The 230,686-nt window shown below is 73.9% G+C and carries 195 protein-coding genes and 4 pseudogenes (2 of these 199 only partly in view); 114 read left to right on the top strand and 85 right to left on the bottom strand.

From position 1 onward, the window contains the following. Both asnB and GXW83_RS23140 read left to right on the top strand, forming a co-directional pair. Positions 1–888, top strand: the end of a protein-coding gene (gene asnB, locus GXW83_RS23145) for an asparagine synthase (glutamine-hydrolyzing) (RefSeq protein ID WP_182444976.1). 972 nt of this gene lie to the left of the window's left edge; only the last 888 of its 1,860 coding nucleotides appear in the window; its start codon lies off the left edge, out of view; it ends in the stop codon at positions 886–888. A 99-nt stretch (positions 889–987) separates the two neighbouring features. Then, positions 988–2,667, top strand: a complete 1,680-nt coding sequence (locus GXW83_RS23140) for an MFS transporter (protein WP_182444975.1) — start codon at positions 988–990, stop codon at positions 2,665–2,667. A gap of 39 nt (positions 2,668–2,706) precedes the next feature. Here the strand turns inward: GXW83_RS23140 and GXW83_RS23135 are convergent, their stop codons facing one another. Beyond that, the gene (locus tag GXW83_RS23135; RefSeq protein ID WP_182444974.1) at positions 2,707–4,062 is read right to left on the bottom strand and encodes an NAD(P)/FAD-dependent oxidoreductase; all 1,356 of its coding nucleotides are present in this window, start codon (positions 4,060–4,062) and stop codon (positions 2,707–2,709) included. 94 nt (positions 4,063–4,156) lie between these two features. Next, entirely contained in the window at positions 4,157–4,744 is a 588-nt protein-coding gene (locus tag GXW83_RS23130) for a hypothetical protein (protein WP_182444973.1), read from the bottom strand. Positions 4,745–4,875: 131 nt separating this feature from the next. On the opposite strand from GXW83_RS23130, the gene GXW83_RS23125 reads away from it, so the two are divergent. Continuing rightward, positions 4,876–5,361, top strand: coding sequence for a MarR family winged helix-turn-helix transcriptional regulator (locus GXW83_RS23125; protein ID WP_182444972.1), 486 nt, complete (start codon positions 4,876–4,878; stop codon positions 5,359–5,361). 85 nt (positions 5,362–5,446) lie between these two features. On the opposite strand, the gene GXW83_RS23120 is transcribed toward GXW83_RS23125, so the two are convergent. Both GXW83_RS23120 and GXW83_RS23115 read right to left on the bottom strand, forming a co-directional pair. Then, positions 5,447–5,713, bottom strand: coding sequence for a ferredoxin (locus GXW83_RS23120; protein ID WP_225447195.1), 267 nt, complete (start codon positions 5,711–5,713; stop codon positions 5,447–5,449). A gap of 6 nt (positions 5,714–5,719) precedes the next feature. After that, positions 5,720–6,916, bottom strand: coding sequence for a cytochrome P450 (locus GXW83_RS23115; RefSeq protein ID WP_182444971.1), 1,197 nt, complete (start codon positions 6,914–6,916; stop codon positions 5,720–5,722). Positions 6,917–7,169: 253 nt separating this feature from the next. On the opposite strand from GXW83_RS23115, the gene GXW83_RS23110 reads away from it, so the two are divergent. The 14 genes from GXW83_RS23110 (at position 7,170) to GXW83_RS23045 (ending at position 25,087) form a co-directional block, all read left to right on the top strand. Then, complete coding sequence (locus GXW83_RS23110; RefSeq protein WP_182444970.1) at positions 7,170–8,180, top strand: methyltransferase; 1,011 nt, start codon at positions 7,170–7,172, stop codon at positions 8,178–8,180. Between the two features lie 43 nt (positions 8,181–8,223). Then, on the top strand, positions 8,224–9,270 hold the full coding sequence (locus GXW83_RS23105; protein ID WP_182444969.1) for a methyltransferase: 1,047 nt from the start codon (positions 8,224–8,226) through the stop codon (positions 9,268–9,270). A 178-nt stretch (positions 9,271–9,448) separates the two neighbouring features. Beyond that, on the top strand, positions 9,449–11,203 hold the full coding sequence (locus GXW83_RS23100) for a fatty acyl-AMP ligase (protein WP_182444968.1): 1,755 nt from the start codon (positions 9,449–9,451) through the stop codon (positions 11,201–11,203). Beyond that, a complete protein-coding gene (locus GXW83_RS23095) occupies positions 11,197–13,002 on the top strand; it encodes an acyl-CoA dehydrogenase family protein (protein ID WP_182444967.1) in 1,806 nt (601 codons plus the stop codon). Before GXW83_RS23100 ends, GXW83_RS23095 begins: the two co-directional genes overlap by 7 nt. After that, on the top strand, positions 12,996–14,765 hold the full coding sequence (locus GXW83_RS23090) for an acyl-CoA dehydrogenase family protein (RefSeq protein ID WP_182444966.1): 1,770 nt from the start codon (positions 12,996–12,998) through the stop codon (positions 14,763–14,765). The genes GXW83_RS23095 and GXW83_RS23090 overlap by 7 nt, the downstream gene beginning before the upstream one ends. Continuing rightward, on the top strand, positions 14,765–15,028 hold the full coding sequence (locus GXW83_RS23085) for an acyl carrier protein (protein WP_182444965.1): 264 nt from the start codon (positions 14,765–14,767) through the stop codon (positions 15,026–15,028). The genes GXW83_RS23090 and GXW83_RS23085 overlap by 1 nt, the downstream gene beginning before the upstream one ends. After that, on the top strand, positions 15,025–17,928 hold the full coding sequence (locus tag GXW83_RS23080; protein WP_182444964.1) for a type I polyketide synthase: 2,904 nt from the start codon (positions 15,025–15,027) through the stop codon (positions 17,926–17,928). Before GXW83_RS23085 ends, GXW83_RS23080 begins: the two co-directional genes overlap by 4 nt. Further along, positions 17,925–18,944, top strand: coding sequence for a 3-oxoacyl-ACP synthase III family protein (locus GXW83_RS23075; protein WP_182444963.1), 1,020 nt, complete (start codon positions 17,925–17,927; stop codon positions 18,942–18,944). Before GXW83_RS23080 ends, GXW83_RS23075 begins: the two co-directional genes overlap by 4 nt. Beyond that, the gene (locus GXW83_RS23070; protein ID WP_182444962.1) at positions 18,941–20,881 is read left to right on the top strand and encodes an HAD-IIIC family phosphatase; all 1,941 of its coding nucleotides are present in this window, start codon (positions 18,941–18,943) and stop codon (positions 20,879–20,881) included. The genes GXW83_RS23075 and GXW83_RS23070 overlap by 4 nt, the downstream gene beginning before the upstream one ends. After that, entirely contained in the window at positions 20,878–21,105 is a 228-nt protein-coding gene (locus GXW83_RS23065) for an acyl carrier protein (RefSeq protein ID WP_182444961.1), read from the top strand. Before GXW83_RS23070 ends, GXW83_RS23065 begins: the two co-directional genes overlap by 4 nt. Further along, positions 21,102–21,950 (top strand): 2-oxo acid dehydrogenase subunit E2, encoded by an 849-nt coding sequence (locus GXW83_RS23060; RefSeq protein WP_225447194.1) that lies wholly within the window; start codon positions 21,102–21,104, stop codon positions 21,948–21,950. Before GXW83_RS23065 ends, GXW83_RS23060 begins: the two co-directional genes overlap by 4 nt. Further along, complete coding sequence (locus GXW83_RS23055) at positions 21,844–22,710, top strand: 4'-phosphopantetheinyl transferase superfamily protein (RefSeq protein ID WP_182444960.1); 867 nt, start codon at positions 21,844–21,846, stop codon at positions 22,708–22,710. Before GXW83_RS23060 ends, GXW83_RS23055 begins: the two co-directional genes overlap by 107 nt. Further along, positions 22,707–23,978, top strand: a complete 1,272-nt coding sequence (locus GXW83_RS23050) for an FAD-dependent monooxygenase (RefSeq protein WP_182444959.1) — start codon at positions 22,707–22,709, stop codon at positions 23,976–23,978. Before GXW83_RS23055 ends, GXW83_RS23050 begins: the two co-directional genes overlap by 4 nt. After that, entirely contained in the window at positions 23,975–25,087 is a 1,113-nt protein-coding gene (locus GXW83_RS23045; RefSeq protein ID WP_182444958.1) for an alpha/beta fold hydrolase, read from the top strand. The genes GXW83_RS23050 and GXW83_RS23045 overlap by 4 nt, the downstream gene beginning before the upstream one ends. Here the strand turns inward: GXW83_RS23045 and GXW83_RS23040 are convergent. Beyond that, positions 25,077–26,291, bottom strand: a complete 1,215-nt coding sequence (locus GXW83_RS23040; RefSeq protein WP_182444957.1) for a cytochrome P450 — start codon at positions 26,289–26,291, stop codon at positions 25,077–25,079. The two genes, GXW83_RS23045 and GXW83_RS23040, sit on opposite strands and share 11 nt — an antisense overlap. A gap of 186 nt (positions 26,292–26,477) precedes the next feature. On the opposite strand from GXW83_RS23040, the gene GXW83_RS23035 reads away from it, so the two are divergent. The 5 genes from GXW83_RS23035 to GXW83_RS23015 all read left to right on the top strand — a co-directional run bounded on the left by GXW83_RS23035 (position 26,478) and on the right by GXW83_RS23015 (position 31,207). Continuing rightward, a complete protein-coding gene (locus tag GXW83_RS23035; RefSeq protein ID WP_182444956.1) occupies positions 26,478–26,768 on the top strand; it encodes a DUF6059 family protein in 291 nt (96 codons plus the stop codon). Positions 26,769–26,887: 119 nt separating this feature from the next. Next, on the top strand, positions 26,888–28,648 hold the full coding sequence (locus tag GXW83_RS23030; protein WP_182444955.1) for a fatty acyl-AMP ligase: 1,761 nt from the start codon (positions 26,888–26,890) through the stop codon (positions 28,646–28,648). A gap of 103 nt (positions 28,649–28,751) precedes the next feature. Next, positions 28,752–29,600, top strand: a complete 849-nt coding sequence (locus GXW83_RS23025) for an AfsR/SARP family transcriptional regulator (protein ID WP_182444954.1) — start codon at positions 28,752–28,754, stop codon at positions 29,598–29,600. Positions 29,601–29,941: 341 nt separating this feature from the next. Next, positions 29,942–30,772: an AfsR/SARP family transcriptional regulator gene (locus tag GXW83_RS23020; protein WP_182444953.1), complete on the top strand. Its 831-nt coding sequence runs from the start codon at positions 29,942–29,944 to the stop codon at positions 30,770–30,772. Between the two features lie 129 nt (positions 30,773–30,901). Then, a complete protein-coding gene (locus GXW83_RS23015; RefSeq protein WP_182444952.1) occupies positions 30,902–31,207 on the top strand; it encodes a hypothetical protein in 306 nt (101 codons plus the stop codon). Positions 31,208–31,232: 25 nt separating this feature from the next. Here the strand turns inward: GXW83_RS23015 and GXW83_RS23010 are convergent, their stop codons facing one another. Next, complete coding sequence (locus GXW83_RS23010; RefSeq protein WP_182444951.1) at positions 31,233–31,598, bottom strand: SchA/CurD-like domain-containing protein; 366 nt, start codon at positions 31,596–31,598, stop codon at positions 31,233–31,235. 236 nt (positions 31,599–31,834) lie between these two features. On the opposite strand from GXW83_RS23010, the gene GXW83_RS23005 reads away from it, so the two are divergent. From GXW83_RS23005 to GXW83_RS22980, 6 genes are all read left to right on the top strand, one after another. Further along, positions 31,835–32,146 (top strand): TcmI family type II polyketide cyclase, encoded by a 312-nt coding sequence (locus GXW83_RS23005; protein WP_370466753.1) that lies wholly within the window; start codon positions 31,835–31,837, stop codon positions 32,144–32,146. After that, positions 32,143–32,592, top strand: coding sequence for a cupin domain-containing protein (locus tag GXW83_RS23000; RefSeq protein WP_182444949.1), 450 nt, complete (start codon positions 32,143–32,145; stop codon positions 32,590–32,592). Before GXW83_RS23005 ends, GXW83_RS23000 begins: the two co-directional genes overlap by 4 nt. A 131-nt stretch (positions 32,593–32,723) precedes the next feature. Further along, on the top strand, positions 32,724–33,608 hold the full coding sequence (gene metF / locus GXW83_RS22995) for a methylenetetrahydrofolate reductase [NAD(P)H] (RefSeq protein WP_182444948.1): 885 nt from the start codon (positions 32,724–32,726) through the stop codon (positions 33,606–33,608). A gap of 226 nt (positions 33,609–33,834) precedes the next feature. After that, on the top strand, positions 33,835–34,128 hold the full coding sequence (locus GXW83_RS22990) for a hypothetical protein (RefSeq protein ID WP_182444947.1): 294 nt from the start codon (positions 33,835–33,837) through the stop codon (positions 34,126–34,128). Then, a complete protein-coding gene (locus GXW83_RS22985; RefSeq protein WP_182444946.1) occupies positions 34,125–36,434 on the top strand; it encodes a TOMM precursor leader peptide-binding protein in 2,310 nt (769 codons plus the stop codon). The genes GXW83_RS22990 and GXW83_RS22985 overlap by 4 nt, the downstream gene beginning before the upstream one ends. Before the next feature lie 122 nt (positions 36,435–36,556). Further along, complete coding sequence (locus GXW83_RS22980) at positions 36,557–37,783, top strand: sensor histidine kinase (RefSeq protein WP_182444945.1); 1,227 nt, start codon at positions 36,557–36,559, stop codon at positions 37,781–37,783. A 26-nt stretch (positions 37,784–37,809) separates the two neighbouring features. Here GXW83_RS22980 and GXW83_RS22975 read toward each other — a convergent pair whose 3' ends face one another. Further along, positions 37,810–38,418 (bottom strand): DNA-binding response regulator, encoded by a 609-nt coding sequence (locus GXW83_RS22975; RefSeq protein WP_225447193.1) that lies wholly within the window; start codon positions 38,416–38,418, stop codon positions 37,810–37,812. Positions 38,419–38,830: 412 nt separating this feature from the next. On the opposite strand from GXW83_RS22975, the gene GXW83_RS22970 reads away from it, so the two are divergent. From GXW83_RS22970 to GXW83_RS22960, 3 genes are all read left to right on the top strand, one after another. Further along, positions 38,831–39,280, top strand: a complete 450-nt coding sequence (locus GXW83_RS22970; protein ID WP_182444943.1) for an SRPBCC domain-containing protein — start codon at positions 38,831–38,833, stop codon at positions 39,278–39,280. Positions 39,281–39,385: 105 nt separating this feature from the next. After that, positions 39,386–39,577, top strand: a complete 192-nt coding sequence (locus GXW83_RS22965) for a hypothetical protein (RefSeq protein WP_182444942.1) — start codon at positions 39,386–39,388, stop codon at positions 39,575–39,577. 113 nt (positions 39,578–39,690) lie between these two features. Further along, complete coding sequence (locus GXW83_RS22960; protein WP_182444941.1) at positions 39,691–40,695, top strand: YdcF family protein; 1,005 nt, start codon at positions 39,691–39,693, stop codon at positions 40,693–40,695. A gap of 27 nt (positions 40,696–40,722) precedes the next feature. Here the strand turns inward: GXW83_RS22960 and GXW83_RS22955 are convergent, their stop codons facing one another. From GXW83_RS22955 to GXW83_RS22945, 3 genes are all read right to left on the bottom strand, one after another. Further along, positions 40,723–41,169 carry a cupin domain-containing protein gene (locus GXW83_RS22955; RefSeq protein ID WP_225447192.1) on the bottom strand — a complete coding sequence of 149 codons (447 nt, stop codon included), beginning with the start codon at positions 41,167–41,169 and terminating at the stop codon, positions 40,723–40,725. 224 nt (positions 41,170–41,393) lie between these two features. After that, on the bottom strand, positions 41,394–41,552 hold the full coding sequence (locus GXW83_RS22950) for a hydrophobic protein (protein WP_182444940.1): 159 nt from the start codon (positions 41,550–41,552) through the stop codon (positions 41,394–41,396). A gap of 93 nt (positions 41,553–41,645) precedes the next feature. Next, positions 41,646–42,989: a tetratricopeptide repeat protein gene (locus GXW83_RS22945; RefSeq protein ID WP_182444939.1), complete on the bottom strand. Its 1,344-nt coding sequence runs from the start codon at positions 42,987–42,989 to the stop codon at positions 41,646–41,648. Positions 42,990–43,138: 149 nt separating this feature from the next. Between GXW83_RS22945 and GXW83_RS22940 the strand changes: the two genes are divergently transcribed. The 5 genes from GXW83_RS22940 (at position 43,139) to GXW83_RS22920 (ending at position 46,335) form a co-directional block, all read left to right on the top strand. Then, on the top strand, positions 43,139–43,417 hold the full coding sequence (locus GXW83_RS22940; protein ID WP_182444938.1) for a hypothetical protein: 279 nt from the start codon (positions 43,139–43,141) through the stop codon (positions 43,415–43,417). 40 nt (positions 43,418–43,457) lie between these two features. Beyond that, the gene (locus GXW83_RS22935) at positions 43,458–43,913 is read left to right on the top strand and encodes a DUF6879 family protein (protein ID WP_182447510.1); all 456 of its coding nucleotides are present in this window, start codon (positions 43,458–43,460) and stop codon (positions 43,911–43,913) included. A 27-nt stretch (positions 43,914–43,940) separates the two neighbouring features. Further along, a complete protein-coding gene (locus GXW83_RS22930; protein ID WP_182444937.1) occupies positions 43,941–44,792 on the top strand; it encodes a helix-turn-helix transcriptional regulator in 852 nt (283 codons plus the stop codon). Between the two features lie 227 nt (positions 44,793–45,019). Next, positions 45,020–45,169, top strand: coding sequence for a hypothetical protein (locus tag GXW83_RS22925; protein ID WP_182444936.1), 150 nt, complete (start codon positions 45,020–45,022; stop codon positions 45,167–45,169). After that, positions 45,166–46,335: a methyltransferase domain-containing protein gene (locus tag GXW83_RS22920; RefSeq protein WP_182444935.1), complete on the top strand. Its 1,170-nt coding sequence runs from the start codon at positions 45,166–45,168 to the stop codon at positions 46,333–46,335. Before GXW83_RS22925 ends, GXW83_RS22920 begins: the two co-directional genes overlap by 4 nt. Positions 46,336–46,469: 134 nt before the next feature. Here GXW83_RS22920 and GXW83_RS22915 read toward each other — a convergent pair whose 3' ends face one another. Further along, positions 46,470–47,504, bottom strand: coding sequence for a 3-oxoacyl-ACP synthase III family protein (locus GXW83_RS22915; protein ID WP_182444934.1), 1,035 nt, complete (start codon positions 47,502–47,504; stop codon positions 46,470–46,472). Then, positions 47,501–49,351 (bottom strand): ThiF family adenylyltransferase, encoded by a 1,851-nt coding sequence (locus GXW83_RS22910; RefSeq protein ID WP_225447191.1) that lies wholly within the window; start codon positions 49,349–49,351, stop codon positions 47,501–47,503. Before GXW83_RS22910 ends, GXW83_RS22915 begins: the two co-directional genes overlap by 4 nt. A gap of 988 nt (positions 49,352–50,339) precedes the next feature. Between GXW83_RS22910 and GXW83_RS22905 the strand changes: the two genes are divergently transcribed. Next, positions 50,340–50,843 carry a DUF6229 family protein gene (locus tag GXW83_RS22905; protein WP_182444933.1) on the top strand — a complete coding sequence of 168 codons (504 nt, stop codon included), beginning with the start codon at positions 50,340–50,342 and terminating at the stop codon, positions 50,841–50,843. A 120-nt stretch (positions 50,844–50,963) separates the two neighbouring features. After that, complete coding sequence (locus GXW83_RS22900; protein ID WP_182444932.1) at positions 50,964–53,738, top strand: type 2 lanthipeptide synthetase LanM family protein; 2,775 nt, start codon at positions 50,964–50,966, stop codon at positions 53,736–53,738. Positions 53,739–53,769: 31 nt separating this feature from the next. On the opposite strand, the gene GXW83_RS22895 is transcribed toward GXW83_RS22900, so the two are convergent. Beyond that, positions 53,770–55,047 (bottom strand): aspartate aminotransferase family protein, encoded by a 1,278-nt coding sequence (locus GXW83_RS22895; protein ID WP_182444931.1) that lies wholly within the window; start codon positions 55,045–55,047, stop codon positions 53,770–53,772. Positions 55,048–55,237: 190 nt separating this feature from the next. On the opposite strand from GXW83_RS22895, the gene GXW83_RS22890 reads away from it, so the two are divergent. From GXW83_RS22890 to GXW83_RS22880, 3 genes are all read left to right on the top strand, one after another. Next, positions 55,238–56,503 carry an MFS transporter gene (locus tag GXW83_RS22890; RefSeq protein WP_182444930.1) on the top strand — a complete coding sequence of 422 codons (1,266 nt, stop codon included), beginning with the start codon at positions 55,238–55,240 and terminating at the stop codon, positions 56,501–56,503. Between the two features lie 18 nt (positions 56,504–56,521). Then, positions 56,522–57,787 carry a cytochrome P450 gene (locus GXW83_RS22885; protein ID WP_182444929.1) on the top strand — a complete coding sequence of 422 codons (1,266 nt, stop codon included), beginning with the start codon at positions 56,522–56,524 and terminating at the stop codon, positions 57,785–57,787. A gap of 123 nt (positions 57,788–57,910) precedes the next feature. Continuing rightward, positions 57,911–59,173, top strand: coding sequence for an ATP-grasp domain-containing protein (locus GXW83_RS22880; protein ID WP_182444928.1), 1,263 nt, complete (start codon positions 57,911–57,913; stop codon positions 59,171–59,173). Between the two features lie 82 nt (positions 59,174–59,255). Here GXW83_RS22880 and GXW83_RS22875 read toward each other — a convergent pair whose 3' ends face one another. From GXW83_RS22875 to GXW83_RS22865, 3 genes are all read right to left on the bottom strand, one after another. Next, positions 59,256–60,806: an AMP-binding protein gene (locus GXW83_RS22875; RefSeq protein WP_182444927.1), complete on the bottom strand. Its 1,551-nt coding sequence runs from the start codon at positions 60,804–60,806 to the stop codon at positions 59,256–59,258. A gap of 348 nt (positions 60,807–61,154) precedes the next feature. Next, positions 61,155–64,526, bottom strand: a complete 3,372-nt coding sequence (locus GXW83_RS22870; protein ID WP_182444926.1) for a S8 family serine peptidase — start codon at positions 64,524–64,526, stop codon at positions 61,155–61,157. 224 nt (positions 64,527–64,750) lie between these two features. Next, positions 64,751–65,050 (bottom strand): hypothetical protein, encoded by a 300-nt coding sequence (locus tag GXW83_RS22865; protein ID WP_182444925.1) that lies wholly within the window; start codon positions 65,048–65,050, stop codon positions 64,751–64,753. A gap of 462 nt (positions 65,051–65,512) precedes the next feature. Between GXW83_RS22865 and GXW83_RS22860 the strand changes: the two genes are divergently transcribed. Further along, positions 65,513–66,328: a hypothetical protein gene (locus GXW83_RS22860; RefSeq protein ID WP_182444924.1), complete on the top strand. Its 816-nt coding sequence runs from the start codon at positions 65,513–65,515 to the stop codon at positions 66,326–66,328. Here GXW83_RS22860 and GXW83_RS22855 read toward each other — a convergent pair. From GXW83_RS22855 to GXW83_RS22840, 5 genes are read right to left on the bottom strand one after another with little or no spacing between them, the layout of a single operon-like run. Further along, positions 66,325–67,683, bottom strand: coding sequence for a pitrilysin family protein (locus GXW83_RS22855; protein WP_182444923.1), 1,359 nt, complete (start codon positions 67,681–67,683; stop codon positions 66,325–66,327). The genes GXW83_RS22860 and GXW83_RS22855 overlap by 4 nt on opposite strands. Next, positions 67,680–68,672: a pitrilysin family protein gene (locus tag GXW83_RS22850; RefSeq protein WP_225447190.1), complete on the bottom strand. Its 993-nt coding sequence runs from the start codon at positions 68,670–68,672 to the stop codon at positions 67,680–67,682. The genes GXW83_RS22855 and GXW83_RS22850 overlap by 4 nt, the downstream gene beginning before the upstream one ends. Next, positions 68,654–69,058: a pitrilysin family protein gene (locus GXW83_RS34360; protein WP_225447189.1), complete on the bottom strand. Its 405-nt coding sequence runs from the start codon at positions 69,056–69,058 to the stop codon at positions 68,654–68,656. The genes GXW83_RS22850 and GXW83_RS34360 overlap by 19 nt, the downstream gene beginning before the upstream one ends. Before the next feature lie 8 nt (positions 69,059–69,066). Beyond that, positions 69,067–69,825: an ABC transporter permease gene (locus tag GXW83_RS22845; RefSeq protein ID WP_182444922.1), complete on the bottom strand. Its 759-nt coding sequence runs from the start codon at positions 69,823–69,825 to the stop codon at positions 69,067–69,069. Positions 69,826–69,876: 51 nt separating this feature from the next. Beyond that, on the bottom strand, positions 69,877–70,914 hold the full coding sequence (locus tag GXW83_RS22840) for an ATP-binding cassette domain-containing protein (RefSeq protein WP_182444921.1): 1,038 nt from the start codon (positions 70,912–70,914) through the stop codon (positions 69,877–69,879). 378 nt (positions 70,915–71,292) lie between these two features. Between GXW83_RS22840 and GXW83_RS22835 the strand changes: the two genes are divergently transcribed. The 10 genes from GXW83_RS22835 (at position 71,293) to GXW83_RS22790 (ending at position 83,336) form a co-directional block, all read left to right on the top strand. After that, a complete protein-coding gene (locus GXW83_RS22835) occupies positions 71,293–71,487 on the top strand; it encodes a thiopeptide-type bacteriocin (protein ID WP_182444920.1) in 195 nt (64 codons plus the stop codon). Positions 71,488–71,530: 43 nt separating this feature from the next. Continuing rightward, complete coding sequence (locus GXW83_RS22830) at positions 71,531–71,725, top strand: thiopeptide-type bacteriocin (protein WP_182444919.1); 195 nt, start codon at positions 71,531–71,533, stop codon at positions 71,723–71,725. A 43-nt stretch (positions 71,726–71,768) separates the two neighbouring features. After that, positions 71,769–71,960, top strand: coding sequence for a thiopeptide-type bacteriocin (locus tag GXW83_RS22825; RefSeq protein WP_182444918.1), 192 nt, complete (start codon positions 71,769–71,771; stop codon positions 71,958–71,960). A gap of 183 nt (positions 71,961–72,143) precedes the next feature. Continuing rightward, positions 72,144–73,196, top strand: coding sequence for a hypothetical protein (locus GXW83_RS22820; RefSeq protein ID WP_182444917.1), 1,053 nt, complete (start codon positions 72,144–72,146; stop codon positions 73,194–73,196). 63 nt (positions 73,197–73,259) lie between these two features. Beyond that, positions 73,260–74,375 (top strand): LLM class flavin-dependent oxidoreductase, encoded by a 1,116-nt coding sequence (locus tag GXW83_RS22815; protein WP_182444916.1) that lies wholly within the window; start codon positions 73,260–73,262, stop codon positions 74,373–74,375. Then, the gene (locus tag GXW83_RS22810; RefSeq protein ID WP_182444915.1) at positions 74,372–76,957 is read left to right on the top strand and encodes a lantibiotic dehydratase; all 2,586 of its coding nucleotides are present in this window, start codon (positions 74,372–74,374) and stop codon (positions 76,955–76,957) included. The genes GXW83_RS22815 and GXW83_RS22810 overlap by 4 nt, the downstream gene beginning before the upstream one ends. Further along, positions 76,954–78,816, top strand: a complete 1,863-nt coding sequence (locus tag GXW83_RS22805) for a hypothetical protein (protein ID WP_182444914.1) — start codon at positions 76,954–76,956, stop codon at positions 78,814–78,816. The genes GXW83_RS22810 and GXW83_RS22805 overlap by 4 nt, the downstream gene beginning before the upstream one ends. Next, a complete protein-coding gene (locus GXW83_RS22800; RefSeq protein ID WP_182444913.1) occupies positions 78,813–80,792 on the top strand; it encodes a TOMM precursor leader peptide-binding protein in 1,980 nt (659 codons plus the stop codon). Before GXW83_RS22805 ends, GXW83_RS22800 begins: the two co-directional genes overlap by 4 nt. 22 nt (positions 80,793–80,814) lie before the next feature. Further along, complete coding sequence (locus GXW83_RS22795) at positions 80,815–82,353, top strand: hypothetical protein (protein WP_182444912.1); 1,539 nt, start codon at positions 80,815–80,817, stop codon at positions 82,351–82,353. Beyond that, the gene (locus GXW83_RS22790) at positions 82,350–83,336 is read left to right on the top strand and encodes a thiopeptide-type bacteriocin biosynthesis protein (RefSeq protein WP_182444911.1); all 987 of its coding nucleotides are present in this window, start codon (positions 82,350–82,352) and stop codon (positions 83,334–83,336) included. The genes GXW83_RS22795 and GXW83_RS22790 overlap by 4 nt, the downstream gene beginning before the upstream one ends. Positions 83,337–83,350: 14 nt before the next feature. Here GXW83_RS22790 and GXW83_RS22785 read toward each other — a convergent pair whose 3' ends face one another. Both GXW83_RS22785 and GXW83_RS22780 read right to left on the bottom strand, forming a co-directional pair. Then, a complete protein-coding gene (locus GXW83_RS22785) occupies positions 83,351–88,876 on the bottom strand; it encodes an AAA family ATPase (RefSeq protein ID WP_182444910.1) in 5,526 nt (1,841 codons plus the stop codon). A gap of 337 nt (positions 88,877–89,213) precedes the next feature. Further along, entirely contained in the window at positions 89,214–90,845 is a 1,632-nt protein-coding gene (locus GXW83_RS22780) for a cellulase family glycosylhydrolase (protein ID WP_225447188.1), read from the bottom strand. A 446-nt stretch (positions 90,846–91,291) separates the two neighbouring features. On the opposite strand from GXW83_RS22780, the gene GXW83_RS22775 reads away from it, so the two are divergent. Further along, entirely contained in the window at positions 91,292–91,576 is a 285-nt protein-coding gene (locus tag GXW83_RS22775) for a hypothetical protein (protein WP_182444908.1), read from the top strand. An 81-nt stretch (positions 91,577–91,657) separates the two neighbouring features. On the opposite strand, the pseudogene GXW83_RS22770 reads toward GXW83_RS22775, so the two are convergent. Beyond that, positions 91,658–92,382 (bottom strand): annotated as a pseudogene (locus GXW83_RS22770) (SDR family oxidoreductase). A 133-nt stretch (positions 92,383–92,515) separates the two neighbouring features. Between GXW83_RS22770 and GXW83_RS22765 the strand changes: the two are divergent. Further along, positions 92,516–93,454: a LysR family transcriptional regulator gene (locus GXW83_RS22765; protein ID WP_182444907.1), complete on the top strand. Its 939-nt coding sequence runs from the start codon at positions 92,516–92,518 to the stop codon at positions 93,452–93,454. Between the two features lie 234 nt (positions 93,455–93,688). Here GXW83_RS22765 and GXW83_RS22760 read toward each other — a convergent pair whose 3' ends face one another. Continuing rightward, positions 93,689–94,855, bottom strand: a complete 1,167-nt coding sequence (locus tag GXW83_RS22760) for an alpha-hydroxy-acid oxidizing protein (protein WP_182444906.1) — start codon at positions 94,853–94,855, stop codon at positions 93,689–93,691. Positions 94,856–94,977: 122 nt separating this feature from the next. On the opposite strand from GXW83_RS22760, the gene GXW83_RS22755 reads away from it, so the two are divergent. Next, positions 94,978–96,048 carry an Lrp/AsnC family transcriptional regulator gene (locus GXW83_RS22755; protein WP_182444905.1) on the top strand — a complete coding sequence of 357 codons (1,071 nt, stop codon included), beginning with the start codon at positions 94,978–94,980 and terminating at the stop codon, positions 96,046–96,048. A 73-nt stretch (positions 96,049–96,121) separates the two neighbouring features. Further along, positions 96,122–97,411 (top strand): NAD(P)/FAD-dependent oxidoreductase, encoded by a 1,290-nt coding sequence (locus GXW83_RS22750; RefSeq protein ID WP_182444904.1) that lies wholly within the window; start codon positions 96,122–96,124, stop codon positions 97,409–97,411. A gap of 113 nt (positions 97,412–97,524) precedes the next feature. Here the strand turns inward: GXW83_RS22750 and GXW83_RS22745 are convergent, their stop codons facing one another. The 6 genes from GXW83_RS22745 to GXW83_RS22720 form a co-directional block, all read right to left on the bottom strand. Then, complete coding sequence (locus GXW83_RS22745) at positions 97,525–98,658, bottom strand: tryptophan dimethylallyltransferase family protein (protein ID WP_225447187.1); 1,134 nt, start codon at positions 98,656–98,658, stop codon at positions 97,525–97,527. Positions 98,659–98,929: 271 nt separating this feature from the next. Continuing rightward, the gene (locus GXW83_RS22740) at positions 98,930–100,279 is read right to left on the bottom strand and encodes a cytochrome P450 (RefSeq protein WP_182444902.1); all 1,350 of its coding nucleotides are present in this window, start codon (positions 100,277–100,279) and stop codon (positions 98,930–98,932) included. 15 nt (positions 100,280–100,294) lie between these two features. Continuing rightward, positions 100,295–100,906: an ATP/GTP-binding protein gene (locus GXW83_RS22735; RefSeq protein ID WP_370466752.1), complete on the bottom strand. Its 612-nt coding sequence runs from the start codon at positions 100,904–100,906 to the stop codon at positions 100,295–100,297. Continuing rightward, positions 100,881–101,261 (bottom strand): DUF742 domain-containing protein, encoded by a 381-nt coding sequence (locus tag GXW83_RS22730; protein ID WP_182444900.1) that lies wholly within the window; start codon positions 101,259–101,261, stop codon positions 100,881–100,883. The genes GXW83_RS22735 and GXW83_RS22730 overlap by 26 nt, the downstream gene beginning before the upstream one ends. Further along, positions 101,258–101,659 (bottom strand): roadblock/LC7 domain-containing protein, encoded by a 402-nt coding sequence (locus GXW83_RS22725; RefSeq protein ID WP_182444899.1) that lies wholly within the window; start codon positions 101,657–101,659, stop codon positions 101,258–101,260. The genes GXW83_RS22730 and GXW83_RS22725 overlap by 4 nt, the downstream gene beginning before the upstream one ends. After that, entirely contained in the window at positions 101,656–102,825 is a 1,170-nt protein-coding gene (locus tag GXW83_RS22720) for a sensor histidine kinase KdpD (protein ID WP_182444898.1), read from the bottom strand. The genes GXW83_RS22725 and GXW83_RS22720 overlap by 4 nt, the downstream gene beginning before the upstream one ends. A 1,029-nt stretch (positions 102,826–103,854) precedes the next feature. Between GXW83_RS22720 and GXW83_RS22715 the strand changes: the two genes are divergently transcribed. From GXW83_RS22715 to GXW83_RS22705, 3 genes are all read left to right on the top strand, one after another. Further along, complete coding sequence (locus tag GXW83_RS22715; RefSeq protein ID WP_225447186.1) at positions 103,855–105,729, top strand: carbohydrate-binding protein; 1,875 nt, start codon at positions 103,855–103,857, stop codon at positions 105,727–105,729. Positions 105,730–105,901: 172 nt separating this feature from the next. Further along, positions 105,902–106,915, top strand: a complete 1,014-nt coding sequence (locus GXW83_RS22710) for a nucleotidyltransferase family protein (protein WP_182444896.1) — start codon at positions 105,902–105,904, stop codon at positions 106,913–106,915. 79 nt (positions 106,916–106,994) lie between these two features. Then, positions 106,995–107,531: an NUDIX hydrolase family protein gene (locus GXW83_RS22705; protein ID WP_182444895.1), complete on the top strand. Its 537-nt coding sequence runs from the start codon at positions 106,995–106,997 to the stop codon at positions 107,529–107,531. A 64-nt stretch (positions 107,532–107,595) separates the two neighbouring features. On the opposite strand, the gene GXW83_RS22700 is transcribed toward GXW83_RS22705, so the two are convergent. Then, a complete protein-coding gene (locus tag GXW83_RS22700; protein ID WP_182444894.1) occupies positions 107,596–108,861 on the bottom strand; it encodes a serine hydrolase in 1,266 nt (421 codons plus the stop codon). 364 nt (positions 108,862–109,225) lie between these two features. On the opposite strand from GXW83_RS22700, the gene GXW83_RS22695 reads away from it, so the two are divergent. Further along, the gene (locus GXW83_RS22695) at positions 109,226–110,221 is read left to right on the top strand and encodes an FAD-dependent monooxygenase (protein ID WP_225447185.1); all 996 of its coding nucleotides are present in this window, start codon (positions 109,226–109,228) and stop codon (positions 110,219–110,221) included. 83 nt (positions 110,222–110,304) lie between these two features. Then, a complete protein-coding gene (locus GXW83_RS22690) occupies positions 110,305–111,024 on the top strand; it encodes an SDR family NAD(P)-dependent oxidoreductase (protein WP_182444893.1) in 720 nt (239 codons plus the stop codon). 490 nt (positions 111,025–111,514) lie between these two features. Here GXW83_RS22690 and GXW83_RS22685 read toward each other — a convergent pair whose 3' ends face one another. The 5 genes from GXW83_RS22685 to GXW83_RS22665 all read right to left on the bottom strand — a co-directional run bounded on the left by GXW83_RS22685 (position 111,515) and on the right by GXW83_RS22665 (position 114,957). Next, the gene (locus GXW83_RS22685) at positions 111,515–112,228 is read right to left on the bottom strand and encodes a VC0807 family protein (RefSeq protein ID WP_182444892.1); all 714 of its coding nucleotides are present in this window, start codon (positions 112,226–112,228) and stop codon (positions 111,515–111,517) included. Then, positions 112,225–112,869: a TetR family transcriptional regulator gene (locus GXW83_RS22680; RefSeq protein ID WP_182444891.1), complete on the bottom strand. Its 645-nt coding sequence runs from the start codon at positions 112,867–112,869 to the stop codon at positions 112,225–112,227. Before GXW83_RS22680 ends, GXW83_RS22685 begins: the two co-directional genes overlap by 4 nt. Before the next feature lie 160 nt (positions 112,870–113,029). Further along, complete coding sequence (locus tag GXW83_RS22675) at positions 113,030–113,485, bottom strand: DoxX family protein (protein WP_182444890.1); 456 nt, start codon at positions 113,483–113,485, stop codon at positions 113,030–113,032. A gap of 187 nt (positions 113,486–113,672) precedes the next feature. Then, positions 113,673–114,518 carry a TIGR02452 family protein gene (locus GXW83_RS22670; RefSeq protein WP_182444889.1) on the bottom strand — a complete coding sequence of 282 codons (846 nt, stop codon included), beginning with the start codon at positions 114,516–114,518 and terminating at the stop codon, positions 113,673–113,675. Positions 114,519–114,726: 208 nt separating this feature from the next. Further along, complete coding sequence (locus tag GXW83_RS22665; protein WP_182444888.1) at positions 114,727–114,957, bottom strand: hypothetical protein; 231 nt, start codon at positions 114,955–114,957, stop codon at positions 114,727–114,729. A 267-nt stretch (positions 114,958–115,224) separates the two neighbouring features. On the opposite strand from GXW83_RS22665, the gene GXW83_RS22660 reads away from it, so the two are divergent. The 3 genes from GXW83_RS22660 to GXW83_RS22650 all read left to right on the top strand — a co-directional run bounded on the left by GXW83_RS22660 (position 115,225) and on the right by GXW83_RS22650 (position 119,418). Beyond that, positions 115,225–115,896, top strand: a complete 672-nt coding sequence (locus GXW83_RS22660) for a hypothetical protein (RefSeq protein WP_225447184.1) — start codon at positions 115,225–115,227, stop codon at positions 115,894–115,896. A gap of 174 nt (positions 115,897–116,070) precedes the next feature. Further along, a complete protein-coding gene (locus tag GXW83_RS22655; RefSeq protein WP_182444887.1) occupies positions 116,071–119,187 on the top strand; it encodes a type 2 lanthipeptide synthetase LanM family protein in 3,117 nt (1,038 codons plus the stop codon). A gap of 21 nt (positions 119,188–119,208) precedes the next feature. Next, positions 119,209–119,418 (top strand): hypothetical protein, encoded by a 210-nt coding sequence (locus tag GXW83_RS22650; protein ID WP_182444886.1) that lies wholly within the window; start codon positions 119,209–119,211, stop codon positions 119,416–119,418. A gap of 63 nt (positions 119,419–119,481) precedes the next feature. On the opposite strand, the gene GXW83_RS22645 is transcribed toward GXW83_RS22650, so the two are convergent. The 4 genes from GXW83_RS22645 to GXW83_RS22630 all read right to left on the bottom strand — a co-directional run bounded on the left by GXW83_RS22645 (position 119,482) and on the right by GXW83_RS22630 (position 124,075). Continuing rightward, on the bottom strand, positions 119,482–120,777 hold the full coding sequence (locus GXW83_RS22645; protein WP_182444885.1) for an MFS transporter: 1,296 nt from the start codon (positions 120,775–120,777) through the stop codon (positions 119,482–119,484). Between the two features lie 46 nt (positions 120,778–120,823). Continuing rightward, the gene (gene lanKC, locus GXW83_RS22640; RefSeq protein WP_182444884.1) at positions 120,824–123,502 is read right to left on the bottom strand and encodes a class III lanthionine synthetase LanKC; all 2,679 of its coding nucleotides are present in this window, start codon (positions 123,500–123,502) and stop codon (positions 120,824–120,826) included. A gap of 136 nt (positions 123,503–123,638) precedes the next feature. After that, complete coding sequence (locus GXW83_RS22635) at positions 123,639–123,815, bottom strand: hypothetical protein (protein ID WP_182444883.1); 177 nt, start codon at positions 123,813–123,815, stop codon at positions 123,639–123,641. 113 nt (positions 123,816–123,928) lie between these two features. Then, positions 123,929–124,075 carry a hypothetical protein gene (locus tag GXW83_RS22630; protein WP_182444882.1) on the bottom strand — a complete coding sequence of 49 codons (147 nt, stop codon included), beginning with the start codon at positions 124,073–124,075 and terminating at the stop codon, positions 123,929–123,931. 200 nt (positions 124,076–124,275) lie between these two features. Between GXW83_RS22630 and GXW83_RS22625 the strand changes: the two genes are divergently transcribed. The 14 genes from GXW83_RS22625 to GXW83_RS33615 all read left to right on the top strand — a co-directional run bounded on the left by GXW83_RS22625 (position 124,276) and on the right by GXW83_RS33615 (position 142,183). Further along, positions 124,276–127,224 (top strand): AAA family ATPase, encoded by a 2,949-nt coding sequence (locus GXW83_RS22625; protein WP_182444881.1) that lies wholly within the window; start codon positions 124,276–124,278, stop codon positions 127,222–127,224. A gap of 211 nt (positions 127,225–127,435) precedes the next feature. Further along, positions 127,436–129,124, top strand: a complete 1,689-nt coding sequence (locus GXW83_RS22620) for a BTAD domain-containing putative transcriptional regulator (RefSeq protein WP_225447183.1) — start codon at positions 127,436–127,438, stop codon at positions 129,122–129,124. After that, positions 129,103–129,351, top strand: a complete 249-nt coding sequence (locus tag GXW83_RS34355; protein WP_225447182.1) for a hypothetical protein — start codon at positions 129,103–129,105, stop codon at positions 129,349–129,351. The genes GXW83_RS22620 and GXW83_RS34355 overlap by 22 nt, the downstream gene beginning before the upstream one ends. Positions 129,352–129,476: 125 nt before the next feature. Further along, positions 129,477–130,577, top strand: coding sequence for a radical SAM protein (locus GXW83_RS22615; RefSeq protein WP_182444880.1), 1,101 nt, complete (start codon positions 129,477–129,479; stop codon positions 130,575–130,577). Continuing rightward, positions 130,574–131,362 carry an iron-containing redox enzyme family protein gene (locus GXW83_RS22610; RefSeq protein WP_225447181.1) on the top strand — a complete coding sequence of 263 codons (789 nt, stop codon included), beginning with the start codon at positions 130,574–130,576 and terminating at the stop codon, positions 131,360–131,362. The genes GXW83_RS22615 and GXW83_RS22610 overlap by 4 nt, the downstream gene beginning before the upstream one ends. Then, the gene (locus GXW83_RS22605; protein ID WP_182444879.1) at positions 131,359–131,559 is read left to right on the top strand and encodes an aroma-sacti cluster domain-containing protein; all 201 of its coding nucleotides are present in this window, start codon (positions 131,359–131,361) and stop codon (positions 131,557–131,559) included. Before GXW83_RS22610 ends, GXW83_RS22605 begins: the two co-directional genes overlap by 4 nt. 37 nt (positions 131,560–131,596) lie before the next feature. Continuing rightward, positions 131,597–135,043, top strand: coding sequence for an adenylate/guanylate cyclase domain-containing protein (locus tag GXW83_RS22600; protein ID WP_182444878.1), 3,447 nt, complete (start codon positions 131,597–131,599; stop codon positions 135,041–135,043). Positions 135,044–135,047: 4 nt separating this feature from the next. After that, positions 135,048–135,890: a S8 family serine peptidase gene (locus tag GXW83_RS22595; protein WP_182444877.1), complete on the top strand. Its 843-nt coding sequence runs from the start codon at positions 135,048–135,050 to the stop codon at positions 135,888–135,890. Next, complete coding sequence (locus tag GXW83_RS22590; protein ID WP_370466890.1) at positions 135,890–136,516, top strand: GAF domain-containing protein; 627 nt, start codon at positions 135,890–135,892, stop codon at positions 136,514–136,516. The genes GXW83_RS22595 and GXW83_RS22590 overlap by 1 nt, the downstream gene beginning before the upstream one ends. Positions 136,517–136,821: 305 nt before the next feature. Beyond that, a complete protein-coding gene (gene lanL / locus GXW83_RS22585) occupies positions 136,822–139,635 on the top strand; it encodes a class IV lanthionine synthetase LanL (RefSeq protein WP_182444875.1) in 2,814 nt (937 codons plus the stop codon). Continuing rightward, complete coding sequence (locus GXW83_RS22580; protein WP_182444874.1) at positions 139,629–141,641, top strand: prolyl oligopeptidase family serine peptidase; 2,013 nt, start codon at positions 139,629–139,631, stop codon at positions 141,639–141,641. The genes lanL and GXW83_RS22580 overlap by 7 nt, the downstream gene beginning before the upstream one ends. 105 nt (positions 141,642–141,746) lie before the next feature. Beyond that, the gene (locus tag GXW83_RS33625; protein WP_192045058.1) at positions 141,747–141,851 is read left to right on the top strand and encodes an ALQxL family class IV lanthipeptide; all 105 of its coding nucleotides are present in this window, start codon (positions 141,747–141,749) and stop codon (positions 141,849–141,851) included. 59 nt (positions 141,852–141,910) lie between these two features. Next, complete coding sequence (locus GXW83_RS33620; protein WP_192045057.1) at positions 141,911–142,021, top strand: ALQxL family class IV lanthipeptide; 111 nt, start codon at positions 141,911–141,913, stop codon at positions 142,019–142,021. A 57-nt stretch (positions 142,022–142,078) separates the two neighbouring features. After that, the gene (locus tag GXW83_RS33615) at positions 142,079–142,183 is read left to right on the top strand and encodes an ALQxL family class IV lanthipeptide (protein WP_192045056.1); all 105 of its coding nucleotides are present in this window, start codon (positions 142,079–142,081) and stop codon (positions 142,181–142,183) included. A 76-nt stretch (positions 142,184–142,259) separates the two neighbouring features. Here GXW83_RS33615 and GXW83_RS22575 read toward each other — a convergent pair whose 3' ends face one another. Then, complete coding sequence (locus tag GXW83_RS22575; protein WP_182444873.1) at positions 142,260–142,739, bottom strand: PaaI family thioesterase; 480 nt, start codon at positions 142,737–142,739, stop codon at positions 142,260–142,262. A gap of 517 nt (positions 142,740–143,256) precedes the next feature. Here GXW83_RS22575 and GXW83_RS22570 point away from each other — a divergent pair. The 9 genes and pseudogenes from GXW83_RS22570 to GXW83_RS22530 all read left to right on the top strand — a co-directional run bounded on the left by GXW83_RS22570 (position 143,257) and on the right by GXW83_RS22530 (position 151,800). Beyond that, a complete protein-coding gene (locus GXW83_RS22570; RefSeq protein ID WP_182444872.1) occupies positions 143,257–143,976 on the top strand; it encodes a Phenylacetic acid catabolic protein in 720 nt (239 codons plus the stop codon). 69 nt (positions 143,977–144,045) lie between these two features. Beyond that, positions 144,046–145,167 (top strand): radical SAM protein, encoded by a 1,122-nt coding sequence (locus GXW83_RS22565; protein ID WP_182444871.1) that lies wholly within the window; start codon positions 144,046–144,048, stop codon positions 145,165–145,167. An 80-nt stretch (positions 145,168–145,247) separates the two neighbouring features. Continuing rightward, positions 145,248–145,502 carry an acyl carrier protein gene (locus tag GXW83_RS22560; protein ID WP_182444870.1) on the top strand — a complete coding sequence of 85 codons (255 nt, stop codon included), beginning with the start codon at positions 145,248–145,250 and terminating at the stop codon, positions 145,500–145,502. Then, on the top strand, positions 145,499–146,758 hold the full coding sequence (locus GXW83_RS22555) for a beta-ketoacyl-[acyl-carrier-protein] synthase family protein (protein ID WP_182444869.1): 1,260 nt from the start codon (positions 145,499–145,501) through the stop codon (positions 146,756–146,758). Before GXW83_RS22560 ends, GXW83_RS22555 begins: the two co-directional genes overlap by 4 nt. Positions 146,759–146,774: 16 nt before the next feature. Continuing rightward, the gene (gene fabI / locus GXW83_RS22550; protein WP_182444868.1) at positions 146,775–147,587 is read left to right on the top strand and encodes an enoyl-ACP reductase FabI; all 813 of its coding nucleotides are present in this window, start codon (positions 146,775–146,777) and stop codon (positions 147,585–147,587) included. Next, entirely contained in the window at positions 147,584–148,546 is a 963-nt protein-coding gene (locus GXW83_RS22545; protein ID WP_182444867.1) for a 3-oxoacyl-ACP synthase III family protein, read from the top strand. Before fabI ends, GXW83_RS22545 begins: the two co-directional genes overlap by 4 nt. Beyond that, entirely contained in the window at positions 148,543–149,454 is a 912-nt protein-coding gene (locus GXW83_RS22540) for an alpha/beta fold hydrolase (RefSeq protein WP_182444866.1), read from the top strand. The genes GXW83_RS22545 and GXW83_RS22540 overlap by 4 nt, the downstream gene beginning before the upstream one ends. After that, positions 149,454–150,023, top strand: a pseudogene (locus tag GXW83_RS22535) (4'-phosphopantetheinyl transferase); the annotation flags it as partial. The gene GXW83_RS22540 and the pseudogene GXW83_RS22535, both read left to right, overlap by 1 nt. A 244-nt stretch (positions 150,024–150,267) precedes the next feature. Continuing rightward, positions 150,268–151,800 carry a long-chain fatty acid--CoA ligase gene (locus GXW83_RS22530; RefSeq protein WP_182444865.1) on the top strand — a complete coding sequence of 511 codons (1,533 nt, stop codon included), beginning with the start codon at positions 150,268–150,270 and terminating at the stop codon, positions 151,798–151,800. A gap of 61 nt (positions 151,801–151,861) precedes the next feature. Here the strand turns inward: GXW83_RS22530 and GXW83_RS22525 are convergent, their stop codons facing one another. From GXW83_RS22525 to GXW83_RS22495, 7 genes and pseudogenes are all read right to left on the bottom strand, one after another. Beyond that, positions 151,862–152,950: a branched-chain amino acid aminotransferase gene (locus tag GXW83_RS22525; RefSeq protein ID WP_182444864.1), complete on the bottom strand. Its 1,089-nt coding sequence runs from the start codon at positions 152,948–152,950 to the stop codon at positions 151,862–151,864. 129 nt (positions 152,951–153,079) lie between these two features. After that, the gene (locus GXW83_RS22520) at positions 153,080–153,379 is read right to left on the bottom strand and encodes a DUF5958 family protein (RefSeq protein WP_255431316.1); all 300 of its coding nucleotides are present in this window, start codon (positions 153,377–153,379) and stop codon (positions 153,080–153,082) included. A 231-nt stretch (positions 153,380–153,610) separates the two neighbouring features. Next, the gene (locus tag GXW83_RS22515; RefSeq protein ID WP_182444863.1) at positions 153,611–154,492 is read right to left on the bottom strand and encodes a geranyl diphosphate 2-C-methyltransferase; all 882 of its coding nucleotides are present in this window, start codon (positions 154,490–154,492) and stop codon (positions 153,611–153,613) included. Between the two features lie 15 nt (positions 154,493–154,507). Next, positions 154,508–155,577: pseudogene (locus GXW83_RS22510) on the bottom strand (family 2 encapsulin nanocompartment cargo protein terpene cyclase); the annotation flags it as partial. 272 nt (positions 155,578–155,849) lie between these two features. Further along, positions 155,850–156,167, bottom strand: a complete 318-nt coding sequence (locus tag GXW83_RS22505; protein WP_182444862.1) for a DUF6126 family protein — start codon at positions 156,165–156,167, stop codon at positions 155,850–155,852. 65 nt (positions 156,168–156,232) lie between these two features. Next, a complete protein-coding gene (locus GXW83_RS22500) occupies positions 156,233–156,595 on the bottom strand; it encodes a metalloregulator ArsR/SmtB family transcription factor (RefSeq protein ID WP_182444861.1) in 363 nt (120 codons plus the stop codon). Positions 156,596–156,600: 5 nt separating this feature from the next. Next, a complete protein-coding gene (locus GXW83_RS22495) occupies positions 156,601–156,795 on the bottom strand; it encodes a hypothetical protein (RefSeq protein WP_182444860.1) in 195 nt (64 codons plus the stop codon). A gap of 124 nt (positions 156,796–156,919) precedes the next feature. Here GXW83_RS22495 and GXW83_RS22490 point away from each other — a divergent pair, with 124 nt between their 5' ends. From GXW83_RS22490 to GXW83_RS22480, 3 genes are all read left to right on the top strand, one after another. Beyond that, positions 156,920–157,237, top strand: coding sequence for a helix-turn-helix domain-containing protein (locus tag GXW83_RS22490; RefSeq protein ID WP_225447179.1), 318 nt, complete (start codon positions 156,920–156,922; stop codon positions 157,235–157,237). Positions 157,238–157,404: 167 nt separating this feature from the next. Further along, positions 157,405–158,133 (top strand): response regulator transcription factor, encoded by a 729-nt coding sequence (locus GXW83_RS22485; RefSeq protein ID WP_182444859.1) that lies wholly within the window; start codon positions 157,405–157,407, stop codon positions 158,131–158,133. A gap of 99 nt (positions 158,134–158,232) precedes the next feature. After that, complete coding sequence (locus GXW83_RS22480; protein ID WP_182444858.1) at positions 158,233–158,676, top strand: pyridoxamine 5'-phosphate oxidase family protein; 444 nt, start codon at positions 158,233–158,235, stop codon at positions 158,674–158,676. A 51-nt stretch (positions 158,677–158,727) separates the two neighbouring features. On the opposite strand, the gene GXW83_RS22475 is transcribed toward GXW83_RS22480, so the two are convergent. Then, on the bottom strand, positions 158,728–160,449 hold the full coding sequence (locus tag GXW83_RS22475; RefSeq protein WP_182444857.1) for a GAF domain-containing sensor histidine kinase: 1,722 nt from the start codon (positions 160,447–160,449) through the stop codon (positions 158,728–158,730). Positions 160,450–160,563: 114 nt separating this feature from the next. Continuing rightward, positions 160,564–161,439, bottom strand: a complete 876-nt coding sequence (locus GXW83_RS22470; RefSeq protein WP_182444856.1) for a universal stress protein — start codon at positions 161,437–161,439, stop codon at positions 160,564–160,566. Between the two features lie 351 nt (positions 161,440–161,790). Here GXW83_RS22470 and GXW83_RS22465 point away from each other — a divergent pair, with 351 nt between their 5' ends. Continuing rightward, the gene (locus GXW83_RS22465; protein WP_225447178.1) at positions 161,791–163,656 is read left to right on the top strand and encodes a PAS domain S-box protein; all 1,866 of its coding nucleotides are present in this window, start codon (positions 161,791–161,793) and stop codon (positions 163,654–163,656) included. Positions 163,657–163,772: 116 nt separating this feature from the next. Here GXW83_RS22465 and GXW83_RS22460 read toward each other — a convergent pair whose 3' ends face one another. The 4 genes from GXW83_RS22460 to GXW83_RS22445 all read right to left on the bottom strand — a co-directional run bounded on the left by GXW83_RS22460 (position 163,773) and on the right by GXW83_RS22445 (position 168,277). Continuing rightward, the gene (locus GXW83_RS22460) at positions 163,773–165,497 is read right to left on the bottom strand and encodes an MDR family MFS transporter (protein ID WP_182444854.1); all 1,725 of its coding nucleotides are present in this window, start codon (positions 165,495–165,497) and stop codon (positions 163,773–163,775) included. Next, the gene (locus GXW83_RS22455) at positions 165,494–165,988 is read right to left on the bottom strand and encodes a MarR family winged helix-turn-helix transcriptional regulator (RefSeq protein WP_225447177.1); all 495 of its coding nucleotides are present in this window, start codon (positions 165,986–165,988) and stop codon (positions 165,494–165,496) included. The genes GXW83_RS22460 and GXW83_RS22455 overlap by 4 nt, the downstream gene beginning before the upstream one ends. Before the next feature lie 144 nt (positions 165,989–166,132). Continuing rightward, the gene (locus GXW83_RS22450) at positions 166,133–166,855 is read right to left on the bottom strand and encodes a mechanosensitive ion channel domain-containing protein (RefSeq protein ID WP_182444853.1); all 723 of its coding nucleotides are present in this window, start codon (positions 166,853–166,855) and stop codon (positions 166,133–166,135) included. Between the two features lie 66 nt (positions 166,856–166,921). After that, positions 166,922–168,277 (bottom strand): PP2C family protein-serine/threonine phosphatase, encoded by a 1,356-nt coding sequence (locus GXW83_RS22445; RefSeq protein WP_225447176.1) that lies wholly within the window; start codon positions 168,275–168,277, stop codon positions 166,922–166,924. A gap of 178 nt (positions 168,278–168,455) precedes the next feature. On the opposite strand from GXW83_RS22445, the gene GXW83_RS22440 reads away from it, so the two are divergent. Continuing rightward, entirely contained in the window at positions 168,456–169,121 is a 666-nt protein-coding gene (locus tag GXW83_RS22440) for an endonuclease (protein ID WP_182444851.1), read from the top strand. A gap of 15 nt (positions 169,122–169,136) precedes the next feature. Here the strand turns inward: GXW83_RS22440 and GXW83_RS22435 are convergent, their stop codons facing one another. Further along, entirely contained in the window at positions 169,137–170,177 is a 1,041-nt protein-coding gene (locus tag GXW83_RS22435) for a cation diffusion facilitator family transporter (RefSeq protein ID WP_182444850.1), read from the bottom strand. Positions 170,178–170,200: 23 nt separating this feature from the next. Further along, positions 170,201–170,710 (bottom strand): Dps family protein, encoded by a 510-nt coding sequence (locus GXW83_RS22430; RefSeq protein WP_182444849.1) that lies wholly within the window; start codon positions 170,708–170,710, stop codon positions 170,201–170,203. A gap of 214 nt (positions 170,711–170,924) precedes the next feature. On the opposite strand from GXW83_RS22430, the gene GXW83_RS22425 reads away from it, so the two are divergent. Then, positions 170,925–171,479 carry a type 1 glutamine amidotransferase domain-containing protein gene (locus GXW83_RS22425; protein WP_182444848.1) on the top strand — a complete coding sequence of 185 codons (555 nt, stop codon included), beginning with the start codon at positions 170,925–170,927 and terminating at the stop codon, positions 171,477–171,479. A 109-nt stretch (positions 171,480–171,588) separates the two neighbouring features. Beyond that, complete coding sequence (locus GXW83_RS22420; protein ID WP_182444847.1) at positions 171,589–171,852, top strand: hypothetical protein; 264 nt, start codon at positions 171,589–171,591, stop codon at positions 171,850–171,852. Positions 171,853–171,900: 48 nt separating this feature from the next. Here the strand turns inward: GXW83_RS22420 and GXW83_RS22415 are convergent, their stop codons facing one another. Next, complete coding sequence (locus GXW83_RS22415; RefSeq protein ID WP_182444846.1) at positions 171,901–172,311, bottom strand: hypothetical protein; 411 nt, start codon at positions 172,309–172,311, stop codon at positions 171,901–171,903. A gap of 146 nt (positions 172,312–172,457) precedes the next feature. Between GXW83_RS22415 and GXW83_RS22410 the strand changes: the two genes are divergently transcribed. Beyond that, a complete protein-coding gene (locus tag GXW83_RS22410) occupies positions 172,458–173,450 on the top strand; it encodes a YihY/virulence factor BrkB family protein (RefSeq protein WP_182444845.1) in 993 nt (330 codons plus the stop codon). Positions 173,451–173,478: 28 nt separating this feature from the next. Here GXW83_RS22410 and GXW83_RS22405 read toward each other — a convergent pair whose 3' ends face one another. Next, positions 173,479–174,246: an alpha/beta fold hydrolase gene (locus GXW83_RS22405; protein ID WP_182444844.1), complete on the bottom strand. Its 768-nt coding sequence runs from the start codon at positions 174,244–174,246 to the stop codon at positions 173,479–173,481. Between the two features lie 130 nt (positions 174,247–174,376). Here GXW83_RS22405 and GXW83_RS22400 point away from each other — a divergent pair, with 130 nt between their 5' ends. Then, positions 174,377–174,847, top strand: coding sequence for a hypothetical protein (locus GXW83_RS22400; RefSeq protein ID WP_182444843.1), 471 nt, complete (start codon positions 174,377–174,379; stop codon positions 174,845–174,847). Positions 174,848–175,166: 319 nt separating this feature from the next. Then, the gene (locus GXW83_RS22395; RefSeq protein ID WP_182444842.1) at positions 175,167–175,646 is read left to right on the top strand and encodes an EF-hand domain-containing protein; all 480 of its coding nucleotides are present in this window, start codon (positions 175,167–175,169) and stop codon (positions 175,644–175,646) included. Here GXW83_RS22395 and GXW83_RS22390 read toward each other — a convergent pair. Then, positions 175,610–176,467 (bottom strand): hypothetical protein, encoded by an 858-nt coding sequence (locus GXW83_RS22390; RefSeq protein WP_182444841.1) that lies wholly within the window; start codon positions 176,465–176,467, stop codon positions 175,610–175,612. The two genes, GXW83_RS22395 and GXW83_RS22390, sit on opposite strands and share 37 nt — an antisense overlap. Positions 176,468–176,929: 462 nt before the next feature. Further along, entirely contained in the window at positions 176,930–177,436 is a 507-nt protein-coding gene (locus tag GXW83_RS22385) for a cupin domain-containing protein (protein ID WP_182444840.1), read from the bottom strand. Positions 177,437–177,503: 67 nt separating this feature from the next. Here GXW83_RS22385 and GXW83_RS22380 point away from each other — a divergent pair, with 67 nt between their 5' ends. Continuing rightward, positions 177,504–178,466, top strand: coding sequence for a LysR family transcriptional regulator (locus tag GXW83_RS22380; protein ID WP_182444839.1), 963 nt, complete (start codon positions 177,504–177,506; stop codon positions 178,464–178,466). A gap of 257 nt (positions 178,467–178,723) precedes the next feature. On the opposite strand, the gene GXW83_RS22375 is transcribed toward GXW83_RS22380, so the two are convergent. Then, positions 178,724–181,021 (bottom strand): LuxR family transcriptional regulator, encoded by a 2,298-nt coding sequence (locus GXW83_RS22375; protein ID WP_182444838.1) that lies wholly within the window; start codon positions 181,019–181,021, stop codon positions 178,724–178,726. A gap of 198 nt (positions 181,022–181,219) precedes the next feature. Next, the gene (locus GXW83_RS22370) at positions 181,220–181,828 is read right to left on the bottom strand and encodes a LuxR C-terminal-related transcriptional regulator (protein ID WP_225447175.1); all 609 of its coding nucleotides are present in this window, start codon (positions 181,826–181,828) and stop codon (positions 181,220–181,222) included. A 448-nt stretch (positions 181,829–182,276) separates the two neighbouring features. On the opposite strand from GXW83_RS22370, the gene GXW83_RS22365 reads away from it, so the two are divergent. From GXW83_RS22365 to GXW83_RS22340, 6 genes are all read left to right on the top strand, one after another. After that, positions 182,277–185,831, top strand: a complete 3,555-nt coding sequence (locus GXW83_RS22365) for an Ig domain-containing protein (RefSeq protein ID WP_182444836.1) — start codon at positions 182,277–182,279, stop codon at positions 185,829–185,831. Beyond that, the gene (locus GXW83_RS22360) at positions 185,815–186,432 is read left to right on the top strand and encodes a ferritin-like domain-containing protein (RefSeq protein ID WP_182444835.1); all 618 of its coding nucleotides are present in this window, start codon (positions 185,815–185,817) and stop codon (positions 186,430–186,432) included. The genes GXW83_RS22365 and GXW83_RS22360 overlap by 17 nt, the downstream gene beginning before the upstream one ends. Next, on the top strand, positions 186,429–187,043 hold the full coding sequence (locus tag GXW83_RS22355; RefSeq protein ID WP_182444834.1) for a ferritin-like domain-containing protein: 615 nt from the start codon (positions 186,429–186,431) through the stop codon (positions 187,041–187,043). Before GXW83_RS22360 ends, GXW83_RS22355 begins: the two co-directional genes overlap by 4 nt. 124 nt (positions 187,044–187,167) lie before the next feature. Next, positions 187,168–188,289, top strand: a complete 1,122-nt coding sequence (locus GXW83_RS22350; RefSeq protein ID WP_182444833.1) for a hypothetical protein — start codon at positions 187,168–187,170, stop codon at positions 188,287–188,289. Positions 188,290–188,346: 57 nt separating this feature from the next. Then, on the top strand, positions 188,347–190,581 hold the full coding sequence (locus GXW83_RS22345) for a hypothetical protein (RefSeq protein ID WP_182444832.1): 2,235 nt from the start codon (positions 188,347–188,349) through the stop codon (positions 190,579–190,581). 40 nt (positions 190,582–190,621) lie between these two features. After that, a complete protein-coding gene (locus GXW83_RS22340) occupies positions 190,622–191,383 on the top strand; it encodes a Pvc16 family protein (RefSeq protein ID WP_182444831.1) in 762 nt (253 codons plus the stop codon). A gap of 10 nt (positions 191,384–191,393) precedes the next feature. On the opposite strand, the gene GXW83_RS22335 is transcribed toward GXW83_RS22340, so the two are convergent. Together GXW83_RS22335 and GXW83_RS22330 are read right to left on the bottom strand one after the other, a co-directional pair. Next, positions 191,394–191,828, bottom strand: coding sequence for a hypothetical protein (locus tag GXW83_RS22335; RefSeq protein ID WP_182444830.1), 435 nt, complete (start codon positions 191,826–191,828; stop codon positions 191,394–191,396). A 13-nt stretch (positions 191,829–191,841) separates the two neighbouring features. Further along, positions 191,842–192,822 carry a discoidin domain-containing protein gene (locus GXW83_RS22330; RefSeq protein ID WP_182444829.1) on the bottom strand — a complete coding sequence of 327 codons (981 nt, stop codon included), beginning with the start codon at positions 192,820–192,822 and terminating at the stop codon, positions 191,842–191,844. A gap of 41 nt (positions 192,823–192,863) precedes the next feature. Between GXW83_RS22330 and GXW83_RS22325 the strand changes: the two genes are divergently transcribed. Next, the gene (locus GXW83_RS22325) at positions 192,864–193,370 is read left to right on the top strand and encodes a hypothetical protein (RefSeq protein ID WP_182444828.1); all 507 of its coding nucleotides are present in this window, start codon (positions 192,864–192,866) and stop codon (positions 193,368–193,370) included. A 131-nt stretch (positions 193,371–193,501) separates the two neighbouring features. Here GXW83_RS22325 and GXW83_RS22320 read toward each other — a convergent pair whose 3' ends face one another. The 13 genes from GXW83_RS22320 to GXW83_RS22260 all read right to left on the bottom strand — a co-directional run bounded on the left by GXW83_RS22320 (position 193,502) and on the right by GXW83_RS22260 (position 205,979). After that, positions 193,502–194,041, bottom strand: a complete 540-nt coding sequence (locus GXW83_RS22320) for a phage tail protein (protein WP_182444827.1) — start codon at positions 194,039–194,041, stop codon at positions 193,502–193,504. Next, the gene (locus GXW83_RS22315; RefSeq protein ID WP_182444826.1) at positions 194,041–196,044 is read right to left on the bottom strand and encodes a putative baseplate assembly protein; all 2,004 of its coding nucleotides are present in this window, start codon (positions 196,042–196,044) and stop codon (positions 194,041–194,043) included. Before GXW83_RS22315 ends, GXW83_RS22320 begins: the two co-directional genes overlap by 1 nt. Continuing rightward, positions 196,045–196,452, bottom strand: coding sequence for a GPW/gp25 family protein (locus GXW83_RS22310; RefSeq protein ID WP_182444825.1), 408 nt, complete (start codon positions 196,450–196,452; stop codon positions 196,045–196,047). Positions 196,453–196,460: 8 nt separating this feature from the next. Continuing rightward, a complete protein-coding gene (locus GXW83_RS22305; RefSeq protein ID WP_182444824.1) occupies positions 196,461–198,320 on the bottom strand; it encodes a phage baseplate assembly protein V in 1,860 nt (619 codons plus the stop codon). Then, complete coding sequence (locus GXW83_RS22300; protein ID WP_182444823.1) at positions 198,317–199,099, bottom strand: hypothetical protein; 783 nt, start codon at positions 199,097–199,099, stop codon at positions 198,317–198,319. Before GXW83_RS22300 ends, GXW83_RS22305 begins: the two co-directional genes overlap by 4 nt. A gap of 101 nt (positions 199,100–199,200) precedes the next feature. Next, positions 199,201–199,815 (bottom strand): phage tail protein, encoded by a 615-nt coding sequence (locus GXW83_RS22295; RefSeq protein ID WP_182444822.1) that lies wholly within the window; start codon positions 199,813–199,815, stop codon positions 199,201–199,203. Between the two features lie 22 nt (positions 199,816–199,837). After that, entirely contained in the window at positions 199,838–200,371 is a 534-nt protein-coding gene (locus GXW83_RS22290; RefSeq protein ID WP_182444821.1) for a phage tail protein, read from the bottom strand. 26 nt (positions 200,372–200,397) lie between these two features. Then, positions 200,398–202,602, bottom strand: coding sequence for a DUF4157 domain-containing protein (locus tag GXW83_RS35130; protein WP_182444820.1), 2,205 nt, complete (start codon positions 202,600–202,602; stop codon positions 200,398–200,400). Positions 202,603–202,633: 31 nt separating this feature from the next. Then, positions 202,634–202,822: a DUF6760 family protein gene (locus GXW83_RS22280; protein ID WP_182447504.1), complete on the bottom strand. Its 189-nt coding sequence runs from the start codon at positions 202,820–202,822 to the stop codon at positions 202,634–202,636. After that, entirely contained in the window at positions 202,819–203,244 is a 426-nt protein-coding gene (locus GXW83_RS22275; RefSeq protein WP_182444819.1) for a phage tail assembly protein, read from the bottom strand. Before GXW83_RS22275 ends, GXW83_RS22280 begins: the two co-directional genes overlap by 4 nt. Before the next feature lie 37 nt (positions 203,245–203,281). Continuing rightward, positions 203,282–203,761, bottom strand: a complete 480-nt coding sequence (locus GXW83_RS22270) for a phage tail protein (RefSeq protein WP_182444818.1) — start codon at positions 203,759–203,761, stop codon at positions 203,282–203,284. An 86-nt stretch (positions 203,762–203,847) separates the two neighbouring features. After that, on the bottom strand, positions 203,848–204,369 hold the full coding sequence (locus GXW83_RS22265) for a phage tail protein (protein ID WP_182444817.1): 522 nt from the start codon (positions 204,367–204,369) through the stop codon (positions 203,848–203,850). Further along, positions 204,369–205,979 (bottom strand): phage tail sheath subtilisin-like domain-containing protein, encoded by a 1,611-nt coding sequence (locus tag GXW83_RS22260; protein WP_182444816.1) that lies wholly within the window; start codon positions 205,977–205,979, stop codon positions 204,369–204,371. Before GXW83_RS22260 ends, GXW83_RS22265 begins: the two co-directional genes overlap by 1 nt. A gap of 394 nt (positions 205,980–206,373) precedes the next feature. Here GXW83_RS22260 and GXW83_RS22255 point away from each other — a divergent pair, with 394 nt between their 5' ends. Together GXW83_RS22255 and GXW83_RS22250 are read left to right on the top strand one after the other, a co-directional pair. Then, positions 206,374–208,458 (top strand): helix-turn-helix transcriptional regulator, encoded by a 2,085-nt coding sequence (locus GXW83_RS22255; protein ID WP_182444815.1) that lies wholly within the window; start codon positions 206,374–206,376, stop codon positions 208,456–208,458. Between the two features lie 163 nt (positions 208,459–208,621). Beyond that, complete coding sequence (locus GXW83_RS22250) at positions 208,622–209,854, top strand: hypothetical protein (protein ID WP_182444814.1); 1,233 nt, start codon at positions 208,622–208,624, stop codon at positions 209,852–209,854. Positions 209,855–209,945: 91 nt separating this feature from the next. Here the strand turns inward: GXW83_RS22250 and GXW83_RS22245 are convergent, their stop codons facing one another. From GXW83_RS22245 to GXW83_RS22235, 3 genes are all read right to left on the bottom strand, one after another. Beyond that, positions 209,946–211,037, bottom strand: coding sequence for an alpha/beta hydrolase (locus tag GXW83_RS22245; RefSeq protein WP_225447174.1), 1,092 nt, complete (start codon positions 211,035–211,037; stop codon positions 209,946–209,948). A gap of 98 nt (positions 211,038–211,135) precedes the next feature. Continuing rightward, positions 211,136–212,101: an alpha/beta hydrolase gene (locus GXW83_RS22240; RefSeq protein ID WP_182444813.1), complete on the bottom strand. Its 966-nt coding sequence runs from the start codon at positions 212,099–212,101 to the stop codon at positions 211,136–211,138. A 176-nt stretch (positions 212,102–212,277) separates the two neighbouring features. Then, positions 212,278–213,507 carry a helix-turn-helix domain-containing protein gene (locus GXW83_RS22235; protein WP_182444812.1) on the bottom strand — a complete coding sequence of 410 codons (1,230 nt, stop codon included), beginning with the start codon at positions 213,505–213,507 and terminating at the stop codon, positions 212,278–212,280. Between the two features lie 183 nt (positions 213,508–213,690). Here GXW83_RS22235 and GXW83_RS22230 point away from each other — a divergent pair, with 183 nt between their 5' ends. The 5 genes and pseudogenes from GXW83_RS22230 (at position 213,691) to GXW83_RS22215 (ending at position 219,716) form a co-directional block, all read left to right on the top strand. Continuing rightward, positions 213,691–214,530 carry an alpha/beta hydrolase gene (locus GXW83_RS22230; protein WP_182444811.1) on the top strand — a complete coding sequence of 280 codons (840 nt, stop codon included), beginning with the start codon at positions 213,691–213,693 and terminating at the stop codon, positions 214,528–214,530. A 111-nt stretch (positions 214,531–214,641) separates the two neighbouring features. After that, positions 214,642–214,884, top strand: a pseudogene (locus GXW83_RS35405) (alpha/beta fold hydrolase); the annotation flags it as partial. 121 nt (positions 214,885–215,005) lie between these two features. After that, complete coding sequence (locus GXW83_RS34345; RefSeq protein WP_225447173.1) at positions 215,006–215,473, top strand: alpha/beta fold hydrolase; 468 nt, start codon at positions 215,006–215,008, stop codon at positions 215,471–215,473. 112 nt (positions 215,474–215,585) lie between these two features. After that, complete coding sequence (locus tag GXW83_RS22220; protein WP_182444810.1) at positions 215,586–216,239, top strand: TetR/AcrR family transcriptional regulator; 654 nt, start codon at positions 215,586–215,588, stop codon at positions 216,237–216,239. A gap of 78 nt (positions 216,240–216,317) precedes the next feature. Beyond that, a complete protein-coding gene (locus GXW83_RS22215) occupies positions 216,318–219,716 on the top strand; it encodes a BTAD domain-containing putative transcriptional regulator (protein WP_182444809.1) in 3,399 nt (1,132 codons plus the stop codon). A 67-nt stretch (positions 219,717–219,783) separates the two neighbouring features. Here the strand turns inward: GXW83_RS22215 and GXW83_RS22210 are convergent, their stop codons facing one another. Continuing rightward, positions 219,784–223,167, bottom strand: a complete 3,384-nt coding sequence (locus tag GXW83_RS22210; protein ID WP_225447172.1) for a BTAD domain-containing putative transcriptional regulator — start codon at positions 223,165–223,167, stop codon at positions 219,784–219,786. 191 nt (positions 223,168–223,358) lie between these two features. On the opposite strand from GXW83_RS22210, the gene GXW83_RS22205 reads away from it, so the two are divergent. After that, positions 223,359–224,318 (top strand): pyridoxamine 5'-phosphate oxidase family protein, encoded by a 960-nt coding sequence (locus GXW83_RS22205; RefSeq protein WP_182444807.1) that lies wholly within the window; start codon positions 223,359–223,361, stop codon positions 224,316–224,318. Positions 224,319–224,396: 78 nt separating this feature from the next. Here GXW83_RS22205 and GXW83_RS22200 read toward each other — a convergent pair whose 3' ends face one another. Together GXW83_RS22200 and GXW83_RS22195 are read right to left on the bottom strand one after the other, a co-directional pair. Then, positions 224,397–225,104, bottom strand: coding sequence for a hemerythrin domain-containing protein (locus GXW83_RS22200; RefSeq protein WP_182444806.1), 708 nt, complete (start codon positions 225,102–225,104; stop codon positions 224,397–224,399). A 71-nt stretch (positions 225,105–225,175) separates the two neighbouring features. Continuing rightward, a complete protein-coding gene (locus GXW83_RS22195) occupies positions 225,176–226,687 on the bottom strand; it encodes an RICIN domain-containing protein (RefSeq protein ID WP_182444805.1) in 1,512 nt (503 codons plus the stop codon). Between the two features lie 193 nt (positions 226,688–226,880). On the opposite strand from GXW83_RS22195, the gene GXW83_RS22190 reads away from it, so the two are divergent. Next, the gene (locus GXW83_RS22190) at positions 226,881–228,149 is read left to right on the top strand and encodes a phenylacetate--CoA ligase family protein (protein ID WP_182444804.1); all 1,269 of its coding nucleotides are present in this window, start codon (positions 226,881–226,883) and stop codon (positions 228,147–228,149) included. Between the two features lie 68 nt (positions 228,150–228,217). On the opposite strand, the gene GXW83_RS35125 is transcribed toward GXW83_RS22190, so the two are convergent. Beyond that, positions 228,218–230,686, bottom strand: the 3' portion of a protein-coding gene (locus tag GXW83_RS35125) for an acyl-CoA reductase (RefSeq protein WP_182444803.1). It continues 51 nt past the right edge of the window; only the last 2,469 of its 2,520 coding nucleotides appear in the window; its start codon lies off the right edge, out of view; the stop codon is at positions 228,218–228,220.

The raw sequence follows: 230,686 nt of genomic DNA, 5'->3' as shown, positions 1-230,686 counted from the left end.
GCCGACCACACCGACATCGTGCTGGGCACGGCGGACCTGATCGACCCGGCGGCCCGCGAGGCCGCCATCATCGCCCAGGACATGCCGACCATGCTCGGCGACATGGACACCTCGCTCTACCTGATGCTGCGGGCCACCCGCGAGCACTCCACGGTGGCGCTCACCGGCGAGACCGCCGACGAGATCTTCGGCGGCTTCAAGTGGCTGCACGACGAGGAGCTGGTGGGCCTGGACACCTTCCCCTGGATCGCGGCGGAGAAGCGGCAGCAGGGCAGCCGCAACGGCCAGGGCCGGGGCCTGTTCGGCGCGGGCTTCCTGGACAAGCTGGACATGTACGGCTACTACGCGGACAACTACCGGCAGACCCGCGCGGAGACCCCGCACCAGGACGGCGAGAGCCCGCGCGAGCACCGGATGCGTGAGCTGAGCTACGCCCACCTGTCGCGCTGGCTCCCGATGCTGCTGGACCGCGGCGACCGCCTGGCGATGGCCTCCAGCCTGGAGACCCGGGTGCCGTTCTGCGACCACCGGCTGGTCGAGTACGTCTACAACACCCCCTGGGAGTACAAGATCTTCGACGGCCGGGAGAAGAGCCTGCTCCGCGCGGCCACCAAGGACCTGCTGCCCAAGTCGATCCTGGACCGGCCCAAGAGCCCCTACCCGGTGACCCAGGACCCGACCTACACCCAGGCCCTGCACCGCGAGTTCAGCGCCGTGCTGTCCGACTCGAACTCGCCGATCCTGCCGTTCCTCGACGTCGAGGCGGCCTGGCAGGCCGTCAAGGACCCGACCGGGGTGGCCCACGAGTGGCACAGCCGCTCGAACATCGAGATGGCCCTCGGCTTCGACTTCTGGCTGCGGCACTACGGCGTGGAGATCGACGTCTGACCCGGCGTCAGCGCCCGGGCTCGGCGGGCCCGCACCACCCCGGAACCCGCCGAGCCCGCCCGGGGTCCGATCCGGACGGGCCCTGTGAGGAAGACCGCGATGAGTACGACCGCAACGAGCACCACTCTCGGATCCGAGGAGCTGTCACCGAGGCGTGCCTGGTGCACCTTCGCGGTGGTGCTCTTCGCCTCCTTCATGGACATGATCGACCTGGGCATCGTGAGCGTCGCGGTGCCCTCGGTCCAGCGCAGCCTGCACGCCGACTACGACACCGCCCAGTGGTTCGTCGCCGCCTACGCCCTGGCCTTCGCGGTGATGCTGATCCCCGGCGGACGGCTGGGCGACCTGTACGGGCGCAAGCGGGTCTTCCAGATCGGCGTCACCGGCTTCACCCTCACCTCCGCCGCCTGCGCGCTCGCCCCCTCGGCCGGGGCCCTGATCGCCGCCCGGTTCGTCCAGGGCGGCTTCGGCGCGTTGATGGTCCCCCAGGTCCTGGCCGTGCTGCAGGTGCTCTTCCCGGCCGCCCGGCGCGGGCCGGCCCTCGCCGCCTACGGCACCGTGCTCAACCTGGCGCAGCTCAGCGGGCCCGTCCTGGGCGGCGTGCTGACCACCGACAACGTCTTCGGCCTGGGCTGGCGGGCGATCTTCCTGGTCAACGTGCCGGTCGGGATCCTGGTGGTGGCGGGCACCGCCCTGCTGCTGCCGGAGTACCGCTCCGACCGGGGGGCGGGCCTGGACCCGGTCGGGGTGCTGCTGGTGGCCCTGCTGTCGGTGCTGGTCATCTACCCGCTGCAGCAGGGTCGGGCGGCCGGATGGCCGGTCTGGATGATCGCCGCCCTGGTCGCCGCCCTGCCGACCGGGCTGCTCTTCGTCCGGCACCAGCACCGGACGGGGCCTGCGGCGCTGGTGCCGCCCACGCTGTTCCGCAGCCGGGTCTTCATGGCCGGGATCGCCCTGCTGCTGCTGGTGTACTCCGGCATCTGCGCCGAGCAGATGATCGTGATCTGGGAGACCCAGGTGGGCCTGGGCTGGCCCGCGCTGCGCACCGGCGAGGCGACCATCGGCTGGGTGCTGGGCCTGGGCCTGCTGGGCGGGCCGGTGGTCGGGCTGGCGCAGAGGTTCGGCCGCCGCCTGCTGACCGCCGGGTGCCTGGTGGTGGCGGTCGGCTCGGCCGCGCTCGGCCGCTCCATGGCCCATGACGACCTCCGGTTCTGGCCGCTCTTCGGCTGGCTGACGGTGATCGGCCTGGGCCTGGGCCTGGTGGTGCCGATCCTGATCGACCTGGTGCTGTCCGGCATCCCGCGCCGTGACGCGGGCGGCGGCGCGGGCGTGGCCAACGCCGTGGTGTACCTGTCCTCGGCGATCGGCATCGGCGTGATCGGGCTGATCTTCTTCGGCCAGGTCGCGGCCGGCGGCGCCGCCCACGCCCGGGCCGAGCAGCCGCGGCTCGGCGCCGCGCTGCGCTCGGCGGGCGTCGCGCCCGGACCGGCCGCCGCCGACGGCGCCGCCTTCGACCGCTGTGTGCACGACCGGGCCGACTCGCTCGACCCCTACCGGCTCCCGGCCGACTGCCTGGCCGGTCCGGCGGCGGAACCGCTGGTGGCCCGCTCGGTCACGACCGCGCTGCGGACGGACTTCGGGGACGCCGCCGGCACCGGCCTCTGGTACCCGGTGGCCGCGTTCCTGGTCGCCCTGCTGCTGATCCGGCTGCTGCCGCCGTCCAGCGCCCCGGGCGCCGCCTCCGACATGGAGGACGGACCCGGCCCGGCCAGGGACTGACCGGACCGGGCCCGCGGCCCGTGCGACTGCCGCGCCGGATCAGACGCTCTCCTCCGCACCCCGGTAGGTGTAGAGGTCGTCGAGGAACTTCCGCTGCAGCGACGGAATCTTGTCGACCGCCTTGAAGTAGGCCCTGCTGGCGCCGAGCACCGCACGGCCGATGACCGGCTTGTGCAGCGGGTCGTTGCCGGAGGTGCCGTTCTCGGCGAGGGAGTCGGCGACCCTGGCGAAGCCGTAGGGGATCATCTCCGCCTCGTAGCCGGCGATGGCCGGGATCAGGTCCACCCGGTCGGCCCGCACCGAGGTCAGCGCCCGGGAGAGCAGCATGGCGTCCCGCAGCGAGGTGTTCGCCCCCACGCCCTGGCCGGGCGTCATGGTGTGGATGGCGTCGCCGAGCAGGGTGATGGTGCTGGTCTTCCAGGCCGGGACCGGCTCCGAGGTGGCGATCCGGAGCGGGAACGCGGTGGTCGGGTCGGCCATTTCGAACAGGCGCCGGAAGTCCTTGTGCCAGTTGGGGGTCAGTTCCAGGGCCAGGTCGACCAGTTGCTGGCCGCGCAGCTCCATCACGTTCTCCGGGAACTTGTCGTCGGAGGCCCACAGCCCCCAGGAGATGTAGTCCCTGGTGTTGTCGAAGAGCATGCCCGGCCAGGCCTTGAGCAGTTCGGCGTCGTTCCCGGCGACGCTGTCCTTGATGCCGCCCCGCTCGTCCCACTTGAACTCCATCACGTGCCAGATGCACATGAAGCCCTTGGGGGCGAAGACCAGGGACAGGCCCTGCTGCGACTCGTAGGGCAGCAGTTCCAGCGCCTCCCGGCTCATCGGGACCTTGGCGCCGATGGTGATGATCCCCGCGGGCTTGAGCACCGCGTGCGGCAGGTACTGGGCGCGCACCGCGGAGTGCGCGCCGTCCGCGGCGACCAGGACGTCGCCGGTGGCCGAGCTGCCGTCGGCGAAGAACGCCGTGACGGTGCCGTCCACCTGCTGCTCGTAATGGGTGAACTCCTTGTTGAAGTGCACCTGGTCGGTCAGCCCGGTGAGCAGCAGCTGGCGCAGGGTCTGCCGGGAGACGGAGCGCTCGGAGTTGATGAGGTCGGCGTCGCCGCGCAGCGGGATGGCGGCGGTCTTCTTCTTCTTCTCGGTCAGCACGTTGAAGTACCGGGGCGTGCGGGCGCAGGTGGCCAGGAAGGTCTCGAACAGCTCGGGCGGCAGGCACTCCTTGAGCGCCCGGTTGCCGGTGGGGTCGATGCCGACCCGGTAGCCGTAGAGGCCGTCGGTGCGGCTGCGCTGCTTCTCGTACACCGCGAAGGAGATGCCGGCCCGGCGCAGCCCGTGCGCGAGGGTCAGGCCGCCGTAGCCGGCGCCGATGATGATGACGTGGAGGGGTGCGGTGCTCATGCTGGTGTCCTGTCGAGAGGGTGGTGCCGGTTCCGGCCGGACCGACGGCCCGGCCGGCGGAGCAGGTGCGGGTGGCGCCGGGGTACGGCCGGCGTCAGGCGATGGTGAGGTGGTTGCTGCCGGAGGCGAGGGTGATCTCGTAGCCCCCGGTGGCGCCCTGCGGCCCGGCGCTGCGCCAGTCGGCCGAGGCCAGCGTCCCGATCCACTCGCCGTCCAGCGAGAGGCTGGTGAGGCCCTTCTGGGCGCGTAGCGCGGCGTAGGTCTCCGGCGGCCGCAGCAGGGTGACCTTGCGGACGCCCGACCCGAAGTGCACCGGCACCGGGACGTCGGTCGGGGGCAGCTGGAACCGGGCCTCGGTGCAGCCCTCGGTGACGGTGATCGAGCGTAGCCGCAGGCCGGTGAGGTCGGCCTCGACCTGGGTGGCGACCCCGCGGATCTCGATGTCCCAGGCGACGCCCGGGTTGAGCGAGACCACGGCGGTCCGGCGCACCCAGTCGAAGGGGTGCTGGGCGCCGCGACGGGTGATGGTCACGGTGCCGTCGTCGGTGGTGGTGACGGTGGGCTCGGGGCCGCCGAACTTGGCGGTGATGAGCTCCCCGGTGGTGTTGGCGGAGTCGAGGGTCAGGTTGTGGACGCCCTGGGCGAAGACGATGCGGGCCGCGCCCTTGGTGAAGTTCGGCATGGGAGGGATCTCCTTGTTCTATGATCTCGAGTCAGTTCGAAATCTAGTCGTTAGATTGTCTAGCGACCTCTGGCTCTACTATGGAACCTGATAGCTAGAATGTCAAGACATAACGAGGAAGGGGGTCCGCCGTGGCTGCGGAACCAGTCGACGAAGCCGACGCCCATGAGCAGCTGATCGAGGAGTTCGGGCAGGTCATGCAGGAGTTCCAGCGCTCGAGCGACAGTCTCGACCAGCGCGTCGCGGACCGTCTGGGGCTCAACCGCACCGACCTGCGCTGCCTGGAGCTGCTCTTCTCGCCCACGCCGCTGAGCCCGGGGGAGCTGGCGACGGCGGCCGGGCTGACCACCGGCGGCGTGACCACCGCCATCGACCGGCTGGAACGGTCCGGCTTCGTCACCCGGGTGCGGGCCACCGAGGACCGCCGCCGGGTCACGGTGCACCCGACGGACAAGGGCTACGCGATGGTCGACGAGATCTTCGCGCCGATCGCCCAGGAGGGCGCCGAGTACCTGCGGCGGCTGGACACGGCGACGCTGGTCCGGCTGTCCGACTTCATGCGCTTCGCCACCCGCCAGCAGCAGGAGCATGCCGCCCGGCTGGCCGGCGACGACTGAGCCGCGCCAGGGCGCGGCGGGGTACGCACGCAGGCGGGGCACGGTCGGCCGACCGTGCCCCGCCTGCATGCGCCCGGCCCGCCGGTCAGGCCGCGCCCTCCACCCGGGCCGTGCCCTCGTCCGCCTCGTCGAGGCCGCTCCGGTCCAGCCCCTCGACCGTGATGGACCGGGTCGGGCAGCCGCGCTCGGCGCGCAGCAGCTCCCGGCCCAGCTCCGCCGACGGGTGGGCGTCCAGGACCAGCACCCGGCCCTCCGGGTCCTGGTCGAACACGCCCGGCACCCGGTAGACGCACAGGCTGCTGGTCACGCAGGTCTCACTGTTGGCGGTCACCCGCACCCGGCTCTCGGCCACGACCGGTCACCAGCTCACGGGGATCTCGGCGTAGCCGGCGAGGAAGCCGCCGACCGGGCGCTGCAGTTCCTCCCCCGGCACGGCCAGCCGCAGCGAGGGGAAGCGCCGCAGCAGGCCGTCGGTGGCCTCCTGCAGCTCCATCCGGGCCAGCGCGGCCCCCGCGCAGAAGTGGATGCCGGCGCCGAAGGTCATGTGGTGGTTGTCCTCGCGGCGGATGTCGAGGGTGCAGGCGTCGCTGAACACCTCCTCGTCCATGTTGCTCTCCACCGAGAGCAGCACCGTCGTGCCCTTGGCGACGACGGTGCCGTCGAGCAGCTCGATGTCCTCCAGCGCGTAGCGCAGCGAGCCCAGCGAGGTGCCCATGATCTGGTAGCGCAGCAGCTCCTCGACGGCCGAGGGCACCAGCGAGAGGTCCTGCTGGAGCTCCTTGGCGGTCTCCGGCCGGTGCAGCAGCACCGCCATGCCGGTGCCGATCTGCGAGGCCGTGGTCACGTAGCCGGCGATCAGCAGGGTCTTGACCCAGTGCTGCAGCTGGTAGTCGGTGAGCTTCTCCGGGTCCTCCTCGCTGACCCGGATCAGCTCGCTGATCAGGTCGTCGCCCGGCTCGGCGCGCTTGGAGGCGATCAGCTCGCTCAGGTAGTCCCAGTACTGGGTCCGGCAGCGCTCGACCTCGTCGACCGGGAGCTTGGTCACCGACAGGTAGCCGTCGATGAGCCGGCGGAACTTCGCCCGGTCCGCCGGGGGGATGCCCAGCATGTGGCAGATGACCAGGATGGGCAGCGGGTAGGCGAACGCCTCCATCAGCTCGGCCGGGCGCGGGCCCGCCTCCATCGCGTCCATCAGCTCGGCGGTGATCTCCCGGACCACCGGGCGCAGCGCCTCGATCCGGCGGGCGCTGAACGCCCGCATCACGACGGCCCGCTCCTCCAGGTAGCGCGGCGGGTCGTTGTCGATCTCCGGGTCGCCGAAGAGGTCGTTGCTGGCGGAGATCCGCGAGGCCGGGTGCCGGGAGGTGTTGCGGCTCAGCCGCTCGTCCGCGAACAGCCGCCGGACGTCCTTGTAGCGGGTGACGATGACGGCGGGGTCGCCGCTCGGGAGGGTGATCTCCAGCAGCGGCTGGTCCCGCATGGTCCGCCAGTCGGCCGGGATGTCCGGTGCGGGGGCCCACGGGAAGGGGTAGCTGACCGGGCAAGACGAACTCATCCCTGCACCTCTCTCGTCTGTCTGGCTTCTCGTCTGTGCGGCGTCGCTGTGACCCGGCCAGTGTCCGCAGGGGCGCTGGGGGCGGACTCGATGCCGGGTCGAGCCCGGCCCCGGCCCCCGGCCGCCCGGCCTGCTCGGGGCGGAGCCCACCCCGGTTCGAGTGATCCTCCATCCCTCGCTGAGAGATTCGCGGCCGGAATCGGGCTCAGAGCACTCTCAGGGCACTCAGAGCAGGAGAGGGAGAAACACGGACATGACACGTACCGCTCCGGACGTCGGCACGGCGGCGGGCATCCTCCGCCTCGGCAACCTGTTCTGCGACGCCAAGGCGCTGCTCACGGCCGTCCGGCTGGACCTGTTCAGCGCGCTGGCGGACGAACCGGCCGCCCCCGAGGAGCTCCGGGAGCGGCTCGGCCTGCACGGGCGCGGGCTGTCCGACTTCCTGGCCCTGCTGGCCGCCCTCGGCCTGCTGCGCCGCGACCCGGACGGACGCTACCGCAACGCCGACGGCGCCGGGCGCTACCTGGTGCCGGGGCGTCCCGGGGCCGTGGCCGGGTTCCTGCGCGGCGCGGACCTCAACCTCTACCCCGTCTACGGGCGGCTCACGGAGGCGCTGCGCACCGGCAGGCCGCAGGCGGACGGCGACTTCACCGGGATGCTGGACGACCCGGTCGCGCTGGGCCACTTCGTCCGGATGATGGACGGGCTGACCCAGGGGCTCGGCCCGCAGCTGATCGCGGCCCTGGAGGGCCGCCCGTACCGCTCGCTGCTCGACCTGGGCGGCTGCCGCGGGCACCTGCTGGGCCAGCTGCTGGCGGCCCGCCCGGAGCTGCGCGGCAGCGTCTTCGACCTGCCGCAGATGGAGCCGTTCTTCGACGAGTACCTGGCCGGGCTGGGCCTGGCCGACCGGGCCGCCTTCCACCCCGGCGACTTCTTCCGCGACCCGCTGCCGGAGACCGACGTGCTGGTCCTCGGCCACATCCTGCACGACTGGGACCAGGAGCAGCGCCGGCAGCTGCTGGACAAGGCGTACGCCGCGGTCAACCCCGGCGGGACGGTGCTGATCTACGACCGGATGCTCGGCGAGGCCCGCGACGACATCGAGAACCTGGTGGCGAGCCTGAACATGCTGCTGGTCACCGAGGGCGGCGCCGAGTACACCGTCTCCGAGATCGAGGCCCAGGCCACGGCCGCGGGCTTCGGCTCGGTCAGCCATCGGCCGCTCGCCGACTACGACACGCTCGTGATCTGCCACAAGGACTGACTGCCGGGCCCCGGGGCCGGCCTCCGACACCACAGGGAGTGACATGAGCAACTCATCCATGGAGCAGCCGACGCCGGCGGAGTACCTCCCCCTGCTCTTCGGGTTCGCCATCAACCAGATCGTCGGCACCGTCTCCCGCCTCGGCGTGCCGGACGCGCTCGGCGACTCCGCACTGACCGCCGCCGAACTGGCCGCGGCGACCGCGACCCACGAGGGCTTCCTGCGCCGGCTGCTGCGGGCCGCCGTGGAGGCGGGCGTGCTGAGCGTGGACGACGAGGAGCGCTTCTCGCTGACCCGGCTGGGCAGCATCTACCTCAGCGCCTCGCCGGTCCAGGGGGCGCCGCTGGACGCGATGCACGCCGCCCCCGCGGTCTGGCAGGCCTGGGGGGCGCTGGAGCAGTCGGTGCGCACGGGGAAGCCCGCGTTCGAACTGGTCCACGGCACCGGCCTGTTCGACCACCTCAAGGGCGACGCGGAGCTGGCCGGGCACTTCCACGCGGCCATGGCCTCCGGCAGCGCGGTCCAACTCCCGGCGATCACCAGCGGGTTCGACTTCAGCCGGTTCCGGCACGCGGTGGACGTCGGCGGCGGCAACGGCACCCACCTGGCCGCCGTGCTGGCCGCCAACCCCGGACTGCGCGGCACCCTGTTCGACACCGCGAACGGCGTGCTGGAGGCGCCGGCCGTGCTGGAGGCCGCCGGGGTCGCCGACCGCTGCGACATCTCCGCCGGGTCCTTCTTCGACTCGGTTCCGGCCGGGGCCGACGCCTACCTGCTGAAGAACATCCTGCACGACTGGAACGACGAGGAGAACCGGCGGATCCTCGGCAACTGCCGGTCCGGGCTGGCCCCCAACGGCAGCGTGGTGGTGTTCACCTCGGTGCTCTCCGAGGGGCGCCGCAACGAGGACCCGGTCGAGGCGCTGGGAGCCTCCATCTTCGACATCGAGATGATGGTGGTGACCACCGGCCGGGAGCGCACCCTCACCGAGTTCGAGCAGCTCTTCGCCAGTGCGGGCCTGCGGCTGTCCCGGGTCACCCCGCTGCCCTGCCCCTTCCTGTACTACGCGCTGGAGGCCGTGGCCGCCTGACCCGCCGCCGCCCCCGGCGGTCGCGCCGCCAGCGGGAGCCCCCGCCGACCCGGTCGGCGGGGGCTCCCGCCTGCCCTGTTCCGGGCCGGACCGTCCAGGTGTCTTCGAGAGGGCTTCGAGACCCCGCACCCACGCTCGGTCCCGGACGCACCCGAGGACCTTCCGAAGGGAATCAGCCGTGTACAGACCGCGTACGTTCACCGAACTGCTGCTGTCGCGGGCGGCCGACCTCGCCGACCGGACGGCCCTGGTCTTCCTCCGGGGACCGCGCGACGGGAACGAGCCGCAGTCGCTGTCGTACCGGCAGCTGGACCGGGCGGCGCGCGCGGTCGCCGCCTGGATCCAGGCGCACGGCGGCGCCGGACAGCGGGTGATGGTGCTCCAGTCCGACGGCCGGGCCTTCGTCGAGAGCTTCGTGGGCTGCCTCTACGCCGGGGCGGTCGCGGTGCCCGCACCGCCGCCGGACGGCGGGCCGGAGCACATGCGGCGCTGCCTGGGCATCATCCGGGACGCCGATGTGCGGCTGGTGCTCACCGACGCCCAGCACGTCCCCGACGTCACCCGCCGGCTCGCGGCAGCCGGCCGGGGCGCCACCCGCTGCCTGGCCACCGACCTGCTGCCGGACTTGGGCGGCGACTGGCGGATGCCCGACCTGGCCCGGCACGACCTCGCCTTCCTGCAGTACACCTCCGGCTCCACCAGCGAGCCCAAGGGCGTGATGGTCGCCCACCGCAACCTGATGGCGAACCAGGCGGCGATCTCCCGGGCGATGCGCACCGACAGCACCTCCGTCGTCGGCGGATGGCTCCCGTTCCACCACGACATGGGCCTGGTGGGCCATCTGCTGCACCCGCTCTGGCTCGGCGCGACCGGGGTGACCATGACGCCCAGCAGCTTCGTCCGCAAGCCCGTCTCCTGGCTGCGGATGATCAGCGACCACGGGGTGACCACCGGCGGCGGCCCCGACTTCGGCTACCGGCAGTGCCTGGAACGCGTCTCCGACGACCAGCTCGAGGGCCTGGACCTGTCCCGCTGGACGACCGCGGTGAACGGCTCCGAGCCGGTCAACGCGGACACCCTGCGGCGCTTCGCCGACCGGTTCGCCCCGGTCGGCCTGCGCCGGGAGGCGCTCTACCCGAGCTACGGCATGGCCGAGAGCACCCTGCTGGTCACCGGGGGGCCCTCCGGCCGGATCGCGCCGGAGTTCACCGCGGACGCCGCCGCCCTCGCCGCGCACCGGCTGGTCGCGGCCGACAGCGCCGCGCCGGAGTCCCGCACCCTGGTCAGCTCCGGGCAGGTGCGCGACACCGAGCTGCGGATCGTCGACCCCGACACCCGCCGGGCGCTGCCCGACGGCAGCGTCGGCGAGATCTGGGTGCGCGGCGACAGCGTCTGCCGCGGCTACTGGAACCGTCCGCGCGAGAGCGGACGCGCCTTCCACGCCACCACCGCCGACGGTGACCCGGGCTACTTCCGCACCGGGGACCTGGGCGTGCTCCGGGACGGCGAGCTGTACGTCACCGGCCGGCTCAAGGAGATCGTCATCCTGGCCGGACGCAACCTCTACCCCCAGGACATCGAGGGCGCCGTCCAGCGGGCCAGCCTGAACTTCGGCATCGGCGCGGCCTTCGGCGTCGACACCGGCCGCGACCAGGTGGTCCTGGTCCAGGAGGTGCGGCGGGCCGGAACCCCCGGCCTGGACCTGCACGAACTGGTGGCCACCGCGCAGCGCTGCATCCTGCGGGAGTTCGACATCCCGGCCTGGAACGTGATGCTGGTGCGCCCCGGCACGGTCCGCCGCACCACCAGCGGCAAGCTCCAGCGCGGCGAGATGCGGCGGCTGCTGCTCCAGGGCGGCATCGAGCCGATCTACCAGGTGCTGCACCCGGAGCTGCGCGAGCTGATCGGCAGCGGGGCGGGCCCGACATGGTGACCGCGCAGCAGCCGACCGCCACCGGGCGCCGGACGCCCGGCCTGCGCCATGCCTCCTGGGAACTGGCCGCCCGCCTCGACCGGGAGCTGGGCGACCCCGCCGACCCGGAGACGGTGTTCTCCTACGCCGCGTCCATGCGGCTGGACGCGGCGGAGGCCTTCCCCGCCGAGGCCTGCGCGGCCCTGAACGCCTGGGGACTGCCGCGCTACTACGTCCCCGCCGCCTACGGCGGCAGCCTGACCAGCTACGAGGACCTGCTGCAACTGGTCCGGATGCTGGCCCGGCGCGACCTCACCGTCGCCATCGCGCACGCCAAGACCTACCTGGGCTCGGCCCCGGTGTGGGCCTCCGGGAACCACGGCGCCGCGCTGCGGCTCTCCGCGCTGGTCCGCGGCGGTGCCCAGGTCGCCCTCGGGCTGACCGAGCGCACCCACGGCAGCGACATCACGGCCGGGGAGCTCTCCGCGGACCAGGTGCCCGGCGGCTACCGCCTCAACGGCGAGAAGTGGCTGATCAACAACGCCAGCCGGGGACGGCTGCTGAGCCTGCTCACCCGCACCTCGCCCACCGGCGGCCCGCGCGGCTTCACCCTGTTCCTGGTCGACAAGGCCGCACTGCCGCAGCACACCTACCGCTGCCTGCCCAAGGTGCCCACCCTGGGCATCCACGGCGCGGACATCAGCGGGGTGGTGCTGCAGGACGCCCCGGTCGGCCACGACGCCGTCATCGGCGACCAGGGCGGAGGCGCGGAACTGCTGCTGAAGTCCCTCCAGGTGACCCGCACCCTGTGCCCCGCGCTCTCCCTCGGCGCGGCGGACCAGGCGCTGCGCCTGGCCGTGGGCTTCGCGGCCGAGCGCGAGCTGTACGGACGCCGGCTCACCGACCTGCCGCTGACCCGCCGCGTCCTCGCCGACGCCTACGCCGACCTGCTGCTCAGCGAGGCGCTCAGCACGGTCGCCGCCCGCAGCATCCAGGCGCTGCCCAGCGAGCTCAGCGTGACCTCCGCGGTCGCCAAGTACCTGGTGCCCTCGCTGGTGGACGGCGTCGTGGCGGCCCTGGGGACGCTGCTCGGCGCGCGCTCCTTCCTCACCGACCACTACGCCCACGGACGCTTCCAGAAGCTCGCCCGGGACCACCGGATCGTCGGCGTCTTCGACGGCAACTCCATGGTCAACCTCTACTCCCTGGTGGCGCAGTTCCGGACGCTCGCCCGCAACTACCTCGCCCCGGCCGACCACCGCCCGCACCTGGCCGGGATCTTCGACCTCCGGCGGGAGCTGCCCGGCTTCGCGCCCGACCGGCTCGCGCTGCTCTCCCGTTACGGCAGCAGCATCCTGGGCACGCTGCCGGGGACCGTGGCGCGGCTGGCCTCGGCCGCCCGGCAGCGGCCGGCCCTGGCCGGCGCCGCGGCCCGGGCCGCGGAACTGCTCGCCGAGGCGGACGCCCTGCACCTGCGGGTCGCCGGGCGGACCGAGACGGTCGGCGACGCGGCGCCGGAGAGCTTCGAGGACGCCCGCCGCTACGCCCTGTGCTTCGCCGGCGCCGCCGCCCTCGGACTGTGGCAGCACACCGCCGCCTCCGCCGAGGACGGCCCCACCGGAGCGCTGTGGCGGGACGGCCTGTGGCTGGAAGCCGCGCTGGCCCGGGTGCACCACCACCTCGGTGCCCGCCCCGACCGTCCGGGCCGCGACGACGCCCTGACCGCCTGCCTGTACCGGCAGTGCACCGCCCACCACAGGGAGGGCACGCTGTTCTCCCTGCTGCCCTGCCCGATCGCCGAGGGACGGCCGCCATGCTGAGGGACGACAACCGGACGCTCGCCGACCCCGCCGAGGCCGCCGTCTCCGCGCGGATCGCCGCACTGGAACAGCTGCTCGGCGACCCGCACGACCCGGACAACCCCTTCGGGAACGCGGCGGTCCTCGCCGCCGACGAGCGCGGCGAACTGGTCCCGCAGGCCGAGCAGGCGCTCACCGGCTTCGGGCTGAACGCGGAGTTCGTCCCCCGCGCACTCGGCGGACGGCTGGACCGGGCGGACAACCTGGCCCGGGTGCTGCGCCCGGTCTTCCGCCGCGACCCCGCCCTCGGCCTCGGCTACGGCGTGACCTCCTTCCTGGCCGCGGTCGCGGTCTGGGCCGCAGGCAGCGAGCCGCAGCAGCGCTGGACCGCCGACCTGCTGCTCGGCGGCGGCCGACTGGCCATCGCCTACCACGAACTGGCCCACGGCAACGACTTCGTGCGCAACGAGTTCGCCGCCCTCCCCGACGGCGCGGACTTCCTGCTCGACGGCCGCAAGGAGGTCATCAACAACTCCGAGCGGGCCGAGGCGCTGGTGCTGTTCAGCCGCACCGCCAACGAGGCCGGGCCGCGCAGCCACTCGGTGCTGCTGGTCGACAAGGCGGCCCTGCCCGCCGACCGCTTCGAGCACCTGCCGCGCTACCGCACCACCGGGGTGCGCGGCTGCGAGATCGGCGGATTCGCCTTCCGCCGCTGCCCGCTGCCCGGGGACGCCCTGGTCGGCCGACGCGGCGAGGCGGTGGAGATCGCGCTGCGGTCCTTCCAGATCACCCGCAGCGTGGTGCCCGGCATGGTGCTCGGGGGCGCCGACACGGCGCTGCGCACGGTCGTCGGATTCGCCCGGCAGCGGGAGCTGTACGGACGCACCCTGCTGGGCATCCCGCACGTCCGGTCCACCATCGTCGGCGCCTTCGCCGACCTGCTGGTCTGCGACTGCCTGTGCCTGGCCGCGACCCGGGCGGTGCACCTGCTGCCCGGCCAGACCAGCGTCTACGCCGCCGCCGTCAAGTACCTGGTGCCCAAGCTGCTGCAGGAGGCCGGCTACGACCTGTCGATCGTGCTCGGGGCCAGCTTCTACGTCAGGAACGGGGACTACGGGGTGTTCCAGAAGCACGTCCGGGACCTCCCCGTGACCAGCCTGGGCCACGCCGGCTCCGCCGCCTGCCAGGCCACCATCATCCCCCAGCTGCCCCGGCTCGCCAGACGCTCCTGGACGCTGGGCGAGGCGGCCCCGCCGGCGCTGTTCCGGGCCCACGAGGACCTGCCGCCGCTGGACACCGACCGGCTGGCGCTGGCCGCCGACCAGGACGCGCTGGTCGCCTCGCTGCTGTCCGGAGCCGACCGGCTGGAGGGCCCCGAGGGGAGCGGCAGCGAGCTGACCGCCGTTCGGGCCATGGTCCGCACCCTGGTCGACGAACTGCACCGGTGCCGCGGGGAGGTCCTGGAGCTGAGCCCGCAGGACCACACCGCGCTGGCCAGCCCGCACGCCTACGCGGTGGCCGACCGCTACACCCTGGTGCTGGCCGGATCGGCCTGCCTCAACGTGTGGCTGGAACAGCAGGCGCAGCCCTCCGGCTTCCTCGCCGATCCGCGGTGGCTGACGTCGGCGCTCGCCCGTGTCGTCCGGCGGCTCGGCCGGGCGCTGCCCGAGGGGGCGGGCCAGGAGGTGGACTGGATGCTCGAGGAAGTCCTCCGGCGGCACCGGAGCGCCCGCAGCTACGACCTGTACGACACGCCACTCGCGGGACGACAAGGGGAGACGTGATGCCTGGATTCACCGAGCACCAGTTCCATGACTGGCTGATCGAGCGGGTCAGCCGCTACGTGCGGCGACCGCAGGAGGAGATCAACGTCAGCGCCCCCTTCGCCGAGTACGGCATGGACTCGGTCGCCGCGCTCAGCCTCTTCGGGGACATCGAGGAGGCCTTCGGGATGTACCTGGAGCCCACCGTCGCCTGGGACCATCCCACCGTGGAGGCGCTGGCCCGCTTCCTCGCCCGCGAGTCGGCCGAGGGCGTGGTCCGGTGACCGCCGGCGTCGCCGTCATCGGCCTGGACTGCCGCTTCCCTGGCGGCGCGGACCCCGAAGCGCTCTGGCGGCTGCTGCTCACCGGCGGCGACGCGGTCGGCGAACGGCCGCCCTCGCGCGGGGGCGGCCGGGACACCCACGGCGGGTTCCTGGCCGACGCGGACGCCTTCGACCACGCGTTCTTCGGCATCGGCCTGGCCGAGGCCGCCGCCATGGACCCACAGCAGCGGCTGCTGCTGCAGACCGCCTGGCGCGCCCTGGAGGACGCCGGGCTCAACCCGCCGCGGCTGGCCGGCAGCGCCACCGGCGTCTTCGTCGGCGCGATGGCCGACGACTGGTCCCGGCTGCAGCTGGACAGCGGCGCCGAGATCACCCCGCGCACCGGGACCGGAGCGGGCCGCTCGATGCTGGCCAACCGGCTGTCGTACCAGCTCGACCTGCGCGGCCCGAGCCTCACCGTGGACTCGGCCTGCTCCTCGGCCCTGGTCGCGGTCCACCTCGCGGCCTCCGCGCTGCGGGCCGGGGACTGCGACACGGCCCTGGTCGGCGGGGTCAACCTGGTGATGTCGGACGTCCTCGACGAGATCTACGACCAGGCCGGGCTGGCCGCGCCGGACGGACGCTGCAAGCCCTTCGGCGCGGGCGCCGACGGCATCGGCCGGGCCGAGGGCGTCGGCGTGGTGGTGCTGCGGCGGCTGGCCGACGCGCGCTCCGACGGCAGCACCGTGCACGCGGTGCTGCGCGGCAGCGCGGTCAACCAGGACGGTCGCAGCAACGGCATGATGGCGCCGTCCCGGCGGGCCCAGCGCGAGGTCATGCTGGCCGCCTGCCGCCGGGCGGGAGTGGACCCGGGGCGGATCAGCTGGGTCGAGGCGCACGGCACCGGCACCCCGGTGGGCGACCTGATCGAGGCCCGGGCCCTGGGCGACGTGTACGGCGGGGACCGGCAGACGCCCTGCGGGGTCGGCTCGCTCAAGGGGAACATCGGCCACACCGAGGGCGCGGCCGGCCTGGCCGGGCTGATCAAGGTGGTGCTGGCGCTGCGCCACCGGGTGGTGCCGCCGGTGCGCACCCCGGGCGGCGAGCACCCCGCGCTGGACCTGCGCGGCCACGGGCTGAGACTGCTCGACGCCCCGCTGCCGCTGCCGCCGGACGCCGAGGTGCTGGCGGCGGTGTCCAGCTTCGGCATGGGCGGCAGCAACGCGCACGCGGTGCTCAGCACCGCGCCCGTGAGCGCACCGCAGCCGACCGGGGCGGGTCAGGGCCCGGCCGCGCCGGGGGTGTTCACGCTGACCTCGGTCGACGCGGCGGGCCTGCGGCGGAACCTGCTGGCCCAGGCCGAGGCGCTGGCCGACCGGGTGGCGGAGCCGGTCGCGCCGCTCTGCTGGAGCAGCAACCGGGTGCGCGTCGGGCTGCCGCACCGGATCGCGCTTCCGGCGGCCGACACCGCCGGCCTGGTACGGGCCCTGCGCTCGGCCGCCGAGGCGGGCGGCGGCGGGTCGACGCCGGGCCAACCGCCGCTGCTCGCCTACCTGTTCACCGGCCAGGGCGCGCAGTACCCGGGGATGACCGCCCGGATGTACCGCGAGTCCGCCCCCTACCGGCACCACCTCGACGCCGCCTCCCGCGCGCTGGAACCGCACCTGCGCGGCTCGGTGGCCGACCTGCTGCTGGACGCCGACCCCCGGGTGCACCGGACCGGGTGGACCCAGCCCGCCGTCTTCGCCGTGCAGTGCGCCCTGGCCGCCACCCTCGCCGAGTTCGGCGTCCGGCCGGACGCCGTCCTCGGCCACAGCATCGGCGAGTTCGCCGCCGCCGTCGCCGCCGGCGCGCTGGCGCTGGAGGAGGCCGCGGCCCTGGTCGCGGCCCGGGCGGCGGCCATGGACGCGCAGCCGGAGGGCGGCGGCATGCTGGCGGTCCGGGCGGGCGTCGAGGAGCTGGCCGGGCTGGTCGCGGCCGAGCCGCTGGTCTCGGTGGCGGCGGTCAACGGCCCCGCCGCCACCGTGCTCTCCGGCGACGCGGCGGCGCTGGCCCGGATCCGGGAGGCACTGGCCGGACAGGGCCTGGCGGCCACGCCGCTGAAGGTCTCCCACGCGTTCCACTCGGTGCTGATGGAACCGGCCCTGGCGGGCTTCCGCGCCGCAGCGGCAACGGCCGCAGCAACGTCCGCCGCAGCCGCCGGGACGCGTCCGGGCATCCCCCGGGTGCCGGTGTTCTCGACGGTGACCGGCAGCGTCCTGGACGGCGGGTTCGACCTGGACTACTGGTGCGCCCACCTCACCGGCACGGTCCGCTTCGCCGACGCCGCCCGGGCGATGCTCCGAGCCGGCGCCACCCACCTGGTCGAGCTGGGGCCCAAGCCGGTGCTGACCCGGATGGTCCGGCAGCTCCCCGGCGCGGCCGGCACGGCGGCCACCGCCGTGTTCCGGGGCGGGGAATCCGGCGCCCTGGCCCTCGCCGAGGCGCTGGCGGAGCTGTACCGCGGCGGCGTGCCCGTCGACTGGGATCCGCTCTACGCCCCGTCCGACCGGGTGCCGGTCCCGCTGCCGCCGCAGCGGTTCGACGACTCGGTCCGGCTGTGGCACCGGCCGCCGCCCGCCGCCGCGGAGCCCGCCGCCGACGGCCCCGCGGCCGGTCCCGGCTTCGACTCGCCGACGGCCTGCGTCCGCGCCGCCGTCGCCCGGATGCTGGAGCTGGACAGCGCGGAGGTGCGTCCGGACGACCGCTTCTACGACGACCTGGGCTTCGACTCGGTGATGTTCATGGAGCTCAAGTACCGGCTGGAGGAGAGCTATCCGCAGCTGGGCGAGCTGTCCATCCCGGAGATGATGTCCAGCCTGGTCACCGTGGAGACGCTGGCCGACTACCTGGACTCGCAGCTCACCCTGGTCGCGGCATGACCGCCGGGCGCCGGATGCTGCTGCGGGCGGCAGCCGGGGCGCTGCCCGGGCCGCCGGTGGACAACGCCGCCCTCCAGGCGCGCCTGGGCCTCTCCGCCGAGTGGGTGGACCGCTTCGTCGGCACCCGTACCCGGCACTTCGCCGAGGGGACGGCCGACCTGGCCGGGCTCTGCACCCGCGCGGCCGACACCGCGCTTGCCTCGGCCGGTCTGGGCGCCGGGCAGCTGGACTTCGTGGTGCTCGCCACCGCCACGCCGGACGCGCTGATGCCGACCACCGCCGCCGTGGTCGCCGACCGGCTGGGGATCTCCGGCGTGCCGGTGTACCAGCTGCAGTCGGGCTGCTCCGGCACCGTCCAGGCGCTGGCGCTGGCCGAGGCCCTGCTGCGCACCGGCGCCCGGCACGGCCTGGTCCTCGGGGGCGACCTCTGCACCAGGCACCGTGAACTGGACCGGGACTTCCGGCGGATGCCGCCGGCCGAGCTGGTCAACCACGTGCTGTTCGGCGACGGCGCGGGCGCGGCCGTGGTCTCCGCCGAGCCCGGCCCCGGCGCGGCCCTGTGCCGGGCCGTCCGGCACCGCCCGGTCCGCCCCGGGCAGCCGCCGGGACAGCTGCTGGAGTGGTACGGCGCGGCCGGGCAGGGCGGCGACGCCCGGCCGCCGGTCAGCGAGGACTACCGGGCGGTGCGGCAGCTGGTGCCGGAACTCGCCCGGCAGGAGGGCAAGGACCTGCTCGGCGCGCTGGACTGGTCCGGCTCCGACCTCGACTACCTGCTGCCGCCGCAGCTCGGCGGCCTGATGACCGAGCGGATCACCGCCGGGCTGCGGGAGGCGCTGGGCGCGGACCGGGCGGTGGAGCTGTCCTGCGTCGCCGCGACCGGCAACACCGGGAACGCCCTGCTGCTGTTCCAGCTGGAGCTGCTGCTGCAACGCCTCGCCCCGGGCGACCGGGCGCTCGCCCTGTGCGTCGAGTCCAGCCACTGGATCGCCGCCGGGCTGGCCCTGGAGGCGGTATGACGACCCGCCACGCCCGCCTGCACCGCGCCGTCGAGCGCCGCCGCGCGGTCGCCGAACCGACCGCGATCGCCGGACCGACGGGGGCCGCCGAACCGACCGGGGCCGCCCGGTTGCGCGAGCTGCACGCGCGCGGGGTGCTCGCCGAGGAGTACGGCCAGGTGGCAGGGGTGCTGCGGGGCCTGGACGGCCGGGAGCTGGCCCGGGCCGGGGCCCTGCTGGCCCGGCTCGACCCGGCGGCCGTGCGGGCCCGCCACCCCGACCTGCCGGTGGTGCGGGTCACCCTGTCCGCCGGACGGATGGTCACCGCGCCGCTCGTCCCGCCGCTCACCGCCGAACTGGCCCGGCACGGCCTGCTGCTGGACGCCCGGCTGGGCGAGTTCGGCGGCTGGGTCGGCGAACTGGCCGACCCGCAGGGCCCGCTGTCGGCGCACCGGCCGGATCTCGCGCTGCTGCTGCTCGACCCGTTCAGCGTGCTCGACGGACTGCCGCCGGTCTGGGACGCCGCCGACGCGGCGAAGGTCCTGGCCGAACGGCTGGACACCTGCGCCGCCCTCGCGGCCGGACACCGCCGCGGCGGCCGGGTCGGCGTGCTGGTCCTCAACACCGTGCCGCTGCTGCGGCGGCACACCCACCAGCTGCTGGACCTCGGACAGCGGGCGGCCTTCGGCGCCGCCTGGCGGGAGTTCAACGCCGGACTGCTGCGGCTCTCCGCGCCGGGGGAGGGCGTGGTGGTGCTCGACCTCGACCCGGTGGCCTCGGCCGGCGCCCGCGCCGACGACCCGCGCCTGGGCGTCTACGCCGGGGCGCCGCTCTCCGCCGACCTGCTCGCCGGCTACGCCCGCGAGGTCGCCCACCTGGCCCGGGCACTGCGCGGCCGGGCCAAGAAGTGCCTGGTGCTGGACCTGGACGGGACGCTGTGGGACGGCGTGCTGGACGCCGACGGCCCGGACGGCGTGATGGCCGCCGACAGCCTGCGCGGGCGGGCGTTCCACGCGTTGCAGACCGTGCTGCGGCAGCTCTCCGCCCAGGGCGTGCTGCTCGCGGTGGCCAGCAAGAACGACGAGGAGACGGTCCGGGCGGTGCTCCGGGACCACCCCGGACTCCAGCTGCGCGAGCCGGACTTCGCCGCGATCCGGTCCGGCTGGGGGCCCAAGCCGGAGGCCCTGCTGGACCTCGCGGACGCCCTGGGGCTCGGCGCCGACGCCCTGGTGTTCGCCGACGACAGCCCGGTCGAACAGGGGCTGGTCGCCGCGGTGCTGCCGGAGGTGACCGTGCTGCCTCTCGACGCCGAGCCCGCCCTGCACCTGGAACGGCTGCTCGCCGACGGCTGGTTCGACGCCCTGCGGCTCACCGACGACGACCGCGCCCGCCCCGCCCGCTACCAGGGACGGCTGCGCCGCGCCCGGGCCGGCGTCCAGGCCCTGGACCACGGCGCCTACCTGCGCTCGCTCCAGGTGGTGGTCTCGCTCGCCCCGGTCCGGCCCGACGACCTCGCCCGCACCTCCCAGCTCACCCTGCGCACCAACCGCCTCAACGCCACCGGCAGCCGCCGCCAGCCGTCCGAGGTCCGCGCCGCGCTGGCCCACGGGCCGGTCCTCGCGGTCCGGGTCCAGGACCGCTTCGGCGACGAGGGCCTGGTCGGCGCGCTCTTCGTCACCGCCGCCGACGACGCCTGGACCCTGGACGACCTGGTACTGAGCTGCCGCGCCCTGGGCCGGGGGGTCGAGGACGCCTGCGTGGCCGCGTTCGTCGCGGCCGCCCGCCGGGCCGGGGCGCGGCGGATCAGCGCCCGGCTGCGGCCGAACCGGTCCAACAGCGCCGTGCTCGACCTCTACCGGCGGCACGGCTTCGTCGCCGGGGAGGGCGAGCTGCTGCGCCTGTCCGACGGCGGGTCCTCCCGCGTCCCCGAGCACATCCGCATGGAGGCGGCCCCGTGAACGACGCACCCGACCTGATCGCCCTGCTCAACACCGAACTGGGCCTGGACCTGGAACCGGGGATGGCCGCGCTGCCGCTGGAGTCGCTGCCCGGCTGGGACTCGATGCTGCTGCTGCGCCTGATCGGCGTGCTGGAGGAGGCGTGCGGGCGGCCGCTGCCGGTGGCCGACGTCCTCGCCGCCGACAGCCTGGAGCAGATCCGCGCCCTGGCGGTGGCCCGGTGACCGGCGCCGACCGCGCGCGCCGGCACACCCGCTACTTCCTGGACTGGTCCCGGGGCGCGGCGCCGGTGCACCTGGGCGCGGACGTGGTGATGACCGGCGTCCAGCGGCACCGCGCCGCCGCCCGCGAGCGGGGCGCGTCCTACTCCGTCGTCAGCTACCTGCTGTACGCGGGCGCCCGGGTGCTGGCCGCGCATCCGGAGGCCAACGCCGGCGCCGCCGGCCGGCTCCTCCCGCGCACCGTGCGCCACGACCGGGTGCACGCCAAGCTCGCCCTGGACCGCGACACCCCGCACGGCCGCGCCGTCCACACCGCGGTGCTCCGGGACGCCGACCGGCTCGGCCTGCCCGCGTTGCAGCGCCTGGTCGACCGCTGCCGGGACGCCCCGCTGGAGGAGTTGCCGGGCGCGGCCGGGGTCCGGCTGCTGGACCGGCTGCCGCCGCCCCTGGGCCGGTTGGCGTTCCGCGCCGCGGTGGCCCGGCCCGGGCGCAGGGCCGACCTGCTCGGCACCTTCTCGGTGAGCTCCCTCGGCCACCGCCGGGTGGACACCTTCCACTCCTACGGCGGCACCGCGGTCACGCTGACGGCGGGCCGGATCGCCCCGAGGCCCGTCGCGGGACCGGCCGGGACCACCACCGTGCCGGTCCTGCGGCTCGGCCTGACCTTCGACCACCGGGTCATCGACGGCGCTGCGGCAGCGGACGTCCTCGAGGAGATCGTCCAGCTACTGGAGGCATGCGATGCCGCTCTTCCCGGCGGGTGGGACGACCCCCGACACCCCCTCGACGGTCCTGGGCAGGCCGATCCGGCTGACCGGGCCGGAGGGCCCCTGGCAGTCCTACCTTGAGGCGCTGCGCGAACGCGGCAGCGCCCTGGTCCACGGCCGCCTGGAGGACTGGGTTCCGGCCGACCTCGGCGACCCGGGCCTGGAACGGGCGCTCGGCCAGGACTGGCCGCGCTACCAGGCCATGAGGCACCGCCAGGTCAAGGCCCGGTTCGCGGCCTCCCGGCTGCTGCTCAAACACGTGGCCGGGCAGGCCCTGCAGGCCCCGCCGGAGTCGGTGGAACTGGCCTACAAACCCGGCGGCCGGCCCTACCTGCGCGGCTGCGACCAGATCGACATCAGCCTCAGCCACACCGAGGAACTGCTGCTGGTCGGCACCACCCGGCGCGGCTGGATCGGCGTGGACGCCGAACTCGCCGACCGGATGATGCTCGCCCCGGGCATCGAGCGGCAGGTCTGCACGCCCTACGAACGGACCCGGCTGGCCCAGGTGCCCGAACCGGAGCGCAACCAGGAGATGGTCCGGCTGTGGACCCTCAAGGAGGCCTACAGCAAGGCCATCGGCCAGGGCCTGCGCTTCCGCTTCAACGAGTTCGGCTTCGGACCGGCCGGGCGGCCGCTGCAGGTGCTGCGCCCGGACGGGACGCCCGGCACCGGCGACGAGTGGGAGCTCGGCTCCTGCCGGATCGACGGGGTCTACACCGTCAGCTGGGCCCTGTACGACGCCGGCTTCGGCGACACCGCCGACACCCGGGCCGGCACCATGCTGGACGCGGGGCTGCTGGAGACGCTGATCTCGCTGGGCAGCGGGGAGCCGGCATGACCGGCACCGGCACCGGCCCGCCCGAGGTCGCCACCGGGGTCGATGCCGATGCCGCCGCCGAGGTCGATGCCGACGTCTGCGTCGTCGGCGGCGGCCCGGCCGGAGCGGCGCTGGCGCTGGCGCTGGTCCGGCTCGGCCTGCGCACGGCGCTGCTCGAACGGGCGCCGGACGGCCTGCGCCCGTTCCGGGGCGAGTCGCTCTCCCCGGACGCGGTGTGGCACCTGGACCGCCTCGGCGTGCTCGACCGGCTGGCCCCCGAGGCGCTGACCGTGCGCGGGCTGGAGGTCGCCGACGCGGGCCGCACCGTGCTCTCCGTGCCCTTCGCCGACTTCCCGCACGCCCACCGGTTCCCGCTGGAACTCCCGCAGCCCCGGCTGCTGGCCGTGCTCGCCGAGGCGGCCGCCGAGCACCCCGGCTTCCTGCCGCTCCCGCGCTGGACGGTCACCGGCCTGCTGCGCGAGGGCGGCCGGACCGTCGGCGTGCGCGCCGCCACCCCCGGCGGCGAGGGGCTGGTCCGGGCCCGGCTCACCGCCGCGGCGGACGGGCGGCACAGTCCGACCCGCCGCCTGGCCGGACTGCCCGCCGCCACCACGCCGCTGCGGCGGGACGTGCTCTGGCTGAGGCTGCCCCAGGTCTGGAGCGAGCCGGCCTACCGGATCCGGATCCGCGGCGACCGGCACGCGGTGCTGCTGCCCGACTCCGGCGGAACCGTGCGGGTCGGCTTCAACCTGCCCAAGGGCGGCCTGCGGGAGCTGCGCGCCCAGGGCGTCGCGGCCCTGCTGGAACGGCTGGACCAGCTCGCTCCCGAGCTGTCCGGGGTGGCCGGGCAGCAGATCGGGGACTGGTCCGACACCGCCCTGCTGGACATCTTCAGCACCGTCGTACCCACCTGGTGGCAGCCCGGCCTGGTGCTGCTCGGCGACGCGGCGCACACCCTCTCGCCCGTCCTCGGCCAGGGCGTCCACCACGCCCTGGCCGACGCGGCGGCCCTCGCCCCGCTTGCCGCGGCCGCCCTGCACGACGGCGGCCCGGCCGCCCTGGACGCCGCGCTCGCCGGGTACCAGCGCCGACGGCAGCCCGCCGTGGCCCGCTCCCGGGCCCTGCAGGCCCGCCAGGAGCGCCTGTTCACCTGGGCCTCGCCACCGGCCGCCGCCCTGCGCCGCACCGTCTACCGCGCCCTGGACGCCGCCGCACCGCTGCGCCGCAGGGTCCTGGAGCCCGTCTACTTCGCCGATCAGCTCTCAGCCCAGGAGGAGGACCAGCCATGACCGTCCACGAACCACCGGCCACAGCCCAGGCCGCGACCGCAGGCCGGACCGGCGCCGCCGCCCCCCGCGGCAGCGAACTGCTGGAGCTGCGCGGACTCGCGCTGCTGCACGCCCGGGCCCAGGGCATCGAGGACCCGCAGGCCCGGCAGATCCTGGACCGGATCGTGCACCCGTGGGGCGAACTCCCCGGCTCCTGGGGCCGGGTCTGGAACGCCGCGGGCGACCGGCTCGCCGCCCGCGGCCTCCACCTCGACGCCTGCCGCCACTACGCCGTCGGCCGCTTCCCCTACCCCGGCGACGAGCCCCGGACGCTCGCGCAGCACCGCTGCGTGGCCTCCTTCGAGCGCTGGCGCGGCGAACAGCAGGGCCGGGTCGGACGGCTGGAGGTGACCCTCGACGGCGGGCGGTTCGCGGCCTGGACGGCGGGGCTCGACGCCGGGGCGCCGCGTCCGCTGCTGGTCGTGCTGGGCGGCATCGTCAGCGTCAAGGAGCAGTGGGCCCCGCTGCTCGCCCTCGCGGACGACCTCGGGCTCGCCATCGCCGTCACCGAGCTGCCCGGCGTCGGGGAGAACACCCTGCGCTACGACCTGCGCAGCCCGCGGATGCTCTCCGCGCTGCTGGACGCCCTGGCCGACCGCGCCGACGTGCACCGGACCGCCGCGATCGCGCTGAGCTTCGGCGGCCACCTGGCGCTGCGCTGCGCCCTGAACGACCCGCGGATCACCGCCGTGGCGACGGTGGGCGCGCCGCTGCGGCAGTTCTTCGAGGACCGGGCCTGGCAGCGCCAGGTGCCGGCGACCACGGTCGGCTGCCTGGCCCGGGCCGCCCGGGTGGTGCCGCCGGCGGCCTTCGGGCACGTCCGGGGCTGGGGGCTGACCGACGAGGAGCTGCGGCGCCTGCGCATCCCGGTGCACTACGTCGCCAGCCTCCGGGACGAGATCGTGCCGCTCGGGGAGGTCGCCCTGCTGCGCCGGTCCGGTGTCCGCGGCGAGGTCACGGTGTTCGACGACGTCCACGGGGCGCCCGCCCACCTGGACCGGGTCCGCGGGCTGCTGCTGGGCGCCGCCCTGGAGGCCTGCCGGGCCCCGGCGGCCCGGCTCACCAGCTGACGGGCAGCTCGACCAGCCGGTTGACCAGCAGTCCGCTGTGCATCCGCAGGTCCGCCGCCGCCACCCGGAGCCGCAGCCCGGGAAGGCGGCGGGCCAGTGTGGTCAGGGCGATCCCGAGTTCGGCGCGGGCCAGCGCGGCGCCCAGGCAGTAGTGGACGCCGTGGCCGAAGGCCAGGTGCGGTCGGCCGGTCCTGGCGGGGTCGAAGGAGTCGGGGGAGCGGAAGACCCGCCCGTCCCGGTTGGCGGAGCCGACGGCGGCGATGACCGCGCTGTTGCGGGGGATGACGACTCCGCCGACCTCCACGTCGCGCAGCGTCACCCGCAGCGGGCCGCCGTCACCCAGCGGGTTGTACCGCAGCAGCTCCTCCACCAGGCCGTCGAGGTCGTCCGGCAGCGCCGACAGTGCGCCGGGGCGCAGCAGCAGGGTCAGCACCGAGGTGCCGATCAGCCCGGCCGTGGTCTCGTGGCCGGCGATCAGCAGGGTCATGGCCATCACCAGCAGCTCGCGCTCGTCCAGGTCCGATCCGGCCAGGGCGCTCAGCAGGTCGTCGCCCGGCTGCCGCCGCTTGGCGCGGACCAGGGCCGCGAGGTACGCCAGGAGTTCGGCGCGGGCCGTCGGGCTGGGCGCGGTCAGCGAGAGCAGGGCGTCCGACCAGCCCTGGAAGCGCTCGCGGTAGGCGAAGGGGACGCCCAGCAGCTCGCAGATGACCAGCGCGGGCAGCGGGAAGGCGAAGCCGCTGATCAGGTCCGCCTGCGGCCCGGCCTCGACCAGGGCGTCCACCAGCCGGTCCGCCGCGGCGGCCACCAGCGGGCGCAGGGCGTCGACCCGGCGCGGGGTGAACTCCCGGGCGACCAGGGCCCGCAGCCGGGTGTGCTCCGGCGGGTCCAGGGTGAACAGGCCGCCCGCGTCGAAGGGCAGGGCGGTGAGCTTGGGGGCCTCGGGCAGGACGGTCGCGGCCCGGCTGAAGGCGGGGTCGCCGAGGACCCGGCGCACGTCCTCGTACCGGCTCAGCAGGTAGCCGGGGTCGCCGCTCGGCAGGATCACCCGGGCGACCGGGCAGGAGCCGCGCAGCGCGGCGTAGACCGGGGGCACCTCGGTCGCGCTGTACCGGGTCGGCGGATAGGGCAGGACGGCGTCACCGGCGGCGGGGGCCGTGTCTGAGGAGGGCGGGTGCGACGGGGAGTTGCTCGACGGGCGCGGCATGCGGGCAGCCTCGGCGCGACGGCTCGGGCGGCGCTCGATCCCGGGTCCACCCCGCCCGGGTCCGGCCCCAGGTCCGCCCCGCCGTCCTGACGGAGTCCTGAGCCGAGCTGGAGCGGGCCTCGAGTGGGCGCCCCCAGCATGGGACGCAGCCCGCACACGGGACGCGGAGGTGCAGTGGAGGAACCCATGCGCAGACTCGCTCGAGGCTTCATCAGGTACGTCTTCTACCCCACGCTGCGCAGCTTCGCCGTCTACGGCCAGCTCTTCGCGCCGATGGGCGCCTATGTGCAGGGCGGCCCGCTGGGGGTGGCGGAGCACCTGTACCCGGCGCCGCCGCGCGCCCGGCGCGTCGCGGCCGGGGGCCCGCTGGCCGACCTGCCGCCCGGGCATCCGGAGCGGCTCTGCCCGGACCTCCTGCTCAGCGAGTTCGAGCGGCAGGTGCTGCGGCAGATGGACCCCGCCGCCCCGGTGGACTGAGCGCGCGTACGGGCCTGCCCCGCCTGTTCGAGCCCCGTTCGAGGTGATCTGCCCCTGCTGTGCCCTAGCGTCGCGGCTACAGCAGTCGGGATGGCAGGTAACTGAACGAGGGGGCAGCCTTGGCCGGACACGGTGACTTCACGCAACTTCTCGAGGCACGGGCCGCGGAGCGCCCGGACCACGACGTCCTGCTGTTCCTCCGCCACTCACGGGACGGCGTGGGCGAGTTGGACACGCTCAGCTACGCCGAGCTGTCCCGCGAGGCCCGGCGGCTGGCCGTGTGGCTGCGCGAGCACGGCGCCGCGGGCGAACGGGTGCTGATCGCCCAGGACCGGGGCTGGCTGTTCGCCGCCTCCTTCCTGGGCTGCCTCTACGCCGGTGCGGTGGCCGTGCCGGTGCCGCCGTCCGGAGGCTCCCGGCACCGCACCGAGCGGATGGTCGGCATCCTCCGGGACACCGCGGCCAAGCTGGTCCTCAGCGACGCGGTGCACGCGCCGGCGCTCTCCCAGCTGCTCGCCGGGTCGGGCCACGGCGACGTGGTGTGCCTGGCGGCCGACAAGCCGGATCTCGCCGACCCGGACGACTGGCGCATGCCGGACATCGCACCGCAGGACATCGCCCTGCTGCAGTACACCTCCGGGTCGACCGGCGACCCCAAGGGCGTGATGGTCTCGCACCGCAACCTGCTGGCCAACCAGCGGATGATCCAGCAGGCGCTGGGCACCGGCCCGGACTCCCGGATCGGCGGCTGGCTGCCGCTGCACCACGACATGGGGCTGGTCGGCCAGTTACTGCACCCGCTGTGGCTGGGCGCGAGCGGGGTGATGATGGAGCCCTCCTCGTTCGTCCGGCATCCGCTGCGGTGGCTGCAGATGATCGAGGACTACCAGGTGACCGTCGGCGGCGGCCCCAACCTCGGCTACGAGCTGTGCGTCCAGCGGATCGCCGACGAGGAGGCCCGCAGCCTGGACCTCTCCCGCTGGGCGGTCGCGGTGGACGGCGCGGAGCCGGTCCGGGAGCAGACGCTGCGGGACTTCGCGGCGAAGTTCGCCCCGGCCGGGTTCGCCGCCGGGGCCCTCAGGCCCTGCTACGGGCTGGCCGAGGCGACGCTGCTGGTGGCCGGCGGGAGCCCGGGCACACCGCCGCGCAGGATGAGCGTGGACGTCGAGGCGCTGGAGCAGAACCGGCTGGCCGAGGCCGGGCCCGCCGCGCGCGGCCGGACCCTGGTCAGCTGCGGCGGCCCGGCGCCCGACCTCGACATCCTCATCGTCGACCCGGAGACCCGCACGGCGCTGCCGCCGGGCGCGGTGGGCGAGATCTGGGTGCGGGGCTCCGCCGTCGCGGCGGGCTACTGGAACCGGCCGGCGGACACCGAGCGCACCTTCCGGGCCGTCACCGCCGACGGGGAGCCGGGCTACCTGCGCACCGGCGACCTCGGCGTGCTGGCGGACGGCGAGCTGTTCGTCACCGGCCGGCTGAAGGACCTGGTGATCGTGGCCGGCCGCAACCTCCACCCGCAGGACGTGGAGCGCACGCTGCAGAAGGTGAGCGTCCTGTTCAGCTCCGCCGCGGTGTTCGCGCTGGAGGCGGAGAGCGACCAGGTGGTCGTCGTCCAGGAGGTCCGCTCCGGCTCCTCCTTCGACGCCGACCTGCCGGAGCTGGTCGCGGCGGTCCAGCGGTGCCTCTCGCAGGAGTTCGAGCTCGCGGTGCAGAACGTGGTCCTGGTCCGGCCGGGGACCGTCCGACGCACCACCAGCGGCAAGCTCCGGCGGGAGGCCATGCGCCGGCTGTTCCTGGCCAACCGGCTGCAGCCGCTGTACGAGGTGGTCAACCCGGAGGTCAGCCTGCTGGTGGCGGCGACGGCTGAAGAAATCCGCTGATCTTCGTGAGTTTCTCACTGTTCCGCGGCGCCCGGCCGGGCCACCCTCTAATCAAGGCTCCGTTGCCCGGTCCTGGGGGTGCGGCGAGGAGAGGGCGGTCGACATGGACATCAATCTCTTGGGACCGCTCACGGCCTCCGAGACGGGCGTCTCCATCGTGCCCAGCGCGGGGAAACCCCGGCAGATCCTGGCACTGCTGGCCCTGAACGCCGGCCGGATGGTCACCGTGGCCTCGATGATGGAGGAGCTGTGGGGGCTCGACCTCCCCCGCAGTGCCCCGACCACGCTGCAGACCTACATCATGCAGTTGCGCCGCAAGCTGGCGCTGGCGCTGTCCGACTCGCCGCGGGCCGCCAAGGACGTCCTGGTGACCAGGAACAGCGGGTACCTGCTGCTGGCCGAGCCCGGCGAGGTCGACGCCCGACGCTTCGACCTGATGGTCAGCCGGGGCTACGCGGCCTTCGACGCCGACCCCCGGCAGGCGTCCGACCTCCTGGGCGAGGCGCTGGCGCTGTGGCGCGGTCCGGCCCTGGTCGACCTGCCGCAGGGGCGGCTGCTGGAGGTCGAGACGATGCGCCTGCACGAGAGCCGGATCGCGGCCCTGGAGCGCCGGATCGACGCCGACCTGAGGCTCCAGTACCACCACGAGGTGCTCAGCGAGCTGGCCGGGCTGACCGCGCAGCACCCCCTGCACGAGAACTTCCACGCGCAGTTCATGCTCGCCCTGCACCGCTGCGGCCGCTCCGGGCAGGCGCTGGAGGCGTTCCGGAAGCTGCGCTCCTCCCTGGTCGACGAGTTGGGCCTGGAGCCCTCGGGACGCGTGCAGCGGCTCCAGCAGGCGATCCTGTCGGCCGACCCGGAGCTGGACCCGGTGCACGAGCGGGGGCTGCACCACCTGTCGCAGGCGGGGCGGTCCCCGGCGCCGGCCGTGGGGCTCGGCCTGCCCCGCTGACCGCCGCGCGGGGCGCACCGGCCGGGGCGGGGTGCGGAAGAGGTCGCCGGGGCGTGGAAGAGGTCGCCGGGGTGCGGAAGAGGGTGCCGGGCCGCCGGTCCCGGCCGCGTTCGAGGCCGTGTCCAGTGGCCTTCCAGGGTTTCTGTGGACGATCCCGTCATCTTGGGGAGGCGGGCACGAGGCCCGGGAGCGCAGGAAGGCACGGATGAGCGGGTTGCCAGCCATGCAGCCGGGCCTTCGCGCCCGCTGCGGACCCACCATCCCCGACCAGCTCGCCGCTTAACCTGGCGAGCGGTCCGCGCCGGCTCCCCTCTACTTCCGCTCGGAAGGAGCCCCAACTCATGGACATCGGTGTACTCGGCCCCTGCAGAGTCACGCAGGCGGGCATCTCCGTGGTTCCCACCGCCATCAAACCGCGCAAGCTGCTTGCGCTGCTCGCGCTGCACCCGGACCGGGTGGTGTCGGTGGCGGCGCTCATCGAGGAGCTCTGGGGCGGCCACCCGCCCCGGAGCGTGCAGACGACACTGCAGACCTACATCCTGCAGATCCGCAACATGATCAACGCGGCACTGGCCGGCAGCTCCCAGGAGGGCCTCCCCTGGGGGGCCAAGAGCGTGCTGGTCACCAAGGCCGGCGGCTACCTGCTGGACACCCAGGGCGGGATGATGGACGCGCTGGAGGCGGATCGCCTGGCCGGCGCCGGCCACCGGTTCCTGGAGGCCGGCGACCACGCCGCCGCAGCGGCCCGGTTCCGTCAGGCGCTGGCCCTGTGGCGCGGGCCCACGCTGGTCGACGTGCAGGTCGGGCCGCTGCTCGAAGTGGAGGTGATGCGCCTGGAGGAGTGCCGGATGAGCATCCTCGGACAGCGCATCGAGGCCGACCTCAACCTGGGGCGGCACCACGAGATCCTCGGTGAGCTCGCCGGGCTCGCCGTCCAGTACCCCACCTACGAGCGGCTGCAGGCCCAGCTGATGCTGGCGCTGTACCGCTCCGGCCGCCGCGGCAGCGCGCTGGAGACGTACCACAGGCTCCGCACGACGCTCAGCCGGGAGTTGGGGCTGGACCCCTCGCCGGGGATCCAGGAGCTCCAGCGGGCCATGCTCTGCGACGATCCCGAACTGGAGCGCGAGGCCGCCGGCGTGGGACCGTTGCGGATGCTCAGGGCGGGCTGAGTCGGACCGCGCCCGCGGCCGATACGGGTAGCAACGCGGCTGCCCGGCAACGGCACTGACGCCCCATCACACAGGGGTCGGCCCCGCGACTGCGGTCGCGGGGCCGACTCGGCGAAGGAGACGATTTCCATGCGGCGAACGGTTTTGGTCCTGGCCCTGTTACTGGCCGGCTGCGGCGGTGTCGCCGGCTGCGCGGACCACACCAGTGCGGGCTGCGGATCGAACAGTTGCCACCTCGACCTGTCCGACGGCGACAGCTTCACCCTGGACGGCGTGAAGTTCACCGTCGACCGGGTGGACGACACCGAGATCACCTTCGGCTCCCACGGAGTCAGCCTGACGCTGAAGAAGAGCACGGACCTCAGTATCGGCCGCTACCACCTGCACCTCGGGGACGACAACGGGTCGTCCGCCGGAGTCGACATCACCAAGTGACCCCGGCAGGACATATGACAGACAGTCAGTCCCGCACGGAGAGCTGGGTCAGGCAGGGCAGCAGGCTCCGGTTGAAGGTCGCCACGAAGCCCTCCGGCGTGCCGGTGTCCCGGGGGCGGCTGAGGTAGGGAACGAGCTTGCGCTCGACCTCCTGCACACCGGGCTGCGACGCCATGTGTCGGGCGATCTCCTGCAGGTCGCCCTCGTACTCGATGACCCGGACCATGGTGGTCTCGCGGAGGAAGACCGCGGTCGCCAGGATTCGCGTGGTCGGCTTCTCCTGGTCGCCGCCGACGGCGGGGGAGCCGACGCGCTTGAACCCGTTGAAGATCTCGGTCAGCTCCTTCTCGTAACCGGCCTTGATGTCATAGGTGAGTGCGGCGAACGGCATGAGGACTCCCGGGAAGGACGGTCAGGTCGGAGGCGTGCGGAGGGCCCGGTCGGCCGCGTGGCCCGCCCTGTGGCTCCATCGTCGCCGGGCGACTCGGACCGGGCTTGAGACCGGCTGGACCTCCGGGGTGGACGCACCGTCAAGTGGTGCTCGAGCCGGGTCGGGGAACGTTCCGCCGTCGACTCGACACGGATCCCCAGGAGGCATCGGTGCACAGGACGCTCATCGTCGCAAGGATGGAAGACCCCCGGAACGCCGAACCCATCGCCAAGATCTTCGAGGAGTCGGACTCGACGGACCTGCCGCACATGATCGGGGTCTCCCGGCGGACCCTGTTCGCCTTCCACGACCTCTACTTCCACCTGGTCGAGGCCGAGCAGGACATCACGCCCAACCTGTACAAGGCCCGCAGCCACCCCCTGTACAACCACATCAACACCAGCCTGACCGACTGGGTCTCCCCGTACGACCCGAACTGGAAGGAACCCAAGGACGCCATGGCCTCGCCGTTCTACGTGTGGACGCCGCAGGAGGGGAGGATCCGGTGACGACCGCACCGCAGCACGTCAAGGACGCGGCCTCGCTCAGCCGGTCCGCGTCGGATGCCGTGCCCAACCGCAAGCGCGGCGGCGACATCCGGGTCACCCTCAGCCCGGTCACCGTGGGCTGCGGCTCCGGCTTCGGCGGGGTCCTGTACCTCGGCCCCGGGGAGTTCGTCACCCGCCACTACCACCCGTACTCCGAGGAGTTCCTGCACGTCGTCGCCGGCGAGCTGGAGATCACCCTCGACGGCCAGGTGGTCCGGCTGGTGCCGGGATCGTCCGTGTTCATCCCGATCGGGGTGGACCACCGGCTGGTCAACGCCGGTACCGAGCAGGCGCACTGCGTGTTCCACCTGTCCCCGCTGGCCCCGCGCCCGGAGCTGGGCCACGTGGACACCGAGGAACTGGTCGACCCGGCCGGGGCCGACCCGGCCGTGGGCGGCGGTTCCTGAGCCCCGGCACGCCCTGACCCGTCGGCGCGCCGGGGCGGAGCCCTGCGAGGGGCTCCCGCTCCACCCCGGAGCCGCCCACTCCAAAAGCCAGATGAGGAAGGGAGGGCTGTGATGGCCCCCAACGGCTCGACGTGGCCGCACTGCTCGCACGCGGCCGGACCTCCTACTCCTTCGAGTTCTTCCCGGCCAGGACCGACGCGGGGGAGCGGACGCTGTGGGACTCAATCCGCCGGGTGGAGTCGGTCGCCCCGACCTTCGTCTCGGTCACCTACGGGGCCGGCGGTTCCTCGCGCGACCGGACCATCGCCATGACCCACCGCATCGCCACCCACACGAGCCTGCGGCCGGTGGCCCACCTCACCGCGGTCGGGCACTCGGTGGCCGAACTCCGCCGGATCGTCGGCCAGTACGCCGACGCCGGGATCCGGGACGTGCTCGCCCTGCGCGGCGACCCGCCCGGCGACCCGCAGGGCCCCTGGCAGGCCCATCCGGAGGGGTTCGACCAGGCCGACCAACTCGTGCGCCTGGTACGGGAGCTGGGGGACTTCAGCGTCGGCGTCGCGGCCTTCCCCGAGCGGCATCCGCGCTCGCCCGACTGGGAGAGCGACATCCGCCACTTCGTGGCCAAGTGCCGGGCCGGCGCGGACTACGCCGTCACCCAGATGTTCTTCCGGCCCGAGGACTACCTGCGGCTGCGCGACCGGGTGGCCGCCGCCGGATGCGACACGCCGATCATCCCGGCCATCATGCCCGCCACCCACCACCGGCAGATCCAGCGCTTCGCCGAACTGAGCAATGCCGCCTTCCCGGCCGACCTGGCACGGGAGTTGGCGGAGGCGAGCCCGGACGACGGCCACCGCATCGGGGTGCACCACGCCACCGTGCTGGCCGAGCGGCTGCTCGCCGAGGGCGTCCCCGGACTGCACTACATCACGCTGAACCGTTCCGACGCCACGCTCGAGATCCACCGCAACCTGTCGTCGCCGAGCACGCGTGCCCCCTCGGCCGCCGCCTGACGGCACCGTCGCCCAGGAGCCCGGAACCGGGCAGTGCCGGGCTTTTCGGGGCAGGATCGGAGTACTGACGACAGGGTGCGGGTGTTCGTGAGATTCTCACGGACCGGGCATGACAAGTTCACTGGTCATGCCGTCGTCCGCGCCGGAGAATCCTACGTGCATCGCCTGCACAGCCGCACCAGAACCTGTCCTGTCATCAGTGCTTGCTCGCTCTGTGGAGGTTCACGTGAACGGAACCGTGCTGCCCCGTGACCTGTGGCGTGCCGAACTCATCGCCCGCAGCTGCCTCGAACCCCTGCTGGCCGACCGCTACCGGGCCGATCCCCGGGGAGTCCTGGCCGAGCTGGGGGTGGTCCTCGAAGCCGGCGAGCAGCCCTTCGCGCTGACCGAGGGCGCCGCCGCGGACCTGCTCATCGAGGACCTCGACCGGTCCTCCGCCGTCCTCGGCTGGTGCCAGGTCACCATCGCCGACGACGCCCCGGCGGCGGTCCGGCTGGAAGAACAGCTGGTCCACGCATGACCGACCCGTTCCAGGAGGAGCCGGCCCTCGACGTGGAACCCGAGGGCCGGCGGCTGCTGGGCTTCCGCAGCCACCTGCGGGTCGAGTCGGTCACGGGTGACGCGACCTACCTCATCTCCGACCGGGGCGTGACCGCGCTCGAAGGCAGCGGGATCGAGGCGCTCGCGCCGCTGCTGGACGGCACCCGCGACCTGACCGCGGTGCTCCACCAGACCGCGTCCGTCCTCCCGGCCGAGCAGACCGGCCGGCTGATCGGCCGACTGGCCCGGGAGGGCCTGGTCGGCTACCGCAGGACGAGGACCGCCGACCCCGCCCAGGCGTACTGGGACCTCGCCGGGCTCGACGCGGGAGAGGCCCTCGAACGGCTGGCCTCGGCCCGGGTGGAGCTGACGGCGCTGGGCGGAGTCCCGGCGGACGAGGTGGAGAGCGCCTTCCGGGCCAACGGCGTGACCCCGGTGCCCGGCGACGCGGGCGCCGAACTCGCGGTGGTGCTCTGCGACGACTACCTCGATCCCGAGCTGCGGGAGTTCGACGCCCGGCGGCGGGCGCAGGGGCGCCCCTGGCTGCTCGCCCGGCCCAGCGGGGCGAGCGTCTGGGTCGGCCCGGTGTTCCAGCCGGGCGCCGGGCCGTGCTGGTCCTGCCTGGCCCACCGGCTGCGCGGCCAGCGCGCGTCGGAGATCCCGGTGCAGCGGGCCCTCGGCCTGCGGGGCCCGGTGCCGCGCCCCGCCACCCACCTGCGCTCCGGCTGCGCCGCAGGCGCCCAGCTGGTCGTCCTGGAGGCGGTGAAGTGGCTCGCCGGGTACCGCCACCAGGGCCAGTGCGCGGTCATGGCGCTGGACACGCTGACCCTGGAGAGCAGGCACCATCCGCTGCACCGGCGCCCGCAGTGCGCCGAGTGCGGCGACCCCGGACTGACCGCCGCCCAGCTGCGCCGCCCGGTGCAGCTGGGCTCACGCGCCAAGGGCTCGCGCGTCGGCGGGCACCGCGCGTGCTCGGCGAAGGAGACGCTGGACCGCTTCGGCCACCTGGTCAGCCCGGTGACCGGCGTGGTCAGCAGCATCCAGCGCGACCCGCACGCGCCCCCGTTCTTCGACTGCTACGTGTCCGGCCGCAACCACGCCGTCGGCGGCGCCAACCTCCGGCAGCTCCGGGCTGGACTGCGGCAGGTCTCCGGAGGCAAGGGGACCACGCCGCTGGACGCCGAGGTCGGCGCCCTGTGCGAGGCGCTCGAACGCTACTCCGGCACCCTGCAGGGGGACGAGCTGCGGATCCGGGACAGCCTGCGCGGCCTGGGCGACGAGGCCGTCCACCCGGACACCTGCCAGCTGTTCGACCCCCGCCAGTACCGCGACCGCGACCGCTGGAACGCGTCGCACAACGCCCTCCAGTTCGTCCCCGAGCCCTTCGACGAGAACGCCGCCGTCGACTGGACCCCGGTCTGGTCGCTCACCGAGAAGCGCCAGCGGCTGCTCCCGACCGGCATGCTGTACTTCAACCAGTCCGACAGCACGATCGAACCGGTCGCCGGGCGGCGCTCGCTGCGCGCCTGCTCCAACGGGAACGCCGCCGGCAGCTGCCTCGAGGACGCGGTGCTGCAGGGCTTCCTGGAACTGGTCGAACGCGATGCCGTCGCCCTGTGGTGGTACAACCGCACCCGCCAGCCCGCCGTCAGCCTGGACGCCTTCGCCGACCCCTGGACCGACGACCTGCTGGTCGGCTACCAGCGGCTGCACCGGCACGTCTGGGCCCTGGACCTCACCTCGGACCTGGGCATCCCGGTCTTCGTGGCGCTCTCCCGGCGCACCGACAAGGCGGCGCAGGACATCATGTTCGGCTTCGGCGCCCACCTCGACCCCCGGATCGCCCTGCGCCGCGCGCTGACCGAGATGAACCAACTGCTGCCGGCCGCCGTGGACGCGCTCCCCGGCGGCGGCGGGTACCACGTCGACGAGCCGGAGGTGCTCGACTGGTGGCAGCGGGCGACCGTGCACAACCAGCCGTACCTGGTCCCCGCCTGCTCGGCGGCCCGGCGCCCGGAGGACTTCGCCTACCACGGGCGCTCCGACTTCAACGAGGACCTCGCCGACATCACCCGGCTGCTGGACGAACGCGGCATGGAACTGCTGCTGCTCGACCAGACCCGGCCGGACATCGGCCTCCCGGTGGTGAAGGTGATCGTTCCCGGGCTGCGCCACTTCTGGGCCAGATTCGCCCCCGGCAGGCTGTTCGACGTACCGGTCCGGCTCGGGCGGGTTCCGGAACCAACGGCATATGCGGAGCTCAACCCCGTCCCGCTGTTCGTCTGACGACGCCGATCCGCCAGGGTCTCGCCCCCGGTGGAGCCCCCGCGTACGCTTCCCCTGACACGATTGAGGTTCAGGGGGAACTGTTCGTGACCAGAGCCATGGAGCATCCGATGGAACGGCCCGTGGATCAGAACGCACTGCGCCACGGCACATTCGAGGAGGAGAGCGCCGCGCTGGTCGGCGCTCTCGGGCGCCGCGCCCCGGCGCCCCGGCTGGCCAGCAGCATCGTCCTCGCGGTGGTCATCGGCTACATGGTGATGGGGTTCACCGACATCGGCACCGACGGCCTGGACCGGCGGCAGCTGATGGTCGGCAGCGCCTGCTTCGTGGGCGTGGCCGCGCTCCAACTGGTGCACTCCTACGACCGGTTGGTGGCGATCCGGCACCGGCTGGCCCCGTGGAGCCTGCTGCTCCAGGCCGTGCTCACCTACCTGCCGCTGGGCTTCGGCATCACCTGGGGCGGCATGGCCGGCTTCCTCGGCGCCTCCGGCCTGCTGCTGCTGTCCCCGACCCTGGGCTGGTGCGTGTTCGGCGGCGTGGCCGTGTCCGCGGCAGTGAGCGGCCCGCTGGAGGGGTGGCCGTTCCTGGAGTGCGTCTACATCCTGCTCTCCACCACCATCACCAGCCTGATCGTCTTCGGCCTCACCCGGCTCGCCCAGCTGGTGGCGCAGGTGGAGTCGACGCGCCTCCAGCTGGCCCGGATGGCGGTCACCCGGGAGCGGCTGCGCTTCTCCCGCGACCTGCACGACCTGCTCGGCTACAGCCTCTCCGCGATCGCCCTCAAGAGCGAGCTCACCAGGCGGCTGGTCATCAGCAGCCCGGAACAGGCGCTGGAGGAGCTGGGCGGCGTGGTGGAGATCTCCCGCCAGGCGCTGGCCGACGTCCGCGTCGTGGCCCGTGGCTACCGGACCATGTCCCTCGGCGACGAGATGGTGTCGGCCCGGTCGGTGCTGGAGGCCGCGGAGATCCACGCCGCCGTCGACCTGGCCGTCGTCCCGCCCAAGGGCCCCATCGACACGGTCCTGGCCACGGTCCTGCGCGAGGCGGTCACCAACCTGCTGCGGCACAGCAAGGCCGAGCGCTGCCGGATCTCCTGCCTGGGCGAGGAGGACCGCATCCTGCTCACCATCGCCAACGACGGCCTGGTCCCCGGATCCAGGGCCTCCGGAACGGACCGGGACGGCAACGGGCTGGCCAATCTCACCGTCCGCCTCACCGAGATCGGCGGCTGGCTGACCTGGGGGGTGGACGAGGCGGGCTGGTTCGTGCTGTCGGCCGGGATCCGCCTGCCCGCCGGCACGGACGCCCCCGGCCCGGACGGCCGCGACGCCGCCGCCCGGCACGACTGAAGCCGCCCACCCCCAGCGCCGTCCGGCTACGGGACCAGGCCCGACTGCCGGGCGATGCGGATCGCGTCCACCCGGTTCCTGGCGTTGAGCTTGCTGACGATCGTCGTCAGGTAGTTGCGCACGGTGCCGAGCGAGAGGAACAGGCTGGCGGCGATCTCCACGGCGGACGCGCCCTCGGCCGCCATCCGCAGCACCTCCTCCTCACGGTCCGTCAGCGGGCTCTCCAGGTAGTCCAGGGCCGACAGCGCCAGCTGCGGGTCGAGCACCCGCTCCCCGGCGTTGACCTTGCGCACGGCGTCGCTCAGCAGGGCCGGCGGGGCGTCCTTGAGGATGAAGCCCGACACCCGGGCGGAGAGCGCCCGGCGCAGGGTGCCGGGGTGCCCCAGGCTGGTGAGGATGAGCGTGCGGCACTGGGGGAGCTGCTCATGGATGAGCGCGGCTGCGCTCAGCCCGTCGAGCCCGGGCAGACTGATGTCGATGATGGCGACATCCGGTCTGTGCTCATGGCAGCTGGGCAGGATCGCGTCGCCGCGTTCGACCTCGGCCACGACGTCGAAGTCGTCCTCCAGCCGCAAGAGCGCCACTAATGCTCCCCGGACCATATGCATGTCTTCGGCCATCAAGATTCGGATCAACGACTCCCCCGAGACGATTCGCTGTGCCTCTGTTGCCGGATCGAATGCAGCGCCGGGGTCAGCGCCTAGCGGGATGGTATCCGAAGGTGAGGAGTGTTCGAGCGTGCAAGCGAGTGTTCCTTCGAATGTCGCTCCTACCGGCGAACGCGGGCAGTGACGGGCCGGGCCCGGCCCGCTCTGCGGGTGACGCTCCGCGACCGGTTTCCGGGACGATTTTGGAACGTAGGAGAATGATGTGCTTTCCGCTGCGGGAAGCCGCTGAGCGGCGGCGGAGCACGGTCGAGAGGGCCTCCAGGGCTTTGCGAACCCCTGCGGGCATGATCGGCCCGCCCGTCCGCTCGCCCCGGTCACCGGGCCGTCCACGGCACTCGGGCCGCCGATCGGCCCCCGTACGGAAAGGACTCCGGCCGCCATGCTCGAGATAGCCGCTTCGATCCAGATCACGGGCCCGCCCGAGGCGGTCTGGGCCGTCCTCGCCGACCTGCCCGGCTACCCGCAGTGGAATCCCTTCATCCGGAAGGCGACCGGCGAACTGGTCGTCGGCGGAAAGCTCAACTGCCGCATCCACCCCGAGAACGCCCCTTCGCTCTCCTTCAAACCGGTGGTCCTCACCGTCGAGCCGGGCCGCGAGTTGTGCTGGCGGGGAATGCTGCTGGCGCCGGGCATCATGGACGGCACACACAGATTCGTATTGGAAGCCAATGACCGGGGAACGCTGCTGAAACAGAGCGAGGTTTTCACCGGACTGCTCACCACGCTCCTGGGCACGCCTCTGCGGGCCGTCCGCAAGGACTTCGAGCGGCTCAACGAGGCCCTGCGGAAGCGGGTCGAGGCAGGCAGCCCGGCGACGACCCCTGCCTAGCCGTCCACCGCGGTCCGGCTCGTGCCGCCGTGCCCGTACGCCGCGCGTGGGGGAGACTGTCCCCGTACCGGCTCGGCCCCGACCAAGGAAGCGTGGACCCGGATCATGACGCCTCAGCGGAAGAAGCTGCTCGCAGCGGTTCTCGTGCCGGTCCAGGTGGTCTCCGCGGGCCTGGCCTGGCGCGACCTGGCCAGGCGGTCCGACGACCAGGTGCGCGGCAGCAAGAAGCTGTGGCGCGGATTCGTGCTGCTCAACCCCGGCAACTCGCTCGTCTACTGGCTGTTCGGACGGCGCTGACCGCCGGCTCGCCCTCCGGCGCCGCGGCCGGTGTTGCGCTCCGCGTATGCGGGCAGGGGTGATCCAGCTCCGGCAACACCGTCGGGACGCTTCGAAGGTCAAGGGGGCAGACAGTGCTGCAGGGTCTCATCGCCGGGGGTTTCGCCCTGGCGTGCGCAGTGGGCGCCCTGTGCGTCGGCCAGCCGTTCCGCCGCTCGGTGCTGACCGCACTGTCGGCGGCTTCACTCGGGGCAGCGGTGCTGTCCCGGCTGGGGGCGCCGCACGGTCCGTGGTGGACCGCCGCCGCCGTGGCCCTGGCGGTTCCGGCGGTCCTCGGGGTGGTCGCGCTGGCGGCCGTGCTGGTGGCGGACGGCGTGCTGCTGATCCGCTCGCAGGGCGCCGCGCCGCCCCAGCTGGCCGCCCTCGCGGCCGGAACCGGCCTGGCCGCGCTCGCCGTGCTGACCGTGCTGACCGCCTGCTGCTCGGGCGGCCGTACGCTCGCGGGGGTCTGCCTCGTACTGGACGCGTCGGCCGCCTACCTGGCCCTGCTCTTCGCCCTGTTCCTGAGTCACGCCGTGCTGGGCGGACGCCTGAAGCCACGCCGGTCCGCCGACTTCGTCGTGGTCCTCGGGGCCGGACTGGTCGACGGCGAAGTCTCCCCCCTGCTCGCCGGGCGGCTGGACCGCGGCCTGGCCGTGTACCGGGCCCAGCTCGCCCGCGGCCGCCACCCGATCCTGATCACCTCCGGAGGACAGGGAGCGGACGAGGAGCGCTCCGAGGCCGAGGCGATGGCGGCCTATCTCACCGCCCGGGGCGTGCCCGCCGACCGCATCCGTCGTGAGGACCGCTCCCGCAACACCGAGGAGAACCTCGCCAACAGCGCCCGGATCATGAGCAGCGCGGACCCCGGCTATCACTGCACCGTGATCACCAGCGACTTCCACGCCTTCCGCACCGCCCTGCTGATGCGGCGCCTGGGCGTCCGGGGGAGCGCCGCCGGAGCCTGGACCGCGCCCTCGTACTGGCTGGCGGCGGCTCTGCGCGAGTTCGTCGCCGTCCTGTGGTTCGACCGGACGGTCTTCCTCTCCCTGAGCGCCCTCCTCGCCCTCCCGGTCCTGGCCGCGCTGCTGCGGCGGTGACCGCGGGCATCGCCAGGGGCGGCGCCCTCAGGGCGTTTCGGCTTCGGGGAGCAGGTGGAAGTCGGCGAAGTCGAAGCCCGGCGTGACCATGCAGGTGACCAGGGTTTCGGCGTCCCCGGCCTCGGCGCGCTGCCAGTGGCCGGCCGGTACCAGGGCCTGGAGCTGCTGCCCGCTGCCGGTGTCCGCGCCCAGAACGACGGTCTGCTCGACGCCGGGGCGCCGCCCGGGCGGGGTGGTGGTGACGGTCAGCGGGCCGCCGTGCCGCCACAGCCAGACCTCGTCGGACGCCACCCGGTGCCACCGCGACTCCTCGCCGGGGCACAGCAGGTAGTAGATCAGGGTGGCCGTCGGGCGCGGGCCGCCGCTGACGGGGTGGGGCACGCTCACGGGGGAGGTGTAGCTGCGGCGGTACCAGCCGCCTTCCGGGTGCGGCTCCAGCCCCAGGGCCCTGGCCATGTCAGGTGTGCGGTTCACACAGCGGACCCTACTGCGGCGGCGGCGCCGATCGGCTCCTCCCGGGGCAGGCGCGCGCAGGTGTCGGCGCGCAGGTGTCGGCCGACGCGGAGCCGGGTGCGGTCGGCGGGGGAGGAGGGTGTGGGTGTCACCGGCCCGCCGACCGCACACCTACCGCCTACCCCGAGGACGGCACGCCAAGGGGGCCATCCACTGGATGGCCCCCTTGACACGCCGTCAGCTGATTACCAGCGGTACCAGCGACCGCCGCCCGAGCCACGGAAAACGAACCCGAGAGCCCACAGCACCAGCACCACGATGGCCACCCACCACAGAATATGAATGGCGAAACCCGCACCGCCCAGGATCAGGGCGAGCAGAAGAACCAGCAGCAGAGCACCCATTGTCTTCCTCCTTTGTCGAACAGGCGCATGCCCGCAACAACCCCACCCATGCCCACCCCGACAACGAACTTCAGCGCTCCCCGCCCCGATGGCTCAGGATGCCCCGCGCGCCATGGGGCGGGCTCGCTCGTACAGTTCATGGGCCCGCGAGTTCCGCAGGTAGGGACGGATGCTGCCCATCATGGTGGCGAAGCGGTCATCGCAGCGGCCGGATTGCACGTGCGGGTAGTCGTCCAGGACCCGGTGCCAGTTCACGCACGCCTCCTCGAGGCGGCCGGCCTGCAACTGCTTCTCGGCGAGCATGGCGTTGTACCGCACCCGCGTGCGACGGAACACCGGTTCGCGGAGCCGGTCGGACTCCTCGAACGAACCGATGGCACCGGCCAGGTCGCCCAGCTCGTATCGCACCTGGCCGACGTGGTAGTTGAGCGAGGAGGGGTCGTAGGACCCGAACGCTGTCGCGCGGGACTCCGCCTTCTCCATCGCCGACTCCGCCTCCCTCATGCGAAGGAGCGCCCCGGCCCGGTCGCCGGTCTGGGCGGCGGCGTGGGCCTGCTGCCCGGCGAGGAACGCCAGCATCCGAGGACCGGCCTGCCGGGAGGCTGCCGCGGCGGCGTCGGCCAGCCGTAGCGCCTGCTGCCCGTGCCCGAGGTCCACGGCCTGCACGCTCATCCCCCGCAGCGTGGTGCAGTACGTCAGGTGGTCCGCTGCCGTGTTGGCCAGTTCCAGGGCCTTGATGTAGTACTGCTGCGCGAGCCCGTCGGCTCTCTCGTCCATCGCCATGTACCCGGTGAGGTAGCAGTGGTCGGCGGCGGCGGAGAGCATCGCGCGCCGCACGGGCTCGCTCGCCTGAGCCTCCAGGTACGGGGCGATGGTGGTGACCAGGAACGCGGACGCCAGCGGCCGGGCCATCCGCCCGCCGAACTGGTCGTCGAGGTCGCTGATGTGCTCGGTCATCGCTACGACCGACTCCACTTCCGGCCGGCCGATCCGCAGCCGCGGGTTCGTCCGCAGCAGCTCGAACCTGCCCACGTGGTCCTGCCAGCCCGGAATCGCCGGCACCGCCGAGTACAGCCCGGCCGCCAGTAAGGTCCGCCGCGATGGGTCCAAGTCAGCGCTCCCCAAGTCGATCAGCCTCGACGCCAAGGTATCCGCACCCGATCCGGGTACGTCAGCGGTTGGTCCCAACCCGGCTTGGGCTGCCGTGACCGGCCTGGCCAGCCTGCGCGACAGCACTTCGAGGATCAGCGGCCGTACCTTCGCGCGGGGCAGCGCTCCGTCGTTCAGCCAGTGCGAGACCGCCGAGTCGTCGTACTTCAGTGCCAGGCCGCACCGGGTGCCCAGGCTGTTCACCCTGCGGGCGAACTGGGAGTAGGTCCAGCCGGTCTCCTCGACCAGCGCGATGAAACCGGCGTTCGGGGTCCGGACGGCGTCCATGCGGGGCCTTTTCCCAGAAAATCAGGGCTTTCAACGTCCAGCCACGACCTCACCGCCCTCACCGTGTGCTTAGCGCGGTTGACTGAGAATCAGCAACCGGTGCCATCGGTGTGCAAGACCACGCAACTGACTTGGTACGGGAGGACATCGTGGCCATAGAGTTTCTGGGGATCTACCCGAACACCCCGGACAACGGGTCGCCGACCATCTGGCGGGACCAGGAGACCGGCGACCTGCTGATCCAGTCCTACAAGGCGAGCGAGGCGGAGGTGAGGGGATGCCAGGAGGTCGGCTCGGTGCCGGGCCACACCACGGACGTCCCCGACCACGAGACCATCGTCCGGCTCCCCGAGAACATGATCCAGTTCATCCCCCGCGCCGCCCCCGGGAGCGACGACAACCCCGAGGAGGACACCAGTGTTTGCTGAGGCCCTGGCCAGAGCCCAGCGCTCGGCGGTCCACCTGGAGATGCGGGACTCGTACATGCTGGACGACCCCGCCTTCCTGGCCTGGCAGCAGGGCAAGCGCCTGGACCGCGCCGACCGGGCCTCGTGGTGGCGTCCGTGGTGCGACACGGTCGCCGGCGCGGTGGGGCGCGGGGTGGTGATGCGCCGCGCGCGCATCGTCTCCGAGCCGGTCACCGACTACATCCGCTACGAGTACGACGTGACCCATCCCAACGTCGTCGCCGGTGAGCTGGTGCGCTGGCTGCCGCGCCGCCGGACCACGGACCTGGCGCTGCCCGGGGTGGACTTCTGGCTGTTCGACGGCGAGGTGGCGCTGTTCAACCACTTCACCGGCGACGGCCAGTGGGCGGACCCGGACATGGAGACGACGACGGACCCCCGGGTGGTCAGGCTGTGCGACTCGGCCTTCGAGGCCGTGTGGGAGCGCGGCATCGACCACGCGCAGTTCACCGTCTGATCCCTGCCGGCACCGGACAGCCAGCACATGCCCTCCTCACCCTCCTCCAGCGCGCAGGCCGCCCGCCTGGCCGTTGCCGCCCGGCTCCGCGAGCTGATGCTGGACGCCGGGCTGCGAGGCGGTGAGCTGGCGGCCCGGTGCGGCTGGTCAGGCGCGAAGTCCTCGCGGATCATCAACGCGAAGACATCGCCCTCAGACGCGGACATCCGTGCGTGGTGCGCGGCCTGTGGCGCGGAGGACCAGGCCGCCGACCTCATCGCAAAGAACCGCGCCGCGGACTCCATGTACCTGGAGTGGCGGCGCATGGAGCGGACCGGCCTGCGCCAGGCCCAGGAGTCCGTCCGGCCGTTGTACGAGCGCACCCGTGCGTTTCGCGCCTATGCCTCCTGGCTCGTCCCCGGCATCGTCCAGACCCGCGCCTACACCACTGCGATCCTGGCGGGCATCCGCGACCGTCGCGGGCTGGCCGACGACGTCGAGCGTGCCGCCGACGAGCGGATGGACCGCCAGCACATCCTCTACCAGGGCCACCACCGCTTCGCGCTGCTCATCGAGGAGTCCGTCCTGCGCAGCGGCATCGGCGGCCGGGGGGTGATGCTGGAACAACTGCGGCACCTCCTGGTCGTGGGCCGCCTGCCGAACGTCAGCCTGGGCGTGGTGCCCATGCGCCCGGACCGCGACAAGGCATGGCCGGTGGAAGGATTCTGGATCTACGACCAGGCCCAGGTCAGTGTGGAGCTGGTCTCCGGCTACCTGACCATCACCCAGCCCAGCGAGATCGCCATGTACGCCGACGTCTTCACCGAGCTGTCGACCTTCGCGGTCCACGGTGCGCTGGCAAGGGCGCTGATCACCGGGGCCATGGACGCCCTGGGGTGAACCCCGGTAAAAGGCTGCACATTCGTTGAGGGGCCCGGGCACCGGACCCTACGGTCGGACTGTCGCCCATGGTGGCCGGTGGGACCGGGCACGGCTCTCACAGGCTTCGCCCGGCGATCCGGGCGGACGCGGCGGCCTGCTGGGGCAGGGCCGCCGCACCCCGGAACACCTCGTACGGCAACTGCCGTGCGGGCAGCAGGGAACGACGATCGCAAGGAGGACCTGAGATGACGGACGGCGGACACGGCGGCGGCTCCGGCAGCGGCCAGGGCGGCGGCCAGCAGGATGACAGCAACAGCGGCGCCGGTCACGGCGGCGGCGGTTCCGACGAGGGCGGCAACACCTCGGACGGCTCCGGCCCGGCGGACGGCAAGTGACCCGCGCTGACCAGGAGGCGGGCCGTACGCGGCTCGCCTCCGCCCTGACGGCCAGCGGGGCACTGACAGCAGACTGGCTCCCCTCCTACCGGGCGGTCCCGCGCGAGCTGTTCGTACCGGACCGGATCTGGCCCGGGACCGCCGACGGCACCCGCCAGGGCCCCGTGCTGGACCGTGTCAAGGACCGCATCGCATGGCTGAACGCGGTGTACTCCGACATCCCGCTCACCACGCAGTGGGACGACGGGGAGCACCAGGGCGACGGCCGGGGCACCACCCCCACGTCGTCCAACTCGATGCCCACGATGGTGTTCTCCATGCTCGCCGACCTCGATGTCCATGACGGGCACCGGGTCCTGGAGGTCGGAACCGGGCCCGGCTGGACGTCCGGCCTGCTCGCGCACCGCAACGGCGGCGGCAACGTCTTCACAGTCGAAGTCGACCCGGCGGTGGCTGCCCAGGCACGGGCCAACCACATCCGCGCCCAGGTGAGCCCGACCGCGGTCCTCGGCGACGGCCGCGCGGGCTGGCCGCAGGCCGCACCCTTTGACCGGGTCATCGTCACCGCATCGCTGATCGACATGCCGTCCGCGCTCATCGCCCAGACCCGCCCCGACGGGGTGATCGTCGCCCCGTTCGGCACCGAGTACGGCGGCGAGGGCATCGTGCGCCTGACCGTCGGTCAGGACGGCACGGCCGGAGGCCCGTTCACCCGCAGCTCGGCGTTCATGCGCCTGCGGCAGCAACGCAGCCCGCGCCCACTGGTCGACGCCTACCTGCACGGCGTCCCCTGGCCGGCCGGAGCGGACAAGACCACCACGACCCTGGCGCCGCCCAGGACCGGAGGCTGGCTCGCCCAACTCGTCATCGGCCTGCGGGTACCCGGCGCGTTCTGGCGAGCCGAGCGCTACCAGAACGACGCCTACACGCTGTGGCTCTACAGCACCGACACCCTGTCGTGGGCCACCGCCGACCACCTCCCGGACGCCAGCACTTTCGAGGTCCGCCAGTCCGGACCGCGCCGCCTGTGGGACGAAGTCGAAGCCGCCTACCAGTGGTGGCAGGACAACGGCAGGCCCGGCCGGGAACGGTTCGGACTGACGATCGGCGCGCAGGGACAGCACCACGCCTGGCTCGACGTGCCGGAAAACCACTGGCCCATCTGAGACCGATACGCCCGAGGCCGGTGCTGTCGGCGCGGCAGTCGTGCGGGACGGGTGCGCCGTTGGGGTGCGGAACCGGCGCAGTGCCGTCGGCGTGGTGGCGCCGGCGGCACTGCGTGGGGGTCAGTCGGGGCCGTTCAGCTGTGGCGCAGGCACAGGGTGCCCCAGTGGAAGCCTGCGCCGATGGCGGACATGACGTAGGTGTCGCCCGGTCGGAGCCGCCCGTGCGTGGCGGCGTCGTGGAGTGCGGTGAACATTCCGGCGGCGCCGGTGTTGCCGAGGGTGTCGAGGGTGATGGGCGCGCGTAGGGCGGGCGCGTCGAGGGCCTTCAGGGCCTGGTCGAGGATGTTGATGTTGGCCTGGTGCAGGAAGTAGTGGTCGATGTCGGACGGGTCCAGGCCGGCCCGCCGGGCGGCGAGGGTGATGCTCTGCGGCAGCCTGGTGGTGGCGGTCTCCCAGACGGCGCGTCCGTCCATGGCCAGGAAGTGACCGCCGGTGGCGAGGGTGTCGGCGCTGGTGGGCAGCCGTGAGCCGCCTGCCGGGATCTGGACCTGGTAGGAGAGTTGCGAGCCCAGGTCGTAGGAGAGCAGGCCGGCGCCGGGGGTCTCGGTCGCGGTCAGTACCGCTGCGGCTGCGGCGTCGCCGAAGAAGACCCCGGTGGTGCGGTCGCCCGGGCGGGTGACCCGGGAGGCGCAGTCGGCGGCCAGGACCAGGATGTTGCGGATGGAGGGGTTCTGCAGCAGGTGGGCCGCCAGCAGCATGGCGTGGGCGCCGGAGGCGCAGGCGGCCTGGGTCACGTCCAGGGCCATGGCGCGCGTGGCGCCGAGCGCGTCCTTGACGATCAGGGAGGTGGAGGGCAGCGGCTGGTCGTAGGTGTAGGTGGCGACGATGACCGCGTCCAGGTCCGCCGCGTCCAGCCCGGCCGCCCGCAGGGCCGGGTCGGCGGCGGCCAGGCACATGTCGGAGGTGGCCAGTTCCGGTGCCAGGCGCCGGCGTTCGCGGATGCCGGTGCGGGCGGTGATCCACTCGTCGGTGGTGTCGAGGGTGCGGGTGAGGTCGTGGTTGGTCACCACTGTCGGCGGCAGGTGCAGGCCGGTGCCGGCGACGGTGAAGGGGACCGGCAGTCCGGCGCCGGTGTGCGTGTCGCCGGCCAGTTCGGGTGCGAGGGTCATGCGACGGTGCTCCGCTCGGCTCGGGTGAGGAGTTCCAGGTCGGCGTAGAAGCGCCCGGACGGGCGGGGCTGGCCGAGCAGGATGCGGCGCGCGGCCTCGGCGGTCAGGGCCCCGCCCAGCGCGACACCGGAGGCCAGTTGCGGCCAACTGCTGAGGGTCTTGCCGATCTGCGGGATGGAGGCGGCGAGTTCGGGGCTGATGCGTTCGCGGTCCACCATGTCCAGGATCAGGTCGACGGTCTGATCGAACGTCAGATCCAGCAGGTCGGCAGAGGTGGTCTCGCCCAGGAGCCCGTGCAGCAGCGGCCGTTGGGGCTCCAGGTCGAACCGTTCGACGTCCAGCAGGCCCCGGTCGTTGGCGTCCATGACCACCGGGATGCCGAGCCTGCGGGCGTGCTCACGGGCGGCGATCTTCACGTAGGGGGTGTCGCACTCCTCGACCAGCAGGTCGATCGGGCCGTGGCCGCCGCTGAAGAACTCGGGCATGTTGGCCTCGGTCAGACCGGCCGGGTAGATCTCGATGTCCAACCAGGGATCGATCTCGGTCATCTGCCGGGCGGCGATGACGCACTTGTTCACCCCCAGGTGGTGCACGCCGGCGCGGAGCCGGTTCAGGTTGGACAGGCTCAGGCTGTCGAAGTCGGCGAGCTTGAACGCGCCGCCGATGCCCTCCATGGCGAAGGTGAGCGCGGCGCTGCTGCCGACCGACAGGCCGATCACCCCCACCCGTCGGCCCATCAGCTCCCGCTGCTGCGGACGCTCGATCCGGCCCCGGTTGCGGTCGGTGCGCACCAGCCGGAACTCCTCGCGCGGCAGCAGGTGCACCAGACGCCCCGACCACGGGTACCAGGCCCACACCCCGTAGGACTCCGGTTCGAGCCCGGCCAACTGCTCGGCCACCGCCCGCTCCAACTCCGCCCCGGCCAGCTTCCGGCCGGGCTCGCGGCTCCTGACCAGCTCCCGCAGCTGCTCCTCGACGGTGTCGTAGACCTCGCGGACCTGGCCCGAGGCCAGCAGTGCGTCGAGTTCCGCGCGGTCCCCGGCGTCCTGGGGCTCGAACAGCACGGGGTGCCAGGCTTCGCTGCCCTCGGTGCGGGCCTGCCGGGGCGCCGGGACGGCGAGGGCCGGGGCCGTGCTCGGCCGGTGCGGCGCGGGCAGGCCGCGCAGGGCCTGTTCCGGCGTCACCACGGTGGAGGCGAAGGACTCCTCCAGGTGCTCGACCAGGTCGGTGTACTCCCCGGCGCCGCGGGCGGACCGGTAGAGCATGAGCACCACGTCCTCGGTGTAGTGCTCCACGTAGCGGCGGGTGCCGGGCACGGGACGGAAGCCGAACCGCTCGTGGAACAGGTCCTGGCCGTCGGCGGTGCCGGAGGTCCCGATCATGGCCTTGGCTCCCAGGCAGCGGGCCGCGGCGATGGCCATCGCGTTCAGGTGGACGCCCAGGCCCAGCTTGCGGGCCCGGTGCTCCACGACGAGACGGCTGTGCTCAAACGTTTCTTCGGTTCCCAGCCCTTCCCGGGTCAGCACATCCTCAAAGGGTTCCTCCCCCAGGAAGGCGCGGGACTGGAACAGCCGCGCCGTCTGCGGAGTCGACAGCCGCACATATCCGACGGGCGGGCCGTCGACCTCGCGCCGGCCGATGAAGTGCCAGGCCCCGAAGTCCAGCTCCTGATCGTCGACGTAGTCCTCGCCGTCGCGGAAGTCGGGCCTGCGGCCCCCGTCGAACAGGATCCGCGCACGCAACTCGCGGATGCGGTCGACCAGTTCCGCAGAGCCCGGCGTTCCGGACGGTAGCTGGAACGCCGACACCTGCCACGGCACGCCCAGACCCACACCATCAATGTTCACAGCAGTCAGCTCCTTGTTCAGGTGCGCACGTCCGATGACGTGGCGGCATGGCGCCTGCGCGCACTCGATGATCACAACGAGCGCGCAGGCGAAGCGTTTCTTCTGACCGCTCCGGCCATGCGACAGCTGGGGAGGGAGCGGGTACGCAAGGCGATGGGGTGAAGGGGGCGGCCGTCGCCTCGCGTCGGCCCGCCCAGCAACGACGATATTGGGATGGCATGTCCACGGCTAATACTTCTTGATCTTCGCCGATCCGTCGGCGGACGCTGGTTATAATCCCGCCCGCCGCGCGATCCCGCCCGGGTGCGCCAGCGTGAGCCCTCTCCCCGGCCCGGGATCCCGATGCGGATCCCGAGTCGAAGCGGGCGGTATTCCGGCGCGTTTTCGGCGGGTGCGCAGGGCGGGCCGAGTGCGGCCATGTGATGCACATCACTGGCCAATGGATCGGAGTCCGACTGATATCCGAGGGAAAAGCAGGAGTGGCCGGTCGGCCATCCGCGTGACCGAAAAACGCTCTGCCGCTCCTGATCGTTCTCGAATACGCTATTGCATCGCTCTCGGGGTCGGCTGCTGATCTGCGAGTATCAGCCAAGTCTCCGTTGTGCACGGCTCGTTGCAGAGAGGTGGCCGGTCGATGAACGCGCGGTAGGGGGTGCCGAACGGTGTCGTCGCCATTCGGGGACGGCGCGCCCCGGCGCTGTGCGGGCCGATTTCCCGCCGACGTTCCGGCCGACGTTCCGGTGAAGCCTGTGTTTCATTGCGGACTCCGGCGTTCCGGGAAAGAGCCCCTTTCGAGGCAAACGAGCGGCTGATACAGTGCGACTGCGCCTCTGGTATTCCCGCACCGTGCAACCACGCCATCTCCAGGTCCACATCTGTTCGGACGTGCGGGTACCTATCGGTATCTATTCCGGGCGGATTCTGCGTCATGTGCGTCACGTTTCAGGCACTCCCACCATCCCGAAACACCGTCGCGGAAGGCAGAGCAATGATCAATCACAACACCGAACGAGTCGTCGACGCCTGGCTCACGGGCGCCCCGAGCCCGCTCGGTATGGACAACCCGGCCGGCCCCCTCTACACCGGCGCCACCTTCACCGGCGGCACGACGGCCACCGACGCGCTGGTGACGGAGAACGTGTCCGACGCGTTCGTCACCATCGAGGACGCCTTCGTGACCATCGAGGACGCCTTCGTGACCATCGAGGACGCGTTCGTCACCATCGAGGACGCGTTCGTCACCACGGAGTCCTTCGTCACCATCGAGGACGCCTTCGTGACGACGGACTCCTTCGTCACGATCGAGGACGCGTTCGTCACCACGGACGCGTTCGTCACGATCGAGGACGCCTTCGTGACCACGGAGTCCTTCGTGACCATTGAGGACGCCTTCGTCACCACGGACGCGTTCGTGACCATCGAGGACGCGTTCGTCACCATCGAGGACGCCTTCGTCACCGTCGAGAACCTGCGGGAAACCGCCTCTCTCTGACGTCAACGCGTGCGAGTTGCGGCATAGGCTGGTTACCAAGGGGCGGAGTCCATGGGCGGCGTGCGTTCTGATCCGGCCGGAGACTCCCCGTCGGGTTTCTTCGGTCGTCCCGTCGAGGCTTTGGCCGCCCCCTGGGCCGCCGGCCTGGAGCAGCGGCTGGCAGGTGTCGCCGGGCTCGGCGAGCGCGAGACCCAGGTCATCGTCCGCAGTGCCCGCCGGCATCTCCTGACCGCCACAGAGGCGCGGTTGAAACGGCTGTTCCTGCTCGAACTGCACGCGGTGTCCCTCGGTGGCGGGCTCGACGCACCCGATGCCGAGGGACGCTGGGCAGCCTTTCTGGAACTGGCCGCAGAGCCGGCGTTCCTCGAGGGGCTCGCCGTACGCTACCCGACCCTGGGCGGCCGGTTGAGGACAGCCGCGCTCAATGTCGTCGGGGCCGTCGGCGTCCTCGCGGAGCGCCTCGTCGCCGACCGCGCCGCGCTCGACGCCCTCGCCGGGCAGCGGCTCGGGGAGCTGCGCGGCCTGGCCCTCGGCAGCGGCGATCCGCACCGGGGCGGGCACACGGTCTCCCGGCTGGACTTCGCGCACGGCACGGTGATGTACAAGCCCCGGCCGATGGAGGTCGATGCGGCACTGGACAGCGTCCTCGCCGCGCTGGTGCCCGGCCCCGACCGGATCAGGACCCCGGCGGTCCTGGCCCGCGACGGCTACGGCTGGACCGCCTTCGTGGCACACCGCTACTGCGACGACGATGCCCAACTGGCCGCCTTCTACCGGAACCTCGGCACGTGGCTCGCGGTGATGCGGCTCGTCGGCGGCACCGATCTGCACAGCGGCAACATCGTCGCGCACGGCCCGGTCCCGGTGGTCGTCGACGCCGAGACGATGTTCTCGCCCGCACCCGTGAACGCCCCCGCCGACGCTGACCGTCCCGCCCACGCCGACCACCCCGCGTCGACGAGCGCGGCGGAGGTCGCCGCGCGGACGCTGCGCCGGGCGGTGACCCGCGTCGGAATCCTGCCCATGCGGGTCGGCCTGCTCTCCGGCGTCGACCTCTCGGCCGTCGGCAGGCTGCCCGGCGAACAGCCGACCGTGCGCGTCCCCACCCTCAGCGGCGGCGGCACCGACGCCGCGCGCCTGGTGGACCAGGAGGGCAGACTCCCGCCGTCGGGCAACCACCCCAGCCCCGAGCCCGACCCGGAGCGGTTCTGGGAGGACATCGTCTCCGGCTTCGAGGAGTTGAGCGCCCGGTTGCGGCGGATGGACCGCGACGGCGAGCTCATGCCTGCCCTCAAGCCCTTCCTCGGCAGTGAGATCCGTCAGGTGCTGCGCTCGACCCAGGTGTACGGGGACGTCCGGCAGATGCTCTGGCACCCTGCAGCTCTGCACAACGAGCCCGCGGCCGTCCAGCAGGCCCGCGCCGCGCTGCGTCGGCACCACCGGGCCAACCCGATCGCGCCGGGCGACGACGCGGCCATCGACGCCGAGATCGCCGATCTGCTGGTCGGCGACACGCCGGTGTTCACCGCACACCTGCGCGCCGAGCGGCTGCGGGACTCCGTCGACGACTGGCGGGCCGCCGACCTGGCGCTGGAGGCCCGCCTCATCCGCTACGCGGTGACCGGCATGTACGCCGACGGGCACCGCGCCGGTGCCCGCGCCACCCCGGCCCAGGCTCCGGCGTTCACCCGGGGCGGCAGCCTGGAGGCGCGCCGCCGCGCCCTCGCCGCCGAGACGGTGACCGCCCTGCGCGACTCCGCGATCCACGGTCCGGACGGCTCGGCCACCTGGATCGGCCCGGTGTCGGCCGACGCGGGCTGGGCCGTGCGGGGGCTGGGCCCCGACCTCCTCAGCGGCCAGGCCGGTGTGGTCGTCAGCCTGGCGGCGTACCAGGGCGAGGCCGAGCAGGGACGCGCCGAACCCGTGCCGGGCCTGGGGGAGTTGCTCACCGGAGCGGTCGAGGGTCTGCGGCGGCTGGACGACCGTCCCACGCGCGGGCCCGGAGCGCTCACCGGCCACGCCGGGCGGGTCTGGGCCTGGCTGGCACTGTCCTCGCTACTGCGCGAGGGCGCCGGCGACAGGCGGTCCCCGCAGCCCGTCCCGCAGCCCGTCCCGGAGCTGCTGGACCGTGCGGTGGCCCGCGCGCAGGCGCTGCGGGCGCCGGACCTCCGGAGCACCCACGGCCTGGACGGCTGGGCGGGCGCGGTCGTGCCGCTGCTGGACCTGAGCGCGGCCACCGGCGACGCCCGCTGGGCGGCCTTCGCCGCCTCCATCGGGCGCGGCCTGGCCACATCGATCGGCGCCCAGGGCCAAGCCCGGGCAGTCACGGCCACGGCCCTCGGCTTCGCCCACGGCAGGGCCGGCACCGCCTGGGCGCTGCACCGGGCCGCGCTCGGGGCCGGCTCCGACGACGAACGGGCCCAGTGGCGTGCCTCGGCCGACCGTGCCCTGGGGGCCGCAGCCGACGCCGTCGAGGCGTCCGGCGACGCGGGCTGGTGCCGTGGTGCCTCGGGCATCGGCCTGGCCGCCTGCGACCTCTACGCCAGGACCGGTGACGGCCGGTACCTGGATCTCGTCCGCAGGATGGTGGCGGTGGCGCTGGCCGCCGGATCGGGGCAGGGGCGGTCGCTGTGCCACGGCGCCTGCGGGGTGTGGGAACTGCTGGCCGCGGCGCGCGGGCTGGGACTCGGCTCGGCGGAGCTCCCGGGGCCCGGTGTGAGCGGCGGGCTGCTGCTGGACACGCTCCGGACCCCGCCCGCCGGAGGGCTGGACGCGGCCGAGGCGACCGCTCCCGGCCTGCTGAACGGCCTTGCCGGTACGGCCCTGACGCTGCTGAGGATGCACCCCGGGCACGGCCTGGGCGGCTCGCCGCTGCTGCTGGCGAGCCGCCCGTGACCGGTGGAACGTGACCCGCCGCCCCCGCTGCTCAGCGCAGGGCGGCGAGTTTCGTCGCGCTGTCGCGCAGCGCCTGGACGAAGACCTCGACGGACTCCTCGGAGAAGGTCAGCGGCGGCGTGAGCCGGAGCCAGGTCTGGGCGTGGGCCGCCGACTCCAGGATCACGCCGCGTTCCAGCAGCAGGTCCACGCAGGCGTCGGCGCCGTCCGGCGCGTTCGGCGCGGAGATGCCCTCGATGTCCACCGCGAGCAGCAGACCGCGTCCGCGCACGCCGCGCACCCCGATCCCCTCGGCGACCACGTCCTCGATCCGGGACCGCAGCAGCGCGCCGACGCGCCGGACGTTCTCCAGGACGCCCTCCTGCTCGATCACGTCGAGCACCGTCAACCCGGCCACCATGCCCAGCAGATGGCCTTCGAACGTCGAGTTGTGGATGTACGCGCGGCTGGGGGAGGCGTACACCGAGCGGTGCACGCGCTCCGTCATCAGCAGCGCGGCCACCGGGACCATCCCGCCGCTGAGGCCCTTGGACGTGGTCACCAGGTCGGGCTCGATCCCGGCCTCCTGGAAGGCGAACCAGGCGCCGGTGCGGCCGATGCCGGTCAGGATCTCGTCGGCGATCAGCAGGGCCCCGTGCTCGGCGCAGAGCCGGGCCACCTCGCGCAGCGCCTGCGGCTCCCACGGCCGTGCGCCGCCCAGCCCCTGCACCGGTTCGACGAAGACCGCCGCCACGTCCTGCGCCTTCAGCACCGCCTCCAGGGCGGCGGTGTCGCCGAACGGCACCGCGTGGTGGCCCTGGGGAGCCCAGGACGACCCGGCCAGCGGCAGGCGCCAGTAGTCGTGCCCGGCCAGCGGCAGCGGGCCCGGGGTGAAGCCGTGGAAGCCCTGCCCGAAGGCGACGAAATCCCTCCTGCCGGTGGCGGCCATGGCGAACTTCATCGCGTTCTCGACGGCCTCGGATCCGCCGGTGCAGAAGTACACCCGCTCCAGCCGGCCCCCGGCGATGTCGCACAGGCGCACCGCGAGCGGGCCCGAGGCGGTCGGAAGGCCGAGCGGCACGATGAACGGGCCGCCGGAGGTGATGACTTTGGTCAGTGCCTCCACCACCCGAGGGTGGCGGTGGCCGAGTGTCGCGCCGCCGTTCTGCGCGATCATGTCGAGGTAGCGTCGGCCGTCGGAGTCCGTGACGTAGGCGCCGGACGCACCGGGGAACAATGCGGGCCAGCCGCGAGCCTCGATAACCTCGGTGCGAAACGGGTTGACGGCTTGGCGGTACGCCTCGACGGGATCGATCCCCTGGTTCTCCATACCCTGCCTTTCATGGCGGGTCGCCGGGTGAGGTCACCAGAGAAACTAGCCCAGTGGCCAATCCGTCGTCCACACCACCAACTCCCTTTCCTGGAGACCCTTTTCGGCGCCGCCGTGCCATGCCATACTTCCAATCCGGAACTTCGAGGCGCACGTCCGTTCTCCGCGGGAAGGCAGGAAAAGTTCCGTTATGGAAGACAGCTCCCTGGCAGTGGCGCCCGCGGACGAACTTCCGCCACTCAGCCGAAACCGGGATTTCACCTTCCTGTGGACCGGGCAGGCCGTTTCGGTCCTCGGAAACGAACTCTCCGAGATCGCCTATCCGCTGCTGGTGCTCACCCTCACCGGCTCCGCGGCGCGGGCCGGGCTGGTCGGCAGCGCGGAACTGGTGGCGATGCTGCTCATGCTGCTGCCCGCGGGCAAGACGGCCGACCGGTACCCGCGCCGACGCGTCATGGCCGTCAGTTCGCTGGTCCAGCTCGTCGTCCTCGGCAGCGTCGCCGTCGCCGTCATCGCCCACCACGTCCTGCTGGTCCACCTGGCGGTGGCCGGGGCGTTGGAGGGGGCGGCGTCGGCGTACTACATCGGCGCCAGCCGGGGCGCGGTGCGCCGGGTCGTCCCCACCCCGCAGCTGTCGCAGGCGCTGGCGCGCACCCAGGCGCGGGACCAGGCGGCGGCGGTGCTCGGGCCGCCGGCCGGCGGCGCGCTGTTCTCCATGGCCCGCGCCCTGCCGTTCGCCCTCGACGCGGTCTCCTTCGGCGCGGTGGCGCTCGCGGTGGCGCTGGTGCGCGGCCCGGTCGATCCCGCACCGGCCGCACGCCCCGCCACCGGGCGCGGGCGCGTCACGGACGGGCTGCGCTTCGTCGCCGACAACCGCTACCTGCGGGTGGTGGCCCTCTGGGCGGCGGCCGTCAACGCCGTCGCCACCGGGATGATGCTGCTGGTCATCGTGCTGGCCAGGTACCGCGGCGCCGGGCCCTCGACGGTGGGCGGCATCATCGCCGTCTTCTCGGTCGGCGGGCTGCTCGGCGCCCTGCTGGCGCCCCGGCTGATCAAACGCTACTCGGGCCGCGCCCTGGTGCTGCTGGCCTCCTGGCTGCTCGTCCCGTGCCCGCTGGCGATGGCCGTGGCCCCCTCGCCGTGGCTGATCGGGGTCGCCGGCGCGGTGTCGGTCTGCGCGATCACGCCGGTGAACGTGATCCTGCTGACCCGCGCCTACGAACTGATGCCCCATCACATGCAGGGCCAGGCAGGCAATGCGATGCTGCTGTTCGGCTCCAGCCTCAAATGGCTCGCCCCCACCCTCGCCGGCGTCATGGCCGACGGACTCGGACCGGTCATCCCGATCGTGGTCTGCGCCGTCCTCTACGGCCTGGCCGCCGTGTGGCTTCAGGGCAGGGGCGTACTCCGCCAACTCAACGCGCCGGTCGCAGAACCGGTCGGCGCCCACGTGTGACTCACCCTGGGAGGCGCATTGACCGAGCACAGCGTGCACGCCGGCGACCGGCTGGCGGCGTCCGCACTCGTGGAAAGGCTGTTCAACTCCGAAGAGGCCAGGGCGGATCCCTACCCGCTGTACCGGGCGCTGCGCGAGGCCGATCCGGTCCACGTCACCGACAACGGGCGGGTGTTCCTCACCCGCTACGACGACTGCGCCGCGATGCTGCGCAACCCCGGCCTCGTCGCCCAGAGCGAGACCTGGATGGACTCCGCGTCGCCCGGGTGGCGCAACCATCCGGCCGTGGTGCAGAACATCGAGTCCATCCTGTTCCGCGATCCGCCGGTGCACACCCGGCTGCGCCGACTGGTGAACCGCTCGTTCACCCCCCGGCGGGTCGCCCGGATGCGGGACGACATCGCCCAGTTGGTCGGCGCGTCGCTCGACCGGTTCGCCGACGAGGGCGCCGACGGCAGCGCCGTCAACGCCTACGAGGTCCTGGCGAGCAGCCTGCCGATCGCGGTCGTGGGGACGCTGATCGGCATACCCCGGCAGGACTGGGCGGTCCTGCACGAGCCGGTGTCGGCGGTCATGCAGGTGGTGGAGGTCGGCGTCGGACCCGACCGGCTCGACCGGGCCGACGAGGGGGCGACCGCGCTCAACGCCTACTTCGAGGACCTGATCGCGCAACGCCGGCGCAACCCGTGCGCCGACATCATCTCCGACCTGGTCGCCACCGCCGACGCGGGCGGCGATCCGGCCGACGGCGGCACGGGCATGACCGAGACCGAACTGCTGCGCATGGTGATCCTGCTGTTCGGCGCGGGCGTCGACACCACCGTCGGCCTGCTGGCCAACGGCCTGGTCGCTTTCCTCGACAACCCCCAGCAGGCCAAACTGCTGCGCGAGGAACCGGGTTTGGCCGAGGCGGCGGTCAACGAGGTGCTGAGGTACGACTCGCCGACCCACGTCATCGTCCGGGTCGCGGACGAGGGCGCCGTGGTCGCCGGAGTACCGGTGCCGAAGTACAGCACCGTCTTTGCCATCTCCGGCGCGGCCCACCGCGACCCCGAGCAGTTCCGCGACCCCGACACGTTCGACATCACCCGCCGGGGCACGTCGGTGCTCTCCTTCAGCGGGGGCATCCACTTCTGCGTGGGCGCGCCCCTGGCCCGGCTGGAGGCGGAGGTGTTCTTCCCGGCGCTGCTCGACCGCTTCCCCCGGCTGGCCCTCGCCGACCGCCCGGTGCGCCGCGGCTACGTCGTCCGCGGCTACGACTCACTTCCGGTGACAGTGATCTGACGGTGCATCAGAGTCCGGGCCGTCGGCGCTGCGACGGCCCGGTACCTGCGCCGCCCGCCGCCGGCGGGCGGTTCACGACGCGTCGGCCCGGGGCGGCCGGACGCCAAGGAAGGGAACGCCGTCATGTCAGGCGCTGCAAGCACGTACATCGTCGTCGGCTGCGGGCTGGCCCTGCTCGGGGAGTTGGACAAGATCCTGCCCGCAGGCTCGGTGACCGTGGTCGAGGAGGCCGACCTCCTCGACGCGGGGGACCTGCGGGCGAAGGCGGCCAAACGCGCCTGCGTCGCGGAGGTCGTCGACGGGCCCGCCCAGCGCCACGACGGCAGTTCGCCGCTCCCGCCGTCCGCGCTCACCGCTGCCGTCGCGGTGATCCCCAGCTGGGAGTACTCGGTGGTGGCCACGGCCGCCTGCGCCGAGGCGGCGGGCGTCCCGGGCGCGGGCGTGCGCGCGGCGCGCACCCTGCGCGACAAGGTGCTGCTGCGCGAGGCTGCGGCCGCCGCCGGGATGCGCCAGCCGCAGTGGACGGAACCCGCCGACGTGGACGACCTGCGTGCCTTCGCCGCCGCCCACGGTGACGCGTGCGTCCTCAAGCCCGCCGATCGCCAGGCCAGCGTGGGCGTGCGCCTGATCGGGCCCGGCGACGACCTGCGGCACGCCTGGGACGAGAGCCACGCGGCCGACGACGCCAAACTCCGCAGCGCCAACTGGACACCCGGCCGCTTCCTGGTCGAACAGCGGTTGCACGGACCCGAGATCAGCGCCGAGGTGCTTGTCGCCGACGGCCGGGTCATCTGGGTCAACGTCACCGACAAGACGGTCTGGCCCGGTACCCACCCGGTCGAGGCGGGCCACCTGCTGCCCTCGGTACTGGACGCCTCCGTCCGCGCCCGGGTGGCCGAGGCCAACCAGCAGCTGGTGGACGCCGTGGGCTACGGCACCGGGGCGCTGCACAGCGAATGGATCCTGGTCGACGGAGTGGAGCCGTACCTGGTCGAGTGCGCCGGACGGCTGCCGGGCGACGCCATCGTGCCGCTGATCGACCTGGCCTACGGCGGTTCGCTGATCGAGGACTTCGTCCGCGTGCTGCGCGGCGAGCGGCCCGAGCGCCCGGTGCGGGCCGCACGCGGCGCGGCGGTGCGGTTCGTCACCGCCCCGGCGGGCGTGGTGCGCGCCGTGCACGGGGCAGACGAGGCGGGCGCGGTGGAGGGGGTGTTCGCCGCCGGAGCCACGGTCGCCGTGGGTGCCTCCGTGCGCCCTCCGGCCAGCTCCTGGGACCGGGCCGGGCACGTCCTGGCGGTCGGCGACGACGGCCCCGAAGCGGCCCGGATCGCCGAGCAGGCGGCGTCCCTGATCACCTTCGAGGTGGATGCCCCGGCGGCGGACTGAGCACCCCGGCCTGGTCCGCTCCCGGAGCAACGGCCCGCCGCCCGCCGTCCAGCCCTGCTGACGGCGGGCGGCGGGCGGCCGGTCAGGTCAGGTCCGGGTGCCGGGCCCGCAGGGCCTTCTTGTCGACCTTTCCGGTCTCGCTGTAGGGCAGGCTGTCGACGAACTCCACCACCGAGGGCGCGCAGTACTCCCGCAGTTCCGCCGCCACCAGTCCGCGCAACTCCTCGCCGGTCACGGTCGCCCCCGGCACGGCCACCACATAGGCGTGGACGGCCTCGCCCAGGCTCTCGTCGGGCACGCCGATCACGGCGGCCGCGCTCACCTCCGGGTGCGCCACCAGGACGTCCTCGACCGGCCTGCTGAAGACGTTGGCCGCTCCCCGCCCGGTGACGATCATGTCCTTGGCGCGGTCCACCAGGTACAGGTAGCCGTCCTCCTCGACGTACCCGAGGTCGCCGGTGCGCAGCCAGCCGTCCGCCAGCGCCTCGCGGGTGAGCTCCGGCTCGTCCCAGTAGCCGGTCATCACCAGCGACCCGGTGACCCACACCTCGCCGACCTCGCCTGCGGGCAGCGGCTTCCCGTTCTCGTCGCGCACGTCGACCTGCGCGTCGGCGAACACCGTGCCGCAGGAGCGCAGTCGCTGCGGATGCTCCGGTTCCACCGTGACGCCCCGGTACTCGGTGACGAACGCCGCCTCGCTCAGCCCGTAGACCAGGCGCACCACCGGGCCGAGCCGCTCGGCCGCCTGACGGAGCCTGCTGGGGAAGACCGGGCCGCCGCCGATGTTCAGCAGCAGCAGACTGCTCAAGTCGGCGGAGTCCAGGGCCGGATGGTCCAGCACCTGGTAGAGCAGCACAGGTGTGAACAGGGTGCTGCTGACCCGCTCGGCGGCGATCAGGTCGAGCAGCGCCGGGATGTCCGAGCCCTCCCCGAGGACGATCGTCGATCCGGTGAAGAGCATGAGCAGATTGGTCATCTGCCCGCTGACATGGGTGAATCCGGTGAGCGCCAGATGCTTCAACGTTGGGGCGCCGCTGGCCATCCACGCCTCGGCGATGAGGAGCAGCGAGGAGAAGAAGCGCTGCTCGTGGTGCACCAGCTTGGGCCGGCCGGTGGTGCCGCTGGTGCAGAACAGGGACTCCGGCGCCGTCCCCGGGGCGGGTTCCGGAAGCGTGGGGCTCCCGGCCGGGAGCGGTGCCAGCAGGTCGGGCCCCTGGCCGCCGGGACCGAGGCACAGCACGGTGCCCTGCCAGTCCTGCAGCAGTTCGGCCGCGAGGTCGAGGTAGCGGCTGGTGTCGTACACCAGGTGGTCCACCCGGGCGCGCCGCAGGAAGTCGGCCTGCTCGCGCACCGGCGTGTAACCGGCTATCCAGACGGTGCGGCAGCCGAGCAGGTGCGCCGCGAACTGCAGCAGCATCGTCTCCGGCCGGTTCCCCGAGAGCACCGCCACCGACGAGCCCGGCTGGACCCCGTGTGCCGTCAACGCCGCTGCCAGCGCGGGTACTTCGCGGCGTACGTCCGCATAGGTCAGCCGGCGGCCCGCGGAGACGATCGCCTCGCGCTCACCGAACCCGGCGAACCGTTCGAGTGCCTTGACCACGTAAGGTGCGACCGAGTCGCCGAGATCATCCACGCACGCATTCAACCAGTGCGCGCGGGATTGTCAACCACGCCTTCGTCACAAATGACGGCGCATCAATTCCCTTGCAGGAATCGTTCCGGAGCGGTTTCGGAGGCAGGCCGTGCGCTGTCGTGCCCAGAGGCCTTCTTCGCTGCGGAGTTCGGCTGCGGCGGCAGTGGCCGCCTGCTGGATCAGGGCGGACGGGTTGGCGTCGTAGTACACGTAGACGCCGAGTGCGACGGCGCCCACCGGCCGCCCGCGGCGATCGCGTGCACTCCGTGCCGACCGACGCGGCCCTGCTGTGGACGCCGGTGGGCGAGCGGTGTGGGCTCGGCCACCGGCGTCCGGGGTGGGCGGCTGTCAGCCGACCGTGTAGTGGTAGGGCAGTGCCACGAGCTGGTCGCCCGTGGGTGTGTAGCCGTCCTGGCTGTACGAGCTGGTGTCGTCGACGTAGATGTGGCCGGACACCGTGCTGCCCGCGGGACCGCTCGGCGTGATGTCCAGGTACAGCGTGGCGCTGTGCCCCGGCTGGACGACGACCGGGCTGAAGGTCGCGGCCGGGTTCAGGCCGAGCTCCCACAGGTCACCCGACGGTGAGACGGCCGACGGGTCGAAGGCGGGCGTGGTCGCGGTGAGCCCCAGGCTCGCCACCGACGACGCCGCCGGACCGGCGCCGAGCGCCCCGGTGGGCTGCGGCACGATGTCCCAGTCGCCCTGGGTGAGGTCCGGCGCCGCGTAGCTGCCGTAGGCGTTGTCGCCGTCGGCGGTCGAGCCGAGGTCGGGTTCGCCGGTGGCGGGCGAGAAGTCGAACATGACCGGCGCCGTGGAGTCGGCCGTCGCCACCAGCTGCGTGGTGCCGGTCGGGACGATCCACTGCGGCTCCGGCGCGCTCACGCTCAACGGCAGCGTCAGCTTGCTCGACGGGGTGAACGAGCTGAGCGGCAGGGTGGCCTGCTGGTCGAGCCGTGCGTCGAGGAAGTACGACTCGACGGCGGTCGAGTCGTTCCGCACCGTGACCCGGACCTGGTGCGAGCTGCCGACGGGCAGCACGCCGCCGGTCGGCACGCCGTTCGCGCGCGCGGTGACCGGCGCGAAGCCGACCGTCCCGTCGAGCCGGGTCGACTGTGCGTCCCCGGTCACCGGATTGCTGAAGCTGACGATCAGCGTCCACGTTCCGGCGGCCGGCGCCAGGACGTGCAACCGCGCGGCCGAGGTGCTGATCACGGTCTGGGCGGCACCCGGCGCGCCCACCAGCACCTGGTCGCCGGCCCGGGCCGGGGTCTGGCCGTCCGGGGAGACCAGGTACGCCGTGAACGGGTCGGTGGCGTGGTCGGCCAACGCCAGCCGGACGTCCAGAGCGGGCCGCCCCGCGGGCACGTTCACCTGGTAGAAGAGGGTCTGCGCCGGTACCTCGCCGCGTCCGTTCCCGCCGACCACGTCGCCGGTGAAGGTGCCGGTGCCGGCGCGTACCGGAATCACCGAGCGCAGCGTCATCGGGACGGAACTCGGGCCCGACTGAGGCGAGTTGATTGCCAGTGAGGCGCTCTCGTCACCGGCCTGCGCGGGCAGCGGCGCGGTGACGCGGACCGTGGTGGAGGCGCCGGGTGCGAGCGTGATCCGCGACGGCGTCACGGTGCCGAAGGTATGGAACGACGAGACCGCGGCGGCGAAGCTCACCGGCCCGGTGTATCCGGCCGGGCCGGAGGCGGGGCTGCCGAGGAAGTCGGTGACCACCGCCGTCCAGGTGCCCGGTTCCGGGGCGCGCAGGTCGATGTGCCCGTGGTTGCCGTCGCCCTGCGGCAGGCTGTAGCCGGTGAGCCGCCCGCGCGGATCGAGCAGGGTCAGGTCGACGGGCTGCTGGCTGGCGGTGCCCGGATTGGCGATGTTCGCGTCGAGCCGGTCCGCGCCGGGAGGCACGGTGAAGGTGAACCGGGCCACGTTGTGGGTCAGCCCGGACGCGTCCTGGTAGGTGGGGCCGCCGTCGTGCAGCGTCACCGTCCTGTCGGCGACCGTCCGGCCGGCGCCGAGCGTGCGCCCGGCGAGCGACACCGTCTGCGGGTCGCGGCCGGTGTTGGTCAGCCGCAGCGAGAGGCGGGCGGCGGCTCCGGGGTTGCCCGTCGCGTCGAGCTGGTCCGTGTCGGCCAGCAGGGTGTCGCCGACCGGCTTCGGCGCGGCGTCACCGGTGCGGACGGAGCGCGCGGCCTCGACGGCCCGGTAGGCGTCGACCAGCCCGGCGCCCTGCTCCGAGCCGACCACGCCCAGGTCGTCGGCGGTGCTGGAGATGATCTGGTCGACCAGCTGCGGGGTCGGTCCGGCGCCGCCGTGCGTGGCCCGGTATGCCTGGATCACCAGCGCGGCCACGCCCGCCACCAGCGGACCCGCCTCGCTGGTGCCGCCGGACTGGTACACGCCGGTCGGCTGCCCGCGGCCGTTCAGGCAGTCCGGCGCGATCGTGGTGTCGGCGGTGCAGATCGCCCAGTCCAGGTCGCCCGGCGCCACCACGTCGATGCTGCGCCCCTGCTCGGTCGAGCCGCCGGACGACAGGGAGCTGATGTTGTCGCTGACCCAGCCGCGCGCGCCGATGCTGCGGTAGCCGGCGGTGTCGGACTGGGCGTAGGAGCGGAAGGTGGTGGACGCGCCGACGGAGATCACGCCGGGCTGGGAGGCGGGCGACCAGATGGTGCTCTCCGGACCGGCGTCGTAGGAGGGCACGGTGACGGTCACCCCGGCCGCCATCGCGTCGGCGTTGGCCAGCTTGATCAGGTCCGCGCTGGTGTCCGGCATCGGGAACGAGCCGGCCTCCTCGTTCAGCACGTTCACGTGGTCGACGCCGACCGCGTAGTCGATCGCCTCGAGGAAGGCGGAGGTGGTGGTGAAGTCGTTGTTGGCGTACACCTTGTAGGCGTCCAGCGTCACCTGCGGCGCCACGCCCTCCAACCGGATCAGGCAGGGGTGCCCCAGCGGCTGCGCGGTGTAGTCGGCGAGGTCGTACACCTGTCGGCTCTGCGCGGCGATCATGCCGTCGTCGAGGAACGACTCCAGGTCCTCGGACTCCACCGCGCCGCCTTCGCCGGTGAAGTCCTTGTAGTCGGCGATGACGTGCGAGCCGTCGGCGCGTATCAGCTCCGGCGTGTTCACGTCGATGCTGCCGGCGATGTCACCGACGATCACGCCCTTGCCGGTCGCGCCGAGCGAACGCGCGGTGTGCTGGTGCGGATCGTCGGAGTCCGCGTGTATCGCCTCGATCGCCTCGGGGTCCAACTGCACGCCCCCCGACGGCGCGCAGGCTCCGGACGGCAGACCGGCCGCCGCCCGGGGGCCGGACGGGTCGGCGCCGGTCGCCGCCGGTGCGACCGGCGGCGCGGGCTGGTCGACCACCCTGACGGCGGCGTCGGGCACCACCTCGGCGACCCCCGGCGCGGAGCGCAGCGCGGCCTGCTCCTGCGTCGAGACCGTGGCGGCCACGGCGTCCAGCACACTCATCGGGTGGATGTCCTGGGCGCCGGCCGCGTGCAACGCCTTGATCACCGGGGCCTGTGACGCGCTCACCGCCGCAGCGCGGGCCGCCCGCAGGGCAGTTGTGTCCGGCAGGCCCTGGTGCTGGTCCGCCAGCACCACGATCACCTGCCGGCTCGCTCCGGCGGCCGACCCGGCGGCCACCCCCGGCGCCGCGACCGCGGCCGGCGTCGCCCCGAACGCCACTGCGGTGGCTGTCAGGACACTGACCCCCACCCCGGTCATCGTTTTCAAACGCCTCATGTACCCCTCCGTCACCCGGCGCCGCGGGAATCACGGCGCGGCGCGGCCATTATCGTTGTCGCGCTCATGCCAGCGATAGGGGGACGTCCCTGTGACGATCCGCCCGCGTGCCCGACTGGGGCTGCTCGGGATCGCCACTCCGGAGCGGCTGTAGTCGCATCAGTCGGCGGGCTCATCGCGGGGGTGGCCCGTTCGCGTCAGCGGGCGGACCAGATGGGGCAGTCGGGGGCGTGGCGGGTCAGGTGGACGACGGTGCCGCCGTCCAGTACCTGGCGGGCGCGGGTGACCGTGCAGCAGGCGATGGGTGCGGGGGGCAGTGGCGGGGGAGTGGCGCGGGGCCGGTCCCGGTCCGGCAGTGTGGTGTGCGGTCGGGACGGTTCCGGCAGGGCCCGCGTCGGCCGCTGCGGGGGTGCGGGCCGCCGGACGGCCTGCTCGAGGGGCACCCCGAGGGCTCGGGCGCGGGCGTGGAGGCGGCGGCGTTCGCGTCGTTCGGACATGAGGACACCCTGCCTCCTCCCACCCCGTCCACGCCAACGCGCCCCGCGCGGTCCTCCACGGCAAAGAGCGGGCGGCGGCGGTGGGCAGCTGCGTCCGGCTTCCGCCGTACGGTACGTGTCCGCACCGCCCGGTCTTTTCGGGCGGGAATCACGAATGGGGCCCGAATCGGCGGGGAATGAAAGATTGGCATGCACGCGTAAATCGAAAAGGATACGATCGTCGCAGTCATACCGAGGCGCCGTGTTCGCTCCGGCCGCCTCAGCCCCAGGCCAGGACGCCATTGCGTAATTTTGCTGATACCGCCGCGTCGGCCCCGCCCCGTACATTGGCTGCTCGGACACGGTTAGCCAATCGGACATTGCAGACGCTCGGGGGAGCCGTAACGGAGTCGGATCTCTCCGGCTGCCGATGTCGGCCACCCTACGGCACGCGCAGATCGGACAGGCGCAAGAGCCATGTACATGTACAAGACTTTCGAAACCAGAGCCCAGCCCCCGGTCAGCAACGCCCGGGCAGAGGTGGCCGAGCTCCTGGTCGCTCTGGCGGAGCAGGCGGAGCGCTGGGAAGCCGGCCTGATGCAGACCCAGTCGCAGATCAGGGCCCTGACCGAGCGTGAGGAACTCCAGCGATGTTGGGAGCCGGGCGGTTCCCCCGTGCTGGACCGTCACCAGGCGGCCGAGATGGTCACCGATCTGGTGGCCCGCGGCAAGCACCGGATCGCTTATGTCCGGCCTCCCGCCGCCTCGTATCTGGACACGCAGGAGACCCGCGCGGCCATCTGGGCCAATCCGGAGGTGGTCGCACAGGAACTGGTGAGCCGCCCCAGGAGGATCCCCCGGGTATTGCCCGGGCAGAACCGGATCTCGGTCCGGGCCACCTGGACCGAGTTGCACGAAATCGCCATCATCGACGACGCCATGGCGCTGGTCCCCTCGCTGGGAACCGACAGTTCCGACGAGATCGCCGTTGTTCAATTGCCTTTTGTTGTAAGGCAGTTGTTGCAGTTCTTCAATGCCGCGTGGGCGCAGGCGGCCGGGCGGGCGGAGGGCCCCGCCGCACCCGACGACGGGGCGGAATCCGATATCAAGCGCCGCATCCTGCTGCTGCTCGCGGAGGGCGCCAAGGACGAGACCGTGGCCCGCCAGCTCGGCATCTCGCTGCGCCACTGCCGCCGCCATGTGGCCGAGATCCTCGACCAGTTGGGCTCCACCAGCCGGTTCCAGGCCGGGGTGCGGGCGGCGATGCTGGGCACGTTCCCGGCCCAGCCCCCGGCCTAGGCCGACGGAAGGAACCCGGCGGCCCGCACCTCCCGCGCGGCCTCCTCCACCCGGGAGGGCGCGGTGAGCACGATGCCGGAGAAGTTCGCCGCCGCCAACTCCCTTGCCGCAGCGCGGACCTGGTCGTCCGTCGTCCGCGCGATCCGTTGCAGCTGCTCCGGCAGCCAGTCCCCGAGGCCGGTTGCCGGCGGCAGCGCGTTCAGCAGGTTGGCCGTCCCGTTCTGGGTCGCGGACAGGATGACCATCGAGCCGACCGTGTAGCTGCGGGCAGCCGCGATCTCCTCCTCGCTGGGCGGGGCGTCGTTGGCGAAGGCGTCGAACTCCTGGCGCACCGCCGCCAGCGCGGCGCCGAGTTGGTTGGGGCGGGTGTCGAAGTCGACGGCCAGCAGGCCGCGCCCCGGGTGGTCGGCGACCCGGCTGCGGACGATGTAGGTCAGCCCGTCCCGCTCGCGCAGGCGCTCGGTCAGCCGGGAACTGAAGGAGGCCCCCAGGACCAGGTTGGCCAGGCGCATGGCCGGGTGCTCCGGGTCGTCGGCGCCCGGCGCCGGGGCGAGCAGGCAGACCTGCACCTGCCGGCTGCCCGGACGGCTCACCACCGCCACCCCCGCCGCCGGGTGCGGCAGTTCCGGCATGGGCGCGGCCGTGCCCGGCCCGTTCCAGGCCAGCATCGCCTGCTCGGCGGCGGCGACCGCAGCCGCCGGGTCCAGATCGCCCACCAGCAGCAGACGGGAGCCCGAGGGCACCAGGGCGCGCGTGTGCAGCGCCTCGACGTGGGCGTCCCCGACCGCCGCCACCGCGTCGGGCGCGGGCACCTCGCGCGCCAGCGGATGCCCGGGGAAGCAGTGCTCGAGCATGGCCTCGCGGGCCAGGACGGCGGGCTGCGCGCGGTAGGCGCGGAGCCGGTGGCCCAGGAGCGTCCGGTGGGTCAGCACTTCGTCCTCGGGGCGGTGCGGGTCGGCCAGCACCGCCGCCAGGAGTTCCAGGGCCGGGGCGAGCCCGTCCGCCGCGATGGCGCCCTGCACGGTCAGCCGCTCGGGTGTGACGGCGGTCTTCAGTGAGCCGCCGAGCAGGCCGAGCGCGGCTTCCAGCTCGGCGCGGGTGCCCCGGGCGGTGCTGCCCAGCAGGACCGCCGCCAGCACCTCGGCGGTGGCGGCGTGGGCGCTGTCGCCGCTGCCGAACGGCACGGCCAGCCGCAGTTCGACCACCGGCACCGAGGGGCGGCGTACGGCGGTGATGCGCAGCCCGCTGCCCGCCGTGTGCTCGACGATCGAGCCCGGGTCGTCCAGGTACGCGGTCGACACGGCGGTGGGCACGGGCGGCCGGACGGCCCCGGTGGCGCTGCTGCGGACGGTCATGCTCCTGCTCCTCCTCGGCCTGCTGCGGTGGTCTGCTCTGCGGCGCCCGGCAGGACGGTCACCCAGCGCCGGGGCTGGGCCGCCAGCGCGGCTGCTGCCGCGGCGACCTCCGACGGGGTGATCGCCCGGATCCGGCCCGGCAGCTCCCAGACCAGCTCGGCGTTGCCGTGCAGCAGTTCGAAGGCGCCCAGGCGCTGCACCCGCATGCCCAGCGGGTCGAGCGAGCGCGCCCAGGACGTCGCCCACTTCGCGGCGCGCCGGGCCAGCAGGTCGGGCGCCGGGCCGGAGCGGGCCATCCGCCCGAGCTCCTCGTACACCCCGTCGAGGGCGGAGCGGGGATCGGCCCCGCGGTGCAGGAACATGACCAGCGAGAGCACGTCGGGATCGCGGGTCTCGAACGGTGAGCCGCCCAACCCGGCGCCCATGCGCAGCTGTTGGACCACCGCGTCACGCCGGACCAGCCGCTCCTGCAGCACCGAGTCCGTCCCGTCGGCCAGCACCTCGGCCAGCAGCATGGCCGCCGGGTACCCGCTGTCCCGCAGCGCCGGGTCCGGGAGCCTCCACCCCGCCGCCAGGGCCTGCAGCACGGCGCCCGGATGGGGGTGCTCGCGGTAACGGTCCTCCGGCAGCTGCGGGCCGACCGGCTGCGGCGGCGGGGGTGCGGCGGCGCCCGGGATCGCGCCGAAGTACTGCTCGGCCAGCTCCTCCACCTGTGCGGGGCTCGCGTCCCCGGCCACCACGAGCAGGGCGTTGGCCGGGGTGTAGTACTCCTCGAAGAACGCCTCGCACTCGGCGACGGTCACCGTCCTGAGCCGGTCGACGGCCCCCCAGCCGTCGTGCGCGTTGGCGAAGTCGTCGAACATCACGGCCTGCAGGTACGGGCTGGGCAGCCCGCCGTAGGGGTTGTCGAGGATCTTGCGGCGGATCTCCTGCCCGACCACGGCGACCTGGTTGGCGAGGGCCTCCCCGGTCAGCTGCGGGGCGCGCATCCGGTCCGCCTCCAGGAACAGCGCCAGCTCCAGCCCCCGGAGGGCAGCACCTGGTAGTAGCTGGTGTGGTCCGGGCAGGTGACGCCGTTGAAGCTGCCCCCGCCGGCGTTGACGAGCCTGGCGTGCGCCAGCTTGGGCAGGTTCTCGCTGCCCTGGAACATCATGTGCTCGAACAGGTGCGCGAAGCCCTCGCGGCCCTCGGGCTCGGAGCGGTGGCCGACGTCGTAGACGACCTCCACCGCCACGACCGGGGCGCTGTGGTCGGGGGCCACCAGGATTCGCAGGCCGTTGCCGAGCCGGGCGCGGTGCAGGCCGCCGGTCCCGGCGCCGTGACGGGGACCGGCCGGGCGGGCGGCGTGCAGCTGGACGGGGGGCGAAGGGAGCACGGGGTTCCTCATGCCTCGGCGCGCAGGGCGCGCAGGCCGAACAGGCAGCCGAACAGGACCAGCGCGGCGGCCAGGGCCGCGCCGACGACGGTGCCGGTGCCGGTCAGGTCCCCGGTGAACAGCGCTCGCTCGGCCGTCACGATGTACGAGACCGGATTGGCCTTGGCCACGTCGGCCAGCCACGCGGGGGCAAGGGTCATCGGCAGCAGGACGCCGGACAGCAGCATCAGCGGCAGGGTGAGGCTGCTGAGCAGCGAGCTGAACGCCTCCTCGCGGCGGACCCGCAGCGCCAGGCCGTAGGAGAACGCGGACACCCCGATCCCCAGCAGCACGACCACGACCAGCGCCAGCAGCACGCCGGTGACCGAGGCGTGCAGCCCGGCGACGCAGGCGCCCAGCACCAGCACCACGGTCTGCACGAACAGGACCGCCACATCCCGCAGCAGCCGGCCCAGCAGCAGCCCGATGCGGCTGGCCGGGGTCACCTTCAGCCGGTCCAGGACGCCGGTGCGGGCCTCGGCGAGGATGCTGAACCCCGAGTACAGGGAGCCGAAGACGCCCTGCTGGATCAGCAGTCCGGGGACGAAGACCCGCCAGGAGTTGCCGCTGCCGAATCCGGGGACAGCGGAGAACCGCTGCAACAGCGGGCCGAACAGGGCCAGGTAGAGGATCGGCTGGGCCAGGCCCAGGATGATCCAGGCGGGGTTGTTCAGGGTGTAGCGCATGCTGCGCAGAAAGATGATCCGGGTGTCGCGCAGGGTCTTCACCGCGATCGCTCCTCTTTCGGTGATGGTCGTGGCAGGCCGGGCGGGGTGGTCTCAGCCGACGACGACGGGCTCCGGCACGGCGTCGGTGCCGGAACCGGCGTCGGCACCGCTGTCGCTGTCGGACGCCTGCTCCTCGGTGCCGGCGGCGGCCTGCCCGTCCAGGGAGCGGCCGGTGAGGCGCAGGAAGACGTCGTCCAGGCTCGGCCGGGTGACCGCGACCGAGGCCAGCCGCACGCCGGCCAGATCCAGTCCGCGCAGCAGCTCGGGCAGATGGGACTGCGCGTCCCGGAGGTGGAACTGCAGCAGGCCGGGCCGGGTGTCCGGCTCGACGTCCGGGAACAGGCGCAGGACGGCCCGGGCCGCGTCGCCCGGCTGCTCGGTGGCGAGGGCGACCAGGTCCCCGCCGACCTCGCTCTTGAGCGCCTCCGGGGTGCCGGACGCGACCACCCGGCCGCCGTCCACCACCAGGACCCGGTCGCACAGCAGGTCGGCCTCTTCCAGGTAGTGGGTGGTGAGCAGCAGGGTCATGCCGTGCTGCTCGCGCAGGGCGCGCACATGGGCCCACAGGTCGGCCCGCGACTGCGGGTCCAGGCCCGCGGTGGGCTCGTCCAGGAACACCACCCGCGGCCGGTGGACCAGGCCCATGGCGATGTCCAGGCGGCGGCGCTGGCCCCCCGAGAGCGTCCGCACCGTGCGCGTCTGCAGATCCGTCAGCCGGAACTCCTCCAGCAGGGCCTGCGCGCGTTCACCGGCCTGGGCCTTGGTCATGCCGTAGAGCCTGGCCTGGGTGCGCAGCTCGTCGCCGACCCGGTGGTCGCTGCCGGTGCCGCCGGCCTGGCTGACCAGGCCGATGCTGGTGCGGACCCGGGCCCGGTCGGTCACGATGTCGTACCCGGCCACCTCGGCGGTGCCGCCGGACGGGGCGAGCAGGGTGGCCAGCATGCGGACCGTGGTGGTCTTCCCCGCGCCGTTGGGGCCCAGGAAGCCGACGATCTCCCCGGCGCCGACCTCGAACTCCATGCCGCTGACCGCCTCGACGGAGCCGGTGCGGCCGCGAAAGCTGCGGGTGAGTCCACGTGCGCTGATCATTACTGCCTCCTCGGCGGGGTACCGCGGGTCGTCGACGGTTGCGGGCCGGTGGGCGCCGGTAACACCACAGCGGCCACCGGCGAACCCGGGCGTCGCCACCCTGCTCGACCGGGACGCCCGTTGTCCATGGCGGGAGGCCCTCCGGCCGGCTCTGCGCAGGAAGCTGACATCCGCCGCGTTCCGCCTGCTCCGGGCCGTGCAGTTTGCTGACACGGCCGGCCCTTGCCCGGGGCCTCGCCCCGGCCCCAGGATGGCGGCACCTCAGGGGAACCGGCCCGTCGGCCGCGACCGCGACCGGGAACGGCGCGCTCGACCTGACGGAACGTCCGGAGCATCCCGCACCCCCGAGCAGAACCCCCTTCACGTAAGGACCCCGCCATGAGCGTCGACTTCGCCATGTTCAACCTGACCGAGCTGAGCGTCCTGGACGCGACCGACACCGTCGCCATGCCCGAGATGGGCGCCTCCAGTGCCGCCAAGCTCGTCGAGGACATGGACGACCTGATCGGCGAGACCAGCCAGGCGGACGTCACCCTCTGCTGCTCGTCCTCCTCCTCCACCTGCTGCTGCTGACCGCAGGCACCCCGCACCGCAACCCTCCTGAAAGGGCACCCGTATGAGCGTCGACTTCGCCATGTTCAACCTGACCGAGCTGAGCGTCCTGGACGCCACCGACACCGTCGCCATGCCCGAGATGGGCGCCTCCAGCGCCGCCAAGCTCGTCGAGGACATGGACGACCTGATCGGCGAGACCAGCCAGGCGAACGTCACCCTCTGCTGCTCCTCGTCCTCCTCCACCTGCTGCTGCTGACCGCAGGCACCCCGCACCGCAACCCTTCTGAAAGGGCACCCGTATGAGCGTCGACTTCGCCATGTTCAACCTGACCGAGCTGAGCGTCCTGGACGCCACCGACACCGTCGCCATGCCCGAGATGGGCGCCTCCAGCGCGTCCCTCGTCGAGGACATGGACGACCTCATCGGCGAGAGCAGCGAGCTCAGCATCAGCATCTGCTGCTCCTCGTCCTCCTCCACCTGCTGCTGCTGACGCAGCAGTTCGGTACCCCCGCACGTTCCCGACGCCCTCGGCCCTGAGGCCGGCGTCGCCCCACAGCCCGGCGCTGCCGGGCCAGCCTTTCTGCGCGACCCCTCTCCTGCCTCACGGGCGGCAGGGTCACGCGTCACACCTGGAGTGACCATGTATGGACTTGGACCGGGTCAGGCTGCTCACGTGTACGACTACTCGGACGATCCCCGGCTGCTGCTGGGGCTGCTCGCGGACCCGATCCGCGGGCTGCGGCACGAGGGCGCGCCCCTCGTCCACGTCCGGCGCGGGTGGCTGCACGGGACGCATCTCGTCGTCACCGTGCGGCCCCTCGCCGAGGTCCCGCTGAGCCTGGACGGCTTCGCGGCGACCGCCGGGCGCATCGCCTCGGGACTGGCCGCCGAGCCGCCGAGCGAGCAGGACTACCTCGCCCGCGCCCAGGAACTGTCCCGTTGGGACGGGACAGCCGGGCCCTACCTGCCGCTGCGGCCGCAGGGAGCCACCACCGTCGGACCGGCCCCGCTGCCCGACGGCTGGGGCCGTGAACTGCTGGACGCCCGGGACCAGTTGGCCGGGCGGATGACGCCGTCGATCCTCGCCTCCGCCGCGCTTCCGGCGGACGTCCTGCTGCCGCACGCCGCGCGCGTCGTCGCCCTCTGCGCCCGCGCCCACCCGTACGGCATCGGCATCGGCACCCTGCCGCTGCGCTCGCACACCGAGGGCATCTGGTCCGCGACCGGCGGCACCGTCGACCTGCGCGCCGCCTTCACCGAGCGCTACCAGCAGGACCGCGCGCTGTTCACCGCCGCCCACGCGGCCCTCGACACCGCCGATCCGGCCGACCCGGAGACCGCCGTGCTGCACTCCTGGAACGAGGCGCTGCACGCCTGCTGGGGTACGGCCACGGCCCTGACCGCGTCCGGCAGCGTGGACGAGCAGCGCCTCGAGGCGGCCCCGCGGATGAAGCCGCCGCTGGAGAACGGTGTACCCAGCCCGTTCCACAGCGCCGCCCGGCAGTCCGGCCTGAGCGACCGCCAGCCGTACTGGCACATCGCCCACCGGATGCTGCTGAACGTGCTGTACACCTCCCTGAGCACCCTGGGGATCACCCCCGTCCAGCGGTACTACCTCTGCTTCGGCATCAGCAGCGCCGCCGACGAACTCCTGGGCGAGGACTGGTCGCAGCGCATGGAGCGCATCGCCCGGCTGCAGGCCGGAGCCTCCGCCGTACCAGCCTGAGGCGTTCCGCCGCTCCGCGACTCGACCGTCCCTCCGTCACCACACCCCCCTGCGAGGAACCCCGTGCGCTTCGGCCTGTCCTTTTTGCCCGACTGCTCCCCCGACACCCGCTCGGCGACCGACTACTACGACGACATCCTCGCGCTGTCCCGCATGGCCGACCAGGCCGGCCTGGACTACGTGAAGATGACCGAGCACTACCTGCACCCCTACGGCGGCTACTGTCCCAGCCCGCTGACGTTCCTGGCCGCCGTCGCGGCGCAGACCGCCCGGATCCGGCTGATGACCGGCTGCGTGCTGCCGGTCTTCCACCACCCGGTGCAACTCGCCTCGCACATCTCGATGGTGGACGCCATCAGCAACGGACGGGTCGAGGTCGGCTTCGCCCGCGCCTACCTGCCGTACGAGTTCAGCACCTTCCAGGTGCCGATGGACGGCAGCCGGGCCCGGTTCGAGGCCACCATCAACGCGGTGGACCGGCTGCTGACCGAGGAGCACGTGGACGAGTCCACCCCGTTCTTCGAGTTCAAGGACGCCACGGTGCTCCCGCGGCCGGTGCAGCGCCCCAGGCCGCCGTTCTGGATCGCCGCGGTGCAGACCCCCGCGAGCTTCGTGCGGATCGGCGAGCTCGGGCACGGCCTGCTGATCACCCCGTCCGGGACCTCCTTCGACTCCTCGCTGGTGGACGTCTACCGCAGGTCGTTCCTGGAGCACCACCCGGACCGGCAGCCCCAGGTCGCCGCCAGCGTGCCGGTGCTGGTCGCCGACACCGACCAGGAGGCCCGCCGCATCGCCGACCCGTACCTGAGCCGGTACCTGGATGTCTGGTCCTCCGCGCTCACCAGCTGGGAGACCACGGCCTCCACCGACTACGTCAACTACACCGGCTCCGGGCACCGCATCGGCGCGATGACGGCGAAGGACATGCGCGTCTTCGGCAGCGCCGTGGTCGGCTCGCCCGAGCAGGTGGTCGACCGGATCGGCCGCTTCCAGGAGGACGTCCACGCCGACGTGCTGCTGCTGCAGACCGACTTCGGCGGCCTGGGCGGCGCCGAGGCCCGCCGCAGTCTGGACGCGTTCGTTTCGTCGGTGATGCCCAAGCTCGGCGGCGAGTACAGCGAGCCGGCCGCCGCCGGCGCGCCGCAGACCGCGGCGGCGCAGGGGAGGCCGACACCGTGACCCCCTCCCTCCTCGCCCCCGTCGGCGCGCCGCAGGCAGCCGCCGGAAGCACGGCGCAGGCCCCGTCCGGCCTCGCCGACACCGCGATGCTGCGGATCAACCCGCTGCCCGGCCGCCGCCTCGGCAGCGCGGACCTGGCCGCGGCCGTCCGCACCCTGGTCGAGACCGAGCAGTTGTGCGCCTCGCTCGCCGACGCCGCCTGCGCCGAGCTGTTCGACCTCGCCGCGACCGCCACCGGACGCGACCGCCAGCGCATCCTGGACCTGAAGCGGGCGGTCTTCAACCACCGCTCCCCGGGCCCGGCGGCCGACGGAGCCGACTGGCCCGCCGCGACCGGGGCCTGGCTGGCCGCCCGGCGGCGCCGGGACCTGGCCCGCAGCGTGCTGACCACCGGCTACGACACCTGCCTGGCGCAGGAGCGGGCCCACCTGGCCGAGACCGTCGCCGCCGAGCCCTTCCAGCTGTCCCTGGCGCTCACCTCGCCGCAGGTGCTGGACGCGGTGCGCCGCTACGCCCGCTCGGGCGGCGCGCCCTCCAAGCAGAACCGGAAGTCCGAGCGCGGCATCCTGCAACTGCTGGCCCGGGCCATGGTGCGGACCTCCCCGCTCACCCGGTTCACCGCCGTGGGCTTCGGCTCCTGGTCCGAGCAGGGCAGCCCGCTGGACCGGACGGTGTTCCAGCGCCGACGGGCCCACTCGGTCGTCTCGCTGGACCGCACCCTGGTGTCCGTCCTGGTCGCGGGCCTGGCACCGGCCGCGGACACGGTGATGCGGAGCCACTCGCTGCGCATCGCCCAGGCGTCCGTGCGCTTCCGGCACCTCGACGGCTCCCAGGTGCGGATCCTCTCCGCCCCGCTCACCGGCCAGCTGCGGACGCTGCTGGACCTGACCGCGCTGGGCCCGATCGCCGCCGCCGACCTGAGCCGGGGGCTGGCCGAGCGGCTGGGGATCTCCGTGCCGGAGGCCGACCGGATCGTCCAGGGCGCCCGCGACGCCCAGATCCTGGTCCCCGGGCCGGTCATCGACGAACAGGCGGCGGACCCGCTGCCGCAGTCCGTCGAGGTGCTGCGGGACTGCGCGCCGGAGGCGGCCGGGCAGCTCGCGGAGATCTCCACCGACCTCGGCCGCCTGGCCTCGGCCACCGTGCCCGAGCGGATCGCCCTGCTGCACCGGCTGGAGTCGACCACGCGCTCGCTGAACGCGCTCAGCTCCCAGCCGATCCAGCTGCAGGTCAACGAGGACTACCTGCTGGAGCCCTGCGAGGTCTCGCAGGCCGGCTACGAGCAGGCGCTCGCGGACGCTGCCGAGGTCGCCGAGTTCTCCCACCTCTTCGACCGCCACCACGAACTGCGGGCGCTGCTGTGCACCCTGTTCGTGGACCGGTTCGGCCGCGGCGCCTCGGTGTCGCTGGTCGACCACGCGGCGGACCTGGTCAGCGCCGTGGACAGCCGCGAGGGGCAGATCCGGCAGCCCGGCGGCGCCGAGGACTTCGGACCGCCGGACGGCTCGCTGGCCCGGCTGCTGGAGCTGCGCGACGCCGCCGTCCGCACCGTCGCCGACCGGATCGCCCGGCACACCGCCGAGCACCCGGACGCCGAGGAAGTCGTCCTGGAGAGCGGCCTGCTGGCCGGGCTGACCGCCGGGCTGCCGGAGCGGTTCAGGCGCACCGCCGCCTCGTACGGGCTGCTGGTGCAGCCGGACGGCGGACGGCTGGTGCTCAACGGCTGCTACGCCGGCCACGGCCTGCTGACCACCCGCTTCCTCGGGGTGGACCGCGACCTCGGCGGCCGCACCGCCGAGTCGGTCGCGCGGCGCGCCACCGCGCTGTTCTCGTCCGGCGGCGTCGAACCGCTCGAGGACCGGGGGCTGCACGGCGTCAACGTCAACCACCGCATCCCGCTGCTGGAACGCACCATCACCCCCGCGCAGTGGAACACCCTGCGGCTGGCGCACGACCCCGAGCGCGACGAGCTGCTGCTGCTGGACGCCGACGGCACCCCGGTGCGCCCGGTCACGCTGGGCATGCGCTGGCTGGAGCTGCTGCCTGCACCGCTGCGGCTGGCCATGTGGCTCGCGGAGAACAGCCGGGTCATGCTCGAGTCCTTCGGCTGGGAGCAGGCCCCGCCGGCCGACGGGCCGGTGTCCGAGCGCACCACCGCGGCCCCCCGGCTGCTGGCGGGGCAGGTCGTGCTGCAACGCCGCCGCTGGTACCCCGGAGCCGACTTCCCGACCGCCCCCGGCCCGGAGGGCCCAGCCGGGCACCTGGTCGACCTGACCACCTGGCGGGCCGCGCACGGCGTCCCGGAGGAGGTCGTCATCAAGAGCGACTTCGACCACAGCTCCTTCAACCGCGAGTCGGCGAACCGCAGTTACCTGGTGAACCGGCGGCGGGAGAAGCCCCAGTACGTCGACCTGGCCAGTGCGCTGGCCGTCCGGGTGCTGCCCCGGCTGCTCGAGCGCCGCCCGAACGGCGGCTACCTCGAAGAGGCCCTGCCGGGCGTCCGCCAGGGACGCCACGCCACGGAGTGGCTCATCGAATACGACCGCCCCGCCGGGGCTCGATTCCAGCTGAGGAAGCCATGAAGGTCAAGCTTCGCGCGGACGCGCACTGCGCGCCGGTGCAACGAGGGGTCTACTGGTCCCGCGGGGAACGCTCGTTCGTCCTGTCCGGCCCGCCCGCCCTGTACGCCCTGGTCGACGACCAGTTGGACGCCCTGCTCGACGGCACCAGCGTGGACGCCATGGTCGCGGCGGCCGGTGACGAGGCCGCCCGGCCGGTCATCGAGCACGTGGTGCGGGCGCTCGTCGCCCAGGACGTGCTGATCGACCTGGACGCGGTGCAGGGCCCGGTGCCGGACGCCGCGACCGCCCGCGAGCACGCGGAGCTGCTGGCCTACCTGGAGGCCAACTGCGCCGAACCGTACCTGGCGTTCGCCGCCGTCCGGGCCGCACAGGTGGCGGTGGTCGGCGCGGGGCCCGCCGCCGACGCCGTCCGGCGCGGGCTGGCCGCCAACGGCATCGCGCCGGACCCGGCGCGCCCGGCGCTGACCGTCCTGGTCGACGACTGCGACCTGCCGCTGGACCTGCTCGCCGCCGCATCCGGCCCGGACCTGGACACGCCGGTGCTGCCGGTCGTCGCCCTGGCGGAGCTGGCCCTGGTCGGGCCGGTCTGCGCGACCCCGCAGGAGCTGCGGTCCTTCCTGGCCGTCCGGGCCCGGGCCGCCGACTGGCAGCGCTCCGGCGACGAGGCCCCGGTCTCCCGGCCGATCGGCGGGGTGCTGGCGGGCTCCCTCGCCGCCCAGGCCGTCCTGGCCCACCTGGCAGGCACCGGCGACGGCGGCCGCACCGCGCTGGTGGTGCACGGCCACGCGGCGCAGACCACGGCCGTCCCGGTACCGGAGCCCGGCGACGGGGCGGTGTGGCGAACGGTCGACCCCGACCAGGAGCCGGAGTCGGCCCGGGCCGAGCCGGAGGTCTCCGAGCAGGTCTCCGAGCAGGACGCCGGGCCCGCCGACGGGGCGGCTCCCGCCGCCGCCGACGCCGAGCTGCAGCAGATCCACCGCCTCGCCGCCGGGCTCACCGCCCGCTGGACCGGCGTCGCCCGCTGGGGCCGCGACCTCGACCTGCCGCAGCTGCCGGTCAGCCTGGTCACCGCCGAGACGGTGGCCGGCCCCGGCCGGTCGCCGGCCCCGGCCGACGCCGCGTCCACGACGGCTCCGGGCCCGTACCTGCTGGGCTGGGGCAACAACCGCGCCGCAGCCGGGCTGACCGCGATGCTCGCGGTGCTGCGCCACCGCGTCACCGAGGAGCAGGCCGCCGAGGAGCAGCCCGCCGAGGACCGCGCCGCTGAAGGGCAGCCCGCCGGGGACCGTGCCGCCGCCGACGGCCCCGGCCTGCCCGCGGCCGGCCTCACCCGGGCCCACTGGCTGGCCGACGGCCTGCTCCGGCACGCCGCGCCCGAGGCGCTCACCCGGTCCGAAGGCACCCCGCTGACCTGGGACGACCTGGAAAGCAGCACGGTGCGCTCGCTGTGGAGCCTGCTGCAGGACTACTTCGGCGTCCCGGTGGCCCTGCGCACGTACACCGTGCCGGGCCTGGACTGGCAGCTGTGCACCGCCGTCCGCGCCGCCACCGGCGAGGTGCTGGCCGCCCAGTGGGGGCCCAGCAGGCTCTCCGCCGGGTACGCGGCGCTCCTCGCCGCCACCGCCCGCGCCCAGTTCGACGAGGCGGCGAAGAACGCGCCCCAGTCGCCCGTCCTGCCGCCGGACCCGATCGGCACCTGGTCGCTGGAGGTCGCCCCGGACCGCCAGGTCCACAGCTGCCTGCGCCAACTGCTGGACCGCGCCCGGGCCGAGGGACTGACCCCGCGCGCCCGGCAGCTGGCCCGCGACGCCGCCGTCGGCGAACTGCCGCTGGTCTGCGGCCCGGTGTGGCTCGCATGAACGGGAACCCGTCAGGGACCGCCCTGGCGTCCCGGACCGACGAGGCTGTCCTGCGCGGGGCCAAGGCCCCGGCCGACCTGCTCGCCCTGCCCTGGGCCGAGCAGCGCAGCGCCGAGCTGGTCGCCGTCGCCGGCGGCTACGACGCCCGCTGGGAGCGGCAGGCCCTGGACGCCGCCCGCGACCGCGGCGCCACCCTGCTCTCGGTGCGCACCAACGGCACGCAGGTGGTGCTCGGGCCGCTGTGGTCGCCCGACCGGCCCTCCGGCTGCTCCGGCTGCGCCCAGGTCCGGGGCGCCGACCGCGAGGCGATGGCCGACATGCCCTTCCCGGGCCGACCGCTGACCACGCCGCCGCCCGACCCGGCCGAAACCCCGGCGCCCACCTCCCGGGCGGGCGGCCCCGTGCTCGCCCCGGCCGTCAGGGAGCTGCTGGCCGAACTGCTGCGCCGGGACGGCCTGCTGCTGGCCCCGGGCGAGCTGCTCGTGCTGGGCCCCGACGGCAGCCTGCGCAGGCACCGCGTGCTGCCCAGCCACCGCTGCGAGGTGTGCGGCGAAGGGCCCCGGCTGCGGGCCGGCCGGGCGGACGCACCGCCCCCGCCCCGGGAACTGCAGCCGCGTCCCACCGCCGCCGCCCTGCCCGACCGCGGCGAGCCGCCGTTCGGGCTCGACCCCGGGCGGATGCGCGCCGCGCTGGCCGATCCCCGGTTCGGCCCCATGCTGCGGATCCAGCGGGACGGCATGGCCGGTATGGCCATGGCCGAGATCAACCTGCTGGGCGCCGTGTTCGCGGGCCACGGCCGGGGCACGAACTACCGGCACGCCGAGGTCGTCGCCTGCCTGGAGGCGTACGAGCGGATCGGCGGCCTGCCGCACGTCGCCCCGATCGTCTTCGACGCCAGCGCCCGCGAGCTCGGCGACCGCGCGATCGACCTGTCCGGCCTCGGCCACTACACCGCCCGGCAGTGGGCCTCCCCGCTCTGCCGACTGCGGCCGTTCGACCAGGACACCCCGATGGACTGGGTCTGGGGCCACGAGCTGGAGAGCGGCCGCCCGCTGCTCGTCCCGGCCGACATCGGCTTCTACCAGTACCAGTACGGCCCGCTCGCGCACACGCCCGAGGGCATCCGCCGGACCCGGTTCTTCCACGAGTCCTCCAGCGGCAGCGCCCTGGGCGGCAGCTACGAGGAAGCCGCCCTGCACGCGCTGCTGGAACTCGCCGAGCGCGACGCCTTCCTGCTCTGCTGGCACCGGCAGCAGCCGCTGCCCCGGATCGCGCCCTCCGAGATCACCGACCGGGAGTGCCTGCTGCTGACCCGGCAGATCGAGGAGCAGGGCTACGAGGTGCACCTGCTCGTCGCCACCCGGGACATCGCCGTCCCCGTGGTCTGGGCGATGGCGGTGCGCCCGGACGGCCGGATGCCGACCAGCTTCAACTCCGCCGGCGCGAGCGCCGACCCGGTCCAGGCCGCCAAGTCGGCCCTGTGGGAGCTGAGCCAGCTGGTCGGCGTCGGCGTGGACTGGGACGTCGAGGAGCTGCGCCCGCTGGTGGACGACCCCTGGCTGGTCGACGAGCTGCTCGACCACCACAAGCGCAGCACCTACCCCGAGTTGCTGCCCCGGGTCCGCTCCGTGCTCGACGGGCCGGTCGTCAGCCTGGCCGAGGCGTTCCCCGGCTGGCCCGGAGTGTTCACCGACGCCGCCGGGGGCGACGTGACCGGGGCGCTGCGCTTCCTCGCCGACCTCTTCCACCAGGCGGGGCTCGAACGCATCGTGCTGGTCGACCAGTCGACGCCGGAGCACACCACGCACGGCATGGCGGCGGTCAAGGCCGTCGTCCCGGGCATCCTGCCGATGTGCTTCGGCCAGGCGCAGCAGCGGCTGGCCGGCCTGCCGCGGCTGGCGGCGGCACTCACCGAGGCGCACGGCACCCCGCCGCGCGACGAGGACGCCCCGTACGAGCCCCACCCCTTCCCGTGAGCACCCGAAGGAAGCACCGTCGATGACCATCACCGATGTCCGGCTTTTCGCGTACCGGCAGGGCCAGTGGCGCGGCAGGCTCAACGAGCAGCCGCACGTGGACGACTCCGTGCCCACCACGGCCACGCTGCCGCCGGCCGCCGCCCGGGGCGTCGACGGACGGCCGCTGCCGCTCGGCACCGCCGCCCTGCTGTCCGCGGCCCGCTACCCGCAGACGCCGGCCTGCCCGGCCGCCGAGCAGCTGCCCCCCGGCGACCGGCTCGGGCACCTGCTCGTCGCCGCCCTCGGCCTGCAACGGCGCGAGCCCTCCAACCGCTTCAACGACCACCGCTCGATCGCCTCGGTGCGCAGCAAGTTCCCGGTGCACGCCTTCGTGGTGGCGCCGGACGGCTCGACCGCCTACCTGGACCTCTACCGCCACGCGCTGGTCGGGCTCCCGCTCACCGTCGCCGCCGGGGGCGAGCTGGCGGCGCTGCTCCCCGCGCCCGGCGACGCCACCGTCCTGCTCGCCGCCCGCTACACCGACCTGCCCACGCCGTACGGACGGCTGCGCTGCGCCCTGGGCCTGCTGGAGCTGGGCGTCAACCTGCGCAGCCTGCACGTCGCCGCGGACCTGCTGGACGTCACGGTCCGGCAGCGCTGGCACGGCGACGACGTCGCCGCGGCCGGACTGCTGGTCGCCGGGAGCGGCCCGGGCGCCTGGACGCCGCCGCTGGTGCTCACCCTGGAGGGCGTCGGCCCGCTGCCCGAGGCCCGGCCGCTGCCGCACAGCGCCGAGCCGGGGCCGTCCGCCTACGCCGAGGAGGACGCCCGGCTGCGGCAGGAGTCGGAGAACGTCTCCATCCTGGACTCCGCCGAGGCCACCGGGCCGCTCACCGAGCTGACCCTGGCCGCCGCGGAGCCGGCCCGCGGCGTACCCGGGCTGCCGGTCCGGGACACCGGCACCGCCCGGCTGCCCTGGGCCCAGGCCCTGTGGAACCGCACCGCCGGGCGCACCCCCGTGGGCGTCAGCGGCTTCTCCACCCGGCCGGTCACGCTCGGCGACGACGCCCTGGCGGACCTGCTGGCCTGGAGCAGCCTGCCCGCGCCGGAGCCGCTGGCCGCCGTCGGCCGCGCGGTCAGGACCACCGTCGCGCTCCAGCGCATCGCCGGGCTGCCCACCGGCCGCTACGACGTCGTCGACGGACGGCTGGAGGCCGAGCAGGCGGACCCCGGGCTGATGCAGGCGCTCGAGGACAGCTTCAGCTACCCGCTGTCGCCGGTCGTGGACTGCGGGCTGCGCCACGCGACCGCCATGTGGGTCTTCTCCGCCGACCTCGACGCTATCCTGGACGCGTTCGGGCCGGCCGGCTGGTCGCTGCTCCAGCTGTGGTGCGGCTGGGCGACCCACGGCGTGGCCACCGCCGCCGCCGCGCACGGCCTGTTCGCCCGGCCCGCCCGCTCCTTCGAGGAGTACCGGATGCAGTACCTCATGGGCCTGCCCAAGGAGGTGGTCCCGGTGTTCAGCGTGACCTGCGGCCGCTCCCGCTTCGCCGAGCCCATGCTGGACCTGCGCACATGACCGGGCCCGAACTGCCGGACCCCGGGCACTCCTGGCGCAGCTGGCACCTGCATGTCGCCACGCTCGCCCCCGCCCAGCTGGACGCCGTCGTCACCGACGTCCTCGGCCCGCTGGCCGACACCCAGGGGCTGCTCGGCCCGGACGGCCCGCCGTGGTTCTACCTCCGCTACTGGCAGCGCGGACCGCACCTGCGGCTGCGGATCAGCGGCCTGACCCAGGCCCGGGCGGACGACGTCGAAGCCGAGCTGGGGGAGCGGCTGCGCACGCTGGACGCCGGGGTGCCGCCGGAGCAGCGGCTCGACCAGGACGCCTACGCCCGCACCGTCCAGCCGCTGGCCGCCGCGGGCGAGGCGGGCAGCCCGCTGGAGGTGGGCGAGCTGCTGCCGCCGGGCGTCCACCGGGCGGAGTACGAGCCGGAGTACGAGCGCTACGGCGGCCGGGGGCTGATGGCCGGCTCCGAGGAGCTGTTCCACCGCTCCAGCCGGGTCGCCCTGCGGGTCTGCCTGGCCCGGGCCGGCATCCGGCACGGCCTGGTCTCCGGCCTGGAGGCGACGGCCGCCGCCTGCTCGCTCCTCGCGGACGACACCGCGCCGACCGGTCGGGCCGACTACCTGGCCGCGCAGCGGGACATGTGGCTCGGCTGGTCGCAGTCGGGCGGTGTGCCCGCCGAGCGGATCGAGCACGGCCGACAGCACCTCGCCGAGCAGGCCAGGAGCCAGCTCGCCTCACTCGGCGCGCTCGGAACCCGGCTGCGCGAATCCCTGGACGACGGCGACCCGCGCTGGGCCGAGTGGACGGACCCGCTGCGCGCGGCGCTGCGCGGCTGGACCGAACAGCTCGGCCCGAGGCGGGCGGTGCACATCTTCGGATCGCACGTCCACATGACCGCGAACCGGCTGGGCGTGGCCGCCGGACGCGAGGCCCACCTCGCGCAACTGCTGCTGTGCCTGCTCGACCCCGCAGCCGGGGGCGGGGCCGGGTGAGGCCGCGCGGCAGCTCAGGACGGCGCCGGGTCGGCCCGGTCCCGCGCGGCGAGGCGGGCCCGCTGGGTGCGGGCGTCGGCGGCCATGCGCGCCGAACCGCACGTGTCGGCCAGCAGTTCGGCCCAGTCCAGCCAGCCGCCCACGCCGTCGGTCCGGTCCGCGTCCAGGGCCAGCGCCGCCGCCGTGAGCAGGGTGCGGCCCAGCTCGATGCGCTCACCGCTGTCGGAGAACGCGGCAATCGCGTCCCGGGCGCTGCGCAGGGCCCGATCGGTGTCCCCGCGCGCGGCGTGGACCCGCATCCGCGCGCGCAGCGCGAAGGCCCGCCGCCCGGGCGAGGGGTGCTGTCGGCAGTCGGCCTCGGCCAGCTGCGCCCAGCGCTCGACCGCGGCGGGGTCGCCGGTGGCGGCGGCCGTCGCCTGCGCCAGGGTGTCGCACCAGCGGGGGCGGCGCCAGGCGGTGAGCTTCGGCAGGCCGGCCCCGCCCGCCGCGTCCAGCAGCAGCGAGCAGGCGCGGGCCGGATCGCCGGCGTTCAGGACGAATTCGGCGTTGAAGCAGCAGACCGTGACGGCCCACGCGGTCGGGGTGCCACCGGCGACGGCCACGGCGTGTTCGGCCAGCGTGGTCGCGTCCCGCAGGTCGCCGGGCTCGCCGCGCCAGAACAGCGCCTCGGCGCGCACCATGGCGAGGATGGCCTCGGTCGCCGGATTGCTCACCCGTCCGGCGTGGTGGTCGATCTCGTCCAGGGTGGCCAGCGCGCCGCGCACGTGGCCTGACCGCAGCTGGGCATTGGCGAGGACCACCAGGATCTGGTGATGGATGTAGGTCTGCCCGGTCCGCCGGGACAGGGTCACGCCCCGGGTGAGGTGGCGTTCGGCGTCGAGCAGCCGGCCCAGCATGCCCTCGGTGGTGCCCACCTGCAGCGCCGCCTCCAGGTTGGTCACCAGCGTCGCGTCGGCGGCGGTGTCGAGGAGTTCGGCGGCGCTCCCGGTGATCGCCACCGCCCGGGCGTGGTCGCCGGTGAACAGGTGCGCGAGTGCCGCCTTGGCCAGGGCGTTGGCCTCGCTGACCCGGTCCCGGTTCCTGCGCGCCAGGGCGGCGGCCGTCTCGGCGTGGTGCCGGGACGTCCGGTAGTCCTGGACGTCGTAGGCGTAGTCCGCCAGCTCCACATGGAGCGCGGTGGCGGTGGCCGAGTCGCTGTCGGTCAGCGCGGCCAGCCCGGCCCGGGCCAGGGCCCCGGCCTCGGAGTACCGGCCGAGGTGCCGCTCGATGCGGCTGGAGTCGGCGAGCGCCGCCGCGTCGTCCGGCGGGCCGCCGGGCAGCTCCGAGCGCAGCGCCCCGAGCAGGGCCTGCCCCTCGGACGCGTCCCCGGTCAGCAGACGGCTCCGGGCGAGCAGCACCTGCGCCTCGTACCAGTGCTCCCCGCCCTCCCGGAGCAGCGACAGCGCCACCCGCAGGTGGCCGGCGGCGACCGCAGGGGAGGTGTAGAGCAGGCCGCGGGCCGCCGCGATCAGCGTGGTCGCGTGGTCCGGCCGGTGCGGATCGGCCGCGCGCGCGATGTGGTGGGCCCGCTCGGCGATGGGCGCCGTCCGCCGGGCCAGTTCAGCCTCGGCCCGCAGGTGCAGGGCGGTGCGGCGGCCGGGCTCGAGCCGGTTGTAGACGACCTTGCCGATCGCCCGGTGGCGCAGCGACAGCTGCGGCGCGGGGTGCGCGGGGCGGACCAGGTCGAGCCGGGTCAGCGTGTCCAGGGAGGCCATGGCGGTGGGCAGTTCCATGTCCGCGACGGCGGCCAGCAGGTTCGGGTGGAACGTCTCGCCGAGGACCGCCGCGACCTGGATCACCGACAGGGCCGGGGGATCGAGACCGGCCAGCTCGCCGAGGACGGCGGTGCCCGCGTCGCCCACACTCCCGTCGTCGGCGGCCATCACCTGCAGGTACTGCGGATTGCCCTTGGCCTCGCGGTGCACCTCGTCCAGATCCGGCCGGTCGCCGAGCCACGCGCGCGCCTGCTCGGTGGAGAGCGGGCCCACGGTCCACACCTCCAGCAGCCCGGCGGACGCCGCCCGGGAGAGCACCGCCGCGAGCGCGGGCGAGACCTGACGCTGCCGGTAGGCCAGCAGGCACAGCAGCGGACCGGCGGCGGCTGCCTCGATCAGCCGCTCGACGTCGGCGACCTGGTCCTGCGCCAGCTCGTGCACGTCGTCCACCGCCGTCACCACGGCGGCGTCCGCAGCGCCCGAGCTGCCGGGTCTGCTCTCTCGGTCGGCCGTCGGGGGCAGGACCGGCAGTCGGCCGCGCCCGGTGTGCACCGGTATCCCCTCGGACCGGGCCTGCGCCACGGCCGCCCACAGCAGCGAGCTCTTGCCGATGCCCGGTTCCCCCACCAGCGCGACCGCCCGCCCGGCCCCCGCCTTCAGCCGCGTCAACGCCCGGGTCAGCGCCTCGACTTCGGCCTCCCGCCCGACCAGCCTGCGGGCCTGCGCGGCCACCCCGGGCGCTGCCGGGGAGGGCGGCCCGACCACGGCGTCCGCGCCCGTCGGCGCGCCGTCGACGGACCGGCCGCCGTCCTGGCCCTCGTCGGCCCGGGGCGCGACGGCAGCGCCGAGCCGACCGGCCCGGGGGTGCGCGCCGTCCCGGGTGCGGCTGCGGGTGACGATGGACGCCAGTGCCGCGCGCGAACTCACCCCGGTCTTGCGGTAGATCCGGGCGATGTGGGACTCGATGGTGCGCGGGCTGAGATACAGCTTGGCGGCGATCGCCGGGCTGGTGAGGCCGTCCGCGACCAGACCGGCGATCTGCCGCTCACGGGCGGTCAGCGGGGCCAGCTCGTCCACCGGTTCGCTGGGCGCCCCGAAGACCGCCGGGCGTAGGCGCTCGGCCAGGTCGACCAGGAGCCGCGCCCCGCCCTCCGAGGCCAGGCGCGATCCCCAGTGCCACATCTCGGCCGCGCGGGCGCTGGCGCCCGCGGCCTGTGCGTGCGGGGCGGCGAGCAGCAGCGACTGCGCCTCGCGGAGCGTCGCCCCGGACCGGGCGCTCTGCGTGGCCGCCGCGCCCAACAGCCGCGCGGCCTCGGCCGAGTCGCCCTGGTGCGCGGCGATCTGGGCCAGGCTGCGCAGGCCCGCGCCGCGCTGGGCGGGCAGGCCCAGCTGCTCCGCCTCCTGGTACGCGCGCCCGGCCCAGTGCCCGGCGGCCTCGGTGTCGCCGACGGCCAGGGCGGCGCGGGTCAGCGCCTCCAGGGAGTTGGGGCGCACGGTGGGCTGGAGCCGGTGCAGACCGGGCCCGCCGCCCGCGCGCAGCAGGGTGTCCGAGGCCCGCTTCGGATCGTCCGCGTCGAGCGCGGCGTAGGCGAGCATGGACCAGGCCAGGTTGGCGAACCAGCTGTCGTCGCCGCCCGCCACGGCCGTGGCCTCCTCGGCGACGGCCAGCGGGCTCGGACGCCCCGGCGAGCGGGCCTGGAGCAGGATCTGGGACTGGAACGCCAGCGTGAAGGCGAGCAGGTCGCCGCTGCCCAGGGTGCGGACGATCGGCTCGGCCTCGTCCACCAGCCGCAGTGCGGAGCTGACCCGGCCGCCGCAGAGGTGGATGTACGCCTTGGCCGTCAGGAACTGGGGCACCAGGTACACCTGGCCGGTCCGCCGGGCCATCTCCAGCCCGTGGTCGAGATGGCCCTCGGCACGGCCGTAGTCCTCCAGGAACGCCTCGGTCCAGCCCAGCGTCCACAGCGATTCGCACAGCTCGGCCGGGTCGGCGTCGGTCAGCGCGTCGGCGCGGGCGGCGGCCTCGGTGGCGAAGGTGCGGGCGGTGGCCGTGTCGCCCTCGTACGCCTCGCCCATGGCGGTCAGCGTCAGCGCGCCGATCTCGCCCATCTCGTCCCCGGCGGAGCGCGCCGCCGCCAGCGCCCGGCGGATGTCGGCCCGGACCTCGGGGAAGCGGGCGGCGGAGATGACGCAGGAGCACAGCTCCAGCGTGATCCTGACCGCCTGGGACGGCGAAGGCCCGGGGCCGCGGGCCAGCTCCCGGCGGAGCAGCGCCTCGGCCTCCCGGTGGCGCCCGAGCTGGCGCTCCATCTGCGCGCGCATGGTGACCGCGGCGGTGCGGATGTCGTCGTACGGGTCCGGGGCGGGCATGTCCAGCACCTGCCGCAGCAGGTCCCGGCTCTCCTTCAGGCCGCCGCTCACCCCCAGGGCGCGGGCCCGGCGCAGCGTCAACTCCCGCCGCATGGAAAGGTGTTCAGAGCCGCCCGGGAGCATCCGCAGGACGACGTCCAGCCAGTGCGCGGCCGTGGCCGGAGCGGTCGCGGCGCTCTGCTCGGCCGCCGCGACCAGCACCGCCGCCGCCTGCGGATCCCAGTAGGTGACCGACTGCTCGACATGGTGCGCCTGCTCGACCACGGGCGCCCCGGCGGCGGCGAGCCCCGCCGCCGCCCGGCGGTGGTACTCCTCCCGCAGCCAGGGGTCGATGTTCTCGTGGATCAGCGCCCGGATCAGCGGATGGCGCGGCGCCAGCCGCCGCCCGCCGTGCCCCGGCCGCAGGAGGTCGCGCTGCATCAGTCCGCGCAGCGCGTCGTGGATCTCCTCGGAGCCGATGCCGGTGAGCCTGCCGATCAGCTCCGGGGCGGTGTGGTCGCCCAGGACGGAGGCGGCCTCGAGGATGGTGCGCCACACCGGGCTCAGCGGCGCCAACTCGTCCAGCAGCAGCGCGCCGAGGCCGATCGGCAGGCCGTCCGGTTCACCGGACACCACCCGGGCGGCAGCCGTGGACGTCGGCTCCGGCACCGGACGGGTCTCGCGCTGCGCCTGCAGCAGGGCGAGGAAGTACAGCGGATTGCCGTTGCTGGCCTCGAACAGCGCGGCGGCCCGCGCTCGGGGCAGCTCGCCGGCCAGGCCCTGAACGCAGTCGCGCTCGGTCAGCGCGCCCAGGGCGATCCGCAGCACGGCCCCGGTGTCCAGGCCGCGGGTGAGCGCGGCGGTGAGCGCCGGCGGGGTCTGCCGCTCGCGGCGGGAGACGACGAGCAGGAACGGGGACGGCACGGGGTGGCGGATGAGGTAGTCCACCAGCTCCAGCGAGGCCGCGTCCGCCCAGTGCAGGTCGTCCAGCACGACGATGAGCCGGTCCGGGCCGAGCCGCCCCAGCACCGCCGCCGTGGCCTGGTACAGCGCGAACCGGTCGGCGGAGCCCGGTGCGACCGGCGATTCGCCGACGCTGCGCAGCGCCGGGGACAGCTCCGCCAGCGCGGGGAAGCGCCGCATCGCCAGCGAGTCGAGGTCGGCGAAGGCATCGGCGAACGGACGGAACGGGGTGTGCCGCTCGTACTCCGTGGCCTGCCCGCCCAGCACGGTCAGCCCCCGGCTGCGGGCCTGGGCGGCGAACTGGGCGAGTAACTGGCTCTTGCCGATCCCCGCCTCGCCGGTGAGGTCGACGATCGCCGGGCCGCCTGCCCGGACCCGCTCCAGCGTCGAGTCCAGCAGGCCCATCTCGTCGGCCCGGCCGACGAACGGCACCTGTCCGACGTGCCCCTGCGGGCCGCCATGGGAACTGACCACGGGTGGCTCCCTTCACGCACATCGTCCGCTCGGCCCCGGCATCGAAAGGCGAGAGCCCGTCGCCCGGTTGGAGCACCCGCTTCCGGAATCCGCGCAGGTCACTTTTGTACACCATGGGAGTGACAGATGGTCTGTCTCCGGTGATCTTCTTCGTCGGCACGGAGACGGAGGTCCGGCGGCCGGGAACACGGGACGGCGGAACGTGCAGTATCGGTTCCGGATCGGGCGGCGGCGGACGGCGGTGCGTGACGCTGTGTCGTCGGGTGTGGGTGTGGGTGCGGGTGTGGACGTCGTACGGCCCGCCGACCGGTGGGTCATCGGTCGGCGGGCCACTGGTTCAACTGGTGCAGGGGGTGCCGTTCAGGGTGAAGCCGGTGGGGGCGGCGTCGCTGCTGTGCCAGGTGCCCTGGAAGCCGAAGGTGGTGTCGGCGCCGGGGGCGATGGTGCCGTTGTAGGAGACGCTGTCGGCGGTGACCCTGGCACCGGTCTGGGTGAGGGTCGTGTTGTACGACTGGGTGATCTGCTGGTCGCCGCCGAAGGTGAAGGCGAGGGTCCAACCGCTGGTCGCGGTGGTGCCGGTGTTCTTCACGTCCACGACGCCGGAGAAGCCGCCCGGCCACTCGCTCTGCAGGGTGTAGCCGACCTGGCAGGAGGCGCCCGGCGGTGCGGACGTCGGCGGCGGGGTGGGTGTGGGAGTCGGCGTGGGTGTCGGTGTCGGTGTCGGGGTCGGGGTGGGTGTCGGGGTCGGGGTGCCGCCGCCTCCCGATCCGGCTCCGGGCAGCGGGAACTCGATGGCGGCCAGCAGGGCCTGTTTGGCGGCCAGGGCCGGGGTGAGGTCGTACTGGCTGTCCAGCAGGCCGTAGGAGTCCTCGCCGTTGAGTGCCCAGTACGTCCAGCTCAGCTTGTTGGCACCGATGTAGGAGACCAGGCCGGAGAACCACTGGCCCTGCGAGCCCGGGGTGCTGTCGGAGACGTCGGCGGCGGTGTTGCCGGTGCCGAACTCGCCCACCCACACCGGGGCGATGTTCTCCCGGGCGATGTAGCCCCAGTGGCTGTCCCACACCGCGTCCAGGGAAGCCGTGGTGGTGCCGGAGTTGAACCAGCTCTGCTGGAACTCGTCGGGTCCGTAGTCGTGGGCGGAGTACACCACGTGGCCCGGTGAGTCGAGCGTCACCGGGTACTGGGCGACGCCGTCCAGGTTGCCGCCCCACCAGTCGGTGTCGTAGCCGCCGGAGGCAGTCGCGGAGGGGTAGTTGCTGATGCCCTCGACGAAGACCAGGGCGCCCGGGTCGTCCGCGACGACCTCGTTGCCCGCGGCCTCGGCGGCCAGCCGCCAGTCGGTCGCCGGATCGCCGGTGCCCCAGGTGGCGCCCTGGGCGTAGCTGTCGCCGGCGGGGGTGTGGGGTTCGTTGCGCAGGTCGAAGCCGATGACCGTGGGGTTGCCGGCGTAGCGCTGGGCGACGGTGTTCCAGTCGTTCAGCCAGTCCTGGTTGGTGTACTGGCTGGTGTACCAGAGGCCGTTCTGCTCGGCGCTGTTCCCGGCCTCGGAGCGGTGGTCGTCCAGGATGACCTTGAGGCCGTCCTGGCCGGCGTAGGCGACGATCTTGTCCAGGATCTGCAGCGAGTTGAGGCCCTTGAGATCGGTGTTGACCGGCCCGGAACTGCCGTAGAAGCCGACCGAACCGGGCACGACCGGGTCCTCCACCATCTGGTCGGAGAACGGGATGCGGATGGTGTTGTAGCCCAGCGCCTTGATGTCGTCGACGATGCTCCGGTAGTCGGTGTTCCACAGCCCGTGCGCCACCTCGTCGGTGGTCTCGAAGCCGTACCAGTTGATGCCGGCGATGCGCACCGGGTTGTTGTTCGCGTCCAGGATCTGGCTGCCGGAGGTGTGCCAGTACCCGGCGCCCGCGCCGGTGGCGGCTGCGGCGTGGGTGGCGGGCGCCACCCCGGTCAGCGTCGCCGCCATACCGGCGATGAGCGCGAAAGCGGTGGTGAGGACTGCGGCCCTGGGCCTGCGGAGTAAGGTTGGGAGCGCTCCCATTTTGGTCGACACCTGTCCCTTCGGTGGATGGACGATGAAGGCCGCACGCGGCTGCGATCCCGTTCACTCCCTGATGGCCGGAGCAGCCGTCGGCACCGTCAACATGAAGCCATCGAACTGACGGTCCGTCAAGGGAGGCTTCCGCCTTCATGACTTGAACATGCAGACAGCCTGCTTGCTCGCGGTGCGCGCGGTCCGAGGTCATGCCGGACCGCCCGAGGTGCGGGGGCCTCGGCCCTGTGCGAGCATGAGGGCATTGGGTCGGCAGGTATGTGCCGGATGGGTGCGGGGGTTCGTCGGGGTGTGTCCTGTCGGCGACGAATCGGCGCGCGGGCAAGCAGTAGCGTCGTCCGCGCTGATCGGGGATCATCATGCCCAGTGTCACGGTGCCCGGATCGGTCACGTCGGACAACGCCGAAGCGGTGCTCCAGCGGGAGCTGGGCAGCCGCTTCACCGTTGAGCCCCGCGACAGCTCGCCGGACAAGTTCAAGGTCAAGCTCTCGACGCTCAGTTTCGCCACGGTCCGGCGGGACCAGCACGAGACCGACACGACGTTCCACGTCCACGGCGGCGGCTTTCTGATCGGCCGGGTGTTCAACGAGTTCGGCATCGCCCGGGACGTCGCAACAGCCTTGAAGAAGGGCTTCGCCGCGTAGCGGTCGGACAGCATCCGCCCGCCCGGTCTCGCAGCCCCCGCGCGCGGGCACTGCGGGACCGGGCGGGCGGTGCGACCGGTCCTACCAGGGAACCTCTCCGTTGTCGTCGAAGAAGCGGCCGGTGGGTCCGTCGTCCGGCAGGGTGGCCAGGCGGACGGCGATCGCCGTGCCCTGCTCGGGGTGCGCACGCCGTGGAAGCCGTTCAGATCGGTGGCGCAGTAGCCGGGGCAGCCGGAGTTGATCAGGATGTCGGTGTCGTGCAGCTCCTTGGCGTACTGGACCGTGACGGCGTTCAGGAACGTCTTCGAGGGCGAGTACGCGGCGGAGATGGGGCCGGTCTCGGCGCCGGGTGTGGTCTGCAGGGTGAGGGAGCCGACGCTGCTGGACATGTTCACGATTCGCGGCGACGCCGAGCGGCGCAGCAGCGGCAGCATGGCGTTGGTGACCCGGATGACGCCGATGACGTTGACCTCCACGGCCGCGCGTACGGCCGCAGGGGTGACCTCGGTGGGCAGCTGCCCCATGCCGCCGGTCACCCCGGCGTTGTTGACGAGCACGTCGAGGCGCCCGGCCCGCTCCTCGATCAGCCGGGCGGCGGCGGCCACGCCGGCGTCGTCGGTGACGTCCAGCGGCACGCCGAACGCGTCCGCCCCGGCCGCGCGCAGCCGCTGCACGGCGGCCTCCCGGCGCTCCTCGTCCCGGGCGCCGACGCCGACGCTCCAGCCGAGGGCGCCCAGGCCGACCGCGATCTCGTATCCGATTCCCTTGTTTGCGCCGGTGACCAGCGCGATCTTCTGTTCGCTCATGTCTTCCATCCTGTCCCCGCCTTCGGCGCGACGGCCAACACCATCTGGGTGGGCAGCGATACCTCCCGGGTATCGCCCCAGGCCGCAGCGGTGCGATGGCTGCCTCCCCGGCGCGACTGGGTAAGCTCGACACATGGAGACGCGGGAACTGCGGTACTTCGTCGCCGTCGCCGAGGAGCTGCACTTCGGGCGGGCGGCGCAGCGGCTGGGGATCGCGCAGCCCCCGCTGTCGCGGGCGATCCAGCAGCTCGAGCGGCGACTCGGGGCGACCCTGCTGGAGCGCGGCGGCCGTGCGCTGGTCCTCACCGAGGCCGGGGCGGTGCTGCTGGAGGAGGGCCGGGCGGCTCTCGACGCGGTGGACGCCGCCGACCGCCGTACCCGTCGCGCCGCCCTTGCCGCCGACGGACAGGCCGGTGTGGTCCTCGTCGCCAAGGCCGGGGCCTCCAGCGAGCTGCTGGCGAAGCTGCTGGACGCCTACGCCGCCGAGCCCGGCGCGGTCGCCGTCGACGTGCTCCTGTGCGGGGCCGGCGAGCAGGGACGGCTGCTGCGCGACGGACGGGCGGATGTGGCCCTGCTGCACCGCCCGTTCGACTCCACGGTCGGGCTGGACACCGAGGAGCTGGGCACGGAGCGGCAGGTCGTGGTCCTGCCCGCCGGACACCCCCTCGCGGACCGGCCCCATCTGCGGCTGGCCGACGTCAGCGCGTTGCCCGGCCTGCCGATGCCGCGCTGGCCCGGCCCCGACGGCAGCTACCCGGACGGCCCCGGTCCGCAGGTCCGCGACCATGCCCAGCTGCACCAACTGGTCGAGCTCGGCCGGGCGTCGGCCGTCCTGCCGGAGTCGTGCCGCGTCCACCTCGGCGCCAGTCTGGCCACCGTGCCGCTGCTCGACGCGCCGACGGTGACGACGGTGATCGCCTGGCCGCCGCACAGCCGCTCCCGGGCCGTGGCCGGGCTCGTCCGCGCCGCGACCTCCGGCCTGGCCCGCTTCCCGGGCCTCCCGGAAGATCAGGCAGAGCCGCCGTCGGCCGAGGCCGTGCACGCGGCCGCCGCAGGCCCCTGGGGGCCGTGAGCGACAGCCGCGCCGCGGCGGCGGCGGATCAGCCGGACCGGGTCTCCCGCCTTGTCCCGAGGCGTTGCAGGCGCCGGACGCTGAAGGCGTGCTGCCGTCGGCGACCCTGACCGGTCTGCCGCGCGGCCCGGCCAGGACGGCAGGGCCTGCCCGCCTACGGCGGTGACACCCGCGAAGCCGACGCGACCTCCACCCCCGCGCAGCTCCGAGCGCCCCGGGCCCGCGTGCCCCGGGTCAGCGGGTGCGGTGCAGCGCCTGCGGGGTGAGCGCGGCGAGGTCGGGGTAGCCGTCGACCGCCATGGTCAGGTCCGCCTCGGCCAGGATCGAGCGCAGCACGTGCACGACGCCCTCGGTGCCGCCCAGGGCCAGGCCGTAGGCGTACGGGCGGCCGACGCCGACCGCGGTCGCGCCCAGGGCGAGCGCCTTGACCGCGTCGGTCCCGCTGCGGACGCCGGAGTCGAAGAGGACCGGCAGGTCACCGGCGGCGTCGACCACGGCGGGCAGCGCGTCCAGGGCCGACAGGCCGCCGTTGGCCTGGCGTCCGCCGTGGTTGGAGCAGTAGACGGCGTCCACGCCGCCGTCCTTGGCGCGGCGTACGTCCTCGGGGTGGCAGATGCCCTTCACGATCAGCGGCAGCGTGGTGAGCGACCGCAGCCAGGGCAGGTCGTCCCAGGTCAGCGGGTTGCCGAAGACCTGGCTCCAGTGCTGGACGGCCGCTACCGGGTCCTCCTCGGGCGAGCGCTCCAGCCGGGAGCGGAAGACCGGGTCGCTGGTGTAGTTGGCCAGGCAGTTGCCGCGCAGCTGCGGGAAGTTGCCGGTCTCCAAGTCCCGGGGACGCCATCCGGTGACCCAGGTGTCCAGCGTGACCACGATGCCCCGGAACCCGGCCGCCTCGGCGCGCTGCACCAGGCTCGCGGCCAGCTCCCGGTCGGTCGGGGTGTAGAGCTGGAAGAAGCCCGGGGTTCCGCCGAGTTCGGCCGCGACCGCCTCCAACGGGTCGACGGTCAGCGTCGAGGCGATCATCGGCACGCCGGTGCGCGCGGCGGCCCGCGCCGTGGCGAGGTCGCCGTGACCGTCCTGCGCGCACAGGCCGATGACCCCGACCGGAGCCATGAACAGCGGCGTGGGCAGCCGCATCCGGAACAGCTCGACGGAGAGGTCGCGCTGCGCGGCCCCGACGAACATCCGCGGGACCAGCCCCCAGTCCTCGAACGCGGCCACGTTGGCCCGCTGGGTGTGCTCGTTCCCGGCGCCGCCGGTCACGTACGACCAGACCGACGGCGGCAGCGCGGCCTGCGCGCCCGCCTCCCAGCCGCCGTACGTCATCGGGTACGACGAGACGATCCCCCGGAGGCCGGCTGCATAGATCTCGTCCTGGTAGGAACCGAACGCCTTGCTCATGAACTGCCCTTACTGCTCGAACCGTGGGGCCCCGGGGCACCGGAACTCCGTTGCCCTCAGCGTGCGATCCTGGTCGCCGGAGACGGCTCGAACGCAGGAATCCCGCAGGAAGGGGCGCATGGATGCAGGAAACAGCGGCGCTGCTGAGCGAGGAGGACCTGGCGCTGGTCCACGCCCTGCAACTGCGCCCACGGGCCTCCTGGACGGTGCTCGGGCGGGCGCTCGGGGTCGACCCGGTCACCGTCGCCCGGCGCTGGAACCGGCTGGCGCAGCGGGGCGAGGCGTGGATCCTGGGCTCGCCCGGGCCGCGGCTGTTCGACCACGTCTGCGTGGCGTTCGTGGAGGTCGAGTGCGCTGTCGGCAGCGCCGCCGGGGTGATCCGGGCGCTGAGCGGCCACGCCCACGCGCTCACCATCGAGCGCCCGGCGGGCAGCCACGACCTGCTGGTGACGGTGTCGACCCGGGACCTGCTCGCCATGTCCCGGTTCACCCTGGACCACCTGCCGGCCATCGAGGGCGTGACCGCCGTGCGCCCCCGGATCGTGACGCACATGTTCACCGAGGGCGGCAGTTGGCGTATCTCCGCGCTCGACACCGGCCAACGGGCGCACCTGAGCGAGCCGTTGGAGGAGCAGCGCACCCGTCAGGGCCCGATGGAGATCAGCCCCTCCGACCGGTCCGTCCTCCGGCTGCTGGCGGTCGACGGCAGGGCCTCCTACCAGGCGCTGGCCACCGCGCTGGACACCAGCGCCGCCACCGTGAAGCGCCGGATCGACCGGCTGGTCCGGCTCGGGCTGATCACCTTCCGGTGCGACTTCGCCCGGCCGCTGGGCGGTTGGCCGGTCGCGGTCGCCTTCTGGGCGCGGGTTCCGCCGGCGGACCTCCCGGAGGTCGGCCACGCGATCGTCCGCTATCCGGAGACCCGCAACTGCGCTGCCGTCACCGGCCCTTGCAACCTCATCGTGGAGGCCAGCCTGCACTCCCTGGCCGACGTCCTGCGCTTCGAAATGCGCCTGGCGACCCGTCACCCCACCCTGGCAGTGGTCGACCGCTCAGTGATGCTCCGTCAGGAAAAGCTGCTGGGCCACCTGCTGGACCCCCACGGCCGCTCCCTGGGCGTCGTCCCCGCCGACCTCTGGTCCGCCCCCGGCACCCCCGCCACCGAACACCGCCGGGCTGCTCGGCTGGTGTGAGGGGTGCACGGGTTGGGCAGTGAGGGGCCGTGAGAGATCACGAGGGCATGGCCTGGGACTTCGAGGAGGAACGTTGCGTGTGTGCGTGATAGGCGCCGGGCTGTCGGGGTTGGCAGCGGCGCACGCGCTCAGGGGGAGGGGGATCGACTTCGTCTGCCTGGAGAAGGCGCCGGAGGTCGGCGGGATCTGGCGGATGCCGGGCGCGGGGGAGCGGGGGCCGGCCTACAGCGCCCTGCATCTGAACAGCGCCAAGCAGCTGACCGGGTACGCCGACTTTCCGATGCCCGAGGAGCTGCCGCTCTACCCCCGGCACAGCGACGTCGCCGCCTATCTGCGCTCGTTCGCCGCCTGGGCCGGGCTGACGCCCCACATCGAGCTGGGCACCGAGGTGGTCGCCGTCCGCCAGGAGCCCGACGGGAGTTGGACGGTCACCAGCCGGGACGCCCGGGCGGCCGAGACGGTGCGCCGGTTCGACCGGGTGGTCGTGGCCTCCGGGCACCACTCGGTGCCGGCCCTGCCGGACCCGCTCCCTGCGGGCTCCGAGTCCTTCGCCGGAACCATGCTGCACTCGATGGACTTCATGGACGGCAGGGACTTCACCGGGCAGCGGGTGGTCGTGGTGGGGCTCGGGGCCTCCGCGGTGGACATCGCCGCCGACCTCTCCCGGCACGCCGCGCGGACGCTGCTCTCCGTCCGCCGGGGGCTGCACATCGTGCCCAAGCAGCTCTACGGCATGTCCGTGGACCTGATCGCGGAAGCCCCCTGGTTCACCGGCAAGACCTTCGCCGAGCAGCGCCGGTTCGTCGAGGAGGCGCTGCTGGTGGCGCGCGGCAAACTGTCGGACTACGGCCTGCCCGAGCCCGACCATCCGGTCTTCTCCTCGGCGGTGACCATCTCGGACGAGATCCTCAGCCGGATCCGGCACGGCGCGGTGGTCCCGAAGCCCGCCATCGACTCCCTCGAGGGCGACCGGGTGACCTTCGCCGACGGGACGTCGGAGCAGGCGGACGCCATCGTCTACTGCACCGGTTTCCGCATGGACTTCCCCTTCCTGCCCGCCGCGTGCCAGGCCGCCCCCCAGGGGCCGGTCACGCTGTACCGGCGCATCGTCGCCCCCGACCGGCCCGGCCTGTTCTTCCTCGGCCTGATCCGCCCGGTGGGCTCGATAACCCGCCTGGTGGAGGCGCAGGCACGCTGGATGGCGCGGGTCGTGGGCGGCGAGGTCGCGCTGCCGCCGGCGGACGTCATGCGCAAGGAGATCGACGGCTACCTGGGCGGCATCGCCGAACGCTACGGGCTGAGCGAGGGCTCCTCCATCCAGGTCGACGTCGGCCGGTACGTGCAGGAGCTGCAGGACGCGTAGCCGGGGCGGGGCGTAGCCGGAGCGGGGCGGCGGCGCCCGGCACAGCGACCCCTCCACAGCGGCCCCCGCAGGCCGGGACGGCTCGCAGGGGCTCCGCTGTCCTGCGGCCGGTGTCAGTGGACGGTTGCGGGCTGTCGGAGCAGCGCAGCCCGCGGCCGTCTCGCATAGGCTTCCGAGGAGATGTACACCGTCACCCGCGGGGGGCGTCCGCGCTGGTGGGCGAGGGCCAGGTAGGCGATCAGCCCGGCGCTGTCCTCCAGCCGCCGCGAGGTGACGGCCTCCAGGGAGGCGACCAGCTGGCCGGGGTCCGCGTCGTAGCGGCGCAGCAGGGCCGCCGCCCGGGCGAGCGCCTCGCCGTCGTGCCGGACGTAGTCGCGCACCGGGACGTAGAGGGTGAAGCCGCCGGGCAGGCCGGTGGCCGTCCGGGTGAAGGCGTGGCAGGTCTGGACCGGACGGCGGTCGAGCAGAGTGTCTCGGCCGGGCGTGATTCCGGCGGCGGTGCGGAAGAACGCCTCGATCTCGGCGGGCTGGGGGCCGTCCTCCATCCGGGACAGGCCGCCCGCCTCCAGGGCGGACAGGTCGTGGTGCGCGGTGTACACCTTCACTCGGGGGTCTTCCCAGTCGCCCAGGTCCAGCGCGAAGAACAGGAACCGGTCGTCGCGCTGCGGCTCCAGCAGCGCCTGCCGGTGGCCGAGCCGTTGCAGCGCCTCACTTACCGTCGCGGCGGCGCGCGCCGCCCCGGACGCCGCGGGGTTCAGGTACACCTTGACGTTGGGCACCCCGCCGGCCCGCAGCTCCAGCGCGCACCACAGGGCCAGCGGGCCCTCGGGCGACGTCGGGAAGAAGAGGTCCTCCAGCTCGTCCAGACGGTCGGTGGCGAAGTCCCAGCTGCGTGCCAGCTCGCGGACGGCCCGGAGCCCGGTCCGCCCGCTCTGCGCCAGCCCGCCGAGGCCGCCGCCGGGCTCCAGCAGCACCCGCAGCGTCGGGGCGGAGCCTGCCGCGAAGGAGAGCGAGAACTCCACCGGCGTGTGGTCGTCGGAGAGGAAGGAGCTGGTGGGCGGCGGCAGGTCCAGCGACCGCCGGGCGACGGCGGGGCCCAGCGCGTCGGTCAGCGTCTGCGCGTAGGCGGTGGCGTCGGCCTGGCTCAGGCCCACGGCCCGGCACAGCCGGTGCAGTTGACCGGCGGTGTGCCCGCCGAGGGTGGCCGGGTCGTACGCCTCGGGGGCTCTGCGTCCGTCGTCGCTCACCTGGCCCCCTGCCCGGGACCGGTGCGCACACGAAGACACCCGCCCGTGGGGGCGGGTGTCCAGTGCTTCGAACCGTTGCCGGGTGGAGCGGGTGGAGCGGGCGTGACGGCTGGTGCGGATGGGGCCGGGTACGGGCCGAATGCGGCGTCGACGGATATGTGGTCCATGACACCTCCTGTCCTGAATGAGCAGCGCGGGACAACCGCGTTGCTCACTACCCCTTATGGCGAACGTCCATGCCATGGGGCTCAGTTGTGAGATGTCGGGTGAATCACCTGGTCAGCCAGTTGAGGAACTGGCTCCAGCGTCCGGCGCGTTCGGGCTTGCCGCTCTCCGGGGCGTCCGGCCCGCCCGCTGCGGACGGCTCGGGACGGGTGGGCGCGGCAGGCCGTCGGACGGCCTCGCTGGGGGTGAAGCGGGCGGGCAGCGCGGCGAGACCCCGGTTGAAGGGGCCCGGCCGCCAGGTCAAACTGTCTGCGGGAACGGCGAGTTCGACATCGGGGAGCTGGTTGAGCAGGCTCTCGATGGCGGTTACCGTGATCTGCCGGGCCGGCTCCTTGGACGGGCAGGCGTGCGGGCCCGCGCTCCAGGCGAGGTGCGCTCGGCTCCCGCCCTGCCGGGTGGCCGCGAGCACCGGCCCGGTGTTGGCGGCGGCGAAGCTGACCAGCACCAGATCGCCCGCCTGCAGCTGCTGACCGGCGAACTCCATGTCGGACACCGGATAGTGCGGCGCCAGGTTCGACATGGGCGGGTTCTCCCACAGCGTGTCGTCGATGGCCTCGTCGATCAGCCCGCCCCGGTGCGCGTACGCGTCGTGGGTGAGCAGCCGGTGCAGGGTGTTGCCGATGAGGTTCCGCAGCGGTTCCGTCCCGGCCGCGAGCAGCAGCGCCAGCTGATGCACCATCTCCTCGTCATCAAGCCTGGCCTGATGCTGCATCAGCCAGGACGTGACGTCGTCGCCGGGCCGGTTCCGCTTGAGCGCCACCAGTTCGCCGACGGCGCCGAACAGCACCCCGGCGGCCTTCTCGGCGTTGATGCCGTCGAACATGCCGGAGATGCCGAACAGCACCCGGTCGCCGATGTCGGCGGGGCAACCGAAGAGTTCGTTGAACACGAACAGCGGCAGCTGCTTGGCGTAGTCGCCGAGCAGGTCGGCCGAACCGCGCGAGCCGAACTGGGCGATGAGGTAGCTGGAGACCTGCTCGGTGCTCTGGGTCAGCCGGCGCACGTCCACGCGGGCCATGCTGTCCGTGACCGCCTGCCGCAGCCGCAGGTGCTCGGCGCCGTCGCTGAACATGCAGTTGGGCCGGTACGCCAGCAGCGGGACGACCGGGCTGTCCGGCGCGATCGCCCCCTCGTTGAAGGCCCGCCACCGGCGCGAGTCCTTGCGGAAGGAGGCGGAGTCCTGCAGCAGGCGCAGCGCGGCCGAGTAGTCGGTGACGAGGGTGGCATCCACACCGGGGGAGAGCTCGACCGGCGCGGACGGGCCGAACTCGCGCAGGTAGGTGTAGTACGCCTGCGGGTCGGCCGCGAACTCCGGCCCGTAGAGCGGCACCCGGCCGCCGGCGCCGTGCGCCGGGCACCCGGGCGGGGGCACCGGTGCGGTAGATCTAGCGTCCATGTGTGCGTGTGGCTCCTAGCCGGCACGGGCCAGCAAATAGCTGACGAGAGTGGTCAGAGCGGCGGCCGACGACTTCTCGTCGCGCGCGTCGCAGGTGACGACGGGGGTGTCGTCGAGGAGGTCGAGCGCCTTCCGGAGGGCTTCCTCGGCGCGCTGCGGGTTGCCGTCGAAGTGGTTGACGGCGATCGCGTAGTCGAGGCCGTACTGCTCGATGAGGTCGATCACCGGGAAGGAGTCGGCGAGCCGTTCGGGGTCGACGAGGACCAGCGCGCCGAGAGCGCCGCGGGCCATGTCGTCCCACATCTGCACGAAGCGCATCTGGCCGGGCGTGCCGAAGAGGTACAGCACCACCCGGTCGCTGATGGTCAGGCGTCCGAAGTCCATGGCCACCGTGGTGGTGGTCTTGCCCCGGACGCCCTTGAGATCGTCCACCGCCTCGGCGGCGCGCGTCATCGTCTCCTCGGTGAAAAGCGGTTCGATCTCGGAGATCGAGCCGATGAACGTGGTCTTGCCCACGGCGAAGTGCCCGACGACGAGGATCTTCACGGCCCTCTGCGTCGCTCCGCCCTGGACGTAGTCCCGCTCGTCCAGGCTCGGTCTTTCACCCAAACTTGGCCCGGAGACCATTGAGCACCTCCTCCAGGAGCTCCTTGTCGACAAGGCGGGCCCGCGCCACCGGCGGGCGGGTGATCACGTGGCCGGCCTCGCCGAGCGAGGCCAGCACGATCCGCACCACGCCCAGTGGCAGCCGGGTGTGCCCCGCGATCTCGGCGACCGACAGGTAGCCGGCGGAGCAGATGTCCAGCAGCCGCTCCTCCTCGGGCGTGAGCCGCCGGGTGCGCTGCCCCTGCCCGGCCGCCGCCGCGGTGACCAGGGTGATCAGCGAGAGCTGCTCCTCGTCGGGCAGCTCGCGCCCCTTGGTGATCACGTACGGTCGCACTAATTCGGCGGCCTCCAGCTCCCAGTCCTCGGGGCCGCTCATGAGCGCGTCACCAGGTTCTCGCGCGGCGGCGCCGCCAGGACCTTGCCCAACTGGCCGACGAGCTGCTGCATCCGGAAGGTGATGTCCTGCATGTCGACGTCCGGGGAGGCGGAGACGCCGAGGTAGGCGCCCTCACCGGCGGAGATCAGGAACACCCAGCCGCCGTCGAACTCCACCAGCGTCTGCCGCCACCGCTGGGTGGCGTCGTCGCAGAAGAACCCGAGCGAGCGGCTGAGCGACTGCACGCCGCTCATCGCGGCGGCGACCCGGTCCGCGTTGTCCTTGTCGAAGTCCTTCGTCCGGGCCATCAACAGACCGTCGGCCGAGATCAGGACCGCGTGCAGGGCCCCGGGAATCTCCAGGGCGCTGTCGAGCATCCATGACAGATCGTCGTTCACGAGAACTCATGCCCTTCACTGCTTGCAGCCCGTGTGCTGCTGGTCTGGTCCGCGTCGTCCGGACGCGTTGCCCGGCCGGACCGTGTGCCCCGCTGGAAGGCACCCATGATCGCCGCCGTCTCCGCACCCGAGCGGGCCGAGGCCAGCGGGGCGGGTTCCGAGCCCGGCACGATCGCCATCGGCCGCTTGCGCCGCCTCGAGGGCAGTCCGTCGTCGGTCGTGATGTGGGCCCGCTCGGGCTCGTAACCGGCCTCTGCCGGAACGGAGTTGGAGGACATGGCAGGGGCGGGCGCCTTCTTCTCGGGCATGCTGGTGAGCAGTTGGTGCGGCAGCAGGACCACCGCGCGCACCCCGCCGTACGGGGAGGCGGAGTCCACCGACACCTCGAAACCGAAGCGCTCGCAGAGCACGCCGATCACCGCCAGACCGAACTGCGGCGGGTTGCCGAGCCCGGCCACCCCCGAGACCCGGTCGCTGGTCAACAGTCTTTCGGCGCGGGCCCGTTCCTCGTCGTTCATGCCCACGCCGGCGTCGTCCACCACGATGACGACGCCCTTGGGCACCGTCCGGATGTTGATCTCGACGACGGTGTCCGGGCTGGAGTAGCTGGTGGCGTTGTCGAGCAGCTCGGCCAAGGCCAGTGCCACCGGCTCGACGGCGCGGCTGGAGATGCCGAAGTCCACCTGGGAGAGGATCTCCACCCGCCGGAAGTGCCGCACGCGGCCCTGGGCGCTGCGGACCACGTCGTACACCGAGGCGATGTCGCGGTGCCGGCCCAGCCAGCCGTCGCAGAGCACGGCAATGGACTGGGCGCGCCGCCCGAACTGGGAGTTGGCGTGGTCGATCTCCAGCAGATCCTGCAGGATGACGGACTCGCCGTACTTGCTCTGCAGTCGGGAGATGATCAACTGCTGCTCGGCGGCGAGACCCTGAAGCGTCCGCATGGCGGACTTGAGCACGGTCTTCGTCGCGTCCTCGGCCTGCTCCTGGGCCGCGGCGACGGACTGCGTGTAGTGATGCTCCAGATCGGAGTAGTGCGCTTTGAGCCCGTCGGTCTCCTGCCGGAACGCCACGGCCGCCCTGCGCTGGCGGACGATGAGGGCGATCGCAATGATCAGGAGCACGACAAGAGCCCAGAGCACTGGGTTCTCTGTGTAATCCGTCATAAGACTCTCTTCAGGCGACTGCTGATTCCCGCCATTGCAGGGTGGACCCGCGCGCTCCGCAAGGGAGTTGATCATATCATTGGCAAACACATGCATCCGTAGCCCCCCTGGTGCGGCCCGAGAGAGCGTCTTGTTCCGTGAAAACAGGCCATTTGGACGTGAACGGTTCATGAACGCCTTTGTTGCAACCATGGTGAGTGATCGTCAGAATCGCTGGACGGTGACCTCTGCCGCATCGAGTGCATCGGCATCGCGTCGGCGGAGAGCGCTCTCCTCAAGCCGGGCTGGTGGCTGACCGGACAGGCGAGGTCGGTGGCGGGGTGATGCGGGAGGTCGGCGCTGGTCGCGGAGGAGTGCGGGGGCGAAGGGGTCGGGCAGGGCTGCTGGGAGGATTGACATGTCCAGCGAGCCAGTGTAAACCGTCAAAGAGAGCGCTCTCTGATAGTCGTCCGCAGGGGAGCGGCGTCGGGTGACGGTGGTCGGCTCGGGTCAGTCCGGGACGTGCCTGATCGACCCCGCCGGTGCCGCGCCCGCTGCGGACGTGTCCCCCGCTGCCCGGCCGCACGTTGTCTGCCATGCGTTGTCTGCCACGCGTTGTCTGCCCACCGGCACGACCGGTCCGCACGGACCGCAGCCGCCACCTCCGTCCCGGCTGCTCGTGCCGTTTCGCACCTTTCGGTCAACGAGGAGTCGATGATGGGCCCGTCAGGAGGCGCTCCGCCGCGGCGCTCCACCCGCCGCAGCCTGCATCCGGCCGTGCCTGTCCTCGCCTCCCATGAACTCCCTTGCGATAAAGCCGAGTTGGCGTGCCGCTGGTCCGGCGGCCGCGCAGCCCGGCTGTCCCGGCGACATCCAGCACCTCGCCCCGCCCCACGGACGACAGGAGGCTGACCCGGGCCGGGTGAACCAGAGAAGGCCAGGAACTCAGAGAGGACAGCAATGAGGCACTTCCTCCATCTGCGGCTGCCCGCCGTCGCGCGCAGAGCGCGCGGGCCCCGCTCCCGTCCCAGGCTCCGGGCGACACTCGCCGTGGCTGCCCTGTCCGCGGTGTCGCTGATGGGTGCGCACACGGCGGCCTACGCCGCGGGTGACGCCCCCTACGGCGGTACGGCGGCGGCCGTTCCGGGCACGGTGCAGGCCGAGAACTACGACACCGGCGGCCAGGGCGTGGCGTACAACGTCACGGCGGTCAACGGCTCGGGCAACAGCTACCGCTCCGACGGCGTCGACCTGGAAGGCACCACGGACACGGGCGGCGGTGACGACCTGGGCTGGACCGGCGCCGGGCAGTGGTTCAAGTACACCGTCAACGCGGCCGCCGCCGGTACCTACGCGGTCAGCCTGCGCCTCGCGGCGCCGACCGCGGTGGCCGACGGGCTGCACATCGCCAACGCGGCCGGGACCAACCTGAGCGGGGACGTGGCCGTTCCGGCGACCGGCGGGTACCAGGCGTGGACCACGGTCACCGCCAGCGTCGTCCTGACCGCCGGTGTGCAGACGCTGACGGTGGATCAGGACAACCCCGGGTGGAACATCAACTACCTGACCTTCTCCGGCGCCAACGCCCCCTACGGCGGTACGGCGGCGGCCGTTCCGGGCACGGTGCAGGCCGAGAACTACGACACCGGCGGCCAGGGCGTGGCGTACAGCGTCGCGGCGGTCAACGGCGCGACCAACAACTACCGCCCGGACGGCGTCGACCTGGAGGCCACCACCGACAGCGGCGGCGGCTACGACCTGGGCTGGACCACGGCCGGACAGTGGTTCAAGTACACCGTCAACGTCGCCACGGCCGGCAACTACACCGTCAGCCTGCGGCTCGCCGCGCCGAACGCGGTGACCGACGCGCTGCACATCGCCAACGCCTCCGGAACCAACCTCAGCGGCAACGTCAACGTGCCGGCCACCGGCGGCTACCAGAACTGGACCAGTGTCACGGCCACGGTCGCTCTCCCGGCGGGCCAGCAGACGCTGACGGTGGACCAGGACAACCCCGGGTGGAACATCAACTACGCGACCTTCGCCCAGTCCGGTGGCGGCGGTGGCGGGGGCACCGGCTACGGCGGCTTCCCGGCGTCCTTCTGGGGCAACACCAGCAGCATCCCCGGCGCGTCGGGCGCCATCGAGTTCGACTTCCTGAACGCGACCAACGGCCAGTACCCCGACAGTGAGGTCTACTGGGACGTCAACGGCGTCGAGGAGTCGATCGCGCAGTCGCCGTACTACACGATGACCTCGTGCAACTCCTGCCGGGTCTACTTCTACCTCGGAACGCCCAACAGCAAGTACAACGACTTCATCGAACTCAACTCGAACGGCACCACGATCAACGCCGACACCTCGCGCGTGGACGCCTTCGGCCTGCCGCTCGCCGTCCACCTGCACAACTCCGACGGTAGCGACGTGGTCGTGGGCGAGGACGACCAGGTGTTCTCCGAGAGCCGGACGGCCCTCTTCCAGCAGTTCGAGAACTCCGTGCCCGCGGCGTTCCAGCAACTCGCCACCGTCAACGCGCCCTACTCCATACCCGCCCCCAGTGACGTCGCGGCGTTCCAGCCGGGCGGTGCGGACGCCAACTACATGGTCGCCTATGCTGCTTCGGAAGGCGCGACCGAGACCACGCAGCAGGTCTTCGGCTGCTCCGGCGGAGGCAGCCCGAACCTCAGCGGCGACCCGAGCCTGTGCGCGGGCCTCAACCGCTGCGTCGCGCAGTTCTCCACGGCGGTGCAGAACACGCCATCGGACTACTACCAGAACGCACCGTGCAACTACTACTCCGCGTTCTGGCACTCGGTCGCCGTCAACGGCCTGCAGTACGGCTTCGCCTACGACGACGACAACGGCCAGTCCTCCGACTTCAACTCGGCGGACGCCCAGTACGTGCAGGTAGCCATCGGTTGGTGACCCGCTGCACCCAGCACCGGGCGGTGCCGGTCGCACGCCGACCGGTACCGCCCGGCGCCGCTGCCCGACACCGAGAGGTCGGGAACACCCGGCCGGAGCCAGAGGGGCTGTGCTGCATGAACGTTGCCTTGTCCATGGGCGGCGCAGTACCCGTCGCGGGGTGCGGACGGTCGTGAGGGCCTTCGTTCTCGCGGCCGGACTCGGCGAGCGCCTGCGGCCGTTGACCGCCGCCGTCCCCAAACCACTGGTGCCGGTGTTCAACCGCCCGGTCATCGGCCACGTCATCGACGCGCTCGTGGTGGCGGGTTGCACCGAGATCGGCGTCAACGTCCATGCGTTCCCGGACCGGATGGCCCTCTACCTGGCCCGTTACCCCTCCGAGGCAGTCAGGCTGACGCTCTTTCACGAGCCCGAACTGCTGGGATCGGCCGAAACCCTGAGGCAGTGCCGGGAGTTCTTCGTGGACGGCCCGACTCTGGTCACCTGCGCCGACACCCTCAGCACCGTCGACTTCGCCGGCCTGATCCGGCAGCACCGGCGGCGCAGGCCCACGGTGACGCTGGCGGGCGGCCCCGTGGACGAGAGCTGGCGCGGCGACTACGTGCGGACCACCGACGGGATCTCGGTCCGCGCGCTCGCCCGCACGCCGGGGAGGCCGACGGCTGTCGGCCCCTTCGGCAGCTTCGGGACGTGCATCGTCGAGCCCGGCCTGCTGGACACGATCCCGCCCGGCGCCGTCGACCTGGCACGGGACGTACTGACCACGCTGCCGTCCGGCGGCCGGAGCATCGAGGTGTTCGACGCGGGCCGGATCCGGCTGTGCGACGTCAACGCGTACGACCAGCTCCACCGGGCGAACACGGTGGGGATCGAGGGCCGGTTGGGCGCCTCCCACCGGGGGCGGCCGGTCGGTCCGGGCGTCCACGACCAGGGCAACGCCGACCTCGCCCCGGCCGCCGCGATCCTCGGACCGGTGCTCGTCGGCGCGAACGTCTCGCTCGGCCGGGGGTGCGAGCTGATCGGGCCGCTGGTGGTCGGGCACGGCGCGGTCATCGGCGCCGGCGCCGCGGTCGCCGACGCGGTCGTCCTGCCGGGCAGTGTCGTGCCGGACGGCGCGGACATCCGCGGAGCGGTGTTCGGCGATCCCTGGAGCGTCTGGCCGGCCATGCTGCCGCACCTGTACTGAGGACGCCGATCCGTTTCTCCTACCCCACCAGCGGCGATGGCTCCTTGAGCCCCACCGGGTATGCACGTACGATCAGCCAATGTCAGACATCACGGAAACCACGCCCGGCTGGCTCGCCTCCGACGAACTGGAACTGGCGCGCGCCCGGATGCCGATCCTCTACGTCGAGGCCGTCCCGGTACGGGTCGACGACAGCGGGGAGGTGACGCATGTCGGGCTGCTGCTGCGGATCGGCTCGGACGGGACGGTCAGCCGTGCCCTCGTGTCCGGCCGGGTGCTGCACCACGAGCGGGTCCGCGACGCCCTGTTGCGGCACCTGGAGAAGGACCTCGGCCCGGTGGCGCTGCCCAGGGTCCCGGCCTCGCTGCAGCCCTTCACGATCGCCGAGTACTTCCCGACGCAGGGGGTCACCCCGTTCCACGACCCGCGCCAGCACGCGGTGTCCCTGGCCTACATCGTCCCGGTGAGCGGTGACTGCCGCCCCCGCCAGGACGCCCTCGACCTGGTCTGGTTCAGCCCGCAGGAGGCCGCGTCCGCGCTGGTCCAGCAGGAGATGCCGGGCGGCCAGGGAGTGCTGCTCAAGCAGGCCCTCGCCCACGCCGGCTGCCTGGGCTGAAACGCGGGCGGCCGGCGGCGTCGACCGCCCCGGAGGTGGGCGGCGGCCGACGCCGGGCCGGAGGTCAGCCTCGGGCTTCCTCGTGGGCGATCTGGGTGGCGTTGGCGGCGGCAGCGGTGTGCGCGCGGGCGGGGGCGGGCGAGGTGCCGCAGAAGACCGGCGTCAGGGCCCGGAGTTCGGCGGCGTAGACGGTGGTGTTGTTGGAGGCGTTGGCGGAGATGGTGACCTGGCGGGAGCCGTTCTTGGTCGTGTAGGAGTACGTCTGGTAGCCCTCGATGATGCCGTCGTGGCCGTACACGTCGGTGCCGCAGGGGAGTTGGTACTCCCGCAGGCCGAGGCCGTAGCGGGTGGTCGAGTTGACGAACTCGGTGGTCTCCATCTGGGCCAGTTGTGCGGCCGGCAGCAGGTGGCCGGTGGTCAGGGCGCGCAGGTAGGTGTTCAGGTCCGAGGTGCTGGAGATGAGTGCTCCGGCGGTCCACAGCCAGGAGGCGGTCTGGTCGGTCGCGTCGAACAGCGGCTTGGCGGGGTTGTCCTGGGTGAGGTAGCCGAGGGCGTGCACGCCGGGCACGGTGGTCTGCGGGACGACGAAGTACGTGTGCGTCAGGTGCAGCGGGTCGAGGATGCGCTGGTGCAGGACGGTTGCGTAGGGGAGCCCGGTGACGTGCTCGACCAGCAGGCCGAGGACCACGAAGTTGGTGTTGGAGTAGCTGTAGTCCTTGCCGGGCGTGAACTGGGGGCCGTGCTTGACGGAGTCGGCGACCAGGGACTGCGGTGTGTAGGTCTTGTAGCGGAAGCCCTGGTAGCCGGTGACGGTGTCGCCGGTCAGCAGGTCGTCGGTGTAGTCGTACAGGCCGCTGGTGTGGTTCAGCAACTCCCGTACGGTGATGGGCGAGCCCTTGGGCAGCAGCCCGGCCGGCAGGTAGCGACTGGCCAACGCGTCCAGGTCGACCTTCTTCTGTGCGACCAGTTGCAGGACCAGCACGGCGGTGAAGTTCTTGGTGATGCTGCCCACGCGGAACTCGCCGGCCGGGTTGACCGCCGTGTTGGTGGCCAGGTCGCCCTTGCCCGTGCTGACCGTGTAGGTCTTGGCGCCGTATCCGTCCTGCACCTGGGCGAAGACGCCCGGCGCCCCGGCCTTGACGACCGACTGCAGGGCCGTGCGCAGCGCCGTCAGGTTGGGGGCCGGAGTGGGCGCGGCGGCCGGAGTGTGGGCCTGGCGGACCGTGCCGGCCTCGGCCGGGGCTCCGACGGCCAGGACGGAAGCGAGCGTCCCCGCCACTACTGCTCCGGCCAGAGCTGCCCGCGCGGCGCGGTTACGACGTCGATACACGCAATTCTCCCGTTCAACGGTGGTGCCGAGGCCGCGCCGTGAGGCTGTGCGGCCGTGGGCACGGGTACAGATCGTGTACAGCATTGCAGAGACGACGCGGCCCCGACGGGATCCGGGTGCGCGCAACCTGCGCCGTGCGGGGCCCGGACGCTCCAGGACTGTGCCTGCACACTCATGTGATGGGGCGTCAAGTCGCCTCGTGGTCGGGGGTGGTGGCGATCGCGGTCAGGATGTCGGCGATCAGGGTGCGCAGCCAGCGGTGGGCGCTGTCACGGTCGTGGCGGGCGTGACAGGCCAGGACGGCGGGGATGGCCGGGGTGGGCGCGGGCAGCGGGTAGCTGCGCAGCTCCAGCAGGCCCCGCAGGTGCGTGCGGTCGCGGCGGGCATCGGCCTGTGGGCCAACGCCCTGCGGGAGTTCGACCGGATCGGCATCGGTGCGGAGAACCGGGGCCTGGGCGAGGAGGTCGACACCTGGTTCTTTGACCCCTCCGGCAGCCCGGTGCGCGCCGCCGGCTACGGCGAGGCCGACCACCGCTTCCTGCTGGTGCCTCGGCCGGCCCTGAACAGCCTGCTGGCGGACGTCGTCGGCCGGCATCGGATCCTGCTCGACGCCCGGGCAACCGGGTACACCGAGCGGGAGTCCGACGTCGTCGTCCACCTCGAAGACGGTGGCGAGCTGCACGCGGACCTGCTGATCGGCGCGGACGGCGTCTACTCCCGGATACGCGCCCAGCTGGCGCCCGGCAGCGAGGCCAGGGCGCACGCCGGGCACTACGCCTGGCGCGCGGTCGTGCCCGCCGGGGACGAGCGCCCGCAGGGCACGGTGCTGACCATCGGGCGCGACGGCACCCACGGCGGGTACGCCCGGGTCGCCGAGGGGCAGACCATGTGGATGGTCAACCAGTTCCAGGCCGGTCCGCTGGTCGGCACCAAGCGCGAGCGGGCGCTGGTGCGGGCGCGGAACCTGGCCGAGGCGGGCTGGCACGACGACCTGCTGCGGGTGATCGCCGACACCCCGGAGGAGGACATCCTGGAGAACGCCATCATGCTCGTCCCGCCGCTCTCCCGTTGGACGAGCCCCCGGGTCGCGCTGATCGGGGACGCCGCGCACGGCCTGTCCCCGCACATCGCCGCAGGCGGCACGCTGGGCATCGAGGACGCCGGAGTCCTGCGCGCCGCCCTGGACGCCGGACCCGACACCGCCACGGCGCTCGCCGACTACGAACGCGCCCGCGCCGCCCGCTTCGAGCAGGTCCAGCGGCACGCCGATGCCGTCGAACACGCCGACGGGGCAGACGACTTCGCCCGCTGCTACGCCGCCTTCAGCCACTGGATGCTGATTACCGCGCCCGCCACCTGAGCGCCCTCCGGTGGCGGTGTCGCAGGATTGTCTAGACGCAACGTTACGTCTACTGTGGATCCCTCATGACGAAGGGAATGCACATGTCCACCACGCCCCGCCACACGTCCGACCCCGCCTCCGGCCGCCACGCTCTGGTCATCGGCGCCTCCCGAGGGCTGGGGCTCGTCCTCGCCGGTGAACTCGTACGGCGCGGCTGGCGGGTCACCGCCACCGACCGCGGCAGCGGCGGGGAACTGAGGGACCAGGCCGACGCCTCGGAGGGGCGGTTGAGGGCCGAGCCGCTGGAGATGACCAGCCCCGAGCAACTGGCCGCGCTGCGCGAGCGCCTGTCCGGCGACCGGCTGGACCTGCTCTTCGTCAACGCCGCGATCGACCGGGGGAACCTGCCCATCGGCGAGGTCCCGACCGGGATGTTCACCGAGGTGATGGTCACCAACGCGCTGAGCCCGCTGCGCACCCTGGAGGCCCTGCGCGGGCTGGTGGTGCCCGGCGGAACCGTCGCCGTCATGTCCTCCGAGCAGGGCAGCATCTCGCTGAACACCGAGGACGGCTACGAGCTCTACAAGGCCAGCAAGGCCGCGCTCAACCAGCTGATGCGCAGCTATGCCACCCGCTATGCCGACGACGGGCAGACCAAGCTGCTCATCGACCCCGGCCACAACCGGACCCGGCTCGGCGGACCGGACGCGCCGCTCACCGCGCAGGAGACCATGCCGGCCGTGGCGGACGTCCTGGAGGCCCAGGCCGGCGCCCCCGGCCTGCAGTTCCTGGACCGCCACGGCGAGACCGTCCCGTGGTAGCCCGCCGGACCTGAGGGCTGATGCAGCAGCGCAACGGCGGCGGTCCCGGACAGGGCGGCGGCTACGGCCGGGGCCGGCCGCCGTTGCGCAGCCCGTCGATCAGCAGGGCGGTCATCCGGCGGCTGTAGTCGGGGCCCGCCCCGGGCACGGGCATCCACAGCTGGGCCACGGCGTACAGCAGGTCCCTCGGCGACGACGTCCTCGACCGGATCGACGCGATCGTCCGCCCGCCACGGACGTCGGCACCCTCGACCAGGCGTACGTGCCGGCGCCCTGCGCCGCACCGAGCTGCGCCGCCGCCCCCTGCCCGAACCCACCGCCGCCTGACGGGCCGTCAATGCCTGGCGAACCGTCACGGCCGGGCGCGCGCAGGGGTTGGTGGGCGCTGGGGGCAGCCATCCCGTCCTCCCCGTCCGCACAACCCCGGTGCCGCCAGGCGCCGCCGCGGCGAGCAGGTCGCTGGACTGCTCGCGGGCGGATATGGCGTCCGCTACAGCTTCAGGCCGTTCCGGGTGACGTACCAGTTGTGGTACGTGATCAGTCCGCCCAGCAGGGCCAGCCACATCAGGGTGCTGGTGAGCGGGAAGGCGTCCACCGGGATGGAGTACGCCAGCACCACCCGCAGCACCGCGTCGAGCAGGAAGACCGAGCCCCACACCGCGGTGAGCAGCCGCAGGTGGTGACGGAACACCGGCTCCACATCCCAGCGGGCCTCCCAGGCCGCCAGCCCGGCCTCGCCGACCTTGGCGATGACGATGCCGCGCGAGCTCGTCATGATGAACGGACGCCGGGTGGGCAGTGTGCCGAGCACCCAGAGCCCGATGGCCGCGGTCACCCAGCTGTCCCTGATCATCAGCACCCGCGGGCTGCCGGTGACCAGCGACAGCAGGGTTGCCAGCACCACCAGGCTCAGCGTGAACACCGCCATCGCCTCCACCCGCCGCCGGCGCACGATGCCGTAGCCGATCCACGGCAGCAGCAGCACGCCTCCGGCGACCATCGAGAGCCACTGGCCGGCGCCGACCGCGCGCAGCCCGTAGTAGGAGCCGAGCGGCAGGACGAGTTCGAAGAAGAGCTGCACAGCGAGGTGTCGGCGCAGTGCGGCGGTGCGGCGCCGCACCTCCGCCTCGGTGGGTGCGTCGGTGGCGGCCTGCGGTTCGTTGCGCGTGTCCATGGTGCGTTCCCCCGTGTCTGTTGCGGTCATGACGTCCTCCTGGTGGCGCGGTCGAAGAGATCGGCCAACTCGCGTCCTGCGGCCCGGACATCGAGCCCGGGATCGTGGGGGGCGCGGCGCACCACGTCGTCGATGGCGGCGCGGATCGCGCGCATCATCACCCACGGATCGAACTCGCAGAACTCGCCCGCGCGTTGGGCCTTGCGGAGCTGCTCCACCTGCAGTGCGAGGGTGGCCTCGGTCGCGTCGAGGAAGGCCACCATGCCCGGGTCGCCGCCGCGGAGGTTGCCGAGGACCTCGGCGATCGCCGCGAGGTGGTTCGGGTACTCGGCGAGCAGGTCGAGATTGCCCTCGATGGAGGCGCGCAGCCGGCCCGCGTAGCTCTCGTGGGCCTCGATGCGCGGTCGGACGTAGCCGTCCGCGAGCCGCAGCACTTCGGCGACGACCTCGCGCATCAGGTCGTCCCGCCCCTCGAAGTGGTACGAGATCATCCCGGTGCTGCTCAGTCCGGCGCGCTCCGCGATCTTGGCGAACGTGGCCCGGTGGTAGCCGACTTCGGCGATGACCTCGATCGTCGCGGCGACGATCTGGGCGCGGCGTCCGGTCTCGGTGAAGGACGACCGGGCTCTGCGTCCCCCGCTTTGCTTGCCCGAGCTATTCCTTGCTTGCATGAGCAAGACAGTACGCGGGTTTGCTCGCCCGAGCAAGAGCAGCCGGGGTGCCGGGGGGTGCAAAGGCGGAGGCGCGCGCCGCAGCGGGTGCGGTGCGCGCCTCCTCGGCCCGGGGCCGTCGGCTTTCGACAACCCGGCGGCGTGCGCCGGGCGTTGGTGCTCAGGCCGCGATGTCGTCCGTCACCGGGTTGGACGGTTCGCGGGCGCCCGCCTGCTGGTCGGAGCGGGTCAGCAGTGCGTCGACGGCCCACGCTCCCGGGCCCGCCAGGGCGATGAGCAGGAAGGCCCAGCAGAACATCACCGCGGCCTCGCCGCCGTTCTGGATCGGCAGGGCCGCCTTCTCCTGGTGGATGGTGAAGTACGCGTAGGCCATGGAGCCGGAGCAGAGCAGGGCGGCCCAGCGCGTGCCGAGTCCCACGACGACCAGGGCGCCGCCGAGGAACTGGATCAGGGCGGCCCACCAGCCGGGCCAGGTGCCCGCCGGGGTGGCGCCCCCGGTGCCCGGTGTGCCACCGAGCACGCCGAACAGCGTGGCCGCGCCGTGGCACACGAAGAGCGCGCCCACGATCACGCGGAAGAGCGACAGAACGTACGGCCAGAGCTTGTTCTCCACCATCGGGTGCCTCCTGAGGTTAACGTCAGGTACATGACAAGTGAAGCATTGTCCGGAGCCTTACCTCCGACCGTGCAGCCGCACGGCGGGCGGACCCGGGCCCGCCCCCGTGCACATGCTTCACCGCCCATACGCCCGCCACGCGCCCCCGGTTCACCCTTTTTCGAACTGCCCCGGCCGCGCTGGGCGGTCACGGGGAGGGCGGGGCGAAGGCGGCGGTGAAGGCGGCCCGGTTGGGCGAGGGTGTCCTGCGGTCCCAGACGGCGAAGACGATCTCGTCGAAGCCGGTGCGGAAGGCCCCGTCCGGGCCCAGGTGGTGGTGGAAGGCCCGGGCGACCTCGCGGGGGTCGTTGCGGAAGACACCGCAGCCCCAGGCGCCGAGGACCAGGCGTCGTACGCCGTGGTGCGCGGCCACGGCCAGCACCCGGCCCGCGCGCCGCCGCAGGGTGGTGCCGACCAGGGCGCCGGCGTGCGGGTCGCGGCGCAGGAACTCCCCGGCGTTCGGGGCCGGGCAGGTCAGGAACGACACCAGCGGCGGCTGCGCCACCAGGCCTCCGTCGTCGCCGCGGTGCACCGGTACCCGGGGCGACCAGATGACCCGGTCGCTGTAGAGCAGATCGGAGCCGGCACGGTGCGCCGCGTAGTACTCGGGGGCGTGCAGCAGGCAGGAGTACAGCAGCGCCTGTCGGCACAGGTCCTCCTCCTGCGCCTTCGCGCCGCCCAGGTAGCCGCCGCCGGGGTTGCGGGCCGAGGCGAAGTTCAGCACCGCGACCTCCCCGCCGCCCCGCGCGCACAGCCGCCGCGCGGCCTGCAGGCTCCCCTCCGCGGTCACCTCCACCCGCACCGCTCCGGCGTCCACCGGCGCTGCAGCGGACGGCGGGTCGAGCCGCTCCTCGGGCAGGTGGCAGCGGGTTCCGGCGGCGGCCGCCTCCAGCACGGCGCGGACCTCGACCCGGGTGCCGTCCTCGGCCCGGTACCAGCCCGCTTCGACGATCGCTTCGTTCACCGCGGCGACGCCGCGCATCCTGCTGCTCATGTCAGCGGACGATAGGCGCGACGGAGCCCGGCAGTCGAACGAGTTTCCTGGACCGGTCCCTGCCCGGCCTGGAGGGCGGCGAGGCGGGCCGCAGGGCCTGCGGGTACACGTCCCGGGCCCGGTGCGGGCCGTCGGTGTCGTGGACGGGGGCGCGGTCGGCTCCGCCAGGATCGGAACCCTGGTCGTGAGCCGAGGAGGCGGCGCAGCCTCAACGGCCGCGCCCCCGCAGGGCGGTAGCAGGGGGCTGCGCCGGGTCGGGACGGCTCGCCGCAGCCCCCGCCGTGCCCGGGTGCTCCCAGGATGCCTTGCTGTAGTGCGTGGCGGCGGCCATGTCGGACAGCGAGAGGCCGCTGCGGTCCTTGACCGCGCGCAGCTCCTCCGTCAACCGCCGTGCGGAGCCGGACAGTTCATCGGGGAGCGGCTTCCAAGTGGACCCCATCGGACCTCGCAACCTCGTAGTGGACAAGCCAGGGACGAGGGAGGACGTGGGCGTGCACGCGCCCGAAAAGCGCAGCAGTGATCACCCACGAACGTCTGACGCCGCCCCCGACGGCCCCCGACTCCCGGCAGCGCGGGAGAGGGTAAGGCGATTGTAAGTGATCTTCAGCTGGAGGGCGGTCGGAACCGGGGGTACTCGAACCGTCCGCGCCGGTGGGCGGGCGTTTCACTGCCCGGTGGATCGTTCCCGCCGCACTAGGCTGTGGCCGTGGCCCATCCCGAGCAGCTCACCGAGGGCGCGGGCCCGGCCCGGGCCGCACGGCTGAACAGCGTCGCGGCGTGGGCGTTCGTCGTCGGCGGGGCGCTGTTCGCGGTGGGGGCCGCAGTCGCCCAGTTCGGCTCGGGCGATCCGACCGGGAGCGCCTCGCTGTACTTCGTCGGGGGCCTGTTCTTCAACACCGGCGGCTACGCCTCCCTGCTGCAGGCGGTCAACACACCGGCCGGGACGGGCTGGCGGTGGTGGAGCTACGAGCCGATGCGGGTGGACTGGACGAGCGCCTTCCTGCTGTTCGCGGGGACGCTGGTGTTCGCGGTCAACCTGCTGGACTCGTTCCTGCAGGGGCTGACCGTCCGCCAGGTGAACCGGCTGATCTGGGCGCCTGACGTGATCGGGTGCGTGCTGTTCCTGGTCTCCGGATACCTCGGCTTCGCCGGGATGCGGGACCGGGCCCGGCCGGACGTCCGTGCGCGCGGCCTGGACTGGTGGGTCGTCGCGGTGAACCAGCTCGGGTCGGTGCTGTTCATGGTCTCGGCGCTGGCCGCCTTCACCCGCCCCGCCACCGGCAGCCCGGTCAACGAGACCGTCTCCAACTGGGGCACCCTGACCGGCGCCCTGTGCTTCTCGCTCGGCGGCATGCTGCAGAGCGCCGAGCGGCCGTAGCCCGCCCTGCGCCGATCCTTCGGACGATCGGCTGCGCGCGCATGGGGGAGAGCCCCCATATTCCTGGTGGCGGCACCCGCTTCATGGGGGCCGTCCACCCAGGAAACCGGCCGCGCATCCAGAATCCAAGCTCCCCCTTGTGCAGGTCGCGTGGAGGCTGACACGCTCGACGCTGTGATCACTGAGGAGACGTTGGCTGCCGAACCGGCCGTGCACGACTGGTGGTTGCGCAGCATTCCCGCAGCGGAGCAGCCCTGCGCGGCGGTGCCGGAGTGGGCCGCGTTCGTCACGCGGGCCCTCGCCGCCGCGCCCGCCGCGCCGCAGCCGGGCGGGGAACTGCCGCGCGGGGAGCTGCCCGGTACCACCGGCTTCCGGATCGTGCTGGCGCCCTTCGCCGAGCTGGCCGGTGACCGGCTGTCCCAACGGGCATCGCTCGCCGCCTCGGCCGCTGCCGTGGACCTCCCCGCCATCCGGGCGCGCTTCGTGGAGCAGCTCGCCGACACCCTGGCCCGGCAGTGCGCCCGCGCCCTGGTGCTGGAACTCAACGTCGCCAGGGTGACCGGGCGGCTGGCCGGTGACACCCCGTCGGAGCGGTTCCGCGACTTCCTCGCGCTGACCGCCTGCCGGAGCGGGCTGTCCGCGCTGCTCGACCAGTACCCGGTGCTGGCCCGGCTGGTGGCGCAGACCTGCGTCAACGCGGCCGACGCCGTGGCCGAACTGCTGGCCCGATTCGCCGCCGACCGCGCCGACCTGGTCGCCACCCTGCTGTCCGGCCGCGACCCCGGGACGCTGCTGGCGCTGCGGCAGGGAGCGGGCGACGGGCACCGGAACGGGCGGAGTGTGGCCCTGCTGGGTTTCGCCGATGGCATCCAACTGGTGTACAAGCCAAGGCCGTTGGGGCTGCACCGGCACTTCGACGAGGTGGTCGGCTGGTTCAACGCGCTGCCGGGCACACCCGGCCTGCGCACCGTGGCGCTGCTGGAGCGGCCCGGCTACGGCTGGCTGGAGTTCGTCCCCGCCCGCCCCTGCGCCGACGCGCGGCAGCTGGAGCGGTTCTACCTGCGGCAGGGCGCCTGGCTGGCGCTGCTGCACGCCCTGGACGGCACCGATCAGCACTACGAGAACCTGATTGCCTGCGCCGACCAGCCCGTCCCGGTGGACGTCGAGACGCTGTTCCACCCGCCCGCGCCCCCGGCCGAGGACGCCCTCGGCGAGGACCCGGCCGCCCTGGTGCTGCGGTCGTCCGTGCTCCGGACCGGCCTGCTGCCGTATCTGCTGCTCGGCGACGAGACCGCGCTCGACGCCTCGGGCCTGGGCGGTGACGCCGGGGCGCAGGCGCCGACGGCCGGTGTGGAGTGGGCGGACGGCGGCACCGACCGGATGCGGCTGGTCCGGCGGCCCGGGGGCATCGCCGGGGCCGAGAACCGCCCGAGGCTCGCCGGGGCCGGGGCGGACGCCGATCCGGCCGACCACACCGAGGCACTGCTCGAGGGCTTCCGCACGGCCTACCGCGCGATCGCCGCCGCCCGGGCGGAGCTGCTCGGCCCGCAGGGGCTGCTGCACCGCTTCGCCGACGACGAGGTGCGCCTGGTCGCCCGGGCCACCCAGTCGTACGTGACGCTGCTGGACGAGTCCACCCACCCCGACGTCCTGCGCAGCCCGGCGGAGCGGGAGGGGATCCTGCGGCTGCTGGAGACCGACGCGCTGGGCGCCCCGGCGTGGCCCCGGCTGGTCGACGCCGAGATCGACCAGCTGTGGGACGGCGACGTCCCGCTGTTCACCGCCCGGCCCGGCTCGGCCGACCTGTGCTGGGGCGCGGACCGGCGGATACCGGACGCGCTGGAGCGGACCGGCCTGGACCGGGTCCGGGAGAAGGTCGCGGCCATGGACGAGGCCGAGCTGGGGCAGCAGGAGTGGATCATCCGGGCTGCCATGGCCGCCCGGTCCAACGCCCCCGCCCACCGCGTCGCCGCCGGGCCTGCGCCTGCCACATCAGCGCCCGCCGCACCTGCGCCCGCCGGGCCGGGCCCGGCGCAGGCCGCCCCGAGCCGGATCGGGCTGCTGGCCGCCGCCCGCGCCATCGGCGACCGGCTGGTCGAGCAGGCCCACCGCAGCCCCGGCCGGGCCAACTGGCTCGGCCTGGAACTCCTCGCCGACCGCTACTGGCGGCTCGGCCCGGCCGGCGCCGACCTGGGCTGCGGCTACCCCGGCCCGGCGCTGTTCCTCGCCCAACTGGCCGCGCTCACCGGCAGTGCGCGCTACGCCGAGACCGCCGGACAGGCGCTGCGTCCGGTGCCCCGGCTGCTGGAGCGGCTCGCCGCCGACCCGGCGGAGCTGGGCCTGGTCGGATCGGGAGCCTTCGCCGGGCTGGGCGGCATCGCCTATGCGCTCGCGCAGACGGCCGCCCTGCTGGACGACTCGGAGATCCGCAGCTGGATCGAGCCCGCCGTCCTGCTGACCACGGCCGCTGCGGAGCGGGAGGATGACGAGCAGTCAGGAGTGGTCGACGGGACGGCCGGGGGCCTCGCCGCGCTGCTGGCGGTGGGCCGGGCCACGGGCAGCAACGCGGCCTGGCGCGGTGCCCGCCTCTGCGCCGACCGGCTCGCCGACCGCCCGCACGCCGACCGTCCCTTCGCCGACCGCCCGCACGCCGACGGTCCACAGACCGGCCCGGACGGTCTCCGGGCCGCCGGATTCAGCGCGGGCGAGGCCGGGATCGGCTGGGCGCTGCTGCGGTTCGCGGCGGCCGACGGGGGACCGGCCGGTACCGGGCGGTCTGACGCCGGGGCGGCCCGCTACGAGCGCGCGGGGCTGGCCGCGCTGCGCTCGGCCGTCCGCTCCGCCGCCCCCTCGGCAGCCGAACCCGGCTGGTGCCAGGGGCTGCCCGGGATCGCCCTGGCCGTCGCCGACAGCCCCGCCGCGATGGCCGAACCGGAGCTGGCGGAGTTCGTCGGCCGCGCCCACCGCGCGCTCGCCACGAGCCGCCCGCTGCCCGACCACAGCCTGTGCCACGGCGAACTCGGCGCCCTGGAACTGCTCCACGCGAGCAGCGCGAGCAGCTTGGGCAGCCCGAGCCGCCCCGGAAGCCCCGGCCTGCAGGCCGTACGGGACGGCCGGGCGGCTGCGCTCGCCGCCGCACTCGACCGCTCCGGGCCGCGCTGCGGCACCCCCGGCGGCCTGGCCGTGCCCGGCCTGATGACCGGGCTGTCCGGCATCGGCCACGGGCTCCTCCGGCTCGGATTCCCCGAGCGAACAGCTTCGGCACTGCTGTTGCAGCCGCCGATCCGGTAAGACGAAAGGACATCCCTCCTCATGCACACCGAAGAACTGGTCCGCAGCTGGAAGCAGCCGGGTACGCGTCAAGGTCGGGCCGTCGACCACCCCAGCGGCGAGATCACGCTGCGCTCCGGCGGCAGACTGGCCCGCCGGTACGGCCTGCTGACCGCCAACACGGACGTCGTCTGGGTCACCCCCACGCTCACCCAGAGCTGTCCGCTGACCCCCGAGCCGACCGGCAAGTAGCCCACCCGTCGCAGGAACAGGAACAGCAACAGCAGTCGGCCTCCCCGTCCGGAGAGGCCCCCGTCAGCCGGTCCGGACGGGGAAGGCCGACTGCCCGGCCGACTGGGCCGCGCCCGCCGCGCCCGCCGCGCGCTCGGCCGCCCGCAGCCGCCGCGCGCCGACCAGCGCCGGGGGCAGGCAGCAGGCGACCGCGCCCACGCCGGTCAGGCCCGTCGTCCACAGCGCCGCCCGGATGCCCAGCGCGTCGCCGAGGGCGCCGCTCCCCAGCGCGCCCAGCAGCGCCGCCGCCGAGGCGCTCACCTGGAGGGCCGCCATCGACCGGCCGAGGACGTCCTCCGGCACGTCCGCGACCAGGACCGAGCCGATGGCCACATTGGCGATCGCACCGCAGAACACCGGCAGTCCGATGCCGAGCGCGGCGCAGGCCGCCGCGAGCGGCAGCGGACCGGACGCCATCGGCAGCAGCAGGCTCAGCAGCACCGCCCCGGCGAAGCCGGCCAGCGTCACCTGCCGAGGGTCGCGGCCGGGGGTCAGCACCCGTCCGGCGGCGGTCGATCCGGCCAGGCCCAGCAGCCCGGCGAGGGCGAACACCGAGCCGTAGGCGGCCACCGGCAGGTGCACGCTGCGCAGCAGGAAGGGCGCGGTGAGCGTGGTCAGCCCGGACGAGGTGGCGGCGGGCACCACGATGAACACCAGCAGCGCCCGGTGGTAGCCGTCCCCGGCGAAGAACCGCAGCCCGGCCCCGGAGCCGCGCAGGGTACTGCCCACGGAGGCGGTGCTCTCCCGGGCGACCAGCCCGGAGGTGCGCATGGCCAGCAGTGCCAGCGCGCTGAGGACGTAGCTGGCGCCGTCCACCGCCAGCGCCGCCGCGCTGCCCAGGGCGACGACGGCGGGGCCCGCCAGCAGTCGGCCGACGACCCCGGCCCCGAACTGCCCGGCCTGCAGCCGCGCCCGCACCGGCCCGACGCTGTCGCCGCCGACCAGGTGCCGCAGGTGGACGAAGTACAGCGAGGAGCACAGGGTGCCCACCAGGCCCATCAGCACGCCCAGGCAGACCAGCCAGCCGACCGTGGCGGTCCGGTGCGCCAGCCCCAGCGCCATCACGGCGACGGCCACCGCCGACACCAGGTCCATGGCGGCGAGGACCCGCCGGGGCCGGGCGATCCGGTCGGCCAGGGCGCCCGCGGGCAGGCCGAGGAGCAGGACGGGGACGATCCCGGCCGCCGTGAGCAGCCCGATCTCGCCCGCCGAGGCGTGCAGGTACTCGACGGCGACGATCGGCAGGGCGATCGCGGTGAAGACCGACCCGAAGGACGACGCGGTCTGCCCCCACCAGTACAGGGTGGTGTCGCGTCGCACGGCGGGATCCACGGGCGTCCCGCCCCGCCCGTCGCCGCTCCTGCGGCTACCGGACCGGCGCATCGGGCGTCCTCCTCGCGGGCGCGGCGACGGGGGTGCGCGCGTCCACGGTGAACAGCGGGTCGGGGCGCGGCTCCAGCAGGTGGCTCAGGAAGAGCAGCAGGCCCGCCGAGCCGCTCCACAGGTCGGTGCTGTACCGCATCAGCTGGTCGCCGAGCAGGCGCACCCCGGTGGGGTGGTTGACGGCGTACTTGAACAGGGCGCGGGCGACGCGGGTGGCGTCCCGGCGGCTCGCCTGCTCGCCGGTGAGGTCGGCGTGCTCGGCCAGGGCCAGGCCCAGGCCGGAGAGGCCCTGGTAGAGGCCGGGCATCACGGTGTAGGTGATCCGCAGCGAGGCGAGCAGCCGGGGCAGCGCCTCGGCCAGCCGGGCGTCGTCCACCACCCGCAGGTAGCGGGTGACCGTGTGCGCCATCCCGGCCGACCCGCAGAACAGGTACGGCAGGCTGCGCTGGTCGACGGCGGAGACCGGGAACTCCAGCCCGGCGGCGCCGGGGTCGACGGCCCGGTCGAGTTCGGCGTGCAGCAGCTCCACCCCGCGTGCCAGATGGGCGCTGTCGCCGGTGACGAGCGACAGTTGCTGGAGCATCAGGGCGATGCCGCAGCGGCCGTGCAGCAGGCCGGTGGCGTCGTCCGGGCCCAGCAGCGGGGTCAGCTCCCGGCTCGACGGCAGCGCCGCCGCCAGTTCCAGGGCCCGGTCGACGTGCTGCTGGTCGCCGGTGTGCCGGTAGAGCCCGAGGTGCGCCAGGGCCAGCCCGGCTGAGCCGCCGAACAGGGTCGCGGACTCCTTGGTGAGCGGGTGCCGGTCGGCCGCCGCCAGCAGGCTGCGGGCCTCCTCCGGGTGCCCCTGGTCGGCCAGCACCCGGGCGATCCCGGACGCCCCGACGTACAGCCCGGGGCCCAGGTCGTCGGCGGAGTCCACGGCCTCGCGGCGGAGCCGGTCGAGGACGCCGTCCGGCAGCTCGCGTCCGGCGCGGTGCAGGGCGTGGGCGACGCCTGCGGTGCCGTAGGCCACGCACAGGGTGTTGCTCTGGTACCCCTCGGCGATGGTGGGGAACACCCGGGCGGGGTGCTCGGGCTCCGCCATGGCCAGCAGCCCGTCGGCGATCGCGTCGCGCAGGTCGGCCAGGTGCCGTTCGGGCTCGGCGGCCACCTGCTCCGGGCCGGGCAGCGGGGCGCCCTGCGGGTCGCGGCCGGGGGTGCCCGGCCGGTGGTAGCGGGTGGCCAGCTGCCACAGCGGCTCCGGGACGGGCGCCCGCTCGTGCAGGTCGTGGCGCAGGTGCGCGAGCGCGTCGGGGTTGCGGATGACGACCTGGTGGAACGGGCCGAGCAGCAGCAGGGCCAGCGCGGAGAGCCCGTAGTCGTCGTAGATCGCCAGGTCGTCGCCGACCAGGGCGGTCGGCGGGGTGTAGCCCGGGGTGCCGATGAAGGCGAAGTCGGTGCCGAGCCGGTGGACGCCCTCGAAGTCGATGAGCCTGACCTGGTCGTCGTCGGTCACCAGGACGTTGCCGGGGCTGACGTCCACGAAGAGGTAGCCGAGCGCGTGCAGGCGCTCCAGGGCCTGCTCGACCTGGGAGAGGATGCGCCGGCAGCGGGCGTGGTACTCGGTGAACTCCTCGGGTCGGCGGTCCACGCCGAGCATGGGCTGGTTGAGCACCATCCAGCGGTTCAGCGGCGCGCCGCCGATCCGCTCGGTGACCATGAACGCGTGCTCCCACTGGTGGAAGTAGCCGACCGGCTCGGGGGCGAGCCCGGGCGCGGCGGCGTGCAGCGCCCGGAGGATCTCCCACTCGCGGCGCAGCTGCTCGATCGCGGTCACGTCGCCCGCGCTCAGGCCGGTGTGGGCGCGGGCCTCCTTGATGAAGACCGGCCGTCCGGTGGCTGCCTCGTGCGCCAGGTACGCCCCGCCGGCGTTGCTGTACTGCACGGCCTGCTCGAAGACGAAGCCGTGCACGGTGATCGGCGCGGGCGCGGCGGCCTTCGGTGCGGGATCGGCGGCTTTCGGCGCGGGCGCGGCTGCGGGCGTCGGCGCGGCCTTGGCGACGGTGGTGAACGGGTCGGCCACCCCGGCGGGCAGGTGGAAGGCCACGCCCCGGCGGTCCTCGACCTCGCGGCCGTCGCCGTCGCGGACCAGCAGCGTCCGGGTGCCGTCGGCGGTGAGCCGGCTGCGGGGGGTGAACCCGCCGTACCGGTAGTGCACCGTGCGCGAGTCGCGGTAGCGCCGGTCGCTGAGGATGTAGGGGCCCTCCTCGTCGGCGAGCGTCTCGCGCAGCGACTCCATCAGCGTGCGCGCCGCGTCGACGCCGGTGGGGTAGGCCGCGATGAACTTGCCGCCCTGCGCCCGGGAGGCGTGCTTGTGGTGCGTCCAGAAGTAGAAGAGGTGCGAGGACAGGTGCTTGAAGGCGACGTCCTGCGCGAAGCAGACGTCGGCGACCAGGTCCAGGACGGCCGCCTGGCGGCCCGGCCGCGCGGAGACGTGGACCTTCCAGCCGTCCTCGACGCCGCGCAGGACGCCCTGGTGGTACCACATGGTCCAGATCGCGGACTCGGTCTCCAGCCACCCCTGCGGGACCTGGCTGGGCCGGTACTCCTCACCGCGCTCACGGCTGCACTCCAGCGGCGCGTAGAACTCGCGGTCCGCGATGATGTACGGGATCGGAAGGCTCATGACCATCTCCACAACGGAACGGGACGGGGCCGGCGGCGGGCCCGGTGGTGCCACGGTCCGGGCGCGGGGAGGGTCCTTGCGGGGCCCGTCCGCGCGCCCGGCCCCGGTCGGGTGCAGTCGAGGCGCGGGGCGTTCCTCAGCAGCCGGCCAGGCTGGTCGCGCTCATCGGGTGGATGAGGTCCGCGCCCGCCTCGGCCGGGTGCTCGCGGACGCCCAACTCCTGCAACGGCAGGACGGAGAGGTGGGCCTCCACCTCGTCCACGGACTCCACGGTCCCGACCGGTTCGGACGCGTGGCCACGGGGGTCGGTCATTGGCCTTCTCCTTCTGCACGGGCTGCACGGGTTCTGCACGGGCTGCACGGGGGTGGTACGGCGCTGCGCCCGGCCGCGTGGAGGCAGCCGGGCGCAGCGGTGACCCTGTTCGGTCAGGCGCAGGCGGCGAGGCTCACCGAGCTGGACATCACGGCGCGGTCGCTGCTGGGGTTGTCCGTCAGCTCCTGCAGCGGAAGGACGGACTCGCTGTGCGCCTCGACCTCGTCGGTCTCGGTCTCGGGGGTGTTCTGCTCAGCCATGGTGGCTCCTTGTGGGTAACGGGGTTCCGCCGAAGCGGCGCCGGTTGGTTTCGCCGACAGAAGGAAAGTTAGGAGGCGCCGGTTCGGAGTCGGCCTGGCAGCGGTATGCACCCGGTATTGCCGCAGCCCGGCGGGGATCGACCGAAGTTGCTCACTTCCTGCTAGGGAATGTTCGTTCTGGTCCATTAGCCTCAGGGGTCATGCGGACCACTTCAGCGGCAACCGTCGGTCGGGACACCGAAATCGCCCTGCTCAGCGGCGCGCTGACGGGCCTGCGGCAGCACGCCGGACGCGCGCTGTTCCTGCTGGGGGAGGCGGGGATCGGCAAGTCCCGGCTGGTCGACGAGTGCACCGCGCAGGCGGCCGCGCTGGGCCTGCCGGTGCTGCGCGGACGCGGACGGCCGACCGGCGCGGGCACGCCGTTCCGTCCGCTGACGGAGGCGCTGGCCTCCCGCTTCCGGGTCGGCGGCCCGCCCACCGACGCCGACCTCGACCCCTACCGCCCGGCCCTGGCCCGGCTGGTCCCGGAGTGGCGGCAGGCGGCGCCGGGCTACTCGGGCCACGAGAGCATGATCGAGCTGGCCGAGGCGCTGTTGCGGCTGCTGGCCGTGCTGGGCCGGGACACCGGCTGCCTGCTGGTGCTGGAGGACCTGCACGACGCCGACTCGGAGACCGTCGCCGTCGTGGAGTACCTGGTGGACAACCTCGCCGGACTGCCGGTGCTGCTGGTGGCCACGCTGCGGCCGGAGCCGGGCCCGGCGCTGGGGCTGGTCCGCGAGGCCGACCGGCGCCGGGCCGCCCCCGTCACCGAGCTGCGGCCGCTGACCCCGCCGGCCGTGCGGGAACTCGCCGCCGGCTGCCTGAACACCCCCGCCGACCGCGTCCCGGCCGCGGTGGTGGAACGGCTGGTGGACAGCGCCGACGGCAACCCCTACCTGATCGAGGAGCTGCTGGCCGAGATCGTCGGCTCCGGCCTGTTGTTCCCCGGCCCGGACGGCTGGCAGGTGGGCGGCGACCTCTCCGCGACCGTCCCGGCCACGGTGATCCGCAGCTACGGCCACCGGGTGGACCAGCTCGACCCGCAGGTACGCGAAGTGGTGCTGCTGGCGGCCTCGCTGGGCGTCGGCTTCTCGGTCACCCACCTCCAGCTGATCACCGGTCACGACGACCGCAGCCTGTTCGCGTACCTGCGCTCCGCCGCCGAGGCGGGCCTGATCGTCCCCGACGGCACGGCCCCGCACCGGTACGCCTTCCGGCACGCGCTCACCGCCGACGCGGTGCTGGCCAGCATGCCGCCCGCCGAGCGCGCCGCCACCGCCCGGCACGCCGCCGACGCGCTCCAGCGCGCCGACCCCGAACTCTCGGACGACCGATGTCAGTTGGTCGCCGGGCTGCTGGTCACGGCCGGGGACCCGACCGATGCGGCGCTGCTCTTCGCCGAGGCCGGACGCCGATCGCTGGCCGACGGCATGTCGGCGTCGGCCGTGCTGCTGCTCCAGCGCGCCCACCAGCTCGCCGCCCCGGCGGGCAAGCCCGGCATCATGGAGTCGCTGCTGTACGCCCTGGCCGAGGCCGGCCAGCTGGACTCCGCCCTCGCCCTGGCCCAGAACCTGCCCGCGACCGGGGCGGCCGCCCTCGACCAGGACCGCAGGATCGCCCTGTACACCCGGCTGGCCTGGGCCGCGGTGGCCGCCGAGCGGGCGGCGGACGCGGTCCGGCAGGTGGAGGAGGCCCGCCGGCTGCTCGGCTCCACAGGCAGCCCGGAGCAGTTGGCCGCACTGGCCGTGGTCGAGGGACACCTCGCCCTGCTCCCCGGCCGGGACGAGTGGACGGCCGACGCCGAGCGCCCGGTCTGGGAGGCGGTCGAACTCGCCGAGCGCACCAAACTGCCCATCCTGGCCTGCCAGTCCTGGCAGGTGCTCGCACTGATGGCCCGCGAGCTGGGCTTCGAGGCCGCCGACGTCTGCCTGGAGCGGATGCTCGCCGTCGCCGAGGCCAACTCCCTGCCGGTGTGGCGGGTCGAGGCACTGATGCGGCTGGGCGTGAACGCGTACATGCGCACCGGCGACGGCCGCAGGGTCGAGCAGGCCCGGGAGGCCGCCAGCGAGCTGGGCTCGATCGTGCTCACCCAGAACGCCGACGGACTGCTGGCCATGCAGGCGGTGCTGCGTGGCGAGCCGGAGGCCGCCACGGAGATCATCGGCCGCTGCCTGGGCGCCACCGAGCGCATGCGCAACATCTCCACCCACCGCTACCTGCTGCTGACCGCGGCCACCCTCGAGGCCCACCGCGGCCGCCGCCGGGAGATGGAGCGGGCGCTGCTGAGATTCGAGAAGGCGGGCGGCGGCGAATCCATCCTGGTGCCGGTGATGCTCGGGCTCTGCCGGGCCGTCTGCGCACTGCTGGAGGAGGACCGGGCGGCGGCCACGGCCGAACTGGCGGCGAGCGCCGCCTGGGAGGCGCGCCACCCCAACCTGCACTACCTCTCCGGCCGGTACGGCCTGCGCCCGCTGCTGGCGGTGCTCTCCGGCGGCGGGAGCAGGGACGGCGGCCGAGGCGGGGACGGCGGCGGGGGCCGGGCCGAGTACGCCGCCGTGGCCGCCGCCCCGGCGGCCGGGCTCGCCTGGAACCGGCAGTTCCTGCAGCTCACCGAGGCCGTGCTGCTGGGCCGGGAGGGCCGACCCGAGCAGGCCGCCCGGATCGTCGACGAAGTGCGCACGACCGCCGGGGTCTTCCCGACCGCGCACCACCTGGGCCTGCGGCTGGTCGCCGAGGCGGCCCTGGCCGACGGCTGGGGCGAGCCGGTGGCCTGGCTGCGCACCGCCGAGGAGTACTTCCACAGCCAGGACATCCCGGCCGTGGCCGGGGCCTGCCGGGCGCTGCTGCGGCAGGCGGGCGCCAACGTGGCGCAGCGCCGCAGCGGGCGCGAGCTGATCCCCGCCGACCTGCGGGCCCAGGGCCTGACCCCGCGCGAGTACGAGGTGCTGGCGCTGCTGGCGGACCGGCCCGGCAACCAGGACATCGCCCGGCGGCTGTCCATCTCGCCGCGCACCGTCGAGAAGCACATAGCCAGCCTGCTGCAGAAGACCGCCCGGCCCGACCGCGCGGGCCTGTGCCGGCTGTCGGTCGAACTGGCCGACCGCCCCTGAGCCGCCGACGGTTTTCGGGGGCGGTCCGGGGGTTCGGCCGGGCCGCCGGAGAGAACTTGGGTAGCCGGCCCCGATACCCCGGCGCCGCGCCTGGCGGAGCATCAGCGGTGCAGCCGGAGCCGGACCAGGGGCTCCGCGCAGGAACGGCATCGGAGGCGCGGCGGTGGCACACGAACAGCGGGGAGCGGAGCCGACGGCAACGGCAACCCCCATGACCTTCTCCCTCCTCGGCCCGCTCGCCGTCCGGGCCGGCGGCCTGCCCGTGCCGCTCGGCCCGCACAAGCAGCGGCTGCTCCTGGCCCAGCTCCTCTGCCGGGCCAACACCCCCGTCCCGGTGGACCTGCTGACCGAGGCGCTCTGGCAGAACGACCCGCCGCGCACCGCCCGGAAGAACCTGCAGGTGTACGCGTCGGCGCTGCGCACCCTGCTCGGGCGCGGGCCCGGCCCGGAACGGCTCGCCCTGCACCCCGGCGGCTATCTGCTGCGGATCGCCTCCGGCGAGCTGGACACGCACCGGCTGGACGCGCTGGCCCGGGCCGGCCGCGAGGCCGCCGCCGAGGGCGGATTCGCCTCGGCCGCCGCCCTGCTGGGCCAGGCCCTGGAACTGTGGCAGGGCGAGTCCCTGCCGGACCTGCGCTGCTCGCAGCCGCTCCAGGCGGAGGCCGAGCGGCTGGATCTGCGCTGCCTCGGCATCTACGAGGACTGGGCCGAGGCCGCGCTGGAGACCGGCCAGGCCCAGGCGGTGCTCCACGGCATCGACGACCTGGTCGAGCAGCACCCGCTGCGCGAGCGGCTGCAGGCCGCCCGGATGCGCGCCCTGCACCGCACCGGCCGCCGGACCGAGGCCCTGGCCGCCTACGACGGGCTCCGGCAGCTGCTCTCCCGCGAGCTGGGTCTGGCCCCGAGCCCGCCTCTGGAGCAGCTCTACCGGTCGATCCTGGCCGACGGCTCGGGCGCGCCGGACGCCCGGCCCGACCCCGGCCGACCGTCGGCCTCCGGCGCGGCGGCCGGGCGCGGCGGCCGCACCCTGCTGCCCGCGGACACCGTGGACTTCACCGGCCGCCAGGCCCAACTGGCCCGGCTGACCGACGCGCTGCGCCGCGCCGAGGGCCGGACGGTCGTCCTGGTCGGACCGACCGGCACCGGCAAGACCACCCTCGCCGTCCACGCCGCGCACCGGATGCGCGCCGACTTCCCCGACGGGCGGCTCCTGGTGCGGCTGCGCGCCGAGGACGGCACCCCCCGCTGCTGGACCTCCGTCCTCGGGGACCTGCTGCGCCTCACCGGCCTGGCCGGGAGCGTGCCCGACGATCCGGACGCCGCCGCGGCGGCCTGGCGCGGCTGGCTGGCCGACCGGAAGATGCTGCTGGTCCTGGACGACGCCCCGGACGAGTCCGCCGCGCGCGCCCTGCTGCCGGGCACCGGGGCAGGCGCGGCGCTGGTCACCTCCCGCAGCCAGCTCGCCGGGCTGTCGGCGGCGCACCGGTCCGAGGTGCGCCCCTACGCCCCGGCCGAGGCGCTGGAGCTGCTGGAGCGGATCATCGGCAGCGAGCGGGTCCGGGCGGACCGGGAGGCGGCGGAGCGCATCGTCGCCGCCAGCGGGCTGCTGCCGCTGGGCGTCCGGGTGAGCGGCATGCGGCTGTCGGTGCTCCGGCACCTGCCGTTGGCCGAGTACGCCGACCGGCTGGCCGGCTCCGCCGGGCTGCTGGACGAGCTCGCCGCGGGCGATGTGGCGGTCCGCCCCCGGCTGGCCGTCGGCTGGCGCGAGCTGCCCGCGGACGGACGGGCCGCGCTGCTCCGGCTGGCCCGGCTGCCGCTCGCCCGCCCGTTCACCCTCCACGAGGCCGCCGCCGTCCTCGGCCGGGGGCGGACGCCGCCATGCGGCAGCTGGAGTCGCTGATCGACGCCGGGGCGGTCAGCGCACCGGACGGCGAGGTCGCCGCCCACACCGTGCTGTACTCGCTGCCGCTGCTCACCCAGCTGTACGCCCGCGACACCGCCCGGCACGGCGAGCCCGGGGGACGCCCCGGGCTCAGCCTGGTCCCTGCCCCCGCCGCGCCGGACGCGGAAGCGGGCCCGGACGCGGCCCCGGACACTTGTGCCGAGCTGCTGGCATACCGGTCCTGAAGCGTTCGCCAACCGCCGGACAACCGGCCCTTGGGACGCTGTCCCGGATCACCGCGCCCCACCGCGCGGCCGACGACCGTCCAGACGACGACCGAACGACCGAGACGACCACCGAGGGGGCGGCAGTGCACCTGGCCGAACTCATCGGACTGCGCCCGGTCCGCTGCGCCGGGCTGCTGGTCACCCTGACCCGCCGCTGCCCGCTGAGCTGCGCCCACTGCTCCACCGGGTCGACCATGGCCGGTGAGGAGCCCAGCGCCGAGCAACTGCTGCGGTTCGTCGGCTCGTTCACCCCGGACGACCGGCCCGAGGCGGTCCTGCTGACCGGCGGCGAGCCGCTGCTGCTGCCCGGCCTCGCCGCCCGGCTGGCCGCCGCCGCCCGGCGGGCGGGCACCCGCAGCGTGCTGCTCAGCGGGATGTTCTTCGCCCGCCGGGAGCGGATACCGGCCCGGATCATGCGGGCGATCACCGCCGTCGACCACTTCTCGGCCAGCCTGGACGCCTTCCACGAGCGGGAGGTCCCGCGCGCGGACGTGTTCCGGGCGGTGCGGCAGGTCCTGGACTCCGGCGTCGCCGCCAGCTTCCACCTGGCCGGCACCGGCCCGGACGACCCCTACCTGGCCGACGCCACCGCCGACATCCGCCGGGCCTTCGGCGGGCAGGTGCCGATGCTGGTGAACGAGGTCCGGCCGGTCGGCCGGGCCGCGGCCTGGGCCGCCGCCGCCCGCCCGCAGCTCGACGGCTCCCGGGCGCTGCCGTGCTCGATGGCGGCCTGGCCGGTGGTGGCGTTCGACGGCACCGTCCTCGCCTGCTGCAACCAGCAGACCGTCGACCGGCGCCCCGCACCGGAACATCTGACGCTCGGTCATATCGCTTCGGACGACTGGGCTTCCGTCCGCCGCAGGGCCCTGGGCTCGCCGACGCTGCGGATGATCCGCACCGTCGGCCCGCTCCACCTGCTCGCCCGGGCCGGCGCCGAACGGCCCGCTGAGGGCCGCCCCGGCGGCTACTGCTCCACCTGCCGCGCCCTGGGCGACCGCCCCGAGGCGCTGGCGGGCGCCGCCCGGGACGCCAGCGGGCTGGTCGGCGAGCTGCTGGACCGCGAGGCCGAGCGGCGGCAGGCCGGGGCCGGGCCCGCCGAGCTGGTCCGACGGCACGGCAGCGCCGCCTACGCCGACCTGGTGACGCTGGCCCAGGACCGCCCGGCGGAAGCGGCCCACCGATGACTGGCCCGACCGCCCCCGGCCCCAGCGCGTCCGGCCCGAGCGCGTCCGGTCCGGCCGCGTCGGTCCGGCTGCGGGTCACCCTCGGCCTCGCCGCGCCCGCGCTGCGGGCCGCCATGGACGCCCTGTGGCAGCAGCCGGACCTGGACCGGCGCTACGTCGAGTACCTGCACACCATGCACGCCGTCATCCGGGCGTCGGTGCCGCTGATGCTGCGCGCCGCCGCCCGCTGCGCCGGGCTGGGCCCGGGCGATCCGCTGGCTGAGCCGCTGCGGCGGTACTTCGAGGAGCACGCCGAGGAGGAGCAGGGCCACGACGACTGGCTGCTGGCCGACCTCGCCGCAGCCGGGGCGGACCCGGCGGAGCCGCTGCTCCGGCTGCCCCCGCCGGTGGTCGCCGAACTCGCCGGGGCGCAGTACTACTGGATCGAGCACCACCACCCGGTCACCCTGCTCGGCTACGTCCTGGTCCTCGAGGGCAACGCCCCCGCGCCGTGGCTCGCCGACCGGCTGATGGCCTGCACCGGCCTGCCGGCGGCGGCCGTGCGCACGGTCAGGGACCATGCCGCCCTGGACAGCGGCCATCTGCGCGCGCTGGAGCGGCTGTTGGACGCGCTCCCGCTGACCGGGGAGCAGGAGCGCGCGGTCACCGTCAGCGCGCTGCACACCGCCGCCGCCCTGGCCCGGCTGTTCCACCGGCTGGCCGCACCGACCCCGAGCCCGACCCCGAACCCCAGCACGACCGCGACCCCGAACCCGAGCGCGACCATTACCGGAGGCCCGACATGACCGAGCATCACGACACCCTCGAACGGCTGGGCGCGGCCGGGTTCGCCGTCGACGTCCTCACCAGCGAGCAGCAGGAGGTGCTGCGCGAGCTCGGCCCGGAGGAGCTCGCGCTGCTGCTGGACATCAAGAGTCGGCTCGACGAGGTCGGCCCGGAGGTCCAGGCGCACAGCGAGATCGCCGGCGGCGCGCTCTTCTGACGGCCGCGGCCTCGGCCGGACAGGCAAGGACACCCTGATGAACTGCTCCGCATGCGCCCACCCGCTGCCGACCGACGCCCGCTTCTGCCCCTCCTGCGGCACACCGAACCGGCCGTCCGCCGTCTCCGCCGCGACGGCGGTCCGCTCCGGCCGGGCCGAGGAACGCAAGGTGGTGACCATCGTCTTCTGCGACCTGGTCGGCTCCACCCGACTTTCCGCGGCGCTCGACCCGGAGACCCTGCGCTCGGTCACGCTTCGCTACTTCGAAGTGATGCGCCATCAGATCGAGTCCTGTGGCGGCACCTTGGAGAAGTTCATCGGCGACGCGGTGATGGCCGTCTTCGGCGTGCCCTCGATGCGCGAGGACGACGCCCGGCGCGCATTGGCCGCCACCCTGGGCATGCTGGAGGCACTGGCCCGGCTGAACGCCGAGCTCGAACCCGCCCTGGGCGTACGGCTGGACGTCAGGATCGGCGTCAACACCGGCCAGGTGGTGGCCGGTTCGGACAACTCCACGCGGCAGGCGCTGATCTCCGGCGAGACGGTGAACGTCGCCGCGCGGCTGGAGCAGAACGCGGGCGCGGGGCAGATCCTGATCGGCCCGGAGACCCTGCGCGCCGCCGGACCGGCCGCCCGGGTGGCCCCGGTCGGGCCGCTGCACCTCAAGGGCAAGGCCGAACCCGTCTCCGCCCACCGGCTGCTCGGCCTGGGGGACGACGATCCCGGCCTGCTGCGCCGCTTCGACCTCCCCTTCGTCGGCCGGGGACGCGAACTGGCCCGGCTGGACGCCGTGTTGGACCGTGCGGCCGGGGGCGGCGGCGCACAGCTGGCCGTCGTCGGCGGCGAGGCGGGGCTGGGCAAGACCCGACTGGTCCGCGAGTGGCTCGGCCGCCGCGACCGCTCCGGCCCCCGGGGCGCCCTGTGCGGCGCAGGGCGGTGCCGCACCTACGGCGACCGCGGCAGCCTCACCCCGCTGGCCGAGGCGCTGCGGCAGGTCCTGGACGAGCACGCGCTGCGCCACCCGGACGCCCCGGCGCTCACCGGCACCGGCAACGGCACCAGCACCGTCGCCGACCCGGGCTCCGAAGCCGTCGCCGACGCGCTGGCGGTGCTGGACGCCGGGCTCCTGCTGGACGGCACGCCCAACCCCTCCGTCAACGACACCTGCGCCGCGCTGGTGCGCCTGCTGTCCGTGCTGGCGGCCCGCGCCCCGGTCGTCCTGGTGGTCGACGACGCCCACTGGGCCACCCCGGTCCTGCTCGACGTGGTGGAACGGGTGGTGGCGGAGCTGGGCGCGGCGGCGGTGCTGGTGGTCTGCCTGGCGCGGCCGGAGCTGTTCGACACCCGTCCCGGCTGGGGCGCCGCCGGGCGGGCGCTGCCGCTGGCGGGCCTGTCCGCCGAGGAGGCCGTGCGGCTGGCCGCCGGGCTGACGGAGGTCGGCGCCCACAGCGCCTGCGTCTCGGAGCGGCTGCTGGAACGGGCTGGCGGCAACCCGCTGCACCTGGAGCAGCTGCTGGCCATGGACGTCTCCGACCTGCCCGCAGGTGCCGCCGGGCCGACCGGTACCGGCGGTGTCGGCGAGGGGGTGCCAGCCACCCTGCAGGCCCTGCTGGGCGCCCGCATCGACGCGCTGGAGCGCGCCGAGCGCGTCACGCTGGACCTCGCCTCGGTGCTGGGCCGGGAGTTCGACGCCGACGAGCTGGTCCGGCTGGCCGCCTCCGGCCCCGAGGACGAGCTGGGCGGCGGAGTCGGCACCGGCGACGGCTCCGAGGGCCCGGCCCGCGCCGCGCTGGCGCGGCTGAGCCGCCGCCGCCTGGTCGAGCCGGCCCGCCGGACCGCGCCCGACCGGATCGCCTTCCGCTTCAGCAGCGGCCTCGTCCAGGAGGTCGCCTACGCCTGCATGTCCAAGCGCTCCCGGGCCGAGCGGCACGAGCGGGCCGCCGGTCTGGCCTCGGTACGCGCGGACGGCCACGGCGCGGTCGCCGCGCACCTGGAGCGGGCCCACCGCTACCGCACCGAGCTGGGGCTGCTGGACGCGCACACCGAGACCCTGCGCCGCCGTGCCGCGGACGGCCTGGCCCGGGCAGGCGCGCTGGCCCTGTCCCGGTCCGACCTCTCCTGGGCGGACGACCTGCTGGACCGGGCGGTCCGGCTGTCCCGCCCGGGCGAGCCCGCCGGGGTGTCCGCGACCCGCCGACTGGGCGAGGCCAGACTGGCGCTCGGCCGCACCGACCAGGGACGCCGACTGCTGCGCCAACTGCTCGACCACCCCGCGCCCGGCACCCCCGCGCCCGGCACCCCCGCGCCCGGCACCCCCGCGCCCGGCACCCCCGCGCCCGACCACCTCGCGCCGGACCACTCCGCGCCCGCCACCCCCGCGCCCGACCACCCCGCGCCGGACCACCCCGCGCCGGACCACCCCGCGCCCGGCACCGACCTGCGGCGGCCGGTGGACCGGGTGGAGGCCGCCCATGCCCGGCTCGCGCTGGCCACGCTGGACCCGGGCGGTCCGGCCGCCGTCGCCGAGACCGCGCAGGCGGTGCTGCCGGTGTTCGAGGCGGCCGGGGACGACCTCGGCCAGGCCCGGGCCCGGATCCGGCTGGCCCAGCACTACCAGGTGCAGGGCCGTCACGGCCGGGCCGACCAGGCCCTCACCCGCGCCCTGGCGCACGCCCGGCGCGCCGACGCCGAGCCGGAGCGGGCTGTGGCCCTGGGCGCCATGGGCATCTCGCTGTGGCGCGGGCCCGAGCCGGTGCCGGTGGCCGTCGAACGTTGCCGGGAGCTGCTGGCCGAGCACGGCCCGGGCCGCAGAACCGTGCGGGCCACCCTGGGCTGCCCGCTGGCGATGCTGCTCGCGCTGCGCGACCAGCCCGCCGAGGCACACCGGCTGCTGGCCGAATCGGCTTCCATCGCAGGGGAGTTGGGCTATGCCGAGGCCGAGGTCTTCATCCCCGTCTTCGCGGCGGCGGTCGACGCGCTGACCGGACGCCGGGCGCAGGCGCTGAGCCGGCTGGCGCAGGCGGCCGAGGCGGGCGGACGGCTGGGCGGCGGCGGACTGCTGGCCACCGTCTCGCTGGAGACGGCGCGGCTGCTGGCGGACGACGCCCGCTGGGCCGAGGCGGCCGAGGCCCTGGACCGGCTGACCCCCGCCGGGCAGCCCAGCACCCTGCCCGGGGCCGAGGCGGTGGACGAGGCCGGTATCCGCAGCCGGATCGCCGCCGCCGGGGGCCGCAGCGGCGAGGCGCTGCGGCTCGCCCGGGCCGCGGTCGAGGCCGCCGCCCGCACCGACTCCCCGATCGTCCAGGCGGTGGCCGCGCTGGACCGGGCGCACGCGCTGCGGCTGCTCGGCAGACCGGAGCAGGCCGCCGCGGCGGCGGCCACGGCCGGGGCCCGGTTCGCCCAGAAGGGCCACCTGCCCGGCGTCCGCTGGGCCGCGGCGCTCAGCGGCGCGGCGGCCGGGCCGCAGCCGAGAACAAGGAGCTGACTCGATGGAGACCGTGGTGCCGCCCGACCCCGAACTGACCTGGAGCCTGCGGGGCAGGCGCCCCGAGGACGTGCCGGTCCTGGCCGACCGCGAGCCGGTGCCGCCGACCTGGACGTCGGGCGAGGCCACCGGGCGCGGCGTCCGGGTGTGCGTGGTCGACTCCGGCGTGGACCGGGACCACCCGCTGGTGGGCCCGGTGGACGGCTCCTGGGTCGTCGCCAAGGACGGCCCGGACGGGGAGATCACCGTCCGGCCCACCGACACCGGGGACAGCTGCGGCCACGGCACGGCCTGCGCGGGCATCATCCGCAGGATCGCCCCCGACTGCGAGCTGTACAGCGTCCGGGTGCTGGGGGAGCGCTTCTCCGGCAGCGGGGACGTCCTGCTCGCCGGGCTGCGCTGGGCCGTGCGCCAGGGCTTCGACGTGGTGAACCTCAGCCTGTCCACCACCAGGATCCAGTTCATGCAGGAGCTGCACGCGCTGGCCGACGAGGCGTACTTCGCCCGGACCGCGCTGGTCGCCTCGGCGCACAACACCCCGGTGGAGAGCTTCCCCTGGCGGTTCGCCTCGGTCATCTCGGTCGGCAGCCACCAGGAGGAGGCCGACCTCTACCTCTACAACCCCGATCCGCCGGTGGAGTTCTTCGCCCCCGGCCAGAACGTCCCGGTCGCCTGGCTCGGCGGCGGCTCCATCCGCACCAGCGGCAACAGCTTCGCCACCCCCTTCATCAGCGGCCAGTGCGCCCGCATCCTCTCCCAGCACCCGAGGATGACGACCTTTCAGTTGAAGAACGCGCTCTACCTCTCCGCGGCCAACGTCCGAATCAGCGACAGGGATGCCACATGATCACCCAGGGAAGCCAACCGCCGTCGCCCGCCGCGGCGCAGACGGCGACGGAACAGGAGCCGATGGCTCAGGAACTGCTGGAGTCCGTGGTCGAGGTGGCCCGGGCCATCTTCGGCGCGCAGGCCAGCTCGATCATGCTGCTGGACGAGGAGACCGACGAGCTGGTCTTCCAGGCCGTCTCCGGGCAGGGCGAGAACTCCCTGGTGGGCAGCCGCTTCCCGGCCGGCAGCGGGATCGCCGGCTGGGTGCTGGTCTCCGGGGAGCCGATGGTGGTGGACGACCTCACCCGGAACCCCTCCTTCGACCGCTCGCTGGCCGAGTCGACCGCGTACGTGCCCCAGGCGCTGATGGCCGCCCCGCTCATCCACGGCAACCGCATCCTGGGCGTGCTGGAGGTGCTCGACCCCTCCCCGCAGGCCCGCTCCAGCCTGGGCGAGCTCGACCTGCTGGCGCTGTTCGCCCGGCAGGCAGCCGCCGCCCTGCGCGTCATCGTCGGCCGACGCGGCCGCAGCGGGACGCCGGACCCGGCCCCGGTGGGCCCGTTGCAGCTCCCCCTCGGCCCGGAGCGGCGCGACGCCGCCCTGCGCCTGGTCAGCAGCCTGGACCAGCTGCTGCGGGAGAGCTGACCGCGCCCGCGCGCCGCCACCGGCGTCCGCACGACACCCCGCTCCCGACCCAGGGGGGCGCCCGCCCGGGCGCCCCCTTTCCGCATGTCCGGGCCGCCGCGCCCGGCCTGGCGCAGGGCCCGGTGCGCGGCTCGACGCACGGCCCGGCGTCCATGCGTGCTCCGCCCCGGTGCCGACCGGGCGGGGCGGCCAAAGATGGGTGCGGCTCACCCATGCCCGGCCATGGCCCCGCTGCCAGCATGAAATCACCGAGACGGAGCCGGAACCACGGCTCGGTCGTCCACAGTGCGGTGACGGAGGCGAGCATGACGGGCACGGACAGCGCGGTCGCCCCGCGCGGACCGGAACGGGACGCCGACCTGCTGCCCGGCATCGTCCGGAGCGTGCTCGCCGCCCGGGGCGCCGACGACTGGACGCTGACGCCGGGCCCCTTCTGGTGCCGGGCCGAACCGGCGCGCCGCAGCCCGCTGCCCGACCAGGGGTGGAAGCTGCACGTCTCGGCCACCCCGCTCGCCGCGCCGCTGGTGCTGCACCGCTGCGCCGAGGTGCTGCTCGCCGAACGCGCCACCTTCAAGTTCGCGGGCACGCTCGGCCGCGCCGCGGAACTGGTCAGCGCCCGCTACGACCGGGGCGGCGGCGGCAAGTTCCTCACCGCCTACCCGGACGACGACGAGCAGTTCCGCCGCCTGGCCGAGGCACTGCACCGGGCCACCAGCGGGCTGCCCAACCCGGGCATCCTCTCCGACCGCCCCTACCGGCCCGGCAGTTCGGTGCACTACCGCTACGGCGGCTTCAAGGCGGTGCTGCGGCTCGGCAACGACGGCTCCTGGGAGCCGATGCTGACCGCCCCCGACGGGCAGCTGCAGAAGGACCAGCGGCTGCCCTGGTACAGCCCGCCCGCGTGGGCGCGGCCGCCCCTGCCCGAGGACGCCGCACCGGCGGACACGGACACCACGCGCCCGGCGGCGGTGCTGCTCAACGACCGCTACGTGGTGCGCCGGGCCATCCGGCACGCCTACAAGGGCGGCGTGTTCCTCGGCACCGACCGGCAGACCGGCCGCGAGGTCGTCGTCAAGGAGGCCCGACGGCACGTCGGCGCGCAGCTGAGCGGGCAGGACGCCGCCGCCATGCTGCGGCACGAGGCCGCGATGCACGCCGTGCTCGCCCCGCTGGGGCTGGCCCCCGAGGCGCTGGACCAGTTCACCCAGGGCGGCAACCACTACCTGGTGCAGGAGCGCGTCGACGGCGAGACCCTGCGGGCGTGGGTCGCCGGCCGCTCGGAGCCCGCCCTGGGCCCGGTGCTGCACCTCGCCCGGCAGCTGGTCGCCGCGGTCGCCGCCGTGCACCGGGCCGGGTACGTGCTGCGCGACCTGAACCCCAACAACCTCATGGTCACCACCGACGGACGGTTGCGGCTGATCGACCTGGAGATGGTCGCCCGCCCCGGCGACCACGTCCGCCCGGCCTACACCCCCGGCTACGGCGCGCCCGAGGTGGTCGCCTCGCCGCTGGACGGTCCGGCCCCGGGCCACCGCGCCGACCTCTTCAGCCTCGGCGCCACCCTGGTCCACCTGGCCTGCGGCACCGAACTGGTGCTGGTGCCCGACCAGCCGAACGCCGGCGGCGACGGCGAACGGCGGCGGGAGCTGGTCACCAGGATCCTCCAGGGCCACCCCGGGCTGAGCCCGCTACTGCCGGTGGCCCTGGGCCTGCTGGCCGAGGAGCCCGGCCAGCGCTGGAGCCTGGGGCGCGCCGAGGAGTTCCTGGCCGGGCTCGCCGGCGGGGCCGCCCCGAGCGCCGCGGCCCCGCCGGGCTCCCCGGCCCGCCCGTCCGGGACGCCGCCGCACCACCCCGACGTACTGCCGGAGCACACCGAGGACCGGATGCTCGCCGACGGACTCGGCCACCTCCTGGCCACCCGCACCCCCGACGACCCGGACCACCTCTGGCCCGCCGAGGGCTTCGCCGCCCGGGTCGACGCCCTGAGCGTGCAGCACGGCGCGGCCGGGGTGCTGGCCGTCCTCACCGCGGCCGCCGCCGTCCGCGACGACGACCGGCTGCGGGCCGCCGTCGCCGACTCGGCCGAGTGGATCGTCACCCGCCTCGGCCGACGCGAACGCACCCTGCCCGGGCTGTACTTCGGCCGCTCCGGAACCGCCTGGACGCTGCTCGACGCCGCCCGGCTGCTGGCCGACGACCGGCTGGAGCAGCACGCGCTGGACCTGGCCCGCCAGGTGCCCCTGCGCTGGCCCAACCCGGACGTGTGCCACGGCCTCGCCGGGGCGGGCCTGGCCCAGCTGCACATCTGGCGGACCACCGGCGAGCCGGACTTCCGCGACCGCGCCGTGGACGCCGCCGAGCAAGTGCTCACGGCCGCGCGTCCGGGCCGCTCCGGGGTCAACTGGCCGATCCCGGACGACTTCGACTCGGCCCTGGCCGGGGCGAACCACCTCGGCTTCGGCCACGGCGTGGCCGGTGTCGGCACCTTCCTGCTGCTCGCCGGGGCGGCCACGGACCGCGCTGACTTCGTCGACCAGGCCCGGCGCGCCGGGGACACCCTGGTGACTGCCGCCCGCTCGGACGGCACCTCGGCCTGGTGGCCGGTCGGCGACACCGACACCGCCAAGGCGGCCCCGCTGCCGCACTGGTGCAGCGGAGCGTCCGGGATCGGGACCTTCCTGATCCGGCTCTGGCAGGCCACCGGCGAACCGCGCTACCGCGAACTCGCCGAGCAGGCCGCCGCCGAGGTCCACCGCCGACGCTGGCAGGCCGCGCCCGTCGCCTGCCACGGCCTGGCCGGCAATGCCGACTTCCTGCTGGACCTGGCCGCCGCGCTGGACGAGCCGCGCTACCGGCACTGGGCCCGGGAACTCGTCGCCTGCGCCCACGCCCGGCGCGTCCACCGCGACGGACTGCTCGTGCTGCCGGACGAGACGCTCGGCGCAGTACGGGCCGACTACAACACCGGGATGGCCGGGATGCTGGGCCTGCTGCTGCGCCTGCGGCACGGCGGCCCCCGGATGTGGCTGCCCGACTCCCTCGCCCTGCCCGCCCCGGGCCTGCCCCGGCAACCGGAACTCGCCGACGCGGGCGCCGGATCGGGGCGTGCACCGTGGTGACGCCGGTCCGCGCGACCGACACCGCCGCTCCCCGCCCGCAGAGCGCGCCGGAGCAGCCCGCGCCGGAGCAGCCCGCGCCGTGGCCGTCCGCGCCGGAGTACCGCGCGCCGGAGCCGCCGGTCCGCAGCCGGATGAGCCTGCGCTTCTCCGCCGACGCCCGGTACGCCGCCGCCCTGGTCCGCACCACCCTCGGCACGCTCCACCCGGAGCACTGGACCTTCGGCCCCGGGCCGCTCCCGGCCCGCCGCCGGGTGCTGCCGCTGGACGTGACGGTGCAGTCCCAGCCCTTCCCCACCGACGACGGCCGCGTCCTGCTGCTGCGCCCGGCCGGAGAGCGGCTGGAACTCCAACTGGCCGACCCCGGCTCGGGCACGGTGGTGGACGCCGTGGCCGTACCCGGGCGCGGACTGCAACTGGTGCGCAGCCCGGAGCCGGGCAGCCTGGCGCTGGCCGTGGGCGCGGGCCCGGACGGCAGCTCCCGGCTCTACCGGGTGCCGGCCGCGCCGCTGCGGCTGGAGCCGGTCCTGGACGTCCCCGGCCGCCTCGGCGCCACCACCGCGCTGGACCGGTCGGGCCGCCTTCTCGGCGCCGACCTGCGCCACGACGGCCGGACCTGGCCGGTCGTCATCGACCTCACCACCGGGGGCCGGCAACCGCTGCCGCCGCTCCCCGGCGCCGATGCCGCGCACCTGCTGCTGGCGAGCCCGCGCTCCGGGCTGCTGCTGCTGGCCTGCGGCACGCCCGGGCGGCTGCGGCTCGGCTGCGCCGACCTCGCCGACCCCGGGGCGGTCCGCTACCCCGAGCGGCTGAACGCGATCACCGGCGCGGTGCTGCCGCTGGCCCTGGACCCGTCCGGGGAGCGGCTGGCGCTGCGGGCGACCCGGGGCGTCCGCACCCGCCTGCTGGTCCACGACCTGCCCGCCGACCGGTCGGACGAGGCGACCGGCCTGCCCGAGGGGGCGATCCACCCCTCGGCCGCCTGGGGGCCGGACGGCCTGCGGGTGGCGTACTCCACGCCCGACCGCCCGGTCGACGTGGCCGCCCCGCAGCCGCACCGCCCGGTCCGCCGACCCGCCGCGCCCGCGCCCACGTACGCACACCCGCGTGCGCCCGTGCCCGTGCCCGCGCCCGGGCAGACCGTCACGGTGCAGGAGTTCACCGGCCCGGACGGCCCGTTCGAGGCCGTCTGCCGGGGCGACTGGCGCACCGCCGACACGGTCGCGGTCGCGCTGCACGGCGGCCCGGAGGCGCACTGGGACCTCGGGTACGACCCGCTGCTGCACCGGCTCGCCCGGGCCGGGATCGCCGTCGTCGCGCCCAACCAGCGCGGCAGCACCGGCTACGGCGCCGCCCACGCGGCCGCCATCCACGGCGCCTGGGGCGGCCCCGACCTGGCCGACGTGCGCCGGTTGGCGGCGGCCCTGGCCGCAGGCAGGCCCGGCTCCGCGCGCCCGCCCGTGCTCTACGGGGTCAGCTACGGCGCGTTCCTGGCGCTGCTCGCCGCGGCGGCCGACCCGGACGCCTGGTCCCGCTGCGCGGTGGTGGCCCCCTTCCTCTCCGGCGCGCGCCTGCACGCCGACGGCTCGCCCCCGGTCCGCAGGCTGGTGGAGCGGCTCGACGGGCAGCGCCGGACGGCGGCCGACGGCCTCGGCCCACGGGATCTGTGGGTGCTGGCCGAACGGATCACCGCCCCGCTGCTGCTGGTCCACGGCGTCGCCGACGAGGTGGTGCCGGTCGGGCACTCCCGGCGGCTGCGCAGGCGGCTGCTCGCAGCCGGTCGGCGCGAGGGCCCGGACTTCCAGTACTGGGAGGTACCGGGGGCCGGGCACACCCCCTCCGACTGCCCGGCCGGGGCCGGCCTGGACGACCGGCTGACGGCCTTCCTCGCCGAGCCCGAGCCCGAGTCCGAGCCCGAGCCAGGGCCCGAGTCCGAGCCCGAGCCAGGGCCCGAGCCAGGGCCCGAGCCGGAACCGCACCGGGCAGCCCGGCCCAGCGAAGGGAGGTGACGGAGACGGTGGACGACGACGACCCCAGGAGATGCCGGCGGACCCGGCCGGAACTCCTCTGAGACCGAGCACGCCGGACCGAGCGACGAAGGGAGGTGACGTGGGATGACGATCGACGTGGACGCGCTGCAGGCGCTGGAGAGCGACGAGCTGGAGGCCGAGGGCCTGGTGGTGGACTGCACCTGGACCTGCTCCTGGACCGGCTTCTAGGAGGCCGAAGCACCCGTGACCCATCCAAGACCCGTGCTGTGCAGGGGAGGTGACGTGAGATGACGATCGACGTGGATGCGCTGCAGGCGCTGGAGAGCGACGAGCTGGAGGCCGAGGGCCTGGTGGTGGACTGCACCTGGACCTGCTCCTGGACCGGCTCCACCTTCTGAGTCGCCGAACCCGGCGACCCATCGAAGACCCGTGCCGTGCAGGGGAGGTGACGTGAGATGACGATCGACGTGGACGCGCTGCAGGCGCTGGAGAGCGACGAGTCGGAGGCCGAGGGCCTCATCCCGGTGTGCCCGTGGACCTGTTCCTGGACCAGCTTCTGACCGGGCCGACTGCTCCCGCGTGTCAGAGGTGCTGGCCCCGCTCCGCCCGGAGCGGGGCCAGCCTTGTGCTCAGGGCTCAGGACAGGCCCGACAGGCCCTGCGGGAGTTGCTCCGCGATCGGCGGGATGGCATAGGTCAGCGTCGCGCTGGCCGCCAACTCGCCTTCTGCACCGATGAGTTCGGCCAGCACCACGCAGAGCCGGCGGCCGAACTTGGCGGTCCTGGCCTCGACCCGCAGATCGCCGGGCCGGGGCCGGTTGAGGAAGTTGATCTGCAGGGAGCTGGTGAGCGCCATCAGCGTGGGGCCGAGCCGGGCGTTGATCAGCAGGAAGGCGGCGAGGTCGACCAGACCCGCCTGCTCCGGGCCGGAGACCGTGCCGCCCGGGCGGGTGCGCAGGCGGTTGCCGTCCACCGCCATGGTCAGCGTCCGGCGGTCCACCCGGACCACGCGGCAGGCGGGATAGTCCGGGAACTGACGGTCTATCAACTCATTGAGCTGTTCCGGGCTCATCACGACGTCGACATCGCCGGCCGCGGTGCTGGACTCGGTGGGCATCTCTTCTGGCCTCGCAGCAGTGGTCGGCAGGGAGTGCGGGGGATGGGCTTCAGCGTATAGGGAATTCGGCGCTTGTCCACGGACGGCCGCCCGCCGGGCGCGACGGGTCGACGGCGGGCCGTGCGAGCGGCAATGCGGGAGGCAATCCGGATCAGGCCAATCTGCCGCTGATCGAGTTCCTCCGCGTACGATTCCCGGCGCGGCATATCCGGGCTCCTGGGGGGCTCGATGGCGTACAGCGGAACGTGAAGCTCCGGCCGCGAAGGGTGGCCGAATCCCGGTCCCGGCGCCCGGGTGGCACCTTGTTGGCTTGAAACCTTGCGCCTACAGTCCGAGACGCCCTACGGACCACTTCGAAGCTCCCAAGGCCGCCCGGGGGAGCGGCCCTCCTCCGCCGGCACGGCCACCGCGTCCGCGCGACGCGGCGGGTGCCCGGCGTTCTGAGTCCTCTGCTTTCAGGGCCTCATCGGCGAGTCCCTGACCATTCACGCGAGCTTATGAATCGAGGCGCCCTGTCATGGGATTTTCCATTCTGGCCGACGAGGCGGTCGTGGTCCGGACTCCCGAGGAATTCCTGGCCATGCCGGAGGACTACCGGGAGATCGCCATCCGCGGAATGGTGGTCAACACCGAGGGCGAACTCTCCGGTGGCGACGACTACATCAGCGTCTTCCTGCCGCTGGCGCCCGACGCCGAGGAGCGCCAGGTCTGCGCCGAGCGCGCGGTCGAGGAGTACGACCACTACAAGATCGGCAAGCGGGTGCTGGGCGAGGTCGGCGTCGACACCTCGTACATGGAGACGCAGACCCTGGCCGAGCGGAACCTGTTCCGGGCCCAGGAGTTCCACACCTGCACCACCTGGGCCGAGCGCGGGATCTTCTCGTACGTCGGCGAGGAGACCGCCATGGTGATGATCTCCGAGTTCGCGCAGAGCAGCTACAAGCCCTGGGCGGATGCCGTGCGCACGATCATCCAGGACGAGAAGGTGCACATCGCCCACGGCGCCCGGGTCTGCCGCAACCTCGCCGCCACCGACGACGGCCGCGAGCAGTTGCAGCAGGCGCTGGACCGGCTCTGGCCGACCTTCATCCGGATCTTCGGCAGCCCGCGCTCCGAGCGCTCCCGGCTGGCCGTGCGGTTCGGGCTCCGGCAGACCACCAACGGCCAGGCGTGCGACGTCTGGCGGGAGAAGGTCACGCCGCGGATCAACAACCTGGGGCTCCGGATCCCGGAGTAGCAGCCGCCTCCCGGCACCCGGCCGGGAGCAGCAGGCCGGTCCACCCGCGACTTCCAAGGAGCCCATGCCATGGCAACACCCGTCTCCATCGAACCGCGTCCGCTGAGCCGCCGCGAGGCCAAGGCGCGCACCGCCGAGTTCCTGGCCGACCGGCCCGACCTGGCCGAACGGCTGCACCGCATCCGCCGGTTGGGGCGCAGCGTGCGCTCCTGCGAGGTGCACCTCACCAACGCCTGCAACATCCGCTGCAAGGGCTGCTGGTACTTCGAGGGCGGATTCGACACCGCCGTCAAGGAGTTGACCGACCTGGACAGAATCCGGGCCTTCGCCGACCGGCTGGCCGACGAGGGCGTCAACCAGGCCACGCTGATCGGCGGCGAGCCCACGCTGGTGCCGCGCCGGGTCGAGGCGTTCGTCGAGCGGCTGCCGTACATCACCATCTCCACCAACGGCCTGCGCCCGATGCCGAAGCAGGGCTTCGAGAAGATCGCCATCGCGGTCTCCGTCTTCGGCGGCGGCGTGCTGGACGACGACCTGCGCGCGATCCGGGTCAACGGCTCGACCTTCACCGGCCTGCTGGACACCGCGCTCGGCCACTACCGCGACGATCCGCGGGTGCTGTTCATCTACGCCCTGGCCGAGGCCGGCGTGGAGCACATCGAGCCCACGGTGCGGAAGATCGCCGACAACGGCAACATCGTCACCTTCAACTTCTACAGCGAGCACGGCACCGAGAACCCGATCCGGATCGCCAACGAGCAGCGGGTGCTGGACGAGGCGCTGCGGGTCAAGGAGCTGTACCCGGAGACCGTGGTCAGCCACCCGTACTTCATCCGGACGCTGATCACCGGGCGTTCGCACTGGGGCGGCCGGTTCGGCTACGACGTCTGCCCCAGCCTCAGCGTGGACAACCCCGCGCACGAGCAGCGGCTGGCCAACGGCAACCCGGTCATCCCCGGCTTCAACGCCTGGGGCGCGGACTACGAGTCGGTGCAGTTCTGCTGCACCTCGGGCGACTGCGGCGGCTGCCGGGACAGCCAGGCGGTCTACAGCTGGCTGGTGGTGAGCGGCTCCCGGTTCCTGGACAGCGTCCAGCGGCTGGAGGAGTGGCTGGACATCTCCGAGAGCTACTGGCGGCAGTGGCACTGGGCGCCGTACCACTCCAGCAAGCCGGACCGGCTCACCGCCTGAGCCGGCCGCCCGCCGCCCGCCGGGCCGCCGCACCCGCCCGACCCCATCGCGTGACCGCCGCCGTGCGGACGAGGAGAGACATGCCCGACACCCTGGACCTCACCACCATCGAGACCTTCATCGTCGACGCCCTGGTGGAACTCGGCGTGGAGCGCTCCGACATCGTCGAGGACGCCGCCCTGGACGAGTTGGAGATCGACTCGCTCGACATGGTCGAGCTGAGCCAGTCCATCAAGAAGCAGCTGGGCATCCCGGTCAAGCCCAAGGACTTCGACCAGCTCTACACCGTCGGCGAGGTGCTTGCCCTGTGCCGGCAGAAGGCCGGACTGGAGTGACACCAGGCGCCGTCGTCACCGGTCTGGGCGCGGTGACCCCGCTGGGCGTGGGCGCCGACCTGCTGCACCGGCGCGCGGTGGCGGGGGAGAGCGCATTTGACGGCGGGGTGGGCCGGTGCGCCGACTTCCGCGCCGCCGACCACCTCTCCCGCCAGCAGATCCGCCGCACCGACCGGTTCGCCCAGTTCGCGCTGGTGGCCGCCGCCGAGGCGCTGGCCCAGGCCGGTTGGAAGGAGGCATCGCTGCCGTACCCGCCGGAGCGGATCGCCTGCGTGGTCGGCTGCGCGCTGGGCGGCACCGGGAGCTTCGAGGCGCAGCGCGAGGTGCTCCGCGAGCAGGGCGACGAGTTCGTCTCCCCGCTGATGGTGTCCTCGATGATGGCCAACGCCGCCGCCTCGCAGCTCTCGCTGCGGTTCGGCTTCCAGGGCGAGGCCCTGTGCGTCGCCTCGGCCTGCAGCAGCGGCGCCCAGGCGGTCGGCGCCGGGCTGCTGCTGCTCGCCGCCGGAGCCGCCGACGCGGTGGTGGTCGGCGGCGCCGAGGCGTCCACCTCCGAGCTGGTCCAGGCGTCGTTCCGGAACGCCGGGGCGCTGTCGCCGACCGGTGCGTCGGTGCCCTTCGACCGGGCCCGGGACGGCTTCCTGATCGGCGAGGGCGCCGGGATCCTGGTGCTGGAGACGGCGCGGGGCGCGGCTGCGCGCGGGGCCGCCGTGCTCGGCGAGGTGCTCGGCTACGGGGCCACCGCCGACGCGCACCACCTGACCGCCCCCGACCCCAGCGGCGTCCCCGCCGCCCGGGCCGTGGGCCGGGCGCTACGGGCGGCCGGGGTCACGCCGGAGCAGCTCGACTACATCAACGCGCACGGCACCGGCACCGTCCTCAACGACCAACTGGAGTGCGACGCGCTGCGGTTGGCGCTCGGACCGGCGATCGAGCGGATTCCGCTGTCGTCCACCAAGTCCGGCATCGGCCATCTCTTCGGCGCGGCCGGCGCGGTGGAGGCCGTCGCCACCCTCCAGGCGCTGCGGCACGCCACCGCGCCGCCCACGGTCGGGCTGCGCGAGCCGGACGAGCGGCTCGGCCGGCTCAACCTGATCCGGCACGCCGCACCGCTCACCGCCGCCGGTACCGCCGCCGTTACTGCCCCCGGAACCGCCGCCGCGCCCGGCCGGGCGGCCCCGCGCCTGGTCGGGCTGTCCACCTCGTTCGGCTTCGGCGGGCACAACGCCGCGCTGGTGCTGGCCGCCTCCCCCGCATGACGAAAGGTCAACGGCAATGCTCGGCTTCGAAGGACGCCGCTATCTGATCACCGGAGTGCTCAACGACGACTCGATCGCCTGGCACACCGCCCGATCGCTCCAGGAGGCGGGCGCCGAGGTGCTGTTGACCGGCTTCGGCCGGGCCCGGCGGATCACCGAGGCCGCCGCGAGCGGGCTGCCCCGCCCGCCCGAGGTGCTCACCCTGGACGTCACCCGGCCCGACGACTTCGTCACCCTGGCCAAGGAGCTGACCGAGCGCTGGGGCTCGGTGGACGGCGTGCTGCACGCGGTCGCCGCCGCCCCGCAGGAGGCCCTCAGCGGCAACTTCCTGACCGCCACGCCGGAGAGCGCCACCTTCGCGCTGCGCACCGCCGCCGTCTCGCTGCACTCGCTGGCCACCGCACTGGCCCCGCTGCTCAGCGCGGACGGCCGCCGGGGCAGCGTGGTCGGCCTGGACTTCGACGCTTCCGGCGCGTGGGCCGGCTACGACTGGATGGGCGTCAGCAAGGCGGCCCTCGGCGCGGTCTGCCGCTACCTGGCGATGTACCTGGGCCCGTCCGGCATCCGGGTCAACCTGGTCGCGGCCGGCCCGGTGGAGACCGTGGCCGGGCAGGCGATCAGCACCTTCGACCGGATCGCCGACCGCTGGGAGGACGAGGCGCCGCTCGGCTGGGACCGCACCGATCCGTCGGTGCTCACCGGACCGGTGCTGTTCCTGCTCTCCGACCTGGCCGCGACCGTCACCGGTGAGATCGTGCACGCCGACGGCGGCATGCACGCGGTCCGCATGGGCGCGGGCCCGGCCTTCGCCGAAGGAGCGGCGCGGTGACCGCCGCCGTCGTCGGGGTGGGCGCCGCCCTGCCCGGCCCCACCGTCCCCAATGCGCACTTCGAGCGGATCGGCGCCTCCTCGGAGTGGATCGTCAAGCGCACCGGGATCGAGCAGCGGCACTTCCTGGAGCCCGGCGGCCGACTCGCCGACCTGGTGGTGGCCGCGGCCGGGCAGGCGCTGCGCTCCTCCGGCGTGACCGCGCACCGCATCCGCCACGTCGTGGTCGCCACCATCACCCCGGACCGGGTGACGCCCGGCGTCTCGGTCGAGGTCGCCGCCCGGCTGGGACTGCCGCAGGCTGCCGCCTTCGACCTGCACGCGGCCTGCGCCGGCTTCGTCTACGGCCTGGACCACGCCGCCGCGCTGATCGAGACCGGCCGGGCCGAGGCGGTGCTGGTCTGCGGCGCCGACGCGCTCACCCGGATCACCGACCACGAGGACCGGGGCACCGCGGTGCTGCTGGCCGACGGCGCCGGCGCGGTGGTCGTGGCCGACGTCCCCGGCGCCCCGCGCCCGGCCTTCTCGCTGGGCAGCGACGGCGAGCTGATCCCGCTGCTCTACGCGGACCGGGACGAGCGCAAACTGCGGATGGACGGCCGGGAGATCTTCGCCCACGCCGTCGAGAAGATGGCCGCCGCCACCCGCGAGGTGCTCGACCGCACCGCCCTGACCTGCGACGACATCGACCTGTTCGTCGCCCACCAGGCCAATGCGCGGATCGTGCGGGCGGTCGGCAAGGAGGTCGGCCTGCCGCCCGAGCGGCTCTACCTCAACGTCCAGCGGGTCGCCAACACCTCCGCCGCCTCCATCCCGCTGGCACTGGCCCACGCCCGCGAGGAGGGCCGGCTCGGCCGGACCGCGCTGCTCGGCCTCGCCGCCTTCGGCGCTGGCATCACCTGGGGCGCCGGGGTCATCGGCTGGCAGCAGGCCCCGGACCCGGCAGGGGAGGCGCGGTGACGCCGCCACGGCTCCCGGTGCTGGCCGAGCTCCGCGCCCCGGACGGGGCCGCGATCACCGTCCGGGCACTGGCCCGGCCGGACGCCGACGCGCCGGTCGTGCTGGTCCTCCCGGCCATGGGCACGGCCGCCCGGCACTACACCCCGCTGGTCCGCGCCCTGCACGCGGCCGGGCTCTCGGTGGCCGTCTGCGACCTGCGCGGCCACGGCGAGAGCCGCCCGCGGCCCGGGCGCGGGGTCCGCTTCGGCTACCGCGAGATCGTCGAGCAGGACCTCCCGGCGGTGCTGGACGCGGTGCAGGCGGCCTTCCCGCAGGCGCCGCTGCTGCTGCTCGGGCACAGCCTGGGCGGACAGCTGGGCATGGTGCACTGCGGGGTGTTCCGGCCCCGGCTGGCCGGAGCCGTGCTGGTGGCCAGCGGCTCGGCCTGGTACCGCTGCTTCGGCCCCCGGGCGGGCCTGCGCCGACTGGTGCACAGTCAGTTCGCGGTGCTGGTGTCGGCGGTGATCGGCTACTGGCCGGGGGAGCGGCTCGGCTTCGGCGGGCGCGAGTCCGCCCGGCTGATGCGGGACTGGGCCCGGCAGATGCGCACCGGACGCTACCGCGCGCACGGCGCGTGCGCCGACTACGAGCGGGCCCTGGCCGAGGTCGCGCTCCCGGTCCTGGCAGTGGACGTGGCCGACGACGAGCTGGCCCCGCCGCGCGCCGTGGACCACCTGTGCGGCAAGATGCCCGCCGCCCGGGTGGAGCGCTGGAGCTACACCGTCGAGCAGGCCGGCGGCCGACCGCTGGACCACTTCCGCTGGATCCGGCACAACCGCGGCCTGGTGGCGGCGATCACGCAGTGGGTGTCCCGGCTCGCCGCCGACGGCGAGCGGCCCGCCGCCGCGCACCGCGCCGACGCGGGCTGATGCCCGCGCCCGGGGCGGTCCCGCTGCTGGCCGCACTGCTGCCGCCCTGGGTCCGCTGCGCCGAATCCACCGACACCGAGCCACCCTCTGCGGAGCTGCTGTTCCCGGAGGAGGAGGCGCTGATCGCCCGCGCCGGGCCCCGGCGCCGGGCCGAGTTCCGGGCCGGACGCCGCTGCGCCCGGCGCGCCCTGGCCCAGCTCGGGCACCCGGCCGTGCCGCTGCCGCGCGGCCGCCGCTCCATGCCCGCCTGGCCCGACGGGGTGGTCGGCAGCATCACCCACCGGACCGGCTACCGTGCCGCCGCGGTGGCCCGCACCGCGGACGCCCTCGCCCTGGGCATCGACGTCGAGCAGCACGCCGCCCTCTCCGCGCAGGCCCGGGAGGCGGTGCTGTTCGGGCCGGAGCCGGACTGGCTGGCCCGGCAGTCGCGGGAGCGGCCGGAGACCGCCTGGGACCGGCTGCTGTTCAGCGCCAAGGAGTCCGTCTACAAGGCGTGGTGCGGCGCGGGCGGCGGCTGGCTGGGCTTCGAGGAGGCCGAGCTGACCGTACGCCAGGACGGGCCCGGCCACGGCGCCTTCCGGGCCCGGCTCCGCCCGGCGCAGCCCACCCGGCCGCCGCTGCCGCAGCTGCCCCCGCTGCTGGACGGACGCTGGCTGGTGCACGACGGCCTGCTGCTCACCGCCGTCCTGGTCCCCGCACCGCAGCGCCCGGCACCGTCCCCTTCCGCACCGGCCCGCTCCCGGTCGGCCCGTCGTCCACCGGCTCACCGTCCACCGGCTCACCGTCCGCCAGGCCCTGACCGAGGAGTCCACCATGTCCGCCGCCACCGCCGACACCGCTGCCTCCCCGCGCAGCATCCCCGACCTGCTGGCCGCCACCGCCGCCCGCTGCCCGGACCGGCCGGTCCTGCGCCTGGACGACGAGCTGCTGACCTTCGCCCAGCTCGACCGGGCCAGCGCCCGGGCCGCGCGCTGGCTGGCCTCGCTCGGCGTCGCGCCGGGCGACCGGGTGGCCGTGCTGCTGCCCAACGTGCCCGCCTTCGCGGCGCTGTACTACGGCATCCTGCGCGCGGGCGCGGTGGTCGTGCCGATGAACCCGCTGCTCAAGGCCCGGGAGATCGAGCACTGCCTGGCCGACGCCGGGGCCGCGCTGCTGGTCGCCTGGCACACCGGCGCGGAGCAGGCGGCGGCCGGCGCGGACCGTGTCGGCACCCCGTACGCCACGGTCGGTCCGGACGCCTTCGCGGCCGACACCCACCGGGCGGAGCCGGCCCCGCACCGGCGCGGCGACCAGGACACCGCGGTGATCCTCTACACCTCCGGCACCACCGGCACCCCCAAGGGCGCCGAACTGACCCACCGCAACATCCTCTGCAACGTCCGCGCGGGCATCCAGGTGCTCGGGATCGGCGGACAGGACGTGATCTTCGGCGGGCTGCCGCTGTTCCACTCCTTCGGGCAGGTGATGGGCCTCAACTGCGCGGTGGCCACCGGCGCCTGCCTCACCCTGCTGTCCCGCTTCGACCCGGCCGCGGCCATGGCGGTGATCCAGCGCGACCGGGTCAGCGTCTTCCTCGGCGTCCCGGCCATGTACACCCTGATGCTGACCCACCCGGCCCGCGCCGACCACCGGTCCGACTCGCTGCGGGTCTGCCTGTGCGGCGGCTCCCCGATGCCGCCGGAGGTGCTGCGCGGCTTCGAGACCGCGTTCGACTGCGTCGTCCTGGAGGGCTACGGGCTCTCCGAGTCCTCCCCGCTGGCCTGCGCCAACCGGATCGACCGCGAGCGGGTGGCCGGGACGATCGGCATCCCGATCGAGGGCGTGCGGATGCGGGTCGTGGACGAGTCCGGCGCGGAGGTTCCGGACGGCACCGTCGGCGAGGTGGTGATCCGGGGCCACAACGTGATGAAGGGCTACTGGAACCGGCCGGAGGCGACCGCGCAGACCGTCAGGGACGGCTGGCTGCACACCGGGGACCTCGGCACCCGGGACGCCAGCGGCGACTTCCGGATCGTGGACCGCAGCAAGGACGTCATCATCCGCGGCGGCTTCAACGTCTACCCGCGCGAGGTGGAGGACGTCCTGTACGAGCACCCGGCGGTGGTCGAGGCCACCGTCATCGGCTTCCCGCACGCCACCCACGGCCAGGAGGTCGCCGCCGCCGTCGTGCTGCGCGACGGCGCCCGGACCACCCCGGAGGAGATCCGCGCCTTCGTCCGGGAGCGGGTGGCGCCGTTCAAGTACCCGCGCCTGGTCTGGCTGACCGACGCCCTGCCCAAGGGCTCCACGGGCAAGATCCTCAAGCGCGAGGTGGTGCTGCCCGAGGGGCTGGCCGGTTCGCGGTGACGGTCCGCGGTGACGGGGCGGGGCCGCGCGGTCCGGCGCGGCCCGCCCGTCCCCACCGGTCTCAGACGACCCGCCGCAGCCAGCCGTGCCTGTCCTCGGCGCGCCCGTACTGGATGTCCAGCACGTGCTCGCGCAGCGCGGTGGTCTGCTTGCCGGGCGTGCCGCTGCCGATGGTGAACGCGTAGCCGTCGCCCTTGAACCCCACGATCGGGGTGACCACGGCGGCGGTACCGGCCGCGAACACCTCGGTGATGGTGCCGTCGGCGGCGCCGGACCGCAGCTCGGCCAGGGTGATGGACCGCTCGACCGGGGTGAGGCCGAACTCGGGGGCGAGCGTCAGCAGGGAGTCCCGGGTGACGCCTTCGAGGATCGTGCCCAGCTCCGGGGTGACCAGCTCGCCGGCGGAGGTGATCAGGCACAGGTTCATCGTGCCGGACTCCTCCAGGTTGCCGTCGCCGCCGGCGTCGTCCAGGAACATCACCTGGTCGCAGCCGTGCTGCCGGGCCTCGATCTGCGCGGCCAGGCTCGACGCGTAGTTGCCGCCGCACTTGGCCGCGCCGGTGCCGCCCCGGCCGGCCCGGGTGTACTCGCTGCTGACCCAGAGCGTGACTCCGCTGATCCCGGCGGCGAAGTACGGCCCGGCCGGGCTGGCGATCACCGAGAACGTCACCTGCTCGGCGGGCCGCACGCCGAGGAACGCCTCCGAGGCGAACATGAACGGCCGCACGTAGAGGCTGCCCTCACCGGCGGAGTCCGGCACCCAGGCCGCATCCGCGCGGACCAGCTCCTCGACGGCGGTCAGGAAGTCCTCCTCGGACAGCTCGGGCAGGGCCAGCCGCCGCGCGGAGCGGGCGAAGCGGCGGGCGTTGACCTCCGGACGGAACAGCCAGACGCTGTCGTCCGCGTGCCGGTACGCCTTCAGCCCCTCGAAGATCTCCTGCGCGTAGTGGAGCACCGCCGCGCTCGGATGCATGGAGAACGGCTCGAGCGGCCCGACCCTGCGGTCGTGCCACTCCTCGGTGGGCGTCCACACGGCCGAGGCCATGTGGTCGGTGAAGAACCGTCCGAACCCCGGAGCGGCGAGAATCGCGGCCCGCTCCGACTCAGGCACGGGACTCGTCGTCCGGAACAGGGGGAAGCCACGGCTCATCGCCAACTCCTATACACCGCTGCGGATCGGCGCTCCGCTCGGCGCCGCTGCCGTTATGCTAACGGCCGTTACCCGGCTTGAGCAGGCGTCACACGGCCAGATCCCCGCCCCCGAGGTCAGCCGTACAGCTCAGCCGGTCGCCGCCTCCGGGCCGGTGCCGGTCCCCAGCCGGTGCCAGGCGTGGGAGCACCCGGCGGCGCAGAACCGCTCCCGGCGGCGCCGGTCGGCCACCCCCAACAACGCCACCAGCGGCCGGAAGGCCTTCACCCGCTCGTCCTGCGGCAGCCCGACGACCTTCGCCAGCTGGACGGACATCTGCCCCCGGGCGATCAGGACCGCAGGGGTGTGCGTCGGCCGGATGCCCGCCGACCGGATGCTCTCCGGGGCGTCCTCCACCGTCGCGCGTGCCTGGATGCAGTACTCGCGCAACTCCTGAGCACCCCGGCCTGCTCGTCGCCGGACAGCCCCTCGAACCAGGCGACCCCCTGCGCGAGCGGGCGCACGCCCTGCGCCCACGCGTTCAGCCTGACCGCGCGCTCGTCCATCCCCGCCACCCCCGCCTGCCTGCGATACGAGTCGCAGCCTACGCTCCGGCGACCGACACCGGCGCCGCCCGCGTCCGGGGGACGCGGGCGGCGGGCGGGCGAGGGGCGCTGCGGGTCAGACGCGGTCGGCGGCGATCAGGACGTACTGGAAGGAGCCGTCCCGGTAGGAGGAGATGAAGGCCTCCTCGATGCCGGTGACCAGGGAGGAGGTGGCGCGCAGCTCCCAGTAGGGCAGGGTGTCCGGGGTGAGGTCGATGACGGCCCGCGGGACCAGGCGGTTGTCCGCCATGGCGCGCAGGTACTCCCGGCGGGAGTGGATGTTGCACTCGAAGTGCGCGTTGATCTGCGAGACCCACTTCGACGGCTGGCCGTAGATCGGGTTCCAGCAGCCGGTGATGGTCACGTACCGGCCGCCGACGGCCAGCACCCGGGAGTGCTCGGCGAAGAGGTCGTGCAGGTCGACGTACATGCTGGACTCGTTGTTCCACGAGCCCGCCACCTCGCCCGTCCCCACCGGGGTGGCCAGCATGTTGCAGACGCGGGAGCGGACGGACGTGTCGATGCCGAGTTCGCGGGCGCGGCGGTTGCCGAAGTCGGCCTGCTTGGCGGAGAGCGTGACGCCCTCGACCCGGCAGCCGAAGCGCTGGTGGGCCATGACCATGGAGCCGCCGCGGCCGCAGCCGGCGTCCAGGAGCGTGGCGTCGCGCGGGATGTCGCCCAGGTGGTCCAGCAGCAGGTCGGCCTGGGCCGACTCCAGCCGGTGCAGTTCGGCGATCACCCGCCGCTCGCGCTCCGGGTCGGCCGGATCGCCCAGGGCGGCCCGGTCGACCTCCCCGATGCCGTAGTGGTGGTGGTAGAGGCCGTCGACCTCGCCGAGGCGCAGGTTCACCGGCCGGGCCTCGCCGTCCCAGTATCGGGCGATGTCGCCCTGGTACGGCGTCGCAGGAGCAGGGATGGAGGCCGCGGTGCTTGCCGGGGTGATGTTGACCGTGGTCACGGATCAGCTCCTCGTTTACCAGAAATCGGGCAGGCTGTAGCGGTACGTGTTGGTCCGGTGCCAGTAGTGGTTGCCGTCGACCCACGCGGCCACGCCGCGCAGGAAGCGCAGCAGGGACGGGGCGGGGCAGGCGGCAGCCAGGGCTGCGGCCTCGGCCTCGAAGGCGTGCATCAGCTCGTTGTGGACCTCGACCGCCTTCAGGTAGGCGTCGCGCTCGCTGACGCCCTCGCGCTCGGCGATCACCACCGGCAGGTTCAGGTGGCGGCCGGGGCGGCCAGCTCCTTGGTGTAGGAGTACAGGTCGTTGACGATGGTGGTGGCGTTGGAGGCGAGCGCGATGACGCGCTGCACCGCCGGCAGGGCCTGGAGGTCGGCGGGCAGTTCGTAGCCGCCGACGGTGTCGGTGATGGTGGGGCAGGGGCGGAAGTTGTTGAACTGGCGCATCGCCAGGTACTCCCACACCTCGGGCAGGTACTCGGTCTGCGTCCAGGCGGCCTCGGCGAGGTAGCCCAGGTGCAGCCGGGCCATGTCGTGCCGGTACCGGTCCGCCTGGGCGGGGCTTGCGGCTCGGGTGAAGTAGTCCATCGCCGAGCGGTAGGCCCGGCGCGGGGCGTCCGCGTGCAGCGACTGCGCCCAGGCCGGTTGGTACTCCGGCACCGTGTGCAGCGGGTCCAGGGCGGTGTGCGCCAGCAGCAGGCGCCCGCCCAGGCCGACGGGCGAGCCCCCGTGGTCCTCGCAGTAGCAGTCGTCGAGGGCGTTCTCGGCGGCCATGAGTCGGGTGGCGATCATCAGGTGGTCGGTGTCGGGGGCGTCCGGGTGGCAGGCCACCATGTAGCGGCCCAGGGAGAAGCCGTCGAACTGGTCCTCCCACTCCGGCGGAAAGAGCTGCACCTCCTCCACCGCCCACGCCTTGATCCGGGTGCTGACGTCCGCCACGCGCCCGGGGTCGGGCTCGGCCACCGGGTGGTGGTACAGCCCCGGGACGGCGTCGCCCGCCTGTGCGGGCTCCGGGGTCTGCGCCGCCAGTTGCAGGGCGGCCGTGCCCAGGCCGCTGGGTCCGCTGAGGATCCGCTCCAGGGCCGGACCGGTCATGGCCGCACCGCCGTGGTCCCCACGATCGTCGGCCTGCTGTCCATGGGCATGGAAGAGCCTCCCCTCGGTGAAAAACCGCACGTCATGACGGGCCGTCGTGCCGCGCAGCGGGGAGGGGGCCGAGCGCGTCACCCCCGTCCCGCTCGTTCCACCACGCTAGGCCGGGGGCTCGGCCCACGGCGCTCCGCGGCAGCCGCTCCACTCGATCGGATGAATGTCCGGGCCCGTTGGGTTTGAACCGGCGGCACGACGGGGTCGAAGGGGCGTCAGTGGTGAGGGGAGCCGGCGAAGAAGAGCAGCATGATGAATCCGGCGAAGACGTGGAACCCGATGACGTAGATCGCCGCCCGGATCCAGACGCCCTTGTTGGCGCGGCGTCCGCCGCCTTCGCTGCCGTCGTCGACGCTCTGCCGGGCCTCGGCGGCCACGGCCTCGGCAGCCGCGATCGCCGCCAGCACCGCGGTGGCGTCCGGCGGCGCGACGACCGGACGGCCGCGCCCGGGCCGCCCGGGCCGCGCAGGCCGACCGGCCCGATCCGGGGTCGGCTCGCGGGTCTCCGGCGCCGTGTCGGCGGGTTCGGTCATGGCTGCGGCTCTCCCCGTGGTGCTCGCGGCGCGTGCGTGACGGCTGCCGCCCGCGCTTCCGGTGGTCACGCGACGGCCTCGACGGCCTTGTCCCCGGTGGCGTCGGCCCCGCGCAGCTCCGCCAGCAGGTCCTGCTGGTCGGCCAGCAGCTCGGTCAGGATCCGGCGGGCGGCCCGCATCAGGTCGGCGACGTCGGTGCCCGCCAGCGCGTAGACGACGGTGTCGGCCTCCCGGGTGGCGGTGACGATCCCCGACCGGCGCAGCACGGCCAGCTGCTGGGACAGGTTGGAGCGCTCCACCTCGATGTTCGCCAGCAGATCCCGCACCGGCGTCGGACCGTCCTGAAGCAGCTCCAGCACCCGGATCCGCACGGGGTGCCCGAGCATCCGGAAGAACTCCGCCTTGGCCTGGTACAACGGGACCGGCACGCCCCTCAACCCCTCGTCGTTCCGTCGTCGCCCCCGATCGGGGGCACCTCGATGCCGTTGCTGCGGGCCAGCAGCAGCGCCGCCTCCAGCTCGTCCAGCGCCTCCCGCAGCCCGAACGTCCCCCTGTCCCGCGCCGCCCGCTCCACCCGGGCCCGCGCCGCCCGCACCCGGGCGACAACCATCTCGGTGAACACGTCCACGGCACCACTCCGTCCGCAGCAGGCGTCCTTGCCGGCCAACCATGACAGCAATTGAAGAAATCTTCAATTCGTCACACTAGGCCGCAAGGCACGGGCGCACGAGGAGAACCAGATCAGCCGGGCGGTGCTGGCTCGGGAGCGCAGGCTCAGCGAGGGGTACACCGAGGCCGCCGAGATCGAGGAGGAGCGCCAGGAACACCGGCTTTCGATGGCGCTGGCGAAGGCCGTCTACGACCGCCGTGTCGAACTGGGCCTCTCCCAGACCGAATTGGCCGTCCGCTCCGGCCTGACCCAAGGGAAGATCTCCCGGATCGAGGGGTCCGACACTGTGCCGACTCTGCCGTTGCCGGCGAAGCCGGCCAAGGGCCTGGATGCCTCGTTGAACATCGCCATCGATGCCGACAACGTGCAGGTGACCATCTCCGCCCGTAAGGCGGCATGAGGGCAGGAGCCCGGAGCGGCAGCCGCTGGGCGGCGGGTTCCAGCCGAGGACGACAGACGAAAACGGTCGGATAGGGCCGTACGGCCCTGGTCGTGGGGGCGTTCGTCGGTGAGGATGCAGAGGTCACGCCGTTTGCTGGGCGGACCAGGAACAGGGGAGTACAGGTCATGTCGGACAGTGCAGCTGAGGCCGGGGCCAAGCCGATCAGGGTGTTCCTGCTCGACGACCACGAGGTGGTGCGGCGCGGCGTGCACGACCTGCTGGACGCCGAACCGGATCTGGAGGTCGTCGGCGAGGCCGGGACGGCGGAGCAGGCCCTGGCGCGGGTGCCCGCGCTGCGCCCGGATGTGGCGGTGCTGGACGTCCGGCTGCCGGACGGCGACGGCGTCGGCGTCTGCCGCGAGCTGCGCTCCCGGCTTCCCGAGCTGGCCTGCCTGATGCTGACCTCCTTCGACGACGAGGAGGCGCTGTTGGACGCGATCATGGCCGGCGCGTCCGGGTACGTCCTGAAGCAGATCAGCGGCACCGACCTGGTCACCGCGGTGCGCACGGTGGCGTCCGGCCAGTCGATGCTGGACCCGGGCGCGACCACCCGGGTGATGGCCAGGATGCGCGGCGAGACCGGCCATGACGAGCAGCCGCAGGCGCTGGCCGCGCTGACCGCCCGCGAGCAGGAGATCCTGGCGCTGATCGGCGAGGGGCTGACCAACCGGGAGATCGGCGGGCGGCTGTTCCTGGCCGAGAAGACGGTGAAGAACCACATCTCGCGGCTGCTGGCCAAGCTCGGCGTGGAGCGCCGGGTGCAGGCGGCCGTCATCGCCACCCAGAGCGCAGCCGCCGGCGAGCAGCAGGCCGGGCCGCGCACCGGATACCGACCGGGACGCGCGCGGTCCTGACCCGGGGCCCGCCCGGCGGCGCGGCCCGGCCCGGAGGTCCCCGGCGGTACGGGACCACCGGCCCTCGCCGCACCGCCCGCAGCAGACGAGGATCGACCTATGACGACGGACGGCGGCTACCTCGACGAAGTGCAGTGCCTGCGCTTGATGGCGGGCATGGCGGTCGGCCGCGTGGTGTACACCCGGCACGCGCTGCCCGCCGTCCTGCCCGTGCGGTTCCGCCTGGACAGCGACGGCAGCGTCCTGGTCAGCGTGGACGCCCGGTCGGAGCTGGTCGGCGCGGTGACCGGCGCGGTGGTCGCCTTCGAGACCGGGCAGGTGGACGCCAGCGACGGCAGCGGCTGGAGCGTCACCGTCCTCGGCCTGGCCGACGTCACCCCGGCCCCGGCGACGACACTCGCCGCGTCACCCGCCGGGCGGTCGGCCGTGGCCTCCGCCGCCGGGGAGGTGCAGCTGCGGATCCGCCCGCAGCTGGTCAGCGGCCGTCGGCTGGAGGGCCGGCCGTCCGCCGCTCCCGGCCGTGCGCCCGACGCCGCACGCTGATCCGTCCGGCTCGAAGGAGGCCCTCTCGAAGAGGCCCTCTCGAACGAGGCCCTAGGGCCGGACCAGCGGCGCGCGCCAGACCAGCCGGGTGCCGCCGGACTCCGGCGCCGCCAGCTCCAGGCTCCCGCCGCACTCCCGGGCGCGCTGCTCCAGGTTGGCCAGTCCGCTGCGCCGACCGCCGGAGGGCAGGCCGACGCCGTCGTCCGCCACGGTCAGTACGACCTCGGTGGCCGTCGCCTGGAGCGTCACCTCGACCCGCTTGGCGTGGGCGTGCCGCGCCGCATTGCTCAGCGCCTCGCCCAGGACCGCCACGACGTGGTCGGCGACGGTCTGCGTGACGTCGGTGTCGAGCAGGCCCTCCATGCTGAGCCGGGGGGAGAAGCCCAGGGCCGCCTGCACCTCCTCCACCGCCCGGGCGGCCCGGGTGCGCAGGCTCTGGGCCTCGCCGCTCTCCCTGGCCCGCAGCCCGAAGATGGTCGACCGGATGATCTTGATGGTCTCGTCCAGATCCGCGACCGCGCGCATCACCCGCTCCGACGCGCCCGGGCTGTCGATCAGCCGGGCCGCGCCCTGCAGGGTCATGCCGGTGGCGAACAGCCGCTGGATGGCCAGGTCGTGCAGGTCGCGGGCGATCCGGTCGCGGTCCTCGAACAGGGCGAGCTGCTCCGCGTCGCGGCGGTGCTCGGCCAGCTCCAGGGCGAGCGCCGCCTGGTCCGCGAAGCCCAGCAGCGGGCCGATCTCGGCCGCCGTGTACGTCGGCTCCCCGGCCGGCCGGGCCAGCAGCAGGACGCCCCGGGGCTCGCCCCCGGCCGTGCCCAGCGGCACGGCCACGGCCGGGCCGGTGTCGCGCGCGTGGTGGGCCCCGGCCCGGTAGAGCGGGTCGGTGCCCAGGTCGGCGCTGGAGGTGGGGGAGCCGGTGGTGAAGGCCGCCCCGGACAGGGTGCCCTCGACGGGTACGGTCAGCCCCAGCCGGGCGGAGGCGTCGCCGCCCAGCGCCAGCTGCACGGTGAGCTGCCCGCCCCCGGCCGACGGCTCGCAGACGTCCGCCAGCTCCGAGCCGGTGATCTCGCGCCCTCGCTGCGCGATCAGCTCCACCACCTGCGCGCGGGAGACGCCGGAGAGCAGGGCGCGGGTGATCTCCGCGCTGGCCCGCAGCCAGCGCTGCTGGCGCTGGGCCTCCTCGTAGAGGCGGGCGTTGTCGATGGCGACCCCGGCGGCCACCGCGAGCGTCGAGATCACCGCCTCGTCGTCGGCGTCGAAGTCCTGGCCGCCGCGCTTGTCGGTGAGGTAGAGGTTGCCGAACACCTCGTCCCGGACGCGCACCGGGACGCCGAGGAAGGTGTGCATCGGCGGGTGGTGCGCCGGGAACCCGTACGAGGACGGGTGCTCGGAGAGCTCGCCGAGCCGCAGCGGCTCGGGGTGCTTGATCAGCTCGCCGAGGATGCCCCGGCCGGAGGGCAGTTGGCCGATCTGCTCCGCCTGCGCGGGCTCGATGCCCACGGTGAGGAACTGCGACAGGCTCTGCCCGTCCGGTCCGATGACGCCCAGGGCGGCGTAGCGGGCGTCCACCAGGACGGCGGCGGCCTCCACGATCCGGCGCAGGGCGTGCGCGAGGTCCAGCTCCCGGCCGACCGACAGCACGGCCTCCAGCAGACTGTGCACCCGGTCGCGGGTGCCGCGGGCGGCGTCGATCCGCGCCTGCAGCTCGCCCAGCAGCTCGTCCAGACGCAGCTGCGGCATCCGCGACACCGGCTCCTCGCCTCCCACGGGCATCCTCCTCGTCCCACCAGCACGTACGGCGGTGGGGCTCACGGTAGCGGGCCGCCCGTCCTCCCCGCTCTCCCCTCCGCCCTCCGCGGCCTCGGCCAGATGCCTCGGCCCGGTGCCTCAGCCGTGCGGGACCACGGCCACCGGGCAGTGGGCGTGGTGCAGCACCCGCTGGGTCACCGGGCCCATCGGCATGGCGAACCGGTGGTGGTTGCGCTTGGCTCCCACCACCAGCAGGGCCGCCCCGGTGGAGGCGTCGACCAGGGCCGCGTCCGGCTCGTCCACCCTGACCTCTTGGACCACCTCGACGTCCGGGAACTCCTTGCGGGCCTGCTCCAGGACCTCGGCCAGCTCCTCGGCCTCCGCGCGCATGCGGTCGGTCTCGTCCGGCACAGGCACCGCCACCAGCCCCGGGTAGACCTGCGGGTAGAGCCAGGTGCGGACGACCCGCAGCCGGGCCCCGCGCCGCGCCGCCTCGGCGAAGGCGAAGTCGACCGGTGCGGCGGCCTCGCCGGGGGCCGCCCCCAGCACCACCGCGCCCGCGGCGTCCGGCTGCTGCGGCGGCCCGGTCAGCACCACCAGCGGGCAGGGCGCGTGCGCGGCCAGGCTCTGGCTGACCGAGCCCAGCAGCGTGGACGCCAGCCGGTTGCGTCCGCGGCTGCCGACCACCAGCAGATCGGCCCGGTCGGCGATGCGGACCAGACCGGGCACCGCCCCCTCGGCCAGGATCTCGCCGCTGACGGCGAGGCCGCCGTGCCGCTCGCGGACCCGGCTGATCGCGGCGTCCAGCAGGGTGCGCGCCGCGCGGACGCTCTCCTCGGCGATGTCCCCCTGCTCCTCGACCGGGACCTGGTAGGGCGCCAGGACCCAGGAGTGCACGATGTGCAGCGGCACCCCGCGTTCCGCCGCCTGTTCGGCGGCCCAGTCCAGTGCCTGCTCGGCCTGCGGTGTGGCGTCGATGCCGACGACGACCCCCGGTGCTGACGGTGCGTTCACTGCCGATCCCTCCCTGAGCTGCGGTTCGGCGGGCCGTGGCCGCCTGGACGTGATCCCATCCTGGCGGTGCGGGTCGGGCGCGGGCAGGGCCCGGACGTCACTGCCGAGGGGGCCGATGGTCCCTGCTGTCGTCCCTGTCGGGCGCTGGTGACGACTCCCGAGCGCTACGGGGCGATTGCGGTCACAGCCGTTCATTTCCGGTCGGAAAAGCGACAGGCGGCCTGGTCGGGAGCCGATCCGTGGTGGACTGTGCCGAGCCGGGAACATGGGCTGGTATGTCCCTCCTGTCCTCCTTCCTGAAGCGGCATGGGCCCTGGCGGCACGGGGCGATACGGACCCGAGGGCGGCATGATGGCGACCACCAACGAGGAACCCTTCCGCGGACTGCTGGAGGCGGCGCCGGACGCCATGGTGATCGTGGACGACGCCGGGGTGATCCAGCTGGTCAACGCGCAGACCGAGGCGCTGTTCGGCTATCCGCGCGGCGAACTGCTCGGCAGGCCGGTGGAGATGCTGGTGCCCCAGCGCTTCCGCGCGCAGCACCCCGGCCACCGCCGCGCCTACGCCCGCAACCAGCAGGTCCGCCCGATGGGCGCGGGCCTGGAGCTGTACGGGCTGCGCCGGGACGGTTCGCAGTTCCCGGTCGAGATCAGCCTCAGCCCGTTGCAGACCCCCGGCGGGCTGCTGCTCTCCGCCGCCGTGCGCGACGTCAGCGACCGCAAGGCGGCCGAGGCGCTGTTCCGGGGGCTGCTGGAGGCGGCGCCGGACGCCATGGTGATCGTGGACGACGCCGGGGTGATCCAGCTGGTCAACGCGCAGACCGAGACCCTGTTCGGCTATCCGCGCGGCGAGTTGCTCGGCCAGCCCATCGAGGTGCTGGTGCCGGAGCGGTTCCGGGCCAAGCACCCCGGCCACCGGCACGGGTACGTCGACACCCGGCGGGCCCGGCCGATGGGCGCCGGGCTGGACCTGTACGGGCTGCGCCGGGACGGCGCGGAGTTCCCGGTCGAGATCAGCCTCAGCCCGCTGGAGACCCCGGACGGCCCGCTGGTCTCCGCCGCGGTGCGCGACGTCAGCGAGCGCAGGGCGGCCGAGGAGGCCCTGGCCGAACTGCACGAGCAGCAGCGCCATGTGGCGCTCACCCTGCAACGCAGCCTGATGGGCTCCCCGCCGCCGGTCCCCGGGATGGACACGGCCGGCCGCTACTTCCCGGCCCGGCAGGGCGCGGGCGTGGGCGGCGACTGGTTCGACCTGATATCGCTGGGCAGCGGGCACGTCGGCGTCCTCATCGGCGACGTCATGGGCCGGGGGCTGGAGGCCGCCGCCGTCATGGGCCAACTGCGGTCGGCCGCGCACGCCCTGGCCAAGACCGGCATGCCGCCCTGGCAGCTGATGCAGGCCCTGGACGCCGTGGTCGGCGAACTCCCGGACCAGCTGGTCACCTGCTGCTACCTGGTCCTGGACCCGGACTCCGCCGAGCTGACGGTCTCCTCCGCCGGGCACCTGCCGTTGCTCCAGGTGGACACCGGCGGCCGGGTGCACCGGCTGCCGGTTCCGGTGAGCGTGCCGCTCGGCGTCGGCGACGTCCCGCACCAGCAGACCACGCTGACCGTGCCGCCCGGCTCCATCCTCGCCCTCTACACCGACGGCCTGGTGGAGACGCCCGAGAGCGACATCGAACTGCAGGTGGACGCTCTGGGCACGGCGCTGGAGAAGGCCGTGGCCGAATCCCGTGAGCTGGAGCCGGTGGCCGACGCGGTGCTCGCCGCGCTGCTGCCCGATCCGGGGGACTACGCCGACGACGTCACGCTGCTGCTGGCGCGGATCCCGGAGATCCCGCTCACCGCCGCGGCCGTGAGCCTGCCCGCCGACCCGGTCAGCGTCGGCGAGGGTCGGCACTTCCTGTGCCGGGCGCTGGACGAGTGGGACCGCCCGGACTACGCCGACACCGCCTGCCTGCTCGCCTCCGAGCTGCTGGCCAACGCCGTACGCCACGCCTGCGGGCCGCTGCGGCTGCGGGTCCGGCTCACCGGCGACGAGCTGAGCGTCGAGGTCGGCGACGGCAGCCCGTTCCTGCCCCGGGCCCGGCGCGCCGACGCCGACGAGGAGTGCGGACGCGGCCTGCTGCTGGTGGACGCGCTGTCCGCGGCCTGGGGCAGCCGCCCGACCGGCGACGGCAAGACCGTCTGGTTCACCCTGGCCCAGCCGCCCCCGTGAGGGCCCGGACAGGCCCTCAGGGCCCGGCCGCTCCCTGACAGCCCGGACGCGACGGTGCCCCGCCGCCCGGTGGATCGGGCTGCGGGGCACCTCGGCGGGGCCGGAGGCCGGGGCGGCTAGCGGTCGCCGGTGGAGCGGAGCGCCTCGGCGGAGTCCGCCGCGTCGGCGGCCTCGGCCTGCGGCGGCAGCACCCCGGCGGCGGCCTCGGCGGCCGTCTCCGCCTGCGCCCGGGCCTGGTTGCCGGAGACCAGGCGCAGCGGGACCTCCTTGAGCAGCGTCGAGAACACCACGGCCAGCACCAGCAGGGCGGCGGTGATCACGAACACCACGTCGCCCGCGGCGGAGAAGCCGACGAAGAACGGGTGGCTCAGCGGCTTGGCCAGCGGGTTGAGGAACGAGGTGTCGTCCAGGCCGCCGCTCAGGTGCTGGTGCAGCGAGGCCAGCTGGTCCGGGTGGGCCTTGGCGGCGGCGAGGAAGGACGGGTCGTGCGCCGCCTTGGCGTACTGGTTGCCGATCTTGGAGCCGGCCTGCGAGAACAGCACGGACAGGAAGATCGCGGTGCCCAGGGTGCCGCCGACGGAGCGGAAGAACGTCGAGGCGGCGGAGGCGACGCCCATGTCCTTGGCGGGCACGGCGTTCTGCATCGCCAGCACCAGGCTCTGCATGTTCAGCCCGAGGCCGATGCCGAAGACGGCCATGTAGATGTCGGTCTGCCACAGCGCGGTGTCCGCGCCGATCATGGTCAGCAGGCCCATGCCGACGACCATGAGGACCGAGCCGACCACCGGGAAGATCTTGTAGCGGCCGGTGCGGGCGATGAGCTGGCCGGTGCCCAGGGAGGCCAGCATCAGCCCGGCGACGAGCGGCAGCAGCAGCAGCCCGGACTTGGTCGGCGAGGCGCCCTTGACGATCTGCAGGTAGAGCGGGATCACCGACAGGCCACCGAACATCGCCATGCCGATGATGGTGACCTGGGCCGAGGCGACGGAGAAGGTGCTGCTCCGGAACAGCCGCAGCGGCAGCAGCGCGTCGTCCCCCATGCGCTGCTGGACCCAGACGAAGAGGACCAGCCCGGCCGCGCCGATCAGGTAGCAGGCGAAGGAGTCGACCGAGGCCCAGCCCCAGCTCTGGCCCTGCTCGGCCACGACCAGCAGCGGCACCAGGCCCACGGCCAGCAGCGCCGAGCCCCACCAGTCGATCCGCCGCTCGCGGCGGACGTGGTCCAGGTGCAGCACCTTGGCGATGACGATCAGGGCGAAGGCGGCGATCGGGACGTTGATGTAGAAGATCCAGCGCCAGCCGGCGGCGCCCAGGAAGCTGTCGGTGCCGGAGAGCAGGCCGCCCAGCACCGGTCCGAGGACCGAGGCGCTGGCGAAGACGGCCATCATGTAGCCCTGGTAGCGGGCGCGTTCGCGGGGCGGGATGATGTCGCCGATCACGGCCAGCGCGAGCGGCATGATGCCGCCGGCGCCTATGCCCTGGAACGCGCGGAACACGGCCAGTTCGTACATCGACTGGGCCAGGCCGCACAGGGCCGAGCCGATCACGAAGACCACGATCGAGAGCATGAACAGCCGCTTGCGGCCGTATATGTCGGACAGCTTGCCGAACAGCGGCGCGGCGATGGTGGAGGTGATCAGGAAGGCGGTGGTGACCCACGCCTGGGCGGAGAGGTCGTGGAGGTCGTTGCCGATCGTCTTGATCGCGGTCGAGACGATGGTCTGGTCCAGCGCGGCCAGGAACATGCCCAGGACCAGCCCGGACAGGATCGTCATGATCTGGCGGTGGGACAGCGCGCCGTCCGACGGCGGGTCCGCCGGGCGGGTTGCAGTGGCGCTCATGCGGTGCTGCCTTCTTCCGGTTCGTCGGTGCGCGCGGGGTGCCGCGTCGCGTCGGTCATCCATTGGGTGTGGGTGATGTCGTAGGCGGCGGTGAACCGCTCCAGCAACTGCCTGAACTGGCCGAGTTCGTCGGGCGTCCAGTCGCTCAGCACCTGCTCGAAGAAGGCGGCGCGGGCGTGCTCGTGCTCGGCGATGACGGCCTGTCCGGCCGCGGTGACCACCAGCAGGCTGGCCCGGCCGTCCACCGGATCGGCCTGGCGCTCCAGCAGACCGTGCGTCACCAGCGCGGCGACCTGGCGGCTGACGGTCGACAGGTCCGACTGCACGCCGGCGGCCAGTGCGCTGGCCCGCATCGGGCCCTCGGACGCCACCGTGCGCAGCAGCACCTGGGCCGCCGAGTCGATGCTGTCGCCCGCCGCGGCCAGCAGTCGGGCCTTGGACCGCCGTACCGTGCGCAGCAGGTCGGTCACCGAGTCCGCGACCGTGGCCACCTCGGCCCCGCGGTCGCGCCCGCCGGCGCGGAAAGCCGCGCCCCCCTGCCCTGCCCCTGCCACCACGCCCGCCCCGTCCGCCGCTGCTGCTACGGCTACTTGTATATCACAAGTACTTGCAGTGCCCAAGCATTCAGGCCGGAGTCACCGCGCCGGACCGCCCGGCGCGGCCTCCACCGGCGCGGCGGGGTCGCCCCTGGGGGAGATGGCCGAGTTGAGGACCGCGGAGTTGGGCAGCAGGACCTTCCCGTCCGGGGTCCGCAGCTCGACGAAGAGCAGCGTCATATCGGTGACGTGGCCGGTGATGCGGCCGCCCAGGGCCCCGGCCTGGACGGCGACGTCCTCGCCGACGTGGAACGGGCGCGAGGTCAGCAGCACCAGCCCGGCGAAGATGTTGCCCAGCACCGGTTGCGCGGCGATGCCCACGATCACCCCGGTGAGCGCGCCGCCCAGGATCAGCCTGCTCCACGGCACGTGCAGCAGGCTCAACGCCCCCAGCACCACCATGGCGTAGCCGGTCAGCAGGCACAGCAACCGCAGGGTGATCACCCGGCTGTCGCCGAACCGGGCCGGGACCAGCGCCACCAGGTCGTCGGTGGCGCCGCGCACGGCGATCAGCGCGAAGACCAGGAAGACCAGGGCGCTGCCGCCGGCCACCGCACGGTCGGTCAGCGAGTGGTGCGCGCGCGGCGCGCCCAGCAGGCCGCCGTAGTACGTCGACACGAACAGGCCCGCGAGCGCCAGCGAGGTCGTCAGCACGGCCTTGCGGGTGCGGATGCGGCGCGGGCTGGCGCGGCGCGGCTCGGGCGCCTCGGGCGGTTCGGGCGCCTCGGGCTGCCCCGGCGGGTGCTCCGGTGTGGTCTCCATGCGCAGATCTTCGCAGGCGGAGCCGCCGCTGCGGCCCGACCGGGGGAGCCCGCGCCGCAGCGCGGTTCAGCCGCCCTGCTCCACCGGGTCACCGGCCCCGTCCCGGTGGGCGGGGCGCGGGGGGATGCGCACGGCGATCAGGGCGATGTCGTCGCTGCAGTTGCCGCCGGGGCCCGCCATCAGGGTGTCGCAGAAGGTCCCGAGCGGCGCCGTGGCCAGGGCGGCGGCGCGCTGCCGGAGCCGGGTCATGCCCTCGTCCAGCGGCTCGTCCCGGCGTTCGATCAGCCCGTCGGTGTAGAGCAGCACGGTGGCGCCCGGCGGCAGCAGCTCGGTCGCCTGCGGCCGGGTGCGGTGGGGGCGGACGCCCAGCAGCAGGCTGCGGCCCTGCTCCAGGAACCGGGTGCCCCCCTCCCGGGTGACCAGCAGCGGCGGCAGGTGCCCGGCCACGGCGTAGTCCAGGTGCCAGGGCCCGGCCGGATCGGGCTGGTCCAGCAGCGCGTACAGGCAGGTCAGGGTCTGCCCGGGGTAGAGGATGGCGTTGGCCGCGTCCAGCCGGGCGAGGATCTTGCCCGGTGGTTCCTTGCGGTCGCAGGCGATGCCGCGCAGCATGTTGCGCACCTGGCTCATGGAGACGGCGGCCTTCAGGTCGTGGCCGGTGACGTCGCCGATGATCAGCGTCAGCGTGTCGTCGGGGAGCAGGAACGCGTCGTACCAGTCGCCGCCGACCTCCGCGCCGTCGCGGGCCGGGGTGTAGCGGGCGGCGATGTCCAGCAGGCCGTGCTGCGGCAGGTCGGGCAGCAGGGAGCGCTGCAACCGCTCGGCGATGCGGGCGATCTGGGCGTGCAGCCGGTCGTTGTCCAGGGCCAGGCCGACGCGGTGGGCCACGTCCTCGATCAGCGGCATCCGGTCGGTCCCGTCCCTGCCGTCGGGCTCCAGCTGCGCCAGCGTCAGCACGCCCAGCACGCGGTGCCGGGCGACCAGCGGCACCAGCACCGCCCGCCGCGCGCCCAGCACGGCGAAGGCGCGCAGCTCGAAGCGGTGCAGCGGGTCGGCGGCGGTCTCCGGCCCGGGGAAGCCGTCCAGCCGCACCGGCCCCGACGCGCGCAGCGCCTCGACCAGGGGTGAGGGCGAATCCGCCGCCGCCGGGGGCAGCAGCGCCTCGAACGCCCTCGGCGCCGCACCCGGATCGCGGTGCTCCACCACCATCCGGTGCAGCCGCCCGTCCTCCCGGAGCAGATCCACCGCGCACCAGTCCGCCAGCGCCGGGACGAGCACCCGGCACAACCGGCGCAGGCCCAGCTCCGGTTCCAGGGTGCTGGCCAGCGCCTCGGAGACGGCGGAGAGCAGCGTGAGCCGGTCCAGCGCGTCCTGGAGCGCGCACTCCAGCTCGTACGGTTCGTCGTCGTCCGGGTACGCGGTCACGTGGCTCCTAGCGTCGGCCTCGTACCCCCAGTATCGGCCCCGGGCCGCCCCGTCCGCGGGCCCGATCCGGGCCTCGGCGTGTCGGGCCGACGGGCCCGGGTAGAGGTCCTGACCAGGGAACACCGACGCCGGGCCACCGGAGCGCGTGGGCCGGGCCGCTACCGAAGGGACCGTGCGCATGAGCGGGCACGTGGTCGACCGACTGCTCCGGGAGTACGGCCGGAGCTTCGCCGACGAGGCGGGCATCACCCTGCGGAACCAGCCGTCCCCGCTGTACCGGCTGCTGGTGCTGTCGCTGCTGAGCTCGACCCGGATCTCGGCGGGCATCGCCGTCGCCGCGTCGCGGGAGCTGAGCGCGGACGGGCTGCGCACGGTACCGGCGATGGCGGACGCGCCCTGGCAGCAGATCGTCGACGCGCTGGGGCGGGCCCACTACAAGCGCTACGACGAGAGCACGGCGACCGCGCTGCGGGAGGGCGCGACCCTGCTGAACCGGCGCTACCACGGCGATCTGCGCCGACTGCGCGAGGAGGCCGACGGCGATCCCGGGCGGATCCGCCGACTGCTGCAGGAGCATCCGCGGATCGGGCCGGTCGGCGCGGACATCTTCTGCCGCGAGGCGCAGGAGGTCTGGCCCGAGCTGAGCCCGTACTTCGACCGGGCCGCCCTGGACCAGGCCGCCCGGCTCGGCCTGCCGCACACCCCCGCCGGGCTGGCCCGCAAGGTCCGGCCCGAGGACGTCGCCCGGCTGTCGGTCGCCCTGGTCCGGCTCCGCCTCAGCGGCGGCCGACTGGACCAGGACGGCCAGCAGGACGACAGCGGGAGGGCGGGCAGGGCCGCCTGACTCACCGCGCCCGACTCACTGCGCCTGCTGGCCGGTCCGGGCCCGGTCGGTTCGCGGGTGGGCCTGGGCCTCGGCGTCGGTGATGTCCAGGAAGACCTGGTCGAAGGCGGGCCAGCGGGCAGTGATCGCCCGCTTGATGCGCACGCAGACGTCCTCCAGGCGCTCGCTGTCGATGCCGCCGTTCAGATCCACCCGCGCGGCCAACAGCGTGGACGCCGGCCCCATCCGCATGGTGAGCAGCTCGGGCACGGTGTCGATCTCGGGCTGCTGCAACAGGAAGTCCCGCAGCTCGCCCTGGACCTCCGGGTCGACGGCCTGGCCGATCAGCTCGTGCTCGGCCTCGCGCCCCAGCCGTACGGCCACGACCACCAGCAGTATGCCGATGCACAGCGCCGACGCCGCCTCGAAGCGCGGATTCCCGGTCGCCATGTGCAGCGCCATACCCGCCCCGGCCAGCAGGACGCCGAGCACGGCGCTGCTGTCCTCCGCCAGGACGGTGCGCAGCGCCGGGTCGGTGCCCCGGCGCAGCTGCGCCGCCGTGCTGCGGCCCTGCTGCCGGGCCTCGGCGCGCAGTTGCAGCACCGCCTTGGCCAGCGAGCCGCCCTCGGTCAGCAGGGCCACGGCCAGCACGGACAGGCCGATGATGTAGCCGGAGTGCGATTCGCCGCTGGTCTGCCGCCATGCCTTCGCGGCCTGGTAGAAGGAGAAGCAGCCGCCGGTGATGAAGATGCCCACGGCGGCCAGGAGCGACCAGAAGTACCGCTCCTTGCCGTAGCCGAAGGGGTGCTTGCGGTCCGGCACCCGGCGTCCGCGGCGCAGCGAGGTGAGGAGGAAGACCTCGTTCATGCTGTCCGCCACGGAGTGGGCGGCTTCGGAGAGGAGCGCCGGGGAGCCCGAGATGAGCGCCCCGGCCGCTTTGGCAGCCGCTATGACCAGATTGGACACCAGGGCCAGGACGATCGTGGATGCCGTCCCTGCCCCTGGCGCCGCTTCCGACGCCGTTCCCGGCGCCTCTCCCACCCCGGGCGAGCTGTCCTCGCCCCTGCGCCGGCCCATGCGGCCGTCTCCTCCCGGTCCGGTCAGGTCCGGTCGCTGAGCGTGCCGGACGCGGTCTCGTGGTGGGCCCGGATGAACCAGTGGAACTGCTCCAGGCCGTGCAGCTGGCCGATGAGCAGGTCCTGGGTGACCGGGTCGGTCTCCTCGATGGCGTCGGCGGCGCTGCGGTGGTCGGCGATGAGGCCGTTGTAGACGTGGTCCAGGGCGACCAGGTGTTCCAGCGCGTCGGCGCGGCCCAGCTTGTAGTTCTCCCAGGTGCGCTCGGCGACCAGGGTGCCGGGGGTGCCGTCGGGGGAGCCGCCGAGGGTGGCGATCCGCTCGGCCGTTTCGTCCACCATCGCCCGGACGGCCTCGACCTGCGGGTCGAGCATGGTGTGCACGGCGATGAAGTGCGGTCCGACCACGTTCCAGTGGACGTGCTTGAGCGTCAACGCGAGGTCGTTGAGGGCGTGCAAGCGCATCTTGAGCAGGTCGATGACCGTGGCCGCGTCGTCGGTGTCGAGACCGGGGACGGTGTAACGGGGGGTGTCCATGCTGGGTGACCTTCCTGATCCGTGGCAGCCCGCAGGCGTCTGCGGGCCCTGTTGTTCGCGTGCCCCCAAACGGGCGGCACACTCATGCCCGGTTCGCGAAGAATGTCGGTGTTCGCCGCGCGCTCCGGCCGGGCGCCCGTTTGCGACCGCCGTGCCCGGCAAGGCGAGTACGGAAGAACCACTCCCGTACGCGTGAGGAAGGAGGGATTCGGCCATGGACACCCTGCAGGGAAAGACGGTCGCATTCCTGGTCGCCCCGGAGGGCATCGAGCAGGTGGAGCTGACCGAACCGTGGCAGGCGGTGCTGGAGGCCGGCGGCTCGGCCCGGCTGGTCTCCACCCAGGAGGGCCAGGCCCAGGGGTTCAACCACCTCGACCGCGCCGACCGCTTCGAGGTGGATGAGGTGGTGGGCAAGGCGTCGGTGCGGGACTTCGATGCGCTGGTGCTGCCCGGCGGGGTCGCCAACCCGGACGCGCTGCGGATGGACGCCGACGCCGTCGCGTTCGTCAAGGCGTTCTTCGACGCCGGCAAGCCGGTCGCCGCCATCTGCCACGCCCCGTGGACGCTGATCGAGGCGGGCGTGGTGGCCGGGCGCAGCCTCACCTCCTGGCCCAGCCTGCGCACCGACCTGATCAACGCCGGCGCCCGCTGGCAGGACGAGCAGGTCACGGTGTGCCGCAGCGGCCCCAACACCCTGGTCACCAGCCGCAAGCCGGACGACCTGCCCGCCTTCAACGAGACGCTGGTCACGACGTTCGCCGCGTCCTGACCCGGGCCGCGCGCCGGTCCGGGCCGCGTCCCGTACCGTGCGCCGCGCCCTGACCCCGGGCCGGGCCCGACCACAGCCGGGCCCCGACCCCCATTGGAGAGGCCACGTGATGAGCACGCCACCCCCGAACGATCCCGTGCCGCCCAACCCGACCCCGTCGCCCGGCCCCGGCGGCCCGCGCCCCGGGCCGCTGCCCGGCCCGCTGCCGGAGCCGACCCGCCCCGACCCGGTGCCGGACCCGGCCCCGCCCGCGCCGCCGTCCCCCGTGGACCCGCCGCCGCCGGGCCCCGGCGAGCCCCAGCCGGTCCCCGCGCCCGCGCCGCTGCCCGGCCCGCCGCCCATCCCCGCGCCCAGCCCGGCGCCGGTGACCTGACCGGGCTGCTGTCGGCCGCCGCCACGGCGGCCCGTCCGGGGGCGCGGGCTACACCGCGCCCCCGGACTGCTGCCTGCGCTCCTTCATCTCCGCCTCGTACAGGTGCTCGGTGCCGGGGGCCAGCTGCTCGCGGACCTCCTCCTCGGCCGAGGCGAAGGGCCGGTAGTAGGTGGCGTTGTACGCCTCGACGATCTGGAACGTCCAGTGGCCGGGGATGACGTCGCGGCCCAGGACCTCCCGCTCGATCCGCGCGGCCTGCTCACCGTGGCCCGCCCGGCGCAGCAGCTCCACCGCCTCCCCGAGCTGCAGATCGGCCGCCCCGGTCAGCTGGTGGAAGTCGTACAGGGCCCCTCGGGCCCGCTCCGTGGTCTCCAGCGCCTTGGAGAGCTGCCCCAGGGCCTCCACGGTCGCGTCGTCCAGTCCCGGCGGCCGGGTGTGCTGCGCTCGCTGTTCTGACATACCCCGACTCCTCCCCGGAGGGGCCGCGCGGCACACGCCCCACCTCGGCGGTTACGCCGCCCGGAGGCCCGCCGCAGGCATCAGCCGGGTGGGGCGGGGCAGGCGAGGGCTGGCTGGTTCAGGGACACAGGAGGCACGGACGACCGATGAAGACCGTTGACAAGGCCCTGCAACGGGTCGACCGCCTCCAGCAGGCCCACCCGCCGCTCGCCGTTCCCTACGCCGTCGTCAAGAAGTACGGCGACGACCGGGCCGGCCAGCTCGCCGCACTGATCACCTACTACGGCTTCACCGCCGTCTTTCCGCTGCTGCTGCTGCTCACCACGTGCCTCGGCTTCGTCCTGCGCGGCAACGCCGGGGCCCAGAAGGCCGTGCTGAACTCGGCCCTCGCCGACTTCCCGATCATCGGCAACCAGCTCACCCAGAACATCCACTCGCTGCACGGCACCGGCGCGGCGGTGGTGATCGGCGCGCTGGGCCTGCTCTACGGCTCCCTGGGCGTGACCCAGATCCTGCAGTTCGCCATGGCGCAGGTCTGGAACATCCCCGGTGTGGAGCGGCCCGGCTACTTGGCCCGGCTGGCCCGGGGGCTGCTGCTGATCACCGCGCTGGCGGTAGGCCTGCTGCTGAGCACGGCCACGGCCGCGCTGGCCGGATTCGTCGCGCACGGGCCGCTGGCCTTCGCCGCCGGGCTGGTCGGCTCGGCCGTGGTGAACACCGCCCTCTACCTGTCCTGCTTCCGCATCCTCACGCCGAAGGAGGTGCCGCTGCGCAGCCTGGTGCCGGGCTGCCTGATCGCCGGTCCGGCCTGGACCCTGCTGCAGACCTGCGGCGGCTACCTGGTGGCGCACGAGCTGCGGCACGCCACCCAGGTGTACGGCTTCTTCGGCACCGTCCTGGGCCTGCTGTCCTGGCTCTACCTCGGCGCCCAGATCACCATGTACGCGGCCGAGGTCAACGTGGTGCGGAACCGCAAGCTCTGGCCGCGCACGCTGACCCAGCCGCCGCTGAGCCGGGCGGACCGCAGCGTCCTCGACGCCATCGTCCACCAGGAGGAGCGGCGACCGGAGCAGGACGTCGAGACCTCCTTCACCGACACGCCTCTGCCGGAGCGGCCCCGCGAGGGCGACGCGCACTGACGACGCCGGGCGGCTGCCGCCACTACGGCTACGGCTGCTGCTGCCCGGCGAGGAAGTCCGCGACGGCGGTGACGAACTCCGGCGTGGTGACCGCCGTCGCATGGTTCCCGGGCAGCACGGCCCGTCGGCCGTGCGCCAGCGCCGTGGCCAACTCGTCGGCGGAGTCGGCGCGTTCGTCCTCGCTGCCGACGGCCACCAGGGTCGGCACCCGGACCAGGCCGAGCGGCTCCGCCGGGGTGGCGGCGATCGAGTCCAGCACGTGCAGCAGCGCCACCGGGTCCTCCTCCCGGGAGCGGAGCCACTGCTCGGTCCGGTGCTCCGGCGAGCCCGGCTCGAACGTCCCCGCACCGGCGAAGACCCGCCGCAGCAGCGCCCCGGCCCCGCCGCCGAAGCCCATGACCTGGCGCAGCCCCTGCCCGGCGACCACCGCCCGCCCCGGTGTGGCGCCGCGCACCAGCATCCGCACCACGATCCGTGCGCCGAGCGAGTACCCGCCGAGGTCGTAGTCGTCCAGGCCCAGGTGCTCGACCAGGGCCAGGCCGTCGTCGGCCAGCACGTCGAGGGGATAGGCGGCGGCGTCGTGCGGCTTGGCGCTCCGGCCGTGCCCGCGGAAGTCCGGCAGGACCACACGGTGGCCGCGCGCCGCGAACGCCTCGGCCTGCCCGTGGCTCAGCCACAGCGTCCCGTCCCCGGTCAGCCCGTGCAGCAGCACCAGCGGCCTGCCCCGGCCCAGCTCCCGGTACGCCAGGCGCGCGCCGTCGCGGCCGGAGAAGAAGGACACCTCGGCAGTCACCATGCCCGGGAGCGTATACCGCCGGACGGCCGGAGGGCGGGGACACGGATGGCGTAGCCGGGTGGGCGGGAACGGGCGCGGAGAGGTACACCGGGTGGAGGGGGTCCGGTTCCTTCGACGTCTGGAGCCCGCGATGATCGACACCGCGCACACCGCACTTCCCAACGCCGCGCCGGGAACCCGGCGTCCCTCGTGGTCCCCGGCGCTCGTCATGACACGCGGCCTGCTCGCCTCGGGCGTGGCGGTGATGGCCGGGCTGGCGATCACCTACCTGGTCCGCGTCATGGTCAATGTGAACGCCTTCGAGAACTCCGACTCCATCAATTCGGGCTTTCCCAACACCGGCGCGCTGAGCGCCGGCGTCTGCATCGCCACGCTGCTCGCGGTGGGGGTGCTGTACCTGCTGGGGCGGGTCTCGCCCCGGCCCTTCGCCGCCTTCGCGGTGATCATGGGCCTCAGCTACCTGGCGTTCCTCGGCGTCAGCGTCACCAGCGGGCTCACCGCCTCGCAGATCTCCGGGCAGCTGCTGGTGTGCCTGCCGCTGGCGGTCGTCATCGCCGGTCTGGCCAGTTGGGCCACCGGCATCCACCCCGACACCCGGTGACCGCACCGCCCCCGTCGGCGCGCGCCCCGGAGCCCGGCCCCACCGGTCGGCCTCCGGGGCGGGGTGCGTGCGGGAAGGGGCGGCGGGGGCGGGCTGTGCTCCGGGGAAAAGGCCGTCGGAAGTACCCGAAGTGACGCGTGGAAAGGATCGCGGCGGGGTATTCCGAAATGAATTCGGCCATCATTGGTCCGTCGATCCCGGCCATTGAACCGGCCCCGGATCCGTGCCTATGATCCAGTGAATGGTTCACCCGGAACAAACAGAGGGGTGGGTGCCGGAAGTGACCACGAGTGCGCAGACCGAGAGCCAGCGGAGCAGGGTGAGCAAGGCATTCGACCTGATCGACCTCGACGGCAACGGAGAGTTGGGCGTCGAGGACATCGAGGCCCTGGCGCAGGAGTTGGTGGGCCGTTTCGGCTTCGCCGCCGGCTCGCCGCAGCACACGCAGTTCCGGCAGGCGAGCACCGCGCTGTGGCAGGAGCTGCAGCAGGGCGTCGGCCTGACCGGCAACGACCGGATCAGCCGCAAGGAGTACGTCGACTTCTACGCCGAGGCCGCGCCCGACGCGGTCCAGCAGAGCCTGGCGCCCTTCTCCGACCTGCTGTTCGGCCTGTTCGACGTCGACGGCGACGGCAAGGTCTCGCAGAGCGAGTTCGAGCGCTACCACCGGGCCTGGGGCGTCTCCGCGGACCGGATCCAGGGCACGTTCCAGCAGTTGGACACCGACGGCAGCGGTGAGCTCTCCAAGGAGCAATTGCGCCGCTACCTGGGCGGGTTCATCTTCGGCGACTTCGGCTGATATGAGGTCGAATTCTCGGTGATCCGAACGAGAACCCCCCGGCCGGGCTTTCCTGTGGAGGCCCGGCCAGGGGCTGTTTTCTGCCTTAATTCGAACCGGTGTACTGCCGGGGTCGTGCAATCGAACAGAGAAGCGGTGCGGTCCGGCGTCAGGCGGTGAGGACGGTCCAGTTCTCGGCGAGCCGGAATCCCATTGCCTGGTACAGCGGCACCCCCTGTTGGCTGGCGTGCAGGAAGGCCGTCCGGCAGCACCGCGATGTTGAAGACGCCCACCGCGTCCGCCACCCTGATGCCGAAGGAGGTGGCCACCGCGACGCCGCCCACCTCGGTGAGGTAGGCCCGCATCGAGACGTGGTCCATCAGGGAGCGGGCGGTGAAGAACAAGAAGATCTCCTCCGGCCCGCCGTAGCCGGCGGCCATCACCGTCCGGTACAGCTCGCTCTCGTCGCCGGTGACCCGGCGGACCGTCACGCCGCCCTCGGGCCCGCGCAGGTCGTCGCCCAGCTGCTTCACCATGAAGGGCAGCAGCGTCCGCCGCTCCAGCCCGTGGCCGGTCGCCACGGCCGCGATCCCCTCGGCGACCTGTTCGCCGCGGACCTGCACGCTCCGCGGCACGGAGCCCAGCCGCGGGGAGTCGGCGAAGTCCGCCACCTCCTCGGCGTCGGCGCTGCCCGCCGTGCTGATGACACCGTTCAGCAGCGCTACGGGCGCTCCGGTGACGAGTTCGGACGTGCCTTTGTCACCGGCCCGGTAAAAGCCGCCGGGTTGGGCCGCCGCAAACAGGGCGAGCGCCGACATCCACGCCCGGGCGGCGATATCCACGGAATCCGGCGGGCTTTGAAGTCTCGTCATGGCCCCATGCCACGGACTGCCTCGGCGCCCCTGGCCGGAGCCGCCCGCGAGCCTCGGTCGAGCCGCAGTCGGCGCCGGTCCCAGCGCAGTCACTGACCCGATGCCGCAGGTCGGGCGGGTCTGCGTCCGGTTTGCGCACCGCCGTCGCCGGGTCCGGCAGCGGGTGTGTTCGACGGATCCCCGGGCCCGGGGGCCACCCCGGGCCGCTCGCCGATTGCGTCAAACAACCGATTCTGGAAGGTCGTTGAGTCGACACGATGGTGAACGCCGACCGCAGGCAAACCATTCACCGCGTAGGAGGCCCACCATGAAACTCCAGGGAAAAATCGTCGTCGTCACCGGAGTCGCAAGCGGAATCGGCCTGGGACCGGCCACGCGGTTCGCCGCCGCCGATGTGGGGCGGGAGAGCGAGGCACCGCTCCTGCGGGTGTGTCAGGGGGCCGGGGGCGGTCCGAGGATCTCGATCCCGTAGAAGGAGGCCATCCTGGCCAGTTCGGCCGGGTCCAGCGGGGCCGCGTCCAGCGGCGGGTGGTCGAGGGAGTCGGCCGGCGCTCCCGCGCGCACGGTGAAGTCGTCGAAGCCGGCCGGTGTGTGCAGGGTGAGGAACCGGGCGGTGGGGCTGGTGACGACGAACGAGTGGGCGAGCGCCCGGGGCAGCACGGCGATGGCGCCCGGGCCCGCCGCGCGCTGCAAGCCGTCGACCTCGACGCGCAGTTCGCCGTCCAGGACCAGGAACGTCTCCTCGTCGTTGTCGTGCCGGTGCAGCGGGCTGCCGTAGCCGCGCTCGCCCAGGTGCTCCAGCACCGACAGGGCCCCGCCGGTGGCGGCGCCCGGCACGCGCAACCGGACCAGGGCGCCCAGGAACCAGACGGCCTGCTGTTCCTCGGGACTGAGTATCGACGGACTGATCGGCGTGGCGCTGTGCGTGAACGATGTCATGGCGGTGATCCAACGGCATCGCACGTATAGCTGTCCAATACCTGAAGCGGCATCTATCATAGCGAGCATGCATGATTCACCGGAGGACGGCCCCGTCGAACTACGGCTGCTGCAGAGCCTGGTCGTGGTCGCGGAGGAGGGCGGGGTCAGTGCCGCCGCCGAACGGCTGCGCATCGCCCAGCCCTCGCTGAGCCGCCAGTTGCGGCTGCTGGAGAAGCAGCTCGGTCTGGTCCTCTTCGAACGCGTCGGTCGGCGGCTGCGGGTCGTTCCGGCCGCCGACGTGATCGTCGAAGCCGCCCGACGGGCCCTGCAGGCGGCCGACGACGTGAGCCGGCTCGCCCGGCAGGTGGCCGACGGCCGGATCGGACGCGTCGCGGTGGCCACCCTGCCGGGCGCCTCGCCGGTCGTCCTGGTGGACGCCCTGGCCGCGTTCCGCCGCCGCCACCCCGGGGTGGAGACCACCCTCACCGAACTCACCGACGAGGAGCAGTACCGGGCCCTGCGCGAGGGCCGGGTCGACCTGGCGCTGGCCCGCATCGTCACGCCCCCGGCGGACCTCGCCTCGCGCGTCCTGCTGCACGAGCGGCTGTGCCTGGTCGTCTCCACCGGCCACCGCCTCGCCGACGCCGAGCAGGTACGGCTCGCGGACCTGCGCGGCGAGGAGGTGGTGTTCTTCAGCCGCAGCGTCCAGCCGGTCGGATACCGCTGGCTGACCGAGCAGTTGGCCGACGCCGGGATCGCCGCGCCGATCCAGGAGGCGACGCTGGCCACGATCTTCGCCACCGTGGCGGCGGGCATCGCGGTGTCCGTCCTGGTGCGCTCCTTCGAGGACCTGCTCAGCCCGGCCGGCGTCCGCTTCGTCCCGCTGGACGGCCCCGGCATCGACCTCGTCCTGCACTGGCGCCCCGCCTGCGCCTCCCCCTCGCCGCCGACCTCCGCGCCGAACTCGCCCGCGCCGCCACCGCCCACCACCGCAACCACCCCCACGCCTGAGCCGCCCCCGCCGCCCCGCTGCGCAGAACAGATGTGACGTGGCGTCAGGCCTGTCCGGGGGCGCTCCAGGTAGACCAGGGGCCAGCCGGTGCCGCCCGACAGCCCCGACAACCACCCCGGCGGCCGAGGACGTCAGCCGGCGGAGGCGTAGCGCTCCACCGAGGTGACCCTGCAGGTAATCGCCCCGGTCACGACGTCCAGGCCCCGTGCCGTCTCGGCCGCCCTCTCCCCGGGAGCCAGGCCGTTCGCTCCACGACGGGCCGGCGCGACCGGCCTGCCGCCCGGTCCCCGCCCTCACCAGCCGTGCGCGGCGGGTTTCGGGGTGGGGGAGTGGGCGGTGAGGGTGTCGAGTTCGGTGCGGAGTTGGCGGCGGGAGGCGATGCCGAGCTTGGCGAAGACGTTGCCCAGGTGGTACTCGATCGTCTTGGCGCTGACGAACAGGGTGCGTGCGATCTGCGGGTTGGTCATGCCTTCGGCGGCGAGCCGGGCGATCCGCTGCTCCTGCGGGGTGAGCGCGGCGGGCGAGCGGACTGCCGTCTCCGTGCCGCCCTCCTGGCCGGCGGCGCCGGCCCAGGGGACTTGCACGCCGGCCTCCTTGAGCAGGCTGAGGCACTGGTCCGCGAACGGGCGCGCGCCGAGGTCGACATAGCGGCCGTGCGCGGAGAGCAGCCAGCGGATCGCCGAGCTTCGCCGCCGCGAGCCCAACAGCAGCCTGCCGTAGTCGTGTTCGAGCTGGGCCAGGCTGAACGGCGAGTCCTCCTCGGCGGTCTGCTCGACCGCCTGGGCCAGCCGGTCGGCCGCCGTGGCCGGGCCGGTCCCGGCCGCTTCGAGCCGCGCTTCGAGCCTGGCCATGACCGCTGTCGGACGGGGGCCGGAGGGCATGACGGTGCGCAGCGCGGCCAAAGCGGTGTGCGCGGCGGCCAGCCGGCCGGTCCCGATCAGGGCCTCGACGTGCAGCGGACGCCACCACACCTGGTACAGCGCGAACAGCCCCGGCTGGGCGGCCACCGGCGCGAGCGCCGCCAGCATCCGGTGCGGTTCCCCGCGGGCCTGGGCCAGCCTGGCCGCGGCCAGCGCCGGGAACACCCCGTAGCGGGCCGGGCCGAGCGCCCGCTGGTCGCCGGTCACCGCCTCCACCTGCTCGGCGGCCACGCTCCAGTCGCCGCGCAGGGCGCTGACGCAGGCGGACAGCGCGGCGGCCGGGATGACGGCGCGGCGGTCGTTGCTCGCCTCGGCCACCCGGATGCCCTCCTGGGCCTCGCGCACGGCCGCCCGCCAGTCGCCGAGTTGGAACAGGGCGTAGCCGAGGTAGGCGTACGCCAGCGGGAGGACCGGCTCGACCGGGCCGTCCTGCCAGCGCAGCACGCGCTGCAGATCGCCGATGGCCTCGGTGGGACGGCCGCACTGCGCCAGCCACATGCCGCGCGCCCAGCGCAGGATTCCGTGGCCGGGCCGGTGGGCCTCCGGCGCGCCGAGCTCCGGCGCGAGCAGCTCCAGCCGGCGCAGCGAGGCGTCCGCCGACTGCTGGATCCTGCCGTGTGCGTCGGCCGCGAAGTACACGGACCACTGCCGGGACTCCTCCGGGAGCCCCTCCTGGGCCAGCAGCGCCAAGGCGATCCGCTCCTCGGCCCGCAGATCCCCGGTGTCGGCGTGCAGGGTCGCGGCCGCGAGGTCGACCCGGGCGCGCACCGCGGCGGAGCGGTCCGCCGCGAGGCTCCTGGCCTGGTCGAACAGGGCGCGGGCGGTCTCGTACCGGGCCTCCCGCGCGGCGAGGTGGCCGAGGAACAGATTGCCCTCGACGCTGGGCTCCAGCAGGGTCAGCTGCTCCCTGAGCACGGCCGCCCACGCGGCGGTGGGCAGTTCCTCGCCCCAGCCGGCCATGGTCAGCAGCCGCCGTTCCCGGTCCTGCTGGTGTACCGACATGTCGGCGGACCACAGCAGGAGCGTCCCGGCGCGCTCGGTGTCCCCGGCCCAGCGGTAGCGCGTCGCCTCGTCCTCCAGCCGCGCGGCGAGTTCGGGATCGCGGCGGCGGGCTCCGAGCAGTGCGTGCCGGAACCCGTGGACGCCGGTGACCTGTTCGGCCGCGGCCAGGTGCATGGCCCGGCGCAGGTGCGTGGGCAGGTGCCAGTAGATGACGTCGCGCAGGGCCTGGGAGTCCATGCCGACCGGTTCGGCGAGGCCGTGCGGGAACCAGGTGACGAATCCGGCCGCGATCAGGTCGTCCAGCGCGGAGCTGGGGTCGGCCACGTCCGCGATGACCGCGAGGATCGGCAGCGGCGTCTCCCGTTTGACCACGGCCATGGCGGCCAGCAGCCGCATGCTCGGTTCGGGCAGCTCGTCCAGGGTGCGCACGATGGCCTGGTAGAGCGCCTCGGTGCGCAACTCGCCGAGCGTCTCCGGCTCGTCGGGCGCGAGTGCGGGCGCGGAGGCGGGTACGAGCGCCGGCGCCGGCGCTGCCGCCGAACCGTGTGCGGATGCCGAACCGAGGGGGTGCGGCCACGGGAGGACGGCGGCCTCGTGCGCGGGGGCGGACCGGGCGGCGTGCGCTGCCGCCCGGCGACCGGGCTGTGGGGCGGGGGAGAGACTGCTCATGCGGTGACCGGCTTTCGGGCGGGGGTGGGCAAGGCCGGAGCGTGCTGCGCCGGTGCGGGCCGGACACCCGCACCGGTGAGTTCGTGTGGAGCACGATCCAACGACGGCAGCCGGGAAAGGTCAACTATGTTGGCATAAGCCTTCGATGACGATTAATGCGATAGAGAAAGCCAAGACCGTGAAAGATATGACGGCCACTCAGATCAGGCCCTCACGGATGGCGAAGGCCACCGCGTGGGTTCGGTTGCGCAGTTGGTAGCGGACCGTGATGTCGTGCAGCACGCTGCTCACGGTGCGTTTGGAATAGGCCAGTTCACCCGCGATCTCGTCGGTGTCGAAGCCCTCGGCCGCCAGCCGCAGCACTCGGCGTTCGCGGTCGGAGAGGCCGCCCAGGGTCAGGCCCTGCGGGCGCAGCACATGCTGCTGGAGCCGGCCCACCTGCTTGAGCAGGCGGGTGAGCAGGTCGGCGGGCAGGGCCGCGTCGCCCGAGGCGGCCCGGATCACCGCCTGGGTGAGCGAGGTCGCGGTCGCCTCCCACCGCCACACCACCGAGCTGACACCTGACTCGACCACGTTCAACAGGTCGTCGTCGGAGAGGGCGGAGACGACCAGCACGGCCTGTGCGCCGTCGCGTGAACGCACCGTCCTGATCAGGTCGAAGGCCGATCCCGCCAGCGTGTCGAGGGCGAAGACCACGACCCGGGCCGAGCCGCCCAGGGGCGGGTCGACGAGCTCGATCTCGGCGCGTTGGCGCAGTTCGGTCGCCAGGCCCGTCCGGGTGAATGGGTCGTCGGCGTGGATCGACACCGGTATCCGGGCTTGCAAGGTAACCCCCCAGGGTCAGACGGTCGGCCCGGCGCGGTTACGCCGGCCGCGGCGGCCGGATCTCGCGCCCGTGCCGGAGTCTGATTCGCCCCGGAGTGTGCGCTGCTGTACGGCCTTCCCTAAGTGACCATGTTTCGCCCGGTGTTGTCGACTAGGGACACCCCTAGGCGGTGCCTAATCGCGCATGGGCGGGTGCGCGGAGTGGAACGCCGCACCGACGTGGACGGGCCGCCGCCGACACCCCACGGCTGCGCTTTTCGCTGCCGGTTCACGCAGGCGCCGGGGCGTGGCCGCTGACAGGCTGGTGGGGCCCGGCGGGACGTTCCGCGCCGCGCGCCGCGCCGAGGTGCGCTCTCCCTTCGGCTGGTCCGGCGCGGGCGCGACGGGCCGGCAGCACAAGGCTCCGACGAATGAGGGAAGGACCGGGCCGATGGGGGTTTTCGTCGTCTTCGAGGACGGCAGCGACGCGGTCGCGGTGGTGCCCGGCGAGCAGGCCGCGTGCGTCGTGCGTGTGGAGAACACCGGCATGGTGGTGGACCGGGTCCTCCTCGACGTGCTCGGCGAGGCGGCCGCGTGGGCTAGCGTCGAACCCGCCCAGGTCAACCTCCTGCCGGGCGCGGTCGAACGCATCCGGATCACCTTCCAGCCGCCGCGGGCGGCCTCGCTGGCCCCGGGCGAGCTGGGGTTCGGCCTGCGCGCGATGTCGACCGAGGACCCGGAGGGCTCCTGCATCGAGGAGGGCACCGTCCGTGTCGGGGAGTTCGCCGAACTCGGCGCGCATCTGGTGCCCACCAACGCCACCGGGCGCCGCTCGGCGCGCTTCCGACTGGTCGTGGAGAACCGCGGCAACCGGCCGGAGCAGGTGCGGATCGAGGGCCACGACCCGGAGGTCAAGCTGGGCTTCCGGACCCGGCCCGCGGTGTTCACCGCACGGCCGGGCACGGCGACGTTCGTCCGGCTGAAGACCGTGCCGCGCAAGACCTTCCTCAAGGGGCCGAACCGAACCCTGCCGTTCGAGGTGTCCGCGCTGCCCGAGCGGGGGGAGGCGGCGAAGGCCGAGGGGGTGATGCTGGAGAAGCAGACACTGCCCGAATGGCTGCTGCCGGTGCTCGGGATCGCCGTCGCCGCCTGCGGCCTGATGTTCGCGCTGTGGATGACCGTGCTGCAACCGGTGGTGCACTCGGCCGCCTCGGCGGCCGCGCAGGCGCAGAACGCGGCCAGCTCGGCGAAGTCCGCGGCGAAGGCCATGGCGACCGCCAAGCCCACCAAGGCCGCCAGACCCGCGCCGCCGACCGCGCTGGCCGTCAAGCTGGCCTCGCCGACCGTCGTCATGGGGACGACCGACCCGGCCACCGCGACCGGCACCTTCGCCGACGGCGCCGGCGCCGTCCCGGCGCTGGTGTGGACGTCCTCGGCGCCGCATGTCGCCTCGGTCTCGCCGAGCGGCGTGGTGACCGCGCTGAGCCCGGGCACGGCCACCATCACCGCGACCGGCACCACCAGCACGGCCTCCCCGGCCTCCGGCACCCCCGGAGCGTCGGCGTCCCCGTCGGCCGGTGCACCGCGGCCCGGCCCGGGGGCGGCCACGCCGAGCCCGACCCCGGCGGCCCCGGCGGTGCTGTCCGGCTCGGTGACGGTCAACGTGGTCGGCCCCGTGTCCGTCACCACGGCCACGCTCCCCGAGGGCGTGCTCGGCAAGCCCTACTCCGTGCCCCTGGGCGGCGCGGGCGGCACCGGCAGCTACACCTGGTCGGTCAGCTCCGGCCAGCTGCCGCCGGGGCTCTCGCTCGCCGCGCAGACGGGCGCCGTGACCGGAACCCCGACCACACCGGGGACGAGCACCTTCGCCGTGCACCTGGCCGACCCCGGGCCGCCCTCCCAGTCCGCCGCCAAGACGTACCAGGTGACCGTGCGCAGCGCCCTGGCCGTGGACAACTCCTCCCTGCCGGGGGCGACCACCGGCACGGCGTACACGCAGACGCTCATGGCCGTCGGCGGCACCGCCCCCTACAGCTGGTCGCTGGTGCCCGGGCAGGGAGGGCTCCCGGGCGGGATGAGCCTCAACCCGGCCACCGGGGCGATCAGCGGCACCCCCGACCTGGCCGACGGCTACGGCGTCACCGTCCAGGTCACCGACTCGGCCTCACCCCGGCAGTCGGCCACCCAGCACCTGACGCTGACCGTCGCCAAACCGCTGCTGATCAACACCCTGACCCTGCCGGACGCGGTCACCGACACGCCGTACGCGCAGACCCTGACCGCCTTCGGCGGCACCCAGCCGTACACCTGGTCCGTCTCCTCCGGCTCGCTGCCCGCCGGGCTGACGCTCGGTTCGACGTCCGGGGTGCTCAGCGGCACACCGCGCAACGACGGCTCCTCGACGTTCACGGTGCGCGCCACCGACTCCGGCAAACCGGCCCTCACCTCCTCGCAGGTCTTCACCGTGGAGGCGGTGACCGGCTTCTCCGCCACCGTGTCGAGCGTCTCCCAGGGGGCGATCGGCCTGCCGTACACGACACAGCTGACCGCGGCCGGAGGGTCCGCGCCGTACGTGTGGACGCTGACCGGGACGCTCCCCGCCGGCCTGAGCCTCGCGCCGAACGGCGCCATCACCGGCACCCCGACCGCGACCGGCAGCTTCCCGTTCAGCGTGCAGGCCACCGACTCCAGCGCACCCCCGCTGACCACCGACGAATCCCTGACGCTCACCGTGGTCGGATCGCTGAAGATCACCACGGTCTCGCTGCCGCACGCCCTGACCGGGCAGCCGTACTCGGAGGTCCTCACCGCGATCGGCGGCACACCCCCGTACACCTGGTCGTCCGGGGCCAGCACGCTGCCGGACGGGTTGAGCCTGAACCCCGCCACCGGGGTCATCAGCGGTACGCCGGTGTCGACCGGAACCGTGCCGCTCGACATCTCCGTGGCCGACTCCGGGCCCCCGGCCCAGACCGCGAGCCTGACGACCACCATGACCGTGGTGGAGCCGCTGAGCTTCCAGGAGCCGGCCATCCCTGAGGCGGCCGTCGGCTTCCCCTACGCAGGCGTCGTCCCGATCGACGTCGACGGCGGCTCCGGGCACGAGAGCTGGTCGGTGACCGACGGGGCGCTGCCGACCGGCCTGAAGGTCGACAGCGCCACCGGGGCGATCACCGGCGAGGCCACATCGTCCGCCGGGACGTACGAGTTCACGCTCACCGTGAGCGACGCCACCGACTTCGCGGTGACCGCCAAGACCCAGCTCGCCATCACCGTCGTCAACCCGCTGACGGTGCCCGGCTCCTACACCTGGAGCGGCACGGTCGGCACCGCGTTCCAGGGGACCGTGCAACCCAGCGCGGGCGTGGCGCCGTACACCTTCACCCTGGGCGGGGGCGCGCCCGGCTGGATGTCGGTCAGCCCCTCCACGGGTGTGGTCACCGGCACCCCGGACGGGCCGTGCACCGGCGAGACCTCCACCGACCTGCCCTCCAGCGGATCGGAGCAGACGGTGCAGACCAGCTGCGCCGCGGACACCTTCGACGGGGAACAGGTGATGGTCACGGACGCCCTCGGCGAATCCGCCATCACCACGCTGAACCTCACCGCGGCCGTGCCGCCGCTGACCGTGGAGTTCAACACGGCCACCCCGACCCAGACCGGGGGCACCCCGCTGAAGGGCTTCGCCACGACCGTGGGCACACCGGCCGGCGGCTACGGCGGAGCCGTGTACACGTACTCCGCCACCGGCCTGCCGTGCGACACCTCCGGCACCTGCGACCAGATCGACCCGGGCACCGGCGTGGTCAGCGGCGACCTCGGTCATCTCGCCGCCGGGACACCGGACTTCACCGTCACGGTCACCGCCACCGATCCCGAGGACGGTCAGAACACCATCATCGTCCACTACCGGGAGTCGATCACCACCCAGCCCGCGCCCGCGCCCAGCCCGAGCCCGACCTCGCCCACCGCCGCCCCGACCACGACCAGTGGAGGCACCGCATGACCGGCACCCCGACCGCGCCGCCGCCCCCGAGGCCCCGCTCGCGGTGCTGGTGCTGCAGACGGCCGCAGCCCTGGAGAACCTCGCCGTCGCCTCCTACACCTCTGCGGCCCGCCTGCCCTGCGTGGAGCGCGGCAGTGCCCAGCTGCGGGCGCTGGTCAGCCGCAACCTGGCCCACCACCACTCCCACGCCCGGACGTTCAACCAGGCCGTGACCCGGGCCGGCGGGGCCCAGCAGCACGCCGCCGACACGCGGTACGCCGCGACCGTGGCCCGCAGACTGGCCGGGACGACCGACCCGGCCTCGCTGGTGGACCTGCTCGCCGAGCTGGAAGACGTCAACGCCCAGACCTGCACCCGCTTCGCCACCCTCGCCGACGGCGCCGACCTGCGCGCGCTCTTGGTGAACGTCGCCTCGGTCGAGGCACAGCACGGCTCCGAACTGCTCATCGTCCGCACCCTGCTGGACGGCGGCCACGCCGAGCCCGGCGCGACGCCCGCCGCCGCGCGGGCGGTCCCGGCGGCGGCCGGCACGGCGGGCATCCCGCAGGCCGCCTACCCCACCGCGGACGCCTCCGCCATCGACGAGGGCAGGGTGCGATGAGCGCCCTCCCGCCCTCCCGGCGGTCCTTCGTGCGCTGCGCCGCGGTCCTCGGGGCCGGGCTGGCGCTGGACGCGTGCAGCGGCAGCCACCCCGCGCCACCGCCGTACACCGGTGAGCTGCGCACCGTGGCCCTGGCCGCCGCCCTGGAGAACCAGGCGGTGAACGCCTACCGATCGGTGCAGGCGGCGCTGCGGTCCGGCAGGCTGGGCCCGGCGGTGCCCGCGCTGGACGCCTTCGTGCGGACCGCGATGGACCACCACGCCCAGCACGCCGTCACCTGGAACGCGATCCTGCGCGATGCCCGCAGGCCGGCCGTCACCGGCACCCCGCTGGCAGGGCACGCGCGACTGATGGACGCCATCGGTGCGGCCACCAGCGTCGCCGGGATCGTGGCCGTTGTGCAGCGCCTGGAGAACCAGGCGGCGCAGACCCACCTGGCCGCGGCCGGCAGCCTGGCGGGCCCCGGGCCCTCCGTGCTCGCGGCCGCGACCATCGCGCCGGTCGAGGCGATGCACGCGGCGGCGCTGGGCTATGTGCTGAGCGGGCGCTCCGCGGTGGGCGGCTTCCTCGGCACGGCCGCGGCGGTGCCTGTCACGGAGCTCACGGCGTGAACGCCCGCCGCGCCCGTACGCCCCGGCCGCCCCGTACACCCGCGCCGAACCGCGCCGACAGGACCCGCACCAGCCGCACCCGTACGTCCGGAGCAGCGATCAGCGTCCGGCCCAGGAGGTACCGATGAAGCAGCAGTTGATTCCGCTCGTGCCGCTCCTCAAGGAGTTGGTGGCCGGGCCGCGGCTCCCGGCCGGGGAGGCGGGGGAGGACAGCCCGGCCCGGCTGGCGCACGTCGCCAGGAGCCAGGACCTGGCCCGGCTCGACGAGGAACTGGTCCCGCTGGTCTTCCAGAACGTGGTCGACTGGTTCCAGCAGGAGGACGACTGGGTCGCCGAGTGCCTGGCCGTGTGGGTGGACCCGGAGGCCGGGCGGCTGATCGTCTCCTCGCTGAGGGACGACGCCGGACAGGGTGAGCTGGAGCTGTTCGTGGACGCCTTCGGCCCGGTCGTCGAGCGCTGGCGGGCGGAGGAGGAGCAGGCCCGGCCGCAGCCCAACCCGGACCACGACCCGGCGGACCCGGTCGAGGGCACGCAGTACCGCCGGTACGCCAGGCTCCCCGGCTCCGACGAGTTCCAGTGGCTCTACGGCTCCGGCCCGGACGCCGCCGACTGGCAGACCATCGAGGACCGGTACCGGCAGCACGAGGCGGACGCGGATGGTGGGCAGGCGGAGAGCGTCCGGCCCTACGAGGACCACTTCATCAAGCTGGTGGACGGCCGTTGGGTGTTCGGCGCCTCCCCGGACGCGGCCGTCTGGTACGACGACTACGACCAACTCCTCGCGCAGGAGGGCCCGGTGACCGCCGGGCACGAGGCGGACGCGGATGGTGGGCAGGCGGAGAGCGTCCGGCCCTACGAGGACCACTTCATCAAGCTGGTGGACGGCCGTTGGGTGTTCGGTGCCTCCCCGGACGCGGCCGTCTGGTACGACGACTACGACCAACTCCTCGCGCAGGAGGGCCCGGTGACCGCCGAGACCGAACCGCCCGCGCAGACCGGCATGTTGCTCGACGCCGTCTCCGGCGGCCTGGACCAGCGGGTCTTCCAACCGGACGCCGACCTCTCCGCCGAGGAGGCCGAGAGCCTCTTGGAGAGCCCCGCCGGGCAGATGTTCTTCCAGGTGCTGGCGCAGACGATGATCGACACCCAGGCGCCGCAGTTCGACAGCCTGCTCCAGGCGTCCGAGGACTTCAGCGAACAGGAGCTGAGCGACCTGCTGCGGCTGGTCCAGGCGTACCAGGACTGACCCGGGGCCGACCGCGGCCGACGAAACCTCTCCCAGCCGTTCCAAGGAGTGTGCACCATGCCGTTTGAAGGCGCGATCGAAGGCCGGGGCACGCCCCTGACCGAACACGACAAGCTGGTCGCCAGCTTCAACCAGACCAAGGCCCAACTCGACCGGATGGTCCAGCAGGAGGCCCTGCAGGACGCCATTGCCGGCATCGGCCACCGTTTCGTCCGGCTGGAGGACACCAGCAAGGGTTTCGTCTTCCACCCCACGTTCTGGGACGTGCTGGTCAAGAAGTACGCCGCGATCCTGCTGGACTCCTACGCCGAGCGGATCTCCGAGAAGATCACGGCCGGGGTGCGGGAGAAGGCGAAGGAGGAGGCGCGCACCGAGGTCGCCCGGATCTTCGGCGAGCAGATCGCCCGCGCCATGAAGGACAGCACCGGTGCGGGCCTGCGCCGCCAGGCTCGTGAGCTGTGCGACGCCATCGGCGTGCTCAGCGACGGCATCCCGGCGCAGACCACCGCCATCGACAGGATCCTCGAACAGGTCGCCCTGTTCAGGGGCCTGGAGTTCATCCAGGGCGCGCTGGCCACCAAGGCGCTGGTGTTCGTCGACGGCGAGCGCCAACTGACCAGGCTGAAGGGGAAGTTCGAGAAGTACGGCACTGTGCTCGGCAGCTCCCGCACCGCGATCGAGGACGCCCTGGCCGCCGACGAGGCGCACACGTTGTCGGACGAGGAGCACGAGCAGCGCATCATCGGGGCCATGCGGGAGGCCCACGGCGTCATCGCGGAGTACTTCCCGGACCGGGCACGGATGTCCATGGCGACGGCCGACGCGTACAAGGACATGACGCTCACCTTCGAAACGGCCCTGATCGATGCCTACGTGTTCGCCAACAATGTCACCGAGGCCAACCTGCGGGGGCTCAAGGTGATCGCCCAGGCCGGCGTCAGCACCACGGAGACCATCCTCAAGGAGAGCAACACCACCGGCTTCTTCGTGCGGGTCGCCGAACTCGTCAATATCGTCGGCAACAAGCTGGCCACCGAGTCCGCGGTGAAGGCCGGCATCGGCAGGTTCCGGACGGAGAAGGCCGCCGGCAGCCTCTTCGCCGAGTACAACAACCGCCCCGACCTGCTGTTCCTGCGGGTGCAGGAGAACCAGAAGGTCGCGCTGGAGACCTTCATCAGCGTGCTGGGCGTGACCATCTCCGGCGGGCTGCTCGCGGCTCCGCCCGGGGTGGGCGAGACGGTGATGAAGGTCTTCGGCGTGGTGACCGAGCCCATCAAGGCCGTGGTCGAGGAACTCCTGAACCGGCGGGCGGAACTCGCCCAGAAGAAGATCGAGGAGGAGCGCCTGCAGGGGAAGCTGCCCATCCCGCCGAAGCAGGGGGGCGAGAGGGCCTTCTGGACCGACGTCGAGGAGTGCTGGAGGCACGGCACCGACAGCGTCCGGACGGCGCTCGAACCGGCGCTGAAGAAGGTCTTCGACGACCACACGGTGGAGATCGCCGAGGGCCTGGCCGACCGGATGGCCGACCTGAGCACCCCCACCGACATCGCCGGGTTCCTCTACACCCCGGGCAAGGAGGCCGAAGGGGGCGAGGACGGCGCATCGAGTGGCTTCGCCTTCGACCCGTGGGCGCTCTCGCAGATGCTGGAGCGCATCATCGTCCCGCCGATCACGGCGTGGGTGCTCAAGCACTGCACCATCACCCCCGCCGAGTACTTCTCCGGCGACGCGCTCGCCGAGAAGCTCACCGGCATCAACCTCGCCCAACTGCCGCTCGGCTTCGTGCTGGAGCAGTCCCGCAGGAAGAGCCCGCCGCCGCTGCCGGTGGACGCGGCCCGGTACGCCGGCGAGGTGCCGACCACCGTCAACGGTCACCGGGTGGTCGCCACCGACCGCACCCGCAGCACCCTGGACGGCGACCCGGCCACCCACCGTGTCTACGCCGCACTGGAATTCGACGGCGTCATGGTCTGGGGGCGGTGGAACCCGCAGACCAAGGAGTGGCACGCGCGCGACCTGCACCGGGACTCGTTCGTCGACTGGAGCGGCGTCTCGCTGGTCGACGGCACCTCCATCAAGGAGAAGGACACGGTGATCAGCGGCAGTTGGCACGCCATCGTGAGCCCGGAACGTGCCTGCACCTACATCGGCTTCCTTGCCGGCGGCGGCCAGTGGCGGATCGGCCACTTCATGGACCTGCCGGACGGTCCGCACGCGCCGGAGTACGGCATCGGCCGGCAGACCGAGAAGTTCTGGGTGAAGCGCGACATCGGCGAACTGTTCCGGGCCTGAGCCCGGCGACCGGTGCGGTGCAGGACACACGAGAGGACCGATGAGCATGCTGCGGGACGCGGATCTCTCGCTGGCCAACTGGCTGGGGAGCGTCCTGCCGCCGGGCACCGGCGTCAGGTTCGACGCGCCGTGCGCCGCCTGGCAGGAACAGGCGGCGGGTGCACCGTTCGTCAGCCTGTTCCTCGGCGACATCCGCCGGGACGGGCAGGAGCAGCCCGCCTCCGGCTGGTCCGAGGTGCGCGACACCGAGGGGCGGCTGCTGGGCACGCAGCCCGCCGCGCGGCACTACCGGGTCAGCTACACGGTGACCGCCTGGGCGGACCCGGCCGCCGCACCGGACAGATCCCGGCAGACGATGGAGGAGCACGGCCTGCTGGGGCTGCTGATCGACGCCTGCAGCACCGCGGACACCCTCGCTGACGACCACCTGACGGGAGCCCTGGCCGAAGCCGGGCTCCCGTCCTTCGTGCGCTGCGGGGGCGATGAGCCCGGCCGCTCGGCCGCGGGCCTGTGGTCCGGTTTCGGAATCACCCCGCGCGCGCACCTGGTGCTGGAACTGGTCGCCCCCGTGGTGCCGCCGCTGGTGACCGACCTGGCCTCGCCCGCCCGCGAACTCGTGCTCGGCGCAAGCCGGGTGCCCGCCGGACCGGCTGCCACCCCGGCCGCCGCGGCCGCCGGCACGGCAACCGGGTCAGCAGCCGAAGCAGTTGGGACCGGCGCGGGCGTACGACGTTGGGAGCGGCGGACGTTGACCGAATCGGCGTCCCGGCCCCGGGCCGGGCAGGCTCCGCCGCAGGGCTGAGCCGGCGCCCTCAACCCGCCTTCACCGAAACGTTGGTGGTGATGAACCGGGCCGTGCCCGGCTTCTCCACCTCCTGGTCCGGCACCGGGCCGGCCGCCGTCGGCATGGTGGCCGGCGTCTCCACCGTGAACACCGCCGGAAACGACCCGCCCGCCAGCAGGATCGGCTTGCCGCCGTTGGTGGTCTGCCGGGTCAGGTTCCCCGGCAGCAGGGTGAGCACCAGCGTTCCCGTGCCGGGCACAGTGAACGGCGGTGCCGTGTACACCAGCGGCGTACGCAGCACGATCGGCAGCTCGTCGCCCTGCAGGCAGACCGGGAGGCCGCCGACCACCACGTCGGTGCTCGAACCCGTCAGCGGTACCGGCGCCTCCAGTGCGGGCACCACCGCGGGCACCGGGACGGTCACCTCCAGCAGGTCCCCGGCCCTGATGACGAAGTCTGCCACGCGTCCTCCCCGGTCACGTTGTGAAGCCGAACAGCTCGATCTCGGCGGTGGCGACGGTTGACCCGCTGCCGCCCGGATACACCGCGCCGACCTCGACCCGCATGCTGGTGATGAGATCCGCATGGCTTATGGTGAACGTCTGCGCCTGCGAGGTGTCCTGCGGGATGATCGTGAACGACTCACCGTTGGAGTACGTCAGCCGCAGCTCGCTGGGCCTGCCGTCCTGGATGTAGGCGTTGCTCGCGCCCAGATGCAGGATGACCTTCCGCAGGGTCACGCGGTGGGCGAAGTCGAACGTGAGCGTGGGCTCCGACGACGTCGACCAGGGCGCCAGCCAGTACGTGTTGAGCAGTTCGTCCGCCGCGTTCAGTGCGGGGTAGCCGCGCTCCGAGACGTTGGCCGTCACGCTGACGGCGTGGACGGGCGAGAGGTGGTCGCCGATGGTGTCGGTGACCTGCGCCTTGAGGTTCCGCGCCCGGCCGTCGACCGTGTTGCGGAACGGCGGGTACACGCCGTACAGCGTGCCGGCGCACAGGAGCGCCACCGCGCCGACGACGCGGACCTTGCGGTAGGTCTGCCGGAGCACGAACTTCAGGTCGAAGCGGGGCTCGGCCAGCCGTGCGGCGGACGAGCCGCGCGCAGCGCCGCTGCCCGTACCCGGATCGAGCGCGACCACCCGTGGCCCGCGCCGGGGCAGGAACCGCCGCCACCACGCCTCCCTGACCTGCACCGCCTCGACGAGTGAGGCACCGCACCGACTGCAGAACCGTCGGGTGCCCGGATTGCCCTCGCCGCAGGCCCCGCACACCAGATCGCCCGGTTGGAGCCGATGGCTCGGCGCGGTCCTGGTCACCGCGACCGCCTTGGCCCGCGCCGACCGCGGCGCCTGCTCGCGGATGTCCTCCACCGCCGCAGCCGCCTCCGGCGGCAACGGTTGCGTCGACGGCTCCGGCACGGTGTCGGACGCGGGGCCGGCGGGCTCGACGGGCGCCACCAGGGCTGCTGAGCTTTTCTGAGTGGCCGTCAGTGGGGTTGGTGGCAGCGGCGGCGGTGTGGCTGCGCTCCGCGCTGCGGGCGGTGGGGGTGGCGGTGGCGTGGCGGTGCTCCGTCGTGCCGGTGGCGGCGGTGGCGTGGCCGCGCTCCGGGCCGAGGGCTGTGGTGGTGGCGGTGGCGGCGTGGCCGCGCTCCGGGTCGGTGGCGGTGGCGGTGGTGGCGGTGGTGGCGGTGGTGGCGGCGGTGCGGGTGTGGTGCGTCGGGCTGTGGGTGGTGGTGGCGGGGCAGGGGTGGCTGCGCTGGGCTTGGGTTTCGGCGGAGCGGGAGGGGGTGGGGGTGCGCCGGCTCCCGGGCGCGGCGGAGCGGGAGGCGGGGGCGGCGCTGCGGCGCCCCGTCGGGACCCGGCGGGCGGGGCCTGCTGCCCCCTCCGGCGGCCTCGTCCGCCTCCGCGGGCTCCGGCCTCGGCCCGGCGATGAAGGTGTTCGTGCCCTGGATGACGCGCTGCAGCAGGCCGGGCCGCGGCTCGGCAGCCGCCTGCTCCTGCCGTAGCTCGATCTCCTGGACCACGGCCTGCGCGATCTTCGGGGCCTGCTTCTCCCCGGTCCATTCGAGGAAGCCCCCGCAGGAGCCGCAGAACGCGTCCTCCACCCGGTTGCGGAATCCGCACGTGCGACACACGATCATCTCTCCACGACCTCCAACCCGTGCGGTACGTGCGCGGGTTTCTCCGCGACGATCAGTTCCTCCAGTGCCGCGACGTCCACGGACGCCCCCTTGGGCAGCGTCACCCGGACGGCCAGCCGGGCCACCGGCTCGCCCGGCAGCGGGGTGTTCGGGGCGGCCGACCAGCGGACGCCGCCGCTCTCGGCGAGGTCCACCTCCCCGCCGGTGACCAGCTCGATCAGGATGCGCAGCCCCTCGGCGGTGCCGCGCAGCCGGTAGAGCGGCACGGAGTGCGCCACCGCCGCCCGCTGCCGCTCCAGCGGCCAGTTCTCGTCCAGGACCGTGCCCAGCCAGCCCGCGAGCCAGCGGACGAAGTCGTCGGGCGCGAGCATGGGATCGGTGTAGGCGGCCAGGCAGTCCAGGGTGGAGATGGCCGGGGCGAGCACCTCGTCCAGGGCACCGGTCCAGCGCATGGCCCCCGGGTCCTCCTGGAAGACCGCGGGCAGCAGGCTGCCGATCGGGTACGGGGTGTCCAGCCCCGCCACGGCTCGCCGCATCAGTGGGCCTCCACCCTGACCTGGTGCTCGTACGAGTACACCAGGCTGTTCGGGTCCAGATCGATCCGGCGGACCTCCTTGCCGCGCACGCCGGAGACCGGGTCGGCGGAGAACAGCCGGACGTCCTCGACCAGTTCGACGCCGTGCAGCTGCTGCATCCGGCCAAAGATCTCGCCCGCCTGGACCGGGCGGCCGAAGGGCCAGCCCGCGCCCTCGGGGCCGCCGCCGGGCAGCGGGCTGAGGTAGCGGTAGAGGATGTCGAGCGCGTCCTCGCGGACCCGCTCGACGTTCACCCGCGGCCGGGCCACCAGCCGGGCGACCACGGTGACGCCGCGGTAGAGCGGCGGCTCCAGCACGACGCGGGTGCCCACCACCCGCGCGCGATCGAGCCGGGCGGCGATCCGGCTCAGCGTCGGCTCCGGCGGGACGAGGTTCTCGAACAGGATCCGGCCGTCGGGCGCGGCGGCGGCCGGGACGACCAGCACCCGCACGCCCCCGGCCTCGGCCGGGTCGCGGCCGGTGGGCACGCAGCGCACCCGGGCGATCTCCGGCGCCGCCTCGCGGGCCAGGATCTCGTAGTCCTCGGCGGTCACGGCGCGGCTGCGGGTGCGCACCAGCAGCGGCCCGCGGTCCTTGGCCTCGTCCAGGGTCTCGCCGTCCACCCCGCCCTGGGCCGGGCGCCGGTTCTCCACGGCGGAGACCGACGGGATCGAGGACTTCAGCCGGCAGACCGATCCGGCCGCGACGTTCCCGCGCGCGCCGCCGCCGGTGGCGTAGCCGCGGATGCGCACCTCGGCGCCCTTCTCGGGCACCGCGCCGTAGTGGCGCAGGCTGCCGTCGGCCTCGCGGACGGCAGGGCCGAACAGCACCAGCCCGGAGACGGCGTCCAGCGCGAAGTGCCGGTCCTGCGGGCCGCTGTCGGCGAAGTTCTCGACCTCGGTCCACTCCAGCCAGCCCTCCGGCGAGCTGGTCTCCACCACCGGCGGGCCGTAGCCGGCCAGGACCGGGCTGTGCCGGAGCGGGAGCTGCTGGCCGGGCACGCCCTCGGCCTGCCCCAGCTGCTCCAGCCCGACCGGCTCGGCGTGCACCGCCTCGACCGTGCCGCCGACCGTGCACACGGTCAGTCCGTCGACCACCGGCGAGTCCCGGTAAGGGGGTTGACCCTCCTCGGGCTCGACCACCCGGGCCCTGATCCAGCCGGCCCGGTCGCCGTCGACCACGCTCGCCCGGTGCCCGGCCGGGATGTGCAGCACGATCGCGCCGGAGGTGTTCAGGCCCCCGGTCTCGTCCAGCCCCGGCTCGCACGCGGCCCAGCCGTCGCCGGTCCACGCCTCCCAGGTCAGCGGCGGGTGCTTGGGGTTGACCCCGACGCCCTCCACCCGGCCGCGGAAGCCGAGCCGGACCACGCACCCGGGGACCGGTTCGGAGAGGCCGACCAGCAGCGCGTCGCCGATGCCGGGGCGCTGCCGGAACGCCGGGAACGGGCGGCCGTCCGCCAGCAGCCGGGAGCGGTCCGCGGTCGGGCCGCCGTCCTCCGGCCGCGGGTCGTCCGTCGGCGGCGGGCCGGCGTCGGGCTCCGGATCGGCGGGGGTCCTGATCCCGGCCAGCGAGCAGGGCACGACCGCCAGGTCCGCCCGGGTGGTGAAGACGATCGACTCGGCGGTGGCCGTGCGCAGGGTGCCGACGCGGGTGCCGGCGGCGATCGTCAGCCGCGCCCGGGCCGGGCTGGAGAGCCAGAAGGTGACGGGCGTGCGCGCCGGGGTGGGCGGCAGCATCCGCAGGCCGATCAGGTTCAGGAAGGTGACGTACAGCCGGTCGGGCACCTGGTTGAGCCGGTAGAGCAGGTGGTCGGTCATCTGGGCGAAGGTCTCGATCAGGGTGATGCCCGGGTCGGAGACGTTGTGGTCGGTCCACTCCGGGCAGCGCCGCATCACCAGGCGCTTGGCCTCGTCCACCAGGTCCTGGAAGCGGCGGTCGTCGAGATCGGGGACAGGCAGGGGCATTCAGTACTCGCCCTCTTCGTGCTCGGGGATGGTGTAGAAGGGGAAGACCAGGTTCCGCGGGCTGTTGGTGCCGGGCACCACATAGCGGATGTCGATGAAGAGCAGGCCGGGCCGTTCCGCGTCCGGGTACACGTCCACCTCGGCCACGTCCACCCGTGGCTCCCACTGCTCGATCGCGTCCTTGACCACGTCGGCGATCTCGGCGGTCTGGTGGACGCCGGCCCCGCCGAAGACGTAGTCGCGCAGGGTGCTGCCGAAACGCGGACGCATCGGCCGCTCCCCGGGATAGGTCTCCAGGATCAGCCGCATCGCCTGCTCCAGCTTGGCCGTCCCGGAGGCCATGGCCACCGTGCCGGTGGGCTCCACCGAGAACGGGAACAGCCAGCCGGTACCGATGAAGTCGCTCATCGCCGCCGTCACCCGCCCAGCGCGATGGACGCGCCGGACACGGAGACCGTGCCCTGGCTCTGCAGGGTGAGCGAGCCCGCCGACTTCAGCGTCAGCGCGTCGCCGCCGTCGATGGTCACCGAACCGCCGGGCCCGGTCACGATGTTGACTGTCCCAGCCTGGCCGCAGCGGATGGTGAGCTGCCCGGCCGGGTCGGTCGGCGCGCAGCTCAGCTCCAACGAGCCCTGGACGACGTCGATGCCGAGGCCGAACGTGCCGTCGCCGCTGCCCAGCACGATCTGCGACTGCTCCGGCTTCGCGTCCTCGCCGGTCGCGTCGCCCATCTCGTCGTGGAAGACCAGCCGGTTGCCCGACGCCGAGACGAAGCCTCGGCGCGCCACCGACGAGTCCGCGCCGCCCGGCCCCTGGCGGACGGCGCTGCCGCCCAGGCTGTACCCGCTGTGCTCGGTGACGAGCCCGCCGAGCACGTACGGGCGGCGCGGATCGCCGAACTCGAAGCCCACCAGGACCGCGTCGCCGACCTCGGGCAGGAACATCGCACCGCTGCGCCGGCCCGCGCCGAACTGCACCACCGGGGCCCAGTCGGTGCGCACGTCCGGCGACAGCCACGGCATCGTCAGCCGGACCCGGCCGTGGCTGTCGCCGATGTCGTCGACGATCGCGCAGACCAGGCCGGGAATCCGCACCGGGCTCGCGCCGCCGGCCGAGGCCAGGCCGAGCAGCGAGCGATCGTGCCGCCCGCCCGCGGTGAACTCGGTGTGGTAGCCGTTCTCCGCCAGGTCGAACACGTGCCGGGCCCGGGTCACCAGCCACGCGGTGGGGAAGCGGCCGGGCATGCCGGAGACCCGGACCGTGCCGCCGGCCCGGATCGCCGGATCGCCCACTGCGTCCCCCTCGGCCTCGGCGAAGGTCCCGCCCACGGCCTCGGCCAGCGCCGCCGAAGCGACCTCGGCGTCCGCCACCGGCAGGCCGCTGACCACGAAGGCGGTCGGGCTCGGCGGGGGCCCCAGGCCCTCTCCGGCCTCCTCGCCCTGACCGTCCGCCGCCGCGCCCTCGGGATCGTCCTCGGCCGCCCGGAACAGCGCCGCCACCTCGGCCAGGGCCTGCGGCCGCGCCGCGGAGGCGGCGGCGGAGTACGTCGGCACCGGCGGCGCGGCCGAGAGCGACCCCCGCAGCGGATCCCAGACCCGCACCTCGACGTCGGGGGTCAGGTTCCCGGCGGTGACGCGCGGCTCGAAGCGCAGCAGCGCGCCCGGCATCGACAGCTCCGGCAGGCCCTCGTCGGACTCCGCGAGCGCGGACGCCCGGCGGAAGTGGACCAGCCCGTCGGCCATGCCGAACTCGAAACCGATCTCGCCCGCCCGCTGCGCCAGGAACTCCCAGTCGGTCTGGTTGCACTGCAGCAGGTGCTGGTGCACGGTCTCGGTCTCGGTGAAGCTGCCGACCGGCAGCCCTGCCTCCCGGGCGATCCGCAGCGCGATGTCGGTATCCGTCATGTCGTCGAACGACCGTGTCCTGCGCGCCCGTTGCAGCCGGTGACAGAGGTCGTAGCCGCGCACCACGGTGCGCCCGACCGTGCCCTGGTAGTAGCCCTCGACGGCGGTCACCTCGCCGACGATCAGCCGACCGCCCGGCCCGGTCGCGGCCAGCACCTGCACCCGGGCTCCGATGTCCAGCCCGGCCTGGTCCAGCGCGGCGCCGGTGAGGTCCTCGAAGGCCAGCGCGAACATCGACGGCAACCGCAGCTGCGTGTCCACCTCGGCGCGCACCAGGCAGCTCGCGGCGACCCCTGACAGCGCCCGGCCCGCCTCCGGGCCGACCAGCACCGTCGGCCACAGCGTGGCACCCGGCGCATGCGGCGTGCTCATCGCCCGCCCTCCTGCGCGCCCGGCAGGTACACGCGCGTCCCCGGCCGCACCCGCAGCGGGTCGTCGAAGCCGTTGGCGGCGGCGATCTCCCGCCAGCGCCCCGGCCCGCCGTAGCAGCGCGTGGCGAGCTCGGGCAGGCTCTCCGCCCCGGTGAGCAGGTGGGTACGCCGCCCCGACAGGCCGCCCGAGCTGGGATTGGTCGGCCCCGGGACCTTCGGGATCGAGTGCAGCGTCAGGTCGACGGTGGCCCGCACCGGCGCCCCGGACCTGCTGAACCGGGTGTAGGCGACCGTCACCTGGTTGAGGTGGACGAGGTAGATCTGCGAGCCCCAGACGAACTTCAGCTGCGGCAGTTCGGTCCGCTTGGTGGACACCGGGTCGGTGACGTCGGCGAAGTGGGTCCAGGAGAGCAGCTTCAGGCAGGTGTGCGGCACCTCCGTGCCGTCGAAGGTCAGCGCGCGCAGGGCGATGGTCGTGGTGCCCTTGGCCTTCTCCAACTCGTCGACGTCCTTGGCCGACAGTTCGAGGTTCGCCCCGCCGGGCGCATTCGGCCCGGTGCTCCCGGGGCCCTCCGTGGCCGTCGGGCGCTGCCCGGCGGACGGCATCACCGGCGCGGTGTGCGAGATCACGATCGTCGCCGGGTTGAAGTCGAACGTGACGCAGTCGGCGGCGGAGGCGGGCTCGGCCAAGCCGAGCTTGGCGTTGCCGCTCCTGGCCGGCGGGGGCGCCGGTGGCAGGGCGGCGCGCTGCGCCTGAAGCAGGTCGGGGGTGGTACTCACGGGCCGGGCTCCTCTCTACGTCTGCACGGTCTGCGTCTCAGCGGCCCGCGTCTCAACGGCCTGCGCTTCATCGGCCTGCGCTTCATCGGCCTGCGGGCCTGCTACACGCCTGCGGCGGCCGGTCCCGGCAGGAAGCCCTCGTGTTCGAGGGTCAATGTCTCGATGGCCACCGCGTTCTGCTTGGCGTCCATGACCGGCCCGCTCCACGCGACCGGGTAGGCGTTGCGCAGGCTCCACCCGGCGACGACGTTCTGGTGCACGTCCTGGAGCTCAATGTCCACCGTGCCTTCCGGGGGCCGGGCGCCGGCGTCGTCGGAGTGCATCCAGGTGGTGACCAGCTTGCCCAGCCACGCCTGCAGCGCCTGCGAACTCTGCCGCTCCATCGCCCGCTCCAGAACGATCGGCGCGTACGCCACCTGCACCGGCAGCTTCACCTCGTTGCCGTATTCGCCGCCGATCCGCACCGCTTCGGTCCGGAAATCCACCCGCAGCCCCTTGCAGGAGGACCATTCGCCGAGCCAGTCGATGCCGCCGTTGCTGGAGAATCTGACGGTGAAGCGCATGGACAGGCCGAAGTAGCGGAAGGCGGAGTCGGCGGCCGACGCGCGCGCCGCCGACACCGCGGTGGACGCGGCCGTGCCGCCGAGCGGTGCGAGGGCGAGGCCGAGTTGGCCGCCACCCTGCCCGCCTGCCGGGGCGAAGGACGAGATGCTCACGGACGCCATGCCTTTCTGACTGTCAGAACGGGGAGATCATCGGTGAAGTCGGAGACGTCGCCGAGGAGTTGAGGTCGTCTTCGAGGAAGCCGGTGTGGGCCAGCCGGAGCGTCTCGATCGCGGGCTTGCCTCCGGCCGCGTCGAAGGACTCCACGGACCAGGCGATCGGGAAGAACTCGCTGAGCCGCCACTGGACCATCGCGATCCCGGCGAAGTCCACCAGTTGGATCGTGCCGCTCTGCGGCTGCGGGTTCTTGGACGTCTGCGTCAGCCAGTGCTGCACCACCCGCGAGTACGGCCCGGCCGCCCGGCTCAGCGTGATCGGCTCGTACCGGGTCGCGCCGGGGAAGAGCCACACCTGGTTGCCGCGGTCCCCGACCCGGTGCTCCACCTGCTGCCAGGACACCGACAGGCCGGTCACCCGGGACCAGTCGCCGAAGTGGTACGCGACGTTGTCGATCAGTACCGCGTACCGGTGGCTCATGCCCACCGACAGCGGCCCGGCCAGGTTCTGGGCCTGCTCGGACGCGCCGAGCAGCGATCGTGCCATGCTCATGGTTCCCTCGATTCCCGTCTCTCTCGCTATCTCGCCCAGCCGAAGGGCCCGGTCTCGCCGAGCCGTCCGGCGCGCTCGCGGTCGACCAGCAGCTCACGCCGCAGCCGTCCGTGGATCCGCTGGTAGACCCGGACGGCCAGTTCCTCGATGTCGTTGGGGTCGTCCAGATCGAGCGGACGCCGGGCGCACAGCTCGACGAGCCTGTCCCGGAGCGGGAGCAGTTCGGCCTCCAAGGGCGCGGGGGACGGAGTGTCCGGGGGCGGCGGTTCCGGCGCCTGGGCCGACGGGGGCGGGGGCTGCGCCGTGACCGGTACGAATGCGGTGGGGGGCGCGGCCGGGGGCAGGGGTGGCGCTGCCGGCTGCGGCGGCGGATACGCGGGCGCGGGCATGGCCGCCACGTCGCCGGTCTGCCGCTGCACCCCGCCCGTCGGCGCGGCAGGTCGCCCGGGCGCGGGCCACGGTGCGGACCACGATGCGGGTTCGGGAGCGGCCTCCGCGGCGGTGCCCGGCGCGGTGTGGGGGATGCGGGGTGGGGAACTCTCGGCCGTCAGGGGTGCGGCCAGGCCCCGGACCCGGCGCTCGGCTGTTACCGCCACGGCCTCCAGGGCGATGCCGGCGTCGGAGTCCTCACGGGGGAGGGCCGCGCCGAAGGTCCGCTGCTGGGCGGCGTGGGTGAGTTCGTGCGCGAGCAGGCCACGGGCGACGGGGTGGTCGAGCGGCCCCTCGGCGGCGGGCAGGAAGACCTCGCCGTCCCGGGTGAAGGCGCGGGCGCCGAGCGCCTGCGCCTCGGCCGCCGCCTCGGGATCGCGATGGATCGGCACATCGGAGACGTCCACGTGGTGCACCTGGCGTACGGCGTCGGCGAGTTCCGTCGGGGGTGTCTGGACGGGCCCTGGGGGCGCGGTGGTTGGTGCCTGACCGGGCTCGACGCGGGCGTTCTGCGGCCGGGGCCGCAACCGGAGGGGGGAAGTGCGGGTGCGGGTGCCGGGTGCGAAGCGGTAGACGGGGACGGCCGGGAGCGGCGCGGCCGGGCATACGGCGGCCTCGGTGGATGCAGACGGCTCGGTGGGGGCGTCCGGCTCGGCGGCCGGGACCGGGGGAACGGGTTCCGGCTCCGCCGGTGCGGGCGGCGTGCGTCGACGCGCCGACCGGGGGGCGGGCGGCGCGCCGGTGGACGGGCGCACGGGCGGCCGGTCGATCGGGTCGGCGAGGCCCAGCCCGGGCGCTTCCGGGGCGGGCGGCTGGTGCGGTGGCCTGTCTGCGTCTGCGTCTGCGTCTGCGTCCGTGCTCGCTTCAGCTTCAGCTTCGGGTGAAGGGGGCCTGGGCGGGTCCGCCTGCGCGGGCCCGGCGTCGGGCGGCGTGGGCCGCCGCAGGGGAGTGCCGAGGCCGAGCCGTCGGCTTTCGGCCAGGGAGGCCCGGCGCGTCGGCCTCGGCGCCTCGGGGCGCGCTTCGGCTGCGGGCAGGGGCGGCGGTGCGGCCACCGCCTCGCTGGACCAGGAGGCACCGGCCTCGGGTATCGGCAGCCCGCCTGCCCGCGGCACGGGCGCGGAGGCTGCCGATGCCCACGGCGGACGGTAGGACTCGATCATGCGCAGCCAGTCCGAGTCCGGAGCGGGGGCGGGGGCTGCGGCGGTGGCGGGCGCGGCCGGCGCGGGTTCGGGCAGCGGGTCGCCCAGGTACGCGTCGGTGGCCTGGAGCAGGCTCGGCCGGGGCCCGGGGGCGTCCAGCACGCGCGGGGCGAGCCGTGGCGCGGCAGGCGGTGTCGCGGGCATCGCGGGGCGGTCCGGTACCGGCTCCTGCCGACGCGTGCGGGCCCGGCCCAGGGGTGGCGCGACCGGCCGCGGCTCCGACGGCCGCACCGGCTGCGGGGCCGCTTCGGTACGGACCGCGACCAGCCCCGTCACGCGGCCGGTGAGCGGCTCCACGGCCGTCCCGCCGGTATCGTCAGTGCCCTGACGGACCGCGGGGCCTACTGCGGGGCTTACCGCGGGGCTTACCGCGGGGCTTACCGCGGGGCGTGGCGCCCGGCGGGCGCGCTCCGGCGGGTGGATCAGCGGGCGGACGCGCTCGGCGGCGAAGACGCCCATCGAGGCGGCCGCGGTGAGCGGGGGCCGCTGGACGGTCGGGGCGAGCGGCGGCAGCCGTCGCCAGGGCGCGGGGCCAGGCGGCAGGCCCAGGTCGGGCCGGGCGTCGCGGGTCTCGCGGTGGCGACGCCGGGGCAGCCAACGCATCTCGTCTCCTCTCCGTTCAGGGGGCCGCCGCTCACGGGGGCCAGGGCTGGAAGGCGGGTTCTGCCGCGCCGCTGTCGAGGCGGCCGTGGATGCGGCCGATCTCCTCGATCACCCGTGCTCGGTCCGGATGTTCGAGGTCGAGGATCTCCCGTAGCGGCCAGTGCAGGTAGTACGCGAGGTACACGGCCTCCTCCCAGAGGCGGTCGGCCGTGTACGTCAGGATTCCCCCGGGGCATCACCGGCGATGTCCACCGCGAATCCGTGTCCGCACGCCGGGCAGGCGACGTCCGCCTCGGTATGGCCGTCCTGGTTGATCCGCCGGTAGAGGTCCTGCAGGAATGCGAGATCCGAGGCGAACAGGCCCTCGATCACCAGGTGGTCCACGCCCGGCGCGGAGCCGATCCTGGTCACCGTCCGGGCCAGCAGCAGCACGCTGAGGTAGGCCGGATTCTGCCTGACCCGTGGATCGCTCTGGCTGGCGATCTCGTCGCGCGCCGTGGCCAGGCGCATCACTCCCTCCCGGTGCACCCGGCCCTGATCGTCCAGATAGCCCCTGGGCAGCACGAACGGGTAGCGGGTCACCATCCCGGACGAGCCGGGCGGCGCGCCGTCGATGTCGGCGGCGGACGGGTGCGTCAGCATGGGGTCTCCTTGCTCAGCCGGGGCGTCGTCCGGTTCGTCATCCGGCCGGCTGCATCAGGATCTGGTCGCAGTGCAGCACCACGGTCTCGGTCACCACTTCGGTCGCGCCGGCCTTCATCCCGCCGATCTCCAGCCGCGACGGCCAGGCGTTCTCCAGGATGTAGGTGATGATCGGCTGCCCCGACCTCGGCGACTGCGAGGCCGCGAACAGCTGCAGTGAGCAGGTCTTGCGGGCCGTGGGCTCGCCCTGGAGCACGGCCTGGTGCCAGGACCACATGTACGTCTGCGTGTCGAGGCCGCGCTTGAGCGTGACCGTCGGCGGTTTGGTCTTGCCGTACTGCTTGGTGTGCACGATTCCCCCGGGGCCGGTGGAGATGTACTCCACCGATTCGACCTCGGTGTTGATCCCGGACAGTTCGCTGAACGTGGCGACCTGGATCCCGTCCACCTGGATCACGAAGGTCGACGCGCTCATCACCGTCGGGTTGCCGCTGGCGACCGCCATCTGGCCTGCCACCCCTCTCCACTCGGATTGCCCTGAACTGACGTGCCCTGAACTGCCGTGCCCTGCAATGTCGTTCGCGCCGCACGAGCGCCGCCGCGTCAGCCGCCGCCGTCACCCTGGGTGATCATGTCGCAGGCGATGGTGACGTCCTCGGTGACCACTCCCTCACCGGCCCTGGCCGAGGAGATGTTGATCTTTGCGCACCAGGCGTTGATGAGCGTGTAGCTCATCAACGGTTGCTGGTGCTGGATGCTGCCGCGCCCGCCGCCGAAGATGTCCAGGCTCAGGTACTGGGCGCGGGCGCCGGGATCGCCGCCGAGGGCCATCTGGTGCCACGCCCACAGCGTCAGGCTGTTGTCCAGGCCGCGCTTGAGCGTCACCGTCGGCGGCCTGGTCAGGCCGAACTGCTTGGTGTGGTTGACGAATCCGGCCGCGTCCACCGACACGTACTGCTCGATGTTGATCTCGCTGTTGATGCCGGCGAGTTCCTGGAAGGCGATGTTCTGCAGCTGGTAACCGCCGGTGATCTGGATGTTCGAGGAGACCACGAAGATCGGCGCGGACGCCACGGTGGAGAACGGCTGCGCGGTGGTTGCGTTGGGGAAGCTCGGACTCGACATCACTCGTCCAGCGCCGCGCCCTGCGAGTACTGCGAGACCCGGAAGACGATGAACTCCGCCGGCTTGACCGGGGCGATGCCGATGTCGACGGTGAGGATGCCCGCGTCCCGGTCCTCCGGAGGGTTGTTCTCCTCGTCGCACTTGACGAAGAACGCCTCCTCCGGGGTACGGCCGAACAGCGCCCCGCTGCGCCAAACCCGGCGCAGGAACATGGTGATGGTGCGGCGCACCGCACCCCACAGAAAGCGGTCGTTGGGCTCGAACACCACCCAGTTGGTGCCGTCGAGGATGGACTTCTCCACGAAGTTGAACAGCCTGCGCACGTTCAGGTAGCGCCACTCGGGATCGCTGGAGAGCGTCCGCGCGCCCCACACCCGGATGCCCTGGCCGGGGAAGGCCCGGATGCAGTTGACGGCCACCGGGTTGAGCTGGTCGTGCTCGCCCCGGGTGAGGGTGGTCTCCAGATCGATCACGCCCCGGACCACCTCGTTGGCCGGGGCCTTGTGCACGCCGCGGGTCTCGTCGCTGCGCGCCCACACCCCGGCGATGTAGCCGCTCGGCGGCACCAGCGCCGGCCTGCCCTGCACGGGATCCATGACCTTGATCCAAGGCCAGTACAGCGCCGCGTACTTGGAGTCGTAGCCGGCGACGTCCATGCGCCAGTCGCGGACCTGCTGGGCGCCGAGACCGGGCGGGGCGTCCAGGATCGCCACCCGGTCCGCCATCAGCTCGCAGTGCGCGATCATGGCGAGTTGCACGGCCTTGACCCCGTCGAGGTCCACCGCCCCGCGCTGGTAGGCGGCCATCAGATCGGGCACGCAGAGCATGGTCACGTTCTCGATCGCCTCCAGACCGGCGAAACCGGTGCGGTCGGCGGTGTCCCCGACGTAGTCGGCCGGGGTGATCGGCGCCGGGGCCGGCGCCGGGGCCACCACCGTCGACGAGGACGCGCCGCCGCTCAGCACGACCCGTGCGCCCTTGGCCGGCACCAGCGTCTGCGCGCCCTTGATCTCGTCCAGCGCGATGAGTTGCGAGGACTCCTTGACTACGGTGGCGGCGTACCGGGGGCCGCGCCGCAGCGACAGGTTGTCGAAGGCTTCCACCTCACGATCGCCCTGCCTGACGACCAGCCGGAACAACTCCTCGCCCGGCTCGCCCGCCTCGGTGACCTCGACGCTCAGTTCGTTGCCCGCCGCTCCGGGCTCCAACGCCCGGGCCCGCAGGGCCGGACGGCCGCCGCCGCCCGCTGCGGGCAGTTCGCCCCCCGCGGCCGAGCCGAGGGCGTCCGTGCCCCCGTCCGCACGGTCGTGCGTGCCGCCGCCCGCCGCGGAGGCGTCGAGCGGTTCCGGCGCGCCGACGCGCACCACATAGGCGGCGCCGCCGCCGTTGAGGAAGTAGCCGTACACCGACTGCGGCAGGTGCGCACCGTCGACGAAACCGCCGAACGCCTTGGTGTACTGCGTCCAATTGGTCACCAGCGTGGGCTGGTTGGAGACTCCGCGCTCGGTGAACCCGACGAAGGCGCACACCGCGGTGCCCACGCCCTCGATGGGCCGGGAGCCCGAGGAGACCTCTTCTACATAGACTCCGGGGGAATGGTACGTAGGCACTGGCCCTCTGCCCCTCCTTCGAAACCGACGGGAAACCGACCCTGAGGTGTCGGCCGAGGGCGCGAACCGCGCAGGGGGATCGCGTAGTGGCCACAGGGCCGACGACGACCAGTCTCGACCGCGCCGCCCCCGCTCCACGTGCACGCCGTGGCAGGGCGGCGGGCAGTGTCTGATGCGCGATCACGCAGCCACAACCGGCACCCCCGAGCACGTCCCCGAGCAGCCGCTGAGCGGCCCCGGAACCCGCACCGTGCCCGCACCGAGCCCCACGGTGCTCCTGGCCTGCCCCGATGTTCTTTCCGCAGCCGGGAGCGCCGCCACGCCCCATGCGGCACAATCGGCAGCACCACATGCGAGCAGACCACGGTGAGCGAAGAGGCAGGTTGCACCTGACATGTACTGGGAACCAGGCGAGTTCTGGGAACCAGGCGGGCAGGCCGCGTCCGGTGACGACGCCGAGCGGCGGCTGCTGATCGCGGACCGCCTCTGCCAGGGGAGCAGCGCGCTGCTGGAGGCGCTGTGCGTCCTGGCCGGTCAGCAGCCCCTGGCCACGGTGGCGCGTGTCGCCGCGGTTCCGGCGTCCGCGCGGATCTTCAGTCTGCTGCTCGGCCTCGGCCTGGTCGTGTCGGTGGACGGTCCGCAGCACACCGGCTCGCAGCAGACCGGCCTGATCGCGCTGGCTCGGGAGAGCGACGGCCGTATGGTGCGCGGCCGGTTGAGCCCGACGCGTTGGCGGGCGCTGCACCGGGCCGCCGCCGAGGTGCTCGAACCGCGTCCGGCGCTGGCCCATCGCGCCCTGGCGGCCGACCGCCCCGATCCGGCCTTGGCCGCCGCCCTGGAGGAGGCCGCCCTCGACGGCCACGCCCCCGACAGCGAGATCAGTATGACGACACGTCAGCTGCTGCTGTGGGCGGCCGACCTGAGCACCGAGCGAGCCGAGCGGGAACGCCGCTTGCTGCTGGCTGCGATGCACGACGTGTACGGCGAGCGGCTCAGCGACGGCGATCTGTGGGCCCGGGTCGAGGAGTTGCCGCCGTCGCCGCTGCGGTACTGCGCCCTGGCAGGCCGGGCCCTGCTCGAAGACCGCCTCGGCGCGGCCGTCGACCACCTGCGTGCTGCAGGCCGCGCCCACGACGCCGGGCACACGCACCTGCAGCTGGACGCGGCTTCGGACGCCGCCTCGGCCGCCGGGGCGATCGCTACCGTGGAGGCCGCCGTGGCCTGTCGGACGGCACGGGGCCGAGCCGCCATCAAGGCCGCCACCAGGGCCTTGGACGCCGGGAGTTGCGATGCCGTGCAGGTCCGCATGGCGCAACGGCTGCTGCTGGCGGGCCGTGGCTACGTGGATGGCCCGCTTGCCGTGCTGCACGCCCTCGACGGGCACGCCGAGCTCGCCGACGCGGGCCCGTCGGCGCTCCGGGACTCCGGGCTGGTGCTGCTGCGGGGCGAAAGCTGTTTGCTGGCGGGCGAACTGGAGTCGGCGGTAAGGGATCTGGACGGCCTGGTCCGGCTCCACGACGCCGATCCCGGGCACCCGGACCGGTTGCGTGCACTGGAGCGGCTGGCGTTGGCGTACGTCCAACTCGGCGACTGGCAGCGGGCCGACCACGCGCTGGACCGCATCGACGAGACCGGCGGCGACACGGTCGGGCAGGCCCTGCGGTCCATGCTCTCGGCCGTGCGCGGAACCGGCCCGGCCCCCCGGCGCGGGGCGCGGCTGCCCGCGAGCACCGCGACCGCATCGGCGGACCCCGACCGCCCCACCATCGCCGCCTTCGCGGACGCCCTCGCCCTGCTGGCCCACCGCCGCCACGCCGACATCCTCGCCGCCATCACCTGGCCGCCCACCGGCTCCGTCGGCCAGGAGGACGCCCCGGCCAAGTTCGCGCCGCTGTGGCTGCCGGTGTACGCGGAGGCGCTGATCGAGACCTCGACCGTCGAACCCACCGCGCTGGCGGAGTTGCACGCATGCGCGGACGGCCTGCCGTACCTGAGGGTCGCCTACCACCGGCTCACGGGCCGGGCCGCCGAGCTTCGGCGCGACCCGGTCGCGGCAGGGGAGGCGTACCAGGCGGCCCTGTCGGCCGCCGAGGGCTGCGCGCAGCTGCCGCCCCTGCACCGGGCCCAACTGGACCACGCCTACGGCCGGTTCCTGTGTGCCCGAGGCAGGACGGCGACGGGTCTCGCCCGGCTCCAGCGGGCACAGGACGCCTTCGCCTCGCTCGGCGCACTCGCCTTCGTCCGCGGCTGCGCCGAGGACCGGGCGGCCGTCACCCGGGCGCCGGCCCCCTGCCCCGACATCGCCCTGACCGAGCGCGAGGCGACCGTGGCCGGGCTGGTCGTCTCCGGGCTGACCAATCGTCAAGTCGCCGAGGAGCTGAGGATCAGTGCGAAGGCGGTCGAATACCACCTGGGGAAGATCTACCGGAAGCTCGGCGTGTGCACGCGCCGGGAGCTCCGCGACGTCCACGGCTTCTAGGCCTCTGGCTGCCGTCACGGGAGTTGGCCGGTGTGGACACGGGGGAGACAGATGTCCGCGATAGCATGCGCAGCTGGTATGCGGACTGTGAGGTCGGGACGCGCCCGGCCCAACGCACCCGCGTGCGCTGACCCGCACGTCCGACGACTGGAGGGCTTGGCCGATGCTGGAGAACCCGGGAGAGCAGGGCCGGGCGGTGTCACCGGACAAGGACGGCGACACCTCGGCCATTTGGGACCGGCCCCTGCCCTGGCAGCCGCAGCCCGCCCCGGCGCCGACCACCGCCCCGGCCGAGGCCGAGCAGCCCGCGCCCCGGCGGCAGCCCGAGGCGCCGGTGCAGCCCGCCGGGACCGGGCAGCAGCCCGCGAAGCGGGAGTCCGCCGCGCCCTCCGAACCCGGGCAGGCCGCGAAGCCGGAGCCCGCCGCGCCCTCCCGACCCGCACAGCCCGCGCCCGCGCAACCGCCCCGGCAGGCGCGACCCGAGCCCGCGCAGCCGGAGCCCGTGCAGCCGGAGCCCGTGCGGTCCGAGCCCGCGCGGCTCGCCTCCGGCTCGGGCGGGCGGCCGTTGGTGCGGTGGGCGCCGGCGTCTGGGCGGCCGGTTCCGTGGGAGGGGCCGGTGTTGCGTGAGGACGGCCGCTCACGGCGGGCGGTGACGGTTGCGGGGTTGTCGGTGCTCGCGGTGCTGGGTTCGGTTGTGGTGGGGGTGTGCCTGGGCCCGGACAACCGGCACCAGGCGCCCTCCTCGATACAAATCGCGGCGGCGACCGGCGCGCCGGTGTCCGCCGCGGCCCAGCCGTCCGCGAGCGCGCAGCCGACCGCCGTGGTGTCGGTGTCGATGGCGCCGCCGACGGCGCCGTCCACCAGCGCCCGTTCCACCACTACGGCGAAGCCCGGGACGCCCGGGCCCGGCTCCCCGACTGCCGCAGCTGCCGGGTCCACGGCTGCTCCGGCGGGCCAGGGCGCGGGCGCGGGTGCGGCCGCGCCGCCGGCCACCCCCCGGAGCAACCCCGCCGCCGGGACGACCAGGCGTCCGACCCCACGGCCCACGCCGACCGTGGTCTACCAGACCCGGACCTTCTCGTCGCTGATCACCTTCCAGCGCGGTGGGGCCGGGGTCAGCAACGGCCGGGTGACCGTGACTCTGCTGTCCAGCGGCAATCTGGTGGTCGAGGACCAGACCGGGCGCATCCGCTGGCAGTCCGGCACGGCGGGATCGGGCGCGCTGGCGTACTTCCAGAACGACGGCAACATCGTCGTCTACACCAGCAGCAACGGCACCGCCTGGGCATCCAACACCCCCGGCCACGACAGCGCGCAACTGGTGCTGGCGGCGGACGGCAACGTCATGATCGTGGACGGCGGCACCACGCTCTGGCAGACGGGCACCGGGAGTTGACCGGACGGCCCCGCGCACAGCGGACAGCGCCCGTTCCCGGTGTCGACGGTCCGGGGAGGGGCGCTCTGTCTGTCTGCCAGGTGACGCTGTGTCAGTTCGTGCTGTGTAGGTCGCTGGTGAGGAAGGCATCGGCCTGGGCGAACGCGGCCTGCGCGGCGTTGGTGCCGGCCAGGGCGTTGAGCATCACGAAGTCGTGGATGATGCCCTGGTAGCGCACGGCCGTGACGTCGTCCCCGGCGGCCCGCAGCTTGGCGGCGTACGCCTCGCCCTCGTCCCGCAGCACGTCGGCCTCGTCGGTGATGACCAGGGCCTTGGGCAGCCCCTTGAGCTGGTTGAGGCTGGCCCGCAACGGGGAGGCGAGGATCTGGTCGCGGGTCTTCGGGTCCGGCGCGTAGGCGTTCCAGAACCACTGCATGGCCTTGCGGGTGAGCCACGGGCCGTTGGCGAACTCCTGGTAGGAGCCGGTGTTGAAGTTCGCGTCGGTGACCGGGTAGAAGAGCACCTGCCCGCTCAGGTGGGGCCCGTGGCGCTCCTTGTCCATGAGCGTGACGGCGGCGGTTATGTTGCCGCCGACGCTGTCGCCGGCGACGGCGATCCGGGAGCCGTCGGCGTCGATCTCGCTGCCGTGCGCGGCCACCCACTGGGTTGCGGCGTACGCCTGCTCGATGGCGATCGGGTAGCGGGCCTCGGGGGAGGGGGTGTAGTCGACGAAGACCACCTCAGCGTGGACTCCGACGGCCAGTTCGCGCACCAGCCGGTCATGGGTGCTCTCGTCCCCGAGGACCCAGCCGCCGCCGTGGAAGTACATGACGACCGGGAGCTTGCCGGTGGCGCCCTTGGGGCGGACGATCCGGACGGTCACCTTGCCGGTGGGGCCCACGGGCAGGGTGCGGTGGCTGGAGTCCACCGCCGGTTCGGTGACCGGGCCGGCCTGGGCGGCGTCCAGGACCTTGCGGGCGGCGGTGTAGGAGAGGGTGTAGATCGGCGGGTTCTTGGCGGCGGCGTCGGCGAACGCCTGCGCGGCGGGCTCCAGCACGACCGGGTTCTGCTTGGCCGCGTGGGCCGGGGCGGTGGCCGTCGTCGGGGCGGCGACGGCCTGCCCGGCCACCACGGCCCCGGCGACGGCGACGACGGTGGCGGCGAGGGTGGCGCGCTTGATGCTGCGGGACATGAGGCGTGGCATGCGGTGGCTCCAGTGAAGCGGCAGGACAGTGGGCGAGGCAGGGATGCGGGGATGCGTGGCGGCGGGGAGGTCGGCGGTGCGGTCCGGCCGTCGCGGGGTCAGGCCGCGCCGAAGGCGGTGCGGAGCGCCGAGACGGCCTGGTTGATGGCCGCCTCGGCGGCGTGGGTACCGCGCAGGGCGTCGACCATCACGAAGTCGTGGATGATGCCCTGGTACCGGGTGGCGGTGACCGGTACCCCGGCCTGGCGCAGCTTGTTGGCGTACGCCTCGCCCTCGTCGCGCAGCACGTCGGCCTCGGCGGTGATGACCAGGGCCTGGGGCAGGCCGGTGAGCTGTTCGGTGGTGGCGCGCAGCGGGGAGGCGGTGATCTGGGCGCGCTCGGCTTCATCGGTGGTGTACTGGTCCCAGAACCACTGCATGCCGTCGCGGCGCAGGAAGTAGCCGGTGGCGAACTGGTGGTAGGAGCCGGTGTCGAAGCCGGCGTCGGTGACCGGGTAGAACAGCACCTGCTGGACCAGGGGCAGGTTGCCGCGCTCCTTGGCCATCAGGGTGAGCGCGGCGGCCATGTTGCCGCCGACCGAGTCACCGGCCACGGCGATCCGGGCGGCGTCCAGCCGGTGCGCCGCGCCGTCGGTGACGACCCAGCGGGCGACGGCGTAGTTCTGCTCGATGGCGACCGGGTAGCGGGCCTCGGGGGAGAGGGCGTACTCGGGGAAGACCACCGCCGCGCCCGCCCGCACCGCCAGCTCCCGGACCAGCCGGTCGTGGGTGTGGGCGTTGCCGAAGACCCAGCCTGCGCCGTGGATGTAGACGATCACCGGCAGCACGCCGGTGGCGTTCTTCGGGCGGACGATCCGGGCCCGGACCGGGCCGGTCGGAGCGGCGACGGTGATCCACTCCTCGTCCACCTCCAGCTTGACGGTGTCGCCGGACTGCACCGCGTCCACGGCCTTGCGACCTTCCTCCGGGCCGAGGTCGAACAGGAAGGGCGGGTTGGCGGTGGCGGCGGCGAACTCGGCCGCGGCGGTCTCCAGCACGGGCGTGACGGGGGTGGTGTCGGTCATGGCCTTCTCCTCAACGGGTGTGGTGCTGCAACTGGTGCGGGTGATGCGGTCGGTGGGGGCGGCTTGCGGGCCGCGTTCCCTGCCGACATGAGAAGACTATGACACGATTGCCTCGTGCACAAGGTAAATGCTTGCTCTTTGATCGCCTCATTGGTTTTGGGGGTGCTGCAGGCCGCTCAGTCGCCGGTGGCGGCCGGTTCCGCCGACGGCCCGGCCCGGCCCAGTCGCCGGTCGGTTTCGAAGGCGAGGCTCAGCTCGGCCACGTCGCGCGGCTCGGACAGGGCGCGGCCGGTGCGCTCCTCCAGGCGGCGCAGCCGGTGCCGGACGGTGTTGGGGTGGCAGAACAGGGCGGCAGCGGTCCGGTCGGCCGATCCGCCGTGGTCCAGCCAGGCACCGAAGGTCTCCAGCAGCAGGGCGCGCTGTGCCCCGGGAAGGGCGTCCAGCCCGGCCAGGACGCCGTGGGCGACGCGCTGCATGACCTCCGGCGCGCACGCGGCGGCGATGGCCAGCGGGGCGCGGTCGAAGACGGTCACCGCCTGGCCCTCGAACGCGGCGTGCAGGGCGATCCTGGCCAGCCGCAGGGCCGCGGCGGTGTCCTTGAGCTCGCCGTACACCGGGCTGACGCCGACCCGGCCCACGGCGGCGCCCGCGACGACGGCGGCCAGCCGGTCGAGGCCGCCTGCGCCGCGCGGCAGTCGGGCGATGCCGACCTCGGTGTCGTGCAGCAGCCGCCAGGCCGAAGCGGCCCCGATGGACCGGAGGGCCTCCTCCGCGCCCGGGAGGGCGTGGCTGCCGATGTCGGTGACCTGGGCGGCGATGACCACATAGGGGCCCTGCGGGGGAATGCGCAGGATCGCCGCCGCGTCCCACAGCTCGGCCCCGGCGAGCCGCCCCTCGAGCAGTGCCTCGACCACTGCCGAGCGCTCCTGGTCCCGCCGCAGGGTCTGGGCCGTCACCTCCTCGCGGTAGCCCTCGGCCATGTGCTGCGTGTAGGTGTCCAGCACCAGCCACATCTCCGAGGCCGCCCGGACGGTGGCCTCGGCCGGGACGCCCTCGTGGGCGGCGGTCTCCGCCAGCCGGTCCCACAGGAAGCGCGCGCCGACGCGGTACGCCTCCATCACCGCTGTCAGCGGTACCCCGGCCCGGGCGCGGCGGCGGCCGTTCTCCCGGGATTCGGGCGAGCTGAGCGCCGGCGCACTGCCGAGCGGGCCGAAGATGAAGCGGACGTTCTCCAGGCAGGTGCGGCGCAGCTCCTCCGCGCTGACCGCCGCGTCGCTGCCGTACCGGGGCACGGCGGCGCGGATCCGGGCGGCCATGCGGTCGGCGAGATCGTCGGCCTGCCGCAGCATCCGCGCACCCAGGCGCTCCACCTGTGCGTCGAGGCTCTCGGACGGTCGGTGTTCCATCCACCAATCCTAATCGGCTCGGACCGGCGCCCAGCGGCCCTGGATTGTTCCCGGGGACAATCCGGCGGCGCCAACGGTGCCGACCGGAACATCGACTCCGGGCGGTGGACCGCGCGAGGATGGGCGGACGGCGGAAGCGCCCCTCCCCCTTCTGACTGAACGTTTCTGAACGGCGGTGCAGCGATGAGCCTCAGTGCTCGTGAGCAGCAGGAGATCGACCGGGCGAACGAATCCGGGCTCACGCCCGTGGTCTTCGTCCACGGCCTGTGGATGCTGGCGTCGAGCTGGCAGCCGTGGCGCTCACTCTTCGAGGAGAACGGCTGCACCACCGTCGCCCCGGGCTGGCCCGACGATCCGGAGAGCGTCGCCGAGGCACGTCGGCACCCGGAGGTCTTCGCGGGCAAGTCCGTCGGGCAGGTCACCGACCACATGGCCCAGGTCGTCGCGGGGCTGCGGCAGCGGCCCGTGGTGATCGGGCACTCCTTCGGCGGCCTGATCACCCAGCAGCTGGCCGGGCGGGGGCTGGCCGCCGCGTCCGTGGCGATCGACTCGGCGCCGTTCCGGGGCGTGCTGCCGCTCCCGCTGTCGGCGCTGCGGTCGGCCCTGCCGGTCATCGGCAACCCGGCCAACTACCGGCGCTCCGTCGCGCTCAGCTACCCGCAGTTCCGCTACTCCTTCGCCAACGCCGTCGGCGAGGAGGAGGCCCGGAGCCTCTACGAGACGTATCCGGTGGCCGGTTCCGGCATCCCGCTGTTCCAGGCGGCCACCGCGAACGTCAACCCGGCCACCGAGGCCAGGGTGGACACCGGCCATGCCGGGCGCGGCCCGCTGCTGCTGATCAGCGGGGAGCGGGACCACATCGCCCCGCGCGCGATCGCCGCCGCCTCGTACCGCAGGCAGCGGCGCAACCCGGCGGTCACCGAGTTCCTGGAGATCACCGGGCGCGGCCACTCCCTGGTCTTCGACAGCGGGTGGCACGAGGTCGCCACCGCGGCCCTCGACTTCGTCCGGAAGCACGCCTGAGGTTCCGCACGGTCGGGCGGCGCCTGCCCGGGGTCGCCGGTCCGGCGCGGACGGGCGGGCTTAGGTTCGCCCCATGACAAACCTTCACCTCGACGACGGCCGGACCCTCGAATACCGGGTGTCCGGTCCCGCGGACGGGACACCCCTGGTCCTGCACACCGGCACTCCCTCCGCGGCGATCGCGTTCGAGCCGCTGGCTGCGACGGCCGGCACGGCCTGCGGGTCGTGGTCCTCAGCCGCCCCGGGTACGTCGGTTCGTCGCCCCGGCCGGGCCGTACGGTCGCCTCGGTGGCCGAGGACGTCGCCGCCGTCCTGGACGCGCTGGGCGGCGAGCGGTTCCTGACCGTCGGCTGGTCCGGCGGCGGTCCCGCACGCCCTGGCCTGTGCCGCGCTGCTGCCCGGCCGGTGCGCGGCCGTCGCCACCGTGGCCGGGGTCGCCCCGTAGGGCGCCGAGGGCCTGGACTGGCCGGCCGGGATGGGCGCGGACAACGTGGAGGAGCTCGCGGCAGCCGCCGCCGGGGAGGAGCCGCTGACCGCGTTCCTGAGCGCGCAACTCCCGGATCTGGCCCAGGTGCAGGGCGACCAGATCGCGGCCGCCATGGGCGATCTGGTGTCCGAGGTGGACCGGAAGGCGCTCACCGACGACGTCGCCGAGCACACCGCGGAGGTGTTCCGGGCGGCCGTCTCCACCGGCATCGCCGACTGGCGCGACGACGACCTGGCCTTCGTCCGCGACTGGGGCTTCGACCTCGGTGCGGTCCGCACCCCGGTCTCGGTCTGGCAGGGCGCCCAGGACCGGATGGTGCCCTACGCCCACGGCCAATGGCTGGCGGGCCGCCTGGCCGGAGCCGTTGTGCACCTGGAGGCGGACGAGGGGCACCTGTCGCTGATGCTCGATGCCTTCGACGCCATCGTCGCCGAACTGGCCGCGCACCTGGCCTGAGGCGTACGCCGGTGCCGGGCGCGGCGGTCCTCGCCCGGCACACCTGCCCAAGTCGCACCGGTTTCCCAGGTGACCAGCTGTAGTTCTCCGGTTCCCACCTATGCTCGTGCTCATGGCAACCACGACCACCCCCGCGGCGGAGAGCCTGCGCGAGCGCAAGAAGCGGATGACCCGCCAGGCGATCTTCGCCGCCGCCCAGCGCCTGTTCGGCGAGCGGGGCTTCGACGCGGTCACGGTTGCCGAGATCGCCGACGCCGCCAACATCTCGGTCAAGACCCTCTTCACCTATGTCCGCTCCAAGGAGGAGCTGGTCTTCGCCGACGGCCCCACCGTCCTGGACGCCGTGGTCGAGGCCGTGCGCGACCGCGACCCGGCCACCAGCCCGCTCGACGCGGTGGCCCGGACGCTGCTGGACGAGATCGCCGACGGCCAGGACCCGCCCTGCCTGGAGGGCCTGCACCGGCTGCTCGGCGCCGGTCCCGCCGTCCGCTCCCGGCTGCGCCGGATGTGGGAGGAGACCGAGGACGCCCTGACCGAGGCCCTCGCCGACGACGCCGACGACGCCGCCGCCCGCGCCGGACACCGGCTCACCGCCGCCCAGTTGATGATCCTGGTGCGCGGCGTCACCAGCCAGGAGGTCCGCGCCCTGATCAGTCCGCACCGGACGGCCGGGGCGCAGCGCCGGGCGCTGGACGGCTGGATCCGCACCGCCGCCGGACGCCTGGCCCGGGGACTGCCCGCAACCCCGGCGTCCGAACCGGGCTGACCGGCCGCCGCGCCCGCCCCTGCGACCGGGAACGTCGCTCGCTCATCTGTACGGTTTGAGCGGGTACATTGGCGCATCATGCTTTCTGTTCGCATTCTGGGGCCGATGGACGCCGACATCGACGGCGCTCCGGTGAACCTCGGGAGCCCCCGGCAACGCGCCCTGCTCGCCCTGCTGCTGACCAGCCGCGGCAGCGTGGTGCCGGTGGACCGGGTGATGGACCAGCTGTGGCGCGGCCGGCCCCCGGAGAAGGCCACCACCTCGCTGCACGTCTACGTGTCGAACCTGCGCCGGCTGCTGGAGCCCGGACGCCCCCCGCGCGCCCGGGCCGGGGTCCTGGTCAGCGCCGCCCCCGGGTACGCGGTGCAGCTCCCCGACGAGGCCGTCGACGCCTGGCGGTTCGAGGCCGCCGTACGGCAGGCCCGGCTCGCCGCGCCGCCGACGGCGCACCGCCTGCTGGAGGACGCGCTCGGCTGGTGGCGCGGCCCGGCCTACGCGGAGTGGGCCGACGAGGCGTGGGCCGGGGCCGAGTGCGCCCGGCTGGGCGAACTGTGCCTGACCGCACGCGAGCTGATGATCGGGGTGGCGCTGCGGATCGGGCGGGTGGACGAGGCCGTGCAGGGCGCCGAGACCCTCATCCGGCGGCACCCGCTGCGCGAGGAGGGCTGGCGGCTGCTGGCGCTCGCCCTGTGGGCCTCCGGGCGTCGGGCGGACGCCCAGTCGGCGCTGCGCCGGGCCTGCGCGGTCATCGCCGACGAGCTGGGCCTCGGCCCCGGCAGCGCCCTGGCCGAGCTGGAGCAGGCCGTCCGGGACGGGCGGACGGAGGTGCTGCGCGCCGCCGCCCCCGGCTGCGTGCCCCGCGCAGCCGGGTCGTCCGCGCCACCGGCGGCGGCGCAGACCGCACGTGCCGCCGTGGCCGCTGCTGAGGCCGAGGCCGAGTCCGCCGCCGACACCGAGGAGCTGTTCATCGGGCGGGAGGACGACCTGCGCGGCCTGGACGAGGCCGCCCGCGCCGCCCGGCAGCGCGGCGGCGTCGTCCTGGTCACCGGCGAGGCCGGAGCCGGGAAGTCCGCGCTGCTGGCCCAGTTCGGCCGCAGGCTGCGGGCCGACGGCTGGACCGTGGTCGTCGGCCGCTGCCCCGAGATCGACGGCGCGCCGCCCGCCTGGGCCTGGGTGGAGGCGCTGGGCGTGCTGGCCCGGCGTACGCCCCCGGACGAACCCGGCGCCCTGGGCGCGCTGCTGCGCGAACCGCAGGCCCAGCCCTCGCCCCAGGACGACGCCACCGTCGGCCGGTTCCGGCTGCACCGGACGTTCGGCGCCTGGCTGCGGGCCGCCTCCGCCGAAGCGCCGCTGGCCGTGGTCATCGACGACCTGCACCGGGCCGACGGCGAGACGCTGGCGCTGCTGGAGCGCGTCGCCGACCTCGTCGGCACGCCGGTGCTGGCCGTCGCCGCCTACCGCCCCACCGACACCGGGGAGAAGCTCACCAAGACCCTCGCCGAGCTGGCCCGGCGCTCACCGCACCGGCTGGCCCTCGGCGGGCTGCCGCCGCACGACGTGGACACCCTGGTCACCGCGGTGTGCGGGGCGCCGGTCGACACCGCCATGGTCACCGCGCTCGCCGAACGCACCGGCGGCAACCCCTTCTACGTCTGGGAGAGCGCCCGCCTGCTGGCCAGCGAAGGGGCCCTGGTCGCCACCTCCGAAGTGCCCGAAGGCGTACGCGACGTGCTGCGAAGACGGTTGCGGCAGCTCCCGCCCGCCGCCCTGGCACTGCTCCAACTGGCCTCCGTGGTCGGCCGCGAGACCGCCGTCAGCGTCCTGATCGAAGCCGCCGACGCCGACGAGCACGAGGTCCTGGACGGCCTGGAGGCGGGCATCCGGGCCGGACTGCTGACCGAACCCGGCCTGGACCGGGTCAGGTTCGCCCACGAACTCGTGCGCGACACCCTCTACACCGACCTCGCCGGGGTGCGCCGGGCCCGAATGCACGCCCGGCTGGCCGAGGTCCTGCGCCGCCGGTGCCCGGACGACCTCCCGGCCCTGGCCCACCACTTCGCCCGCTCCGGCACGGTGGAGACCGCGTGGCTCGCCGTCGAGTACTCCCTCGGCGCGGCCGACCTGGCGGAGCGCCGCTACGCCCACGACACCGCGGTGGAACTGCTCAACCAGGCCATCGAGTCCTTCGCGCTGATCCCCTCCGCCGCCACCGAGCACGCCGGACGCCTGGTCGCCCTGCTGGGGCGGCTGCTGCGCGCGCAGATCCGGGCCGGCGCGATCGTCTCCGCCCGGCGCACCCGCCAACTCGCCATCGACGCGGCCGAAGGTGTCGGCCACGACGAACTGGCCGCCGCCGCGCTCGGCGCCTGGAGCGGCGCCGCGCTCTCGCTCAGCGGCCCGCACGGCCTGGTCGACCCCGGCGCCATCGACACCTTCGTCGACCGGCTGACCACCCGCGCCGACCTGAGCCCGGTCGTCCTGGACGGGCTGCGGCCGAGCGCCGCCGACGGCCCGCCGCGCCCCGCAGGCACCTTCGGCTCCGCCGACGAACGGGCCGCCTCCCGGGCGGCGGAACGGCAGTTGGCCATCGCCCGCGCCGTCGGCGATCCGCTGCTGCTGGCCTCCGCCCTGACCACCATGGCCGGGCTCGTCCCGCACGAACTGCAGGCCGACCGCCGGGAACTGCTGATGGCGGAGCTGCGCGCGCTCGGCTACGCCCACGACCTGCCCGCCAACCAGTGGGTGCACGGGCACATCGGCGGCATGGTCGCCGGGGCCAGGAACGACGCCGCGGAGGTCCGCCGGCACGCCCAGGAGGGGCTCGAACTCGCCCGCCGGCACCGGCTGGTGGAGGCCGAGGCGATCAACCTGTCCACCCTGGCCATGCTCGCCCACATCGAGGGCCGGTTCGACGAGGCCGAGGCCGGCTACGTCGAGGTGCGCGACCGGCTGCGGCGCCAGGGCTCGTCCCACGGCGACTCCGTGCACGCCCTGGGCGTGGCCACCATCCGGCTCAGCCAGGGGCGGCCCGACGCCATCGAACCGCTGCTGCGGAAGTTCTACGACATGGGCGCCCCGGGGGCCGGGCACGTCCTCGGCGTCGTCCTGGCCAAGCAGGGCAGGACCGAGGAGGCCCGCGCCCTGCACCGCCCCGCCACACCGTTGCCCGACCACCTCTACGGCATCGCCCTGTCCATCCGCGCCGAACTGGCCCACCTGCTGGACGACCGGGCCGCCGCCCTGGAGCTGGTCCCGCTGCTGCACCCGGTCAGCGACCAGCTGGCCGGCGCCGCCAGCACCTCCTTCGCCTCCCGCCCGCTCGCCCAGGCCCTCGGCGAGCTGTACCGCCTGCTCGGCGACGAGTCCCGGGCGTTGCGGCAGTTCGCCCGCGCCGAGGCCGTCGCCCGGCAGTGGGGCTCGGCGCACCTGGCCGCCGCCGCCGCCCGCGCCGCCGCCGCGCCCGCTGCCCGCGCCTGACCGGGACCGACGCCTGACCGGGACCGACGCCTGACCGGGACCGACGTCTGACCGGAGCCCGGGCTTCCTACGGCCGTCGGCGCACCTGGGATTCCAGCAGCGCCGCCGCCGTGCGCGCCCCGGCGGCCAGGTGCGCCGAACCCCACTGCACCGCCACGGCCTCGGCCAGCGCGTAGTTCTCGGCCGCCGCCTCGTCGTCGCCGACCAGGCGGCACAGGTCGCCGAGGGCGTGCGCCAGCGGCCGGGTCGCGTAGGCCGTCCCCGCGCCCCCGGCCAGTTGGCCCCGGATCGGCAGCAGCAGCCGGATCAGACCGTGCGCGGCCTCCCGGTCCTCCAGCAGATGGGCCAGCTGCGCCCGGAACTCGATGTCCAGGCCGTACAGGTGGTCGGGCATGGGCCCCGGCGTCCAGTGCAGCGCCCGGGCCTCCTCGATCCGGCCCTGCCGGGCCAGGACGAGCGCGTAGGAGTAGCCGGCCGAGGGGCCCAGCTTCTCGTACACGCCGCGCATCACGGCCTCCACCTCGCCGGTGCGCTCCTGGGTGAGGCGGACGGTGACCAGGCCCAGGGTGTAGAGGTCGTCGCCGTGGGCGGCCCCGGCGCGCCGCGCCAGCTCCCTGGTCTCGGCGTAGCCGGCCTCGGCCGCCTCGAAGCGGCCCTCCACGTGTGCCAGCATCGCCATGGTCGAGGAGTTGATGGCCTGCGCCCACAGCATCCGGTAGCGGCGGGCGATCAGCAGCCCCTCCTCGGTGTGCCGGCGCAGCCCCGCGACGTCGTTGCGCGCACCGCAGACCGTCCCGGCCAGGTGCTCGCCCAGCCACTGGTAGGCGGGCAGGTCGTGCTCCGCCGCCAGCGACCGCAACTCGGCGACCAGCGGCGCCCGGTGGTCCGCCTGGAACTCGTGCGGCACCGGCTTGGCCATGGTCATCAGCGCGGCGGCCAGCAGCTGCGGATCGCCGTCCGCGCGGGCCAGCTCCAGCTGCCGCACCGCGGCTGCCCGCGCCCTCGGCTCGTCCACCGCCACCAGCTCGTCCACCAGCGCCTGCAGCAGACGGGCCCGGGTGGGGCGGTCGACGTCGGTGCGGGCGGTGAGCCGCTCCAGCCGGTCCACCGCGACCTCGTCGTACGAGCCGTGCAGCCGGGTGTGCCACGGCGTCGGTTCCGTCCACGCCGCGTACACGGCCGCGACCAGGTCGTCCCGGCCGGCCTGCTCGGCCAGCTCCAGCGCCTGCTCCCGCGAGGCCCGGGCGGCCACCGTCGAGCCGGCCCGGATCTGCGCCTGCATCCGCCGCTCCAGCAGCCGGACGAGGGTGTCCAGGCGCTCGTCCGGATCGGCCGGCGCCGACCGGGACGCTTCGATGGCCTGCTCGATCAGCTCAATGGCCAGGTCGTAGGTGTAGCGCCGCTCGGCCAGGTCGGCGGCGCGGAGCGAGTAGTCCACGGCCAGCGGCGCCGCGGCGGGCGAGCCCGACCGGGCGAAGTGGTGCGCCAGCGCCGCGAAGTCGTTGGGGCGGTGCCGGCGCAGCGCCTCCGCCACCCGGGCGTGCAGCCGCGCCCGGCGCACCCCCAGCAGGTCGGTGTAGACGGTGTCGCGGACCAGCGCGTGCACGAAGCGGACCCGGCCGGGCCCGGGTTCGGTCAGCAGGCCCGCGTTGACGGCCGCCTCCAGGCCGTCGAACACCTGCTGCTCGTCCGTCCCGGCGGCCCCGGCGGCGTCCAGCAGGACGGCCACCTCGGTCTCCCGGCCGACGACGGAGGCCAGGTGCAGCATCGAGCCCGCGGACGCGGGCAGTCGCCCGAGCCGTCGGCGCAGCACGTCCCGTACGCCCTGCGGGACTTCGGAGATGGCGACCAGCGCGCCCTCGCTCTCCAGCAGCCGGGCGCTCTCCTGGACGTAGAACGGATTGCCGCCGGTGCGCTCGGCCAGCACCGCGACGGTGGCCTCGTCGACCGGCGCGCCGCAGACCGTGGCGACCAGGGCGGCGACGTCCCGCAGCGGCAGTCCGCCCAGCGGCACCCGGTGCGGCCGCCGCAGCGCGAGCTTGGCGAGGGTCTTGGTGAGCCCGTCCTCCACCTCGGTCGGACGGTAGGCGGCGATGGTCAGCAGCGGCACCCCGCCCAGCCCGGCGGCGGCCTCCAGCAGCGCCAGCGTCTCGCTGTCCGCGCGGTGCAGATCGTCCAGGACGACGGCCAGCGGCGCCTGCTCCGCCGCCGCCCGGAGCCAGGCGGTGAACGCGCGGTGCAGGTGGAACCGGCCCGCGGTGGCGTCGTCGTGGGCGCTCGGGGCGGTCTCCGGCTCGCGCAGCAGCGCCGCCAGGTCGTCCGGCCGCGCGGGCGGGACCAGCCGGGCCAGCGCGGTCAGCGCCTCCACCCAGGCCCAGGCCGGCTGCGCGCCGTCGAACTCCGGGCAGCGCCCGACGACGACCGTCCACCCCTCGCTGTGGAGCTGCTGCCGTACCTGGTCCAGCAGCGCCGACTTCCCGGCGCCGGGCTCGCCGGTGACCAGCGCCACGCCGCCCCGGCCGCGCGCGGTGCGGGCGAAGGCCGTCAGCGCGGTCAGCTCGCAGGCGCGGCCGACGAACGGCTCGGACGGCGGCTGCGCCTGCGGCGCGGCGGGCGGCCCGTACGCGGGCTCCGGCGGCGTCACCGGTGCCGCGCCGGTGCCGGGCGCCTCCGTCCGGCTGCCCGGGGCCACCTCGTGCAGCACGTCCAGCCGCTGCCGCAGGATGGCGGACTCCAGCTCGGCGAGGCCGGGGCCGGGGTCGATGCCCAGCTCGTCGCGCAGCAGCGCCGCCGCTCGGCGCAGCGTGGACAGCGCGTCGGCCTGCCGTCCGCAGGCCCACTGGGCGATGGCGAGCAGCCGCCACCCCTCCTCCCGCAGCGGGCTGTCGCGGACCAGCACCTCGGCGGTCGGGGCGGCCTCGGCCGCGCGGCCGGTGCGCAGGTCGGCGGCGACGGCCAGTTCGCGCACCTCCGCATGCAACTCGGTCAGCCGCGCCGCCTCGGTGCTCGCCCACGCCTCGTCGGCGGTCTCGGCGAAGGCCGGGCCGCGCCACCAGCCGAGCGCCTCCGCGAGCAGCCGCCGGGCCTCCTCGGGCGGGGCGGTCCGCGCCTGCCGCACGGCCGCCTCGAAGCGCCAGGCGTCCACCGCCTCCTCCGGCAGCCGCAGCGCGTAGCCCCGGGCGGAGCTGACCAGCACGGTGGCCGGGGTGCGCGGGGGGCGGTCCGGCTCCAGCAGCCGGCGCAGGTTCGACACGTAGCTCTGCAGGGAGACGGTGGCCTTGGCCGGCGGCTGCCCGCGCCAGAGCTGCGCGGCCATCCGCTCGGTGGGGACGGCGCCGCCGCGGGCGGCCGTCAGCATGGCCAGCACCGAGCGCTGCCGAGGAGGTCCCAGGTCGACGGGGGCCCCGCTGATCTCGGCGACCAGCGAACCCAGGACTCGAATGTGCAGCACGCCGCCGAAATCTACCCCACCCGCCGTCGGCGTCCGCCTGCGGCCTGCTCATGCCAAGCAGGAGCCAAGCGGATGCCAAGGAAGCGCCAAGCATTCCCGGCCAGCCTGTGGGCCGGGCAGCGGGGCCCGGCCCCCGCCGGGGCCCCGCTGCCCGCCTGGACGCACCGCAGCAGGACGGAAATGAGCAAGACATGGCAATTCTAGATTCGGCGCCCCTCGACGTGGTCGACGCGTACCGGACGTGCGAGTTCGTGACGCTCGGCCGGGACGGCACCCCGCTGGCCTGGCCCACCGCCGTACGGCGGCGCGAGGACGGCTCGCTGCTGGTGACCACGTCCCTGGCGTTCGCCCAGAAGGCGCTGAACGTGCGCCGGGACGGACGCGTCGGGCTGCTGTTCTCCGACCCGACCGGCAGCGGGCTCGAGCACGCCCCGCAGGTCTTCGTCAGCGGCACGGCCGTCTGCCCGGACGAGATCCTGGCCGGACCGGAGGGCGCCGAGGAGTACTGGCGGATGCTCTTCGAGCGGCAGCCGCACAGCCGCGCGTACGTCGCCGCGCCCGGCCGCTGGTTCATGAGCTGGTACTACCTGCGGCTGCTGATCACCATCGAGCCGGACCGGGTCGGCGTGCGCCCCCCGCTGGCCGAACTCCTCGACGCCCCGCTCCCCGACGCCCCGCCCGCCGAGGGGCAGGCGACGGAGAGCCTGCTCGGCGCGGAGCTGTTGGCCGGGTTCCCCAGCGCCGTGCTCGGCGCCCGCGACGTCTCGGGCGCGCCCGTGCTCCAGCGGACCCGGCCCCGGCCCACCGGCGAGGGCTACGCGGTCGAGGTCGCGGCCGGCACCGAGATCGTCCCCGGCCCGGCCGGCCTGCTGGTGCACCGGCACGACGAGCAGCTCAACCACATGCACAACGCGCTGGTGCGCGGTGTGCTGCGGTCGGTCGGGGAGCGCTGGCTGTTCGTGCCCACCGGGCTGGTGGCGCCCGTCGGCGCCGGACGTCCGCGCGACGCCGTCCGCACGCTGCGCAACGCCCGCAAGGCCACCGCGCGCTACCTGGACCGCCGCGGCCTGCCCCAGCCCCGGGTGCAGTGGGACCGGTTCGCGGCGCTCGCGGCGCCCGCCGCGCCCGCGCGGCAGCGGGACGGGGACTGACCCCGCCGTTCCCGACGGGCGGTCGGCCGGACACCCCTGGACGCAGAGGTTGTTCGGCCGACCCGCCACCACCGCGTGCTACCAGCCGGGTTGCCGCAGGCCCCGGCTGTCCTCGCCGCGGATGCGGCGCACATGGGAGCGGTACTGCCGCTGCCCGACCAGCCGCCACACCAGCCGGGCCGGGCCCGGGAGCCGGCCGAGGAACTCCGCGCGCTCCTCGTCGGAGGCGTCCTCCAGGATGGCCCCCAGGGCGATCAGCCGCTTGTTGCGGGGGGTCTCGGCCAGCCCGCGCTCGCCGACCTCGCGCCACTCCGCCGCGCTGATGTGCTGCGCGACCAGCGGCATCACCTCGCGCTCCTCCTCGTCCAGGTGCGAGCAGAGGGTGCGGTTGTGTTCGACCAGCGCCTGCACCAGGTCGTCCCGGGCCGGCACCGAGGCGGTCGACGCCCAGGGCTCCAGCAGCTTCTCCACCCGCTCCAGACCGGCGCTGAGCTCGTGGTGCTGCGCCTCCATCCGCTGCACCCGGGCGGCGTCCAGCTCCGCCCGCTCCAGCAGCTTGGGCCAGACCAGGTCGTCCTCGCCCGCGTGGTGCAGGTGCAGTCCCAGCGCGTAGGTGCGCCAGGCCTCGGCCAGCAGTCCGGCGCGCCGGACGTCCCCCTCGTCGACCGCCCCGATCAGCTTGGCCAGGAGCAGGGACTCACGCCGGAAGATCCGGTGGATCATCTCCATCTCTTGCGTGTACGGGTGGGGAGCGAGCGGGGTGGAACGGGAGGTGTCGATTGCCATGGGGACGAGTGTGGTGATGCCACTGGTAGCTGACTTGGAACCACTTGGCGTCCCCTTGGCGCGCCGTCGCCCTAGCCGACCTGGATCTCACCGACCCGGGTGGGGATGTACACCAGGGTGGGGTTCTCCATCAGGTTCCACAAGTGGTCGTCGAAACCGTGGTTGGCCCAGCCCGAGCCGGAACAGGGGTAGGCGGTGAGCCGCACGCCCTGGGTCTTGTCGGAGTTGTTGGACGCCCAGCCCGAAACGTCCAGGCACAGGCCGGACTTGTAGTTGCGGATGAGCACGCCGAGCCCGCCGGAGCCGGACGAGTCCACCAGCGGGATCTCCCACAGCTGGTTGTCGTTGCTCGCGGGCGTCGTGCAGGTGAAGGTGGAGACGTTGGCCCCGGCCGAGACCGTGCCGTAACCGGGCAGGTCGAGGCAGAGGTTGGAGCCGAGGGCGTTGCGGATCCAGTAGAGCGGCTCGCCGTCCGCTGCCGTGCCCTGCTGCTGCAGGTACCACATCTGGTTGTCCGAGCTGCCGTAGCCGCAACGGTACTGGGTGACCGGGTCGTTGAGCGTGGGTGCGCTGTAGTAGGGCAGGTCGGCGCACTGGTACGTCCAGTTGTTCATCAGCGTGAAGTGCACCGGCGGACGGTTGGCCTGCGGCGCGGCGGGCGCGGTCGACGCCTGGCCGCCGGAGGAGCCGCCCCCGGCCGGGGTTGCGGCGGGCGGAGCCGACGCCGCCGGAGCCGAGGGCGTCGGCGCGGCCGGGGCGGTCGCCGCGGGCGCGGGCGCCGGGGTGAGCGTGGGGTCGGGCAGCGGGCTGACCGCCGCCTGCGCCTGCGCCTGGGCCAGGCTGGTGAGATGAGGCTGGTAGGCGAACCAGAGCGCGACCAGGGCGACGGCCAGGCCGAGCAGCAGCATGAGCATGCCGCTGAGCCAGCCCGGCAGTACCCCCTTCTGCACGAAGACCCCCTCGACCCGGACGGGGGTGTTGCCCGAGCGCGTCACGGCCATCCGGTACGGCCGGTTCTCCTTGCGCCCGAACCAGGTGATCCGGCGCGGCTTCAGCGTCGTCCTGACGAAGCCGGCCCGCCCGGGCTCGATCTGCACATTGGCGGGGTGGACGTCGTAGCTGAGCTGGTCGCCGTTGTCGACGCCGCTGACCGAGGCGGTGAGCCTGGTGTTGCCGAGGTTGTCGATGGCGAGCCTCGGCCGCCCCCGGAAGCGTCCCTTCACGGTGTGCGGGACCAGCTCCGCCCGGATCTCGGTGAAGGCGGTGATGGTCAGGTTGCCCTCGGGGACGGTGGTCGCCTCGGGGTGCTCGGTCGGGACGATCTGCACGGCGTACGGGTTCGGCCCGGCTGTGGCGTCGGGGGTGCGCGGCGGCGCGAAGGTGAGCTCGACGGTCCCGGTGCTGCCCGGATACAGCCGCAGCGTGGGCGGTTCGATCGTGACATAGGGGGCGATCTCGCCCACCGGTATGAAGCGGTACTCGTCGACGACGTCGCTGGTGTTGCGGACGCGCAGCCGCACAGTGGTCGTGCTGCCGGGATCCACCACGGTGGACGCGGGTTCCAGGGATGTCCAGATGCTCACTCGGCGATCCTACGTTGCCCGGAGGCCCCCCGGCCCGGCCGCCGTCGCGCCGTTGCCGTCGACTCCGGTCCGACCCGGATGAACGCCCTGTTCGGGCCAGTGGCTGCGGAGTTGGCCGACAGGCCCCGCTGGATGGGTTGTTGACGGAGCATCGGTAGGATTCCTGCTTTGTGACACTTAGGAGAGCCATTCCATGAACGATCCGCAGATAGCCTCATTCATCCGCTTCGTACGGGAGCGGTCGCCCTTCTACCGCGCGCTCTACGCCGGTCTTCCCGAGGGCGTGTCGGACCTCGCCGCGCTGCCGCTGACGGACCACACGGCGTACTGGGCGGCCAACACCCTGGACGACAGCCGGGTTCTGACCGGGCCGCACACCGACGGCATCGTCATCAAGACCGGCGGCACCACCGGGGCGCCCCGGGTGTCCGTCTACACCCGGGACGAGTGGCGGGCGATGAGCCGCCGGTTCGGGGACGGCCTGGCGGCGGCGGGGCTGGTCGAGGGGGACCGGGTGGCCAACCTCTTCTATGCCGGGGAGCTGTACTCCAGCTTCGTCTTCACCCTCAACTGCCTTCAGGAGGCCGACGTTCCGACCGTGCAGCTGCCGATCGGCGGCGCGGCGGCGCTGGACTACGTGGTGGGCGCGCTGCGCGACTGCCGGGCGACCGTGGTGGCCGCGCCGCCGACCTCGCTGTGCCGGCTGGCCAGGGAGGTGGTGGACACGGTCGGCACCCTGCCCGGCATCCGGCTGGTGCTGTTCAGCGGCGAAGCCTTCTACGGCGACCAAGTCGCCCTGCTGGCCAAGGCCTTCCCCGAGGCGGCGGTGCGCTCCATCGGCTACGCCAGCGTGGACGCCGGGATTCTGGCCGCGCCGGTGGCGGGCGAGCCGGACACCCGGGTGCACGAGGTCTTCAGCCCGGACAAGGTGGTGGAGCTGCTGGACGCCGAGACCGGGGAGCCGATCGAGGAGCCCGGGCGGCCCGGACGGCTGGTCGCCACCGACCTGGTACGGCGGCTGATGCCGGTGATCCGCTACCCCGCAGGCGACATCGCCGAGTGGGTGGACGTCCCCAAGCGGCGGTTCCGGCTGCTCGGCCGCTCCGAGGAGGGCGCCCGGGTCGGCCCGGTCACCGTCTACCTGGAGGACCTGCGGGCCGTCGTGGAGCGGGCCGACGAGCAGCGCAGCGTGGTCGACCTGCAGGTCGTCCTGCGGCGCCGGGACGCCAGGGACGAGCTGGTGCTGCGGCTGGCCGCGCCCAGCGCTGCCGAACCGGCCGAACTGCGGCGCCTGGAAGGGGAGATCGCCCGGCAGCTGGATGCCGCCCGGCCGATCTTCCCGGAGCATGTGCAGGCCGGGATGATCCAGCCGCTGGCGGTCGAGTGGGTCGCCCCCGACGCGCTCGCGGTCAACCCGAGGACCGGCAAGCTGATCCGGCTGATCGACGAGCGGCTGGACTGACCGGCGCCCCAACACTCCCGTGGGTGCGACGGCAACCGCCTTCGCACCCACGGGAGTCGGCAGGGCCGTCAGTTGTTGCGGGTGCGCCGGTCCACGACCGCCGGCAGCTTGCCGCTGCCCGGGGTCCGCTCGAACGCCCCCGCCGCCGCCTGCTCGACGTGCAGCGTCACCAGCCGGTCCCGGGTCACCGCCGCCGCCAGCTCGGGGTACTCGGCCAGCAGCACCCGGACCACCGCGTCCGGCTCCGGCAGGCCCTCGCCCTGTTCCAGCCGGACCGTCAGCGACTCCCCGGTGGCGTCCTCGTCCAGCAGGATCTGCAGGGCCCGGCGGTGCCCGAACGACTCCTCGGCGACGGCCGCGAACCGGCGGTGGTTCAGGAAGTGGCTGCCGCTGCGGAAGATGTCGCCGAACCGGCCCAGCAGCTCGAAGCGCGGGGTGCGGCGACCGCACGGGCAGTCGCCCTCCACCCAGCGGCCCAGGTCGCCGATCTCGTAGCGGTCCAGGCGCTGGCCGCGCCGGGTGTGCCCGGTGAACACCAGCCGCCCCACCTCGCCCGGGGACGCCGGACGGTCCTCGTCCCTGGCCAGGATCTCCAGCGTCTGCAGGCCGCTGAACAGGTGGTGCACCCGCGGCGGCGCCTGCGGGCACTGGTAGCCCAGCGGCCCGGCGTCCACGCTGCCGTAGGCGGCCGAGCGGATCAGCTCGACCCCGAACTCCTCACGCAGCCAAGCCTGCTGGCTCTCCGGGAAGTGCTCGCCGCCGAAGAAGACCTTGCGCACGCCCCGGTAGCCGCGCAGCACCTCCGCGCCCTCGGTGAAGACCCGCAGCAGGTAGTTCGGCATGCCGAACAGCGTGTCCGCCCGGTGCTCGACGACGGCGCGGGCGACCAGGGCGTGGTCGTCCTGGGCCGCCATCGGGAACTGCACCGCCTGCAGCGTCTCCAGCACCGAGAAGAAACTGAGGAAGCCGCCGTAGAGCTGCCCGCCGAAGAAGAGGTTCATCGCCCGGTCGCTGCGCGGCTCGAAGCCCGCCGCCAGCAGCCCCTCGGCCCCCGAGCGCATGTGCTCGTGGTAGTCGTCCCAGGTGAACGCGGACAGCTTGGGCGCGCCGGAGCTGCCGCCGCTGCGGAAGAACACCTCCGCCCGGCTCAGATCCGTCTGGAACAGCTCGAAGTCGCTCTTGGAGGTCACCGGCACCGGCGGGGCGGGCAGTTCGCGCGCGCCGACCAGGTCGTCCAGGCAGGCGTCGCCGGCGAACCGGGCGTCCAACTGCACGTCCACCCGGCGGCTGTAGCGCTGGAGCGCGTAGACGCCGTCGTGCGGCTCGCCGTCGTAGCTGCTCAGCATCTCGCCGGGGACGGTCACCCGCTGCGCCCCGGCGGTCAGGACGGCGGCGGCCAGTTCGGCGGTGTCGCGGCGGTCCGCGCCGATGCCCACGGTCTGCAGGTAGCGGCGCATCGGCCGCAGCACCGCGCCGATCTCCTTGCGCGGCAGCGGCTTCACCCACACCGTGCGGAACAGCGGGGAGGCCCGCAGCGCCGCCCGGGTGTCGGCCAGCACGTGCCAGCTGCCGTCCTCGGCGGCGTGCACCCGGGTCAGCCCCAGGTGCTCCTCCAGCCGCGCCACCTGCACGGTGTTGCTGATCTCCGCGCTCTCCAGCAGCCCGGGGACGGCCGGGGCCAGACCGGGCACGGCCTCGGCCAGCACCCCGGCGAAGCGCTCGGCGAAGGCGAAGACCTGCTCCGGGTCGGCGGTGTCCAGGTAGATCACCTGCGGGCTGGAGCAGGCCTGCTGGTCCAGTCGGCAGATGTCGTCGACGATGCCGAGCAGCGTCTCGCGGTGCGCCCAGGCGTCCGAGGTGAGGTAGCTGAACGAGAGCTTGGGGCCCCAGTCGACCAGTCGGCAGCCGGCCGGGACCAGGGCCGCGACCCCGGCCAGGGCCTCCTCGCCGCCCCAGGCGGCCACCGCGTCGGCGGCGGCGCACAGCCGTTGCAGCCAGGCCGTGCGCGAGGAGGGGAAGCCGAGCACGATCACCCGGGCGGCGATGGCGCCGGTCGGGTCCAGGTCGGCGAGTTCGGACAGCAGCGCGTGGGTGAAGCGTCCGCCGCCGCTGGTCTTGACGGCGTTGACGTTCCCGGCGAGCAGGCCCTCGACCACGCTGAGCGCACCGGCCGCGGGGGCGTTGCCGGGGGCGATGTGCACCAGCAGGCCGACCGGCAGCCAGCCCTCGAAGATCTCCCGGCGGAAGTCGAAGCGGGCCAGGCGGCCCGGATCGGTGCCGCCCAACTCGCGCATCAGCTTGGTCTCCAGGTTCTCCCGGGAGAGCGCCTCGGCGACGTCGCCCAGGGTGCGGGCGGTCTCGTCCTCCGGGAGCCGCGCCTCGCGCAGGCAGGCGGCCAGACGTCCGGCCTGCGGGCTGGACGGGTCGGCCAGGGCGGCGGCCAGCCGGTCGCAGGCGGCCAGGACCAGCAGCGGGCTGAGCCGTTCGGCGAGGGCCTCGCGGACGTAGCCGTCGAGCCGGTCCAGGCGCCGGTCGGC

This window comes from Streptacidiphilus sp. PB12-B1b (assembly GCF_014084125.1).
Classification (GTDB): domain Bacteria; phylum Actinomycetota; class Actinomycetes; order Streptomycetales; family Streptomycetaceae; genus Streptacidiphilus.
This window is presented reverse-complemented; position numbering and strand designations above follow the sequence as displayed.

Bases quoted from the DNA above. Each gene is read 5' to 3' on its own strand.
- GXW83_RS22610 (WP_225447181.1), top strand. From the start codon at position 130,574: ATGACTGGCCCGACCGCCCCCGGCCCCAGCGCGTCCGGCCCGAGCGCG.
- GXW83_RS22240 (WP_182444813.1), bottom strand. From the start codon at position 212,101: ATGACCGACACCACCCCCGTCACGCCCGTGCTGGAGACCGCCGCGGCC.
- GXW83_RS22245 (WP_225447174.1), bottom strand. From the start codon at position 211,037: ATGCCACGCCTCATGTCCCGCAGCATCAAGCGCGCCACCCTCGCCGCC.
- GXW83_RS33620 (WP_192045057.1), top strand. From the start codon at position 141,911: ATGACGATCGACGTGGATGCGCTGCAGGCGCTGGAGAGCGACGAGCTG.
- GXW83_RS22315 (WP_182444826.1), bottom strand. From the start codon at position 196,044: ATGCCCCTGCCTGTCCCCGATCTCGACGACCGCCGCTTCCAGGACCTG.
- GXW83_RS23020 (WP_182444953.1), top strand. From the start codon at position 29,942: ATGGACATCGGTGTACTCGGCCCCTGCAGAGTCACGCAGGCGGGCATC.
- GXW83_RS22630 (WP_182444882.1), bottom strand. From the start codon at position 124,075: ATGGCTGAGCAGAACACCCCCGAGACCGAGACCGACGAGGTCGAGGCG.
- GXW83_RS22965 (WP_182444942.1), top strand. From the start codon at position 39,386: ATGACGCCTCAGCGGAAGAAGCTGCTCGCAGCGGTTCTCGTGCCGGTC.
- GXW83_RS22460 (WP_182444854.1), bottom strand. From the start codon at position 165,497: ATGAGCGCCACTGCAACCCGCCCGGCGGACCCGCCGTCGGACGGCGCG.
- GXW83_RS22380 (WP_182444839.1), top strand. From the start codon at position 177,504: ATGCATGATTCACCGGAGGACGGCCCCGTCGAACTACGGCTGCTGCAG.
- GXW83_RS33625 (WP_192045058.1), top strand. From the start codon at position 141,747: ATGACGATCGACGTGGACGCGCTGCAGGCGCTGGAGAGCGACGAGCTG.
- GXW83_RS22570 (WP_182444872.1), top strand. From the start codon at position 143,257: ATGGGATTTTCCATTCTGGCCGACGAGGCGGTCGTGGTCCGGACTCCC.
- GXW83_RS22800 (WP_182444913.1), top strand. From the start codon at position 78,813: ATGAACGGGAACCCGTCAGGGACCGCCCTGGCGTCCCGGACCGACGAG.
- GXW83_RS22350 (WP_182444833.1), top strand. From the start codon at position 187,168: ATGAAGCAGCAGTTGATTCCGCTCGTGCCGCTCCTCAAGGAGTTGGTG.
- GXW83_RS22840 (WP_182444921.1), bottom strand. From the start codon at position 70,914: ATGATCAGCGCACGTGGACTCACCCGCAGCTTTCGCGGCCGCACCGGC.
- GXW83_RS22775 (WP_182444908.1), top strand. From the start codon at position 91,292: ATGCCCAGTGTCACGGTGCCCGGATCGGTCACGTCGGACAACGCCGAA.
- GXW83_RS22410 (WP_182444845.1), top strand. From the start codon at position 172,458: ATGAAGACCGTTGACAAGGCCCTGCAACGGGTCGACCGCCTCCAGCAG.
- GXW83_RS22345 (WP_182444832.1), top strand. From the start codon at position 188,347: ATGCCGTTTGAAGGCGCGATCGAAGGCCGGGGCACGCCCCTGACCGAA.
- GXW83_RS22825 (WP_182444918.1), top strand. From the start codon at position 71,769: ATGAGCGTCGACTTCGCCATGTTCAACCTGACCGAGCTGAGCGTCCTG.
- GXW83_RS22235 (WP_182444812.1), bottom strand. From the start codon at position 213,507: ATGGAACACCGACCGTCCGAGAGCCTCGACGCACAGGTGGAGCGCCTG.
- GXW83_RS22665 (WP_182444888.1), bottom strand. From the start codon at position 114,957: ATGGGGTCCACTTGGAAGCCGCTCCCCGATGAACTGTCCGGCTCCGCA.
- GXW83_RS22860 (WP_182444924.1), top strand. From the start codon at position 65,513: ATGTACAAGACTTTCGAAACCAGAGCCCAGCCCCCGGTCAGCAACGCC.
- GXW83_RS22250 (WP_182444814.1), top strand. From the start codon at position 208,622: ATGCTGGAGAACCCGGGAGAGCAGGGCCGGGCGGTGTCACCGGACAAG.
- GXW83_RS22430 (WP_182444849.1), bottom strand. From the start codon at position 170,710: ATGGACACCCCCCGTTACACCGTCCCCGGTCTCGACACCGACGACGCG.
- GXW83_RS23110 (WP_182444970.1), top strand. From the start codon at position 7,170: ATGACACGTACCGCTCCGGACGTCGGCACGGCGGCGGGCATCCTCCGC.
- GXW83_RS22855 (WP_182444923.1), bottom strand. From the start codon at position 67,683: ATGACCGTCCGCAGCAGCGCCACCGGGGCCGTCCGGCCGCCCGTGCCC.
- GXW83_RS23085 (WP_182444965.1), top strand. From the start codon at position 14,765: ATGCCTGGATTCACCGAGCACCAGTTCCATGACTGGCTGATCGAGCGG.
- GXW83_RS22255 (WP_182444815.1), top strand. From the start codon at position 206,374: ATGTACTGGGAACCAGGCGAGTTCTGGGAACCAGGCGGGCAGGCCGCG.
- GXW83_RS22735 (WP_370466752.1), bottom strand. From the start codon at position 100,906: ATGGTCTCCGGGCCAAGTTTGGGTGAAAGACCGAGCCTGGACGAGCGG.
- GXW83_RS33615 (WP_192045056.1), top strand. From the start codon at position 142,079: ATGACGATCGACGTGGACGCGCTGCAGGCGCTGGAGAGCGACGAGTCG.
- GXW83_RS22685 (WP_182444892.1), bottom strand. From the start codon at position 112,228: ATGACCGCAACAGACACGGGGGAACGCACCATGGACACGCGCAACGAA.
- GXW83_RS22950 (WP_182444940.1), bottom strand. From the start codon at position 41,552: ATGGGTGCTCTGCTGCTGGTTCTTCTGCTCGCCCTGATCCTGGGCGGT.
- GXW83_RS23015 (WP_182444952.1), top strand. From the start codon at position 30,902: ATGCGGCGAACGGTTTTGGTCCTGGCCCTGTTACTGGCCGGCTGCGGC.
- GXW83_RS22925 (WP_182444936.1), top strand. From the start codon at position 45,020: ATGACGGACGGCGGACACGGCGGCGGCTCCGGCAGCGGCCAGGGCGGC.
- GXW83_RS22425 (WP_182444848.1), top strand. From the start codon at position 170,925: ATGGACACCCTGCAGGGAAAGACGGTCGCATTCCTGGTCGCCCCGGAG.
- GXW83_RS23075 (WP_182444963.1), top strand. From the start codon at position 17,925: ATGACCGCCGGGCGCCGGATGCTGCTGCGGGCGGCAGCCGGGGCGCTG.
- GXW83_RS23105 (WP_182444969.1), top strand. From the start codon at position 8,224: ATGAGCAACTCATCCATGGAGCAGCCGACGCCGGCGGAGTACCTCCCC.
- GXW83_RS22465 (WP_225447178.1), top strand. From the start codon at position 161,791: ATGGCGACCACCAACGAGGAACCCTTCCGCGGACTGCTGGAGGCGGCG.
- GXW83_RS22205 (WP_182444807.1), top strand. From the start codon at position 223,359: ATGGCAATTCTAGATTCGGCGCCCCTCGACGTGGTCGACGCGTACCGG.
- GXW83_RS22485 (WP_182444859.1), top strand. From the start codon at position 157,405: ATGTCGGACAGTGCAGCTGAGGCCGGGGCCAAGCCGATCAGGGTGTTC.
- GXW83_RS34345 (WP_225447173.1), top strand. From the start codon at position 215,006: ATGGGCGCGGACAACGTGGAGGAGCTCGCGGCAGCCGCCGCCGGGGAG.
- GXW83_RS22945 (WP_182444939.1), bottom strand. From the start codon at position 42,989: ATGGACGCCGTCCGGACCCCGAACGCCGGTTTCATCGCGCTGGTCGAG.
- GXW83_RS34355 (WP_225447182.1), top strand. From the start codon at position 129,103: ATGCGGCAGCTGGAGTCGCTGATCGACGCCGGGGCGGTCAGCGCACCG.
- GXW83_RS22385 (WP_182444840.1), bottom strand. From the start codon at position 177,436: ATGACATCGTTCACGCACAGCGCCACGCCGATCAGTCCGTCGATACTC.
- GXW83_RS22780 (WP_225447188.1), bottom strand. From the start codon at position 90,845: ATGGCGGCGACGCTGACCGGGGTGGCGCCCGCCACCCACGCCGCAGCC.
- GXW83_RS22355 (WP_182444834.1), top strand. From the start codon at position 186,429: ATGAGCGCCCTCCCGCCCTCCCGGCGGTCCTTCGTGCGCTGCGCCGCG.
- GXW83_RS22265 (WP_182444817.1), bottom strand. From the start codon at position 204,369: ATGTCGAGTCCGAGCTTCCCCAACGCAACCACCGCGCAGCCGTTCTCC.
- GXW83_RS22830 (WP_182444919.1), top strand. From the start codon at position 71,531: ATGAGCGTCGACTTCGCCATGTTCAACCTGACCGAGCTGAGCGTCCTG.
- GXW83_RS22905 (WP_182444933.1), top strand. From the start codon at position 50,340: ATGATCAATCACAACACCGAACGAGTCGTCGACGCCTGGCTCACGGGC.
- GXW83_RS22220 (WP_182444810.1), top strand. From the start codon at position 215,586: ATGGCAACCACGACCACCCCCGCGGCGGAGAGCCTGCGCGAGCGCAAG.
- GXW83_RS22795 (WP_182444912.1), top strand. From the start codon at position 80,815: ATGACCATCACCGATGTCCGGCTTTTCGCGTACCGGCAGGGCCAGTGG.
- GXW83_RS22310 (WP_182444825.1), bottom strand. From the start codon at position 196,452: ATGAGCGACTTCATCGGTACCGGCTGGCTGTTCCCGTTCTCGGTGGAG.
- GXW83_RS22340 (WP_182444831.1), top strand. From the start codon at position 190,622: ATGAGCATGCTGCGGGACGCGGATCTCTCGCTGGCCAACTGGCTGGGG.
- GXW83_RS22505 (WP_182444862.1), bottom strand. From the start codon at position 156,167: ATGACCGAACCCGCCGACACGGCGCCGGAGACCCGCGAGCCGACCCCG.
- GXW83_RS22765 (WP_182444907.1), top strand. From the start codon at position 92,516: ATGGAGACGCGGGAACTGCGGTACTTCGTCGCCGTCGCCGAGGAGCTG.
- GXW83_RS22835 (WP_182444920.1), top strand. From the start codon at position 71,293: ATGAGCGTCGACTTCGCCATGTTCAACCTGACCGAGCTGAGCGTCCTG.
- GXW83_RS22565 (WP_182444871.1), top strand. From the start codon at position 144,046: ATGGCAACACCCGTCTCCATCGAACCGCGTCCGCTGAGCCGCCGCGAG.
- GXW83_RS22895 (WP_182444931.1), bottom strand. From the start codon at position 55,047: ATGGAGAACCAGGGGATCGATCCCGTCGAGGCGTACCGCCAAGCCGTC.
- GXW83_RS23140 (WP_182444975.1), top strand. From the start codon at position 988: ATGAGTACGACCGCAACGAGCACCACTCTCGGATCCGAGGAGCTGTCA.
- GXW83_RS22880 (WP_182444928.1), top strand. From the start codon at position 57,911: ATGTCAGGCGCTGCAAGCACGTACATCGTCGTCGGCTGCGGGCTGGCC.
- GXW83_RS22970 (WP_182444943.1), top strand. From the start codon at position 38,831: ATGCTCGAGATAGCCGCTTCGATCCAGATCACGGGCCCGCCCGAGGCG.
- GXW83_RS22290 (WP_182444821.1), bottom strand. From the start codon at position 200,371: ATGAGCATGGCACGATCGCTGCTCGGCGCGTCCGAGCAGGCCCAGAAC.
- GXW83_RS23010 (WP_182444951.1), bottom strand. From the start codon at position 31,598: ATGCCGTTCGCCGCACTCACCTATGACATCAAGGCCGGTTACGAGAAG.
- GXW83_RS22690 (WP_182444893.1), top strand. From the start codon at position 110,305: ATGTCCACCACGCCCCGCCACACGTCCGACCCCGCCTCCGGCCGCCAC.
- GXW83_RS22575 (WP_182444873.1), bottom strand. From the start codon at position 142,739: ATGCCCACCGAGTCCAGCACCGCGGCCGGCGATGTCGACGTCGTGATG.
- GXW83_RS23130 (WP_182444973.1), bottom strand. From the start codon at position 4,744: ATGCCGAACTTCACCAAGGGCGCGGCCCGCATCGTCTTCGCCCAGGGC.
- GXW83_RS23050 (WP_182444959.1), top strand. From the start codon at position 22,707: ATGACCGGCACCGGCACCGGCCCGCCCGAGGTCGCCACCGGGGTCGAT.
- GXW83_RS22200 (WP_182444806.1), bottom strand. From the start codon at position 225,104: ATGGCAATCGACACCTCCCGTTCCACCCCGCTCGCTCCCCACCCGTAC.
- GXW83_RS22215 (WP_182444809.1), top strand. From the start codon at position 216,318: ATGCTTTCTGTTCGCATTCTGGGGCCGATGGACGCCGACATCGACGGC.
- GXW83_RS23025 (WP_182444954.1), top strand. From the start codon at position 28,752: ATGGACATCAATCTCTTGGGACCGCTCACGGCCTCCGAGACGGGCGTC.
- GXW83_RS23115 (WP_182444971.1), bottom strand. From the start codon at position 6,916: ATGAGTTCGTCTTGCCCGGTCAGCTACCCCTTCCCGTGGGCCCCCGCA.
- GXW83_RS22740 (WP_182444902.1), bottom strand. From the start codon at position 100,279: ATGGACGCTAGATCTACCGCACCGGTGCCCCCGCCCGGGTGCCCGGCG.
- GXW83_RS22790 (WP_182444911.1), top strand. From the start codon at position 82,350: ATGACCGGGCCCGAACTGCCGGACCCCGGGCACTCCTGGCGCAGCTGG.
- GXW83_RS22365 (WP_182444836.1), top strand. From the start codon at position 182,277: ATGGGGGTTTTCGTCGTCTTCGAGGACGGCAGCGACGCGGTCGCGGTG.
- GXW83_RS22480 (WP_182444858.1), top strand. From the start codon at position 158,233: ATGACGACGGACGGCGGCTACCTCGACGAAGTGCAGTGCCTGCGCTTG.
- GXW83_RS22400 (WP_182444843.1), top strand. From the start codon at position 174,377: ATGATCGACACCGCGCACACCGCACTTCCCAACGCCGCGCCGGGAACC.
- GXW83_RS22620 (WP_225447183.1), top strand. From the start codon at position 127,436: ATGACCTTCTCCCTCCTCGGCCCGCTCGCCGTCCGGGCCGGCGGCCTG.
- GXW83_RS23040 (WP_182444957.1), bottom strand. From the start codon at position 26,291: ATGCCGCGCCCGTCGAGCAACTCCCCGTCGCACCCGCCCTCCTCAGAC.
- GXW83_RS22850 (WP_225447190.1), bottom strand. From the start codon at position 68,672: ATGCGCGCCCCGCAGCTGACCGGGGAGGCCCTCGCCAACCAGGTCGCC.
- GXW83_RS22605 (WP_182444879.1), top strand. From the start codon at position 131,359: ATGACCGAGCATCACGACACCCTCGAACGGCTGGGCGCGGCCGGGTTC.
- GXW83_RS22890 (WP_182444930.1), top strand. From the start codon at position 55,238: ATGGAAGACAGCTCCCTGGCAGTGGCGCCCGCGGACGAACTTCCGCCA.
- GXW83_RS22525 (WP_182444864.1), bottom strand. From the start codon at position 152,950: ATGAGCCGTGGCTTCCCCCTGTTCCGGACGACGAGTCCCGTGCCTGAG.
- GXW83_RS22635 (WP_182444883.1), bottom strand. From the start codon at position 123,815: ATGACCGACCCCCGTGGCCACGCGTCCGAACCGGTCGGGACCGTGGAG.
- GXW83_RS22530 (WP_182444865.1), top strand. From the start codon at position 150,268: ATGTCCGCCGCCACCGCCGACACCGCTGCCTCCCCGCGCAGCATCCCC.
- GXW83_RS23090 (WP_182444966.1), top strand. From the start codon at position 12,996: ATGCTGAGGGACGACAACCGGACGCTCGCCGACCCCGCCGAGGCCGCC.
- GXW83_RS22755 (WP_182444905.1), top strand. From the start codon at position 94,978: ATGCAGGAAACAGCGGCGCTGCTGAGCGAGGAGGACCTGGCGCTGGTC.
- GXW83_RS22560 (WP_182444870.1), top strand. From the start codon at position 145,248: ATGCCCGACACCCTGGACCTCACCACCATCGAGACCTTCATCGTCGAC.
- GXW83_RS23070 (WP_182444962.1), top strand. From the start codon at position 18,941: ATGACGACCCGCCACGCCCGCCTGCACCGCGCCGTCGAGCGCCGCCGC.
- GXW83_RS22865 (WP_182444925.1), bottom strand. From the start codon at position 65,050: ATGTCCGAACGACGCGAACGCCGCCGCCTCCACGCCCGCGCCCGAGCC.
- GXW83_RS22230 (WP_182444811.1), top strand. From the start codon at position 213,691: ATGAGCCTCAGTGCTCGTGAGCAGCAGGAGATCGACCGGGCGAACGAA.
- GXW83_RS22275 (WP_182444819.1), bottom strand. From the start codon at position 203,244: ATGCTGACGCACCCGTCCGCCGCCGACATCGACGGCGCGCCGCCCGGC.
- GXW83_RS22600 (WP_182444878.1), top strand. From the start codon at position 131,597: ATGAACTGCTCCGCATGCGCCCACCCGCTGCCGACCGACGCCCGCTTC.
- GXW83_RS22415 (WP_182444846.1), bottom strand. From the start codon at position 172,311: ATGTCAGAACAGCGAGCGCAGCACACCCGGCCGCCGGGACTGGACGAC.
- GXW83_RS22405 (WP_182444844.1), bottom strand. From the start codon at position 174,246: ATGGTGACTGCCGAGGTGTCCTTCTTCTCCGGCCGCGACGGCGCGCGC.
- GXW83_RS22730 (WP_182444900.1), bottom strand. From the start codon at position 101,261: ATGAGCGGCCCCGAGGACTGGGAGCTGGAGGCCGCCGAATTAGTGCGA.
- GXW83_RS22375 (WP_182444838.1), bottom strand. From the start codon at position 181,021: ATGAGCAGTCTCTCCCCCGCCCCACAGCCCGGTCGCCGGGCGGCAGCG.
- GXW83_RS22420 (WP_182444847.1), top strand. From the start codon at position 171,589: ATGAGCACGCCACCCCCGAACGATCCCGTGCCGCCCAACCCGACCCCG.
- GXW83_RS22440 (WP_182444851.1), top strand. From the start codon at position 168,456: ATGAGCGGGCACGTGGTCGACCGACTGCTCCGGGAGTACGGCCGGAGC.
- GXW83_RS22305 (WP_182444824.1), bottom strand. From the start codon at position 198,320: ATGAGCACGCCGCATGCGCCGGGTGCCACGCTGTGGCCGACGGTGCTG.
- GXW83_RS23045 (WP_182444958.1), top strand. From the start codon at position 23,975: ATGACCGTCCACGAACCACCGGCCACAGCCCAGGCCGCGACCGCAGGC.
- GXW83_RS23005 (WP_370466753.1), top strand. From the start codon at position 31,835: ATGGAAGACCCCCGGAACGCCGAACCCATCGCCAAGATCTTCGAGGAG.
- GXW83_RS22705 (WP_182444895.1), top strand. From the start codon at position 106,995: ATGTCAGACATCACGGAAACCACGCCCGGCTGGCTCGCCTCCGACGAA.
- GXW83_RS22625 (WP_182444881.1), top strand. From the start codon at position 124,276: ATGCGGACCACTTCAGCGGCAACCGTCGGTCGGGACACCGAAATCGCC.
- GXW83_RS22435 (WP_182444850.1), bottom strand. From the start codon at position 170,177: ATGGGCCGGCGCAGGGGCGAGGACAGCTCGCCCGGGGTGGGAGAGGCG.
- GXW83_RS22320 (WP_182444827.1), bottom strand. From the start codon at position 194,041: ATGCGGCGAGCCGTGGCGGGGCTGGACACCCCGTACCCGATCGGCAGC.
- GXW83_RS22805 (WP_182444914.1), top strand. From the start codon at position 76,954: ATGAAGGTCAAGCTTCGCGCGGACGCGCACTGCGCGCCGGTGCAACGA.
- GXW83_RS22930 (WP_182444937.1), top strand. From the start codon at position 43,941: ATGCCCTCCTCACCCTCCTCCAGCGCGCAGGCCGCCCGCCTGGCCGTT.
- lanKC (WP_182444884.1), bottom strand. From the start codon at position 123,502: ATGAGCCTTCCGATCCCGTACATCATCGCGGACCGCGAGTTCTACGCG.
- GXW83_RS22475 (WP_182444857.1), bottom strand. From the start codon at position 160,449: ATGCCCGTGGGAGGCGAGGAGCCGGTGTCGCGGATGCCGCAGCTGCGT.
- GXW83_RS22985 (WP_182444946.1), top strand. From the start codon at position 34,125: ATGACCGACCCGTTCCAGGAGGAGCCGGCCCTCGACGTGGAACCCGAG.
- GXW83_RS22760 (WP_182444906.1), bottom strand. From the start codon at position 94,855: ATGAGCAAGGCGTTCGGTTCCTACCAGGACGAGATCTATGCAGCCGGC.
- GXW83_RS22670 (WP_182444889.1), bottom strand. From the start codon at position 114,518: ATGAGCAGCAGGATGCGCGGCGTCGCCGCGGTGAACGAAGCGATCGTC.
- GXW83_RS23095 (WP_182444967.1), top strand. From the start codon at position 11,197: ATGGTGACCGCGCAGCAGCCGACCGCCACCGGGCGCCGGACGCCCGGC.
- lanL (WP_182444875.1), top strand. From the start codon at position 136,822: ATGACGGGCACGGACAGCGCGGTCGCCCCGCGCGGACCGGAACGGGAC.
- GXW83_RS22915 (WP_182444934.1), bottom strand. From the start codon at position 47,504: ATGACCCTCGCACCCGAACTGGCCGGCGACACGCACACCGGCGCCGGA.
- GXW83_RS22935 (WP_182447510.1), top strand. From the start codon at position 43,458: ATGCGGGACTCGTACATGCTGGACGACCCCGCCTTCCTGGCCTGGCAG.
- GXW83_RS22450 (WP_182444853.1), bottom strand. From the start codon at position 166,855: ATGGAGACCACACCGGAGCACCCGCCGGGGCAGCCCGAGGCGCCCGAA.
- GXW83_RS22720 (WP_182444898.1), bottom strand. From the start codon at position 102,825: ATGACGGATTACACAGAGAACCCAGTGCTCTGGGCTCTTGTCGTGCTC.
- GXW83_RS23035 (WP_182444956.1), top strand. From the start codon at position 26,478: ATGCGCAGACTCGCTCGAGGCTTCATCAGGTACGTCTTCTACCCCACG.
- GXW83_RS22190 (WP_182444804.1), top strand. From the start codon at position 226,881: ATGAACGATCCGCAGATAGCCTCATTCATCCGCTTCGTACGGGAGCGG.
- GXW83_RS22675 (WP_182444890.1), bottom strand. From the start codon at position 113,485: ATGGTGGAGAACAAGCTCTGGCCGTACGTTCTGTCGCTCTTCCGCGTG.
- GXW83_RS23055 (WP_182444960.1), top strand. From the start codon at position 21,844: ATGCCGCTCTTCCCGGCGGGTGGGACGACCCCCGACACCCCCTCGACG.
- GXW83_RS35130 (WP_182444820.1), bottom strand. From the start codon at position 202,602: ATGCGTTGGCTGCCCCGGCGTCGCCACCGCGAGACCCGCGACGCCCGG.
- fabI (WP_182444868.1), top strand. From the start codon at position 146,775: ATGCTCGGCTTCGAAGGACGCCGCTATCTGATCACCGGAGTGCTCAAC.
- GXW83_RS22650 (WP_182444886.1), top strand. From the start codon at position 119,209: ATGCACACCGAAGAACTGGTCCGCAGCTGGAAGCAGCCGGGTACGCGT.
- GXW83_RS22595 (WP_182444877.1), top strand. From the start codon at position 135,048: ATGGAGACCGTGGTGCCGCCCGACCCCGAACTGACCTGGAGCCTGCGG.
- GXW83_RS22680 (WP_182444891.1), bottom strand. From the start codon at position 112,869: ATGCAAGCAAGGAATAGCTCGGGCAAGCAAAGCGGGGGACGCAGAGCC.
- GXW83_RS23135 (WP_182444974.1), bottom strand. From the start codon at position 4,062: ATGAGCACCGCACCCCTCCACGTCATCATCATCGGCGCCGGCTACGGC.